187 protein-coding genes, 5 tRNA genes, 1 other RNA gene and 1 riboswitch are annotated in these 190,497 nt (G+C 40.9%); of the genes, 119 read left to right on the top strand and 74 right to left on the bottom strand.

All coding sequences use genetic code 11. The features are described from left to right. Window positions 1–170 precede the first annotated feature (170 nt). Window positions 171–803 (top strand): glutathione S-transferase N-terminal domain-containing protein, encoded by a 633-nt coding sequence (locus ABFY09_RS04600; RefSeq protein ID WP_347983122.1) that lies wholly within the window; start codon window positions 171–173, stop codon window positions 801–803. 81 nt (window positions 804–884) lie between these two features. Beyond that, on the top strand, window positions 885–1,262 hold the full coding sequence (locus tag ABFY09_RS04605; protein WP_347983123.1) for a ClpXP protease specificity-enhancing factor: 378 nt from the start codon (window positions 885–887) through the stop codon (window positions 1,260–1,262). Window positions 1,263–1,331: 69 nt separating this feature from the next. On the opposite strand, the gene ABFY09_RS04610 is transcribed toward ABFY09_RS04605, so the two are convergent. The 3 genes from ABFY09_RS04610 to ABFY09_RS04620 are packed head-to-tail and all read right to left on the bottom strand — an operon-like array spanning window position 1,332 to window position 4,042. Continuing rightward, entirely contained in the window at window positions 1,332–1,925 is a 594-nt protein-coding gene (locus ABFY09_RS04610) for an SIS domain-containing protein (protein WP_347983124.1), read from the bottom strand. Between the two features lie 4 nt (window positions 1,926–1,929). Next, window positions 1,930–2,313, bottom strand: coding sequence for a YraN family protein (locus ABFY09_RS04615; protein ID WP_347983125.1), 384 nt, complete (start codon window positions 2,311–2,313; stop codon window positions 1,930–1,932). Further along, window positions 2,264–4,042 carry a penicillin-binding protein activator gene (locus tag ABFY09_RS04620; RefSeq protein WP_347983126.1) on the bottom strand — a complete coding sequence of 593 codons (1,779 nt, stop codon included), beginning with the start codon at window positions 4,040–4,042 and terminating at the stop codon, window positions 2,264–2,266. Before ABFY09_RS04620 ends, ABFY09_RS04615 begins: the two co-directional genes overlap by 50 nt. A 91-nt stretch (window positions 4,043–4,133) precedes the next feature. Here ABFY09_RS04620 and rsmI point away from each other — a divergent pair, with 91 nt between their 5' ends. Beyond that, the gene (gene rsmI / locus ABFY09_RS04625; RefSeq protein ID WP_347983127.1) at window positions 4,134–5,012 is read left to right on the top strand and encodes a 16S rRNA (cytidine(1402)-2'-O)-methyltransferase; all 879 of its coding nucleotides are present in this window, start codon (window positions 4,134–4,136) and stop codon (window positions 5,010–5,012) included. A 59-nt stretch (window positions 5,013–5,071) separates the two neighbouring features. Here rsmI and ABFY09_RS04630 read toward each other — a convergent pair whose 3' ends face one another. Further along, complete coding sequence (locus ABFY09_RS04630) at window positions 5,072–6,910, bottom strand: tetratricopeptide repeat-containing diguanylate cyclase (RefSeq protein WP_347983128.1); 1,839 nt, start codon at window positions 6,908–6,910, stop codon at window positions 5,072–5,074. A 299-nt stretch (window positions 6,911–7,209) separates the two neighbouring features. Between ABFY09_RS04630 and ABFY09_RS04635 the strand changes: the two genes are divergently transcribed. Together ABFY09_RS04635 and ABFY09_RS04640 are read left to right on the top strand one after the other, a co-directional pair. Next, window positions 7,210–7,455, top strand: a complete 246-nt coding sequence (locus tag ABFY09_RS04635) for a DUF2164 domain-containing protein (protein ID WP_347983129.1) — start codon at window positions 7,210–7,212, stop codon at window positions 7,453–7,455. Then, a complete protein-coding gene (locus ABFY09_RS04640; RefSeq protein WP_347983130.1) occupies window positions 7,448–8,317 on the top strand; it encodes a lipase family protein in 870 nt (289 codons plus the stop codon). The genes ABFY09_RS04635 and ABFY09_RS04640 overlap by 8 nt, the downstream gene beginning before the upstream one ends. 66 nt (window positions 8,318–8,383) lie before the next feature. Here ABFY09_RS04640 and aroA read toward each other — a convergent pair whose 3' ends face one another. Further along, on the bottom strand, window positions 8,384–9,661 hold the full coding sequence (aroA, locus tag ABFY09_RS04645; protein WP_347983131.1) for a 3-phosphoshikimate 1-carboxyvinyltransferase: 1,278 nt from the start codon (window positions 9,659–9,661) through the stop codon (window positions 8,384–8,386). Window positions 9,662–9,832: 171 nt separating this feature from the next. On the opposite strand from aroA, the gene ABFY09_RS04650 reads away from it, so the two are divergent. Then, window positions 9,833–10,030: an HD domain-containing phosphohydrolase gene (locus ABFY09_RS04650; protein WP_347983132.1), complete on the top strand. Its 198-nt coding sequence runs from the start codon at window positions 9,833–9,835 to the stop codon at window positions 10,028–10,030. A 139-nt stretch (window positions 10,031–10,169) separates the two neighbouring features. Here ABFY09_RS04650 and ABFY09_RS04655 read toward each other — a convergent pair whose 3' ends face one another. Continuing rightward, window positions 10,170–10,682 carry a YchJ family metal-binding protein gene (locus ABFY09_RS04655; RefSeq protein WP_347983133.1) on the bottom strand — a complete coding sequence of 171 codons (513 nt, stop codon included), beginning with the start codon at window positions 10,680–10,682 and terminating at the stop codon, window positions 10,170–10,172. A 93-nt stretch (window positions 10,683–10,775) separates the two neighbouring features. On the opposite strand from ABFY09_RS04655, the gene sbcB reads away from it, so the two are divergent. The 8 genes from sbcB to ABFY09_RS04695 all read left to right on the top strand — a co-directional run bounded on the left by sbcB (window position 10,776) and on the right by ABFY09_RS04695 (window position 21,299). After that, window positions 10,776–12,230, top strand: coding sequence for an exodeoxyribonuclease I (sbcB, locus tag ABFY09_RS04660; RefSeq protein WP_347983134.1), 1,455 nt, complete (start codon window positions 10,776–10,778; stop codon window positions 12,228–12,230). 9 nt (window positions 12,231–12,239) lie between these two features. Continuing rightward, on the top strand, window positions 12,240–13,277 hold the full coding sequence (locus tag ABFY09_RS04665) for an AI-2E family transporter (RefSeq protein WP_347983135.1): 1,038 nt from the start codon (window positions 12,240–12,242) through the stop codon (window positions 13,275–13,277). Window positions 13,278–13,451: 174 nt separating this feature from the next. Further along, a complete protein-coding gene (locus ABFY09_RS04670; RefSeq protein ID WP_347983136.1) occupies window positions 13,452–15,287 on the top strand; it encodes a DEAD/DEAH box helicase in 1,836 nt (611 codons plus the stop codon). A gap of 153 nt (window positions 15,288–15,440) precedes the next feature. Next, on the top strand, window positions 15,441–16,478 hold the full coding sequence (pyrC, locus tag ABFY09_RS04675) for a dihydroorotase (protein ID WP_347983307.1): 1,038 nt from the start codon (window positions 15,441–15,443) through the stop codon (window positions 16,476–16,478). Window positions 16,479–16,746: 268 nt separating this feature from the next. Continuing rightward, the gene (locus tag ABFY09_RS04680; RefSeq protein WP_347983137.1) at window positions 16,747–17,478 is read left to right on the top strand and encodes a DUF599 family protein; all 732 of its coding nucleotides are present in this window, start codon (window positions 16,747–16,749) and stop codon (window positions 17,476–17,478) included. Then, on the top strand, window positions 17,468–18,169 hold the full coding sequence (locus tag ABFY09_RS04685) for a class I SAM-dependent methyltransferase (RefSeq protein WP_347983138.1): 702 nt from the start codon (window positions 17,468–17,470) through the stop codon (window positions 18,167–18,169). Before ABFY09_RS04680 ends, ABFY09_RS04685 begins: the two co-directional genes overlap by 11 nt. A 173-nt stretch (window positions 18,170–18,342) precedes the next feature. Next, window positions 18,343–20,271 (top strand): molecular chaperone HtpG, encoded by a 1,929-nt coding sequence (htpG, locus tag ABFY09_RS04690; protein WP_347983139.1) that lies wholly within the window; start codon window positions 18,343–18,345, stop codon window positions 20,269–20,271. Window positions 20,272–20,468: 197 nt separating this feature from the next. Beyond that, the gene (locus ABFY09_RS04695) at window positions 20,469–21,299 is read left to right on the top strand and encodes a DNA ligase (RefSeq protein WP_347983140.1); all 831 of its coding nucleotides are present in this window, start codon (window positions 20,469–20,471) and stop codon (window positions 21,297–21,299) included. Window positions 21,300–21,369: 70 nt separating this feature from the next. On the opposite strand, the gene ABFY09_RS04700 is transcribed toward ABFY09_RS04695, so the two are convergent. Beyond that, window positions 21,370–21,684, bottom strand: a complete 315-nt coding sequence (locus ABFY09_RS04700; protein WP_347983141.1) for a metalloregulator ArsR/SmtB family transcription factor — start codon at window positions 21,682–21,684, stop codon at window positions 21,370–21,372. 180 nt (window positions 21,685–21,864) lie between these two features. Continuing rightward, a complete protein-coding gene (xthA, locus tag ABFY09_RS04705; protein ID WP_347983142.1) occupies window positions 21,865–22,677 on the bottom strand; it encodes an exodeoxyribonuclease III in 813 nt (270 codons plus the stop codon). A 183-nt stretch (window positions 22,678–22,860) separates the two neighbouring features. On the opposite strand from xthA, the gene gorA reads away from it, so the two are divergent. Beyond that, window positions 22,861–24,237 carry a glutathione-disulfide reductase gene (gene gorA / locus ABFY09_RS04710; RefSeq protein WP_347983143.1) on the top strand — a complete coding sequence of 459 codons (1,377 nt, stop codon included), beginning with the start codon at window positions 22,861–22,863 and terminating at the stop codon, window positions 24,235–24,237. A 283-nt stretch (window positions 24,238–24,520) separates the two neighbouring features. On the opposite strand, the gene ABFY09_RS04715 is transcribed toward gorA, so the two are convergent. From ABFY09_RS04715 to nadC, 12 genes are all read right to left on the bottom strand, one after another. After that, window positions 24,521–25,183 (bottom strand): HAMP domain-containing sensor histidine kinase, encoded by a 663-nt coding sequence (locus tag ABFY09_RS04715; protein ID WP_347983144.1) that lies wholly within the window; start codon window positions 25,181–25,183, stop codon window positions 24,521–24,523. Continuing rightward, complete coding sequence (locus tag ABFY09_RS04720; protein WP_347983145.1) at window positions 25,183–26,397, bottom strand: response regulator; 1,215 nt, start codon at window positions 26,395–26,397, stop codon at window positions 25,183–25,185. Before ABFY09_RS04720 ends, ABFY09_RS04715 begins: the two co-directional genes overlap by 1 nt. A 26-nt stretch (window positions 26,398–26,423) precedes the next feature. Then, a complete protein-coding gene (gene yacG, locus ABFY09_RS04725; protein ID WP_347983146.1) occupies window positions 26,424–26,648 on the bottom strand; it encodes a DNA gyrase inhibitor YacG in 225 nt (74 codons plus the stop codon). Next, a complete protein-coding gene (coaE, locus tag ABFY09_RS04730) occupies window positions 26,642–27,253 on the bottom strand; it encodes a dephospho-CoA kinase (RefSeq protein ID WP_347983147.1) in 612 nt (203 codons plus the stop codon). The genes yacG and coaE overlap by 7 nt, the downstream gene beginning before the upstream one ends. A 3-nt stretch (window positions 27,254–27,256) precedes the next feature. Next, entirely contained in the window at window positions 27,257–28,039 is a 783-nt protein-coding gene (locus ABFY09_RS04735; protein ID WP_347983148.1) for an A24 family peptidase, read from the bottom strand. After that, entirely contained in the window at window positions 28,040–29,104 is a 1,065-nt protein-coding gene (locus ABFY09_RS04740; RefSeq protein ID WP_347983149.1) for a type II secretion system F family protein, read from the bottom strand. Beyond that, window positions 29,091–30,041, bottom strand: a complete 951-nt coding sequence (locus ABFY09_RS04745) for an ATPase, T2SS/T4P/T4SS family (RefSeq protein WP_347983150.1) — start codon at window positions 30,039–30,041, stop codon at window positions 29,091–29,093. The genes ABFY09_RS04740 and ABFY09_RS04745 overlap by 14 nt, the downstream gene beginning before the upstream one ends. Continuing rightward, a complete protein-coding gene (locus tag ABFY09_RS04750; protein ID WP_347983151.1) occupies window positions 30,038–30,493 on the bottom strand; it encodes a pilin in 456 nt (151 codons plus the stop codon). Before ABFY09_RS04750 ends, ABFY09_RS04745 begins: the two co-directional genes overlap by 4 nt. 61 nt (window positions 30,494–30,554) lie before the next feature. Next, window positions 30,555–30,926, bottom strand: a complete 372-nt coding sequence (locus ABFY09_RS04755; RefSeq protein WP_347983152.1) for a hypothetical protein — start codon at window positions 30,924–30,926, stop codon at window positions 30,555–30,557. Window positions 30,927–31,033: 107 nt separating this feature from the next. Then, window positions 31,034–33,133 (bottom strand): phosphate acetyltransferase, encoded by a 2,100-nt coding sequence (pta, locus tag ABFY09_RS04760; protein WP_347983153.1) that lies wholly within the window; start codon window positions 33,131–33,133, stop codon window positions 31,034–31,036. A 39-nt stretch (window positions 33,134–33,172) separates the two neighbouring features. Then, the gene (locus ABFY09_RS04765) at window positions 33,173–34,363 is read right to left on the bottom strand and encodes an acetate kinase (RefSeq protein ID WP_347983154.1); all 1,191 of its coding nucleotides are present in this window, start codon (window positions 34,361–34,363) and stop codon (window positions 33,173–33,175) included. Further along, window positions 34,360–35,214: a carboxylating nicotinate-nucleotide diphosphorylase gene (nadC, locus tag ABFY09_RS04770; RefSeq protein WP_347983155.1), complete on the bottom strand. Its 855-nt coding sequence runs from the start codon at window positions 35,212–35,214 to the stop codon at window positions 34,360–34,362. Before nadC ends, ABFY09_RS04765 begins: the two co-directional genes overlap by 4 nt. 871 nt (window positions 35,215–36,085) lie before the next feature. On the opposite strand from nadC, the gene aceE reads away from it, so the two are divergent. After that, complete coding sequence (aceE, locus tag ABFY09_RS04775) at window positions 36,086–38,752, top strand: pyruvate dehydrogenase (acetyl-transferring), homodimeric type (RefSeq protein WP_347983156.1); 2,667 nt, start codon at window positions 36,086–36,088, stop codon at window positions 38,750–38,752. A 91-nt stretch (window positions 38,753–38,843) separates the two neighbouring features. Continuing rightward, window positions 38,844–40,733, top strand: a complete 1,890-nt coding sequence (gene aceF, locus ABFY09_RS04780) for a dihydrolipoyllysine-residue acetyltransferase (protein WP_347983157.1) — start codon at window positions 38,844–38,846, stop codon at window positions 40,731–40,733. A 242-nt stretch (window positions 40,734–40,975) separates the two neighbouring features. Here aceF and csrA read toward each other — a convergent pair whose 3' ends face one another. Together csrA and ABFY09_RS04790 are read right to left on the bottom strand one after the other, a co-directional pair. Continuing rightward, window positions 40,976–41,167, bottom strand: a complete 192-nt coding sequence (gene csrA / locus ABFY09_RS04785) for a carbon storage regulator CsrA (RefSeq protein ID WP_347983158.1) — start codon at window positions 41,165–41,167, stop codon at window positions 40,976–40,978. A gap of 143 nt (window positions 41,168–41,310) precedes the next feature. Next, complete coding sequence (locus ABFY09_RS04790) at window positions 41,311–41,967, bottom strand: S24 family peptidase (RefSeq protein ID WP_347983159.1); 657 nt, start codon at window positions 41,965–41,967, stop codon at window positions 41,311–41,313. Between the two features lie 84 nt (window positions 41,968–42,051). Here ABFY09_RS04790 and ABFY09_RS04795 point away from each other — a divergent pair, with 84 nt between their 5' ends. Both ABFY09_RS04795 and ABFY09_RS04800 read left to right on the top strand, forming a co-directional pair. After that, window positions 42,052–42,249 carry a YdaS family helix-turn-helix protein gene (locus ABFY09_RS04795; protein WP_347983160.1) on the top strand — a complete coding sequence of 66 codons (198 nt, stop codon included), beginning with the start codon at window positions 42,052–42,054 and terminating at the stop codon, window positions 42,247–42,249. Window positions 42,250–42,420: 171 nt separating this feature from the next. Next, complete coding sequence (locus tag ABFY09_RS04800; RefSeq protein WP_347983161.1) at window positions 42,421–42,975, top strand: YaeQ family protein; 555 nt, start codon at window positions 42,421–42,423, stop codon at window positions 42,973–42,975. Window positions 42,976–43,010: 35 nt separating this feature from the next. On the opposite strand, the gene ABFY09_RS04805 is transcribed toward ABFY09_RS04800, so the two are convergent. Then, window positions 43,011–43,754: a dienelactone hydrolase family protein gene (locus ABFY09_RS04805; RefSeq protein ID WP_347983162.1), complete on the bottom strand. Its 744-nt coding sequence runs from the start codon at window positions 43,752–43,754 to the stop codon at window positions 43,011–43,013. 91 nt (window positions 43,755–43,845) lie between these two features. On the opposite strand from ABFY09_RS04805, the gene ABFY09_RS04810 reads away from it, so the two are divergent. The 10 genes from ABFY09_RS04810 to ABFY09_RS04855 all read left to right on the top strand — a co-directional run bounded on the left by ABFY09_RS04810 (window position 43,846) and on the right by ABFY09_RS04855 (window position 52,879). After that, complete coding sequence (locus ABFY09_RS04810) at window positions 43,846–44,964, top strand: DUF3524 domain-containing protein (RefSeq protein WP_347983163.1); 1,119 nt, start codon at window positions 43,846–43,848, stop codon at window positions 44,962–44,964. 58 nt (window positions 44,965–45,022) lie between these two features. After that, window positions 45,023–45,865 carry an alpha/beta hydrolase gene (locus ABFY09_RS04815; protein ID WP_347983164.1) on the top strand — a complete coding sequence of 281 codons (843 nt, stop codon included), beginning with the start codon at window positions 45,023–45,025 and terminating at the stop codon, window positions 45,863–45,865. 130 nt (window positions 45,866–45,995) lie between these two features. Then, window positions 45,996–46,103: riboswitch (TPP riboswitch) on the top strand. Window positions 46,104–46,169: 66 nt separating this feature from the next. Continuing rightward, complete coding sequence (gene thiD, locus ABFY09_RS04820; RefSeq protein WP_347983165.1) at window positions 46,170–47,012, top strand: bifunctional hydroxymethylpyrimidine kinase/phosphomethylpyrimidine kinase; 843 nt, start codon at window positions 46,170–46,172, stop codon at window positions 47,010–47,012. Window positions 47,013–47,044: 32 nt separating this feature from the next. Further along, a complete protein-coding gene (gene thiO, locus ABFY09_RS04825) occupies window positions 47,045–48,064 on the top strand; it encodes a glycine oxidase ThiO (protein ID WP_347983166.1) in 1,020 nt (339 codons plus the stop codon). Continuing rightward, window positions 48,061–48,261 carry a sulfur carrier protein ThiS gene (thiS, locus tag ABFY09_RS04830; RefSeq protein ID WP_347983167.1) on the top strand — a complete coding sequence of 67 codons (201 nt, stop codon included), beginning with the start codon at window positions 48,061–48,063 and terminating at the stop codon, window positions 48,259–48,261. The genes thiO and thiS overlap by 4 nt, the downstream gene beginning before the upstream one ends. A 2-nt stretch (window positions 48,262–48,263) precedes the next feature. Further along, on the top strand, window positions 48,264–49,037 hold the full coding sequence (locus tag ABFY09_RS04835; RefSeq protein ID WP_347983168.1) for a thiazole synthase: 774 nt from the start codon (window positions 48,264–48,266) through the stop codon (window positions 49,035–49,037). Window positions 49,038–49,041: 4 nt separating this feature from the next. Further along, entirely contained in the window at window positions 49,042–49,665 is a 624-nt protein-coding gene (locus ABFY09_RS04840; protein WP_347983169.1) for a thiamine phosphate synthase, read from the top strand. Next, the gene (locus tag ABFY09_RS04845; RefSeq protein WP_347983170.1) at window positions 49,662–50,621 is read left to right on the top strand and encodes a HesA/MoeB/ThiF family protein; all 960 of its coding nucleotides are present in this window, start codon (window positions 49,662–49,664) and stop codon (window positions 50,619–50,621) included. Before ABFY09_RS04840 ends, ABFY09_RS04845 begins: the two co-directional genes overlap by 4 nt. 67 nt (window positions 50,622–50,688) lie before the next feature. After that, complete coding sequence (gene tenA, locus ABFY09_RS04850) at window positions 50,689–51,447, top strand: thiaminase II (RefSeq protein ID WP_347983171.1); 759 nt, start codon at window positions 50,689–50,691, stop codon at window positions 51,445–51,447. Beyond that, on the top strand, window positions 51,440–52,879 hold the full coding sequence (locus tag ABFY09_RS04855) for a sodium:solute symporter (RefSeq protein WP_347983172.1): 1,440 nt from the start codon (window positions 51,440–51,442) through the stop codon (window positions 52,877–52,879). Before tenA ends, ABFY09_RS04855 begins: the two co-directional genes overlap by 8 nt. A gap of 244 nt (window positions 52,880–53,123) precedes the next feature. Here ABFY09_RS04855 and ABFY09_RS04860 read toward each other — a convergent pair whose 3' ends face one another. The 3 genes from ABFY09_RS04860 to ABFY09_RS04870 all read right to left on the bottom strand — a co-directional run bounded on the left by ABFY09_RS04860 (window position 53,124) and on the right by ABFY09_RS04870 (window position 56,761). Next, entirely contained in the window at window positions 53,124–53,759 is a 636-nt protein-coding gene (locus tag ABFY09_RS04860) for an ATP-binding cassette domain-containing protein (protein ID WP_347983173.1), read from the bottom strand. After that, complete coding sequence (locus ABFY09_RS04865) at window positions 53,747–55,480, bottom strand: ABC transporter permease (RefSeq protein WP_347983174.1); 1,734 nt, start codon at window positions 55,478–55,480, stop codon at window positions 53,747–53,749. The genes ABFY09_RS04860 and ABFY09_RS04865 overlap by 13 nt, the downstream gene beginning before the upstream one ends. A gap of 84 nt (window positions 55,481–55,564) precedes the next feature. After that, on the bottom strand, window positions 55,565–56,761 hold the full coding sequence (locus tag ABFY09_RS04870; RefSeq protein ID WP_347983175.1) for an ABC transporter substrate-binding protein: 1,197 nt from the start codon (window positions 56,759–56,761) through the stop codon (window positions 55,565–55,567). Window positions 56,762–56,932: 171 nt separating this feature from the next. Here ABFY09_RS04870 and ABFY09_RS04875 point away from each other — a divergent pair, with 171 nt between their 5' ends. The 9 genes from ABFY09_RS04875 (at window position 56,933) to ABFY09_RS04915 (ending at window position 67,444) form a co-directional block, all read left to right on the top strand. Then, a complete protein-coding gene (locus ABFY09_RS04875; protein WP_347983176.1) occupies window positions 56,933–58,075 on the top strand; it encodes a succinylglutamate desuccinylase/aspartoacylase family protein in 1,143 nt (380 codons plus the stop codon). 11 nt (window positions 58,076–58,086) lie between these two features. Further along, window positions 58,087–60,396 carry an ATP-dependent helicase gene (locus tag ABFY09_RS04880; RefSeq protein WP_347983177.1) on the top strand — a complete coding sequence of 770 codons (2,310 nt, stop codon included), beginning with the start codon at window positions 58,087–58,089 and terminating at the stop codon, window positions 60,394–60,396. A gap of 18 nt (window positions 60,397–60,414) precedes the next feature. Further along, window positions 60,415–61,377 carry a 2-oxoglutarate and iron-dependent oxygenase domain-containing protein gene (locus ABFY09_RS04885; RefSeq protein WP_347983178.1) on the top strand — a complete coding sequence of 321 codons (963 nt, stop codon included), beginning with the start codon at window positions 60,415–60,417 and terminating at the stop codon, window positions 61,375–61,377. 111 nt (window positions 61,378–61,488) lie between these two features. Continuing rightward, on the top strand, window positions 61,489–63,126 hold the full coding sequence (locus tag ABFY09_RS04890; protein ID WP_347983179.1) for a phosphotransferase: 1,638 nt from the start codon (window positions 61,489–61,491) through the stop codon (window positions 63,124–63,126). Continuing rightward, window positions 63,116–64,024 carry a GAK system ATP-grasp enzyme gene (locus tag ABFY09_RS04895; protein ID WP_347983180.1) on the top strand — a complete coding sequence of 303 codons (909 nt, stop codon included), beginning with the start codon at window positions 63,116–63,118 and terminating at the stop codon, window positions 64,022–64,024. Before ABFY09_RS04890 ends, ABFY09_RS04895 begins: the two co-directional genes overlap by 11 nt. Window positions 64,025–64,027: 3 nt before the next feature. After that, complete coding sequence (locus tag ABFY09_RS04900) at window positions 64,028–65,140, top strand: HprK-related kinase B (protein WP_347983181.1); 1,113 nt, start codon at window positions 64,028–64,030, stop codon at window positions 65,138–65,140. Continuing rightward, the gene (locus ABFY09_RS04905; protein ID WP_347983182.1) at window positions 65,137–65,820 is read left to right on the top strand and encodes a histidine phosphatase family protein; all 684 of its coding nucleotides are present in this window, start codon (window positions 65,137–65,139) and stop codon (window positions 65,818–65,820) included. Before ABFY09_RS04900 ends, ABFY09_RS04905 begins: the two co-directional genes overlap by 4 nt. Window positions 65,821–65,846: 26 nt before the next feature. Then, window positions 65,847–67,172 carry a metallophosphoesterase gene (locus tag ABFY09_RS04910; protein WP_347983183.1) on the top strand — a complete coding sequence of 442 codons (1,326 nt, stop codon included), beginning with the start codon at window positions 65,847–65,849 and terminating at the stop codon, window positions 67,170–67,172. A 5-nt stretch (window positions 67,173–67,177) separates the two neighbouring features. Further along, window positions 67,178–67,444, top strand: coding sequence for an amphi-Trp domain-containing protein (locus ABFY09_RS04915; protein WP_347983184.1), 267 nt, complete (start codon window positions 67,178–67,180; stop codon window positions 67,442–67,444). A gap of 40 nt (window positions 67,445–67,484) precedes the next feature. Here ABFY09_RS04915 and ABFY09_RS04920 read toward each other — a convergent pair whose 3' ends face one another. Beyond that, window positions 67,485–68,270: a class II glutamine amidotransferase gene (locus tag ABFY09_RS04920; protein WP_347983185.1), complete on the bottom strand. Its 786-nt coding sequence runs from the start codon at window positions 68,268–68,270 to the stop codon at window positions 67,485–67,487. Window positions 68,271–68,321: 51 nt separating this feature from the next. Beyond that, complete coding sequence (hisI, locus tag ABFY09_RS04925; RefSeq protein WP_347983186.1) at window positions 68,322–68,732, bottom strand: phosphoribosyl-AMP cyclohydrolase; 411 nt, start codon at window positions 68,730–68,732, stop codon at window positions 68,322–68,324. A 243-nt stretch (window positions 68,733–68,975) separates the two neighbouring features. Between hisI and ffs the strand changes: the two genes are divergently transcribed. Then, window positions 68,976–69,072: signal recognition particle sRNA small type (gene ffs, locus ABFY09_RS04930), an RNA gene on the top strand. A 154-nt stretch (window positions 69,073–69,226) separates the two neighbouring features. Here ffs and ABFY09_RS04935 read toward each other — a convergent pair. Continuing rightward, window positions 69,227–69,598, bottom strand: a complete 372-nt coding sequence (locus ABFY09_RS04935; protein WP_347983187.1) for a methionine-R-sulfoxide reductase — start codon at window positions 69,596–69,598, stop codon at window positions 69,227–69,229. A 58-nt stretch (window positions 69,599–69,656) separates the two neighbouring features. Then, a complete protein-coding gene (locus ABFY09_RS04940; protein WP_347983188.1) occupies window positions 69,657–70,058 on the bottom strand; it encodes a GFA family protein in 402 nt (133 codons plus the stop codon). 263 nt (window positions 70,059–70,321) lie between these two features. Here ABFY09_RS04940 and ABFY09_RS04945 point away from each other — a divergent pair, with 263 nt between their 5' ends. The 4 genes from ABFY09_RS04945 to ABFY09_RS04960 all read left to right on the top strand — a co-directional run bounded on the left by ABFY09_RS04945 (window position 70,322) and on the right by ABFY09_RS04960 (window position 75,632). Continuing rightward, window positions 70,322–70,573 carry a hypothetical protein gene (locus tag ABFY09_RS04945; RefSeq protein WP_347983189.1) on the top strand — a complete coding sequence of 84 codons (252 nt, stop codon included), beginning with the start codon at window positions 70,322–70,324 and terminating at the stop codon, window positions 70,571–70,573. 121 nt (window positions 70,574–70,694) lie between these two features. Then, window positions 70,695–75,170 (top strand): PAS domain S-box protein, encoded by a 4,476-nt coding sequence (locus tag ABFY09_RS04950; RefSeq protein ID WP_347983190.1) that lies wholly within the window; start codon window positions 70,695–70,697, stop codon window positions 75,168–75,170. Between the two features lie 27 nt (window positions 75,171–75,197). Then, window positions 75,198–75,332: a hypothetical protein gene (locus ABFY09_RS04955; RefSeq protein WP_347983191.1), complete on the top strand. Its 135-nt coding sequence runs from the start codon at window positions 75,198–75,200 to the stop codon at window positions 75,330–75,332. Continuing rightward, window positions 75,333–75,632: a hypothetical protein gene (locus ABFY09_RS04960; protein ID WP_347983192.1), complete on the top strand. Its 300-nt coding sequence runs from the start codon at window positions 75,333–75,335 to the stop codon at window positions 75,630–75,632. A gap of 350 nt (window positions 75,633–75,982) precedes the next feature. On the opposite strand, the gene leuA is transcribed toward ABFY09_RS04960, so the two are convergent. Then, window positions 75,983–77,632, bottom strand: a complete 1,650-nt coding sequence (leuA, locus tag ABFY09_RS04965; protein ID WP_347983193.1) for a 2-isopropylmalate synthase — start codon at window positions 77,630–77,632, stop codon at window positions 75,983–75,985. A 194-nt stretch (window positions 77,633–77,826) separates the two neighbouring features. Here leuA and ABFY09_RS04970 point away from each other — a divergent pair, with 194 nt between their 5' ends. Then, the gene (locus ABFY09_RS04970; RefSeq protein WP_347983194.1) at window positions 77,827–78,300 is read left to right on the top strand and encodes an Lrp/AsnC family transcriptional regulator; all 474 of its coding nucleotides are present in this window, start codon (window positions 77,827–77,829) and stop codon (window positions 78,298–78,300) included. 96 nt (window positions 78,301–78,396) lie between these two features. Continuing rightward, a complete protein-coding gene (gene ribA, locus ABFY09_RS04975) occupies window positions 78,397–79,005 on the top strand; it encodes a GTP cyclohydrolase II (protein WP_347983195.1) in 609 nt (202 codons plus the stop codon). 110 nt (window positions 79,006–79,115) lie between these two features. Here the strand turns inward: ribA and ABFY09_RS04980 are convergent, their stop codons facing one another. Further along, window positions 79,116–80,339 (bottom strand): DEAD/DEAH box helicase, encoded by a 1,224-nt coding sequence (locus tag ABFY09_RS04980; RefSeq protein ID WP_347983196.1) that lies wholly within the window; start codon window positions 80,337–80,339, stop codon window positions 79,116–79,118. A 254-nt stretch (window positions 80,340–80,593) separates the two neighbouring features. Between ABFY09_RS04980 and ABFY09_RS04985 the strand changes: the two genes are divergently transcribed. From ABFY09_RS04985 to ABFY09_RS04995, 3 genes are all read left to right on the top strand, one after another. Beyond that, window positions 80,594–81,439 (top strand): polysaccharide lyase family 7 protein, encoded by an 846-nt coding sequence (locus ABFY09_RS04985; protein WP_347983197.1) that lies wholly within the window; start codon window positions 80,594–80,596, stop codon window positions 81,437–81,439. A 345-nt stretch (window positions 81,440–81,784) separates the two neighbouring features. Then, complete coding sequence (locus tag ABFY09_RS04990) at window positions 81,785–82,345, top strand: DUF1415 domain-containing protein (protein ID WP_347983198.1); 561 nt, start codon at window positions 81,785–81,787, stop codon at window positions 82,343–82,345. Between the two features lie 79 nt (window positions 82,346–82,424). After that, the gene (locus ABFY09_RS04995; RefSeq protein WP_347983199.1) at window positions 82,425–83,258 is read left to right on the top strand and encodes a S1-like domain-containing RNA-binding protein; all 834 of its coding nucleotides are present in this window, start codon (window positions 82,425–82,427) and stop codon (window positions 83,256–83,258) included. 55 nt (window positions 83,259–83,313) lie between these two features. Here ABFY09_RS04995 and ABFY09_RS05000 read toward each other — a convergent pair whose 3' ends face one another. Beyond that, window positions 83,314–84,276: a 2-dehydropantoate 2-reductase gene (locus tag ABFY09_RS05000; RefSeq protein WP_347983200.1), complete on the bottom strand. Its 963-nt coding sequence runs from the start codon at window positions 84,274–84,276 to the stop codon at window positions 83,314–83,316. A gap of 84 nt (window positions 84,277–84,360) precedes the next feature. On the opposite strand from ABFY09_RS05000, the gene ABFY09_RS05005 reads away from it, so the two are divergent. Then, complete coding sequence (locus tag ABFY09_RS05005) at window positions 84,361–84,846, top strand: YajQ family cyclic di-GMP-binding protein (protein WP_347983201.1); 486 nt, start codon at window positions 84,361–84,363, stop codon at window positions 84,844–84,846. A gap of 61 nt (window positions 84,847–84,907) precedes the next feature. Here ABFY09_RS05005 and ABFY09_RS05010 read toward each other — a convergent pair whose 3' ends face one another. Next, on the bottom strand, window positions 84,908–85,228 hold the full coding sequence (locus tag ABFY09_RS05010) for an MGMT family protein (protein WP_347983202.1): 321 nt from the start codon (window positions 85,226–85,228) through the stop codon (window positions 84,908–84,910). Between the two features lie 60 nt (window positions 85,229–85,288). On the opposite strand from ABFY09_RS05010, the gene ABFY09_RS05015 reads away from it, so the two are divergent. The 14 genes from ABFY09_RS05015 to purF all read left to right on the top strand — a co-directional run bounded on the left by ABFY09_RS05015 (window position 85,289) and on the right by purF (window position 99,481). Next, complete coding sequence (locus ABFY09_RS05015; protein WP_347983203.1) at window positions 85,289–85,759, top strand: FxsA family protein; 471 nt, start codon at window positions 85,289–85,291, stop codon at window positions 85,757–85,759. A gap of 129 nt (window positions 85,760–85,888) precedes the next feature. Then, on the top strand, window positions 85,889–86,179 hold the full coding sequence (locus ABFY09_RS05020; RefSeq protein ID WP_317005984.1) for a co-chaperone GroES: 291 nt from the start codon (window positions 85,889–85,891) through the stop codon (window positions 86,177–86,179). A 60-nt stretch (window positions 86,180–86,239) separates the two neighbouring features. Beyond that, complete coding sequence (groL, locus tag ABFY09_RS05025) at window positions 86,240–87,886, top strand: chaperonin GroEL (protein WP_347983204.1); 1,647 nt, start codon at window positions 86,240–86,242, stop codon at window positions 87,884–87,886. Between the two features lie 169 nt (window positions 87,887–88,055). Further along, window positions 88,056–88,778 (top strand): EAL domain-containing protein, encoded by a 723-nt coding sequence (locus ABFY09_RS05030; protein ID WP_347983205.1) that lies wholly within the window; start codon window positions 88,056–88,058, stop codon window positions 88,776–88,778. Between the two features lie 148 nt (window positions 88,779–88,926). Next, window positions 88,927–91,131 carry a FimV/HubP family polar landmark protein gene (locus tag ABFY09_RS05035; protein ID WP_347983206.1) on the top strand — a complete coding sequence of 735 codons (2,205 nt, stop codon included), beginning with the start codon at window positions 88,927–88,929 and terminating at the stop codon, window positions 91,129–91,131. Further along, window positions 91,124–91,948, top strand: coding sequence for a tRNA pseudouridine(38-40) synthase TruA (truA, locus tag ABFY09_RS05040; RefSeq protein WP_347983207.1), 825 nt, complete (start codon window positions 91,124–91,126; stop codon window positions 91,946–91,948). The genes ABFY09_RS05035 and truA overlap by 8 nt, the downstream gene beginning before the upstream one ends. Further along, window positions 91,932–92,549 (top strand): phosphoribosylanthranilate isomerase, encoded by a 618-nt coding sequence (locus ABFY09_RS05045; protein ID WP_347983208.1) that lies wholly within the window; start codon window positions 91,932–91,934, stop codon window positions 92,547–92,549. The genes truA and ABFY09_RS05045 overlap by 17 nt, the downstream gene beginning before the upstream one ends. Continuing rightward, window positions 92,542–93,753 carry a tryptophan synthase subunit beta gene (trpB, locus tag ABFY09_RS05050; RefSeq protein WP_347983209.1) on the top strand — a complete coding sequence of 404 codons (1,212 nt, stop codon included), beginning with the start codon at window positions 92,542–92,544 and terminating at the stop codon, window positions 93,751–93,753. Before ABFY09_RS05045 ends, trpB begins: the two co-directional genes overlap by 8 nt. Then, on the top strand, window positions 93,750–94,556 hold the full coding sequence (trpA, locus tag ABFY09_RS05055; RefSeq protein ID WP_347983210.1) for a tryptophan synthase subunit alpha: 807 nt from the start codon (window positions 93,750–93,752) through the stop codon (window positions 94,554–94,556). Before trpB ends, trpA begins: the two co-directional genes overlap by 4 nt. Before the next feature lie 31 nt (window positions 94,557–94,587). After that, window positions 94,588–95,454 (top strand): acetyl-CoA carboxylase, carboxyltransferase subunit beta, encoded by an 867-nt coding sequence (gene accD / locus ABFY09_RS05060; RefSeq protein ID WP_347983211.1) that lies wholly within the window; start codon window positions 94,588–94,590, stop codon window positions 95,452–95,454. A 4-nt stretch (window positions 95,455–95,458) separates the two neighbouring features. Further along, complete coding sequence (folC, locus tag ABFY09_RS05065) at window positions 95,459–96,715, top strand: bifunctional tetrahydrofolate synthase/dihydrofolate synthase (protein ID WP_347983212.1); 1,257 nt, start codon at window positions 95,459–95,461, stop codon at window positions 96,713–96,715. 3 nt (window positions 96,716–96,718) lie between these two features. Continuing rightward, the gene (locus tag ABFY09_RS05070) at window positions 96,719–97,288 is read left to right on the top strand and encodes an SPOR domain-containing protein (protein WP_347983213.1); all 570 of its coding nucleotides are present in this window, start codon (window positions 96,719–96,721) and stop codon (window positions 97,286–97,288) included. 74 nt (window positions 97,289–97,362) lie between these two features. Then, window positions 97,363–97,896 carry a CvpA family protein gene (locus ABFY09_RS05075; protein ID WP_347983214.1) on the top strand — a complete coding sequence of 178 codons (534 nt, stop codon included), beginning with the start codon at window positions 97,363–97,365 and terminating at the stop codon, window positions 97,894–97,896. A 76-nt stretch (window positions 97,897–97,972) separates the two neighbouring features. Then, window positions 97,973–99,481, top strand: coding sequence for an amidophosphoribosyltransferase (gene purF, locus ABFY09_RS05080; RefSeq protein WP_347983215.1), 1,509 nt, complete (start codon window positions 97,973–97,975; stop codon window positions 99,479–99,481). A 70-nt stretch (window positions 99,482–99,551) separates the two neighbouring features. Here the strand turns inward: purF and ABFY09_RS05085 are convergent, their stop codons facing one another. Both ABFY09_RS05085 and ABFY09_RS05090 read right to left on the bottom strand, forming a co-directional pair. Further along, on the bottom strand, window positions 99,552–102,713 hold the full coding sequence (locus ABFY09_RS05085) for an efflux RND transporter permease subunit (protein ID WP_347983216.1): 3,162 nt from the start codon (window positions 102,711–102,713) through the stop codon (window positions 99,552–99,554). Window positions 102,714–102,725: 12 nt separating this feature from the next. Continuing rightward, the gene (locus ABFY09_RS05090) at window positions 102,726–103,820 is read right to left on the bottom strand and encodes an efflux RND transporter periplasmic adaptor subunit (RefSeq protein ID WP_347983217.1); all 1,095 of its coding nucleotides are present in this window, start codon (window positions 103,818–103,820) and stop codon (window positions 102,726–102,728) included. 250 nt (window positions 103,821–104,070) lie between these two features. Between ABFY09_RS05090 and ABFY09_RS05095 the strand changes: the two genes are divergently transcribed. From ABFY09_RS05095 to ABFY09_RS05105, 3 genes are all read left to right on the top strand, one after another. Next, entirely contained in the window at window positions 104,071–105,987 is a 1,917-nt protein-coding gene (locus tag ABFY09_RS05095; RefSeq protein WP_347983218.1) for an ATP-binding cassette domain-containing protein, read from the top strand. 184 nt (window positions 105,988–106,171) lie between these two features. Next, window positions 106,172–106,696 carry a redoxin domain-containing protein gene (locus tag ABFY09_RS05100; RefSeq protein WP_347983219.1) on the top strand — a complete coding sequence of 175 codons (525 nt, stop codon included), beginning with the start codon at window positions 106,172–106,174 and terminating at the stop codon, window positions 106,694–106,696. A 77-nt stretch (window positions 106,697–106,773) separates the two neighbouring features. Continuing rightward, entirely contained in the window at window positions 106,774–107,385 is a 612-nt protein-coding gene (locus ABFY09_RS05105; RefSeq protein WP_347983220.1) for a MarC family protein, read from the top strand. Here the strand turns inward: ABFY09_RS05105 and ABFY09_RS05110 are convergent. Further along, complete coding sequence (locus tag ABFY09_RS05110; protein WP_347983221.1) at window positions 107,382–107,894, bottom strand: hypothetical protein; 513 nt, start codon at window positions 107,892–107,894, stop codon at window positions 107,382–107,384. The two genes, ABFY09_RS05105 and ABFY09_RS05110, sit on opposite strands and share 4 nt — an antisense overlap. A gap of 37 nt (window positions 107,895–107,931) precedes the next feature. Between ABFY09_RS05110 and ABFY09_RS05115 the strand changes: the two genes are divergently transcribed. Beyond that, window positions 107,932–109,086: a M14-type cytosolic carboxypeptidase gene (locus ABFY09_RS05115; RefSeq protein WP_347983222.1), complete on the top strand. Its 1,155-nt coding sequence runs from the start codon at window positions 107,932–107,934 to the stop codon at window positions 109,084–109,086. Window positions 109,087–109,192: 106 nt separating this feature from the next. Then, the gene (gene yeiP / locus ABFY09_RS05120) at window positions 109,193–109,759 is read left to right on the top strand and encodes an elongation factor P-like protein YeiP (RefSeq protein WP_347983223.1); all 567 of its coding nucleotides are present in this window, start codon (window positions 109,193–109,195) and stop codon (window positions 109,757–109,759) included. Between the two features lie 95 nt (window positions 109,760–109,854). On the opposite strand, the gene ABFY09_RS05125 is transcribed toward yeiP, so the two are convergent. Continuing rightward, on the bottom strand, window positions 109,855–110,439 hold the full coding sequence (locus ABFY09_RS05125; protein ID WP_347983224.1) for a Fe-Mn family superoxide dismutase: 585 nt from the start codon (window positions 110,437–110,439) through the stop codon (window positions 109,855–109,857). Window positions 110,440–110,596: 157 nt separating this feature from the next. On the opposite strand from ABFY09_RS05125, the gene ABFY09_RS05130 reads away from it, so the two are divergent. The 3 genes from ABFY09_RS05130 (at window position 110,597) to cysN (ending at window position 114,319) form a co-directional block, all read left to right on the top strand. Further along, entirely contained in the window at window positions 110,597–111,538 is a 942-nt protein-coding gene (locus ABFY09_RS05130; protein WP_347983225.1) for a hypothetical protein, read from the top strand. 231 nt (window positions 111,539–111,769) lie between these two features. After that, window positions 111,770–112,675, top strand: coding sequence for a sulfate adenylyltransferase subunit CysD (cysD, locus tag ABFY09_RS05135; protein ID WP_347983226.1), 906 nt, complete (start codon window positions 111,770–111,772; stop codon window positions 112,673–112,675). Between the two features lie 30 nt (window positions 112,676–112,705). After that, a complete protein-coding gene (cysN, locus tag ABFY09_RS05140) occupies window positions 112,706–114,319 on the top strand; it encodes a sulfate adenylyltransferase subunit CysN (RefSeq protein WP_347983227.1) in 1,614 nt (537 codons plus the stop codon). A 49-nt stretch (window positions 114,320–114,368) separates the two neighbouring features. Here cysN and ABFY09_RS05145 read toward each other — a convergent pair whose 3' ends face one another. Both ABFY09_RS05145 and ABFY09_RS05150 read right to left on the bottom strand, forming a co-directional pair. Then, window positions 114,369–115,112, bottom strand: coding sequence for a siderophore-interacting protein (locus ABFY09_RS05145; protein WP_347983228.1), 744 nt, complete (start codon window positions 115,110–115,112; stop codon window positions 114,369–114,371). A 9-nt stretch (window positions 115,113–115,121) separates the two neighbouring features. Continuing rightward, on the bottom strand, window positions 115,122–115,679 hold the full coding sequence (locus tag ABFY09_RS05150) for a MarR family winged helix-turn-helix transcriptional regulator (protein ID WP_347983229.1): 558 nt from the start codon (window positions 115,677–115,679) through the stop codon (window positions 115,122–115,124). Window positions 115,680–115,725: 46 nt separating this feature from the next. On the opposite strand from ABFY09_RS05150, the gene ABFY09_RS05155 reads away from it, so the two are divergent. From ABFY09_RS05155 to nadA, 14 genes are all read left to right on the top strand, one after another. Further along, on the top strand, window positions 115,726–116,223 hold the full coding sequence (locus ABFY09_RS05155) for a hypothetical protein (protein WP_347983230.1): 498 nt from the start codon (window positions 115,726–115,728) through the stop codon (window positions 116,221–116,223). 196 nt (window positions 116,224–116,419) lie between these two features. Beyond that, window positions 116,420–118,189, top strand: a complete 1,770-nt coding sequence (aspS, locus tag ABFY09_RS05160; protein WP_347983231.1) for an aspartate--tRNA ligase — start codon at window positions 116,420–116,422, stop codon at window positions 118,187–118,189. Between the two features lie 161 nt (window positions 118,190–118,350). Next, window positions 118,351–118,908 carry a crossover junction endodeoxyribonuclease RuvC gene (gene ruvC, locus ABFY09_RS05165; protein ID WP_347983232.1) on the top strand — a complete coding sequence of 186 codons (558 nt, stop codon included), beginning with the start codon at window positions 118,351–118,353 and terminating at the stop codon, window positions 118,906–118,908. Next, window positions 118,905–119,507, top strand: coding sequence for a Holliday junction branch migration protein RuvA (gene ruvA, locus ABFY09_RS05170; protein WP_347983233.1), 603 nt, complete (start codon window positions 118,905–118,907; stop codon window positions 119,505–119,507). Before ruvC ends, ruvA begins: the two co-directional genes overlap by 4 nt. A 3-nt stretch (window positions 119,508–119,510) precedes the next feature. Continuing rightward, on the top strand, window positions 119,511–120,524 hold the full coding sequence (gene ruvB, locus ABFY09_RS05175) for a Holliday junction branch migration DNA helicase RuvB (protein ID WP_347983234.1): 1,014 nt from the start codon (window positions 119,511–119,513) through the stop codon (window positions 120,522–120,524). 9 nt (window positions 120,525–120,533) lie between these two features. Continuing rightward, complete coding sequence (gene tolQ / locus ABFY09_RS05180) at window positions 120,534–121,214, top strand: protein TolQ (protein WP_347983235.1); 681 nt, start codon at window positions 120,534–120,536, stop codon at window positions 121,212–121,214. Beyond that, entirely contained in the window at window positions 121,214–121,642 is a 429-nt protein-coding gene (gene tolR, locus ABFY09_RS05185; RefSeq protein WP_347983236.1) for a protein TolR, read from the top strand. Before tolQ ends, tolR begins: the two co-directional genes overlap by 1 nt. Further along, the gene (locus ABFY09_RS05190; RefSeq protein ID WP_347983237.1) at window positions 121,642–122,595 is read left to right on the top strand and encodes a cell envelope integrity protein TolA; all 954 of its coding nucleotides are present in this window, start codon (window positions 121,642–121,644) and stop codon (window positions 122,593–122,595) included. The genes tolR and ABFY09_RS05190 overlap by 1 nt, the downstream gene beginning before the upstream one ends. Then, window positions 122,596–123,894 carry a Tol-Pal system beta propeller repeat protein TolB gene (tolB, locus tag ABFY09_RS05195; protein WP_347983238.1) on the top strand — a complete coding sequence of 433 codons (1,299 nt, stop codon included), beginning with the start codon at window positions 122,596–122,598 and terminating at the stop codon, window positions 123,892–123,894. A 19-nt stretch (window positions 123,895–123,913) separates the two neighbouring features. Then, window positions 123,914–124,474: a peptidoglycan-associated lipoprotein Pal gene (gene pal / locus ABFY09_RS05200; protein ID WP_347983239.1), complete on the top strand. Its 561-nt coding sequence runs from the start codon at window positions 123,914–123,916 to the stop codon at window positions 124,472–124,474. Beyond that, on the top strand, window positions 124,471–125,265 hold the full coding sequence (gene ybgF, locus ABFY09_RS05205; RefSeq protein ID WP_347983240.1) for a tol-pal system protein YbgF: 795 nt from the start codon (window positions 124,471–124,473) through the stop codon (window positions 125,263–125,265). Before pal ends, ybgF begins: the two co-directional genes overlap by 4 nt. Before the next feature lie 41 nt (window positions 125,266–125,306). Further along, window positions 125,307–125,382, top strand: a tRNA-Lys gene (locus ABFY09_RS05210). A gap of 26 nt (window positions 125,383–125,408) precedes the next feature. Continuing rightward, window positions 125,409–125,484, top strand: a tRNA-Lys gene (locus tag ABFY09_RS05215). A 41-nt stretch (window positions 125,485–125,525) separates the two neighbouring features. Next, window positions 125,526–126,569, top strand: coding sequence for a quinolinate synthase NadA (nadA, locus tag ABFY09_RS05220; protein ID WP_347983241.1), 1,044 nt, complete (start codon window positions 125,526–125,528; stop codon window positions 126,567–126,569). Window positions 126,570–126,601: 32 nt separating this feature from the next. Here nadA and ABFY09_RS05225 read toward each other — a convergent pair whose 3' ends face one another. Then, window positions 126,602–128,128 (bottom strand): hypothetical protein, encoded by a 1,527-nt coding sequence (locus ABFY09_RS05225; RefSeq protein WP_347983242.1) that lies wholly within the window; start codon window positions 128,126–128,128, stop codon window positions 126,602–126,604. 113 nt (window positions 128,129–128,241) lie between these two features. Here ABFY09_RS05225 and ABFY09_RS05230 point away from each other — a divergent pair, with 113 nt between their 5' ends. Both ABFY09_RS05230 and ABFY09_RS05235 read left to right on the top strand, forming a co-directional pair. Then, window positions 128,242–128,808, top strand: a complete 567-nt coding sequence (locus tag ABFY09_RS05230) for a nitroreductase (protein WP_347983243.1) — start codon at window positions 128,242–128,244, stop codon at window positions 128,806–128,808. A gap of 87 nt (window positions 128,809–128,895) precedes the next feature. Next, window positions 128,896–128,983: transfer RNA gene (locus ABFY09_RS05235), tRNA-Ser, on the top strand. A 223-nt stretch (window positions 128,984–129,206) separates the two neighbouring features. On the opposite strand, the gene ABFY09_RS05240 is transcribed toward ABFY09_RS05235, so the two are convergent. From ABFY09_RS05240 to yciH, 3 genes are all read right to left on the bottom strand, one after another. After that, window positions 129,207–129,617, bottom strand: a complete 411-nt coding sequence (locus ABFY09_RS05240; RefSeq protein ID WP_347983244.1) for an acyl-CoA thioesterase — start codon at window positions 129,615–129,617, stop codon at window positions 129,207–129,209. A gap of 24 nt (window positions 129,618–129,641) precedes the next feature. Continuing rightward, a complete protein-coding gene (locus ABFY09_RS05245; protein ID WP_347983245.1) occupies window positions 129,642–130,652 on the bottom strand; it encodes a diguanylate cyclase in 1,011 nt (336 codons plus the stop codon). 132 nt (window positions 130,653–130,784) lie between these two features. Beyond that, window positions 130,785–131,129 (bottom strand): stress response translation initiation inhibitor YciH, encoded by a 345-nt coding sequence (gene yciH, locus ABFY09_RS05250; RefSeq protein ID WP_347983246.1) that lies wholly within the window; start codon window positions 131,127–131,129, stop codon window positions 130,785–130,787. A gap of 146 nt (window positions 131,130–131,275) precedes the next feature. On the opposite strand from yciH, the gene ABFY09_RS05255 reads away from it, so the two are divergent. Then, window positions 131,276–131,830 (top strand): GNAT family N-acetyltransferase, encoded by a 555-nt coding sequence (locus tag ABFY09_RS05255; protein WP_347983247.1) that lies wholly within the window; start codon window positions 131,276–131,278, stop codon window positions 131,828–131,830. Here the strand turns inward: ABFY09_RS05255 and ABFY09_RS05260 are convergent. From ABFY09_RS05260 to ABFY09_RS05270, 3 genes are read right to left on the bottom strand one after another with little or no spacing between them, the layout of a single operon-like run. Beyond that, window positions 131,796–132,527, bottom strand: coding sequence for a pseudouridine synthase (locus tag ABFY09_RS05260; protein WP_347983248.1), 732 nt, complete (start codon window positions 132,525–132,527; stop codon window positions 131,796–131,798). The two genes, ABFY09_RS05255 and ABFY09_RS05260, sit on opposite strands and share 35 nt — an antisense overlap. Before the next feature lie 8 nt (window positions 132,528–132,535). Beyond that, window positions 132,536–133,474 carry a D-2-hydroxyacid dehydrogenase gene (locus tag ABFY09_RS05265; RefSeq protein WP_347983249.1) on the bottom strand — a complete coding sequence of 313 codons (939 nt, stop codon included), beginning with the start codon at window positions 133,472–133,474 and terminating at the stop codon, window positions 132,536–132,538. Between the two features lie 3 nt (window positions 133,475–133,477). After that, a complete protein-coding gene (locus ABFY09_RS05270; RefSeq protein WP_347983250.1) occupies window positions 133,478–134,020 on the bottom strand; it encodes an arylesterase in 543 nt (180 codons plus the stop codon). 112 nt (window positions 134,021–134,132) lie between these two features. On the opposite strand from ABFY09_RS05270, the gene ABFY09_RS05275 reads away from it, so the two are divergent. From ABFY09_RS05275 to ABFY09_RS05285, 3 genes are read left to right on the top strand one after another with little or no spacing between them, the layout of a single operon-like run. After that, window positions 134,133–134,816: an ABC transporter ATP-binding protein gene (locus tag ABFY09_RS05275; RefSeq protein WP_347983251.1), complete on the top strand. Its 684-nt coding sequence runs from the start codon at window positions 134,133–134,135 to the stop codon at window positions 134,814–134,816. After that, window positions 134,813–137,272 (top strand): FtsX-like permease family protein, encoded by a 2,460-nt coding sequence (locus tag ABFY09_RS05280; RefSeq protein ID WP_347983252.1) that lies wholly within the window; start codon window positions 134,813–134,815, stop codon window positions 137,270–137,272. Before ABFY09_RS05275 ends, ABFY09_RS05280 begins: the two co-directional genes overlap by 4 nt. Before the next feature lie 33 nt (window positions 137,273–137,305). Next, window positions 137,306–139,651: a DNA polymerase II gene (locus ABFY09_RS05285; RefSeq protein WP_347983253.1), complete on the top strand. Its 2,346-nt coding sequence runs from the start codon at window positions 137,306–137,308 to the stop codon at window positions 139,649–139,651. A 27-nt stretch (window positions 139,652–139,678) separates the two neighbouring features. Here ABFY09_RS05285 and ABFY09_RS05290 read toward each other — a convergent pair whose 3' ends face one another. Beyond that, window positions 139,679–140,464: a TatD family hydrolase gene (locus ABFY09_RS05290; RefSeq protein ID WP_347983254.1), complete on the bottom strand. Its 786-nt coding sequence runs from the start codon at window positions 140,462–140,464 to the stop codon at window positions 139,679–139,681. Between the two features lie 260 nt (window positions 140,465–140,724). On the opposite strand from ABFY09_RS05290, the gene ABFY09_RS05295 reads away from it, so the two are divergent. The 6 genes from ABFY09_RS05295 (at window position 140,725) to ABFY09_RS05320 (ending at window position 145,269) form a co-directional block, all read left to right on the top strand. Then, on the top strand, window positions 140,725–141,660 hold the full coding sequence (locus tag ABFY09_RS05295; RefSeq protein ID WP_347983255.1) for a chemotaxis protein CheV: 936 nt from the start codon (window positions 140,725–140,727) through the stop codon (window positions 141,658–141,660). A gap of 90 nt (window positions 141,661–141,750) precedes the next feature. Beyond that, the gene (locus ABFY09_RS05300) at window positions 141,751–142,551 is read left to right on the top strand and encodes a sulfite exporter TauE/SafE family protein (RefSeq protein ID WP_347983256.1); all 801 of its coding nucleotides are present in this window, start codon (window positions 141,751–141,753) and stop codon (window positions 142,549–142,551) included. A 97-nt stretch (window positions 142,552–142,648) separates the two neighbouring features. Continuing rightward, a complete protein-coding gene (hemH, locus tag ABFY09_RS05305; RefSeq protein WP_347983257.1) occupies window positions 142,649–143,641 on the top strand; it encodes a ferrochelatase in 993 nt (330 codons plus the stop codon). Window position 143,642: 1 nt separating this feature from the next. Continuing rightward, the gene (locus tag ABFY09_RS05310; RefSeq protein ID WP_347983258.1) at window positions 143,643–144,359 is read left to right on the top strand and encodes an HAD family hydrolase; all 717 of its coding nucleotides are present in this window, start codon (window positions 143,643–143,645) and stop codon (window positions 144,357–144,359) included. A gap of 47 nt (window positions 144,360–144,406) precedes the next feature. Further along, window positions 144,407–144,751: a hypothetical protein gene (locus ABFY09_RS05315; protein WP_347983259.1), complete on the top strand. Its 345-nt coding sequence runs from the start codon at window positions 144,407–144,409 to the stop codon at window positions 144,749–144,751. Between the two features lie 5 nt (window positions 144,752–144,756). Then, entirely contained in the window at window positions 144,757–145,269 is a 513-nt protein-coding gene (locus ABFY09_RS05320) for a topoisomerase DNA-binding C4 zinc finger domain-containing protein (RefSeq protein WP_347983260.1), read from the top strand. 1 nt (window position 145,270) lies between these two features. Here ABFY09_RS05320 and ABFY09_RS05325 read toward each other — a convergent pair whose 3' ends face one another. Beyond that, window positions 145,271–146,164 carry a TIGR01777 family oxidoreductase gene (locus ABFY09_RS05325; protein ID WP_347983261.1) on the bottom strand — a complete coding sequence of 298 codons (894 nt, stop codon included), beginning with the start codon at window positions 146,162–146,164 and terminating at the stop codon, window positions 145,271–145,273. 179 nt (window positions 146,165–146,343) lie between these two features. Here ABFY09_RS05325 and ABFY09_RS05330 point away from each other — a divergent pair, with 179 nt between their 5' ends. From ABFY09_RS05330 to ABFY09_RS05360, 7 genes are read left to right on the top strand one after another with little or no spacing between them, the layout of a single operon-like run. Next, entirely contained in the window at window positions 146,344–146,751 is a 408-nt protein-coding gene (locus ABFY09_RS05330) for a CbiX/SirB N-terminal domain-containing protein (protein WP_347983262.1), read from the top strand. Window positions 146,752–146,789: 38 nt separating this feature from the next. Then, on the top strand, window positions 146,790–148,187 hold the full coding sequence (locus ABFY09_RS05335; protein WP_347983263.1) for a Wadjet anti-phage system protein JetA family protein: 1,398 nt from the start codon (window positions 146,790–146,792) through the stop codon (window positions 148,185–148,187). Next, window positions 148,180–148,824, top strand: a complete 645-nt coding sequence (locus ABFY09_RS05340; RefSeq protein WP_347983264.1) for a DUF4194 domain-containing protein — start codon at window positions 148,180–148,182, stop codon at window positions 148,822–148,824. Before ABFY09_RS05335 ends, ABFY09_RS05340 begins: the two co-directional genes overlap by 8 nt. A 9-nt stretch (window positions 148,825–148,833) precedes the next feature. Further along, the gene (locus ABFY09_RS05345; protein ID WP_347983265.1) at window positions 148,834–152,253 is read left to right on the top strand and encodes an SbcC/MukB-like Walker B domain-containing protein; all 3,420 of its coding nucleotides are present in this window, start codon (window positions 148,834–148,836) and stop codon (window positions 152,251–152,253) included. A 16-nt stretch (window positions 152,254–152,269) separates the two neighbouring features. Next, the gene (locus tag ABFY09_RS05350) at window positions 152,270–152,575 is read left to right on the top strand and encodes a BolA/IbaG family iron-sulfur metabolism protein (RefSeq protein WP_347983266.1); all 306 of its coding nucleotides are present in this window, start codon (window positions 152,270–152,272) and stop codon (window positions 152,573–152,575) included. A 21-nt stretch (window positions 152,576–152,596) separates the two neighbouring features. Beyond that, window positions 152,597–152,899 (top strand): STAS domain-containing protein, encoded by a 303-nt coding sequence (locus ABFY09_RS05355; protein WP_347983267.1) that lies wholly within the window; start codon window positions 152,597–152,599, stop codon window positions 152,897–152,899. Window positions 152,900–152,911: 12 nt separating this feature from the next. Further along, a complete protein-coding gene (locus ABFY09_RS05360; protein WP_347983268.1) occupies window positions 152,912–154,057 on the top strand; it encodes a SpoIIE family protein phosphatase in 1,146 nt (381 codons plus the stop codon). Between the two features lie 42 nt (window positions 154,058–154,099). On the opposite strand, the gene ABFY09_RS05365 is transcribed toward ABFY09_RS05360, so the two are convergent. Beyond that, on the bottom strand, window positions 154,100–154,741 hold the full coding sequence (locus ABFY09_RS05365) for a YecA family protein (protein ID WP_347983269.1): 642 nt from the start codon (window positions 154,739–154,741) through the stop codon (window positions 154,100–154,102). On the opposite strand from ABFY09_RS05365, the gene ABFY09_RS05370 reads away from it, so the two are divergent. The 4 genes from ABFY09_RS05370 (at window position 154,702) to ABFY09_RS05385 (ending at window position 158,633) form a co-directional block, all read left to right on the top strand. Continuing rightward, the gene (locus tag ABFY09_RS05370; RefSeq protein WP_347983270.1) at window positions 154,702–156,609 is read left to right on the top strand and encodes an ATP-dependent DNA helicase RecQ; all 1,908 of its coding nucleotides are present in this window, start codon (window positions 154,702–154,704) and stop codon (window positions 156,607–156,609) included. The two genes, ABFY09_RS05365 and ABFY09_RS05370, sit on opposite strands and share 40 nt — an antisense overlap. Further along, a complete protein-coding gene (locus ABFY09_RS05375; RefSeq protein WP_347983271.1) occupies window positions 156,593–157,105 on the top strand; it encodes a SprT family zinc-dependent metalloprotease in 513 nt (170 codons plus the stop codon). Before ABFY09_RS05370 ends, ABFY09_RS05375 begins: the two co-directional genes overlap by 17 nt. Before the next feature lie 111 nt (window positions 157,106–157,216). Next, window positions 157,217–158,056 (top strand): tRNA 2-thiocytidine(32) synthetase TtcA, encoded by an 840-nt coding sequence (gene ttcA, locus ABFY09_RS05380; protein WP_347983272.1) that lies wholly within the window; start codon window positions 157,217–157,219, stop codon window positions 158,054–158,056. 10 nt (window positions 158,057–158,066) lie between these two features. Then, the gene (locus ABFY09_RS05385) at window positions 158,067–158,633 is read left to right on the top strand and encodes a YfaZ family outer membrane protein (RefSeq protein ID WP_347983273.1); all 567 of its coding nucleotides are present in this window, start codon (window positions 158,067–158,069) and stop codon (window positions 158,631–158,633) included. A gap of 71 nt (window positions 158,634–158,704) precedes the next feature. Here the strand turns inward: ABFY09_RS05385 and ABFY09_RS05390 are convergent, their stop codons facing one another. Genes ABFY09_RS05390 through hemN form a run of 3 tightly spaced genes read right to left on the bottom strand, consistent with a single transcriptional unit; the run spans window position 158,705 to window position 161,422 of the window. After that, complete coding sequence (locus ABFY09_RS05390; protein ID WP_347983274.1) at window positions 158,705–159,247, bottom strand: adenine phosphoribosyltransferase; 543 nt, start codon at window positions 159,245–159,247, stop codon at window positions 158,705–158,707. 18 nt (window positions 159,248–159,265) lie between these two features. After that, window positions 159,266–160,030, bottom strand: coding sequence for a fumarate/nitrate reduction transcriptional regulator Fnr (gene fnr / locus ABFY09_RS05395; RefSeq protein WP_347983275.1), 765 nt, complete (start codon window positions 160,028–160,030; stop codon window positions 159,266–159,268). A 21-nt stretch (window positions 160,031–160,051) separates the two neighbouring features. Next, a complete protein-coding gene (gene hemN, locus ABFY09_RS05400) occupies window positions 160,052–161,422 on the bottom strand; it encodes an oxygen-independent coproporphyrinogen III oxidase (protein WP_347983276.1) in 1,371 nt (456 codons plus the stop codon). A gap of 174 nt (window positions 161,423–161,596) precedes the next feature. Between hemN and ABFY09_RS05405 the strand changes: the two genes are divergently transcribed. Both ABFY09_RS05405 and tusA read left to right on the top strand, forming a co-directional pair. After that, window positions 161,597–162,181 (top strand): alpha/beta family hydrolase, encoded by a 585-nt coding sequence (locus ABFY09_RS05405; RefSeq protein ID WP_347983277.1) that lies wholly within the window; start codon window positions 161,597–161,599, stop codon window positions 162,179–162,181. Between the two features lie 50 nt (window positions 162,182–162,231). Further along, complete coding sequence (gene tusA / locus ABFY09_RS05410) at window positions 162,232–162,465, top strand: sulfurtransferase TusA (protein ID WP_347983278.1); 234 nt, start codon at window positions 162,232–162,234, stop codon at window positions 162,463–162,465. Window positions 162,466–162,531: 66 nt separating this feature from the next. Here the strand turns inward: tusA and ABFY09_RS05415 are convergent, their stop codons facing one another. Both ABFY09_RS05415 and ABFY09_RS05420 read right to left on the bottom strand, forming a co-directional pair. After that, entirely contained in the window at window positions 162,532–163,125 is a 594-nt protein-coding gene (locus ABFY09_RS05415) for a CBS domain-containing protein (protein ID WP_347983279.1), read from the bottom strand. Between the two features lie 45 nt (window positions 163,126–163,170). After that, window positions 163,171–163,479, bottom strand: a complete 309-nt coding sequence (locus tag ABFY09_RS05420; RefSeq protein ID WP_347983280.1) for a hypothetical protein — start codon at window positions 163,477–163,479, stop codon at window positions 163,171–163,173. Window positions 163,480–163,711: 232 nt separating this feature from the next. On the opposite strand from ABFY09_RS05420, the gene adhP reads away from it, so the two are divergent. Continuing rightward, window positions 163,712–164,722 carry an alcohol dehydrogenase AdhP gene (gene adhP, locus ABFY09_RS05425; RefSeq protein ID WP_347983281.1) on the top strand — a complete coding sequence of 337 codons (1,011 nt, stop codon included), beginning with the start codon at window positions 163,712–163,714 and terminating at the stop codon, window positions 164,720–164,722. Between the two features lie 106 nt (window positions 164,723–164,828). On the opposite strand, the gene ABFY09_RS05430 is transcribed toward adhP, so the two are convergent. After that, entirely contained in the window at window positions 164,829–165,254 is a 426-nt protein-coding gene (locus ABFY09_RS05430) for a MaoC family dehydratase (RefSeq protein ID WP_347983282.1), read from the bottom strand. A gap of 67 nt (window positions 165,255–165,321) precedes the next feature. On the opposite strand from ABFY09_RS05430, the gene ABFY09_RS05435 reads away from it, so the two are divergent. From ABFY09_RS05435 to yjjG, 7 genes are all read left to right on the top strand, one after another. After that, window positions 165,322–165,966 (top strand): HAD-IIIA family hydrolase, encoded by a 645-nt coding sequence (locus ABFY09_RS05435; RefSeq protein ID WP_347983283.1) that lies wholly within the window; start codon window positions 165,322–165,324, stop codon window positions 165,964–165,966. 3 nt (window positions 165,967–165,969) lie between these two features. Continuing rightward, window positions 165,970–167,010: a signal peptide peptidase SppA gene (gene sppA / locus ABFY09_RS05440; RefSeq protein WP_347983284.1), complete on the top strand. Its 1,041-nt coding sequence runs from the start codon at window positions 165,970–165,972 to the stop codon at window positions 167,008–167,010. A 191-nt stretch (window positions 167,011–167,201) separates the two neighbouring features. Further along, entirely contained in the window at window positions 167,202–167,981 is a 780-nt protein-coding gene (locus ABFY09_RS05445) for a hypothetical protein (RefSeq protein WP_347983285.1), read from the top strand. Window positions 167,982–168,030: 49 nt separating this feature from the next. Next, window positions 168,031–168,945 (top strand): 50S ribosomal protein L3 N(5)-glutamine methyltransferase, encoded by a 915-nt coding sequence (gene prmB / locus ABFY09_RS05450; RefSeq protein WP_347983286.1) that lies wholly within the window; start codon window positions 168,031–168,033, stop codon window positions 168,943–168,945. Between the two features lie 3 nt (window positions 168,946–168,948). Beyond that, window positions 168,949–170,049: a chorismate synthase gene (gene aroC / locus ABFY09_RS05455; protein WP_347983287.1), complete on the top strand. Its 1,101-nt coding sequence runs from the start codon at window positions 168,949–168,951 to the stop codon at window positions 170,047–170,049. Window positions 170,050–170,133: 84 nt separating this feature from the next. Then, complete coding sequence (gene yjjX / locus ABFY09_RS05460) at window positions 170,134–170,685, top strand: inosine/xanthosine triphosphatase (protein WP_347983288.1); 552 nt, start codon at window positions 170,134–170,136, stop codon at window positions 170,683–170,685. Between the two features lie 31 nt (window positions 170,686–170,716). Further along, window positions 170,717–171,397, top strand: a complete 681-nt coding sequence (yjjG, locus tag ABFY09_RS05465; RefSeq protein WP_347983289.1) for a pyrimidine 5'-nucleotidase — start codon at window positions 170,717–170,719, stop codon at window positions 171,395–171,397. 125 nt (window positions 171,398–171,522) lie between these two features. Here the strand turns inward: yjjG and ABFY09_RS05470 are convergent, their stop codons facing one another. Continuing rightward, entirely contained in the window at window positions 171,523–172,050 is a 528-nt protein-coding gene (locus ABFY09_RS05470) for a hypothetical protein (protein WP_347983290.1), read from the bottom strand. Between the two features lie 291 nt (window positions 172,051–172,341). On the opposite strand from ABFY09_RS05470, the gene ABFY09_RS05475 reads away from it, so the two are divergent. Then, a complete protein-coding gene (locus ABFY09_RS05475) occupies window positions 172,342–172,734 on the top strand; it encodes a hypothetical protein (RefSeq protein WP_347983291.1) in 393 nt (130 codons plus the stop codon). A gap of 294 nt (window positions 172,735–173,028) precedes the next feature. Here ABFY09_RS05475 and satP read toward each other — a convergent pair whose 3' ends face one another. The 17 genes from satP to ABFY09_RS05560 all read right to left on the bottom strand — a co-directional run bounded on the left by satP (window position 173,029) and on the right by ABFY09_RS05560 (window position 190,478). Next, a complete protein-coding gene (gene satP / locus ABFY09_RS05480; protein WP_347983292.1) occupies window positions 173,029–173,592 on the bottom strand; it encodes an acetate uptake transporter in 564 nt (187 codons plus the stop codon). Window positions 173,593–173,792: 200 nt separating this feature from the next. Next, window positions 173,793–174,935: an MFS transporter gene (locus ABFY09_RS05485; RefSeq protein ID WP_347983293.1), complete on the bottom strand. Its 1,143-nt coding sequence runs from the start codon at window positions 174,933–174,935 to the stop codon at window positions 173,793–173,795. A gap of 198 nt (window positions 174,936–175,133) precedes the next feature. Then, window positions 175,134–176,423, bottom strand: a complete 1,290-nt coding sequence (locus tag ABFY09_RS05490; RefSeq protein ID WP_347983294.1) for an NAD(P)/FAD-dependent oxidoreductase — start codon at window positions 176,421–176,423, stop codon at window positions 175,134–175,136. A gap of 90 nt (window positions 176,424–176,513) precedes the next feature. After that, a complete protein-coding gene (locus ABFY09_RS05495) occupies window positions 176,514–176,963 on the bottom strand; it encodes a YaiI/YqxD family protein (RefSeq protein ID WP_347983295.1) in 450 nt (149 codons plus the stop codon). A 186-nt stretch (window positions 176,964–177,149) separates the two neighbouring features. Next, a complete protein-coding gene (locus tag ABFY09_RS05500; protein WP_347983296.1) occupies window positions 177,150–178,799 on the bottom strand; it encodes an electron transfer flavoprotein-ubiquinone oxidoreductase in 1,650 nt (549 codons plus the stop codon). A 49-nt stretch (window positions 178,800–178,848) separates the two neighbouring features. Further along, window positions 178,849–180,609: an acyl-CoA dehydrogenase gene (locus ABFY09_RS05505; protein ID WP_347983297.1), complete on the bottom strand. Its 1,761-nt coding sequence runs from the start codon at window positions 180,607–180,609 to the stop codon at window positions 178,849–178,851. 155 nt (window positions 180,610–180,764) lie between these two features. After that, window positions 180,765–181,832: an AraC family transcriptional regulator gene (locus ABFY09_RS05510; protein ID WP_347983298.1), complete on the bottom strand. Its 1,068-nt coding sequence runs from the start codon at window positions 181,830–181,832 to the stop codon at window positions 180,765–180,767. Between the two features lie 102 nt (window positions 181,833–181,934). Further along, window positions 181,935–182,300, bottom strand: coding sequence for a hypothetical protein (locus ABFY09_RS05515; RefSeq protein WP_347983299.1), 366 nt, complete (start codon window positions 182,298–182,300; stop codon window positions 181,935–181,937). Between the two features lie 61 nt (window positions 182,301–182,361). Beyond that, window positions 182,362–182,793 carry a hypothetical protein gene (locus ABFY09_RS05520; protein ID WP_347983300.1) on the bottom strand — a complete coding sequence of 144 codons (432 nt, stop codon included), beginning with the start codon at window positions 182,791–182,793 and terminating at the stop codon, window positions 182,362–182,364. 567 nt (window positions 182,794–183,360) lie between these two features. Beyond that, the gene (locus ABFY09_RS05525; protein ID WP_347983301.1) at window positions 183,361–185,799 is read right to left on the bottom strand and encodes an ATP-binding protein; all 2,439 of its coding nucleotides are present in this window, start codon (window positions 185,797–185,799) and stop codon (window positions 183,361–183,363) included. Between the two features lie 192 nt (window positions 185,800–185,991). Beyond that, window positions 185,992–186,798 (bottom strand): TatD family hydrolase, encoded by an 807-nt coding sequence (locus ABFY09_RS05530; protein WP_347983302.1) that lies wholly within the window; start codon window positions 186,796–186,798, stop codon window positions 185,992–185,994. A gap of 7 nt (window positions 186,799–186,805) precedes the next feature. Continuing rightward, window positions 186,806–187,744, bottom strand: coding sequence for a DNA polymerase III subunit delta' (gene holB, locus ABFY09_RS05535; RefSeq protein WP_347983303.1), 939 nt, complete (start codon window positions 187,742–187,744; stop codon window positions 186,806–186,808). After that, a complete protein-coding gene (gene tmk, locus ABFY09_RS05540; protein WP_347983304.1) occupies window positions 187,741–188,382 on the bottom strand; it encodes a dTMP kinase in 642 nt (213 codons plus the stop codon). Before tmk ends, holB begins: the two co-directional genes overlap by 4 nt. Before the next feature lie 11 nt (window positions 188,383–188,393). Further along, on the bottom strand, window positions 188,394–189,425 hold the full coding sequence (mltG, locus tag ABFY09_RS05545; RefSeq protein ID WP_347983305.1) for an endolytic transglycosylase MltG: 1,032 nt from the start codon (window positions 189,423–189,425) through the stop codon (window positions 188,394–188,396). Between the two features lie 13 nt (window positions 189,426–189,438). Further along, window positions 189,439–190,239, bottom strand: coding sequence for an aminodeoxychorismate lyase (gene pabC / locus ABFY09_RS05550; RefSeq protein ID WP_347983306.1), 801 nt, complete (start codon window positions 190,237–190,239; stop codon window positions 189,439–189,441). A gap of 70 nt (window positions 190,240–190,309) precedes the next feature. Continuing rightward, window positions 190,310–190,385, bottom strand: a tRNA-Glu gene (locus ABFY09_RS05555). An 18-nt stretch (window positions 190,386–190,403) separates the two neighbouring features. Beyond that, a tRNA-Gly gene (locus ABFY09_RS05560) sits at window positions 190,404–190,478 on the bottom strand. Window positions 190,479–190,497: the final 19 nt, after the last annotated feature.

Here is a 190,497-nt window from a genome sequence, read left to right on the forward strand (position 1 = left end):
TAGAATATCTCCCGTTAGAGTTCATGGTTCTCTAAGGGGATTTTGTTACTATTGCATTTTGCCATGAAAGATTTAATCACGTGATGAGATTCTGAAGTGTCGTTGTCTTGTCATATTATTGTTTGTCCTCTAATTAGAGGATGTGGAAGTTTTCAAAATAGGGGTTAGACATGGGTGTTATTGCAAAGCGCTCCTCAATGACGTTCTTTTCTGATGGAGAAGATCATTACAGCCATAGAGTTCGAATTGTATTGGCTGAAAAAGCTGTCACAGTGGACATCATAGATGTAGACCCGTTCAACAAGCCTGATGAATTAGCTGATGTTAATCCATACAATGAATTGCCTGCATTAGTTGATCGCGATCTGGTTCTTTATGAGCCGAACGTTATGATGGAATATTTGGATGAGCGTTTTCCTCATCCACCATTATTGCCTGTATATCCTGTTGCTCGTGCTGAAAGTCGTTTGTTTATGTACCGTATTCAGAGAGATTGGGCGAGACTAGCAGATCTAATTCTTTCTAGTAAAGACAAAGAAGTAGTTGCTCAGGCGCAAAAAGAGCTACGTGAAGGTCTCATCAGTGTTTCTCCTATTTTTGAAGAGAAGCCTTATTTTATGAGCGATGAGTTTACTATCGTTGATTGCTGTTTAGCGCCAGTATTATGGCGTTTGCCTGTGTTGGGTGTTGAAATCCCACAAGAGCAAGCAAAAGCTTTATATAAATATATGGATCTTGTCTTCTCTCGTGAGTCTTTCCAAGAAAGCCTTTCTGAAGCTGAGCAAGAAATGCGTCTAGACTAGTTTTAAACCGAATTGGTTTTTAAATAGTGATAAAAAAGGAGCTTATGCTCCTTTTTTTACAAATATTGAATCGGAGTGAATATGTTACCTAAACGATCTTATTTACTAAATGCTGCTTATGAGTGGGTGGCCGATAATAATATGACACCGTATCTTTTAGTAGATGCTGAGCAAGATGGGGTTGTTATTCCAACTGAATTCGTGAAAGACGGAAGAATTGTTCTAAATATCAGTATGTCTGCGGTGCGTCATTTAATTATGGATAAAGAGGCTGTATCTTTTGAAGCTCGCTTTAGTGGTAAGCCAATGCAAGTTTATGTACCCATTCGAGCTGCATTAGCAGTTTATTCAAAAGAGAATGGAGATGGTTTTGTCTTCCCTGATGAAGAGTTTTTAGATGATCCGACCCCAACACCTCCAGAGCCGAAAAAGGGCTTTCAATTAAAAGTTGTTAAATAAATTCTATAAAAAAGCCACTTCAAAAAGTGGCTTTTTTATTTCAAATAACAGCTAACGGGTTTAGCTATTTCATTCATCGTAACCGAATAGTTGGCGTTCAAGTAGGTCGACCAAGGTATGAATAACGGTTAACTGGCATTCATGCACCCTTGCTGTACCAAGTAGGTTTATTTTTATCTCTGTATCGTCTTGAGATGTAAGAGAGGAAACATTTTTAGCCTCAGGGCTCGTTAGAGCGACAATATTCATTTTTCGTTCATGGCCAGCTTGAATAGCTTGGATAATCGGAGATGTGTTTCCTCGATTGGCAATGACAAATAATATATCTCCCGGATTGCCAATAGCGGTAATCTGTTTGGAGAAAACGTCGTGATAGCTATCATTGTGTGTTACCGATAACAAGGCAGCGCCATCACCACTTAAATTGAAAGCCGGTAAACCGGGGCGCTCTCTGTCCATTCTATCAAGCAATAAAGTGCTGAAATATTGAGCTAAATGTGAACCGGTGCTGTTGCCGATACAAACAACTTTTCCGCCTGAGGCAATGCTAGCAAACATAACTTTTGCAGCGTGCTCAATGTAAGGAGGTAGGCTCTCCAGAGCTTGTTGTTGAGCCTCGAAGCTCTGGGCAAATTGAGTGTAAATTGCTTCTTGAAAATCCATATAATTAAAATACTGCTTTAAGCCAAGTTAAATGGGAGTTATCTATCTTTTCATCAAACAGTACCGCATCGAAGCGGATTGGATGATGGTGTTTGTTGTTCTTTTGAAGCCATAAGGAAGCGCTATTACGAACTTTTGCTAGTTTAGAGTTACTTAAGCTTTCTGCTGCACTGCCATGTGTTGAGTTGACTCTGAAGCGTACTTCAATAAAAACATAAGTATTGCTATCTAAAAAAATAAGGTCTATTTCCCCAATGCGGCAAAAGAAGTTCCGCTCTACAAAATGAAGTCCTTGAGAGCGTAAAAAAAACTCTGCTTCTTGCTCTGCTTTTTCGCCGTTATTCTTGGGTGGTTTTTTCCTGTTGAAAAAACTGCGCACTGTTCGCATATACCAAATTTCCTTTTCGGTAAGTCATTATTTCTGGGCGTTTATGGAAAATACCATCTTTGTCGATTGTTATGATGCCTGTGTTCGCAGCAATTTTTGTGCTAGGTAGTAACGTAAATAATTGGTACTTATTGGCTAGCAAGTAGGAGTCTGCTCCAAGTGCTTGTAAGCGACGTAGAATATTTGACTCTTGGCTTTGGAGTCCACTAAGGGTTCTGTTGTTTGACGTTAGCACTGGAAGCTCTGTAAATAAAATTCGTTCTATGTCATTTGGGTTGGTGGACTTTTCGGGAGCGCTATCGTTTAGTGTGCTGGTCGCTAGTATTGGGATTTCGTCCGCGAAGTAGAAATCCAGTAGAGGACGTATTTGTTTAGCGTCTGTCAATTTACCTGCATAATATACGTAATCAAGGTCTTCACGAGATCTCGCTATACTTTCGACTTGAATGCCAGACCATTGTTCGATCAGTCTTTTTCTAGCATAACTTTCACTCACAAGAAGCAATTTTTGTATGGCATCTTGTCTACCCTGTGAGGTGTTTGCGTAGGTTTGATTTGACGTGATGTTAACGTTCTCTTTTGTCGCTGCTTCTCGGAATTCATCACTTTGTTTTTGTGCCCAAGTATCTTGGGTGCTTAAAATCGCTGCATTCTGAGCACCTTCTTGTTTTGCAAAGGCAATAAGCTCATGTATCTCATCTTCTGGGTTTAATGAGAAGTGATATAGGTTTTTTGCATGTAAATTCAGATCAAGCTGGTTTAATGCGATCACTGGTGTGCTGAGTTCTAACCGACTAATTTGAGCCACATTATTTTTTTGTAAAGGTCCTATAATAATATCTGGGAGCTTTTCATTTGCTGCCGCTAAAGCATCTTTGATATTTTCATAATTATTCACATCAATAATAAATACTTGTGCTCTTGATTTCTTTTGGTTGTAGAAAGAGGAAAAGAAACCATCAAGTATCGCCTGTGATGCTCGTTCTAAGTTGCCACTCATTGGTAGCATAATGGCGATTTTTTTTGGAGCCATATCGCCTAAGGATGACATGATTTGAAAGTCTTTAGGAGGTAATATAGCAGCGGGATGATCTGGATTATCATTTTGCCATTGATTGAATGTGTTGAGTTGTTGATCAATGGATAGGGTTTGATCTCTTAATATTCCACTGATAGTGAGCCAGCCATGTAGTATTAGATCTTTTTCTTGATAAAGCTCATCTATTTCATTTTGCGTTAGGTTCTGAATTGCTAACCAGAGTTGTTCTTGATTTCTCTCGCCTTCATTTAAAGGTAAGTTGTAAGTCAACTCCATACGAGTTTTTACAACGGCTAACCAATCGCCAAAGTGCTCTAGAATGGTGGCTTTGCTTTCTTGCAATTTATTTTGATTATCAGGATGGCGTGCAGAAGAAAGTAACTCGGCTTCTTTCCAATAGTCAAAAGACTGTGTCATGTCATCTAGTTTTGCTGCGGCTAAGGCGGCTAAGAGATAGCCATCTAATTGAAGTGTAGAGTTTGTACCGAGGACGTTAAGTTCTAACCTATCAATAACTTGTTGGTAATCACCTTGATCATAAAGCTTCTGAGCTAAATTATAGCCTTCCAGGATCTCTTCTTTAACCGTAGAAGTAGAGAAAGGGTGGTAAATGCTTGGTGGTGTGCTTTCTTGTGAGCTGTTGCTCGTAGTGTTGCTTATGTTCTGAACCGTATTTTGAGGCTGTTCCACATTTAAACTCATGGAATTACAAGCACTCAGCAGAAAAGTGCAAAGAGTTAATGATATGATGCGGTAATTAAGTAGGCTCATAAGATTATAAATGGCAGATAGAAGAGGCAATATGGTACCACATAGTTCTGATGATGCGAGAGGGTCGCTGTACATAGTTGCGACGCCGATAGGCAATCTAGATGATTTTAGTAAAAGAGCAGAACAAACTTTACGGGAAGTTGATTATATTGCCGCAGAAGATACTCGACACAGTCGCCGATTGTTGAACCACTTTGGAATCGAAGCAAAGCTTTTTTCAATTCACGACCATAATGAAAAAGACAAAGCGGATTATGTTGCTAGTTTATTAGATGAAGGCAAAAGTGTGGCTTTGGTGTCTGATGCAGGCACTCCTCTGATTTCGGATCCTGGTTACCATGTGGTTCATGCATTGCGCTCACAAGGTCATAAGGTAGTTCCGATTCCTGGTGCTTGTGCATTGGTGACGGCTTTATGTGCTTCTGGTTTGCCGACAGATCAATTCTTTTTTGCAGGTTTTGTTCCTGCTAAGTCAAAAGCTCGTTGTGACTTATTTGAATCATGGAAACAGCAAGTTGGGACTGTGGTTTTTTATGAGTCGACTCATCGTATTTATGACTCTATTGCTGATGTACAAAAAGTTTATGGAGAAGACGCCCAATTAGTATTGGCTCGTGAAGTGACAAAAACATTCGAGACATTTTTATCGGGTACGGCTGAAGAAGTGTTGGCTATGTTTGATGCTGATGCAAATCAGTTGCGTGGTGAGTTTGTTGTTATGTTGAGCTTCACTCAAGAAGGTGGCAATGAAGCTGAACTGGAAGCAAAACGTATACTTTCAATTCTTCTAGAAGATTTACCTGTTAAACAGGCTGCAGCAATGGCAGCTAAATTGACAGGAGAAAAGAAAAATTACTTATATAAAATGGCGCTTGAAATGCAAGAGTAACGGATTTCTTGGCATGCTTCTCTAAGAGCTCAAATGAGTTTGTAGAGAGACGTGTCAATTTAGGCTTTTCTTGATTGCTTCATTTGGTACATGCGCTGATCGGCTAAAGAGATCCAATCAAAGTCTGTTTTGACTTCCTCTCGTGTCGCGATACCGTAGCTGGCGTCTGCTTCAGTAAAGCCATCTTTTTGTAATTGCAAGATGACGCAGTTTATACAATCTTCTATTTTTCTCACTGAAAAAGGTGCTTCTATCAGTATGGCAAACTCATCTCCCCCGATCCTAAATAGCTGAGCGCCTTCCGGCTCTAGGAAGCTAGAGACGTGAGTTGCATAGCTTTGAATCAACTGATCGCCTTTTTGGTGTCCATATAAATCGTTGTAGTATTTTAGCCTGTCAATATCTGTGACGATGAGTAGGTGAGAAGACGATGTGTTTAGGGCTTGTAGGAAAGCGTGACGATTGCCTAACCCAGTTAATTGATCATGCTTCGCCATATAGTGTAATTCATGACTTTTCTTTCGTAGTTGTATAAGCATGATTAAAATAACCGTCATAATCAAAACTAATATTGTCGCAGCCCACATCCAAACGCGGCTTTTGAATTGAGCGCGTTTACTGTTTGCTTCTGCGAGTGCTAACTTTGTTGAGGAAACAATCGTCTCTTGTTCTAGCTTGAGGTTTCTTTGTTGCTGCTCGAGGTTTGCAATAGCCTCTCTATCGATACGATCCCGCTCTTTCACATAGGCTGCATGAAACAACTTGTGATATTTCAGAGCGCTTGGGTATCTGTTTAGCTTTTCCAGTATCTCGACGTATTCTAAATAAACTTCTGGTGATGTGTCGTTAAGCTTGTTTGTTGCAGAGTAAATTGCTTCAGATAATAGCTTTTCCGCTTCTACCATATTACCAAAGTGGCTTTCTAGAAATCCAAGATGGCGTTTTGCTTCTTTCAGATAGCTCTTGTTGTTCACTTTTTGGGCGAGCGAATGGTTTTCTCTTGCCAGTGTTAAAGCCGCTTTGAACTCTTTTAAGTCTCTTAAAACCTCTGTATGTACAAGTGAAAAATACAAAAAATAGTCTTTTCTCGGGTCTACTGGATTTCTTAGGTATTGATGAATAATATCCAGGGCATCTTCCGGGCGTGTTTGTTGTCGAACTGCTGAGGCAAGGATGCCATATAGATAACTGATGGCGTCCACTCGACCTTTAGGGATAATGTTAAGAGCTTGTCTGGTGTATTGTTCAGCCTTTGTATAGTCTTTCGCGTTTAAAAAGGCTTCACCTAGAATGATGTTAATGGTGAAGATGGAGGGGTGATCTGGTTGTATATTCTTAAACCACTCTTCAGCTTGATAAAAATAGGGGAGAGCTTCAGCGACACGCTTTTGTTTTACTAAGAGTTGCCCGTAAATATGGTAAAGATTGGCTTGAGTGTTAAGGGCGTTTTTAGAAGAAGGTTCCCACACTTTAATCGACAGAAGTGACTTTTCAATCATGTTGCTTGCAGAAGAAAGCTGACTAAAAAACATTAGATCGTAGCTTATAATCATCATCCAACGATAGCGGACCGCAGCGTTTAAGCCATTGGCATCTTCGCTAGATAACCATTTAGCAAGATATATACTGGCGTCTTGCTCATTGGTTTCTCTTAAAAATACGCTGATTTCTGCACTGGATGATGTGTACTCTTCTTCTGATAGCTCGTTGGTTTTTAAAATGTATTGCGATAGAGATTTTTGAAGAGCAATTATGTCTTTGGAGTGTGATGCTGCCTGAATATCCTGAAAAAAAGCATCTGTATTTTTTGCATGTGCTGAAGGTGCTAGGAGCAAAGTTGCGAGTAAAAAAATACCAAAGATTGCTGAGACTTGTTTTATATTTATCGTAAATGGCATTTAGTCACCTGATAACTGCTTATATTTACTCTTGCTGTATAAAAAGGTTTTGCAGTCCAGAGTCTGAGTTTGCATATTTTTTACTTAGAGTCGAAATAATCCTATGTAAATTTCAATAGAAATACAATGTGGTGATGTCTCTTACTTAAAAGAATAAGGAATATCTGTATGCACTTATCTTATATAATAGTGCGCAGCGAGTTTTTGATGCTCTGTCTTTTACCATTGACGTATTTTAGCTGATTGCCATGATGCGAAAAAATGGCACAAAGTGAACTGTAAGTTGAGAAGGTAGAAAAATGTCTTTACTAAAATTTAACGATGATGAAAAACGCAAAATGGTAGAAAAACTTAAGGACTATTTAGATCAAGAGCTAGATACATCAATAGGCTCTTTTGAAGCTGAATTCTTTTTGGATTTTATTGCGAAAAATTTCGCAGTAACCTTTTACAACAAAGGGTTGGCAGATGCTCAAGACGCTATGATGGGGCGAATTGAAACCATTAATGATGCTATTTATGAATTGGAATTGTCAGATGCGTAAACACTTGCAGGTTATTGTGTTTTCGCTTTTGCTATCACCCTTTCAAGTGTTATTGGCTGAGCAAGACTTTTCTGAAATCTATCCTCAAGCCATGCTTTCTAATGATGCGTATTTGTCATTAGATGAATTGGAATTGGCGTTAAGTGAGCAAAATCAAGTTTTGCTCCATAAGGCGACCATTCAATCAAGCCAAGTGAATTATTTCATCAGCGAAGCCGCAGGAGTACAGAAGATTGGCGTTCGCGGAACGGCTAATTTAGAAAATGTAATGTTGGATTTATCTGTCTCTTTGCAAACAGATTCTTTGCTTAACATTAAGCTGCATCAAGGCTTTTCTGGTGGCGCAAAGGCGGTTTATGATGATATCAAACCTTATTTGTCCATAGATAAACCGATTCATCTAACTGGCCATAGTTTGGGGGGTGCGATCGCTGTTGTTTTAGGTATGTATCTAATTCAGGAGGGGTATCAAGTTGAACAGGTTATTACCTTTGGTCAACCAAAAGTGACCAATGTGACAGGCGCCGAACAATTTAAGACTTTGCCACTAATTCGAGTGGTCACGCCTCATGATATTGTCCCTTTGGTTCCACCATTGAGTCCTTTGCAAATTAAAGAATTGGATATTTATTGGCACATGGGTATCGAAGTGATTCTCATGGAGAATGGCGAATACGCTGAGACGAGCGGTATAAAAAGTGCAATGCGAGCAACAAAATTCACCTCATCTATTCCGAGTGAAAGGAACGTAGTTGCTCATAAAATGACAACCTACTTGATGCTAATTGATACCTTGAGAGAATCATCAGAAGAAGTGCCTTATAAAACAGAAATCAGTTTATTTGGCTTTTCATTAGACTAAAAAAAACAGGGCGTTACATCATAACGCCCTAAGTTTCTTGTTACCAAAAACAATTATTTTTAGAGACTAACTTGCTACTTTATTGAATAGCTCAAAATAGGTTGGGAAGGTTTTAGATGTACAACCTGGATCATTAATCGTAACGGGAGTATTTGAAAAAGCGACTAAAGAGAAACACATGGCGATACGATGATCGTTGTAGGTATCAATAGCCGCATGCTTGAGTTCTTTAATTGGCGTCACAGTAATGAAGTCTGCACCTTCAATTACCTCGGCTCCAAGTTTTTTCAACTCTGTTGCCATAGCGTATAAACGGTCGGTTTCTTTTACGCGCCAGTTGTAGATATTACGGATACTTGTTGTGCCCTCAGCAAATAAAGCGGTTGTAGCAATCGTCATTGCAGCATCTGGAATATGGTTCATGTCCAAATCCACACCTTTTAATTCGTTATGCTCTGCTTCTATCCAAGTGGGCCCATAAGTGATTTTAGCGCCCATTTTTGCTAATACATCTGCAAACTTCACGTCACCTTGTACACTGTCTGTTCCTACCCCATGAACTTTGATTTTTCCGCCAGCGATGGCTGCGGCAGCAAGAAAATAAGATGCGGAAGAGGCATCGCCTTCCACCATTATCTCACCGGGGCTTTGGTAGGTTTGTTGGCCTTTAACAATAAAGGATTGGTAGTTCAGGTTCTCAACTTCAACGCCAAACTGTTTCATGGCGTGTAATGTGATGTCTATGTAAGGCTTAGAGACTAATTCGCCATCGACCTTAATTGTCAAATCTTCTTTAGCTAATGGCGCACTCATGAGAATAGCGGTTAAGAATTGACTAGAGATATTACCTTTTATAGAAACTTCACCACCTGGTAAGCCATTTGCTTTAATGCGGAGTGGCGGGTAGTTAGTTTCTCCTTGGTATTCGATGTCGATACCTAGGTCTTTTAAGGCATCGACAAGATCGCCAATGGGTCTTTCATGCATTCTAGGTTCACCATGTAGTAAAAACTCCCCTTGGCCAAGGCATAATGCTGCAGTAAGAGGTCGCATGGCTGTTCCTGCATTGCCTAAAAATAGGTCGCCGAAGTCCGATTTTATTGGGCCGCCAAGTCCTTCCAAAATACAGGTGGTTCCTTGGTCTTGGAGCGTATATGCAACCCCCAATTTTTTGAGACTTTCTAGCATGTAACGAATGTCGTCACTGTCTAGAAGGTTGGTGATCTTGGTGGTTCCTTTCGCAAGTGTGGCTAAAAGCAGAATGCGATTAGAAAGGCTTTTAGAGCCAGGTATTTGGATTTCTCCATCGGCTTTAGAAAGAGGGCCGAGAGTGATTGAGTTCATAGTTTTTTTCCGTCACAGTATTTTATGTTTGTTGTTGAGGCGCTGCGTCAAGAGGCCAAAAGAATAGGTTATGTGTTGTTTAAAATATTCCGTAATAGTAGTAGGTGGACGCGTCACTCTGTGAAAGAGGTCAGTCTTGAATGGCAAACATTATACCTTTGATGGCGTAGTATGTCAGTTATCGATAGAGAGTTGCTTGATAAATGCTCATTTTTTGTATCTAACCTTCCGGTCTTTGTTGTGCTTGGTGTAATGTTGGATGGCTCTGGTTATCCGTCTGGACTTGTTGGCGATGAAATTCCATTGGCGGCTCGTATTGTTGCTATTGCAGATGGATTTGATGCCATTAACAATGGAACGATCTTATAAGCGGAGCTGGTCTATTGAAGAAGCGTTTTCGTACATTAAACAAGATACAAATAAACATTTCGATCTGCATCTCGTTGAATGTTTCTTATCCATATGAGGAAGAGTTACGTGATATTAAAGAAAAATGGAGTGTAGTAGCTTATTGATTTACTGCGCAGCACTTTTTGTATTTTTTCCCTGAGCCACATAAACATGGATCATTGCGGCCAATGTTCATTTCGGCTGAATTGACAAGAGGTGTATTTTTTTGAACCTCATGCTCACCAGCAATGTAAAACCACTGACCTTTTACCTTCTCAAATATCGAGCGTTCGCTCAGGCGGCCAATGTGTTTACCTTCTTTAAAGTGCGCTGAAAAAGCAACAATGCCTGTTTTGTCTTTTTCTAGGCCGTCTTCCGTACTATTAATTTCCAGTTTAACCCATTGTGTGTGGTCATTGCTGCCTTCAATGTCGGCAACTGTTTGATCTGGTGCTTCTTTAAGTTTTTGCGTTACCGCAATGTATTCGAAATTGCGAATGGCGAAAGCAGTATAACGAGAACGCATAAGTGTTTCTGCTGTTGGCGCAGTGCCTGGATTATTGTGGTACATACCACAACACATTTCATAAGGCCTGCTTGTACCACACGGACAATTTACCGGGATTGGCATAGATAAACTCCTCTCATCGCCAAATACGCTTTAACAAATAAACTTTAAGGTGCGTATAATACCTTTTTATTTAATGGCTAACAGGAATTATTTGTGACCTCATCGGGCCCTACTTCATTTTTTTGGTTTGATTTTGAAACAACCGGAACGGACCCTGCGAAAGATCGGCCAATGCAATTTGCAGGGATTCGAACAGATCTTGATTTTAACCCCATCGGCGAGCCTATTATGTTTTACTGCCGATTGGCGGAGGATATTCTTCCTCAGCCAGAAGCCTGCTTGTTAACTGGGATTAGCCCGCAAGACGCGAACCGAGAAGGTTTGTGTGAAGCTGAGTTTATGCAGGCAGTAGAGGCTGAATTGTCCTTGCCTGGCACTTGCGCACTTGGCTACAACACAATTCGTTTTGATGATGAAGTGGTTCGTTACGGTTTTTATCGTAACTTTATTGACCCTTATGCAAGAGAGTGGCAAAACAACTGCTCCCGCTGGGATGTGATTGATTTGGTTCGTATGACCTATGCAATACGTCCAGAAGGAATTGTTTGGCCGAAAGATGACAGTGGTCAGGTTTCTATGAAGCTTGAAGCTCTGACAAAGGCGAACGATATTGCCCATGAGCAAGCCCATGATGCGCTTTCTGATGTTTATGGCACGATTGAAATAGCTAAGTTAATTCGAGAAAAACACCCTAAATTATTCAATTATTATCTCAAAATGCGGCAAAAGCATGAATTGCAACAGTTTATTGATGTTGCGCGTTTAAAGCCTTTTCTTCATATCTCTGGCATGTTCGGACAAATGAAGCATTATTCTGCTTTTGTTGTGCCTATCGCCCCCCATCCTACGAACAAAAACGGTGTGATTGTTTATGATTTGATGGCCGACACTCAACCTTTAATTGATTTGAATGTGGATGAAATTCGTCATCGAGTGTTTACCCGACAAGAAGAGTTGGGTGATCTCGAACGATTGCCATTGAAAGTGATTCATTACAATCGTTCACCTGCGGTTGCTCCGGCAACTTTTCTTAAAGACGAAGCGGTAGTGAAACGTCTTGGGTTAGATGGCGATGTGTGTCGTCATAATCTTGCCATGATTAAAGGACACACTGAGCTTGCAGCCAAATTGAGCTCTGTATTCATACAAGAAGAACGCCCGATCTTAAAAGACCCTGATTTAATGTTGTATTCGGGGGGGTTCTTTTCTCGTGAGGATAAAGCCCGTATGGAGACGATTCGTTCAACCCCTCCACACGCTTTATCAGAATTGGCTATGTCGTTTGAGGATCGTCGTTTGCCGGAAATGTTGGTGCGCTATATTGGGCGTAATTACCCTGAACAGCTCAGCGAGCAGCAAAGATTGGAATGGGAAGAGTATCGACAAATTCGTCTACTTGAAAAAGACGGTGGCGGCTCTATTACAATGGATCAGTATTTCGATCGACTTAATCATATTGCTCAAACACCCGATTTGTCGGCAATGAAGCAAATCATGCTGCAAGATTTGGCAGATTACGCTCAGAGTATTTACCCAATCGCTTTGTAAGGAATTGGTATGAACGAACAACATAATAAAGGGCTTTATTGGCTGGTTGGCTTAGCTGCCTTTGTTATCATTATCGCAGCATTAAAAGAAGCTTCTCAAATAGTTGTCCCTTTTATGTTGTCTGTTTTTATTGCGATTATTTGCGCACCTGCTATATCTAGCTTACGCCGCAGGAATGTCCCAACTTGGCTTTCTATTCTGCTGGTTGTGATGCTCATATTGTTTGGCATTAGTTCTGTTGCTGTTTTGGTTGGGGCGTCTTTGGATAATTTCTCCAACCAGCTTCCTAATTACAAAACGCGTTTCGCGGAAGAAATGTCTAACTTGATTCAAGTGGTTAATGGTTTCGGGCTGCAGGTTTCCTATGACCAAGTAAAAGGTTATGTTGACCCTTCCTCTTTAATGCAGATGGTTGCAAATGCGTTAAGAGGGTTGGGTGGCGTGCTAACCAACCTTGTGTTGGTGGTGATGATCGTGATTTTTATTTTATTTGAAGCGGTTGAATTACCTAAAAAGCTTTCATTAGCTTTTAACGATAATCCTAAGTCGATGGACAATTTAGAGTCCTTTGTCAAATCAGTGAATCGTTACCTGGTTATTAAAACTTTGCTCAGTATCCTAACTGGCGTGCTGATTACCTTTTGTATGTGGGTTTTAGGTGTGGATTTCCCGATATTGTGGGGCGTATGTGCTTTCCTTTTAAACTTTGTTCCTAATATTGGTTCTATTATTGCGGCAGTACCAGCCATTTTATTGGCTTTTGTTCAACTGGGTAGCTTATCTGCTGGGTTGGTTGCTGGTGCATTTGTGTTGGTTAATTTGATTGTCGGTAATGTAATAGAGCCACGTTATATGGGGCGAGGGTTAGGTTTATCTACTTTAGTGGTTTTTCTTTCTTTATTGCTTTGGGGATGGGTGTTCGGCCCTGTTGGTATGCTGCTTTCAATTCCATTGACCATCATTATGAAACTGGCATTTGAAGCCAATCCAAAAATGCATTGGTTAGCTGTATTGCTTGATTCTAAAGTCGAGGATGAGAAAAGTTAGTTGGCAGGTTTATGTTGTCAATGAGTCTATCTTATTTCTAATACTTCCTAGCTTATTTCAGTTTTATTGTATATACTTCGCAATCGGTTTTCCTCCGAGAATTTCTAGAGAATTTTATTAAGGCATGTAAATGATTACAGGCCTTATCCTCACCAAAAAAAGGTACTAATTTACATGTCTGATGCTGATACTCAGCCTACATTTGATTCGTTGGGTTTAATCGCCCCTGTTCTTAAAGCGGTTGCTGACTTAGGTTACGAGCAACCATCTGCTATCCAAGCGCAAAGTATTCCATATCTATTAGAAGGTCGAGACCTTTTGGGGCAAGCGCAGACGGGTACTGGTAAGACAGCAGCGTTCGCGCTACCGCTGTTGTCTCGCATTGATGTTACAGATAAAACGACCCAATTACTTGTCTTGGCTCCAACCCGTGAACTTGCTATTCAGGTTTCTGAAGCATTTCAAAGTTACGCACGTAATCTTCCAGATTTTCATGTTTTGCCTATTTACGGCGGCATGTCTTACGACACTCAGCTTCGCCAACTAAGACGTGGTGTGCAAGTTGTTGTTGGTACACCTGGTCGTGTTATGGATCACATTCGTCGTAAAACATTGAAGCTAGAAGGCCTTAAAGCTCTAGTTCTTGATGAAGCTGACGAAATGTTACGCATGGGCTTTATCGATGATGTTGAGTGGGTTCTTGAACAAACTCCGCCAACTCGTCAGATCGCTTTGTTCTCTGCAACAATGCCTTCAGTGATTCGTCAGGTGGCTAACCGTCATTTGAATAATCCAAAAGAAGTTAAGATTGTTACTAAAACATCGACGGCAACCACAATCACTCAAAAATACTGGCCTGTAAGTGGTTTGCATAAGTTAGATGCTTTGACTCGTATTCTTGAGATGAACGAACACGATGGCATGATCATCTTTGTTCGTACGAAAGCAGCAACAGTTGAATTAGCTGAGAAGCTAACGGCTCGTGGTCACGCTTGTGAAGCGTTAAATGGTGATATCAGCCAGAATTTACGTGAGCGTACAGTTGAACGTATCAAGAAAGGTCAAATCGACATTCTTGTTGCGACTGACGTTGTGGCGCGTGGTTTGGATGTAGAGCGTGTTAGCCACGTTGTAAACTACGATATTCCATACGATACAGAATCTTATGTTCACCGTATTGGTCGTACTGGTCGTGCGGGTCGTTCTGGTACTGCAATTTTGTTCGTTGCGCATCGTGAACGTCGTATGTTGCAAGCTATTGAGCGTGCGACACGTCAGCCAATCGAAAGTATGACGTTGCCTACGGCTTCTGATATTAATGCACAGCGTGTTGGTCGTTTCAAGCAACGTATTACCGATGCGATGGACAATGAAAACCTTGATTTCTTCCTTGAGCTTGTTCAAAGTTACCAGAAAGAAAATGAAGTAGATCCATTGAAAATGGCCGCTGCTTTGGCTCATATGGCACAAGGTAAAACGCCATTGTTGCTATCTGAAATGGAAGTTCGCCAAGAGCGTAGAGAGCGTCGTGATGATCGTGAGAACTCTCGTGGCGATCGTGCACCTCGTGAACGTAAAGTTCGCCCGGTAACGGCGGAAGCTATGCCGTTAAAAGACGATCCAAATACGTCAATGACGCGTTACGTTGTTCAAGTCGGCTATAATGCAGGTGTTAAGCCTGGTAACATTGTTGGTGCGATTGCAAATGAAGCGGAAATTGAAAGCCGTTACATTGGTCACATTGAAATCTACGAAGACTTCGCAACGGTAGATTTACCTACAAACTTGGATTCAGGCGTGTTAGGTAAGTTAAGCAAAACTCGTATTTGCGGTCAGCGTACTGATATTGCTAAGTTGGAAAATGCAGATGAGCTGAACAAGCGTGCAGCATCACCATCTCGCAAACGTCCTTCTGGTGATCGTCGTCCTGGCGGCCGTTCTGGTGGTGGCCGTGGTCGTGACAATAACCGCGGTGATCGTCGTCCAAGAGCACCACGCAAAGACAGTTAATTCATTACGTTAATGCTTGATAGTCAGAAAAACCGAATCTTTTGAAGGTTCGGTTTTTTTATGTCTAAAGAGTAGGGTATTTGGCGCTGCTACTTCTAAGTAGATTCTGGTAATATGCTCTTGCTTTTCCCTTCCCAACCAAAAAGGCCAATGATGAACGAAATTACTATAATCAAGCCAGACGATTGGCATTTACATTTTCGTGATCAGGACATGTTACGTGAGACTGTTCCTGCAACTGCTCGTTGTTTTGAACGTGCAGTGGTGATGCCAAACCTGGTCCCACCTGTGACGACTGCAGACCTTGCATTGAGTTATAAAGAGCGCATCTTGGCAGCTTGCCCTGAAGGCAGCTCATTTACTCCAATCATGACAATTTACCTTACAGATAAAACCAGCGTTCAAGACATCAAAGACGCGAAAAAAGCTGGCGTGTTGGCTGCAAAAATGTATCCAGCTGGAGCAACTACTAATTCAGATTCAGGTGTGAACTCACTTGAATCACTTTACCCAGTATTTGAGGCTTTGGCCGACAACGATATGTTGTTGTTGATTCATGGTGAAGTGACGCAAAAGCATATTGATATTTTTGATCGTGAGAAAGAATTCATTGATCAACACATGGTCAAAATCGTCGAGCGTGTACCAAATTTAAGAGTTGTCTTTGAGCACATTACAACAAAAGACGCTGCAGAATTTGTGATGTCTGTACGAGAAGGTGTTGCGGCAACTATTACGCCACAGCATTTGTTGTTAAATCGTAATGACATGTTGGATGGTGGAATGCGTCCGCATAACTATTGTTTGCCTGTGTTGAAGCGCAGTACTCACCAAGAAGCATTACGCGCTGCGGTGAAATCAGGCTCGCCTAAGTTCTTTCTTGGTACGGATTCAGCACCTCATACGAAAGGTCGTAAAGAGTCAGACTGTGGTTGTGCTGGTTGTTATAGTGCTTGGTCTGCATTAGAGCTGTACACACAAGTGTTTGATGAGCTCGATGCGTTAGACAAGCTTGAAGGTTTTGCTAGTCTTCATGGTGCAGATTTCTATAGCTTGCCCCGTAATTCAGAAACGGTAACTTTAGTGCGTGAGTCTTGGGAGGTGCCAACCAGTATTACTTTGCCAAATGGTGAGCCGATTGTACCATTTTTTGCGGGTAAAACTGTTGCTTGGAAATTGAAAGGCGAATAACAAGCAACAATCGTTAAAAGTAAACTGAGTGTAATGAAAAACGCTCAATAAAAACTGAACCGAACTCATGAGCTGATTCAATGAGTGGTTCAGTTTTTTTTATGGAAAATAAAAGGTAAATAGGTTTATTTGTCATACATTTTGCGGTGTTTTTATTAGCATTAAATCTCTAATATTATACTGTTTTTATAATGTTAATCAGGGACATATAAAGCAAAAAATGCTCTAATGAGACTTTGAAAATCCCCACCTGAAACGGAGTTAATTGATGGAAAATCATTCAGTTTCTTTATTGCTCAACACCTTGGACCTTGTCACGCTTTTTTTCTTTTTTGCTTGCTGGTGGGGGTATGCTTTATTTGCTCAATATAATTCAAAACGACGTGCCTGTTTGGTAAGTGTGTTGCATCAATTTAGGCTTGCATGGATGTCTCGTTTATTAAGACGAGATAACCGAATTGCAGACGCATCGGTTATGGCAAATTTAGAGCGCAGCAGCTTATTCTTTGCTTCCAGTAGCTTGTTGATTATTGCTGGTCTGTTTACCGCGTTTAATTATTCTGAAAAAGCTTTAGGTATTCTTTCTGATTTTTATTTGCTGGCGCCAATGAGTCAGCAGGAATGGGAATTGAAAATCATCATTTTGGTGGTGATTTTTGCTTATGCTTTCTTTACTTTTACTTGGTCTGTTCGACAGTATAATTTCTGCTCTGTATTGGTGGGAAGTGCGCCTTTAGCAACGGAGAGGGGAATCGAAGAAAGCGAGCGAGAGCTTTATGCGAATCATATGGCACAGATTTGTAGTCTGGCGGCCACTCAATTTAACTATGGATTAAGAGCTTATTATTTTGCAATGGCGTTTTGTGGTTGGTTCCTTAGTCCGTATTTTTGCATGGCCGCGAGCTTGATGGTTGTGGCTGTTCTCTATCGTCGAGAGTTTCGTTCTAAAACTTTTAAAACATTAAGTCGTGGACTGGTTATAAAATCCCATGCTTCCTAATTTTCCAAAGCCTGTTTCTGAAGATAATAAGCCGGTTAATCGTACGGTTAAAGTGGACGATAATTTATATCAATATTTGATTGATGTTTCTGTTCGAGAGTCGGAAATATTGACTGCGTTAAGACGAGAAACCGCTCAATACCATATGGCGAGAATGCAACTTTCTCCTGAAGTCGGGCAATTTCTTGCTTTGTTGGTTAAGTTACAAGCGCCAAAGAAAATCTTAGAAGTGGGGGTGTTTACAGGGTACAGCACCTTATCGATGGCGATGGCCATGCCGGAAGAGGCTTGTTTAATCGCGATTGAAAAGAAACAAATGTGGTTGGATATTGCTACGAACTATTTAGAGCAAGCGGGCGTTAGAGATAGAGTGATGACGTATTGTGAAAAAGCCTTGCCGGTGATGGAAGCTTTTCTTGATGCTCAGGCTGAGACTTTTGATTTTGTGTTTATTGATGCGGACAAGCAAAATTTAGTGGCTTATTACCATTTGAGTAAAAAGTTGGTTCGAGCTGGTGGATGCATTGTAATAGATAACACTCTTTGGTGGGGTAATGTGGCTGATGAGTCTTTTACCGATAAAGATACTTGTATCGTGCGCGAGCTAAATCAAACCATTCATCAAGACAATGGCGTGGAATTATCTCTCTTGCCAATAGGCGATGGCCTAACTATCGTTCGAAAAAAATAGTTACATTTCTGCATTTTTCTCATTATCCATAAATTTATTGTGACTTTTTCCTTTTTTTGATTCATCAGCCTCTTGAAATTGCTTCAAGAGGCTTTATTTATGGAGCACAAGTGAAAAGAAATACACCTTTGGACTTGGTTCAGAGGTTCATTCAAATAGGAGCAAGCTATAATATGGCAACTGATACTCAAAAAGAAACGTTAGGATTCCAAACGGAAGTAAAGCAACTACTTCATTTGATGATCCATTCTTTGTACTCAAACAAAGAAATCTTTCTAAGAGAGCTTATCTCTAACGCGTCTGACGCAGTAGACAAGCTACGCTTTGAGTCTGTCGCTAACGCAGACCTTCTCGCTGAAGACCCTAACTTACGTGTTCGTATTGAATTTGATAAAGACGCTGGCACTGTCATCATTGATGATAATGGTGTGGGTATGTCCCGTGAAGAAGCCATTACTAACTTAGGTACGATTGCTAAATCTGGTACTTCTTCTTTCCTAGAGCAGTTAAGTGGCGATCAGAAAAAAGACAGCCAGTTGATTGGTCAATTTGGTGTTGGTTTTTACTCTGCATTTATTGTTGCGGATAAAGTAACGGTTGAAACTCGTCGTGCAGGCGCAGTAGAAAGCGAAGCGGTTCGCTGGGGATCTGACGGTTCTGGTGAATTCACTATTGAGAACATCGACAAAGCCACTCGCGGTACTCGCATTACACTGTATTTGAAGTCTGATGAGAAAGATTTTGCGGATAACTTCCGTTTACGTTCTTTGGTGACTAAATATTCAGATCACATTTCTATTCCAGTTGAAATGGAAAAAACTGTTTACCCAGAAATGGATGAAGAGGGTAATCCTAAGCCAGTAGATGAAACCAAAGCACCTGAATTTGAAGCAGTGAACTCTGCGAAAGCTCTCTGGACTCGTCCTCGTAATGAAGTGACAGATGAAGAATACCAAGAGTTTTACAAGCATATTTCTCATGATTACCAAGAGCCTATGAAATGGTCCCACAACAAGGTAGAAGGTAAATTAGAATACAGCAGCCTACTTTATATCCCATCGAAAGCACCTTACGATCTTTGGAATCGTGATATGCAGCGTGGACTGAAATTGTACGTTCAGCGTGTATTCATTATGGACGAAGCGGAAGCTTTTCTTCCTCCTTACATGCGATTTGTAAAAGGTGTTGTGGATTCTAACGATTTGTCTTTGAACGTGTCTCGCGAAATTTTGCAGAACGACAATGCGGTAGATTCTATGCGCTCTGCATTGACTAAGCGTGTATTAGATATGCTAAGCAAAATGGCGAAAAACGAGCCAGAAGACTATCAGAAATTCTGGAACGAGTTTGGTAATGTCATCAAGGAAGGTCCTGCTGATGACATGGGCAACAAAGATAAAATTGCGGCTCTATTACGTTTCAGTACAACAGAGACTGATTCGCCTGAGCAAACGGTTTCTTTGGCTCAATACATTGAACGTATGAGCGAAGGTCAAGACAAAATCTATTACATCTATGCGGAAAGCCATAATACGGCGAAAAATAGCCCGCATTTAGAAATTCTTCGTAAGAAAGGCTATGAAGTCCTGCTGTTAAGCGATCGCATTGATGAATGGATGATGTCGTCTCTTCAAGAGTTTGAAGGTAAGTCTTTCCAAGACGTAACCAAAGGCAAACTTGATTTAACAGACCAAGAAAACGAAGAAGAGAAGAAAGAAAAAGAAGAGAAAGCAGAGCAAATTAAACCATTGCTTGACCGAATGAAAGCTGTACTAGAAGAGAAAGTAGCTGGAGTAAACTCAACGGCCCGCTTAACGAATTCTCCTGCATGTTTAGTCGTTGGTGAGCATGACATGGGTTTACAAATGCGTCGCTTACTTGAACAAGCTGGCCAGCAGCTTCCTGATTCTAAACCAACATTAGAAGTGAATCCTGATCACCCGATTGTTGCTAAGATGAATGAAGAGTCTGATGAAGATCGTTTTGCAGACATGGCTTGGTTGTTGTTTGAACAAGCCACTTTGTCGGAAGGTGGTCAATTAGAAGATCCTGCAACTTTTGTTAGCCGTATGAATAAGCTAATTGTTCAGTTGAGCAAATAAGCGAAGAGAAAGTAAGCTTTCTTTATGATCATGGCCTGTATTTGGAAGCAAATACAGGCCTTTTTTATTTTTAGAAGTTGGAAGGTTTGCTTCCTAAAATAAAATCGTTTAGCGTAAAGATTCGTTCGGTCAGTCAGTGTTACGGACAATACTAAGACTGGATGAAATTTTAAACTCAGATATCAAAGGACTGAATCATGAAGCTTAAAAACTGCTTACTACTTTTTCTCTGTTACTTCCCTTTCTTTTTGTTTGCAAAACCCGATGCGCAGCTGGCAAGTGTTTATTCTGAAAGCACGGATGTTAGACAATATTTAGTCAGTGAGAAATACGACGGCGTTCGTGCTATTTGGACTGGAACGACTCTAGTTTCTCGTCAAGGAAATATCATTCATGCGCCAAATTGGTTTATCGAAAAGTTGCCGAACGTGTGGCTGGATGGTGAGCTTTGGTCTAAACGAAAAGACTTTCAATTTATTATATCTACGGTAAGTAAAAATACTCCAATTGATAGTGAGTGGCAGAAAATCCGTTATATGGTGTTTGATGCACCAGATGAAGAAAAAGTCATGACGTTCGAAGCGCGCTATCAGCGTTATACACAGATAGTTAACAGTCTAGATTTGCCTCATGTGATTCCTGTTAAGCAAATTTTAGTATCAAGTAATCAGGCACTTCAGCAACTTTTAGAGGATTATGTAAAGGAGGGTGCGGAAGGGCTAATCTTACATCGTAAGCTTGCGCGCTTTGAAAGTGGACGTACCGATAGTTTGTTGAAGTTAAAGCCATACATGGACGCGGAAGCGAAAGTGATTGAGATCTTAAATGGTTCAGGGAAGTACGATGGTATGATGGGTTCTATTTTAGTAGAAATGCCGTCAGGTATACGGTTTAAAATCGGTAGTGGCTTTTCCGATGAAGAAAGACGTTCACCACCTAAAATAGGTGATTACATAACCTATAAATATCATGGTTTTACGGATCGAGGAGTGCCGAGATTTGCAAGTTACTTAAGACCTCGAAACTAAGGCTATTAGTGGCTTTTAGCCTTGGTTAGTGTGAGTTTTTATATCGCTTTGATTGGAAAGTTGTTGAGATTTATAGCGACGGGCAGAACAATCCATGTAATGTTTGAATTAACGTCTTAGCTCTCTCATCACCTAAGCTATAGAAAATAGTTTGTGACTCTCGTCTGGTGTTAACCAAGCCGTCTTTTCTCAGCACTGCAAGGTGTTGAGAAAGAGCGGATTGGCTTAAAGGTAGCTTTTCATTTAATGCTGTTACAGACAATTCTTTATCTAATAAATAGCACAAAATTATAAGACGATTTTCATTGCTCAAGGCTTTTAAGAAGCCAGCGGCTTTTGATGATTGTGTTAGCATCTCTTCCATTGAGAGTGTTGTGTTTAACATAATTCTGCTCACTTTAATTTTCGCTGCTTTATATTGGGCTTTAAGCTATAAACAAACCATCCACATTGTCTGTGGATAAATCTGGGGGTAGTCACGGTTAATAGTTGTTCTCATCAAGTAAGGCGTACATTACGTATATTTGTTTGTTTTTTGATCAGCTGTAGCTTTTCAAAACTCGACTTAATTTAAGTCAAAAGTTGTCCAAATTGGTGCATGATCTGAAGGCTTTTCTAAGCCTCTTAAATCATAATCAACGTCTGCATCTTGTAGATTAGGTGTTAAGCCATTTGAAGACATAATAACATCGATTCTTAATCCTCGCTTTGGCGTATCGTCAAAGCCTTTAGAACGATAATCAAACCAGCTAAAGCGATCGTTTTTCTCTGGATTTAGCGTGCGGTAAGTGTCAGTTAGCCCCCAATTTACAAGTGTTGTAAACCATTCTCTCTCTTCTGGTAAGAAACTGCATTTCCCTGTTTTTAACCAGCGTTTTGCGTTTGGCTCACCAATACCGATATCTAAATCTGTCGGAGAAATATTGATGTCTCCCATGACAATGATTTTTTCATCGGGTGAATGAGAGGCTAGGTACTCCATTAAATCCGCATAAAATTTTCGCTTTGCTGGGAATTTTGTTTCGTGATCGCGACTTTCACCTTGTGGGAAATAACCATTCAGAACTTTTACCGGCCCTTTAGGTGTATCAAAGGTGGCAATAATCATACGGCGTTGTGCATCTTCTTCATCACCAGGAAAACCATACTCGACTTTAGTCGCTTCTTGTTTACTGAAAATGGCGACGCCGTAATGGGACTTTTGACCGTAATAATAAGCGTGATAACCAACGGATTCAGGGATTTCATGGGGAAAGGCATCGTCGTGTACTTTAATTTCTTGTAGGCCAATGACATCAGGCGAGTGTTTTTCTACTAATGCTTCTATTTGATGTGGTCGAGCACGTAAACCATTAATATTAAAAGAGACGAACTTCATGAGAATCATTCCGTGTTGAATTTCCTTAATCATACCTAGATGTTACAAACTCATAAAGCGATTAACTCGTTAGAATTAGTTGGTTTTTTTGATCATGCTAATAAAGTCATTGTTTTTAACATTTTCAAAAACCCCTGTTACACTCAGGGGATAATTTTAATAAGCAAACATTGGAGAGCTTAAATGGCTTATCAGTACGATTTATTTGTTATTGGTGCAGGTTCGGGTGGCGTACGTGCCAGCCGTGTTGCTGCGTCAAAAGGTTATAAAGTAGCGGTTGCCGAGGGCAGCGCTTTGGGCGGAACCTGTGTGAATATTGGTTGTGTGCCAAAAAAATTGTTTGTTTATGCTTCTGAATACGGTCATGGTTTTGGCGAAGCAGCGGGTTTTGGTTGGTCAAACGAAGGTAAAAAATTTGATTGGTCTGTATTAAGAGACAATAAAACGAAAGAAATCGAACGTTTGAACGGCATTTACGGCAGCATGCTTGGTAACGCTGGAGTAGAAGTGATTTCTGGCTACGCAAGTTTTGTTGATGACCATACTGTTGTTGTCGGTGGTAAAGCCTACACGGCGGAACGTATTTTGATTGCTGTGGGAGCAAAGCCTTTCATTCCAGAGTTTCCAGGCAGTGATTTGGTTGTTAGCTCGAACGAGATGTTCTATCTGGAATCTTTACCGGGTAAAGCCTTGGTTGTTGGTGGTGGTTACATTGCTGTTGAGTTTGCGGGTATTTTGAATGGTTTAGGAGTGGATACTTCTTTAGCGTATCGTGGCGATCAATTATTACGCGGTTTTGATGAAGATGTCCGTACTTTTGCTAGTGAAGAATACGCGAAGTCAGGTATTGATGTTCGATTAAATACAGACGTTGAGCGTATTGAATTATTGGATGCTGATGATCCAAATAGTGGACGTCTGGTTCATTTTAAAGATGGAAGCTCTGAAAGCTTTGGTTTGGTTTTATATGCAACAGGTCGTGTGCCAAACGTTGCTTCATTAGATCTAGAAAAAGCGGGTGTTGAGTTTGGTAAAAACGGCGCGGTTAAAATAAATAATAACTTTCAGACAACAGCGAAGAATGTCTTCGCATTGGGGGACGTGACAGACAAGATCCAATTAACTCCTGTTGCGATCAAAGAGGCCATGGCTTTGATTGATTATTGGTTTAATGGAAAAGAAGTCGATTTTGACTACGACAACATTCCAACAGCGGTATTTAGTCAACCAGCGATTGGCACAGTAGGTTTATCTGAGCAAGAAGCGGAAGCCCGCGGCATCGACTTCCGTGTGTACCAAACAGACTTCCGTGCTATGAAGCATACCTTGAGTGGCGCAACAACACGCTCCTTGATGAAGTTATTGGTCAACAATGCTGACGATCAAGTGATCGGTGCTCACATGGTAGGCGACTACTCTGGCGAGATCATTCAAGGTTTGGGTATTGCCATTAAAGCGGGTGCGACAAAAGCGGACTTCGACGCCACTGTTGGTGTTCACCCAACGAGTGCGGAGGAGTTTGTGACTTTTTCAGCCAATGCTTTGAAAGAACGCAAATAAAATCAGCTTTATTATTGAGTTTTGAAGGGCGCTGAAAAGCGCCTTTTTTATAGGTGATTTGTACAGATTATAGTGTGATATGACGAGATTGCTTTTGCTGAGACTCATCAGTGTAACCAAGGTTTTTCTGGTTGAGTAGAGACTGGTGATTATACGCAAGCGATTTTCTACAAGTTAGAGCTGAATCAGTAATCTAACGAAAGTATTTTCGTCACATAAGAAAGCTCAAATTGGTCTGGGCTTTTTTACAAGGGTAAAATTATGAGAGTTATTCGCCTCTCGGTTATGTTAACTGTGGTAAATATACTTTTAAGCTGGCTCCACCTAAAATAGAGGCGTCTTTTTTGATGAACCCCGATGTGTGGTTGACTGTATGAGCGGTTGCAGAAAGTTCTGCAAAATACAGTCCTAATCCTGTATTCGCTTCATGAAAAACATCACCTTGTTCTTGATGTGCCTGAAAGCCTTTACCATCATCCTCTATAGCAATAACAAGAAAGCCGTCTTCTTTTTTAGCTGTGATACTAATTTCTGATTTAGCAAAACGCAATGCGTTATAAACCGCGGTGCTCACCACAGCAGTCATTAATCGCTCATCAAATACGCCCGTGAGGCTTGGGTCGCAGATGTAATCTAGCTCTAGATTTTTTGCTATTGCGGAAGGTTGAAGAGCAAATACTTGATCGTCTAAGAATTCATCCATTAAAAAAGTGTCTATATGTAGATCGTATCCATTTGACACTAAGCGATACAGGTATAAATACTCGACCCATTCATCATTGAGTTTTTTTAAAGACTCTTCAATTTGAACGATTTTGGTTTTGTTTGAACCTTGAAAGTCTGAAGTTTCTTTCAAAGTTTGCAGTTGATAAAGTAAAGTGCCTACTTGGTTTTTGCTCTCGTGTATTGCGCTCGCTAAGATTGTGCTGATATCCATTTTTTTCATTATTCACTTCCAAACACTTCTAAATATAAGACGATTTGTTGTTCTGTTGGCTTGATGGCAGCGCCAGACTTTACTTCATTGAGCCAAGTTTCATATATGTCTTTTGCGGATTGAGTGTCTTTTTCTGCTAAGAAAACATCTATTTCATAACCATATGCCTTGGCTTTAACAGCTGGGTCATCAGAGAAAGATTCTTGTATCTTTTTAAGAGTGCTATTGAAAGTATCTCTTTGGCGTGGAAGTAATGGACCTTCATCTGAAAGTCGAGCAAGAGATTCCAAGTGATTGAGGTAAACTTCTGCAGTGTTGTAACAGGAGTGCTTTGCTAAGAAAACTGCTCTTCTATAAGACATTTCAGCAGTTAAATAGTCTTTTACTAGTAAACTGATACGGCCAAGTTCCATTTGACGTAGCAGGCTTTTCGGTGATTTGCCTATAGCGTCAATAAGTGTTTCTTGGGCTTCTGTTGATTTGCCTTGGGCAATTTGGATTTTGGCGAGCCAATCATAAGCGCTAACAAAAAAGCGGTTATCTAGCATTAGCTGACGAAAATTTTGTTCAGCTTTGTCAAAGTCACCTCTTAGGAAATTCGTTTTGGCTTTGCCAAATAGAGCCCAAGGCATTTTTCTGTCTTTGATGGTGTTTCTAAACAAAATGAGTGCTTTGTCATAGTCTTTTAATTCTAAAAGGCAGTCACCAATGATTCTTTCGCATTTCCCCGTTAAGGCTGGGTATTTTTCCATGGCGGCAGTAGCTGCAGCAATGGCGTCTTCATAATTTTCCGCATCGAGAGCGATATTTACATCGAGCATACGTTCTTTTGTTTGCAGTAATTTTGCTAAACGACGCTGTAGAATGGCTTGTGAAAAAGGCTTTGTTATATAGCCGTCGGGCTGGAATTCGATAGCGCCCATGACCATTTCAATGGACGTTTCAGCTGTTACCATTAAGAAAGTAGCTGTGTTTGGAATTAATTTAGAATGTCTCACTTCTTCAAGTAATTGCTGACCGTCTTTACCATTGCCTAGATTGTAGTCGGACAATATTAAGTCAAAGGATTTGCTTCTGAGTAATTCAATGGCTGTCTCTGCTTTCATGGCAATATCAATAGAGCTGAAGCCAAAGTCGGTTAGCATTTTGCGCTGCATTATGCGGGCTTCTGCCATATCTTCTATAAGGAGTGCTTTTTTATTGGAAAAATCTTGTACAGCCATAAAGGATTACATTCCGTGTTTAGCAATTATAAAAAGGACTTATTTGGGTCAATAATTAAGTCTTCAGAAAAAATCTCATCTTCTTCCGATGTTTGTTGAGGAATAGCGTAAGACTCACTTGCCCATTCACCTAGGTCGATTAATTTGCATCTTGCACTGCAAAAAGGTCTATCTTTGTTTTCAGTTGTCCATGGGCTTTTCTTTTGGCATGTTGGGCAACTGACTAAAGTTGCAGAATTATTGTTTAGCATGGTAATGACTCTAGAATTTTGTGGTGCAATATTAAAACTTTAGCATTCATATCCGAAATGCTACCAGAGTTTTCTAAAATTAGATCCGCTCTTTTTATTCTTTCTGCATTACTTAACTGTGTGGCCATAATTTTTTCGGCGTTGTCCCTGTTTACATTATCCCTGCTCATAACTCTCTGGATTTGTATATCGGCAGGAATGTCAATTGCTATAACAAATTCACATAAGCTATTTTGCTTTGTTTCAAATAGAAGAGGGTGAACGAGCAGTCCGTACGGAGAGGAAATTTTTTTTAACTGAATTTGTATCTCGCTACGAATGGCAGGGTGAGTAAGGGTTTCTAACCAAGTTTTTTCTTGTGGCTGATTGAAGATGATGTCACGTAAAGCGCGGCGGTTTAGAGACTTGTCTTCCAGCAAAATATCATCACCATAGCGTTGGTGAATCCTATTAAGGCAGTGGGTATTTGGTTCAACAATCAGTCTAGCAACATCATCGGCATCAACACTTTGAATTCCAAGTTGATTGAAATGTTTGGTGATCGTGCTTTTGCCAGATCCAATGCCACCAGCAAGACCAATGATAGGAGATGAAATGCTCGTCATAGGTTATAAATAAAATACCAGTATCGCGGAAAAAATTAAAAATGGCCCAAATGGTACAGAGTCTGAGCCTTTTTTATTTAAGATCACATTGTATAGGATTCCGCTTAAACTTGCACAAAGTAACATAGGGGCAAGCTCGAATATTCCTAGCCAGGCTCCGATCGCTGCAATCAATTTGACATCACCCAACCCTATACCATCTGTTCCACGTACTGCTTTATATCCCCAATGCAGAGTGTAGATAGAGCCATAGCCTATAAGCAGTGCTAATACGCTACTTTCTAATGTTTGACTGATCAGGTTGATAGATAGAGCGCAGGCTAAGATGACAACACAGCACTCATCTGGAATCAGTTTATGTTCTGCATCAATGACAGCAAGCGTAATGAATGAGCTGAGTAATAATGCATGCAAAATTAATAGTTTTGTATCAGGATGAATCCATAGGAGAGGTAAGCAACAAATAAGGTGTAGCGCTTCTATTACCGGATAGCGATAAGAGATGCTCTGCATGCAATAGCGGCATCGGCGCTTGAGAAGGAAGTAGCTTAATAGTGGAATGAGGTCGAACCATGCAAGAGTGTGTTTGCAGCCTGGACATTGGGAGCGTTTTGTAGCATCTGTAAGGAATACGTTTTGAAAAGGAATGGATAAAGTCTGATGGGCTTCTTGTTGCCAGCTTAGAAACGCTTTCTCAGGCCAACGAACACTGAAAACCGCTGAAAAGCTTCCAAGGCTTAAGAAAAATAAGCTATATAAGACATATTCTAGAAATGATGCAAGCATTTATGGTATCTCCAACAAAGGGGCATACAAAGCAACAAGGGCAGAAGCGACAAATCCTCCTGCAACAAAAAGGCAAAGTGCAGGGATGATTTTTTCCAGTAGAGAAACGCTTTTCTGCCAATGTTTTTCATGGGCAGCTGAAGCTAGGGTCAAGGCTCTTTCTATGTCGCCATCTTGTTCTGCTGAGTGAAGTGCTATCGCAGATTCTTTTGGAAACCAGTGTGCCGGGAAACTATTTGTATAGTTTTGGCCTAAACGCAGCTTGTAGAAGACCACTAATATTTCCACTCTTATTGGCTCGTATTTGAAATACTCCGGCATGCTTTTTAAAGCATCTTGTAATGAAACCCCTGTTTTTCTTGTGGTGCTTAATAGGGAGAAAAGTTTGGTGAGCCTGAAATCTCCGCTGAATCTTTCTAACCAATAGACGGCATTGCCTTTGTACAAACTTTGAATGATGAGTAGCTGAAAACCGCTGCAAAATACGTAGAGCATGAGGTCTGAGGTCAGTGTGAACATTTGCTCTGTCGGGCTTCTGGTTTGTAAGGCACGGTTGATCATTAAAATAATAAGTGCGACTTGAATGATGCTAAAAGGGTAGGCGATCGATTTGAGCAACCTTTGTGACCAGCTGAGTAAGGTTTTCAATTGAAGAATAGAAACGGCTAAGCTCTCTTCACAATCCTCACGTGTTCCCTGAGAATTAATGAGCTGACAATATGGTGCTGCTGCAGGAAGAGTTAGTTTGCTAAGGGTTTCATTGAATAAAGCTCCTTTTGATAGTTCGTTATATAATGCTTTGCTAATGTTGGCTATTTTTGCGTGAGTCGATGATTGTGTGAGGTGTGAAATGGCTTGGTTAAGCTGTAAGCCTGAATGTAGCGCACTTTGTATTTCCTCATAAAAGATAAGTAGGCTTTTATAATCTAGCTTTTTGGGCTTCCATTCTTTGATTGATGTATGCCACTTTCTGTTCTTTATCTGCGAAAAAGTAAGCTCGTTTTCAGACGGGCTGTAGAGATATTCTTCATTGTTATGCTGATCTTTGAGGCTATACCAAGGCATTATTCACCTCATTATCTTGATGAGAGAAGGCTTGCCAGAGTGCTTGAGATTCGATCAGACTTTTGTAATCCAGTGGTAGGTTTTGTTTCCATAGAGGCTGCAAGCCATTGAAAATCGGTTTCTGGAACTCTGATTTGTAATGCATCGATTGATGAATAATCAATTTCAATGAACTGGCTAAAGAGAAGAAATCCACCTTCCAGCCATGGCATCTGTGTATGGCGTCTAATGCTGAGTTTGTATGAAGTGTTGCTAAAACAAGGTGCCCAGTGAGTGCGGCGTTCACGGCTAAATTGGCGGTTACCGCGTCACGGACTTCGCCCACCATAATGACGTCAGGATCTTGCCTTAAAAACGACTTTAATAATGCTGCAGAATTTAAGCCTATTGCTTGATTTGGTTCACATTGGAATAACCCAGAAATCTCGTATTCGACCGGGTCTTCAATGGTAAAAATGGTGCGCTTTCCATTATTAAGCTGCTCTAAACAAGAGTATAGAGTGGTGCTTTTGCCGGCTCCTGTTGCGCCACATACAAGAATAAGACCGCTAGGGTATTGAAGTGTAGAGTTCAATGTTTGAAGTAGGGCGGTTTGAATGCCAATCTCATTTAGTGTTAGTTGGTTTTTCTCAGGTAGTAAACGCATGGCGATCTTTTCGCCTTTGACGGTCGCTATGATACTGACTCGAATAAAAGTGCTGCGATTCCTTTCTTCGAAAAGAAATTGTCCTTCTTGGGTTCTTCTAGTTTCAGATAAATCTAAATTTGCGCGTATTTTTATGCGGTTGATTAGGCTGCTGTTTGGCAGAAGCTCGGCGACTTTATTTAATTGACCATAACAGCGCTGGTGGATTTGTATGCCAGAGTTAGTGTGCTCAATGTGTATGTCTGTGGCTTTTTCGTTGACTGAATTTGAGATGATTTCTTCTAGTGTCATTCTTCTTCTCCCGCAGACGTACTTACACACTGGTTCGGTAGAATGTTGTTATCTAAGTCAGAGGAGCAGCTCCAGTTTCTATTGCTATCACGGGAGTAGGTAAGAAATTCGCCTTCAGCAATGGCGGTGCTGGTATTGAATGTTAATTTGATGTCGCCTGTGTCATTACTTTGATTTTCCACAATGATGGATTTAACAATAGAGTTTTCGGATAAGGTGCTTTTTATTAAATCGAATTCGCTATTGGTAGGAAAATCCCCGTTTAAGAGAATGAACTCTTCTACAAGAGATTGGTGTTGGGTGGCGAGGTTCTGAGCCTCTATGAGTTTAGCTTTGGCAATTTGGCGTGTAAATGTGGGAGCGGATAAACTAGCTAGAATGGAGATAATGGCAATAACTACCATAAGTTCTAAGAGGGTAAAACCACGTAAATAGGGACGAGAGATCTGCATTCTTCACTCCTTGAAGATTCATTAATGGCATCCTGCCAATTCGTTTGTGTTTTATTGCGGGTTAAACAGTTTGATCGAGAGAGCCTCCTGTTAGCTTGGCTTCATTATCAATCTTATTAGATTGGTTGTGAGTAGAGAAAGTTGTGTAGATTAGCTCATTCTGATCGAACTCTTCTTCCAATTCTTCAATCAATTGTTTGGGTACCTTACTTTCGATTTCATCAAGCTTCTTTCTATTATCCTGGGACAGTGCTTGACCTTCCTCGGATATGGTGACGATGAGATCGCTAGAAGCTTTTGCATTTCGCGCATTTAGAGCGGCTATGTTGGTGTCTTCATCTGAGCGCAAGTCAAACGTCGTGTAACCTGGCGTAGTTGTACTGGTTAATGTGTGACTTGAAACCGCGATGGAATGTGGAAGACTTCCAGACATAATAATCACCAACTTAGATAAGCTATGTAATAAATACTAATTGGCATTCGATGATATGTCCAATACAGGTAAAGAAATTTGCCTGTATTGGACATTGGTTCAGGCACCTATAGGTGTTGAGTCTGTCCAGCTTGAATAGCCGTAATCGCGATTGTATAGACGATATCATCGACTAAAGCGCCACGGGATAAGTCATTTACCGGTTTGCGAATGCCTTGCAACATCGGGCCAATACTAACAACATCAGCGCTTCGCTGTACTGCTTTGTATGTTGTGTTACCAGTATTCAAATCAGGGAAGATGAAAACAGTGGCTTTACCAGCAACTTTACTGTCAGGTGCTTTTTGTTTTGCGACTTTCTCCATGATGGCGGCATCATACTGTAATGGACCGTCAATGAGTAAGTCAGGACGAAGATTTTGCGCAATGGCTGTTGCTTCACGCACTTTATCAACATCGTTACCTGTTCCTGAGCCGCCTGTGCTGTAACTGATCATGGCCACTTTTGGTGCAATGCCAAAAGCAGCAGCAGAGTCGGCACTTTGAATAGCGATTTCAGCTAATTGTTCAGCTGTTGGATCTGGATTGATTGCACAATCACCGTAAACCAATACTTGATCAGGTAGGCACATAAAGAAAACAGAAGAAACCAAACTTGAATCAGGTGACGTTTTGATGAACTGTAGTGCAGGGCGAATGGTGTTTGCCGTTGTGTGAACGGCGCCTGATACTAAGCCATCAACATCACCGACTTGCAGCATCATTGTGCCAAGAACCACATTGTCTTCAAGTTGTTCACGCGCAACAATGTCTGTTAATCCCTTGTTCTTTCTAAGCTCTACCATTGGGGCGACATAACGCTCACGAATGCTATTTGGATCCAGAATTTCAACGCCATGATTCAGTTCTATGCCGTTGTTTTGTGCAATACGTAGAATCTCTGTTTCATTACCTAATAAAGTACAGCGAGCTATGCCTCGCTCAGAACAAATGGAAGCGGCTTGAATGGTTCTAATCTCTTCGCCTTCAGGTAAGATAATGCGTTTATTAAGTGAGCGAGCTAACTCTATTAAGCGATACCGAAATGCTGGAGGAGAGAGTTTTCTTTCCTCTTGATTCATCGCAAATGAGTTGATCCAATCATGATCAATACAGCGAGCAATGTGTTCTTTAACCATGAGGACGCGTTCCTTATCGTCCAAAGGAATTTCTTGGTTGAAAGACTGCATATTAATAACCGTTTCCCAACTGTTTGAATCAACAGATAAAATCGGTAAGCCTTTTGCCATCGCTTTGCCACACAGTGACATTAACTCTTCGCTTGGTTGGTAGCTTCCAGTTAAAACTAATGCAGCAATCTTGATGTCGTTCAAAGCAGCAATAGCTGTTGCCATGATAACGTCTGTTCGGTCACCAGGCGTAAAGACTAATACGCCAGGAGACAATGCTTCTAGCATGTTTTCAACGCCACGGGCACACAATGTATATGACTGTACGCGGCGGGTCTCAATATCCCCAGCATTGATTATGCGAGCGTTTAGGAAATCCGCGACATCTTTAACCCTTGGATAGGTTAATTCTTCAGTGGCTGGTATTTGGCCTAATAGACTGAAATTACGCTTAAAAATACCCCGTTGTGCGAAAAGGTCACCGTATGATTTTACACCGAGTGAACCTGGAGGTGTTTTATTTAAAATACAACCAATAACGTCTGCAGCTTTAATGCCACCATAGGAACCTGCTGCGATTTCAACGTGGTGCTCTAATTCGTTTGCTCGCATATTGTTTGGTGCCGTGACCATCACAAGCCCTGCATCAAGTGTTCTAGCGATGGCTTTGTTTAGTCGGGTTGCATAAGGGTGCCCTGATATTTGCGCTAAACCCTCAACAATAACGGTAGAATCTTCTTCAACGCTGGCTTGGAATCGGCCAACAATTTCTTCCATGAGTTCGTCGATATTATCGTTATAGAGATATCGCTCTGCTTCATGTAAAGAGATAGGTTCTGCTGGCGTTAGTGTTGAGCCTTGAGCAACCATAGCTGTTGATTTATCTGGGCCTTCATCACCTGGTTGAGGCTGGGCAATTGGCTTGAAAAAACTAGCTTTTAAACCTTGCTGTTCTAGTGCACGAACCAATCCAACTGAGACAGAGGTTAAACCAACTCCTGGTCCAGTAGGAACCGTCATAAGTACATTAATTGACATATTTAATCCTAATAAATCCGTTATGTTTAAATGTCGTTACTAAGCTTGAATTAAGTTGATGGTATCGAGCGCAATCATTAACTCTTCATTAGTAGGAATAATCCAAACGTTTGTATCGTTGTGCTTAGCCGTAATGTTAGATGATTCACCGCGAGGCGCTTCTGTATTAAGTGTCGAGTCTATATTGATATTAAGCGCTTTTAGGTGCTGGCAAATAACTTGGCGTAAGTAGCTTGAGTTTTCGCCAATGCCCCCCGTAAAGACTAGGTGATCAATACTGTCTAATGTTGTCGCGACACTAGCAAGGTGTTTTGCTGCCCGTGCAGCGAACATATTTAAAGCAAGTAAGGCTTTCTCGTCACCTTTTCTCATAGCTTCTTCTAATGTTCGACAATCGTTGGATAGCTCAGAAATACCCAATAATCCACTTTCTTTATTGAGAATATCTAAGGCTTCTTGAGCGCTGATATTTTCAGCTTGTCGAATTAAAGAGATTAAGCCAGGGTCTAAGCTGCCAGAGCGAGTGCCCATCATTAGGCCTTCCAAAGGTGTAATCCCCATACTTGTGTCGGATGACTTTCCTTTGTTAATGGCGCACACGCTAGCGCCATTGCCTAAGTGAGCAACTAATACGCCTTGCTCATCACTACCAGGAACTATTGTGGCTAATTGCTGGCTAATATAGCGATAACTTGTACCGTGGAATCCATATTTTCTAAAGTGATGTTCACGATACAGTTGCATAGGGATAGGGTAGAGGTACTGTTCTGGGTCTAGGGTTTGATGGAATGCTGTGTCAAAAATTGCAGTTTGAGGAATGCCTGGAAAAAGCTCAAAGGCAACTTCTATACCTTTTAAATGCGCAGGGTTATGCAATGGAGCAAATTTGGCGCATTTTTCTATGCCATCAATAACATTTTTGTCGATTAAAACTGACTGACTAAAAGTTTCTCCGCCATGGACCACGCGATGCCCAATACCAACTAAAGATGATTCAATTTCAGTGTGAGATTTCAGCCACTCTTTAATTTGTGAAACGGCATTTTTGTGGCTGCCGTCAGCTAATGAAATTTCACTCTTTTGCCCTTTATATTTAAAAGTAATACTACTTCCTGCCGAACCTAATCGATCTGCAATTCCTTCTACAATAGTAGTTTGGCCTGCATTTGCTAAGATGGCAAATTTTAATGAAGAACTTCCACAATTGATTACTAAAATACTATCTTTCATAATTTTTCCTGAGATACTCGCAAAGACAGGTCAATTGCCTGAACGTGCTTGGTTAAGGCGCCAATAGAAACAAAGTCGACACCTGTTTCCGCTACTTTTAAGAGATGCTCTTTTGTCATGTTGCCCGATGCTTCAAATTTAACCTGGCCTTTGAATTTTTGGACTGCGGTTGCCATATCATCATAAGAGAAGTTATCGAGCATAATGATGTTTGCGCCTGCTTTTACTGCTAGGGCGACTTCGTCTAAATTTTCAGTTTCAACTTCTATAATTTTTCCAGGAGCAATATTCTGCGCCATAGATACGGCGTTTGTGATGGAGCCAGCAGCCATAATATGGTTTTCTTTAATAAGAAAAGCGTCGTATAAACCAAAGCGATGGTTTTTTCCCCCGCCGATAGTGACTGCATATTTTTGAGCCTGTCTCATGCCTGGCATGGTTTTTCGAGTGTCTAGAATAGTGAGGTTAGAGTTGGAAACTATTTGGTTGTATTGATGAGTGACTGTCGCAGTGTAAGAAAGTGTTTGCAGAAAATTTAATGCAACTCTTTCGCCTGTGAGTATAGTTCGTGCATGACCTTTTAATGTTAAAAATGGACGGTTTACCTCAATAAGGTCTCCATCTTTATTGTGCCAATCTAAAGATACATTGCCTGTTAGTTGAGAAAACACTTCATTAACCCATGCTTGGCCGCACAAAATGGCTTCTTCGCGAGTAATAATCGTCGCTGTGATTTCTTCATTATCAGGAATTAGCTGGGCGGTAATGTCACCGGAACCTATATCTTCTTCTAATGCAAAAGCAACTTGCGACCGAATATGCTCGAATAGAGGAGCGTTCAAAAGAGTCATGTATTATCCTAAAATGACCAGATCTTAAAGTTGTTATTGTAGCTTGATATGTACAATACGTCAGTGGTGTTTTTTCTATATTTATTGATTTATATACACTTTACGCCATTGTTTATGGCTTTTTTAATCGGATGTTCGATCATCTGACTGACAGATATCGATCTTTCTTGTGATGTCATCGAGTCATATAAATCTAATGTATTATTATACAGAAGCTCGGTTATTCACAATACTTATTGGGTTGATTTTTTTTGTGAATGTTAGTGTCTGCACTCTAATCGAGCTGTTGTGCCGTAGATACCTTGTCAGGTTTTAAGCTGTTTCCGGTCAAAAAAGAAGGCGGAAAAATACTCACTCACCCTTATTCTTAGCTCAGATGGCTAGGCGATTTGTTGATTAGGTGTTAACCTTACGTCCAAATTGGAAGAGCCGTAAATGAAAAAAAGCTCTTAGAAATATAAGAGTATTCAATTTTTGCGGAAGTGGAGAAGGCTAAAGCGCCTTTTTACTTAATCTTTTTTTTAGTTAAAAGTTTTGAATTTTTATGTACTTATAGACACTCTATTTGTGTATAAAAACTTAATCTTAGGCTTGATGAACCAAGCCTAAATAGGAAGCGATCCTACTAGTAAAACTAGTGGTCGATGCAATGGGAAGAATATAAAAATAATAAAAATTACCGTTGGAACAGATAAAACGACACTTTAAATTATAAGTGAAATAGTGTGTCGCTTTATCTTATGTCGGCTGGAGTGCATATAACTTTAGATGCATTTCAATGGGTTCGTTTAAGTAGCCTCCAAGATATTAAATACAAATAATGTTCTTGGTTGGTTAAGTATCTGTTCTAATGGCGGGAGTTATTAATACGATGACTGAGCAGCATATTCTCGAAGACATCGATCCAATTGAAACTAAAGAATGGGTTGATGCGCTTGAGTCTGTCCTTCGTGAAGAAGGTCCTGAACGCGCGCAATATATTTTAAACCGTTTGACTAGTGGAGCTTCACAAGCTGGCACGTCAATACCATCGACAATCACGACACCTTATTGCAATACAATTACTCCTCAAAATGAGAAGAAATTACCTGGTGATGTAGCAATGGAACGGAAAATTCGTTCTATTATTCGCTGGAATGCTTTAGCAATGGTAATGAAGGCAAATCGTGCTGATTCTACATTAGGTGGCCATATCACGAGTTTCTCGTCTGCGGCTACTCTTTATGATGTTGGTTTCAATCATTTTTTCCGTGGTAATGACGGAAAACAAGAAGCTGACATGGTATTTTTCCAAGGTCATATTTCTCCAGGTATCTATGCGCGCTCATATATAGAAGGTCGTTTGACTGATGAGCAAATGGATAACTTCCGTCGAGAAGTAGATGGTAAAGGTCTATCTTCTTATCCGCATCCATGGTTAATGCCTGATTACTGGCAGTTCCCAACCGTTTCTATGGGCCTAGGTCCATTGCAGGCAATTTACCAAGCACACGTTATGAGATATCAACATAACCGTAGCTTAATTGATCAAGGCGACCGTAAAGTATGGGCGTTCTTAGGTGATGGTGAGTGTGATGAGCCGGAATCTTTAGGTGCTATTGCTCTTGCTGGTCGCGAGAAGTTGGACAACTTGATTTTCGTTATCAACTGTAATTTACAGCGTCTTGATGGCCCTGTACGTGGTAACTCGAAGATTGTACAAGAGTTGGAAGGCGTTTTCCGCGGAGCTGGCTGGAACGTTGTGAAGTGTCTATGGGGCCGTCATTGGGATCCATTATTCGAAAAAGACACGAAAGGTCTGCTTGTTAAACGTATGAATGAGGTTTGCGATGGTGAACTTCAGAACTACAAAGCAAACGGCGGCGCTTATACTCGTGAACACTTCTTTGGTAAGTACCCAGAATTGCTAGAGATGGTTAAAGACATGACTGATGAAGAGATCATGAACTTGAACCGTGGTGGACATGATCCTCATAAAGTATATGCAGCATACGCTGAAGCGACATCTCATACAGGTCAACCTACTGTTATCTTGGCTCAAACAGTCAAAGGTTACGGTATGTTTAAAGCGGCTGAAGCACAAAATACTGCCCACCAAACGAAAAAATTGGATGAAGAGTCATTGGCTCAATTCCGTGATAAGTTTGGTATTCCTATTAGTGATGAAGAGCTGAAAGATCTGCCTTATTACAAGCCAGCTGAAGACAGCCCTGAGATGCAATACCTGCGCTCACGTCGTAAAGAGCTAAGTGGTGATTTCCCAACTCGCCGTCGTGATTGTGAGGCGCTTGAAGTACCTTCTTTAGAAGCCTTTAAAGCACAAATTGCAGGCACGAAAGGCCGTGAGATTTCTACGACTATGGCATTTGTGCGTGCACTGAATGTTATGGTTAAAGATAAGAAAATTGGTGAGCGCGTCGTACCAATTCTTGCCGATGAAGCTCGTACTTTCGGTATGGAAGGTATGTTCCGTCAGCTAGGTATTTATAGCTGTGAAGGGCAACGTTACACGCCGCACGATCATACTCAGGTTATGTTCTACAAAGAGTCTCAAGATGGTCAGATTCTGCAAGAAGGTATCAATGAAGCAGGTGCGTTCTCTTCATGGTTGGCACTAGCAACTTCTTACAGCAACAGCAATCTTCCTATGATTCCTGTTTACATCTACTACTCTATGTTTGGTTTCCAACGTATTGGTGACTTAGCATGGGCAGCAGGTGACTCTCAAGCTCGTGGTTTCTTGATCGGTGCGACAGCAGGTCGTACAACTCTGAACGGCGAAGGTCTACAGCATGAAGATGGTCATTCACACATCCTTGCTGGTACGATTCCAAATTGTATTTCTTATGATCCAACATATTCATATGAAGTTGCAGTCATCGTACAAGACGGCTTACGTCGTATGTACCAAGATAAAGAAAGTGTTTTCTATTACTTAACAGTAATGAATGAAAACTATACGCATGAAGATATGCCTGAAGGTGTTGAAGATGGCATTCTTAAAGGTATGTACAAGCTTAAGTCTCATGAGAAGAAAACAAACAAGAAACAAGTTCAATTGCTTGGTTCTGGTGTTATCTTGCGTGAAGTAGAAGCGGCTGCAGAGATTCTGTACAAAGATTATGGCGTAAACTCAGATATCTGGAGTGTTACTTCTTTCAATGAATTGCGTCGTGAAGGTCTTGATGCAAGTCGTTGGAATATGTTGCATCCAGAAGATCAGCCTCGTCAGTCGTATGTTGAATCTTGTCTTGAAGGCAAAGGTCCAGTTATTGCGTCTACTGACCATGTTAAGCTTTTTGCAGATCAGATTCGTCCTTTCGTTAAAGGTACATATAACGTACTAGGTACAGACGGTTTTGGTCGAAGCGATACTCGTGCTCAACTACGTCACTTCTTTGAGGTGAATCGTTACTGGGTTGTTGTGTCTGCTTTAAGTGCATTGGTACAAGACGGTGTAGTTGATGCATCTGTAGTTAGCGAAGCTATCGCTAAGTTTGGTTTGGATCCAAATAAACCAAACCCTGTAACTTGCTAATTACCTAAACAAGCTAGGCATCTGGCCTGAGATTATCTTAGGTCAGATAAGTTTTTAAGTTTGATGCGTCTATACGACAAAGGAGATTTCTGTGAGTACTGAAATCATTAAAGTGCCGGATATTGGCGGTGCGACTGATGTCGAAGTTATCGAAATCAGTGTGAATGTTGGCGACATGGTTGACGCTGACCAATCTATTATTGTTTTAGAAACTGATAAAGCATCTATGGATGTTCCATCTCCTCTAGCCGGAAAAGTGGTTAGTCTTTCGATTAAAGAAGGCGACAAGCTTTCTGAAGGTGATGACATTCTTGTTCTTGAAATTGAAGGTGCTGGATCTCAACCTGAAGCGAAAGCTGACGTAGCGCCTGCTGCACCAGCCGCGGCGGCAAGTGCTCCAGTTTCTAGTGAGCAGCAAGTGAATGTGCCAGATATTGGCGGTTCAACAGATGTTGAAGTTATTGAAGTTTGTGTTGCTGAAGGCGATGTTATTGAAGAGGGTGACTCTTTAATCGTCTTAGAAACAGATAAAGCATCAATGGAAATTCCTGCTCCTGCTTCAGGCAAAGTGGGCACGATTCAAATTAAAGTTGGTGATACTGTTTCTGAAGGCTCAGCTGTCTTAGTGATGATAACGGAATCTTCTGGTGATGTGACACCGGCCGTACAAGCTCCTGCTGCCGAAGCATCTGCACCAGTATCTGGTGGCGTTGAAGCGGTTAATGTGCCTGATATCGGTGGCGCTGAAGGCGTTGACGTTATTGAGGTAGCGGTTGCTGTTGGCGATACCGTTTCAGAAGGCGATTCTATTATCGTTCTTGAAACAGACAAAGCGTCTATGGAAATTCCAGCACCTAAATCAGGTGTTGTTAAATCTCTTTCTATTAAAGAAGGTGATACGGTTTCTGAAGGTGATTTGATTCTTGAGCTTGAAGTGGAGGGCGGTGTATCTGCTCCAGCAGAAGCACCTAAAGCATCTGCTCCAGCAGCGGCACCAAGTGCACCTGTTGCATCAGCTCCAGTTAAAGCGGCCGCACCAGTAGATCAATCTGCTGTGTTGTCTTCACCTTCTAAAAAGGTTCATGCTGGTCCTGCTGTACGTATGTTGGCACGTGAATTAGGTGTTGATCTTTCATTGGTTCGTCCTACTGGACCTCGTGGTCGTATTCTTAAAGAAGACTTGCACGCGTACGTGAAAGCAGCTGTTAAGAAAGCGGAATCTGCTCCAGCTGGTGGTGTTGGTGCTGGATTACCAACGGTTCCAGATCAAGATTTCAGCAAATTTGGTGACATCGAAGTTGTTAAAATGAGTAAGATTCAGCGTTTAACTGCTGAAAACATGGTACGTAATGCACTTGTAGTACCTTCTGTTACTCAGTTTGATAAAGCTGATATTTCTGATCTTGAAAGCTTCCGTAAAGGCTTGAAAGGCGAAATGGAAAAACAAAGTGTGAAATTAACGCCACTTCCATTCCTAATCAAAGCTGTTGCTCAAGCAATGGTTGCGAATCCAAGCTTCAATGTTTCATTGATGGCTGATGGTGAAAGCTATGTGCAGAAGAAATACGTTCACATTGGTATTGCAGTAGATTCTCCTGCAGGCCTTGTTGTTCCAGTATTGCGTGATGCAGATAAGAAGTCTGTTATTCAAATTGCTAAAGAAGCTGGTGAGCTGATCAAGAAAGCACTTGATAAGCAACTTAAACCAGCGGATATGCAAGGTGGTTGTTTTACAATCTCTAGCCTTGGTGCAATCGGTGGTACAGGCTTTACGCCAATCGTTAATTGTCCTGAAGTTGGGATTCTAGGTGTTTCCAAAGCGGATATTGAACCGCGTTGGAATGGCAAAGAATTTGAACCTCGTACAATGTTGCCTCTATGCCTATCTTATGATCATAGAGCAGTGAACGGTGGTGATGCTGGTCGCTTCATGACTTATTTGAATTCATTGTTGAGTGATGTTCGTCGCCTAACACTGTAATTTCAATGTGTTTTAAAAAGCCGCTCCATATGAGCGGCTTTTTTATTGGCTATTGAAAGTAAGCAATTTTACAATCTATCACTGTGGCCTCCCTTGTCTTTAAAGCCAAACAGGAAGACTCTTTTAAATCTGGGTAAATGTCAGGAAGAGGGGAGTTGTAGAACGTGCGGTGCGCGCTTTATTGAGTAGTTAATAGAAAGGCCTGTTGTTTGGCCTCACTATTAATTGGTGACTTAAATGGTTTATTTAGTTGAAGACGATTCCGCTGCTGCATCTTCTTTAATGCGAAGGTAAATTTCTTCACGGTGAACAGCGACACTTTTTGGCGCCCTAATACCTATACGAACCTGATTGCCCTTAACGTCTAGTACTGTAATTTCCGTATCGTCTCCAATATTAATGCTTTCCCCTGTTCTTCGGGTGATGACTAACATAATTCCTATCCTTTGGTTGTTATCGTGTCTAAAAAATACAATTTTAGCTGTATTTTTGTCAACCGAGTTTAATGTATAAGGTCTATTTTGATGCAGTAATATTGCAGCTTAAATAAGCTGAGTAAATAAAACTTTCTAAGCTTTTACACTTTGAAAAGAGCTCGAGCTTCTTTAACAACACCTATAACTTGAATGTCTCTTGTTGCCTCTATCGCATGATAAAGTGGATTTAATGGTTTTAAATACACTCTATCTGCATCTAATGCGAATTTCTTGAAGGTTATCTCATTACTCTGTAGCATTTTCGCGATAATTAAATCACCGTTTTGAGGTGTAAGACTCGGTTCAACAAAAATGAAATAGCCTTCTGGAACACTGAGCCCAGAAGGTGAGGTCATGTGATCACCTACGACTTTTAACCAAAAAGATTTATCGGATTCACTATATTCTGTGTACATCCATTTTGTTTGTTCAGTATCAACATTGAATGTAAGCCAATTCGCAGCTTGACCATGTGTAATGACTGGTCGAGCTTGAATTCGGTTTGCTTGAAGAGGTTTTACTTTCTCGCTCTTGTATTGGGGAATTGACTCTTTGAGTTCAGTATATTCGCCAGACTCCAGCCATTCGACATCACATTCTAATGCTTTTGAAAGAGCGACAATTTTACGAGGATTTTGAGTCTTGCCATCTTCAATCTTTTGAAGAGATTGTTGGCTAATGCCGACAAGGTTTGCTAACTGTGCTTGAGTTAGTCCAAGTTCGATTCTTTTTTCTTTAACGCGATTAGCAATAGTCATTTAATGATAATTACAACTTTTCCTGTATTTGACAAACAATAAAAACTGTCATCAAATACAGTAAAAGTTGTTAGGAGGGGCTGTATGACAGCTATTGCGAAAGCAATTGAAATTATTGGTAGTCAAACGGCACTTGCAAAAATGCTAGGTGTAAAACAAGCGCATGTATGGAATTGGTTACATATACACAAACGTGCGCCAGCTAAGTATATAAGGCGCATATCGCTTGCTACAAAAGGGAAAGTGACAGAAATTGAGTTATTACAAGATCACGAGGTGTAATTATTCAGCTTAACTTATTTTTGATTTAGCTCTACCCCTATCAAATAATTTTCTAGGAATACTTAAAAACAATCTCCATATAAAGCACCTTAAAAAGGTGTTTTGTTGTACAATCCGTCGCGAATTTTATTGTCCTTTTCTTAAATATTATAAGTGTAGTAAGTGACCCCTATGGCGACGAAAGCAACTGTCTATAAAGCATCCGTACAAGTTTCTGATATGGATCGACATCATTATCAAGGATATGACCTGACTCTGGCATTACATCCGTCAGAAACAGAAGAACGTATGATGGTGCGTTTAGCCGCATTTGCTTTACTAGCCGATGAAAAAGAAGGGGATGAGCAACTGAGTTTTACCAAAGGCATTAGCACAGAGGATGAACCAGATTTATGGCAAAAGAACTTCTCTGATGAAGTATTGTTGTGGGTAGAGCTTGGTCAACCAGATGAAAAGCGCCTAAGAAAGGCCTGTGGTCGTGGTCAGCAGGTTGTAGTCGTGAATTACAATGATAAGTCCGATATTTGGTGGGATCAAAATAAAGGCAAAACCAGCCGTTTTAATAATCTACGTATTTTGCAATTCCCTGAGTCTCAAGTGATTGAGCTTTCTAAATTGTGTGCTCGTTCTATGCAGCTCAATGTGACGGTTCAAGACAGTGAAATGTGGATTTCTAGTGAGTTAGGCGAATGTCGGATAACGCCAATTTGGAGAGGAGAGCAGTAAGCTTCCTCTCGCCCAATTGAATCGACAAAAGAGTTTTATGCTCTGTGTAGATTTTTTTGAAATAAAGCAACGGCTTTTGAATAACACTCAAGAGCCAATGCTGGATCGTAACGATCACCTTCATCACGCATAAACGCATGTTGTCCGTTAAACTCATGCCAGCTAAACAAACGTTCCGTACTCAAAAGCTGCTGATAAATCTTTTGTCGACCTTCTGTGGGTACATGAGGGTCTTGTTTCCCCCACACCATGACTAACTCTCCTTGAATCTCATTTGTACGAGTGAAGGAGTCGTTTCCTTCCTGACAAGGAATGGTATTCGAATGAATGTCTGTCGCATACAAACAGAAAGCGGCTTGAATACGAGGGTTTAACGCAGCACGATAAGCCAAGTGCCCACCCAAACACACGCCCATAGAACTAAACTGTCCTGTACAGTAGTCGGCTTTTTCAAAATGCTCGATCATAGCAACAGTATCGCTATCATGAGATTCCAAAGGTTTGGTAAATTTGTCATTGTTGCCTTTGTCTTTACCTTCATCATCGTACGCCAGCACAGTGCCAATGGGGTTTAGTTCATGGAAGACTTCAGGAACAATCACCACAAAACCATGGCCAGCCATCATCATGGCAGAACGAGCAATAGGTGCGGTTTGTTGGAAAATTTCAGAGTAAAAGAAGACACATGGAAAGCGGCCTTCGACTTGCGGACGATAAACCGTGCAACGCATTGTGCCTGTTGGCGTGTTAATATCTTCGTCGTGGTGTTGAATGATCATGGAATTCCTTAAAGAGAAGGTTATTTTTTATCATAATATTCGACCCTTCAAGTTGTGACAAATATTGAATTAAAAAGAAGAGATCCGCAGTATGCGCATTTTATTGCTCAGTGCCTATGAAGCCAGCAGTCATAAAGCTTGGGCTAACACTTTAATGTCTGGCTTAGGTCAGCATGATTGGGACTATTTAGCCTTGCCAGCGCGGCACTTTGCTTGGCGCATACGAGGCAATGCGATGAGCTTTGCCTTTGACTCCAGCTTTAAAGAAACTTTAGAAAAACCATTCGATCTGGTGATCGCTACGTCCATGACAGATTGTGCCGGACTGAAAGCCTTTTGCCCTGATTTACAAAACATTCCTTGGTTGCTGTATTTCCACGAAAACCAGTTTTCTTACCCTAAAAATAGCCAGCAGCAAGGCATTATTGAAATGCAAATGGTGACTTTATACAGTGCATTATCGGCTGATTTGTGTGTATTCAACAGCCAATTTAACCGCCGTTCTTTTTTCCAAGGGGCGCGAGCTTTATTGAAAAAACTTCCTGATTACGTGTCACCAGATTGGTTAGATAAGACAGAAGAGGCATCTGAGGTGTTAGCGGTTCCACTGTCGAATGATATTTTAAAAATGGGCAATAAATGTATTGAAAGTGATGGAAACCATGAAGGAAAACTGAAACTGGTTTGGTCTGCTCGCTGGGAATATGACAAAGGGCCGGAGCGTTTATTAGCCATTTTAGAAGAAATGGAAGCACGTCAGATAGAGTATGATATTGCAATTCTAGGTGAACAATTCCGCTCGATTCCGAAAGAATTTGAACAGATCAAACAGCGTTTCTCTCATCGAATAAGTCAATTCGGTTTTGCTGAATCAAGACAAGATTACCTAGATATTCTAGCGTCTTCCGACATGGTGTTGTCTACCGCATTACATGAATTTCAAGGCTTGTCTGTGTTGGAAGCCGTTGCTTTAGGTTGCATTCCTGTTTTGCCAAATAGGCAGGTCTATCCAGAGCTGTTCGGTGATGCTTTTCTTTATGAAAGTCACTTAGATAATGTGGATGAAGAAGCGCGATCTGTTGTTGATTTGATAGAAAAACATCAGAAAATGACGCCATCATGCGTCGATGTGAGTTCTTTTCAAGAGCAATCGTTACTTGAAAAATACAATGATTTTTTGGGCGAATTAACAAAAAGTACTATCGGCTGAACTTTTGCCCATAAGCTTAATCGAACACCTTTGAAATCGTTTAATTAAAGGAACTCTTATGGCGTTTTTATTCGGTGGCACACGTCAATATGAAATAAAAAAGAATAAGACCATTTTGGCGCGTATCAATCATGATAAAAGTCTGATTACTCACCATCATATTCCATGTGCGGAGCACACTCTCCATTACGTTTCTTCGCCTAATATCAATACTCAAACCCAAGCCAAAAGCACCGTAGTGTTTGTACATGGCACCCCAGGGAGTTGGGCCAGTTTTTCTCGTTATTTTGAAAATAATAACATTACAAACGATTTTTCCATTCATGCCATTGATCGACCGGGCTGGGGCGAATCTGGTTACGATAAAAACCAATTTCCTTATTCCTTGAGTGAGCAGTCACGGCTGATCGGGCCAATGTTAGAAGCCATCTGGAAATCCAATAACCAACACAAAGTGCTTTTGGTTGGACACTCCTTAGGTGGTTCATTAGTGCCAAAATTAGCGGTGGATTATCCTCAATATGTTAAAGGTGTGATTGTGTTAGCAGGGGACTTAGATCCTGAATTATCGGAAGCCCGTTGGTTTAATAAAGCGATGACTTGGCTACCTGAATTTTGTTTTCCGAAAAGCTGGGTCGATTCTAATAAAGAAGTGTTAGCGATTCAGCCAAGCCTTGCCGATTTACAAGTCGAATTCTCAGCACTTTCCATGCCTATTTCTGTTCTACAAGGAAGTCATGATGGTTTAGTGAGACCAGAAAATGCCGCTAAAGCATCGGCGATATTCTCGTCGGCCGAAGTGGAGGTCATTATGTTGGATGGCGCCAGCCATATCATCAATTTAACCCATGTTTCTGAGGTGAAAGACGCCATAACAAATATGTTTAAAAAGTGTTGCTGATAAGTGTTTAAATCATTGTTTTTAAAAAGAAAAATCTAATCGAAAAAGTGATTTTTCTTCTTGTTAAGCTTTTTCGCTAATTTTCAAAGACGGCTTGTAAAGTCAATTTAAGTCTTTTATGCTGTTTGCAAATTGTCCGTCGGGGTGCCTCGTTTTAGTAGGCTGAGAGATGAAATTTCATTAACCCGGTGAACCTGATCCGATTAGTATCGGCGTAGGGAACGGATGCGATGTTATGCAGTCTTCTTATGCATTTTTTCGTGCACTCATTTCCTATGTCGCCTGATAAAACTGGGTGATATACATGTCTCGTCTTTTAGACAAAACCGCGTTAAAAACAACACCAATTGCGTTAACCATTGCTGGCTCTGATAGTTGTGGTGGTGCTGGAATCCAAGCGGATTTAAAAGCTTTTTCAGCCAATGGCGCATATGGCGCAAGCGTTATCACCGCGGTCACAGCGCAAAACACGCAAGCGGTCACCGCCGTTCATCCTATTCCCATTGATGTTGTTACCGCTCAAATTATCGCTGTGCTTGATGATCTAAATGTTCAGTCCATCAAAATCGGTATGTTGTTCTCCAGTGATTTGGTTATTGCAGTGGTGAACGCCTTACGAAATTTCAATGGCTTGGTGGTGTTAGATCCTGTGATGATTGCCAAATCTGGCGATGCACTTTTGCAGGAAGAAGCCGTTCATGCACTGAAATCCGAACTGATTCCACGAGTGGATTTACTCACGCCAAATTACCCAGAAGCCAAAGTCTTATTAGGTTTATCTCCTCAAAGCTCCTTCGATGACAGCCAACTCAGTTCCCTCGCTTTTGACTTACTCAAACTTGGTGCAAAGCATGTTTTGTTGAAAGGCGGGCACGGTGAAAGTGACATCTGTCGTGATGTGTTGGTGGGAGAAAATCTAGAACCAATTACACTTCATGCCCCACGAATCAAAACTCAAAATACCCACGGAACAGGCTGTACTTATTCTTCCAGCATTGCGGCTTGGCTAGCCAAAGGTGCAACGATGACTGAAGCGGTTAAGCAATCTCACACTTACCTGCATCGGGCGATTGAATGCGCAGACCAATTACACATTGGGGCTGGTCATGGGCCAGTGCATCACTTTCATCGTCTGTGGGAAAAATAATATGTGGGAGCAGAAAGCCAGTGGGAGAAAAAATGAGCGCATTTAAGGATCAAATTATTGTGCTGGGAGCCGGTGTAGCTGGCCTTTGTGTGGCGACGGAATTGGTTGAGCGAGGCATCATGCCAACGGTCATTGATCGTCAATCCGACCCCGGCCCAGAGTCTTGCTCTTGGTGGGCCGGTGGCATGCTCGCGCCATATTGTGAAGTGGAAAGTGCTGAAGAAGCCGTGCTGCGTTATGGCAAAAAAGCAGCGACTTGGTGGCAGAAACATACAGGGATTGTAGAGCATAAAGGTTCTTTGGTATTGGCCTCACCAAGAGATCAAGCTGACTTACAGCGTTTTGCAAATCGAACTCAAGCTTACGATGTCTTGGATGCTGACAAGATAGCAGAATTGGAGCCAGATTTAGCCGGACGATTTTCTCGTGCTTTGTATTATGGTGAAGAAGCGCATTTATCTCCCCGAGATGCGTTACGAGCACTGAAAAGTAAATTGATACAACAAGGCGTTGAATTCATTTACCAAAATGCGGAGCCAGAAGTTTTGGCCAAAGACGGTTTGGTGATTGATTGCCGTGGTATTAAAGCCAAAGCTGAGCTAGATGGATTGCGTGGCGTTAAGGGAGAAATGCTAGTTTTACGTTGCCCAGAAGTCCAGCTTTCAAGGCCTGTGCGCTTACTACATCCTCGTATTCCTTTGTACATAGTTCCCCGTGGTGATGGCGTTTACATGTTGGGTGCCACCATGGTGGAAAGCAGTGCCAAACAACATGCTTCTGTCCGTTCTGTCATGGAATTATTAAATGCCGCTTATGCATTAAATCCTGCATTTGGAGAGGCAGAGATTCTGGAGATAGGCGTCGATAGCCGACCAGCATTCTTGGACAACCTTCCTCGTATACATCATCAAGGGCAAATCATTCGTGCCAATGGTTTGTATCGCCATGGCTTCTTACTCGCGCCAACACTGGCAAAAATGGTGGCGGATTATCTAGATCAAGGTATTGAGTCTGAATGGCTTGATACGCACAGAAAGGATTTTTATATATGAAAAAAATACAAGTGAATAGCGTAGATACAACTTGCCAAGCGGATAGCTTGTTGGATCTGTTGATTGAGCTTGGGTATGCCGATGATGTGGTTGCGACCGCTGTAAATGGTGATTTCGTTGCCCAAGGCAATCGAGTCAACACGCACATAAAAGAAGGCGACCGCATTGAAGTGCTGGCACCTATGCAAGGAGGTTGATCATGAGAGATTTTTACGGCGTGCAATTAGAAACGCCTTTCATGCTGGGAACCGCACAATATCCTTCGCCAGCGATTTTAGCCAAAGCCTTTACGCACAGCAAAGCCAGCGTAGCAACGGTTTCATTACGCCGTGAAGCCAGTAGTGACAAAGCAGGGCAAGATTTTTGGCGTTTGATTCAAGACTTGAATGTGCATGTTTTACCAAATACAGCAGGTTGCCATACAGTGAAAGAAGCCGTAACTACCGCCCATATGGCGAGGGAAGTCTTTGGAACACCTTGGATCAAGCTAGAAGTGATTGGTGAAGAAGACACCTTGCAGCCAGACGTATTTGGCTTGGTAGAAGCCGCCAAGATCCTCACCGAAGAAGGCTTTCAAGTCTTCCCTTACACCACAGAAGATTTGGTGGTAGCGGATAAATTGGTCAACGCCGGTTGTCGCGTATTAATGCCGTGGGGCGCACCGATTGGCTCTGGCATGGGATTAAACAACGTGTTTGGTTTGCGTGCGCTACGGGCGCATTTTCCAGAGATTCCATTAGTTGTAGACGCAGGCTTAGGTTTACCCAGCCAAGCTGCACAAGCCATGGAGCTTGGGATGGATGCGATTTTATTGAATACGGCCGTTTCCAAAGCGGGTGATCCAGCCATGATGGCAGACGCCTTTGCCAGTGCTATTCGCGCAGGGCAGTTGGCGGCAAAAGCAGACCCTATGGTGCCACGTGATATGGCATCACCTTCTACGCCTGTTTTAGGCAAAGCCTTTTTGGATTGATGTGATGAGACAACTAAGCCGTTTTTACCCAATTTTTGACAGCAGTGAATGGATTGAGCGTTTGGTGCCTCTTGGCATCAAGCTGGTTCAACTACGTATGAAAGATTGCACAGAAGCCCATTTACGCGAAGAAATTCAAAAAGCCAAAGCCGTTTGTGATCAACATGGCTGCGCTCTTGTGATTAACGATTATTGGCAACTGGCCATTGAATTGGGTTGTGAATGGATTCACCTTGGCCAAGAAGATTTGGATACGGCTGACATAGAGGAAATCAAACAAGCAGGACTGAAAATCGGCATCAGCACCCATGACGAAGCAGAGCTAGCAAGAGCGTGCCAATTGTCGCCAGACTACATTGCCCTTGGGCCTGTGTATCCGACCATTTTGAAAAAGATGAAATGGCACCAGCAAGGTCTTGAAAGAGTGACCGAATGGAAAGAGAAACTGGATCGAATACCGCTGGTGGCGATTGGCGGAATGTCTGTCGAACGAGCTAAGGGCGCATTTGACGCGGGTGCAGACATTGTTGCCGCCGTGACGGACATTACTTTGCATGCTGATCCAGAAGCGCGAATCAAAGCGTGGCTACAGGTGAGTGCCGATGAATCGGACGAGGTGAGTGCATGAGTCGTTATAAACGCCAAACATGTTTGCCAGAAGTTGGCGAAACAGGTCAGCAAGCTCTTGCTTCTGCGCGAGTTCTTGTTGTTGGTGCGGGTGGCTTAGGTTGTGCTGTGCTGCCTTATCTTGTTGGGGCTGGTGTTGGCGAGATTACCTTGGTCGATGGGGACGTGGTGTCTCTGTCAAACTTGCATCGGCAAATATTGTATCGAGAAGCGGACGTTGATTTATCAAAAGTTGAATGCGCCAAACGTCACCTTAATGGACTCAATAATGACTGTGTGATTACCACTCACTTTACCGCCTTAACACCCAGCAATGTAGCGACTTTGTGCGATGGCATGGATATGGTCTTAGATTGTGCTGATAACTTTGCAGTGAGTTATACCTTGTCGGATCACTGTCATCTTCATCACGTGAAATTAGTGTCTGCTTCCGCCTTGGGGTTTGAAGGCTATGTGGGAGGATTTTGTGGCGGTAAACCCTCGTTAAGAGCGGTATTTCCAGAGCTGCCACAGCGAGCAAAAAACTGTTCATCGGCTGGCGTTATGGGGCCAGTGGTTGGTGTTTTGGGGTCGTTACAAGCTCAGTTCGCTCTGAATGTTTTATTAGATGTTGAACCTTCTCCTCTTGGGCAACTCGTTTCTATGGATTTACGCCATTCTCGTCAAAGCCATTTTCGTTTTGATGATGCCCCAGAGCCACCGCCTGAGCATTATTTAGGCTTCATCAGCAAAGAACACATTACAGATCAAGATTGGGTGGTGGATTTTCGCTCGACCTCTTTAGATGAATTTGAGCAGCAGCAATTTCAACTTCAACCTCAATCTCAATCAAGCACGACACAGCGCGCTGTGCTGGTCTGCCGAACAGGGCTGACTGCATGGCGTGCGGCACGAAAATTACAAACTTATTGGCAAGGCGAAATAAGGCTGATTGCACTGGGTGACGACCCTCTGTAATGACTGTTTAGCCGCTCAATAAAACTCCCTTAACTCTTTATTAAACAAAATAAAGCGATCATAGATTATGACGAATAAAATACCAAATTACGGAAAGACATTTGCTCTTATGCGAGACGGTTGCACGCCAGAATGGCGTGACTACATTGACCACAATTTTGTAAAAGGCTTGGCGGATGGCTCTTTGCCACAAGCGTCTTTTTTACATTATATGGCTCAAGATTATGTTTACCTCGTGCATTACGCCCGCGCTTGGGCTTTGGGCGTGGTGAAAGCGGAATCGCCAGAAGAAATGAAACTGTGCGCTGCCACAGTGGATTCATTAATCAACCATGAATTCTCCTTACACATTCAAACTTGTGCCGCTCAAGGCATTAGTGAAGAAGCGTTGTTTAACGCGAAAGAAGAATTAGAAACCATTGCTTATACACGTTATGTATTGGATTCCGGTTTACAAGGGGACTTTTTAGATTTGATCTTAGCCCTTGCGCCTTGTGCGTTTGGTTATGGGGAAATTGGCCTGCGTTTAAAAGAAAGTGTTTACGAAGGCCACCCTTATGAAAAATGGATCAATACCTACTGCGGTGACGCCTTTCAAGAAGTGTGCGTTGAAGTAGGGCGATTAGTCGACTTGGCGATCAGCACACGCATTGGTGACAACCCAACACAAAGCCCTCGCTGGGCGAAAATGCAAGCGCGTTTTACCAAAGCCGTAGAGCTTGAAGCCGAGTTCTGGGAAATGGGTTTTAGAGCCGGAAACAAAGGAGAAGGGTACAAAGTAGAAGGAAGTAAAGAAGAAGGTAAAAAAGGAGAGAAACATGCTTGATTCACAAGCGGCCGTTCTTTGGCTTGTATTATTTGCCGTAATTTTTGCTGTGGCAGGATTACTATTTGCACGCCGTCACCAAGAAGGCTTGGAAGATTTTATAGTGGCGCGTAACAGCCAAACCAGCCAAGCCACTGTGCTGACATTGTTGGCAACCACTATGGGAACTTGGGTATTGTTTGGCCCAGCCGAATCCGCTACTTGGGGTGGTATTGGCGCGATCTTAGGCTATGCCTTAGGTGTGTTAGTGCCCAGTTTCTTAATGATTCCGCTAGGCACAAGAATTCGCCAATTGATGCCAACAGGCCATACGTTAACAGAATTTGTTTACGCTCGTTATGGCCGCAGTGTTTATGTTGTTGTGCTCTTTATCATGTTGTTTTACCTGTTCATTAGTCTGACGGCGGGTCTTACCGGTATTGCCCAAATGGTTGCCTTGTTAGCGCCAGTCCCGCTTTGGGTGACGGCCAGCATCGTGATGTTATCTACTTTGCTTTATACCTTGTATGGTGGCTTAAAAGTAACGATTTTTACTGATCGTATTCAAATGCTTGTTATCTTGCCTTTTATCTTATTGATTCTGTTTTTAGGCTGGCAAGCAACGGGTGGTATTGCGCCTGTCATTTCTGGATTACAGGAAAAAGCGCCGCATTTATTAAACCCATTTGACAGTACAGGTATGGAAACAGGAGTAACTTTCTTCTTGGCGGTGTGTCTGACGGGGCTATTTTATCAAGGCACATGGCAACGCATCTTTGCCGCTAGAGACAATAAAGTGATTCGTAATGGCTTTATTTATAGCGGACTAATCAGCTTTCCCATCATCTTGGCACTGGGGGTATTTGGTTTGGCGTTTGTTGGCTTGTCTGTTTCCGGAACAGGTTCTACTGCCTTGTTTAGCGTGATGTTAGGCAGTGCGCCTTATTGGTTGCTCGTTGGAATGATCTTCTTTGGTCTGGCGTTAATCATGAGCAGTGCGGATTCGACGATCAGTGGATTCCACAGTATGTTCATTGTGGATTTAAATCGTCTCTTTTCTGGTCTTAAAGGAGATAAATTGGCCGTGGTATCCCGCTGGTTGATTGTCGCAATTTCGATTCTAGCCTTAATCGTCGCATCCAAAGGCTTCAGTATTTTGTACCTTTTCTTACTGGCGGATTTACTCTGCTGTGCCGCGGCGTTCCCTGTGTTTTTTGGATTCTACAATGCTCGTTACCAAAGCTACCATGCGTTACTGAGCTTAATCAGTGGCTTAGTAGCTGGCTTTATTTACTTCCCATTACCAGGTGAGCCGATTGCCTTCTTGTATGAGTCTTTCCTATTGGCAACACTGGTGCCAGTTGGTGTCTCATTGGTGTTGATGCTATTGCCAAGCAAAAAAGCATTCGATTTCTCATTGGTCACTAAAAAAATCAAACAGCTAAGTAACTAACCTGTGTTACCTGCTTTTTAAGTGTTTGTAAAAAGCACATTGGCTCTAGGGCTGATGTGTTTTTTCGTGTTCCCACACTCCAGCGTGGGAACACGAAAGGCCTTTGACTGTATTTATCCATTGTACTGTGCAGGCATTTGGAAATGACATTCCTTCTCGAAACTTCCTTTATCAAAAAGTCGCCCACCTCAGCGGAATGTTATATTTCAAAGCTCTCAAATGGTAGCAGAAGGCGAGAAGGCGATTACTCCGCGGCTTCTATTTCCAAACATTTCCCTTCCATGGCTTTGGCGTCTTCTGCGTCATGAGTAACGAGTAGTGCTGGAATATTGGCGTGTCTTATCTCGGCGAGTACGAATGTTCTTACATCGCGTCTTAGTGCTGGATCAAGTTTACTGAAAGGCTCGTCTAATAATAAAAAGTCTGGTTTTGCCAATAAGGTTCGCAATAAGGCAACACGAGCTTGTTGTCCGCCAGAGAGTTGCTTGGGTAATGAATGGGCTTTGTCCGGCATGTTCAGCTTTTCCAATGCTTGGTAGGCTAAATCCTGTCGCTCTTGTTTTTTGATTTCTGGAGGAATAGCAAACAGTAAGTTTTCCAAAATACTCATGTGAGGGAAAAGCAGTGGCATTTGCTGCAATAGTCCGACTTTACGAGATTGAATGCTTTGGTTGTGCAAGGTGTTATTGTCCAAAAGCACGTTACCGGTAGCGGTTAATGTTGGTGAAAGCGTGCCACTTAAATAATGTAATAAGCTGGATTTACCAATACCACTTGGGCCCATTAGGGAGAGTACTTGGCCTTTTTCAATAGTGAAGCTCAAGTCTTTGATGAGTACTTTGTTTTTTGTGGATAGAGTAAAAGCGTTTACGCTGAGCATTTTTTATCCTTACTAAAAAAGCATTTTATGGTGAGTCGCCATTTTGTCCATCGAGAAGGAATTACTTGCGCAAACCAAAATACGATAACAGGGAATAAAGCTTGCAGTAGTGCCATGCTGCCCACTTTTTTTCGATCACCAGAGGCCGCAAGCGCGACAGCTTCTGTGGTTAACGTGCTGTGTCGCCCCTCGCCAGCAATCAGAGTTGGTAAGTATTGAGCGATGCTGACAGAAAATCCCATAGCAAAAGCGGTGAACAAAGCGGGCTTTAGCATCGCAAGTTTAATGGTTACATAATGTCGCCATGGGTAATAATTAAGACGATTTGCCTGCTGTAAATATTGCTCATTGTAGGCTAAATAAGGCCCTTTTAATGTGAGATAGACATAAGGTAAAACATACATAAGGTGCAAGGCGATGATGGCGCATAAGCTGCCGTTGAGATCGAGATAAATCAATAACACATGAAGACCAAATAAAAAGCCTATTTGGGGCAATAATATAGGCACATAAATCAGCCAATCGAAGGCGTGGTGTTCAGAAGGTGTTGCGGATTTTGCGCAACTTAAGCGTTTAATTTCCAGCATGATAAGGCTAAATACACCGGCAATTAGTGTGGCGATAACAGCAATGATGAGCGTATTACTGGCTAGTTCGAGTAAAAGCGGTGTGGCGCGCTCAATGTTATTCCATGTCCATGTTGATGGTAGGGCATCAGGAAAACGCCAACGTTTGGCGACAGACCATAATGGCAAAAGAAGTAAGGCCGCAAAGGCGCTTAGTAAAGTGATTAAGCCAAGTACCACGCCACTGCCAAGTAAATTATCTGAGAAGCCGCAGCGTCTTCCATTACTGCGTTCATAACGAGTGAGATGGCTGAGTAATTTATGCATGATCTCCCAGCCAGCCAAGGTAAATACAATCACCAACATAAGAAAAACGGCGCCAGCGCTGCCCATCAGACGCATGGATAAATCAGGGTCATTAAACCAACGGTACAGTGTAATGGCTAAAGTGGAAGGTGTGTTAGGCCCAATCACGAGAGCCAAGTCAACCACTGTTAAACTAAAGGCAATGACAATAAAAATAGGTAGACGAATAATAGGATAGAGCTGAGGTATGAGTACTTTGCGCCATAATGTTAATCGGCCATAACCTAAGGCTTGGCAGGCTTGTATTGTTTCTCTGGCTTGAATGCTTTTCATTGCTGCCATCATGACAAACAACAAATAGGGCATTTCCTTGATGACAAGGGCAAAAATAAGAGATAAAGAATAAGGATCTTGAACAGTGATCCAGTTTGGTGGTCTTTCAAACCCTGTTAGCCAAGGGCTAAATAAACGTATTAGCCAACCTGAGGGGCTGAGAAGAAATAACAAGCCAATGGCGATGGCGGCATGAGGGATGGCTAAGATAGGAGATAAGAAGGCTTCGATTTTTTTGAAGAAAGGGCGTTGGTACCCCCAAGCTAATAATGATAAAGCCAACCAAAGTGATAATAGTGGGCCACCGATTCCAGATATTAAGGTAAGTTTTAAGCTGGCATAAAATTCACCTTGAGCAAGCATGTTTCGCCATGGATCAAGAGAAAAAGTGTATTCGCCTAATGGTGGGAAAAACTGAAAAGCGGGTAGTAAGGTGCCAATCAGTCCCATGAAAATAGGTAAGACCAGAAATAAGGCAATAAAAACAGTAATCCATTTTGTGTGTTTGAGTGGCATTTTTGATCTTAATATTCTGCGTTTAATACGAAATTTATTGTTTAAAGTAGAGTGGCTTAGAGCATCACTCTACTTTATGAGTGACTACTGAGCGTAGCGTTTACGCCATTCTTTTTCGAGCGCTTCAACCCAGCTACTATGAGGCTCTGGGAGTGTGTCGCCAAGTTCTTCAATACTTAATGTGGCGATGCCGCGAGGTAAATTATCAAACTTTTTTTGATCTTCTGCGGACAGTTTTTTGTAAGACAATACGCTTAGATCCCCCCAAACGGTTGGTGTTTGCTTATAAATTTGTGCTTCAGGAGATAATAAGAAGTTAGCGACAATCTGGGCACCTGCTTTTACACCACTGTTATAGGGAATTGCCAAAAAGTGAGTATTGCCGATTGTACCATTTTCAAATACATAGGTGCGTACAGTGTCTGGTAAATTACCTTGGTCTATTTGTACGGATGCACCAGAAACATCAAAATTGATAGCGATGTCAATTTCTTGGTCATCTAAGAGACGCATCATTCCTTCCGCGCTGGATGGGAAGTTCTGACCTTTACGCCAAGCAACTTGATGAAGCTCATCAAGGTAGGCCCATAAAGGCGCTGTAATCGCGTCAAAATCGACGGTATCAACCGGTTTAGAAAGTTCTTGTTTATGGACGCTGGTTTCGTATAGGGCTTGTTTTAGAAAGGTTACCCCTAAATATTGAGGCGGTTCTGGATAGGTAATACGGCCAGGGTTTTCTTTGGCGTATTTTAAAAGTTGTTGCATGGATTTTGGCGGGTTATTCAGTGTTGCTGTGTCGTATAAAAATACGATCTGCGCCATTCCCCAAGGAGATTCCATGCCATCTACTTGCGTACCAAAATCTTGCGTTAAGCTTTGACGAGCATTTTCATCTACAAATTGTGAATAGTTAGGTAATTCTTGGCTAAAAGGGCCGAACAGCAAGTCGTTGTCTTTCATTGCTCGGAAGTTTTCGCCATTGATCCAAATTAGATCGACAGAACCTTTGTTGTGTTTGTTTGCGGCTTTTTCGGCTAAAACTCGGCTTACTGCATCGGATGTATCGGTGAGTTTTACGTGTTTTAAAGTTACTTTATACTCGTCTTTGATGCGTTTAGCCGCCCACTGAATATAAGCATTAATATTATCCGCTCCGCCCCATGCATTGAAATACACTGTTTGCCCTTTGGCTTCATCAAGTGTGTCTTGCCAAGCGGCATTGGCAAAGAAACTGGATACAGTGAAAATGGCAGACAAGGCCAACATTAATGTTCTTTTCATTATTTTTCCTTAGGTATTTGCTTTTACTATAGGACATTAGACGGGAAGATGGTTCCAGTTCTTACAGTATTTTGATGATTTTTAATAAGTTTTTTATTCATATGTGTTTTTAGCGTAGTATATTGCAAGCTCAAAATAAGGTGAGTTGGTCTTAATTGTTTTCGGAGTGTTATGTCTTTTCAAATATATTCCCACGTCTTACCTAGCGCAACACCAGGCACTCAAAGAACCTTAAAAGCTCATCATTTTGGTGAAGCGGGTACTCGCCCTAAAGTCTATTTTCAAGCAGGTCTTCATGCTGACGAATGGCCTGGTTTTTTAGTTTTAAATCGATTGATCAAAATGCTGAAAAAAGCGGATGAAGCTGGTTTGATTAAAGGCGAAGTCATCATTGTTCCTGTGGCGAACCCAATAGGATTAGCTCAGAATTTTCATGGATATATTCCAGGGCGTTTTGCTTTTTCCGATGGTGGTGGGAATTTTAACCGAAATTGGCCACAGTTAGGCAGTAAAGTTGAAAAGCGTGTTAAGGGGGAAATCAAAGGTGATACGTTAGAAAATGTGTCATTGGTACGCTGTGCAATTCATCAAGAGCTTGCTTTGTTACCTGAAAATACTGAGCTTCAGGGTATGAAGAAAACCTTGTTAGCTTTATCGATGGATTCTGATGAAATCATCGATTTACACTGTTCTGGTGAAGCCTCTATGCATGCCTATGTGGCACAAGAATTTGAAGATTACTTTAAACCCTTGTTGGCGTTATTAGATGCCAAAGTCGGTCTATCTGAGCTAAATACAGGCGCTTCTTCATTTGACGAAACAAACGTCAGTGTTTGGCGTGAATTGAAAGCCCATTATGCACATCTAATACCTTGGGGGAGCCGCTCACTGACATTAGAATTGCGCGGTGAAAATGATATATCTAATGAGTTTGCTCACCAAGATGCATCTGCTTTGTTTGATTATCTAGTTTTGCGTGGCGTTATTGATGGTGAAGAGCCTGAAATTGATGATAGCCAAGTGGAATATTACCCTCTTGACGCGATGGATTTGGTAAAAGCTCCTTGTGCGGGAATTGTTTGCTATCACAAATCTATTGGTGATGAAGTGGAAGAAGGTGAGGTGATTGGTGAGGTAGTGAATTTAATGGATGACGATATTGAGTCATCCAGTTACCCTTTGGTTTCCAGAACGAATGGTGTTTTTTTCGCGAGAGTACAGCGTCGTTTGGTCGTTTGTGGCGAGTCTATTGCGAAAATTGCAGGTAGAGAGCATCTTGCTTTTCGTGAAATTGGTCACTTATTTGAAGATTAGGCTCCATTATTTTGACTCAAGAACAGGATAAATCTGAGCTACAAGCTTCGTTGACCGATGAGCAGCTACGCGTTGTAAAGCATGACTTAATGACCCCATCAAAAGTGATTGCTGTTGCTGGTGCGGGGAAAACAACCACTTTAATTTCACGGATAGAGTACCTTTTAGCACAAGGTGTTGACCCCTCTCATATTGGCGTTTTTATGTTCAATAAAAGCGCCCAAGAAGAGTTCTCTGAGCGTCTAGGTAAGCATTTGATGAATTCTGGGTATTTGCGCTCGCCGAGTGTAATGACGTTTCATTCGTTTGGTATGAAGCTTTGCCGCCGCCTAGAGCAACAAGGTTGGTTAGCCTCAGCCAAATTACTTACGGACGATTTTAGTCTAGTAAAAATGCTACGTGAGGCATTACAGCGACTTATTCGAAAAGGCGAAAAAATTGCCATTCAAGATGAGAAAGACTGGCTAGAAGATGTACTGCTTTTTATTGATCAAGTGAAAGCTTCAGATAAAGCATCAAAGGAAGTTTTTGATGCTTTAGGTTGGTCGAAAGAGCGCCAGTTTTTTCCTGCTTTATATGATGAATTAGAAGCACTTCGAAAACGCAATAATATACGTTTTTTTGCGGATTTATTAAGCGACCCTTATGACTTATTAAATAGGATTGATGATTCTCAAAGAGTGCAAATTCGAGGTTTAGTGCCTGAATTTCGTTATTTATTGATCGATGAATTTCAGGACATTAACCCTTGCCAATATGAGCTACTTAAGACGCTTTACCCAAAGCCGTGCCAATGGATGATTGTGGGTGATGTGCAACAATGTATTTATGAATGGCGTGGCGCCAGTCCTGAGATTATGGCAACTCAATTTGATGCTGATTTTGAAGCAGTTGAACACTATCCTCTGAGCACCAGCTTTCGCTTTGGGCATACTGTTGGCCTAATGGCATCGAGCGTGATTAGTGAGAATGACTCTGAGGCGATGGTAATTGGTGCCGGCGCTTTAACACGAGTGTCATTTGCTCGTGCGCCTAAAATAGGCAAGGCATTGCTTGGTGAGTTAAAAGCTTGGTTGGAAGAAGGAAAAAGCCTCCATGACTCCGCTGTTTTGGTGCGTTTATACAGCGATATGGTGCCGATTCAATTGGCATTGATGCACAAAGGCGTTCCATATCAACTGCATGGCGACTCTCCTTTATTGGAAAACCGCCAGATTCGCATGTTAATGGCCTATCTTGCTGTGATGGCTGGCGGATTAGAAAGCCCAAGTGCCTTTTTTCATGCCGACGATATTGAATATTTGCTCACGGTGCCTAGTTTAGGAGGTTCTGTAGCACAGCGAAAAGTACTTATTCAGCAAGCCAAACAATCTCCGCATTTGCTGCCTCAAATTATTGAGAGTTTAGGGGATTCAAACGATGGCTGGCGAGCGAAGAAACTTTATGAGCGAGCGGATTGGTTACGCAGTTTAGCGATTTATCGATCGGACCCCGCTCAAGGTTTGGCGCATACATTAGAAAAGCTCGGTATTTATCGATACTTCGAAAGCACGAGTAATAAAGATATCCAGACACAAGAGAAAATCGCCACCTGTGATGCGTTTATGGCTTATGTTCGAGGCGTTGGCGGAGACGCGGAAAGTATTTTGTCTCAATTGTCTCAGCTTAATGAACGTCAAGTAGACGTGAGTCATGGTATCCATTTGATGACGATTCATAAATCCAAAGGTTTGGAATTTGACCAAGTGCTTTTATCAGGGTTAAGGGAAGGGCGTTTTCCTTATTATGATGAGGATTTAAGCAGTATTGATAAGCAGGCAGCTCAGGCCATGGCGTCAGAGCGTAGATTATTCTATGTGGCCATTACTCGTGCGCGCCAAAAGTTGGTCTTATTGGAAACTCCAACGAAAGACGAAGCTACAATTTTGCAGCGAGGAGACATTCCAAGAGCTGATTTAAAAAACTTGTCTTTATCGCGTTTTGTATTTGAATCTCAGCCTTATGTTGTTCAATTGATTGATAAAAATTGGCATAATGGTTGCAATAATGCTGAGCCGATTGATACTTTGAAAGGAAGTGTTTTTCAGCATTATTTAAGTAAGGTTTTATCATCACCCAAACTAGCGTTTCGCTCTCGTGTAGAAGAAGAGAGCCTTTTAAAATCAGGAGACAAGGTGCGTCATGATCAATACGGTCAAGGCGTTGTTGTAAGGCAGGAGCAAGATGGTAAGCAAATGATTTGTGTGGATTTCGGTGAACAAGGATTAAAACGTTTTAATCCGAAGTACACGACCTTGATAAAGATATCTTCACGAACCTGATTTTAAAAGGAGAACACTGTGTCTATTCCATTGATAGATTTAGAAAAACTAACTCATGAAACGCTCTCTATTCGCCAGAAAGAAATTCAGCTTTTAGACAAAGCTTGTCGAGAAATTGGCTTTTTTTACCTTGTTAATACCAGTATTCCAAGCAGTTTAATGAAAGCTTTGATGCGTGAAGCGAAGCGTTTCTTTGCTTTGCCTCAAACTGAAAAAGAAGCCATCGACATTGCGAAAAGCAAAAATCACCGAGGTTATGGCAAGATTGGTGAAGAACAGCTTGATGAAAATGGTCATGCAGACTGGAAAGAAACCTTTGATATGGCGCTGGAGTTTTCAGAAGACCATCCTTTGGCTGCGAAATACCCAAGTATGTATGGACCAAACCAAAATCCTCGCGACCCTAGAACAGTAGAAGTTTTACAGGATTATTATGTAGAAGCTTTTGGTGTCGCGCATGATGTGCTAACAGCCATGGCGCAAGCTTTGTCCCTTGAAGATAATTTCTTCACCAAGGGGTTTACGGATCATGTGACCGTGTTGCGAATGATCCATTATCCACCACGTCCTCAAAATGACCATGATAATGGAGCGGGAGCGCATACGGACTATGGTTGTGTCACCTTATTGCTACAAGACGACATTGGTGGCTTACAGGTGAAAAATCGACAAGGTGAATGGGTGGATGCGACACCGATTGAAAATGCTATTGTAGTGAATATTGGTGATTTAATGCAGCATTGGACGAATGATGAATACGTTTCAACCGCGCACCGGGTTCGTGCGTCTGCCGAAAATGTGCACCGTTACTCTTTCCCTTTCTTTGTTGAGCCAAACTACGAAACCGAAGTGGCTTGCGTACCAACCTGTGCAACAAAGACCAATCCAGCCAAGTATGAGCCAATATTAAGTGGAGATTGGATTAAAGCACGTTTGGATGCAACGTATTCTTATCGAGATAAAGAGTCGAATCAGGCGTAATTATTTCAATAGCTTAGCCGTTCTGTGTTCATGAAAATGTCATAGAACGGTAACTTTCAAGATGACGGAAAAATGCTAAAGTAAGTACATAGTCTTACGGTAAATAATTTTATGTCATCACATCCCTTGGCTATCCAAGAGAATCTTTACTTTCTAGTTAATGAAGTAGAAAAACACTATCATTTGACTGACCTCTTTTTCAAAACGGCTTCGTTAAATATTCTGCCTCGTATTCAAGCGCGCCGTGGTTATGTGCAAACCTTACGAGAAAAGATTGAGATCGAATGTGCTAATAGCACCAAACACCGTAAATCTGGTACAGCTTATGTGGTTCGTATTGAAGCAATTCGATCATTAGCGGATGCGTTAGATAATATCTCCCATTGCTATTTTGATTGTGTGCATGAAGGCACTTTAGATCAGTCTTATGAGCATCCTGGTGCTTCCTTGTGTCGTAAATTGATTCGTCGAGTTGATCGCTCATTGAACCTTGTTAAGTTAGGTTTGGGAGAATCTCAGCGTCGAACAGGTATTAAGTTAGGTCGTCGTACGCAAGGAATGCTTGCTTTGTACGATGACATTCAGTCGCTGACGTTAGATTCCAAAGAAACACTGAAAGACTCCGAATTACAGTCCTCCATTTTGGTGAATTACGCTTTAAAGTGTGCCATTAAGCAGCTTGCCATTGTCGGCGAATCTTTGATTAAAGCGGATTTAGGTCAAGTGGTAAGCTTGCAGAATTATGATCACTTACGAGACACCGCATCTTCTTTAAATTACAGCTTGAATGATTTGAAAGTGAAGCGCCTTGCTTTAACTCGTTCAGGCAGCGCTATCGCCGCAATATCTCATAAAAATGAAGCAGGTAAAGGCATTCTTGCGGTTTACAAAGAGGGCGATCACGATAAGTTAGCGGAAGAAGTAGAAGGCGTGAAAACATGGCGTGAGGTTGATCCTGATATCGTGCCAGATGTATTGGCACATTCAACTAAAAATGGTCAGTCATCTGCGCTTCTGATAGAGCATTTAGCAGGAAAAACCTTTGAGAAGCTTTTCTTAAATGAAGAAAAGGACACACTTGATGTCGCTTTGTCTTCTCTTTTCAAAACGCTAAATCGTTCTTGGAAGTCAACGATGACAGCAGAACATTGTGACGCGAAATTTATGCGACAATTAGATAAACGCATCGCTGATAGCATGGCTGTTCATCCAGATTTTTTCACACCCGAACATCGCATTTGTGGTTATGTTTCGCCGAGTTTTAAAAAACTGATTCGTGTTGTCGAAGAAAAAGAGCCGAGATGGCGTGCACCTTTTTCAGTTTTGATTCATGGCGACTTCAATTTAGATAACATCATTTATGATGAAATTGAGCGACGTATCTATTTTATCGACCTTCATCGCGCTTCCTATTTTGATTATGTCCAAGACATATCAGTTCTGATGGTGTCGATTTATCGCTTGCAAGTATTAAGTGGATCGACTCGAGAACTGATGATGCAAAGCGCTATTCAAATCTATCAATTTGGTCGACGCTTTGCCAAAAGACAAGGCGACGAAACATTTGAGTTGCGTCTGGCGGCTGGTTTGGCTCGTTCATTTGCGACTTCCACGCGCTTCATATTCGATAAAAAACTAGCATCGCGTATGCATTTACGTGCTCGTTATTTACTAGAACATTTGGCTGATTTGCCTGCAGAAAAAGAACTTAATTTCAAACTTCCATTTAAGGAATTGTATGCTGAATAAATCTGAACAGCGATTGAAAATCGGAGTGATAGGTGTTCCCGGTAAATGGTCTACGGAAGTGTTGGCTGATCGTTTAGAAGCCAAAACGGGGTTCCGTGCTGTTATGGATATGAGCGATTTTGAGCTGCACCTAGACACGAATAAAGTGTATTGCAACGGTTTGGATCTGACGGAATTAGACGGTCTGATTGTGAAAAAAATCAGTCAGGTTTATGCGCCAAGTACAGAAGATAGAATTCATATGCTGTCCCATTTGGAATCTCTTGAGGTACCTGTTTTCAGTCCAACAGCAAGCATGGGGAAACTTATTAACCGCTTGAGTGGTACTTTGGCGTTACAGCAGGGAAATATCCCAATGCCAAAAACGCGTGTCACAGAATCGGTTGATTTGGCATTTGATGTTGTGCGCGAGTTTGGTTCGGCTATTTTGAAGCCGCTTTATTCAACCAAAGCACGTGGCATGGTGTTTTTACGCGAAGAAGACAGCGACGAATCGGCTCGTGCTCAGTTGGAAGAGTACAAAGAAACTCAGTCGCTTTTTTATATCCAGCAAGCGTTGAATTTAAATGGTCGTGATTTGGGTATGGTTTTCATTGGTGGTGAGTATTTTTGTACTTATGCTCGAGTTGCCAATTCTGACGCGTGGAACACAACGATTCACAGTGGTGGTCGTTACGAACTGTTTGAAGCAGACGGTGACTTAATTGAGCTTGGGCGACGTGCGCAGGCGTGTTTCGATATGAGCTTCACAACAGTTGATATTGCGTTAACAGACCAAGGTCCTGTGGTATTTGAAGTATCGGCGTTCGGTGGTTTTAAAGGTGCATTAGATGGTTGTAACCTCGATGCTGCAGAAGCTTATGCCAATTACGTGTTAAGAACCATTGAAGGAAAGTAACGGATGATGAATGAACCATTGAATGAGAAGCTGTTGAATACACTCATGGCTCAATGTGAAAACCAAGCTAAGTTATTTTTTGGTACTTTAACTGTACGGGTTCATACCAATAATCCGTATATTTTGGATGAGTTGAAAGCCTATTATAAAAGCTACACACAGCCTTCAACGGGTGAATATAGTGTTGATGTTTATGCCGTTGAGCATGAAGAGATTGCTCAATCAGCTCCTTGGATTGATGTGCCAAGAGAAACGGGTAAACAAGGTAAGAAAGAAGGCTACTTAGACGTTTTTTCTGACGAAGGCGTATTTAACGGTCGTTGGATCAAGAAATTCAAAACTGGTATGACTCTATTGCAAAGAGTTGAAAAGCCTATAGCTGTTGGTCCATGTTCAGCGAATATGGCGCAAATTATTAACTTTATTAATAACCAATTTATCAATCTTCACCTTCGCGAAGGCAGCTTGTTAGGGCATGCGTCAGGTTTTTCTGTGAACGGTGACGTGACGGCAATTGCGGCGGGTTCTGGTGGCGGTAAATCTACTTTAATGCTGCGTTGTCTAGAAGACAATACACGCCAGTTTGTCACCAATGATCGTATTCTAATACGTAATATTGAGGGTTCTGTTGAAGCCGTTGGTGTTGCTAAGTTACCTAGAGTTAATCCTGGTACTTTATTGCATTCGCATCAAAATCGGTTGCGTCATATTTTAGCCGAAGATCGCCAGCAACAATTGCTTGAAATGTTGCCATCTGATTTGTGGATATTGGAAGAAAAATACGATGTGCAAATTGAAGATGAATATGGTCCAGACAGGGTGGCTTTGTCAGGTAGGTTAGCGAACTTAATCATGCTCGATTGGTCTTTCTCTTCAAGTGATGAAACACGCTTAGAGCTAGTTGATCTTACTCTGGAACCAGGAGTGATTGAAGGCTTGCGCAAACGTCCTGGCCCTTTCTACCAAGACAATTCAGGCTTGTTTGTTGACTTACATGCTTGTGAGACCTTAGAAACTTATTGTGCAGCATTAAATGGCGTGCGTGTGTTCCGTCTTGTTGGCGGCATCGATTTTGATAAAGCCTATGAATTGATTGAAAATCTGGATGCACTATGAGCGCTAAGTTTGCCTTAATTCGTCATGGTGCTTATGAGCAGTTGAGCCAAGTGCCAAGTGCGTTACAGCCTTTCCCTTTAACAGAGGAGGGGGCGGAAGAAGTGCGACGTCAGGCCAGGTTATTTGCTGAATGGTTAAAGGGAACGGGACATATGGTTGAGCCTTTAGTGGCGTCTTCTACCTTGTTGCGAGCTTTTCAAACAGCAGAAATCTATATCGATGAATTAAAAGATTTTTTTACAAATCCGCCAAGCATCCAAAGTACATTTAATTTGTGCGAACGAAGTGTGGGAGCTGTCGCTAACCTGACAATTGAAGAAATCGAACGAGTGTTGGCACTTGACCCTAGATTTGATGTTCCGCCTAAAGATTGGAAATCAGACAGCTATTATTGTTTGCCTTTTGATGGCGCGGAATCTTTAAATCAAGCGGGTGAAAGAGTGGCTAAGCAGGTCACTGCTTGGCAGGAGAAAGCAGGAGAAAGCATTAAGTTATTTATTGGGCATGGAGCAGCATTTCGTCATGCAGCTTGCCATCTTAATGCGATTCAATTTAATGATATTAAGAAACTTAGCATGTTTTACGGGCATCCAGTGGTTTTGGAGTTCGTCGAGGATCAAGCATTGCGTCAGATCTTTGGGGATTGGAAGCAGCGCCAGATTCAAGATGTGCCAGATTAATAGCGCCATAATGGGAGGCTTTTATAATGCAAACGCAATTACCTAAAATTTCCGCTCGGAAAGAGCATGCTGAGATTATTTCAAGATTGCCTACTGAGTGGTCTGCTTGGCCGCAAGATAACACTTCATACAATGCGACAGCGAGACTCTCAACAGAAGCGCCTAAGAAGTTTAATAAACGCAAGTTAAAATGGCCAAATCGACCCGTTGTCTTTATTTCAGATCCTCATGCTGATGCAAACGCGTTTGAAGCATCGTTAATTTCCGCCGGTGTTGTCATTCAAAAAAAGCCCGGCTTACAGCACTTAAAATTGACCAAAGAAGGTCGTCGTGCAGAAATCATTATTGGTGGCGACTGTTTAGATAAAGGGCCAAGTAATCTTTCTTTGTTACGGAGCATCAAACATTTATATGAGCTGAATGCTCGTGTGACTCTGTTGGCAGGAAACCACGATTTACGTTTGCTTATGGGATTGTTGGCCTTAAAGCGAAAAAAGCAAAACATAGGTAATCAGCACTTTTTTGTCCGTATGGGGAAAAAAGTAGTCCCGCTTTTTAAAGAAATTTTTGATCAATACTTAGACGGTACTAAATGGGACAAAAAAATTCCTGATGAAGACACTTGTCGCAAAGCGCTGTTTCCTGATGAAAAATGGTTTAAAGAATTTCCTTATCATGCTGCAGGTATTTTGACGGCAGAAGGTATTGAGCGTGAAGTGCATAAAATGCATTCAAAAACCAAAAGTTTTGAAAAGCACTGTGAAGCCGCAGGTTTAACTCTACGTCATGTGTATGCGGCCTCCTTACAGTGTGAGAAGTTGTTTTTACATAAAAAAGGCGAGTTTCATTGGTTTTTCAAAAAAATGAAACTGGTTGAGCGACGCGGATCATTTTTGTTCCTACATGCTGGATTGGATGATGCGATGGGAGAGTTGTTATTGAAAAACGGAATTTCATACGCAAACAAAGCGTTTCACCGTAATTTGAAGCACATGGATTTGTTCGGCTTTTATTACAGCTCCATCGCCAATACCTTTAGAACCAAATACCGTGATGCCGATTTGCCTTTGACTGAAAGGGGGGTGAACGCGGTTCACAAATCAGGCATTCATTTTGTTGTTCAAGGTCATGTTAACCGCCAACACGGCCAGCGAATTACCGTTAAAAAAGGATTAATTCATATTGAAGCTGATATTACATTGGATGAGCATTCTAGGCAGCAAGAAGGGCTAGACGGTTTTGGTATTGGTGCAACGTTAATTAGCAAGAAGCAAGGTGTGATTGGTCTGAGTTGCGATTATCCAACTGCTAAAATTATGCGCCCTGACGAACTTAAAAAAATATATGAGTAACTGAGATGAAATCGAAAACCGAATTTAAACATGAGGCCTTATTAGATCCATCGGACATTCAGGATTTACTCAAAGCAATCTCAAAAGGGTTAGGGAAGGGGAAGCTGGAGTTTTCGGATGACAAGGGAACTTTATCTTTAGGGCCTCAAGGTCTTTTGTACGTAAAAGTGACCGCGTCAGATGAAGACGACCGTCAACAATTTGATATTAAAGTTCGCTGGGAAAAGACACCAAAAACGCTCAGTAAAAAGCCTCCAAAAATAGAGAGCTAATATCGATCATTCTTTCCTACGAGCAAAAAAAAATGGCGGTTTAGACCGCCATTTTTAATAGAGCTGGAAGAGGGGTGATTTGGTAGTCCCTGTTCTTTATTTTTGCCATGCAAGATTCTGGAACCAGTTCCCAGCCATTACCTGAAAACTCAAGAGGCTCCGAGGCGACTACTATGTGATCGTCAAACCTTTTGCAATAAAGGCTAGGGCATTGCTCATCACTAGAAAAACGAACGGCAATCATGTCTGTGCCATCAGATAGAACGGAAGTGAATCGAAACGCTTCTTTGATGTTTTTACTCTTCATGATGTCGAGAATTTGTGCCAGTGTGTCTGTAATCGCTTGCTCTGGATTGGTTTCCAAACCGTTCGCAATCATAAGTAGAAATATCACTTCTGAATCGGTCGCACCACGTCGCTCGTTATATAAATATTCTGGAATTAAGCGATCTAGTTGCCATCGCAACGATTCATATTCACCAATTTGGCCATTGTGCATAAACAACCAATTTTTATAGCTAAATGGATGACAATTTGAACGGTTAGTTGCAGTGCCTGTTGAGGCGCGAACATGGGCAAAGAATAATCCACTGCGGATATGTTTTGCTAAACTTTTTAAATTGCAGTCACTCCAGGCAGGCAGTATTTCGTGATACAAGCCAGGTTCTTCTCTTTCATCGTACCAACCTAATCCAAAACCATCGGCGTTCACTGTGACTTCAGATTTCTTTGCACTGAGGCTTTGATGCACTAGGGAGTGCTCTTGTTCAAAAAGTAGTGACTCAAGGTAAACACTGTCACCTTGATAGGCCATCCAACGGCACATGCCTTTTCTCCTTGTGTCTTATTAGGAAGACGAATATTTAAAATTTGTTAATTAAGCAGACAGAGGCTCTGTCGCAATGACAACGCTACCCTCTTTCACTTGAAAGAAGAAGCAATTACGTCGGTTGGTGTGGCAAGCAGGCCCTTTTTGGTCAACTTTTAACAGTATGCAATCCCCATCACAATCAAATGACATAGAGACTAAAGATTGTCTGTGCCCCGAGCTTTCCCCTTTACGCCAGTAGGTTTGACGAGAGCGCGACCAGTAACATACTTGTTTCGTTTCCAACGTCTCGCGAATTGATTTCTCGTTCATATAAGCAAGCATTAAAACTTCACCAGTATCATGTTGCTGCGCTATGGCTGCAATGAGCCCTGAATCATCTGTCTTTAGATTGGCTAGAATGGTTTCTAAAGGTAGTTTTTCGCCTTTAGGGAGATTTTCGTATTCTTTTAAACTCATTGGGTTGCCTTATTCTCAGGAATAATGTCTATGTGATTAATGGCGAGTATCTTACCGTAAGCCCACTTAAAATGTTATGTACTAACATTGAAAATATATAAGCTAATTATTGAATAGAGAGTTCGCTGATAAAGATTAGGGTGTTTTTTAAGTATTTGAAAAATAGAGGCAAGTTGGTTGATTTTACGAAAAGGCTGCGTATAATTGCGCCCCAAGGTCAACAGGCCTCCTTTATGGTGTCTCTGCTGGTCCCCTCGCAACAATAAGCCGTGAATTTGGTCAGGTCCGGAAGGAAGCAGCCACAGCGGTGATCTTGTGTGCCGAGGTGTGGCTGGTGGAGATGCCACCTTAATTTCCTCTCAAGTTGTATTTCTCTCTACTAACTCAATAAGTAAGATTATTGTCGTATTTGATGTCTTTATGAATATTCTAGCTTAGCTATACAGAATTAGCGCATTCGGCTTTTGAATACGCTTATAAATATAGTAACAATTTTAAGTTTCGTTACTTATAAATTTCATTGAAATAGAGTTTACACAATGACGAATATTGTTGGCAGTCAGCCTTTCGCCTTCAAAAACATGCCCTAGGTGACCTTCGCAGTTTGCACAAACAATTTCTGTACGTCGACCGTCTGCATCTGGAATGCGTTTGATAGCTCCTTCTATCTCATCATCAAAGCTTGGCCAGCCACAATGCGATATGAACTTGTGTTCAGAAGTATAGAGCGGCGCATCACATTGACGACAAAGGTATAAACCCTTTGCCATTGTGTCTGTGTATTCCCCTGTAAACGGTCGCTCAGTGCCTTTATTGAGGATAACACTGGCCTCGGTAGGGGTTAATTTGTTGTATGGGTTGCTCATGTGAATCTATCTCTCATTCCATCATTAGAAAGTATTTAATAGCGTTTTGATTTTAATGCTAGCTAGTGGGGAATTCTTTGTGTTGTGGGGTGTCGTCACAAATGTTGTGCCATTCTGCTTTTGAGTCAACAAAAATGTGAAAAGAAGGTGTTTTATCTATTTTGGTATCAAGTGTGCCAATTCTTAAGCGAAGAATGTCTGGCATGCTTGGTCGACGACTGTATAAAGGCGAAGCGCAGCGCTGACAGAATGCACGGAAAACACCTGGTGTGGATTCATATTCGCTTACTAACTCTTGTCCTTTAAGTAGGCTAAATGCATTTTTTGGAATGCCTGCATTTACTGCGAAAGCGGCACCATTAGCCTTACGGCAATTCTGACAATGGCATTGCATGATATCACCTAGTTCGCTTTTAATTTTGTATCGAATACCACCACATAAACAGCTACCCGTTAACATAATTTATTCCTCTTTCTGATTATTCTTATGAACCTTCAATTTATCTATAAAAGACATAATATTCAAAATGTATCAGAGATATGTGCAATAAAGGTGAAGCTTGTTTCTTTTGCTATTTTTATAGAGCCGCTTTCTACTGCAAGAAGAAACTATGGCTGCCATAAAAAGCACTATAAAAGAGCGCTCTAGGTTTATCTTTATCTTAGCCTATGGTCTAATTTTTCGAGTACATTTTTATTAAAACTTTTATCTAGGTATATCTTATGCGTTTTAAATTTTCCTTTTCTTTTATTCTTCTTCCAAGCCTTGCTGTTTTGATGTCTTCAAATGCTCTAGCGATTGAGGATATCTGTACTCCAGAATTGAATTCTTATCTGGAGAAGGCCGAAAAAATAGTTGATACCAAATACATAAGCTCTAGTAAGAAAGAAATTGCTCAACAGGTCATCGATAAAGTGAAAGCAAGCCGTAATGAAACGAATGATTGTATTTTGGTGGATAAATTACTTCCGTAAAAAATTGTGCCTTAAGGCGAAAAAGTTCTGACTTCTGTTATGTTTTATAGAAAACGAGGCTTGCTTTAAAAGGAGGGGCTATCGCGTATTGCCTATTAACTAATAATAAAAGGATGAGCAAATGGAAGGTTTAGTTGCTTCTTTAGAAGTTGCAAGGTCTCTTTTAGGGGGGACCTGTGTGGGAGTCGTTTCTAATTCTGAGTCTGTTGCTTTTTCTGGTGGCATTCATGACATTTCATCTGATGAGTTAATAGGTATTTTCAAGGCCCTGTATGCCTTGCCTGCCATTCGTTGTTTGAAGGCTGAAGATCCTGCTCTGAAAGCAATTTACCCCTTAGAAGGGAAGGCTATATCTTGCTGTGTTATAGAGCCTTTAGCAGATGTTGATGCAAGCGTCATTGTGTTGAACGATCGTTCGTGTTCACTCGATCCAGAGGACTTTGATAAACATCTTGCTTCTCTGACTAGTATTATTGCTTCATTGCTTTCTTCCAAAATGGACTCTTCAGACCAGCAGTCAGACCCTGATCAAGTGAGCCATACAGACCTTCCTAGGTTGAATAATAAAATTCCGACTTACATCGCATTAGTAGATCAAGAGCTACACTATGACTTTATTAACGATGCTTATGCTCAAAAACTCTCCCTTCCCTCAAAAGATGCTGTTGGCACTCATGTCAAAGACATGATGCCTGAAGAAATTTGCAGCGCTACAGAAGATAATGTAAGGAAAGCATTATCCGGTGTTCCTGTTAAATTTGAATACGCCTTAAAGCAAGGTGATGATAGTGAGTTGAGGTTTATCAATGCCTCGTACGTTCCAAGGGTTAATGATGGAGAAGTAATGGGCTTGTATTTATGCATGCAGGATATTACTTCTCAAAAGCGAACCTTGAATACGTTAAAAAGGCTTCATGAAGTAACGGCCAATTTTGAGTTGTCGCATGATGAAAAGCTTCAAAGTATTCTACAAGTGGGTGTTGAGCAATTTTCTTTACCCATAGGTTTAATTAGCCGTATCGAAGGCGATAATTATTATGTTGAATACAGTCAAACCCCAGGTGGTGAGGTCTTACCTGGAACAAAGTTTGATTTGAATGGAACATATTGTATTCATACACTTAAGAGCGATGCTCCTACCTCGTATTTTCATACAGCCATAAGCGATATCAAAGAACATCCTTGCTATAAGAGCTTTGGATTAGAAGCTTATATAGGTGTTGTTGTATATGTGGCAGGAAAGCGCTGGGGAACGCTGAACTTTTCAAGCCCTAAGCCTAAATCACAACCTTTTGGTGATGATGACTATGAAGTAATGAAATTACTAGCACAGTGGGTTGGCAATGAGATTACTCGATATCAGGATGAACTGAATCTGAGCGTTGTGACACAACGGCAACGACTGATCCTAGAGGCAGTACATGAAGGTATTTTGGGGGTTGATATAAGTGGCAAGATTACATTTGCTAATTCGGCTGCTTGCCATATCTTAGGTTACTCTGTGAAAGAGTTAATTTCGCATGATGTGATTGAGTTGCTTTCTCATGGTGACAAAAATGGGCTGCCATTTTCTTTAGGCGAGAATCCAATACAGAATAGCTTACTGAATGGTAAAAGTTGTTCGGCCAGAGGCGAATATTTTAATAAGAAAGGCGGTTCGATTTTCGTATGTGAATACAGTTGTGTTGTCATGCGTTCTGAGTTTGGAGAAGTGGAAGGTGTCGTTATCTCTTTCCAAGATAAAACTGAGCAAATTCAAAAAGAAAAAGAGCTCGTAGAACAAAAGTCTTTGTTCGAGTCCCTATTTGTCCATGCTCCCGAAGCGATCATATTGGTTGGTAACGATCGTAAAATTAAAATGATCAACCCTGCTTTTTCTGAGTTGTTTGGTTATCAGGAAGACGATGTTATTGGTAAGAGTACGCAAATGCTCTATGCGGAAGAAAATGACTTTGTTGAAAAGGGAGTGGCTTATAATCAAATATCTCAGGATGTCTTTAACCGCTACAGAGTGAGTTACAAAAATAGTGAAGGTAATGTTTTTCATTCTGAAACTATTGGCAGCATGATTAATAACTCTGATGGGAGCTTTGGTGGTTACATTGGCCATGTAAGAGACGTTAGTGAGCGATTAGAAGTTGAGCAAAAAATGATAGACACTCATTTGCGTTTATCAATTGCGACGGATACAGCAGGCATTGGTGTATGGGAAGTGGATTTGAAAAATAATACTCTTCACTGGGATGATTGGATGTATCGTCTGTATGGCTTCAATAAAGAAGAGCGAAAGCCGCCTTATCAAGTTTGGACAGAGTGTGTTTACCCTGAAGATAGAGAACGTTTAAAAAGCGCGTTTGTGAATTTGGGGGAAGATGGTGGATATTTCATCAATAACGACAATGCGCTAGACCAATCAGATCACTTGGATACGGACTTCAAAATCATTCGTCAAGATGGCCAGCTACGCTATTTAAAATCGAATGCAACCATTATCTATGATAAAGCTGGAAGGCCTTCCCACATTGTTGGCGTTAACATGGATATTACCTCTCGAAAAGAAACCGAAGTCGTATTACGTGAAGCCAGTGATCGAGCCATTTCAGCAAGTAAAGCTAAGAGCGACTTCCTTGCCACGATGAGCCATGAAATCCGAACGCCTCTCAATGGGGTGTTGGGTATGGCGGAATTATTAGCAGATACTTCCTTAAACTCTGAGCAAAGACAAAACCTTGCAGTATTAAGAGACTCTGGAGAAAGTCTTTTAGAGCTAATTAATGGCATATTGGACTTCTCGAAAATAGAAGCAGGGCATCTTTCAATTGAAAGAGAGGATTTCAATTTAGAGAAAGTTGTTTACGATGTCGCACGCCTCTTAATGCTAAAAGCAGAAGAGAAAGACATAGATTTGCTCATCGAGTTTGATAATAGTTGTCCGCGTTTCGTTGTAGGTGATGCATTCCGGATTAAACAAGTTCTCATTAACTTAGTAAGTAATGCTATTAAGTTTACTCATACTGGCCATGTTTTAGTGTCTATCAAAGGGAGTATGGATTCCCAAGGTATTGCGACAATTAGTATGAGTGTGATTGATACTGGTGTGGGCATTGCTACAGAAATTCAGCCTCATTTATTTAATGCCTTTGTACAGGCTGACAGTTCCACAACACGTAAATTTGGTGGGACAGGGTTGGGGTTAGCGATTACAAAGCAACTGGCAGGATTAATGGGAGGGAATATTTCTTTATCTAGTGAAGAGGGCGTTGGTTCTACTTTCACTGTAACGTTATCTTTACCAGAGAGTCATGCTATTTCTAATATTGAAAAAATGGATGATGAGGTGCTGCTGGTCGCGAAAAAAACCTTGGTGATAGATGATAATGAAACTAATTTAACTATACTGAAGAACCAGCTTAAAGCTTGCGACATTCATGCTGACCTAGAAGTAGATCCGTTATATGGTCTCACTAGGATAGAGCAAGCAATTAAAATAGGCGTGCCGTATCAGATTATTGTTCTAGATTATATGATGCCTGAACTAGACGGTTTAATGCTTTCTAAACTTATTCGAAACATCAGTGTATCTAATTACAAGCCGACTATTTTAATGACCTCATCCGCTGATTCCTTGTCTCAAGATGCTTTGTCGGCTGCTGGAGTGAATGTTTGTATTCCAAAACCGATGAGTGGATCCGTTCTTAAACAAGGGCTGATTCAAGCTGTATCAGAAAATTTTCTCGGTCATCAGATTGCTTATGATAATTGGAATGAGGCGGAAACTGATGGTGAAGCACACAAGAGTAGAAAAAACACGAAGCAAGGCTTGATACTGGTTGTTGAAGACATGAAGGCTAACATGGCGGTAGCCTGTGGTATTTTGAGAAAGATGGGCTTTGATATCATTGACGCTGAAAATGGTGCCATTGGTGTCACTATGTGGAAACAACATCAGCCAGATTTGATTCTTATGGATTTGCACATGCCTGTTATGGATGGGTTGGCTGCGATGCGTAGCATTAGGCAAGCAGAAAAAAATAGCCAGAAGGTAAGAGTTCCTATTCTTGCATTGACTGCAGATGTTCAGCAAGAGGCGCTATCAGAAGTTTTTCGGGCTGGTGGCGATGGTTTGGTGCCAAAACCATTCAAACAAAAGGAATTTATTGAAATGTTGAACAAATGGCTGCCAGATAGTGAGCGAGGGTTAAATAATCTAGAGGATGAAAATGCTCCTGCAGAAAGTTCTGCTTTTGAGTCCATATCAGATGTTCTTATTGATAAGACAGTACTGAATAATTTAAAACAATTGCTGGGTAATGATTTTACTTTATCAATAGATGCTTTTTTGGGAGACGCAGAGCCAATTATGGTGTCTCTAAACGACATGTTGATTATGGATTGCGAGAATGTGGCTCAAGTGGCTCATAGTCTTAAGTCGATTAGTCAAAACGTAGGTGCTATTTCATTGTCTATGATGGCTGCTCAGCTTGAGCAAGAAACTCGTAATGGCGATGTACCTGATTTTGTACTTAAAATACAGGAGTTAATCGCTATGTATCAACAGGTAAAAAATGAGCTTCAGGGCATGATGGCGAGTTTATGAAGTATTGATGATACAAACACGGATTGTTTGCTTTTAAAATTATATTTGGGTGAATTGGGCTGTCAGATTGTAGAAGTTCAGAATGGGAAAGAAGTAATTGAACAATACATGCGTTACTCTCATGATCTTGACTTGATGTTGGTCGATGTGCCAATTCCCTAAATGAATGGTTTCGAGACAGTAAAAGCGATTCGAGAAATTCAAGAGAAAGAAAAGCAAAAAGAGTGGTTTCCCATCATATTCCTGAGTGCGAGCGCCAATGACTACGACGTAGAGCAAGGGATTCGGGTTGGTGGTGACTATCTTATAAAGTCGATTAATCAGAAAATCCTAGTGGCTAAAATGTTGGCGATGAAGCGGATTTCAGATATGAGACGTCGTTTAGTAGATAAATTCAAAGCAATCAATGATATCTATGGGTATGCTGCCGGAGGTGAAGTTTTAGCCGAGGTGGTTGATTGAATCAAGAAAAACCTAAGAGATGTGGGGTTAGCAGGCTGTTTAGGTAAGAGAGAATTTGGTGTTATTTTTTCTAATATTAGTAAAGATGAGGCTTCTGGTATTTTTGAACGTTGTCGTCATTTAGTTGAAAAAAGCCAGTTTTACATGAAGAAACAGACTCCCCAGACTTTACGATCTTTGAAGAGTACTATTTTACAGATACTGAAGTTTTAAAATATGCTGATACGGCTTTATTAGGAGACAAAGAATAAAGTGCTTGAATATCAATGAAAGTATTATGCACTTTACAGCGTATAAAAAAAGCCGAAACATGATACTTCGGCTTTTTTGTTTATTGAGGAAAGTAGAGGTTAAGCCACTTTTTGGTTTACTGTTGCTAACAAAGCTTGAATAGAGGCGGATACGATATCGTTATCTATTGCTACGCCATTGAAGCGATCACCATTGATGTTTGCTTGAACATAGGCGATAGCTTGTGAATCACTGCCCACTGTCAATGCATGCTCTTGATATTGGATAATATCAATCCGCATGTCAAAGTGTTTACCCAATGCCTCACTGAAAGCAGACAAAGCACCGTTGCCGTCACCTGAAATGCTAACGTTACCGTTATTACTGATAAGTTGAGCGTTTACTATATCAACATCGTCTTTGGTTAAGTCATATTTACCTAATTTAAATGGTGTTTCACCAGTAATGAAGCTTGTTTCGAACAGTTTCTTCATTGATTCAGCATCAACAACACCGCCATCTTCTTCAGCAAACCTTTGTACTAATGGGCTAAATTCAACTTGTAACCAACGAGGTAAAGCTAGGCCATATTCTTGCTCAAGAGTATAAGCAACACCGCCTTTTCCGGATTGACTGTTTACACGGATAACTTCTTGATAACTACGGCCAACATCACGAGGGTCGATTGGCAAGTAAGCCACATCCCAAGGTTTGTCGTCTGTTTGGTTTGCCAAACATTTTTTAATGGCGTCCTGGTGAGAGCCAGAGAAAGCAGTGAAAACCAATTCACCTGCGTATGGATGACGAGGGTGAACTTGTAGTAAGGTGCAGCTTTGAACAACACTGATTATACGGTCCATATCACCCAATGCTAATTTAGGGTCAATGCCTTGGCTGTACATATTCATAGCCATGGTCACAACATCCATATTGCCTGTGCGTTCCCCATTGCCAAGCAATGTACCTTCAATACGATCAGCACCAGCCATCAAACCAAGCTCTGCTGCTGCTACACCACAACCTCGATCGTTGTGTGTGTGCAAACTGATAATCATGCTGTCACGCTGTTTTACGTTGCGGCAGAAGTATTCAATTTGGTCAGCAAAGCGATTTGGTGTTGCGACTTCAACGGTTGCAGGCAAATTGATAATGATCTTTTTTTCTGGCGTTGGTTGCCAAACATTGGTAACAGCGTCAACGACTTCAATGGCATAATCTGTCTCAGTGCCTGTAAAACTCTCAGGCGAGTATTGGAAAACCCACTCTGTTTCAGGGTGTTTTGCAGCATGATCTTTCACGCATTGAGCGCCTTTTGCCGCAATGTCTTTGATGCCGTTTTTATCTAGGCGGAAAACTTGCTCACGCTGTGTTTTAGATGTTGAATTATAAACATGCACTATGGCTTTTTTCGCGCCTTTCAACGACTCATAAGTGCGTTCGATCAACTCTGGGCGAGCTTGAGTCAATACTTGAATGTAAACGTCGTCAGGTACTTGATCTTCTTCAATCAACCAGCGTACAAAGTCAAAATCCAATTGAGAGGCAGCAGGGAATCCGACTTCAATTTCTTTAAAACCAACATCGACAAGTAGGGCGAAAAATTGTTTCTTTTGTTCTACCGTCATTGGCTCTACTAATGCCTGATTACCATCACGTAGATCTACACTAGACCAAATCGGAGCGGCTGTGATTTCTTGGTCTGGCCAAGTGCGATTTTTAATATCGACTGATTTAAATGGCGTGTATTTAGTATGATCAAAAGATGTCATGACCTTTCCCTTATTCATTGGTAGAGCGGATAAGCTCAATTTTTTAATGTAAATGCACTTGGTTAAGTGCTTTCTTATGTCTCTATCATAACGAATTTTGTTTAGTAAAAGATTGCGTTTTTTATGAATAAATCAATATTTATGGCATTATATTGCGTGTAATCTGATTATTTTGGTTGTTAAGGTTTGTTTATATGAGTTTTGATAAAATTGATTTGAATATATTGCAAGAATTACAGCAAGATTCTAGCTTGACGAATCAGGAATTGGCAGATCGCGTAGGGCTTTCCGCCTCTCCTTGTTTGCGAAGAGTGAAGGCATTAGAGGAAAGTGGAGTAATTGACCGAAAAGTAACCATTTTAAAACGCTCTAGCTTGGGATTAAAGCTGACTGCTTTTCTTCAGATTAGTATGGATAGGCATACGCCTGATCGATTTAGTGTTTTTGAAGAAGAAGTGAATGATTTCCCTGAAGTTCGAAACTGTAACTTGGTGACGGGGCAGAATTGTGACTATTTATTGGAGGTTGTGGTGGAGGATATGGAAACTTACCATGATTTTTTATTAGGGAAACTAACACGAATCCCTGGTGTTACTGGTGTTCAGTCTAGTTTTCTGTTGCGCAGCGTAAAAGAAAGTACGGCTTTACCACTAAAGCATTTATTGTGAATTAAATGTTATACTATAACTGACTATTGAATTATGAATTTATGACCTAATAAATGGACGACCAATTGAAGAAAAGCCCCTATAAAGAGAAGCAGTATGAGTGATTTAACAATTAAGCGTCGGGTAGTGATTCCTGTGAGGGCGGGAGACGTGATGGCCGAATTTATTTCCTTTGATGGAGATGATTCTGGCAAAGAACATATAGGGATTTACTTTAAAGGTGGAGAGCCTAAAGCAGAAGATTATATTCCATTGGTACGATTGCATTCTGAATGTTTGACTGGCGATATTTTTGGTTCAGGTCGTTGTGACTGTGGTGAGCAGTTAGATGAGGCGATTGATCGCATGAATGAGGAAAGTGGCTATATTCTGTATTTGCGTCAAGAAGGCCGAGGAATTGGTTTGTACGCCAAGCTGGAAGCATATGCTCTGCAAGATCAAGGTTATGACACTTATCAAGCGAATGAAATGTTGCACTTACCTGATGATGGTCGCGATTTTGGTATTGCTGCCAAGATGCTTGAAGCGTTGGGGGTTTCTAAAGTTAGGTTATTAACTAATAATCCAGATAAAGCTCAACAGCTGACGGATAATGGTATTGACGTCGCTGAACTCGTACCCACGAAAGTGCATGTCAACCAACATAATCGTCAGTATTTAGAGACAAAAGCTAAACGTAAACTACATACTTTGAAATTTGATTAAAGCACTGAAGTTTAGTGTTTTTTGAGCAATAAAAAAGGCAATCATAAGGTTGCCTTTTTTATTGGTTTTTACGTTACCAATTTTGAACCATTCACTGAATGACCAAAAAATTACTTGGCGCTTTTCTTGGCTGACTTAACCTGCGCTTTTTTCTTTTTGCCTTTCTTCGCGCTAGGTGAGCGTGTTTTGGTTTTAGGTTCAAGACCTTCAATACGTCCAAACTTTATATTGGCTTGCATGAATCGCTGAATCTTTTCAATCATTGGAAGATCGTTAATATCAATTAAAGATATGCAGTCGCCAGGTGCGCCTTCACGAGATGCCCGGCCAGCGCGGTGAATGTAAGAGTCTGCTTTACGAGGTAGGCGCAAGTTAATCACGGTGTTGATTTCAGGCAAATCGATACCACGAGAGGCGACATCGGTAGCGACTAACACTTGTAATCGCCCGCGCTTCATTTGTTTCATGTGCTCACTGCGATCACCTTGTTTCATCTCGCCATGCAATCCATCACACATTAAGTTCATATTACGAACACGCTGTACCCACACATCCACGTGCTCACGATTGGAAACAAACAATACGGCTTGTTGTACACGTTCTTGTGTTAATAGGTGCTTTAGTACGGCTTCTTTATGTTCTTCGTTGTCTACACGATAAGCGATTTGGCGTATTTGGCTTGGGACAGTGCGAGAAGATTCACCGAGGCGAATTTGCTGTGTGTCACTGTTTAGCAAAGTACTGGCAAAACGCCCCATTTTTTCGCCTTCCAATGTGGCGGAAAACATGAGTGTTTGGTGCTCTTGTGGTAGCTCTTTTGCTAAGTGATTAATTGCATTAACAAAACCCATGTCTAGCATGCGATCTGCTTCGTCGATGACAAAGTAAGATACGTCACTTAAATCAAGCCACTGCTTTTCGTCTAGTTCTACTAATCTTCCTGGTGTTGCAACCAAGATGTCACATGGTTCACTAAGTTGCTGTTGCTGCATACCATAAGGCGTACCGCCAATAATAAGTTGTGAAGCTATACGTGTGTGTTGTGTTAGTTGCTCAACCACATTTAAAATTTGGCGAGCTAATTCACGGCTAGGCGCGAGAATAAGTACCTTTGGTGCAGTTGTGGATTGTTCATCGCGGTCAAGAATATGTTGGACTGCAGGTGCGCAGAAAGCGATGGTTTTTCCTGTTCCTGTTGGTGCCGTTGCAAGAAGGTCTGAACCATCAAGTGCAATTGGGATAGCTTGTTCTTGGATTTCTGTTGCTTCTTCAAAGCCTAAGTCGCTAATGGCTTGTTCTATGGTGAAATCCAGATCTAATTCAGCAAATGACATGTAAGTTCTCTGTAGCAGGATAAATAAAATGACTTGGTTTGTATGTCATTTCAAAAGGCTTATATTAAGTAGCTGTGAATGATACCTTGTTTTCTTTGCTTGCGAAATTGAAAGCCCATTAGAATCCATAAATCTTCATTAAGATGCAAAAGCGACATAAAATTTTTCAATTGCTTCTAGTTGTCAGTTAAATTTATTTGTATGATAAATAACTAGGCATAAGAAATTAATAAAAATAAATAGGGGATTACTCAATGAATCTTGATTTAATCAAAATGAATAGCATTGCTACTGCTATCTTAGTTAGTGGTTCCGTGTTCGCTGTAGATCGTGTTGCACCTGTTGAGTACAGCCAATATCAGCCAATTCTAGCGGAATCAAAACTGCAAGTATCCGATCCAAATGGTAAATCCGGTAATAAGAGTGAAGTAGCAACAGACAGTGATTTTACTGGTGTTGTTAATGAGCACTTTTATGTGGATAAAGCGATCGAGTCTCTTGTTTTTAATATGACAGGTTATAAAAACCGCAGCGAAGTTCGCATTCTTGATAACTTCGACACGTCTTTACCGAACACTTTCTATCATCTTACTGCTGACTTGATGCCAATCAATCCTCGCGAGTCTGTAAAAAATAGTGAATCTAAAAATGATGCTATGACATTCTTGCAAGTTCATAATAGTGGTAATGGTGAAAGCACCCGCGGTACGAGTGGTGAAGGTTATATCCCTCATCCACTAATGCGTGTTGTTTATGAAGCTGAGCGTAGTGGTAAAAAAGATCATTATTGGGCAATCATCAAAAATAATGCTGTTAACTGTGGCTCTAAGAGTGGTAACAAAGGAACGACTGAATGTAAGAATGCTTACATCAAATTGGATTTGGGGCCGGTTGATCCTAAAGCGCCAACGCATTTTGATATCGTAGTTGGTAATTCTAAAATGCTTATAAATGTGAATGGTGAAACAAAAGTTGATCATGACATTAGCTACTGGAAGCATTTGCACAGCTACTTCAAAGCAGGTGTGTATAACCAATTCAAAAACGGTACTAGTGAAGTTCACTTCAAGTCTCTTGAGTACAAAATCGAGAACAAATAGTTAGTGTTTTAAGCTTAAGGAAGGTGCGAATAAGTCTTCTGAAAGACCCGAAGGGCGTGGGCTAAACGCTTTTTATTCTTTGTTAAGCTTCTTGCCAATATGTTCATATTGGACTGCGAAGCTTGCCTCGAATAATAAAGGTTTTTCCATACGCTGAAGCCAGTGGACTTGTTCGTACCTTCCTTAAGTAATGGCTACTTTCATGTTGCATGAAAGTAGCCATTTTCTTTTGTAGCCTTTTTGATCTTCTTTTCTTTATTTGCTCATGCTTTCAGGTGTTGATGTTAGACCCTCTCTAAGCTTTGCTCTAAAATACCTTGAAATAATTTAATAAGAAGATGCGCTATGTTGCTATCAGATGAGTTAGTCATTGCTCAAACCACGAGTTGGGTTAAAGATTTTATTGTGGCGTTGAATGTTTGCCCATTTGCCAAGCGCGAAGTAGAAAAGGAAAGGGTTCGTTTTATTGTACTTCGCTCTAAAAAAGTGGAAGTGGCTTTAGAGGAGTTAATGGCAGAAGTTCAATGGCTGGATGAGCATCCTGAAACGGAAACTACCTTATTGATTTTTCCTACTTTATTTAAAGGGTTTCATCGCTACTTGGATTTTGTCGAGACAGCGGAAGATTTGATGTTTGATCAAGGTTGTGAAGGTGTTTATCAGCTTGCTACTTTTCACCCTGATTATTGTTTTTCTGGTGCTGAGCCAGACGATGTATCGAATTATACAAATCGCTCGCCTTATCCTATGCTACATCTATTAAGAGAAAATAGCTTAGATAAAGCGATTGAGTTTTATGGTGATACCTCTGAAATCCCAAATCAAAATATTGATAAAATGGAATCCCTTGGCAAAGCTAAACTAGATGACATGTTTGCGAATTGTATGAAAGCGAATGATGACTGATTTTAGAATCTAAAAGCGTTCCTGTTGCGCTTACTTGTGAAGTGCGTATAGTGCGAAAAAAATATTTGCCGGAGAAATTATGGCCACACAAATTGGGCGCTTAAATACATTAAGAGTTATTAAAGAGAAAGATTTCGGTGTTTATTTGGATGCAGAAGAGTTGGGTGAAATTCTATTGCCAAAACGCTATGTTCCTAAAGACCTTATGGTAGACCAAGAAATTGAAGTGTTTGTTTACCTAGATTCAGATGACAAGCTTATTACAACAACCGATTTTCCTAAGGCGCAGGTTGGTGAGTTTGCAGCGTTGACAGCTATTGCCGTGAATCAAGTTGGCGCATTTTTCGATTGGGGTTTACCTAAAGATTTGCTTGTGCCTTTTAGTCAGCAAAAAAATCGAGTAGAAGAGGGCGAAACGCATTTGCTTTTTATCTATTTGGATAATATTACCAACCGAATTGTTGCAACGACAAAGGTCGATGCACTACTAAATAGAGAAGAAGCGCCTTATCGTGTAGGCGATAAAGTGTCTATTGTGATTGGTGATAAAACCAATATCGGTTTCAAGTGTGTGATCGATAATCGATTCTGGGGTGTTCTGTTTTTTGAGGATGCTTTTAGACAGTTGCGAAAAGGTGAGAAAACCACTGGCTTTATTAAGCAAATGCGCGAAGATGGCAAGATAGATTTGAGTCTTCAGGAAGTAGGCTATAAAAAAGTTCGAAACATTCTTGATGATGTTCTGGATTATCTTGATGCGCAGGGTGGGGAATCACCTTTAACAGATAAAGCTTCACCAGAAGCCATTTATGCCGTATTTAAAGTCAGTAAAGCAACATACAAAAAAGCTTTGGGTGCACTTTATAAAGATAAGAAAATTTTGTTAACAAAAGAAAAAGTAACTAAACTCTAATTTAGCCAATTTTTTGGTTCTATTGAAGATACTTTTGTTTGTTAGTGAGAGGCTACTAAGTAAGACTTAGTAGCTTTTTTTTGCTTTCTTCGCGCAGTTCTGGGAAGGCAATACCGTTGTAGAGTAGCTTTTGGATGGGGAGCTCAATGGGGCTGTTTTTGATTAAAAAACCAGAAATAAATTCATTTTCCGTCGGGCGATTCTGCCTTATATCTTCATACATTGAAGAGCGGTTGAGTCGAGTTAGTTGGGCGATGGTATTGACTCGACTCTTTAGGTTATCAGAAGTTAAGTGTTGACTTTGTTCTACATAATCAAATTTGGAGTGAGAGAAAACACCAGCCAGTTCGTCAGTTATTGCTTCAAGCAAAGGCTTATATTCTTCGTTTAAAATGTCGCCGTTATGCATTGAAAAGAGTGCAGTCATAGGGTTGATGGTGGCATTGACTGCGAGTTTTTCGATAATTTTTTGGTGTATGTTAGCGACAGTCAAATGACTCAAAGGGAATATGCGCGCAGGGGATGTAGGTGTCCATTGGCCAAAGTAAGTGTCTCCAAGACCAGTGTGTTTTACGTGATTGGAATCTAGCTTTAAAACGCCTTCACTTGTTACGCCGGCCCATAAAGTTTGATTGTCCGATAAAGTGTTTTGTAGTTCGTCTTGAGCGCCTATGCCGTTACATAGGCAGGCAATGTCGGCGTCTTCTGATACTTTTGATGCGATTTGTAAGAAAGCATTTTTTAAATCGAAGGACTTAGTGCACAGCATGACTTTGTTGTAGTTTTCGATGTTGTCTTGTTCTAAAAGTTTTTGGGCGGTAAAGCTTTTGATCTTATGCTCGGACCTAATGTTTTTATTTTGCTCCGTGGTATCCGATATGGAATCTAATGTGATTTTTTTTCCTGGGTTTTCTGAACGGTATACGAGGTGTACTTTGTGACCGAGTACTTGTAGCTTACAGGCCCAGAAAAGGCCTATAGCACCGGCACCTACGATAAGCCAAGGTGTATTCTTCATAATAGGTTCCATTAGGTATTTTGTTTCAATCCCTGCTATTATCGCTCCAAAAATACATGATTGGAAATGCAAAGGAGTAAAAAAATGCCATCATTTGATGTCGTCTCTGAGCTAGATTGGCACGAAGTCACCAATGCGGTTGATCAAGCCAATAGAGAAATTACAACACGTTATGATTTCAAAGGTGTTAAGGCAAGTTACGAAGTTAAAGACAAATCAAGTGTCGTAATGGAAGCAGAGGCTGAGCCTCAACTTCGTCAAATGTCTGACATTTTAAATCAAAAGCTGGTTAAGCGTGGTATAGATTTAAAAAGCTTAGAAAAAGAAGCCATAGAAAAAGGCAACATGAGTGCCTCTCAAGCAGTAAGAATGAAAGAGGGTCTTGAGACAGATGAAGCCAAAAAAATCGTCAAAATGATCAAAGAGAGCAAAATTAAAGTCCAGGCTCAAATTCAAGGCGATCAACTTCGTGTGACCGGAAAAAAACGTGATGACTTGCAACAAGTTATGGCGTTGCTGCGTGGCGCAGATCTTGCTCAGCCAGTACAATTTACCAACTTTAGAGATTAATTTCTAAGTTCTTATTACGAAAGGAGAGCTGTGGCTGGCTCTCCTTTTATCATTTTTCCTTTTATTTGCAGTTGGTCAATTCATTGATCATTAGTTTGTTTCCAACTATTACCCAACCTTCGTCTTCAAGCTTTGTGCGCTGCCTCAAGTGAGCGTCAGTGTTCTCTGCAAAGCTAATTTTCCCTTGAGAATTAACTACTCGAAACCAAGGTAGCTTAGTGTCCTTGGGTAAAAGTTTCATTAATCTGCCAACTTGTCTTGCATAGCCAGGAAAACCTGCTTGTTTAGCAAGTTCACCGTAGCTGATGTATTCTCCTGAGGGGATTTCACTCAAAATAAGCAGTACTTGAGATTTAAAATGCTCCATTGCTTGATTAGTCACTAGTTTGCCCATAGATAGAAGTTGATTGTTGGATTTAAGCATAAAACAAAGAAGGTTTTCATGAGATTTGCTTTATTAATATTTATTTTGGTTCCCATCGTCGAAATGACTGTCTTAATTCAAGTTGGTAGTGAAATAGGTGCGTTGGCAACAATTGGTTTGGTGTTTCTTACCGCTATTTTGGGTGTGACTCTGATCCGTAAGCAGGGTTTAGAAACCTCTTTAAAAGCTCAAGAGAAAATGCGCCGTGGTGAATTGCCCGCATCAGAAGTCGCAGAAGGCCTAATGCTTATTTTTGCCGGTTTGTGTTTATTAATTCCTGGTTTTGTTACTGATGCAATGGGGGCTGTGTTACTGGTGCCGCCATTGAGAAAACTGTTTGCTGCTGGACTTATTGTAAAGTTCATTAGTTCCATGATGGCGAAAAGTACTCAATGGCGAGGTGGTCAGGCTTATTCATCCGAAGAAAATGGCGAAATCATTGAGGGTGAATATGTGAATGAGGAAAATGATTTAATAGATAAAAAATAATTTTAATTTAGAGGGTTGAATTCTAAATTACTAACCGTATATAAAAGCTCGATAGAGATTCTTGCTTGTAAGCGAGATAAGTCCTGCCAGGGGATTCCTGGTATTGTTTTAAATTGGAGAAAATGATTGATGAATATTCGTCCTTTGCACGATCGTGTCGTTGTTCGCCGTAAAGAAGAAGAGACAACAACCGCATCTGGTATCGTTCTACCTGGATCTGCAACAGAAAAACCTACGCAAGGCGAGGTTTTGGCTGTAGGCACTGGTCGTATTCAATCCAACGGTGATGTAAGAGCGCTTGCTGTTAACGTTGGTGACACTGTGTTGTTTGGTCAATACTCTGGTCAAACAGTGAAGATCAATGGTGAAGAACTACTTATTATGAAAGAAGAAGAAATCTACGGCATTGTTGAAGCCTAGTTTCTCTTTGTAGTTTATATTCGATTTGTAACATTTAAAACAGTTTAAAGGTATTACAGAATGTCAGCTAAAGAAGTTAAATTCGGAGACAGCGCTCGTCAACAAATGTTGAAAGGTGTAAACGTTCTTGCAGACGCCGTTAAGGTGACTCTTGGGCCTAAAGGTCGTAATGTTGTTATTGAAAAGTCTTTTGGCTCACCGCTTGTGACAAAAGACGGCGTAACCGTAGCGAAAGAAATCGAACTAGAAAATAAGTTCGAAAACATGGGTGCTCAAATGGTTAAAGAAGTTGCATCACAAGCAAATGATGTGGCAGGTGATGGTACAACAACAGCGACTGTTTTGGCTCAAGCGCTAGTAACGGAAGGTCTTAAGTCTGTTGCTGCAGGCCGTAACCCAATGGATCTTAAACGTGGTATCGACAAGGCGGCTGAAGCGGTTGTAAAGGAAATTGCCACATTGTCTACACCTTGTGCAGATACAAAAGCAGTTGAGCAAGTTGGTACTATTTCAGCTAACTCTGATGCATCTGTTGGTAAGATCATTGCAGAGGCAATGGAACGCGTTGGTAAAGAAGGTGTTATTACTGTTGAAGAAGGTTCTGGCTTCGATGACGAACTTGCAGTGGTTGAAGGTATGCAGTTTGATCGCGGCTACCTATCTCCTTACTTCATCAACAACCAAGAAACTATGAGTGCGGAATTAGAAAATCCATTCATCCTTTTGGTTGATAAGAAAATCTCTAACATCCGTGATCTGCTACCAGTATTGGAAGGTGTTGCAAAGGCATCTCGCCCATTGCTGATCATCGCTGAAGATGTTGAAGGTGAAGCATTGGCGACCTTGGTTGTTAACAGTATGCGCGGGATTGTTAAAGTTGCAGCGGCTAAAGCGCCTGGCTTTGGTGATCGTCGTAAAGCAATGTTAGAAGATATTGCAATTCTAACAGGTGCAACGGTTGTTTCTGAAGAAGTGGGTATGACGCTTGAAGGTACTACTCTTGAGCAACTGGGTACGGCTAAGCGTGTTACTTTGACAAAAGAAAGTACAACGATTGTTGATGGTGCTGGTGTTGAGTCAAGCATCAAAGGTCGTGTTGAGCAAATTCGTGCAGAAATTGCGAACTCTTCTTCTGAATACGATAAAGAAAAACTTCAAGAGCGCGTAGCTAAGTTAGCCGGTGGAGTTGCAGTTATCAAGATTGGTGCGGCAACTGAAGTAGCAATGAAAGAGAAAAAAGCTCGTGTAGACGACGCTCTTCATGCTACTCGTGCAGCGGTTGAAGAAGGTGTTGTTGCTGGTGGTGGTGTTGCACTTGTTCGCGCTTTGACAAAAGTTATCGACCTGCAAGGTGATAACGAAGATCAAAATGTTGGTATTGCTCTTGCTCTACGTGCGATGGAAGCGCCAATGCGTCAAATCGTAACTAATGCAGGTGATGAAGCCTCTGTTATTGTCGATAAGGTTAAGCAGGGCGAAGGTAACTATGGTTACAACGCTGCGACTGGCGAATATGGCGATATGTTGGAAATGGGTATTCTAGATCCAGCAAAAGTTACACGTTCTGCGCTTCAAGCGGCGGCTTCTGTTGCAGGTCTAATGATCACAACTGAAGCAATGATTGCTGAACTGCCGAAAGAAGAAGCTGCTAGCATGCCTGATATGGGCGGCATGGGCGGCATGGGTGGCATGGGCGGGATGATGTGATCCCTCTTTAACCCAGAACTACTTAAGAAAGCCTCGCGTAAGCGGGGCTTTTTTTGTTTTGCTTTATTTTCATTAACTGCATGAAATAAAAGAAAATTATAGTTATTTGGGTGTGTTTTTTGTAATCTATAGGCTTTAATGAGATCCATTCTTCTTTAGGTGTTTTTTGATGGGGCGCGTGTCGCAAGAGATTTTATTGGAACTGCTAGAGGCTAGACGCTTTGGTGTCGAGTATCAGCCTATTGTTGAGCTAAAAACAGGCGATATTTTTGCTTATGAGGCTTTGTCACGATTTAAAGACTCTAATGGAGAGTTTATTCGTCCTGATTATGTGTATGCTTCTTTGCATGATAGCCCGTTATCTTTGTTTCAAGTTGAGCTTGCTCAGAAAAAAATCCAATTTGATTATTTATCAAGGCAGCAGAAAATTTTTGTTAATCTTGATCAGGATGCATTTTATGCTTCAGGTCAAAAAGAAGAAGATAATCCTTTTATTAAATTGATCGAGCAGACAGGCCGAGAGAGGGTTGTGGTTGAACTTATTGAAAACTCAGAGATGAGTGACGCTATTATGAGTTTATCTATGATTGAGGTATTCGATAAGTTACAGATAAAAACTGCGTTAGATGATTTGTGTAATCCTAAGTCAATGTTGTCTGTTTCTGTGTTGCAATTAGTGGAATGGATTAAGTTGGATCGGTATGTTTTGAAAAAGCGTGCAGATGTTAATTTCATGGTGTTTGTTTCTAAGATAATAGATTTCGCTCATGTGACTGGGAAAAAGGTGGTCTTAGAAGGAATAGAGAGTGAGGAAGATGTGTTTTTTGCTCGGTCTATAGGTGCAGATTTTGTTCAGGGCTTTTATTATCGTGATCGTTTTTTGAATTATTAATGGGCTTCCTAACCATTAAAAATGATTTTTTAGTGATTCACCTTACTATAGTGCAAACCATTGATTCTAAAGCTATTGATAAATGCTTACCTGTGTAAGATACTTGTTAATATATTCGCGTCCATATTTTGTAAATAAAGGGAAGATTATGCTCAGAAAAACCCTCATTAGTATTGCTGTTTCAGGAGCTTTGTATGTTTCTAACAGTTACGCATTGGAGTTGGGTGAGTTAACCTCTCAATCAAATTTGGATGAACCTTATCGTGGTCGAATTGAACTTTCTGATGTCGGCGCTTTAACAAGTGAAGATATTCTGATTCGTTTAGGTAGTGAGAGTGAATTCCGTCAAGCAGGGTTTGCTCCGACAAGAGTGCTATCTCAATTGAGTTTTGAAGTGGCTCGTGAAAATGGAGAGTTAGTCGTTGAGGTTTCTTCGGAAACACCATTGGATGCAGATGAGCTGCACTTTATTTTGGCTGCACGTTGGCCAAGTGGGCAAGTCGTTAGAGAGTACCAAACACCACTCAATCAGTCTGCTCTAGTTGAAAAATCACAAGAAGAAGTGATTCAGGTGGCACCAGTTTCTGGCTCAAGTGTTACAGAAAAAGCTCCTGTAACAGGGTCTGTTTTCCGAGATGCTATAGTTGAAGCAGAGAAGTTATCTCCAGCAAGACAATTAGACGTTGTAAAAGGAAACACACTTTGGTCTATTGCTGACCAAAACCGTCCTACCAATCAATTAACCATCTATCAAACAATGATGGCGATTCAAGCCCTCAATAAAGATGCGTTTTATTCAGAAAATATTAACCTTTTAAAAGAAGGCGCTATTTTAAGGCTTCCAACACAGGATCAAATAGCGCTCTTTAATAAAACCATTTCACAAGAAGAATTTCAGCGTCAACATGATGCTTGGATGGCTTTGAAATCCTCTAATGGTGTTGGTGGTGTTGAGCAGGCTCAACTTAATACGCAAGCGAATGCAAAAGATGCAGCGACAACAGCGGAAGTATCCGAAGATAAACTGACCTTATCTTCAGGGCAAAGTTTGTTGTCGGAAACCACTGCGAGTTCCAATACTGGTGAAGCTAATAATGCCACAATCAATTCATTGCAAACTGAGCTTTCAGCTTCTCAAGAATTATTAGATAAAGAGCAACGAGAGAAAGGTGAGCTTTCTAGTCAGTTAGGCGAATTAAATGAACAACTAGCAACCTTGGAGCGGTTGATTACTCTAAAAGATAAACAGCTAGCTGATTTACAGCAACAATTCGCTAGTGCTCAACAGGCGTTACAAGAGCAGAAAAATACGGTTGATCAATTATTAGAAGCAGACCAAATACGCCGTGAAAAAGAGCAAGCGGAGGCTGATTCTTTAGTTAATAGAATATTCGGCAACCCTATCATTGTGTCAATTGGCGCTGTAGTTTTGTTGCTCTTTGGATTTTTAATCGGCTTGATCATGCGTCGCTCAGGTAAAGTGGTAGGTGAGTCTACTGCTACACAAAAAGATGAGTTTGATCTTTCTGCTGCGGCTGCTTCCGCAGCTGTAGCTGCACCAGTGATCTCAGATCAAGTTGTTGACACAGCAGATTCAGAAGAGGACGTGGAAGAGGAAGACCCATTCGCTTTTGATTTTGATGTGGCTGATGAAGAAGATGATATCGACCACTTTGATTCTTTTGATGAAGGTTTTTCTTCTACAGATGAATCTGAGCTAGTTGATAATGAAGATACAGATTTCTCAGAAGACCCAGAGACTGAATTAGAAAGTGCTACAGAGGAAGAAGAAACAGATGAAGATGTGTTTGCCGCTTTTGAGCAGACTGATGACTTACCTGAACCATCGATAGACCTTAATGAAGAAAATGATTTAGAAGAGTTTGCTGCTGATATTCCTACTATGGAGCTTGAAGATGTTGATGCTTTAACAGATTCTGATGATATAAATAGTGAAGAAGAGTCTTTTGTTTCTAATTTGTTGGATGATTCCGAGCAAGAAGATGTTGATGAGTCTGCAATTTTTAGTGGTATGTCTAATGACTCTTTAGCTAATTCTATTGAGGAGACTCTCGCTGAAAATCAATCAGCTGATGATGAAGCTGAAATGCCTGCCTTTGGTGAAGCTGAAGCGGCGGAAGATAAAGAAGTCAGTGATGATGAAGAGGAATTTGACTTCTTTGATGCCAGTGGTGATGAAGTGGCAACTAAATTGGATTTAGCTCGAGCTTATATGGATATGGGAGATGAAGAGGGCGCGCGCGTCATCTTAGAAGATGTTGTCGAATCTGGTAATGAAAAACAAATTGCTGAAGCACAAAATATGATGGAGCGAATGTTCCCAAGTGACTAAAAAAGTTGTACTCGTTGTTGAATATAATGGCTCGTCCTACAAGGGCTGGCAGGCGCAAAAATTTGGTGTTCCAAGTGTTCAAGAAAATTTAGAAAAAGCATTGGCGGTTATCACAAATCATCCAGTCAAAGTGATTTGTGCTGGCCGTACTGATTCTGGTGTTCATGCAAGTGCTCAAGTGGTTCATTTTGAAACAGATGTAGAGCGAAGTGAGCGAGCATGGACGTTAGGGGTTAATACTTACCTTCCATCCGATATTTCCATAGTTGCTGCTCGTAATGTCTCAGATGATTTTCATGCTCGCTTTAGTGCTGTGAGCAGGCGTTATCGATATGTTATTTATTCCTCAGATCTTCGTCCTGCGATTCTTGCAAAAGGAGTGACTTGGACTTATAAAAAGCTTGATGCCGATGCGATGAAAGAAGCGGCTAAAGTGTTTTTGGGGACTCATGATTTCACCTCTTTTCGTGCTGTAGGATGTCAGGCTAATACGCCAATTAGAACGGTATTAAACTTTAATGTTCAGAAATTAGGACAGTACATTGTTTTAGATGTTCGAGCTAATGCCTTCTTGCATCATATGATTAGAAATTTTGCTGGTGTGCTCATGACGATTGGTGCAGGAGAGAAGCCTGTATCTTGGGCGAAAGACGTTTTAGAAGCAAAGGATCGATGTCAAGGAGGGATTACTGCACCACCAGATGGGCTTTATTTTGTTGATGCACAATACCCAGAATCCTTTAATGTGCCGACAGCCCCTCTAGGGCCTCATTTTTTGCCTTACATAGAAGAGCCATCTTATGACTTGCCGCGTTAAAATTTGTGGTATTACAAATATAGAGGATGCGCTAATGGCGTGTCGACATGGTGCTGACGCCTTGGGCTTTGTGTTTTATGAAAAGAGCCCTAGATATGTTACCCCTGATGTGGCGAACGCCATAGTTTCACAGTTACCTCCCTTTGTTACTCCTGTTGCATTATTTGTTGATGCAGATGTCTCCATTATTGATTCTGTTGTAGGTAAAAACTCTCGTTGGGTTATTCAGTTTCATGGCTTCGAAAATGAGGTAGAATGCGCTTCGTATAATCGCCCTTACATGAAAGCTTTGCGAGTAAAGGAAGGTGATGACATTGCCGCGTTGGTTGATCAGTATTCAACGGCAACGGCTATATTGTTGGATGCCTATAAGCCAGGCGTTCCAGGTGGTACGGGGGAGCAGTTTGATTGGACTTTAATTCCAGAAGAGTTGTCGAAGCCAATAGTCTTAGCTGGCGGTTTAACTCCGGAAAATGTTGCCGAAGCGGTGGAACGGGTTTCACCTTACGCTGTTGATGTAAGTGGTGGTGTAGAGTTATCTAAAGGCATCAAAAGCGAAAGCAAGGTTCAAAAATTTATTAGTGGAGCAAAATGTGGATAACAAAGATATTAATCTAGATTTACCCGATTCTCATGGTCGCTTTGGTGCGTATGGTGGGGTATTTGTATCCGAAACCCTTATGTCTGCATTGGATGATCTTGCGAAAATGTATGATCGTTTATCTAAAGACGCTGAGTTTCAAGCAGCGTTTGATTATGATTTAGCACACTATGTAGGCCGTCCATCACCACTGTATTTTGCGGAACGTCTGACAGAAAAAGCAGGCGGAGCAAAAATTTATCTAAAACGTGAGGATTTAAATCACACAGGCGCTCATAAAATAAACAACACAATTGGTCAGGCGTTATTGGCCAAGCATATGGGTAAGCCAAATATTATTGCCGAAACTGGCGCTGGTCAGCATGGTGTTGCATCTGCAACTGTTGCTGCACGTTTAGGTTTAAAGTGTAAGGTTTTCATGGGTGCTGAAGACGTCCGCCGACAATCTTTAAATGTTTATCGAATGAAATTACTTGGCGCGGAAGTAGTGTCTGTTGAGTCGGGTACAAAAACACTCAAAGATGCATTAAATGAAGCTATGCGTTATTGGGTAGGCAATGTAGATGACACTTTCTATATCATCGGCACTGCGGCAGGTCCTCATCCTTATCCTAAATTAGTTAGAGATTTTCAGGCTGTTATTGGGCGCGAGATAAAAGCTCAGTGTATGGCCCATGAAGGTCGATTGCCTGATGCTGTTGTGGCTTGCGTCGGCGGTGGCTCAAATGCAATTGGTATGTTTCATCCTTTTATCGAAGATGAAAATGTGGTGATGTACGGTGTTGAAGCCGGTGGTGATGGCATTGAAACTGGCCGACATGCTGCGCCTTTAAGTGCAGGGCGTCCAGGTGTATTGCATGGTAACCGAACTTATGTGATGGCAGACGATGATGGTCAAATCATAGGAACGCACTCTATTTCTGCTGGCTTGGATTACCCGGGTGTTGGTCCTGAGCATGCTTGGTTGAAAGATATCGGTCGTGCAAATTATGTGGCGATCAATGACGATGAGGCAATGGAGGGCTTCCGCGATTTAACTCGTTTAGAAGGAATTATGCCGGCCTTGGAATCAAGTCATGCAGTTGCTTACGGTATGAAATTGGCTGCGACGATGGAAAAAGATCAAATTGTTGTGATTAACCTTTCTGGTCGTGGTGATAAGGATATTCTTACTGTTGCAGAATTAGATGGGATAGAAGTATGAGCCGCATAAAACAATGTTTTGAAAATTTAAAGAAGTCTGGTAAAAAAGCGCTGATTCCGTATATTACCGCAGGAGATCCAGCACCGGGTTATACTGTTTCAATGATGCATTCTTTAGTGGCATCCGGTGCTGACGTGATTGAAATCGGAATGCCGTTTTCAGATCCAATGGCAGATGGTCCAGTTATCCAATTGGCGTGTGAACGTAGCTTAGCTGCTGGCACAAGTGTTAAGAAAGTTTTACAGGTCATTGCGGAATTTCGTGAGACAGATAAAGACACGCCAATTGTATTGATGGGTTATTTGAATCCAATAGAGTTTTTTGGATATCAAGCATTTGCCGATGCAGCAAATAAAGCTGGTGTTGATGGCATTTTATTAGTTGATCTGACTCCAGAAGAGGCGACAGATGTAGTAGAATGCTTCCAGCAGAATGAAATTGATCTGATTTATTTGTTATCACCTACAACGACACCTGAGCGCGCTAAGAAAATTTGTGATCTGGCGTCAGGTTATGTGTATTACGTTTCTGTTAAAGGTGTAACGGGTTCCGCCGAATTAGATGTCGATAGTGTCAAAGATCATGTTGATTCATTGCGCGCCGTAACTGATTTGCCGATTGGTGTTGGTTTCGGAATTCGAGATGCTAAAACAGCTGCTGCGGTTAGTAAGTGTGCTGATGGCGTTATTGTTGGTAGTGTTTTAGTAAATGCTATTGCGGAAAATAAAGACAGAGAAAAAGAATACATAGCTGACGCTTTAGGTGCTATTTTGACACCAATGCGTATTGAAATGGACGCTTAAGCGGCAGCAAACAAGTAATGTGGAGAAAAAAATGAGTAGTTGGCTAGATAAGTTTGTACCTTCCATTGTGCGCAGTGAATCGAAACGCGGCACATCAGGTTCTGTTCCTGAAGGTTTATGGAAGAAATGCCCAAAATGCGAAAACGTATTGTACCGCCCAGAATTAGAGAAGAATTTGGATGTTTGTCCTAAGTGTGAGCATCACCTTCGTGTTAGTGCTCGACGTCGTCTAGATATCTTCTTGGATAAAGAAGGCCGCTATGAAATCGCAGCGGATCTTGAGCCTGAAGATAAATTGAAGTTTAAAGATTCAAAACGTTATAAAGACCGTCTTGTTGATGCTCAAAAGAAAACAGGCGAAAAAGACGCATTGATCGCTATGCAGGGTGCACTAAATGGTATGCCTGTTGTTGCTGTTGCTTTTGAATTTAATTTCTTAGGCGGCTCTATGGGGGCGATTGTTGGCGAACGTTTCATTCAAGCTGTGAATGTTTGTTTAGAAAAACGAATCCCTCTAATTTGCTTCTCTGCAAGTGGTGGTGCTCGTATGCAAGAGGCATTGATTTCTTTGATGCAAATGGCGAAAACCAGTGCCGGTTTAGAACGCATGAAGCAAGAAGGTATTCCTTATATCTCTGTTATGACAGATCCAGTATTTGGTGGTGTGTCCGCTTCTTTGGCTATGTTGGGTGATTTGAATGTGGCTGAGCCAAATGCTTTGATTGGCTTCGCTGGCCCTCGTGTTATCGAACAAACAGTTCGTGAAAAACTACCAGAAGGTTTTCAGCGTAGTGAGTTCTTATTAGATAAGGGCGCATTGGATATGATCATTAAACGTTCAGAAATGCGTGATCGTTTACATAACATCCTATCGATATTGACGAACAAGGTTGCTTAATTAAATGACTCAAAGGTCATTATCAAGCTGGCTTTCATATATTGAAAGTCAGCACCCCTCTGAAATAGAGTTAGGTCTGGATAGAGGGAATGAGGTTTTATCTCGTCTAAACCTTTCTCGTCCAAAGTGCAAAGTTATTACTGTAGCTGGCACCAATGGCAAAGGCTCAACTTGTGCCATGTTAACTCAGTACTTTTGTTCCCAAAAATATTCTGTCGGTACCTATACCTCTCCTCATTTTATAGCCTTTAATGAACGAATTGCTTTAAACAATTCACCTTGTGAAGACGATCTGATATGTCAGGCATTTGAAGTGATCGAAGCAGCAAGAGGAGACATTCCTTTAACTTACTTTGAATTTAGTACTCTAGCCGCTTTATGGGTGTTCGATCAGTCTGAATTAGATTACTGGGTGCTAGAAGTAGGATTAGGTGGAAGATTGGATTCCGTCAATATGATAGACACAGATGTGGCTGTTATTACGTCTATTTCTTTGGACCATACGGATTGGTTGGGGAGTGACCTTGATGTTATTGCTCATGAAAAAGCAGGCATCGCTAGAAAAGACAAGTTATTGATTAGTGGTGTAGTAATTCCGCCAAAATCCATTGCGAAAACCGCTTTACAAGTAGGTGCTGATTTACGACAAAAAGGTCAGGACTTTCACTTCCTAGCCAGCGAATCAAGCTGGTCATGGAGTGGCTCTGGTTTGCAATATACAGATTTACCTATTCCTTCGCTTCCTTTACAAAATGCCGCTACCGTTGTTGCTATATTAGTCTTTATGGGAATGGAACCTTCCCCAGACGATCTTATTGCGCTTTTTACAACAGTACAGCTGACAGGGCGCTTTCAAAAAGTAGCAAGTTCTCCAGATGTCTTTATTGATGTTGCTCATAATCCGGAAGCCGCCATTGAGCTTGCTCAGAGAATAAAACAATTTCCTAAGCCTCCGATTGCTGTTTGTGGCATGCTAAAAGATAAAGATATCTCAAGTGTCATAAAGCATTTATCAAGTAGCTTTTCGAGTTGGTTTTGTTGTGATTTAGAAGGTCCAAGAGGGTCTAAAGGTAAGGAGCTTGCTGATCAAGTAATTATTAGCGACTCTAATCTTGAGTTTCATGTTAAAGCTTCCCCTTCGGTTGCTGAGGCGTTTGATTCAGCCATTGCTAAAGCAAAATTAGAAGAACGTTCCGTCGTTGTATTTGGCTCCTTTATAACCGTCTCAGATTATTTGGCTATTGGCCAATCAAAAGAGTGATTTATGATTGATAGAACCATAACCTACAGACTTATTGGCGCCAGTATTATGGTGCTTTCAGCTGCGATTATTTTGCCTCTGATTTTAGATGGAGAGCGTCCACCTGAGTTAGATGTTCAGGTTCAAGTAAGTGAGCCGCCAGAGCTTCCTACGTTAAAAATTGCCCCTGTTCAACCTGTAGATACCTTACCGATTGAATCATCCGAAGATCAGAAAGAGCCTCAAGAAATTAGCCTTATTCCTGTTCCGAAAGCAGCGCAAGATGTGGATGAACCAATAAAACAAGCTGCGCCTAAAACTTCAAAAAAGGTTGTTGTAGAAAAGCCAGCACCTAAAGTGGTCGCGGATCGTTGGGTTGTGCAGATTGCTAGTTTTAAGAGCAAAGATAACGCGACTCGTTTGGTTGAAAAGCTCAAGCTGGCAAATTATGACGCTTACAGCACAACGACAAATAATTTGTATAAGGTGTTTGTCGGACCAGAGTTTAAAAGAGAGACATCAGAAAAGATTAGAAACGAGATCAAAAGCAAATTCAGCTTGTCTGGTATCGTCGTAAAATTCTCTACGAATTAAACAAGCTTTTAGTTTTCAGTATTTGGAATATATTGCTGTTCTGTTAAACTCCGCAGCGATTTTTAGAGGTATTCATGGAACAAGTAAACTCGATGTCGACATTGGATTGGCTAATCGTTGCAGTGGTGGTTCTTTCTACTTTACTTAGCTTAAAAAGAGGGTTTGTGAAGGAGGTTTTATCTCTTCTGACTTGGGTTGTTGCCTTTGTGGTGGCAATCAAATTCTCTGATCAAATGCAGGCTTTACTGGTTGATCAAGTGCAAGATGACCGCATTCGTTATATCGTTTCGTTTGTTTCTTTGTTTATTGCTTCATTGATTTCTGGTGTATTAGTAAGCTTTTTACTCAGTTCGCTGATACAAGTGACCGGCTTGTCTAGTACAGACAGGGTTTTGGGCATGCTATTTGGTTTTGCTCGAGGGAGCTTAATTGTTGTTGCTTTTGTGTCTTTGCTCAGTTTGAGTCCAGCGATAGAACAAGCAGAATTTTGGAAATCGTCGCAGTTGATTCCTCAATTGGGACAGTTGAATGAATGGACACGTGAAATGTTAGGCAAGAGCTCGGATTTTATGGATTCGACTCTCATGGACCGTGTTCTTGGTAGTTAGTTGCTTTAGTAGCAATAAAATAAGTTAAGATTTCTTACGGTGTTTGCCGTAATTCCCCAACACGAGGATCTATAACATGTGTGGTATCGTTGGTGTCGTTGGCACGTCCATAGTTAACCAGTCAATTTTTGATGCGTTAACGCTTCTTCAGCATCGTGGGCAAGATGCTGCGGGCATGGTAACCAGTCACAATGGACGTTTATTTTTACGTAAAGATAATGGTCCTGTGAGTGAAGTATTCCGTACTCGCCATATGAAAAAATTGCTAGGTAATATCGGCATAGGACATGTTCGCTATCCGACTGCAGGAACATCCAGTTCAGCAGAAGCACAACCTTTCTACGTTAACTCTCCTTACGGAATTTCTCTTGCGCATAACGGCAACTTAACAAACACAGCAAAATTAAAGCGTGAAGTATTTGAATCTGACTTACGTCACATTAATACCACGTCTGATTCCGAAGTGTTGGTGAACGTTTTAGCCCATGAACTTCATGAAGAAGGCAAATTAGTTCCTAATCCAGAAGATATCTTTAATGCTTTAGAACGTGTTTATAAGCGTATTGAAGGTGGTTATGCGGTAGTTGCCTTGATCACAGGCTACGGCATTTTAGCTTTCCGTGACCCTGATGGCATTCGTCCGTTGATTTATGGTTCTAGACAAACTGATACAGGCATTGAGTACATGGTGGCATCTGAAAGTGTTGCTCTTGATGCTGCTGGTTTCAAAATTGAGCGTGATGTCTTACCTGGTGAAGCGATTTTCTTTGACGTGAACCATAAAGTTCATGTTCGTCAGTGCACACCGAAGAAGCCTGCGCGTCCTTGTTTGTTTGAATATGTTTATTTTGCTCGTCCTGATACCGTAATTGATTCAATTTCAGTTTACAAAGCGCGTATTAACATGGGTGATCGTCTAGCTGCGAAAATTCAACGTGAGTGGGTTAATAATGATATTGATGTGGTTATTCCTATTCCCGATACGAGCCGAACCGCTGCTCTGCAAATTGCGCAAGCGCTAAACATACCTTTCCGTGAAGGATTAGTTAAAAACCGTTACATCGGTCGTACCTTTATCATGCCTGGTCAGGCAGTTCGTAAAAAATCGGTACGTCAGAAATTAAACCCAGTGCCATTTGAGTTTAAAGACAAGACTGTTCTATTGGTTGATGACTCCATCGTTCGCGGTACAACTAGTAAAGAAATTATTGAAATGGCTCGTGAAGCCGGTGCTAAGAAAGTTTACATTGCTTCGGCTGCTCCTGAAGTCCGTTACCCAAATGTTTACGGTATTGATATGCCTGCAGCACAGGAGTTAATTGCTCACAATCGTGATGTGGATCAGATTTGTGAATTAATTGGCGCAGATAAGTTAATTTTCCAAGACTTACCTGATTTGATTGATGCATGTATTGATGAAAAACACTCTGATGTTCGTGAGTTTGATACTTCTGTATTCGATGCGACTTATATTACGGGCAATATAGACAGTGATTATTTGGCAGGTCTTGAAGGTGTGCGTAATGACTCCAATAAGTCTGCGATAGAAGACGTGCAAGCAAGTGATATGATGCATCCTATGTAACCTCTTTCTTGTTTAACACCTAAACAAAGCCAAGCATAACGCTTGGCTTTGTTGTTTCTAGGTAAGGGATTTATTCTACTGAGTTAATAAGTGAGACGTTTGAGGTAGTTTCTTGTTGAAGAGCCTCAAGCTGTTTTCTTTCTTTTCTACGATAACCAAGTACTAACAGACAAGGCGTTAAGATCAACGTAAGTGGTGTGGCAAACGTTAATCCGCCAGCAATAGCAGTAGAAAGTTGTGTCCACCATTGAGCAGAAGGAGCACCAACACTTAATGACTGATGTGTTAAGTCTATGTTTAACTGAAACACCATTGGGATTAGTCCAAGCACGGTTGTGATCGTAGTTAACATAACGGGGCGCAAACGTTGAACTCCCGTACGAATGGCTGCTTCACGCACCATCATCCCTTGCTTACGTAAACCGTTAAAGGTATCAATCAGGACAATGTTATTGTTGACTACAATACCGGCTAAGGCGATGACTCCAACACCACTCATAACAACACCAAAAGGCTGACCTTTAAGCATGAGCCCGATGAAGACGCCCATGGTTGAAAAGACAACCGCACTCAATATCAACAAGCATTGGAAGAAGTTGTTAAATTGGGTGACAAGAATGATCGCCATAATGAAGAAAGCAACACCAAAAGCTTTCAATAAAAAGACCATCGATTTTTGCTGCTCTTCGGTATTACCCCGGAATTCATAACTGACCGTTTTGTCGATATTGGCGTTATCCAATTCAATTTTAATGGCTTTAATGACTTCATCAACGACTAAACCGTCTTTTACGTCAGCATCAATTTGAACGGCTTTTTTACCGTCTGTGCGATTTATTACACCTTGTTTTGGTGCAGCATAACGAGTGATAAAATTGCTCGCAGGAATGCTTCCTTGATTGGTTGGTATTTGTAACTGATCAAGTTGATCCAAGCTACGTTGATTGACTGGATAGCGCAAAACAATGTCTACTTTGTCATCTGCGCCTTCTGGTAAAAAGTCGCTTAATGTAATGCCTGTGGTGACCAGTTTAATAACATTGCCAAGGCTATTAACATCAACACCATAGCGACTTGCTTCAGCTCGATTAATATCTATACGCCATTCAATCCCATTTAAAGATCTATCGTCATTGACCGTGACGATTTCTTCTCTTTCAAACAACTTTTTACTGATCTCGTCAGCTGCTAGATAGAGTGCTTCCGAGAAATTAGAAGTAAGCTGTAATTGAATATCCGCACCGGATTGAGGTCCGCCTTGTTCTTTTTCTGCGCTCACTTCAATTCCAGGAATTTGCTTCGTCCTTTCGCGGATGCGATCCAAGATGATGCTCGCTGGCTCACGCTGGTACCAATCAACAAATTCCAAACTGATTGAGCCTATACTATCGGGCGATGCGTTATTTCCGGGTGTTGCGTAGGAAGTCGTCACAATGCTTTTTAGTTCAGGAGTACCTATAAGTTGTAGTTCAACCTGTTTGACTAAATCGTCTTTTTCATCAAGAGATAGATCGCCACGGGCCCGTATCTCCAAGTTGGCGGATTCAGGTTCTATGTTAGGGAAGAATTCAACCCCTTTACCAAACTTCCCATAAATCATGAGCACACTAATAAGGAGGGTAATGGTGAACATTAATACCCAAATTGGTCGCTCGACTAAACGGGTTAGCATTCTTCCATAAAAACCAGTAGCGCCTGTCAGTTCGGTTAAGTCACCGCTTTCAGTAATGCGTATAGCCTGTAACGTTTTTTCACTGTAAGCACCTTTCTTACCAATCATTGAGCCAATGGTAGGAAGTACTATCAGCGCCATTACCAACGAGGAGGCCAGTGTTGCGATAATGGTAATTGGCATGAATTTCATGAACTCGCCAACGATATCAGGCCAAAAAAGCAAAGGCATAAAAACAGCAAGCGTGGTTGCTGTTGAAGCCGTAATTGGCCAAGCCATACGCTTTGCAGCTTCACTGTACGCTTGTCGTTTCGATGCGCCTTCGGCTAACTTTCGATCTGCATATTCAGTGACTACAATGGCACCATCAACCAACATGCCGACACTGAGTATTAAGGCAAACAAGACAACCATATTGATGGTGTAGCCTTGTAAATCTAATAGCAAAATACCAGATAGAAAAGCACCAGGAATCGCCAAACCGACTAGTAAAGCACTTCGAATACCGAGGGCCCAGACAATCACAATCATAACTAAAAGAGTGGCTGCTAAGACGTTATTGAAAAGATCGTTTAAAGAGGTTTCTATGTCGGTCGATTTATCCCCAGTTAAATTGTATTCAAGGTTTTCTGGCCATTGCTTACTCTCAGACGCGATAACCTCTTTTACAGCCTCAATGGTTTCAATAATGTTTTCGCCAACGCGTTTCGATACCGCTAAGCTGATACTGCGTTTACCTTCAACGCGAGCATAGCTGCTTGGATCTTCAAAGGTCAGTGCCCCCGTTGCAATATCACCTAATAGAACAACTTGATCGCCTTCTGCTTTAATCGGTAAATTGAGAATGTCTTCTTTAGTTTTAAGTAGGCCTGGAACTTTTAGAGAAAAGCGGCCCGCGCCCGTATCAAGATTACCCGCAGCGACAAGTCGGTTATTGCCTGAGACAAAATTGGCGACATCTGTGAGAGATAAATTATAGGATTCAAGCTGTTCTGGGCGAATAATGATTTGTGCTTGTTGATCACGGTCACCACTAATAGTCGCTTCCAAAATGCCATCAACCGCTTCGATAGCGTCTTGAAGGTTCTTCGCTGTGCGGCTTAATGTCGCAAAATCCACATTACCCGATAGGTTGACGCGCAATACGGGAAACGTAGATAAATTGATTTCTGTGACGGTGGGTTCGTCTGCATCATCAGGTAATTCACTTTTCGCTCGGTCGACCTTGTCTTTCGCATCAATAATAGCTTGATCTATGTCTACGCCAGACTCAAATTCCAAAATAATAGAGGCATGCCCTTCAGAGGCGGTCGATTTTAATTCCTTTAAACCCTCGAGTCCTTTCAGCTCTTTTTCCAAAGGATGGACTAATAGGCTGTCCGCGTCTTCTGGAGAGATGCCTTCTAAGGAGACAGAAACATAGGCAAGAGGAATGGTAATGTCTGGGTCATTTTCTTTGGCTATTTCGATGTAAGATACTACGCCCATAACAAGAATTAGGACAAAGAACATCATTACGGTTCTGGAGCGAGCTAAAGCCGCCTCAATCAAAGTTTGCATGGCTGAGCTTCCTTAGTCTTTGTAATGTGCGTCAATTTCATCACCAGCAGACACAAATCCTTGTCCAACAGTAATAATATTCACATTATCAGGTAGGCCGCTGACCCATACTTGGTCTCGTTCAGACTTCACAATAGTCACTGGAGAAATCACCACTCGATTGTTAATGTCGATGGTTTTGATTGCCGTTTTTCCAGTATTGTCCAATGTGAGTAATGCAGGTGAAAATGCATGTGCCTTTTGTTCGTCTATGGTGAAGTCAACCGCTGCGGTTAATCCAGCCGGAATAATATTATCTGGATTATCTACTTGTATTTCGACCGTAATGGTTCGGCTTGCTGCGTTGGCGGTTGTATTTATATAAGAAACAAACCCTTCGGCTTCGTAGCCTGATTCAAGTCGAATTTCTCCAGGTGTGCCGAGTTTGATTTGCTGAATCTTATTCTGCGGAATGTTCACACTCACCTTAATGGGATTCAAAGAGACTAATGTGCCGATGGTATCACCAGCAGCAATGACTTGGCCTTCTTGAACATCTAATGTGTTTAAAATGCCGGAGAAGGGCGCAGTAAGAATGGCATTCTCTAAATCGACCAATAATCGGCGCTCTGCTGACTTTGCGCTGGCTAATTCGGTTTCTGCTTGAGCTAAACTCACCTTAGAAGAGTAATTGTTGGCTGCTAACTGCTTAACTCCCTCTAGCTCTAATATCCTTTGTTTGACGAGCAGCTTAGCTTGGTCGATTTCGGCTTTTAGTGTTCGAGTATCAATTTCTAAAAGAGGTGTTCCTTTTTTCACAAAGGAACCTTTTTCGATTGGTAAATTGGTGATTCTACCCGGATAGGTATTAATCAAAGATAAGGTTTCATCCGCTTCTGTTGTGCCACTAAGCGGCAAATGCATTTCAATGGTACCAGCCGTCAATGTTTTTGCTTGAACGGAATAAATAAGTTTGGACTCTACCGTTAGGCTGGAAGTCGTATTGTTTTTTTGGCTTGATTCGGAGGGGCTAACCGTAACGCCATTTCCACCAATAAGCATCCAACCTACTGCGATAGCGGTTAAAACAACAGCAGTGATGGGTCCTACTTTATTTTTGAGCTCCATTTAAGGCTCCATAAATGAAAATTTATTATGAATTGTTTTCTTAGATAATGGCTAATGATGTACTTTTCTTCAAGAATTGTCAGGATTATATCTAGGTTATTATCTGAGTTAATGACGCTGCTTGCTAAATGTTTATTTTATTGTCTTTAGGTTAATTATTTTTAGAGGCTTAGCTATGGGTATGTACTGATTCTTTTGTTAGAAGAGTGATACTATATCGCCACAAAATTTTTACATTATATGGATAGATATGAGTCTATTGTCGTTAGAACAGATCAGCGTTGCTTTTGGGCATAATCCGCTGTTGTCAAAAATCAGTTTTTCAGCGGAAGCTGGAGAGCGTGTTGCTATTATCGGTCGTAATGGTGCTGGTAAATCCACCTTTTTAAAAATTGTGTCTGGAGAGCAAATTCCAGACGAAGGTGTGGTTCGAATTGAAGGTGGCATGAAGGTCGCTCAGTTGCCCCAAGAATTGCCCGAAGCGAATGAAAAAACCGTTCGTGAAGTGGTTAGTGAAGGTGCAGGTCAAGCTCACGAACTAATGGCTCGTTATTTCAAGCTTTTAGAAGATATAGAAAATGACCACTCAGATGAGTTAGGTGAAATCCAAACTGAACTGGATAAAGTTCAAGGTTGGGATTTAGAGCAAAGAGTGAATCACATGATTCAACGATTGGCTTTACCGGCTGATAAATTGATGTCGGAATTATCCGGCGGTTGGCGTCGTCGTGTTATTTTGGCGCAAGCATTGATTTCGAATCCAGATGTTTTGCTACTTGACGAGCCAACAAACCATTTGGATGTGCCAACGATTGAGTGGATGGAGCAACAGCTTCAGCAATTCCGCGGTTTGATTCTTTTTATTACCCATGACCGTCGCTTCCTCGAAAAATTAGCAAACCGTATTGTCGAATTAGACCGTGGTAATCTACTTTCTTTTAGCGGCAGCATTCATGAGTTTCTTGTCTTTAAAGAAAAGCTACTGGAAGAAGAAGAGCGCGCAAATGCTTTATTTGATAAGCGTCTTGCAGAAGAAGAAGTATGGATTCGTCAAGGTATTAAAGCGCGACGTACCCGTAACGAAGGTCGAGTGCGAGCTTTAAAAGCGTTACGTGAAGAAAGGTCACAAAGAATCAATCGTCAAGGCAATGCAAAAATGGCAATTGAGACAAAAGAAAAGTCCGGTAAATTGGTGGCAGAGTTTACGCAAGTTAGTCATTCCTTTGAGGATAAAGTTATTTTGCGTCCAATGGACTTTATGGTGAACCGTGGTGACCGTATTGGACTGATCGGTCCAAATGGTTGCGGTAAAAGTACCTTCCTAAAAATCTTATTAGGTAGCCTTCAGCCAACGACAGGGGAAGTGCGTCAAGGAACGAAATTAAACGTCGCTTACTTTGACCAATTACGTGAGCAGCTAGACCCTGAGCAAACGGTTGCTGAAAACGTAGGTGAAGGCAAAGATGTTATTGAAATTAACGGTCAGAACAAACATGTTATTGGTTATCTTGGTGATTTCTTATTCCCACCTGAGCGTGCTCGTACGCCAATTAAAGCCCTTTCGGGTGGTGAGCGTAACCGTGTTTTATTAGCAAAGCTTTTTACTAAACCAGCGAACTTATTAGTAATGGATGAGCCAACCAACGACTTAGATGTGGAAACATTGGAGTTATTGGAAGAACTGTTAATGAACTATGACGGCACCTTGTTGTTAGTAAGTCACGACCGTTCTTTCCTTGATAACGTTGTTACCAGTGTCATTGCCTTTGAGGGGGATGGTCATGTGAAAGAATATGTTGGTGGTTATCAAGACTGGATTCGCCAAGGCGGTAAATTCCCAACGGAATCAACATCGCAAACAGATGAGCCGAAAAGCAAAGCTAAAGTGGCTGAAAAAAAAGAACCTGTTGTTGAAGCAAAAGCTGCCACTAAACCAAAGGCGAAGCTCAGCTACAAAATGCAGCGTGAATTTGACTTGATGCCGGAAACCATTGCCAAGCTAGAAGCTGAAATTGCCTCATTAAATGAGATCACAAGCTTGACTGACTTTTACTCTGGAGACAAAGAAAAAGTTCAGAATACCTTGGCTGAAATGGCTAACAAAGAGCAGGAGCTTGAATCCACAATGGAGCGTTGGCTTGAACTTGAAGAAATGCAAAACGGCTAAACGTCAAAGCAGCAATGTTTAGATATTGATAAAGAACAACAAGGAAGTCGTTCTTTAAATCTCACAATGATTAGTTTTTGAGTAAGCAAGCAAAGAATGAACAAGCCCATTGTCTAGGTTGTTTTCTGCAGTAAATTTGCAAGGCTGTACATGTCGATAAATTATTATAAAAAAGGTATGCCTCATGAGTGTTTCAAAAGTGAATGCTGGCATTACTTTTCCTTCTTTTTCTGCATTGTCTGTAGACAATGGGAAGATGGTTGAAATTGGAAACGCATCTGGAAAATGGCAATTAGTTATTGTTTATCGTGGTAGGCATTGTGGTTGCTGTAAAAAATACCTAAACACTTTAGAGAAAATGCAAACAGCTTGGCATGACGCCGGTTTTAGTATTATGACAGTGTCGGCGGATTCCCGTGAGAAAGCGCAAGCGGATATTACTGAGTTTAGTTGGACCTTTCCTGTCGCTTGTGAACTGTCTGAATATGAAATGCGTAAATTAGGCTTGTATATTAGTGAGCCTCTAAGCCCAAATGAGGCCGATGGTTTATTTGCAGAACCTGCGGTATTTTGTTTGCGCCCAGACGGGACAGTTCAAATTGTGGCTATTTCTAATGGACCATCAGCTCGTCCTGATCTTGGGGAGCTACTGGATGGCATGACATTTACCATCAATAAAGAGCGTCCACCAAGAGGCACTGTGGTATAAAAGCAATCTGATTAGAGCAGGCTTTTGTTTGTCTGCTCTAACTGTTTTATTTTAAATAGGTTTAACTGGCTATACTAATGACGAACGAGTTTTCAATCCTTTCTGCAACCCTCTTATTTCTTTTTGTAATTGATCCATTTGGAAATATCCCGATTCTACTGTCTGTTATGAAAGGGGTTGCACAGAAGCGGCAATTTCAAATTGTTATACGTGACGGTTTGATTGGCCTTTTAATCTTGGTGGCTTTCTTATTTTTTGGTGCTGAGTTTTTGAAGGTCTTGCACCTTGAAACAGAGTCTATTTCTATTGCTGGTGGCGTGGTCTTATTTGTTATCGCGTTGAAAATGATTTTTCCTTCAGCTTTAAACCAAGAGAAGATCAATGTTGTAGAGCCATTCATAGTACCTATTTCTATTCCTATGTTAGCTGGGCCGTCAACGCTAGCTATGCTATTGGTTATGGTGAAAAGCTTCCCTGAAGAACGGAGTTCATTGCTGATTTCTGTTTTGGCTGCGTGGGGGATTTCTGTTGTGATTCTAGCCATGGCACCTTTACTGAATCGCTTGCTAAAGGAAAAAGGCTTGGCTGCACTGGAAAGGTTAATGGGAATGTTATTGTTGATGATGTCTGTACAGATGCTAGTGAACGGTGTGCGCAGTTTAATTACACACACCGTTGCCGCACTTTAATCGATTGACGGAATGTCGTTTTGGTCGATGAGTCCATACTCCACGGCAATTTGCAATAACTGGATGACCAGCTCATCAGGTGGTAGTAAGTGCAGTGGTGTTGTCTGGCCTTGCTCTAAAAAGGCATCGTTTAGGTTGACGTCACGCTCTTCAAACCAAGAATGAATGCTTTGAACTTCAAAGCTCGGCTCTAAACCTTTTGTGTCGTAAGTGGCTTCGATAAGGTGGTTCAGCTCTTCAGGCTCTAGGCCATAAACAACATCTGTATCAAATTCATTAACCCACTCAGCTAAGATATCGCTGGCTTCAAAGCCAAATTCATGGAGTTGTTGTTCGTCCAAATCATGGGCGTTAGCTTCAATAGTGTGGTTTTCTAACCATTCGTCATCTGGAATAACGAGCACTTCTTTAACCTGAGCGCCATGAGTAGACCAAGTAAAAAGTAATGGGAAAGCGGGCTCGTCGGAAGAGTTGGCGACAGCCGTCATGAATATAGGTAAACTTGCCATAATTTAGAACCAATGTTTGATTGTTAAGGAAGAATAAATGACCAGCCGAATCAAGATCAGTAGTGCGTTTGATGGCGGTAACATCTCCGTTATAAATGCGTCGGAGCCGGACAATATTAGAGTAAAGATCCCTAATGATACAAACTCTAAATTCCTCCAATGGTTTTATTTTCGTTTACAAGGCGGAATGGGCGAACAATGCGTGATCCATTTCGAAAATGCCAGCGATGCCGCTTACCCTGATGGCTGGGTAAACTATGAAGCGGTTGCTTCTTATGACCGCGAATACTGGTTTCGTGTTCCGACAGAATATGTTGATGGGAAATTGGTGATTTCTCACCAACCTGAGCAAGATAGCGTTTATTATGCTTACTTTGCGCCTTACAGCTACGAGCGCCACTTAGACATGATTTCTTGGGCGGCAAGCCATGAAGATTGTATTACCGATCATTTAGGTGAAACAGCTGAAGGACGAGATATTACTTTGCTGGAAGTCAGTAAAACTCAAGGCTTAGCCAAAAATATTTGGATTATTGCTCGTCAGCATCCAGGTGAAACCATGGCGGAATGGTTTATCGAGGGCTTGTTAGAGCGTTTATTTGATGAATCTCACCCAATTGCGCGTTCTTTGCTAAAACAATGCCGTTTTTATGTTGTGCCAAATATGAACCCAGATGGTGCGGTATTAGGTAACTTGCGAGTGAATTCGAAGGGTGTAAATTTGAATCGCGAGTGGAAAAGTCCAACACCAGAGTTTAGTCCTGAAGTATTGGCTGTTCAGAAGAAAATGGCTGAAACAGGCGTAGACATGTTTTTAGACATCCATGGTGATGAAGCTTTACCAGTAAACTTTGTAGATGGTTGCCAAGGCGTTCCATCTTTTGATGATCGAATGGCGGCAATGGAAAGTTTGTTTAAAGACGCCTTTGTTGCTGTAAGCCCAGATTTTCAAACAGAAATTGGTTATACGCCAGATCAATTTGGTGAGGCTAATCTTACTGTCGCAACGAAATGGGTCGGTGAAACTTATAATTGCCTGTCTTTTACTTTGGAAATGCCGTTTAAAGACAACCGGAACCTACCAGACGAAATAGTCGGCTGGTCACCAGAACGAGCTAAAATTCTAGGAGCGGATGTTCTTTATCCTATTCATCAGGTGATCAACAGTGCTCACATGAAAGCAGATGATTAATGCTGCTAAAAAAGCACAAATAGCATTAAAGTCCTTCGGGGCGTTAATAGGTGAGTGAAGACTCATTTTTACATTTTATAAAACGTTATTTTTAGGATGAGAGAAGATGCCTAAGGCGAGTGAAATTAAAAGAAATATGGCAATTGACTACGATGGGAAAACATACATTGTAAGAGCTATTGAGCGCTCAGTTCCACAAGGTCGTGCAGGTGGAAGTCTTTACCGCATGCGTATGTATGATGTGGTATCAGGTCGAAAGTTGGATGAAACATTTAAAGATTCAGACATGATCAATCTTGCTGATCTTATCCGTAGACCTGTGATGTATTCTTATTCTGATGGTGATGAGTATGTCTTCATGGACAATGAAGATTACACGCCTTATAACTTGAACACAGCTTCGATTGAAGAGGAGATATTGTTCTTCAATGAAAGTACTGCGGGAATTCAAGTCGTCTTGGTAAACGATGCGCCTGTGGCAATTGAATTGCCTACTAACGTTGAGTTAGAAGTGGTTGAAACAGATCCGTCTATCAAAGGTGCTTCTGCAACCTCTCGTACTAAACCAGCGAAACTGTCTACAGGTGCAATCGTTCAGGTACCGGAGCATATTTCTACTGGTGATCTAATTAAGGTCAATGTTGAAGAGCGCAAATTTACTGGCCGTGCTTAAGCGCTTGGCTTTTAAATTTGAATAAAAAACGCGGCTTTAAAAGCCGCGTTTTTTTGACTGGTCTTATGAACGTTTTAATAAACGTTTGAAAGGCCTTAAGCTGCGAAGTTTGCTGCCGCAAATTCCCAGTTAGCTAGTGCCCAGAAACCTTTAAGGTAATCAGGACGTACATTGCGGTAATCAATGTAGTAAGCGTGTTCCCATAGATCAACGGTTAGGATTGCAGTTTGGTCGCTTGTTAGCGGTGTTGCTGCATTGCTAGTGTTGATGATATCTAGAGAGCCATCAGCATTCTTAACCAACCAAGTCCAGCTAGCTCCAAAGTTGTTTACAGCTTTGTCATTGAACGCTTCCTGGAACTTAGCGAAAGAACCCCATTTAGCGTTAATAGCATCTGCAAGAGCGCCAGTTGGTTCTCCGCCGCCGTTAGGGCTTAAGCTGTTCCAGAAAAAAGTGTGGTTCCAGATTTGTGCTGCGTTATTGAAAACAGGACCAATAGGAGCAGATGTAATAATCTCTTCAAGTGATTTGTTTTCGTATTCAGAACCAGGAACTAAGCCGTTCAATTTCACAACATAAGTGTTGTGATGCTTACCGTGATGGTATTCAAGAGTTTCCACAGACATGTGAGGCTCAAGAGCATCTTTAGCATAAGGAAGGGCTGGTAATTCAAAAGACATTTCAATTCTCCTTGCTTTATATTAACGAAAAATGCTTGTTATCAAGCAGTTAATGGTGCTTATATAGTAGCACTGAACAAGTTAAGATAATATTCTTTAGAATTGTTCTCGGGCGATTTCCCATAATTTTTGTTAATAACGACTATATAAGATTTCCATGCGAAGAGATGATGATGTTGAGATCCCAAGCCTGACTCTGGATCAAGATGAAGTCAGCGAAAGAAGACCGAATATGGCGACGCCTAAGGCTCGGTCTATTCCTACCCAAGTGCAACCAAAGCACGCGCCTAATGTTGTGCATAAAAAGGCAAATTTACTAGGCGTTTATTCGTTGATTGTGGTTGTTTTATTAGCCGTCGCAGGTGGTGGTTTTTGGCTGTGGCAACAAAATATGCAATTGCGACATGAGGTTTATGGTGCCAAGACGGAAATACAGAATCTTGACCACCAATTGCTTGCAGCGGATGTTTCGGCTAATAAACAAGGTCAGACATTAGAAGAAACCCTAAAAGAGCATGATAGCGAAATTCGTAAGTTGTGGGCTGTCGCTTATGATAGAAATCGTACGGCGATTGCCAACAATAATAAAGCGATAGAAGTACTGGAAAAACAAGTTGCCTCATTGAAGGAAACTTTATCTGTTCAGTCTAAACGTATTGCTATTCAGTCAGATACTTTTAATGACATTGAAGCGGGTTACAACAAACTTGTGCCTAATGTGGCTTCGTTAGACAGTGCAGTGAAAAATGTAACGGCGCTGCAAGAGCAGCAAAGCACAAGCTTGAATGAAGTGGGTAGCAAAATAATTGCACAAGAAGAGCAGGTTGAGGCTTTAGATAGCTCTGTGGTTAGCCAAACAGCTGTGCTAAGCAAAATTCAGCAGGAGTTAGTTGTCCTTCAAAGTGAAGTAGCCGCATTTGATGATAAAACAGCGAATATAAGCGATGCAGACTTGGTAACAGTTAAGCAAACTTTAGCGAGCCATCAGGATGCGATTGACTCTAGTGATGCATTTAGAACGCAGGTAAACAGTGAAATTATTCGACTGCGTAAGCAAATTAATCAACTTATGCTTGAGCAGCAATTGAATGCTGAATGAGTGAGAGTCATCTAAATGAAAGTCTAAAGGCCGATTATTCGGCCTTTTTTGTGTCTGAAATAAGAAGTGCTGTCTCAAATTACTGGCTTTAACCATGGCTTTTATTCTGACGGTTGGTTAATCATTTTTTAATATACATATTCAACTAAAGTCTAAATATGAGTCTTTTTATAACTTAAAGGCATGTTATAGTTTACAGATACACAATCCTTACAACAGAGATGAGGAATTATGACTGAGGAAAGGTTAACTCACTTAAAGCAACTGGAAGCGGAAAGTATTCATATTATTCGTGAAGTAGCTGCAGAATTTGATAATCCAGTAATGCTTTATTCTATTGGTAAAGATTCAGCGGTAATGCTGCACCTTGCTATGAAAGCATTTTATCCAGGCAAACCACCGTTTCCTTTAATGCATGTTGATACAGGCTGGAAGTTTAAAGAAATGATTAAGTTTCGTGATGAATTGGTCGCGAAGCTTGGATTAGAGCTTATTGTTCACCAGAATCAAGAAGGTATCGCGCAAGGCATTGGGCCTTTCACACACGGCAGCTCTAAGCATACCGATGTGATGAAAACCCAAGGCTTAAAGCAAGCCCTAGATAAATACGGTTTTGATGCTGCATTTGGTGGCGCTCGTCGTGATGAAGAAAAATCTCGTGCGAAAGAGCGCGTTTATTCTTTTCGTGATAAGCAGCATCGTTGGGACCCTAAAAACCAACGTCCAGAGTTGTGGAATATTTACAACGGTAAAGTAAATAAAGGCGAAAGCATCCGTGTTTTTCCATTGTCTAACTGGACGGAGTTGGATATTTGGCAATACATTTATTTAGAGAGCATTCCAATTGTGCCTCTTTACTTCTCTGCTGAACGTCCTGTTGTTGAACGTGATGGCACTCTTATCATGGTTGATGACGAGCGTATGCCACTCAATGGTGAAACACCTGAAATGAAGTCTGTGCGTTTCCGTACACTTGGCTGTTACCCATTAACTGGAGCGGTTGAATCAGAAGCAGCAACTTTGCCTGAGATTATTCAGGAAATGCTACTGACAACAAGTTCAGAACGCCAAGGGCGCATGATTGACCATGATTCTTCCGGTTCAATGGAAGAGAAGAAGAAACAGGGCTACTTCTAAGTCTGAAGTAAAGTAAGTTTGGAGTGAAAAATGTCTCACCAGTCAGAATTGATTAGCCAAGACATACTTGGCTATTTGAAACAACATGAAGAAAAAGATCTACTGCGCCTTCTTACTTGTGGCAACGTAGATGATGGTAAAAGTACGTTAATTGGTCGCTTGCTGCATGACTCTAAATTGATTTATGAAGATCATTTGGATGCCGTTAAACGCGATAGCAAAAAGTCAGGAACCCAAGGTGAAGAAGTCGATTTAGCCTTGTTGGTTGATGGTCTTCAAGCTGAGCGTGAGCAGGGCATCACGATCGATGTGGCTTATCGTTATTTCTCTACAGAAAAACGTAAATTCATCATTGCCGATACACCTGGGCACGAGCAATACACTCGCAACATGGCAACCGGTGCGTCGACTTGTGACCTAGCTATTATCTTGATTGATGCTCGTTACGGTGTACAAACACAGACGCGTCGTCACTCTTATATTGCAGCGTTACTTGGCATTAAGCATGTGGTTGTTGCTGTCAATAAAATGGACTTAGAAGATTACTCAGAAGAGAAGTTTAACGAGATCCAAAAAGACTACCTTGAGTTCGTTGGTCAATTAGGTGATCGTAAACCTGAAGATATTCAGTTTGTGCCTATGTCTGCTTTATTAGGCGATAACGTTGTTAATGTTTCTGAAAATATGCCTTGGTACAAAGGTCAGCCGTTAATGGCATTGTTAGAGACAGTGCAAATTAATCGAGATGTTAAGAAGGATGCATTTAGGTTGCCTGTGCAATATGTGAATCGTCCTAATCTAGACTTCCGTGGTTTCTCTGGAACTATTGCGGCTGGAGCGGTAAGGCCTGGTGATGAGATTGTTGCCTTGCCATCTGGTAAAAAATCTAAAGTAGCGGAAATCGTTACGTACGACGGTAACTTGGTTTCTGCAAAAGCAGGTCAAGCGGTGACGATTACATTGGAAGATGAAATCGACATCAGTCGTGGTGATATGTTGTCTCACCCAAATCAAGAACCGTTGATTGCGTCAACATTACGAGCTTCTGTCGTGTGGATGGCAGATCAAGCCTTGGTTCTTGGCAAGCTTTATGACTTTAAACTAGGCACGCAAACCGTTCCTGGTAAAGTACATCACTTTAACCACCGAGTAGATGTGAATACGTTAGAGAAAAGTGACATTGATTCGCTTGAGCTTAACGGTATTGGCGATTGTGTGATTCAATTTGATGCGCCTGTTGCGTTTGACGAATACCAAAACAGTCGTTTGACGGGTGCGTTGGTTATTATCGATCGTCTGACTAACGTCACCGTTGGTGCTGGCATGGTAGAAGAAGCGATTGCTGATCTAGATAGTGATACACAGGTGAGCGCAGAAGATCGAGCGGCTCGTTTAGGCCAAAAACCAGCCATTATCGCCTTGTCTTCGGAAGTGTTGGCTCAAGCGGATAAGTTAGAACGACAATTGCTACGCCAAGGAGTTGTAGCACTAGTGAAAGCGGATGCTAGCAAAGAACAAGCTGATTTATTACGCCAAACAGGTGTGGTTATTTTAGTTTCAAGCAATGCTCTTGCTGACTCTAGTGTGACAGAAACATCATTAAATGATGTGGTTGAGCGTATTGTTGAAAGCGTTCGATTGTAAATAACATATTGAGTTTTCAAAAAAAGCCCGCGATTTGCGGGCTTTTTTATTAGATCTCATTGAGCTCAGCGTCTTTGCTTTTTTCTACTTTATGTTGGTCTTCATTAATACCTTGTTTCCAGTAGCTCGAAATGTACATTTGTTGTCGGTCAAGATGCTTTTCTTGTTTGAAAAAACGACGTAGATTTTTCATGCTGCTGAATTCACATGCTGCCCAGATCCCTACACTCCCTTCCAGCCAATCAAGTCGTTTGATTTGATTTAGTAGTGCGTCAGGCTTTTCACCTGGAGAATCGTTTTCTAGCCAGAATATTTCGATGCCTTTTGGATGGTTGAGTGGCTGTTTATCTTTTTCGTTAATGATTTCAATAACGGCGTAACCTATTGCGCTGTCAGGAAGTTGCTCAAGATTAACACTGAGGGCAGGTAAGCCTGTCATGTCGCTGGCTAATAAATACCAATCGCTAGGCATATGAATCATTCTTTTTGAGCCTGGCCCACCAATTAGTATGCTATCACCAACTTTTGAGTTTTGCGCCCAAGAAGAAGCTGGGCCACTGTCTTCGTGCAAAACAAAATCTACGTCAATTTCAGTAGGGCGTTGATGGCGTATGGTATAGGTTCTCATGAGAGGTTTTTCTTCACCATTGGGAAAAATCAATTTCACATAGCCGCTTTCTTGATCTTCAGGAATGGTTGAAATTTCATCTCCGCCTAGTGTGACTCGTAGCATGTGAGGTGAAATTTGTCGTTTTTTGATGATGATTAATTTTCTGGGTTGTGGTCTGCTCATGACAGCTCCTTAATATAGATTATGGCTCGATAGGTTTCGGGTCATAATTTCTGCAATATGAATAAAGTCTTTGATTTCTTGTTCTGTTAACTCATTTGTCATTTTCTCAGTTGTTTTCTGGTTTAACTGGATTAGATCGCGAATCAATATTGCCCCGTTTTCTGTTAATTCTAATAGTTGACTGCGATGATTGTCTGGGTGGCGATGTTTTGTGATATAGCCTTCTCGTTCTAAATCTTTTAAAGATCGTGCGACTTGAGATTTATCGAGTGATAAAGTTCTTGTGATACTGCTTGCTGTACAATGCTCTGTGTTATTTATGAATTTTAAAAGGCGTATATGGCTAATGGGGATTGAGATTCCAGAATTTAAAATCAAGTTTTTAGTTTTTATTTTGTATTCATGAATTAGGTGGTGGAGAATTTCACTGATATTTTCTTTCATTTGAATCTCCTTCAAATGGGAATGGTTATCAATATAGGTTTTTGAGTTGATAAAGTCAACTGTGACGCAGGGTAATGTGTTGGCTTTCTTAGTTTTGTCATTTTTCCATTGTGTACCTTCCATTTTATTAACTTCTCTCTAAAATGCGCGCTGGATGCAGGAAATTTCTATGAATAAAAAAGCAGTTTTAGCCATTATTGAAGAAGCCTTGAAAGATCGTTTTGAAACAGCAAAAAATGCTGTGCTACAAGCGCACCAGGCGGCAACAAGCGAAGAAAGTGTGGCAGAGAATAAATACGATACTTTTGGGTTGGAGGCTTCTTATTTAGCCCATGGTCAATCTCAGCGAGTATTGGATTGTGAAAGAGAATGGTTGGCATTTATTAAGGTTTTTTCTGCCTCTCAAAATGATGTAAACGACCTTCAAAAGGTTGCTCTGTGGAGTTTAGTTGAGGTGGTTTCAGTAGAAGGAGTAATAGACTCTAAGTGGTTTTTAATTTCTTCTTTTGCGGGTGGATTGAATGTTGTTCTAGACGAATTTTCTGTTTATTTAGTCACGCCTTCTAGTCCAGTAGGAAATGCACTTATGGGCAAAGAGTTAGAGGGTGAAATTGCATTGCTCCAACATGGTCAAGAGTGCCTTTATGAAATCGCATCCATTCTATAAAAATTCAAAGTAAGTTATGTCATTACAAGACAAATTTAGATGAACCTCTAGAGAGTCTGACTTGGTTCGCATATAATGCTTTGCCTTAAAATATTTTACTCTGCTGTGAGCGATAGAAAAAATCGCAATATCATCAGAAAATACCTTTAAAGAATACACCATTCTCATATCGAGACAGTAATAGGAAAAAGAAATTATGCGCAGCCATTATTGCGGCGAGTTAAATGCTTCTAATATTTCACAAGAAATCACCCTATGTGGTTGGGTACATCGTCGTCGTGATCACGGCGGTGTTATTTTCCTAGACGTTCGTGACCGTGAAGGAATCACTCAAGTCGTCTTTGATCCAGATCGCGCAGACAGCTTTGCTATTGCAGATAGCGTTCGTAATGAATTTGTTGTTCAGTTAAAGGGTTTGGTTCGTGCTCGCCCTGAAGGGACGGTTAATCCAAATATGAACACGGGTGAAATCGAAGTGTTAGGAACAGAGCTAGAAATTCTTAATGCGACGCAAACACCACCATTTCAATTAGATGATCATCAGAACGTTGGTGAAGATGTTCGTTTGAAAAACCGCTTTATCGATCTTCGTCGCCCTGAAGTTCAGGCTAAAATGCGTTTCCGCTCTAAAGTGACATCTGTATTGCGTCGTTACTTAGATGACAATGGTTTCTTAGATATTGAAACACCGATTTTAACTCGTGCGACACCTGAAGGTGCGCGTGACTATTTAGTTCCAAGCCGTACGCAGCAAGGTAGCTTTTTCGCACTTCCTCAGTCTCCACAGTTATTTAAGCAGTTGTTGATGGTGTCTGGTTTTGATCGTTACTACCAAATCGCAAAATGTTTCCGTGACGAAGATTTACGTGCCGATCGTCAACCAGAATTCACTCAGGTTGATATTGAAACTTCTTTCATGTCTGAAGAGCAGATCATGGGCATGACAGAAGAAATGATTACCGGTTTGTTCAAAGAGCTATTGAATGTAGATCTAGGGTCTTTCCCTCGTATGCCTTATTCAGAAGCAATGGAAACATACGGTAGTGATAAACCAGATCTCCGTATTCCGTTAACAATCGTAACGGTTTCTGATTTGATGGCCGACGTAGATTTCAAAGTCTTCTCTGGCCCGGCGACTGATCCAAAAGGTCGTGTTGCTGCACTTAAAGTGCCTGGTGGTAATGCTCTTACACGTAAACAAATTGATGACTACACTAAGTTTGTTAGCATTTATGGTGCGAAAGGCTTGGCTTACATCAAGGTAAACGATAAGTCTAATCTTGAAGAGGGTTTGCAATCTCCGATCGTTAAGTTCTTGCCAGTTGAAGTGCGTGAAGCACTTCTAACTCGCCTTGATGCTCAAGACGGCGATTTGATTTTCTTTGGTGCAGATTCTGAAAAAGTTGTGAATGAAGCGCTTGGTGCGTTGCGTTGCAAGTTGGGTGAAGATATGGATCTTTACACTTGCGAGTGGGCACCTCTTTGGGTTGTTGACTTCCCAATGTTTGAAGAAACAAGTGATGGCGGCATTACAGCAATTCACCACCCATTTACAGCGCCTTCTTGCTCTCCAGAAGAGTTGAAAACAAATCCATTGACTGCTTTGTCTCAAGCGTACGACATGGTTCTTAATGGCACTGAACTTGGTGGTGGTTCTATCCGTATTCACCAATCAGATATGCAAGAGTCTGTTTTCGAATTGCTAAATATTTCTAAAGAAGAGCAAGAAGAGAAATTTGGCTTCTTGTTGGATGCGCTTAAGTTTGGTGCGCCACCGCATGGCGGCTTAGCGTTCGGTCTTGATCGTCTGGTTATGTTGATGACTGGTTCACAATCTATTCGTGATGTAATCGCTTTCCCTAAAACGCAAAGTGCGACTTGCTTGTTAACTCAAGCGCCAGGTGAAGTTAGTGAGAAACAGCTAAAAGAATTGAGTATTCGAGTAAGAAAACCCGTTATAGAATAGACTTTTTTCTCCTTTAAGCTGATTAAAAACAGTCAGTTATGTTAAAGGATTGCAAAAAAGTCGTAAAAGGCCGCTTATTAGCGGCCTTTTTTTTATTTATAGATTGCATACTAACGAAAGGGCTGTTGAAATATACAGTAACAAAGAGAATAGAGAAAAACATGAGCGTCATTAGAATATTAGCGATTGACCCAGGTTCTCGAATTACTGGTTTTGGCATCCTTGATGTTGTTAATGGAAAAACAGTTTATGTGAACAGTGGTTGTATTCGTCTCCCTGATGAAGCTTTATCGGTTAGGCTTAAACATATTTTTAATAATGTTTCTGCCTTATTGGATGAATACAAACCGAATGAATTTGCGATTGAAGAAGTGTTTTTAGCAAAGAACGCAAACTCAGCATTAAAGCTTGGTCAAGCTAGAGGCGCTGCAATTGTTGCTGCTTCTATTCGAGAATTAGATGTGCATGAATATGCAGCTCGACGAGTGAAACAGTCTGTCGTTGGTAATGGTAACGCTAATAAGGAGCAGGTTCAGTTGATGGTTCAAATGTTATTACAATTATCATCAAAGCCCCAAGCGGATGCCGCCGACGCTTTGGCCATTGCATTATGTCATGCAAATACTCGAACTTCTGGTGGTCTAGAATATGGTGTTGGTAAGCGAGCAGGGCGCACCTCTAAGCGCTGGACAGAACAAGATGTAAGGAAAGCTCTGTGATAGGAAGAATTGTTGGAACTTTGGTGGAAAAAACACCACCAGAGTTATTGGTTGATGTGAGTGGCGTTGGGTATGAAATTAGCGCCTCTATGACAACGATTTATGACCTTCCCCAATTGGGTGATCAAGTAACCTTGTTTACACACTTTTTGGTAAAAGAAGACTCTCAAACTCTTTATGGGTTTATAGATAAAAGTGAGAGAGCTTTATTTAGAGTGCTTATTAAAGTTAATGGTATTGGCCCTAAAATGGCGCTTGCGATCTTATCTAGTATGTCGTCTGAAGAGTTGGTTGCCAATGTTCAAGATTCAGATGTGACCGCTTTGACTAAGATTCCTGGCGTTGGTAAGAAAACGGCAGAGCGTTTGATTATTGAACTTCGAGATAAACTCGGCCAAGCAGCTAAAAACGATTTGTTTTCTGCACCAACTGTTTTGCGTCAAGTGCAAGCCGACCCTCGACAAGAGGCAGAAGCTGCGCTTATTTCTCTTGGTTACAAACCTCAAGAAGCGGCTAAAGCCATTGCGAGTATTCCAATGGATTCTGCTAGCAGTGAAGAGGTAATTAAGGCCGCATTGCAAGGGATGTTAAGGAAATAAAATATGATTGAACAAGATCGTATCATCTCAGCAGAGCTAAAAGGGAATGACAAACAGATAGATCGTGCTATTCGGCCTCAGGCTTTATCTGAATATATTGGTCAGCCAGTTGTTCGAGAGCAAATGGAAATTTTTATCCAAGCGGCTAGGCAAAGGAGCGAACCTCTCGACCACACATTAATTTTTGGGCCTCCAGGATTGGGTAAGACGACATTAGCCAATATTATCGGTAATGAAATGGGAGCTGAAGTTAAAACGACATCGGGTCCAGTTTTAGAAAGAGCGGGAGACTTGGCTGCGCTTCTAACCAATTTGAACGAAGGTGATATTTTATTTATTGATGAAATTCACCGGTTGAGCCCTGCAATAGAAGAAGTTTTGTACCCAGCAATGGAAGATTATCAGCTGGATATTATGATAGGTGAAGGGCCTGCTGCGAGATCAATAAAAATTGAACTCCCGCCTTTTACACTGGTCGGAGCTACAACACGAGCTGGGTTACTTACATCTCCTTTGCGAGATCGGTTTGGGATTGTGCAGCGACTTGAGTTTTATGATGTTGAATCATTGACTACTATTGTGACTCGATCTGCAGGTAAAATGGGAGTGGCACTCGACGACTCTGGCAGCTTTGAAGTGGCAAGACGCTCTCGAGGAACACCGCGAATAGCCAATAGACTTTTACGTCGTGTGCGTGATGTTGCTCAAGTGGGTGGTGAAACACTAGTTGGACAAAAAGTTGCTCAAAGAGCGCTAGATATGTTAAGTGTAGATAACCAAGGATTTGATCATCTAGACCGACGTATGTTGTTGACTATGATAGAAAAGTTTGACGGCAGACCGGTTGGTTTGGATAGTGTATCTGCCGCTTTAGGTGAGGACAAAGATACAATTGAAGACGTCATTGAGCCGTTTTTGATTCAGCAAGGGTTCATTATTAGAACGCCAAGAGGGCGTCAAGTTACAAAACGTGCATACGAACATTTTAATTACCAGTTACCTTCGGACTTTAAATAGAGGTTAATAATGTCAATTTGGGGACTTATCGCCAGTGCCAGTATCGTAGTTCAACTTGTTATGTTGATTTTATTATCGGCTTCAATTTTTTCATGGGTTGTAATATTTCAGCGGGTTCGTGTTCTTAAAAATGCCAAAAAAGTGCGTGGTGAATTTGAAGATCAATTTTGGTCGGGCATTGACCTTAGTCAACTTTACAGAAAGCTGACGCAGGACGGCAGAAAAGTTGAAGGTATTGAGACTATTTTCACATCAGGTATCAAAGAATTTACTAGATTAAGACAGAACCAAAACGTTGACCCAGATGCGGTTATGGAGGGTATTCAGCGTGTTATGCGAGTGGCTTTATACAAGGAAGAAGAGAAGCTTGACCAGCACCTTCCATTTTTAGCGACTGTTGGCTCTACAAGTCCATATGTTGGCTTGTTTGGTACCGTTTGGGGGATTATGCACTCTTTTATTGGCTTGGCTGAAGTTCAGCAAGCGACATTGGCCACTGTGGCTCCTGGTATTGCTGAGGCCCTCATTGCAACAGCAATTGGTCTGGCGGCCGCAATTCCTGCTGTGATTGCATATAACCGTTTTTCTGCAACGTCAGAGTCTTTGGCGTCTAACTATGAAAACTTTGCTGATGAATTTACAAGTATATTGCACCGTAAAGTACACGTTAGAGAGGGAGGGGCTGTATAGTGGCTCGCTCTAGAAGAAGAAATAAAAGAAAGCCTATGGCTGAAATTAATGTCGTACCTTATATTGATGTTATGTTGGTATTATTGGTTATCTTTATGATTACTGCACCAATGTTGACTCAGGGTGTCGATGTTGAATTACCAAATGCAAATGCGGCGCCTATACAAGATGCAGAAAGTGATGTCATGATTGCTTCTGTGGATTCAAAGGGGCTGTTTTACCTAGATGTTGGAGGCCAGCAAGAGTCAATCGGTTTGGAGCTTTTGCAAGATAGAGTACGAAAGGTATTGTCACAAAACCCAACGATGTCTGTGTTAGTTCGAGGTGATAAGAATGTGCCGTATGGTGATGTTGTTGGGTTAATGGTCGCTTTGCAGGCGGCGGGTGCACCAAATGTTGGTTTGGTCACTGAGCCGGATGCAAGATAATGAAATGGCTAAAAGATGATGGCTACGGGCTTCCGATATTATTAGCTGTTAGCTTGCATACGATTATTTTAGTGGCAGGTGTGGTTGTTGTTGATTTTAGCGATGATGAGAAGCAACAGCCTAAACGTCCTGTTATAGTGAATGCAACAGTAATTGATATTTCAGATACGATTATTGGCAAACGTGAAGCAGAAGAAAGAGCAGCTAAGCAGCAAGCTGCAAATGCCGCTGCTAAAAGAAAACAAAAAGCAGAACAGAAGCGTAAAAAAGAAGCTAAACAGAAAGCTTTGGAAGCCAGAGAGAAACAGTTGGCTCAAGCTAAGCGAGTTAAAGAACGTGAAGCTGAAGCAATAAAAGAAAAAGAAAGACAACAGGCTGCTGAGCGGAAACGCCTCGAACAGGAAAGCGAGAAAAAGCGTCTAGCACAAGAAAAAGAGCTAGAAAAACAGCGTTTAGATAAACAAGCAGAAGAAAAAAGAAAGCGCAAAGAGCAAGAGCTTATACGTCAAGCTGAAGCTGAAAGATTGGCGGAAGAAGAACGAAAAAGACAAGCGGAGTCTGCTAGGTTAGCAGAAGAGAAAAAACAAGCGGAAGAGGCGGCAGCACAAACCGCTGCGGCAGAGAAAGAACGATTACGTGCAGCAGAAGAAGCACAAATGGTTCAGTCTATTAGTAGCTTGATTAATAGCCGAATTACATCTGTTTGGAATCGTCCACCGAATGCTAGAAATGGGATGAAAACCCAGCTAAGAATATACTTTTTACCTAATGGTGAAGTAAGAGACACGCAAGTAACAAAAAGCAGCGGTGATGCTCTATTTGATCAAAGAGCTGTTGATGCTGTATATAAAGTTGGACGTATAGAGGAGTTAGCTGATGTTGATTCTTATACATTTGAACGGAATTTTCGCCAAATAGACTTAATTTTTAACCCGCAAGATTTGAGAAATTAAATGATGTTGAAAAAATGGTTAAGCGTTTTATTTACTTGCTTATTTTTTATAAATACCGCTAAAGCACAACTTGTTATTGAAATCACCAGTGGAGCAGATCAATTATTGCCTATTGCTGTTGTACCTTTTGGTTATGAAGGTGTTAACGCATTACCAGAAGATATAGCCCAGATTGTTGATGCGGATTTGACTCGAAGCGGCTTATTTCAGACTGTTCCAAGGTCGAGTATGCTGGGTATGCCTTCAAAAGAAGCTGATGTATATTATAGGGATTGGCGTCTTTTAAAAAGTGATTACGTTGTGATTGGCTCGATTCAAAGATTGACAAATGGTCTGTACCGTATCGGTTTTGAATTGTTAAATGTATTGAGTCAAAAGCCTGTTCAAAAACATGCCTCAATTGATGTTAGTGAAAAGAATTTTCGTGATGCAGCTCATTATATTAGCGATAAAATATATGAGTTATTAACTGGGACAAAAGGAGCTTTTAGTACCCGAGTTTTATATGTTACAGCAGAAGGTAATAAAAGTTCTCCTTTATTTAAGTTACAAGTTGCTGATGCTGATGGACACCGGCCTCAAGTGGTTGTAGAGTCAAAAGAGCCAATTTTATCGCCATCATGGAGTAGTGATGGAAAGAATATTGCTTATGTAATGTTTAGAAACAGACGCCCACATATATTTATTCAGGAGCTGGCAACGGGCAAGCGTCAGCAAATCGCACGATTCAGAGGGTTGAATGGTGCGCCAGCTTGGTCACCAGATGGTAAGAAATTAGCTTTAGTATTATCTAAAGATAACAACCCTGAAATTTATACTTTAGACATCGCTACCCAGAAGCTACAGAGAATGACAAACCATTACTCTATTGATACAGAGCCAAGCTGGGAGCCCGATGGTAAAGGAATAGTATTCACATCTGATCGAGGTGGTAATCCGCAAATTTATCGATTAGATGTAAATAGTAAGCGTGTAGAGAGGGTCACTTTTGAAGGTGATCTAAATACCAGAGCAAGTATGACGCCAGATGGAAGATATCTTGTGACGGTTCAGAAGAATGGAGGTAATTATCATATTGCGCTACAAGATATGAAAACAGGCCGAGTTCAAATTCTCACAGAGACTTACTTAGACGAATCACCAAGTATTGCGCCAAACGGTAGCATGGTGATGTATGCCACAACCTATCAAGGAAAGGGTATCTTAGCTGTAGTATCCGTTGATGGGCTGGTTAAATATAGGTTACCATCAGCTGAAGGTGATGTGCGTGAACCATCTTGGTCTCCGTATTTCAAATAAAGACATTGAGGAGTTAATAATGAGCGTAAACAAATTAGGTAAATTTGCTGTTATCGGTTTATCTGCAGCTTGGATTGCAGGCTGTAGTACGACAGCAACAGAGACAGATTCATCAACTGTTACTGAAGGTGCAGCAGAACTATCTGAAGGCGATGCAAATGCTGATCAAGCATTTGGTGCTGGTGCAGATGGCGCTCTAACAAGTGTTATTGTTGAAGATGATGTGACTGCTATGGACTCTTTAGCTGGAGTAGAAACAGTATTTTATTTTGATTTCGATAAATCTATTGTACGCCCAGAATCTCGCGAAGCTTTGGCTAAACACGCTGAATTCCTAGTTGCTAACCCTGACGCACGTATCGTGTTAGAAGGTCATGCTGATGAGCGTGGTACTCGTGAATACAACATGGCTCTTGGTGAGCGTCGTGCGAAAGCAATCAGCCGTTATTTGACTATTCAAGGCGTTGCTGCATCTCAAATCGAAACTGTAAGTTTTGGTGAAGAAGTGTCTGTAGCATTTGGTCACGAAGACAACGCTTGGCAGTTAAACCGTCGAGTTGAAGTACGTTACGAAAAATGATCTTTAGAAAAGTAAAGATTCGTTCTGTTGCAATGGTGCTGTGTTTTACAGCGCCATTTGCAATGGCCGAAACTCAACAAGCAAGAACTGCATTGTCTCCCTCTGCTGCCGCTGAGTTGCTTTTCCAATTGGAAACATTGCAACAGGAAGTACAAAGTTTACGAGGACAGCTAGAAGAGCAAGGGCACGAATTAAAGCTAATCAAAGAAAGTCAGCGAGACCGTTATATCGATCTTGATAAGCGCTTATCTCTACTTATGACATCTTCTCTTAATAAACAGGTTACATCTGCTGCCTCTAGCTCGCCAGTTGAGCAAACGGCGCCAGCTCCTGTAGTGACTCCTGTTAAACAAGAGCGACCCACTGTTAGTGCGCCAATATCACCACTAGCACCTGTTGCTTTACAATCGCCAACAGAACAAGCTAAACAAGCATACAATGAAGCTTATAATTTTATTCGTGAGCGTAAGTTTGGTGAATCTGAAACAGCATTCGCTCAGTTTGTACAAGATTATCCAAATAACACATTAACCGGTAATGGTTATTATTGGTTGGGTGAAGTGAAGTTAGTGCAAGGGAAGTCAATTGAAGCAATCAACGCTTTTTCAACTGTAATTCAAAAATTTCCGGGCCACAGTAAAGAGCCAGATTCTTTGTATAAGCTTGGAACAGTTAATGACCAACTTGGAGACTCAGCAAAGGCCAAGTCTTATTTACAAGATGCCATCAGCCGTTTTCCTGAAAGTAAAGCTGCTAAGTTAGCGTCAGGTTACTTAAGTAAAATTAAATAGCTTGCAATCCTCAACGGGCTCTGTAATATACGCAACCCGTTGGGTCGTTAGCTCAGTTGGTAGAGCAGTTGACTTTTAATCAATTGGTCACTGGTTCGAATCCAGTACGACCCACCAACGTTTAATTCATTTTTGTGATTTTTGGGTCGTTAGCTCAGTTGGTAGAGCAGTTGACTTTTAATCAATTGGTCACTGGTTCGAATCCAGTACGACCCACCAAAAACACTCATTCCACTCCCAGTTTCTTAAGGGGTAATGATATGTCTGATCTTCTTAATAAAGCTGCCTTGCGAGAAACTGTTCAAAAGCATTTGTTTTCTGCTGAAAAGAACTTGCAGAAAGAGTCTTTAGATAGCGAACAAATTCGTAATGAGATCAAGCTTTTACTTAAGCAAAAAAATGCTGCTTTAGTCGCTCATTATTACACAGAGGATGCGATTCAAGAGTTAGCAGAAGAAACGGGCGGTATTATTGCAGATTCTTTAGAGATGGCTCGCTTTGGCGCTAATCATGAGGCGCAAACATTGGTTGTAGCAGGCGTTAAATTCATGGGAGAAACGGCCAAAATTTTAAGTCCTGAAAAAACTATTTTAATGCCTACATTAGAAGCAACTTGCTCTTTAGATATTGGCTGCCCAATTGATGAGTTTTCTACTTTTTGTGATCAGCACCCAGACAGAAAAGTTATTGTTTACGCCAACACTTCAGCTGCAGTTAAGGCTCGTGCTGATTGGGTTGTCACTTCAAGTATTGCGCTTGATGTTGTTAATCATCTAGTTGAACAGGGCGAAAAGATTGTTTGGGCACCTGATCAGCATTTGGGTGGGTACATTCAACGCGAAACAGGTGCAGATATGATTCTTTGGGATGGTGCTTGCATCGTTCATGAAGAGTTTAAAGCTAAAGGTATTCTAGACTTAAAAGCCATTTATCCAGATGCCGCTGTGCTTGTTCATCCGGAGTCGCCAGAATCTGTTGTGGAGGTGGCAGACGTAGTAGGTTCTACTTCGCAACTGCTGAATGCATCTAAAAAAATGATAAACAGTACCTTTATCGTTGCAACAGATAGGGGGATTTTCTACAAAATGAAGCAAGCGTCTCCGGATAAGCGATTCGTTGAAGCTCCAACAGCAGGCTCAGGGGCAAGTTGTAGAAGTTGTGCTCATTGCCCTTGGATGGCCCTTAATAGCTTGGAAATGCTGAGGGATTCGCTTAAAAACAATTTAGGTGAAATTCACGTACCAGAAGAAACAAGAGTGAAAGCTCTTATTCCATTACAGCGGATGTTGGACTTTAACGCCTAAGTCAATCTTGTTCATTATCAAAGTAGGGGCTCTCAATTAAGAGTCCCTAGATATTTCATTTCTAAGTCTGCAAACGCCAATTGTAAGCGATCACATTCTAAGCTCTTCTTATTATATTCTACGCGTAACCCTTGAAGATCCTTACTTGATTTTGAGTTCAGTAACTGATTCTTCAGGCTGGTTGTTTGTTCTACTAGAGTTCTATTTTTTTCTCGTTGCTCTAGAAGCTCTATGTGTTCTTGCGGCGTTTCTCCGTTGCTTGTTTTAGCGAGAGCGTTCACTTTTTCTTTTAATTGGTTATTTTCTTCTTCAGCAGTTTCTAGTTCTTGAGCCAATAAAGTAACGCAGGTCTCAGACTCTTGTAGAAGTCGCTCTAGCATGTTTGTGTCTTTATCTTGTTCAATTAGGTTCTCACTTGAGTTGCTTTCTAGAGCGATATTTAAGTCATCACGTAGAGAGTCTAATGTCTCCTTCCGACTGGCATGAAGGTTTTGAAGGTTTCCAATCGCTGTTTCGTTACTGCGTGATAGCATTTTTTCTAGCTCGGCAAGTTTTTCATCCTTAGCATTGAGATCTTGTCTTAGAGAGGCAATTGATAAGTTTGATGTCTCCATCTCCGCTTCTAGTTGGAGGATGATTGTTTGTGACTCTTCCGCTAATCTTTCCATTTTTGCTATAGCAACTTTTTGAGACTCAATACTATCACCAGAGCCTTGGTTCTTTCTCGCTTGATCAATTTTAATTTTTAGCTGCTCAATCACCATTTTCTGGCGATTAGATAGACTGTTAAGGGAGGATATTTGTTTAAAAGTCGCGCTTTTTGTATGCGCTTTTTGATTTTGTGTTTCATGTAGGTGAGCCTGAATCTCAGGGAAATCATCTGCATGTAACTTTTGAGTGGCTTCTAGGGCTTTTATTTTTCTCTGTAATTCATCAATTTCCATTTGCAGTCTTTGTTGCTCAGTAACCTTAATGCCCATTTGCTTAATACGCTTATTGGCCCGATCAATGTTGTTGCGTAAATCTTCGTTAAGCAGCATTTGGTTTTTTGATAAAGACTCTTTTGTGATAAGTAGCTCGGAAGATTGAAAGAACTCATCTTCCATGTCCTTTAAGTTTTGTTTTAATTCCTCTGGATCTGCTGTCTGCAATTTAGCGGTGGATATAGCGTAAAGTAAGTTAGCTAGGAAGCGGTTTAGAATTGGCTTAGGCTGTTCACTGGCTTGGTTTAAGACAATAGCGCGTTCAGCTCTTAAAATGGTTCCCCATAACTTTAAAGTATTTGTTTCATGTTGATTTTCTTGCTTTGGGTTGAGCATGGCCGAAGCATGGCTTATTTGTTGATCAAGAAAGAGTGCTAAGCGCTTAAAAGCTTTGGTGTTGTCTGGTAAATTTACAGAATCTGTATTGTTGCTCTCATTCTCTTTGGGGGGGGCAGACTCTTGCTCCTGCTTGTGAATATTTTTGTTTAAACGGTGAGAAAGCCATAAAAATGTTAGATTAGCCAACATAAGAAAAGTCGTGAGTTCCAGTAATGTCCAGACTAGCCACTTTGGCATAATTCCTCCTAGCCCCAAGAAAAAATGGGCATGATATCCATTATTGTTTAGGCACAATAAAGCAGTATACTTGCTTTATGCAATCCTACTATATTAACGGAATTCAATGTCTTATGAGTAAAGAATTTATAACGTTCATGCGTAATCGTGTATCCCTGCCGATACTAAACACGCCTGCTCCAACACAAAATGAATGGGAATCTATTCTTGATGCAGCAAGTCGTGCAGCAGACCACGGCAACTTAAAGCCATGGCGCTTCCGTATTTATGAAGATGAAGGGAGGGCAAAGCTAGGTCAAATATACTGGCATCATGCTTTATCGGAAGTTGTCTCGATGCCTGAAAGTAAAGAAGAGGCTTTTATCAAAAAAGCCTTTCGAGCACCTGCTGTTTTACTAGTTTACGCTCACATACAAGAGCATCCGAAAGTTCCTGAAGTTGAACAGATCATGGCATCGTCTGCGGCAGCTCAACAAGTGCTACTTGGATTAAGTGCGCTTGGTTACGGTGGGATGTGGCGTAGTGGACCTGCTTGTTTTACAGAAAAGACAAAAGAGCTTCTTGGATTAGAGAAAAATGACCAAATCATTGGTTTGATTTATGCTGGCACACCAGAGAAAGTTGTGCCTAGCGTAACGGATACTAGGTTAAGTGAGCGTCTAGAATGGGTAAGAGATTAATTCTTAAGGTTTATTTTTCAAAACAAGTTGCAATCTAAAGTATTGGTCTCTAAAATACGCGCACAAATTACGCAGAGCGTAAATTTTGGTGAGCTGTCCGAGTGGCCGAAGGAGCACGCCTGGAAAGCGTGTATGTCGAAAGGCATCAAGAGTTCGAATCTCTTGCTCACCGCCATTATTTATTAAAGATTAAGATGTTAGAGTTAAGGCTTGATCTTGTACTGAAAAAAGTACATCAGTAGAAGTCGAATAGATTTACGTCTATTCGGCTTTTTTATTGCTCTCATTCAATGCTTTACTTATGTATATTTAAGACGAAAGGTAGGTGTATATTTAAGACGAAAGGTAGGGCATGGTGGTGCTTTCATTTTTAAAATCTATCTTTCGATAGTACAGATTTAATTGCTCAGCAACGCGTCGGCTTGCTCAAACACAACTGGTCGGCCTTCTTTAGTGGTGGATGTTACTGTCATTTTGGCTTGCAGCATAAGTTGGTCGTCTTTTGCTCTATAAACGCTTTGATTAAAAGTCAGTTTTAGTTTTGAGATTCTTTCAGCGCTAGTTGCAATGTAAAACTCATCATTGCTTTGCAATGAGCGCTTGTAGTCGAGTTCGGCTTTGATTAGGACGAGGTGTATACCTTGCCTGGTGATTTCGGCGAAGTCTAGCCCTTTGGTTTTGATAAATTGATGACGGGCGTGCTCTAAATAATTTTGGTAGACCGCGTTATTTACTATGCCTTGAATATCACATTCGTAGTCGCGCACTTGAAATAAAGTACGGTGTGTTTGGCTTGAGGGTTTTGGCATATTGTTACCTTAAAACAAAAGTCTTTATTCGTGATGCGTAACGCAGTTTTTGCCGGACCGTTTGGCAAAAACTAAGTAATGCTGAGCTTTCTCAATGAGGTCGTGAGGGCTTTCATTTCCAAATAGAGTTCCTAAACCAATAGATACTGTAACTTGACGTAAAGGTACCTTTGATTGTTTGTAACGTATCTTCTGTATGGAAACTTGGTGGCGTATATGCTCAGCTAATTCTGCAGCTTCACTTAGCTCAGTCTCACTGAGTAGCATTGCATATTGTCCACCTTGAAAGCGTGCAAGGAAACCACCTTCTGGTAATAAACTTCGTAAGAGCTTTGCTATATAGCGAATGAGAGAGGTACCGGCTTTTTTAGTGTATTCCTGATTAATGCTTCCAAGATCATCTATATCAATCATCAATAGAGTTAAATCATCTTCGGCATAAGGCACTAACGAGAAGAGTGTGCGCTCAAAACCTTTTTCATTAGCCAATAAGGTCATAGGGTCTAGTTCAGTGCTTTGTTTTGCATCTGCTAGTTCTGCTCTCAACGTTGCTAGCTCTTCTTGAGTAGATACCAATGAGTCATTAAAGTGCTCAACAACTTGATTCATTTTGAACGTATTTAATTCGAGCAATGAAGCGATACGTTCAATTTGATTGGTATCTTTGGTATTTTTTAAGGCCTTCTTTCCCTGGCTAAGTGTTTTAGAAAACAGTGTTAATTCTTCAGCGACTTGACCGGATTCAGATTCTAGGCTATCGGTGAGTTGTTTTAACACAGGGCCTTGGCGATGGGCATGCTGAAATTCTTCAGACAATAAAAACTCGCTAAATAGCTCCTGAGAAACAAATGCAGGTAAGCTACCGAATCGACGCAAAGCGGTATCAACAACTTTGTTTAATTCAGGTGTTCTGTTAGAAGCATACTCATACCAAATCCCATAATTATAGGGTGTTGGTGGAATATCTAATTTCTCCATTAAAGGAATGGCTGACCGCATTAAATGATCTGCTTGTTGCTTATTATGCTGGAACATTCGCGCCTCTGCTGTAACTTTGTTTTTTATTAAAGGAGATTAGTTCCATCATAGTTAATAACGCTTGATTTGTCTGTATCACTTTAGTTTTCTTTACTATAGATGCCATGGTTTTTGTGATGAAAAACAACATTAGCCGCCATTGAATTTGCTTGAATAGCCTTCTTTTTCAAGCATGTCTTTAATTTGTTGGCGTTGATCGCCTTGTATTTCGATTTGACCGCCTTTAACCGCACCACCAGTGCCGCATTGGGTTTTCAATTTTTTGCCCAATTTTTTAAGCTCATCTTGTGTAATAGGTAGACCTTTAATGATGGTAACACCTTTGCCTTTTCTGCCTTTTGTTTCTAGAGATATGAGCACTTTGCCATCACCAACAATTTGTACATTTTTACATTGGCAGTCTTCTACTGAATGTTCGCAATCTGGGCATAAGCGCCCTTGATCCGTTGAGTAGACTAAATTTCGCTTCTTCATGAGTAATACCTTATAACACTTTATTATCTTATAGATTTTACCATTTAGGAGAAGGGGATTCAGTTTAAAAAGCGCAATCTTCTGTATTTATTACATATCTGCACTAAGCTAGAAGGTAATCCTTTATGTGGGGCGTGTGTTTCGAGATGAAAAGATCATTGATTATCCGGCAAGCAACAGAAGCTGACCTTAATAGTATTCTTCTTTTCGAATTTCGAAATAGAAGATGGTTTTCTCAGTTTTTGCCAAAACACGTTCTACGCAAGCAAACAGAGAGCTATTTCAAATATTTACTCAATGGGAGATGTAAAAATCTGCAGTATCTGGTGGTTTTGCCCAGCGGAGAATTAATTGGTCGTTTCAGTGGTCAAGTGTTGGATGCAAAGCAGCGGACGATGGAGGTGTCTTATCGCATTGCTAGTGAATTTACTAACCGAGGAATTGCCAGATTTGTATTGAAGCGCTTGTTAATGTTATGGGCCAGCTATGGTATTACAGAAGTATATGCACAGGTGGCGGATCATAATAATGCGTCAATGAAAGTGCTAATGTCTTGTGGCTTTTATGTCAGTGAACGACAAGAAAACAGCATTAACTTTGATCCTGACATACACGATAGCTTGGTTTTTAAATGGGCAGCATCAGAAGAGGTTACCGCTCTGATGCCTATAGTGGAACTTCATGAGGTACTAGCAAATTAAGCATATCGATTATTTGATTACTTAAGGGGGCACTTAGCGTGAGTTTTTGCTCTGTCACAGGGTGAGTAAACTCGAGATGTGAGGCATGAAGCATTAATCTAAAGAGTTCCGGCCATTCGGCTTTAAGAGCTTTATTAATGTGTCGACAACCGTAACAGGAATCGCCAACTAGTGGATTCAACAAGTGTTTAAAATGTCTTCTTATCTGGTGCTTTCGTCCTTGCTTTGGCCTCACTTCCAACCAGCTTAAACGCATGCTTTGATATCGACTAACTGGAATCGGGACTTGATAACGTGTTAAACAGACAAATTTCGTCTCAGCCTCTTTTTCTGTTCCTTCGATTTTAAATCGAGAACGACCTTTTTGCTCATTTAGCTTGGCCAAAGGATAGTCTATGGTGCCTGCAGGGCCACAAAAACCACGAACCAAACAATGATATGTTTTGCTGGTTTGAGATTCTGAAAATTGCGCCGATAGATTTCTTGCCATTTCAGGGCTAAATGCCATGACCAAAACGCCAGATGTCCCTCTGTCTAATCGATGAACAGGGAACACCCATTTCCCCGTTTGATCTCTTAATCTTTGAACGACGGCGTCTTCTTCCTCTTTGGCTAAATGGGTCCGATGAACCAATAAGCCAGCCGGTTTGTTGACGGCAACCAGATAATCGTCCTGATATAAAATCTCTAATGTCATTTTGAGTTTTACTTATTTGCTTCGACAAAAGTCGCAATTTTTTGGGCAGCAATACGAACCAAGGTTTCCATGGCTTCATGGCTCGCCCATGCAATGTGAGGCGTCAGTAGAAAATTGGGATACTCAGCTAATTGATGTAGCGGATGCTCTAATGGCATCGGCTCTTGTGTAGCAACATCAAAAGCGGCGCCAGAAATCGCTTGCTGTTTGAATGCGTTAAGCAATGCGTGCTCATCAACGATTCCACCACGACTGATATTAAGCAGCAGGGCACTTGGCTTCATTAAAGCGAATTCAGTATCACTGATTAAGTTTTTAGTTTCTTCGGTTAATGGACAGTTTATGCTGATAACATCGGCTACTTTTAAAGCGCTTTCAAACCCAGTGTAACCGGTCCGAATCTCTTTCACTCCTTTACGCTCTGCAAAGGTAACCTTCATGCCAAACGCTTTTGCTATATCACCGACTCTTTTTCCTAAAGAACCGCCACCAATAATAACCATATTGGTATCGTGTAGATCTTTTATTGGGTAATCCAGAAAACAAAAGTGTTCAGAGGTTGACCACTTGCCAGCTTTCACATCTTGGATATAAGAAACAAGGTTCCTTCTTAATGCGAGGAGCATTGAAAATGTATGTTCAGGAACACTATTTACTGAGTAGCCTTCAACATTTTGTATAGCAATACCTTTCTCTTGGCAGGCGTTTGAGTCTACATTGTTAATGCCTGTTGCCATAACTTGAACTAACTTCAAGTTAGAGGTTGTTTGGATCGCGCCTGCGTTCAATACAATTTTGTTGGTTAAGACAATATCGGCGTCTTGGATGCGCTCTGCTACTTGTTCAGGTTGTGTGTTTTGGTATTCAACCACTTCGCTAATTTGTGTTGGTAGTTCAATACTAATGGTGTCTGGGAATGAACCTCTGTCTAAAAAAACGGCTTTCATAATTTATTCCTTATTTTTGTCTAAAAGTGTTTCTAAGTGAGGAAATATGTTCTTCAGTACGATAGGTTGCCCTTTGGAATTTGGGTGAATTCCATCGTTTTGCATCAGTTCTTTATTCAACGCAACATCTTGAAGCATAAAGGGTAAATAAGCTAGATTGTATTTTTCTGCGATGTCTTTGTATAAATTAAAAAACATCTCTGTATAACGCTTTCCGTAATTCTGAGGAATCTGATTACCAATGAGTAAAACACTAGAATTCACTTGATGAGCTTGCTCAATCATGGTTTCAAGATTGATTGTGGTCTGATTTAGAGGGTAACCTCGTAATGCATCATTAGCACCCAACTCAAGAATGACCCATGTTGGATTGTGGCTTTCTAATAAAGCAGGAAAACGAGAAAGGCCACCTTGAGTGGTTTCTCCGCTAACACTGGCGTTTACAACCTTTATTTCAGGGTTTGATTGAGAAAGTTGTTTTGTTAGTAAACTAACCCAACCATCTTGTTGTCGTAGGTTATAGGCTGCACTAAGACTATCGCCCATAACCAATAATGTAGACGCCGAAGCAAATGAGCTAATGAAGAGAAATGTTATTGTACAGAATAGTACGAAGTGTCTTTTTATAAACATATTAAACCTTATAGAGTGAAACAGCATGGCAAAGAGTACCGCGATTAAAGTTACTAATCTAACGCATACAGTAACTTCGAATACAGGGAATTTAACCATATTGAAAGGAATAAATATGGAAATTATGGAAGGTCAATCTGTGGCAATCGTAGGTTCTTCCGGTTCAGGTAAATCAACATTATTAGGATTACTGGCAGGTTTGGATGTTAATACATCAGGAGACATCACTCTTTACGATCAACCTTTCTCTGACCAAAGCGAGGAAAAACGAGCATTAATACGCGGGCAGTATGTTGGCTTTGTATTTCAATCATTCCACCTTTTGCCTAGTTTGCAGGCAATAGAAAACGTCATGTTGCCAGCAGAATTGAAAGGTGACAAAGACGCTCGCAAGAAAGCAGAAGCCTTGCTAGATAAAGTAGGCTTGTCTCACCGATTAACTCATTATCCAAATCAATTGTCTGGTGGTGAGCAACAGCGTGTTGCCATTGCAAGAGCCTTTGCTTCCCAACCTAAAATCCTGTTCGCGGATGAGCCAACAGGGAACCTTGATGAAGAAAATGGCAATCTGATTATTGAGCTATTGTTTGATTTAAACAAATCACAAGGAACCACTCTGGTGATGGTAACTCACGATAATGAGCTTGCGAAAATGTGCGACCGTCAATTGGTCATGTCTGCGGGTCTGCTTACGGAAAAAACGCTATGAGTTTTACGTTTCGTTTGATGTTAAGAGACATCCGAAGTGGGGATTTAATCACGCTTCTCATGGCGCTTATTATTTCAGTGAGCACAGTCACTTCGATTGGACTCTTCATTGACCGTCTGCAACTTTCTTTTGAGCAAGAGTCGGCAAACCTTTTGGCGGCCGATCGTTTAATCCGATCAGATGAGCTTATTTTAGATGAGTGGAAACATGAAGCTCAGAGCTTATCGTTAGAGCAAGCTGAGCGAACTTCTTTTACTACCATGATGTTCGCTAAAGACTCCCTCCAATTATCTCAACTTAGTGCGGTAAGTGATAATTATCCGCTACGAGGCGCTTATCTTATTGATGACACTTTGTTCGGTACAGGGAAAAGTACAGCAGATTCTCCGAAACAAGGCGAAGTTTGGGTGTCATCCAGACTTGCTAGTTTACTGAATATCAGCATTGGTGATGAAGTGGAAGTTGGCGAAGCTTCATTAATTGTTTCCAATTATCTCGTAAGAGATCCAGGTTCAAGTACATCTGCTTTCGCTATTTCACCGCGTGCGGTGATGAATATACAAGACCTGGCTGCTACCAATGTCATTATCCCTGGAAGTCGTGTTCGTTACTCTTTATTGCTAGCTGGTGACAGAGAAGCTTTATCAGAATATGAAGAATGGGTGAAACCTCAACTTGAAGACGGACAGCGTTGGCAAACTCCTGCTCAGCGTGGCGAGCGTATTGGTGACACTATTGGGCGTGCAGAATCTTTCTTGTTACTTGCCGGTACGTTAGCCGTTGTTATGTCGGGGGTTGCCATGGCGCTTGCTTCTGCTCGTTTTGTTAAGCGTCACCTAATGCAAGTCGCGATCTTAAAAACGCTTGGCGCCACGCCGAAATTATTAACGCGAATATTTGCTCAGCAGTTATGTGCCTTGTTGGTTGTTGGGGCGCTTATTGGTCTTGGTATTGGTTGGGGAATACAGGAGGTTATCGTTTCCCTGTTGTCTAGCTTGGTTTCAACCAGTTTACCTGCGCCTTCTGTCGATCGTTTGTGGTTAGGTGCCGCAACTGGTTTTATTTCCATGTTGGTATTTTGTTTGCCACTTATGATGAGGTTGATAAAAATCTCGCCATTATCCGTGTTGCAACCCAATGGCAAAATTGAACAAAACACCTTGTTTGTTTATGTCATTGGTTTTATTGGTATGTATGGTTTGATGTGCCTTTACACTAATGGCATTGTGCTGCCAAGTATCATGACGGTAGTGATTGCTGGTATCAGTTTGTTAGTTGCTGGAATTGGTTGGTTGGCTTTCAGGCTAGGACGCTCGCTTACTTCTGGTGCAACCAGTGGCTGGCAAATTGGCTTGGCTTCTTTGTATCGCCGCTTAGTCCCCAACTTGTTTCAGCTTCTGGTTTTCACTCTAATTATCATGCTGACGCTGATCTTGATCGGAATTAAATCAAGCTTGATTGCCGATTGGCAGCAACAGTTACCAGAAGACGCTCCGAATCATTATTTGTTTAATGTTCAAGCCAACCAAATCGAGCAAATCAATAATGAGACAACTCAGCTTAATGTTGATAAATCTGACTGGTATCCTATGGTTCGTGGCCGCGTTACTGCGGTTAATGAAGACTTGGTTCAAGATCTTTATCCAGAAGCTCGAGGTGAGCCTGAATTGTTTGAACGCGAGTTGAATCTCACTTGGTCTGATACGCTTGGCCAAGGGAATGAATTGGTGGCTGGTGATTTCAATGCAGAAGGCTTGTCTGTTGAACAGGAAGTGGCTAAAGAAGCGAACCTTTCCCTTGGTGATGAATTAACCATCAACATTGGTGGCAATGTTGTTACCTTGCCCATTACGTCTGTTCGCACGGTTGACTGGGGTTCTATGCAGCCTAACTTCTATCTCATTCTGCCGAAAAGTGTTTTAGAGGATTATCCTGCGAACTTCGTGAGTAGTTTGTTTATTAGTGATGAATCCGCTCAACCTTTCTATCGTGCGATGTCGCAATTCCCAACTGTGTCTATTTTGAATGTAGGTGATATCTTGAAGCAGATACAAACTATCATCGGACAGCTATCTCAAGCGATCCAATTGGTTTTGCTTTGTATTCTAAGTGCTGGTGCTTTGGTACTGCTTGCCAGTGTGCGATCAACATTGGAAGAACGGTTGGAAGAAGGTGCATTACTCCGAGTGTTAGGTGCAAAAAGTTCATTGGTAAGACAAGCCTTGTTTGTTGAGTTTGGTGCACTTGGCTTCTTCTCAGGAGTGATAGCCGCCATTGGTGCTGAAGCTTGCCTATATGGATTGCAGGTGTTTGTATTTAATACCGCTCCAAGTTTTCATTTGTCTTTATGGCTATTTGGCCCATTAATCGGTGTTGGGGTGATTTCAACCATTGGTATATTTGCCAGTAGGACTGTGTTAAAAGTGCCGCCCATGCTTTTATTGCGTGGGTTATAATTAGGTACTTTTTCATTAATCTGGGTTGTTTGAATGTTTGTAGAAAAGCATGGCTATATCGTCAGCCGCCATACTCGCGAAGTAGGCGGCCAGATAGAAATGAGCCTTTTTATTAAAACATCGGAAGGAACTGTTAAGGTTCTACCGGACAAGCAACAAAGTGTCTTTTTCACTGATGCACCACTTGATATCCTTCCTAACGAACTAGCTGGGGTCCAATGTACTGAATCCCAGTTTCGATCTTTTGATAACGTTCCTGTTAGTATCATTCAGAGCCACAGTCTGACCATCCACCAGCAAATGGTGAACTTAGTAAAGCGCAACGGTTTTTCCGTTTTTGAAGAAGACATTAAAGCCCATAATCGCTATTTAATGGAACGCAATATCCGAGGCTCTGTTCGGTTCATTGGTGTTCCCGATACGGCTAATCAAGTCTATCGCCAAGCAAAAATTATTGCGGGTGAGTGGCGTCCAGATTGGCAGGTTTGGTCCTTGGATATCGAAACCTCTGTTTCCACGAATACCTTATTATCCATTGGTATTACCGCAAAAGACCAACGCATCGCCTTCGTTGTCACAAAGAGTCCTGTTGATAGCGAGTTGGTTCATGCTTTTTCCGATGAGAAAAGTTTGCTATTGGCCTTTATGCGATATGTGAGAACCCATTCTCCCGATATTTTTATTGGTTGGAATTTAATTGGCTTTGATTTGCAATTTATTGATCAACGTTGTCAGATATTAGGGATTCGACCAGCATTTGGAGTAAATGGTGAAAGCTGGAATATTCGATCGTCTGATAATCAGGGGCGATATTTCATCAGTATTCCGGGGCGAGTGGCGTTAGACGGCATCACTTTGTTAAAAGTGGGCGGCTATCATTTTGAATCATACAGTCTAAATAATGTCAGCAAAGAAATTTTAGACGATGGTAAGCTATTGCACGGCGGTGACCGTTGGCAGGAAATAGAGCGCCTACACAAAGAAGATTTGAACGCTTTTATTGCCTATAACTTGCAAGATTGTGATTTAGTTTTAAGAATCTTTGAAAAACTTAAATTAATCGAGCTACAGCAAACTCGTGTTGACCTAACGGGGATTCCTTTAGAGCAACCGGGGGGCTCGGTTGCTTCGTTTGAGAATCTTTATTTACCACGTTTACATAAAGCCGGCTTTGTCGCTCCAGCTTGGCGTAATGAAGACTTTGTACCCAGCCCTGGTGGCTTTGTGATGTCATCCATTCCAGGGCTTTATAAGAATGTCTTGGTGTTTGATTTTAAAAGTCTGTATCCGAGCATTATTCGCACCTTTCATATTGATCCATTAGCGCGAGTCTCCGCTCAACACGAAGGAAACAAAGGGTCAAACGTAATTAACAACCGATTTGTCCCCGGCTTTTTGGGTGCGGGCTTTGATAAAGAAAAAGCTATTCTGCCAGACCTTATCTCTGAGCTTGCTCAAGCAAGAGAAGAAGCCAAAAGAACTCACAATGATATTTTAAGTTATGCCATTAAAATCATAATGAACTCTTTTTACGGCGTTTTAGGCTCCAATGTTTGCCGTTTTTACCATGCTGAGTTAGCCAGCTCTATTACCATGCGCGGCCATGAGTTGTTAGCAAGAACTAAAGCTTGGATTGAAGAGCGTGGTGCTAAAGTGATTTATGGCGATACAGATTCTTTATTTGTTACGTTGAATGATGCGCAGATTGACCCGCAGTTATTTGGAGAGCAGCTTTGTGCAGACATGAACTCATGCTTACGGCAATGGTGTCGTGACTATGCTCAGTTAAACTCTTACTTAGAACTCGAATTTGAACAGGTTTATGACCGCTTCTTTATGCCAACGATTCGTGGCCAAGAAGAGGGTAGTAAAAAACGCTATGCGGGTCGTTCTAAAGGGAAATTGGTCTTTAAAGGATTGGAAGCCGCCAGAAGTGACTGGACGCCATTGGCAAGACAGTTTCAACGAACCTTGTTTGAAAAAATCTTTAACGATGAAAATCCCATTTCATATATCCAAGACACGATTGAAAAGTTAAGGGCAGGGTATTACGACGAGCTTTTGGTGTACAGCAAGCAGTTAAGCCGACCTTTGTCTTCTTATGCAAAGAACAAACCGCCTCACGTTAGAGCTGCTGCGATTATTGACCAGAAGCGGGCGGAGCTTGGACAACCGCTCGAATATGATAAAGGGCGGAAGAGAGTCTACTATGTGTACCAGATAACGGGCGTAATTCCTTATGAAACCACAGATGATTTAGTGAATTTAGATTATGAACATTACATAGAGAAGCAAATTGAGCCGATTGCTGATAGCATTCTGCCTTTCTTCCTTACTAATATGGAAAGCATTCTTTCTCAGCAAATCTCACTTTTGTAACTTTTGTTGTTAGCAGCTACAAAACAATCATCTGCTCTTAAGCTCAATACCAAAGAAAGTCTCGGTATTTTTATTCGTATTTAAAATTAGCTCTTCTAATGTGATACCTTTTAAGCGAGCAACTTCCATGGCGACCCAAGGCAAGTATTTTGGATGATTTTTCTTAGGTCTTGGTCGAATATTCCTAGGTAGTAAATAAGGTGCGTCGGTTTCGATTAGTAATTTATCTAACGGAATATGTGGCACTGAGGCTTGCAAGTCCGCGCCTCGTCGCTCGTCGCATACCCAACCAGTAACGCCGATATAAAGTCCTAAATCTAGATAATTATTAAGTTCTTCTTGGTTGCCTGTAAAGCAATGGATTATCGACTTCTTCGCCAATTCTGGATGTCGCCTCAGTTGTTCAAGCATTTCTATATGGGCGTCTCTTTCGTGTAAATAAAGCGGTAAGTTATGTTCGAGTGCCAATTCGATTTGCTCGCCAAAAGCATAAAACTGTTCATCTGGCGTAGAGTAGTTGCGGTTAAAATCGAGTCCTGTTTCTCCGATGGCGATAGGCTTTGCTGTTTGGATAAGCTCGGAAAAATCCGCTTTACTGTTTTTGCTCCAGGCTTTTGCTTGATGAGGATGGCAACCAAGAGTATTCCAAATCTCAGTGTGTTCTTTTCCTAAATTTTGCACTAACTTACTTTCTTCTAAATCTGACGCAATACAAATCATGCCGTTTACGCCGACTTCCCGCATTTCAGTTAAGGTTTGCTCTATATTGTCCAGAAGAAAGCTATGGTTAATGTTTACGCCTATATCAATCATAAATTGCTCATATTGTTGAGTTGTGCTTTTAAAGATGTAAATGTAAGTCAGTGTTAAGAAATAGAGCAAAATAGACTCGTATTTCTCGTAGATTGAGGTGATAAAAAATAAATAAATGTTAAGCTTTAAGTGTTTAAATTATTTAGTAAACCGCTAAACAGCTGTATAGAAGCAAAAAAAATACTGTAACTCATAGCTGAATGCAATATCATAGTTATAATGGATCGAAGCATCATTTAGAAAAACGTTTGGAGTAATATATGGCAAGCATGTTAGAAGCTGTAGACCAAAGAACCAAGTTGGTAGGCGAAAACCGATTGGAGCTACTTATGTTCTGCCTCGGTGGAATGCAAATGTTTGCAATTAACGTGTTTAAGGTTCAAGAAGTAGTACAGCTTCCGAAACTCAATCTCATGCCTCATAGACACCCTTCAGTCGCTGGTGTTACTCACTTCAGAGGTAGAACCATTCCTGTTATTGATTTATCCGAATCTATTGGTATGAAGCCGATTGACCGTACTAAACCATCGAATTTGATTGTCACAGAGTATAACAATACTATTCAAGGTTTTATGGTGGGTGATGTTGATCGTATTATTAATATGAACTGGAATGAAATCTTACCACCACCAGATGGAGCGGGGCGTCAGCATTATTTGACAGCTATTACTCGAGTTAATGAACGTATTGTTGAGATCATTGATGTTGAGAAAGTATTAGCTGAAATATCACCTTATGATACGTCTATCAGTGCCAACGTGATTGATAAAGACTTATTATCACTTGCGAAAGGCTTAGAGGTTCTGATTATTGATGACTCTTCTGTTGCACGTGCTCAGTGTAAATCTACATTAGACTATTTAGGCATTGAAGTACATGAAGCAACTAATGGTAAGCAAGGGTTAGAGAAGCTGAAGAAGTGGGCTGATGGTAATGAAGTTGTCCCTGAAAAGCTTCTAATGGTCATCACCGATGCGGAAATGCCTGAAATGGATGGTTATCGTCTGACAAGAGAGGTGCGTGAAGACCCTCGTTTAAAAGACCTTCATATTGTTCTTCATACTTCTTTGAGTGGTAGTTTTAATAAGGCAATGGTTCAGAAGGTCGGTTGCGATGATTTCTTATCTAAGTTTCAACCAGATAAGTTAGCTTCTTTGATCCAAGAAAGGATTCGTAGCGTTGTATACCGCGATTAGTGTCTTTCTTTGATTTATTTGAAGAGCAGACTTAGGTCTGCTTTTTTATTTAAATTGTTTGGAATGTGTGTAAGCTGAGTTTGCTGTTTTATGATGCTAGAGTGGTGTTTGTTATTGGTTCTAATTGGCTCTGGAGCGGGTGCTGTTAGTAGCCTTATTCGATGTGCTCCTGCTCTTATTGCTTTGCCCTCTTTTTATTTTTTTCTCCCTTTATTTGATGTTTCCTTTGCTGAGGTGATGTTGCCAGTGATCGCCACTTGCCTTGTTGCCTTTATTCCGGCTCATTTACATGCTTGGATTCGATCCATGCAAAAAGGGCTGGTGGATTTTCAGCACATGATTAACTATGCACCTGGTTTCGCTATGGGCGGTATAATTGGGGCTCAGCTATTATCTCTGATCAACTTTGCGACCTTTAATATATTTTTTCTCCTAATTGCTATTATCGCAATCTTACTTATGATCTTCACTTTACGGTCGCCTCAAATTGCACCTCGAAAAACCAATAGAGTCGCTTATATTCCCGTTGGTTTAGGTCTTGGTGTGGTTTCACTACTTGCTGGAAACTGTGGGCGAGTGATGGGGCAGCTTCTTCATGTCAATAGCAATAACCCTGAAAAGAACGCTGATGGCACTATTCTAGGCTTTGCGATTTTTACTTCTATTGCTGCTATGGTTGGCTTCATTTATCCAGCCCAGCCTTTTGATCAATTTGGTTTGTCTGGGTTTGTAGGGGCGATTCATTTGCCCTCATTAGCTGTGTTGGCAATTAACTATTGGTTTTTTTACTGGCTCTGTTACAAACGAGAAAATAACTTAGACAGAGTGATCTTATACATCAGCGCAATCGTATTCCTTGTGTGTTCATTGGTTCGAATGTGGGTGAGTTGAGTATTAAGTTTTTTTCAATATTACCTCTGTTTTTATAGTTTATAATGGCAAATATAATGCTGTTGCTGAATCGAAATAATTGAGTGAAAGGTATGACATGAGCAAAACGAGTAACTATGGCGTACTGATGATTAATTTAGGGACGCCAGATGCACCAACAACGCCAGAAGTGCGCCGTTTCTTAAAGGAATTTTTATCTGACCCACGAGTGGTTGATTTAAACCCTTTACTCTGGAAACCAATCTTAAACCTAATTATTCTGACTTTGCGCCCGCCTAAGGTGGCTAAGATTTATCAACAGGTTTGGATGGAAGAAGGTTCACCATTGCTGGTGCTGAGTGATCGCTTAAAAGAAAACCTCAAAACAGCTTTGTTGCAAAAATTAGGGCAATCAGTTCCTGTTGAGCTGGCAATGACTTACGGTAATCCGAGCGTGGATAGCGCAGCTCAAAAATTAAGAGAGCAAGGCGTAGAAAATATTTTAGTCTTGCCGATGTATCCTCAGTTCTCTGCTACGACAACGGCAGCGGCTTACGATCGATTAATGTCTTCTTTAAAGCATTGCCCGCATTGGCCATCGTTTCAGCTACTTCATGATTATGCAGATCACCCTTTATACATTGAGGCTTTGGTGAAGTCAGTTAAGGCTCAATGGAGCAAACAAGGCGAGCGTCGCCACTTGGTATTTTCTTATCACGGTATTCCAAAGCGTTATGTAACAAATGGCGACCCTTATGCTCGCCGCTGTGAAATAACAAGTAAGCTGGTAGCGGAGCATTTAGGGCTTGAAGACAGTGAATGGACTCATGTTTATCAATCTCGATTTGGTCGTGAAGAGTGGTTGAAGCCTTATGCAGATGTAACTTTAACGGCTTTGCCATCGATGGGAACCAAGCGAATCAATGTTATCAGTCCTGCTTTTTCAATTGATTGTATTGAAACCTTAGAAGAAGTCTCCCTAGAATTAGGCGAAATCTTCGAAACTAATGGTGGTCAGGCTTTTGACTATATTCCTGCTTTGAATGAGTCTCCAGATCAAGTCGCTTTATACATGGACTTAATTGAAAAAAACACACAACAATGGACATGAAATGACTGTAATAAATAGCAATATAAACACCATTGCTTTTGATGCCGATGATACACTTTGGCGCAATGAAGAAATCTTTATCCATGCTCAGGATGAGTTTATTAAGCTGCTTTTGCCTTATCATGAAGAAAGCTACATTCGCTCTCATTTGGCAGAAATACAAGTTACTAACTTAGAAAACTTTGGTTATGGCGTGAAAGGCTTTACCCTTTCTATGATTGAAACCGCGATTGAATTGACCGAAGGCCGAGTGTCTGGCAGGGAGATTCATGAAATCATACAACTAGCTAAATGTATGTTGGCATCGCCTGTTGAGCTGCTACCGAACATCGAAACAGTGCTACAAGAGCTGAAAAAGAAGTTTAAGTTACTTGTGATCACCAAAGGAGACCTCCTTGATCAAGAAAGTAAACTAGCCCGATCAGGAATCGCAGAGTATTTCGATATCATCGAAGTAGTAAGTGAAAAAACGGAAGGTGCGTACCGTCAGATATTAGAGCGACATGAAATCTCGACTGAGCAATTCTTGATGGTAGGAAATTCATTGAAGTCAGATATTTTACCTATTCTGGATTTAGGCGCTCAAGCTGTTCATATTCCTTATCACAGCACTTGGGAACATGAGCAAGTTACGGAAGATACTCTGTCAAATTATCCACAGTTACAAAGCTTAAAGGGTGTAAATGAGCTTTCTGATTGGTTAAGGTCATTAAAGTAGTCGCTGCAAAACAAAAATGAGCAGCTTTTTAAAAAGTGAAGGTTATTATGAAAACAATCAAAATTATCTGTATTTCTCTTGTTTTTCTTTCGTCTTTTGCCCATGCGGAAGAAACAATGTGGGAAAAAATGAAAAGCGGTGCTTCAAGCTTATGGGAAAAGACAAAGAGCACTTCTTCTGACGTTGCGGAAGATGTTTCCGATAAAGCCTCTGAATTAAGTGACGAAATACCAGACAAAACAAAAGAAGCTGGTAAAAGCGCACTGGATGCCATGAAAGAAATTGGAACCGCTGCAGCAGAGAGTGCACGTAACGGTGCCGCTAAAATTAAAGAAATGGTGGACGAAAACTGTGAAGAAGATAATGCCCTTTGCTTTAAGGACAAAGAGTAATATCTGTGCGGAATGATGATGAGAAACAATCATCTAAAGTCACAAACTGGGAACAAGAATTTCTAGAGCAAAGTGACGCACATATCAAAGCAGCTAAAGTTCGTTATCGATGCCCTAAATGTGAAAGTTTGTTGGTGTTGAAACAAGGTAGCAAAGGGGAGTTTTGGGGGTGTGATTCTTATCCAATTTGTGATTACACCGCCAATAACGAAGATGGAAAGCCAGTTAGGGCAAAACGTTATTTGTGTCCATCGTGTCATTCTCCGTTACGAAGAAAAACCTTTAAAGATAATGTTTTCTGGGGATGTTCAAACTACCCAGATTGCAAAGTGACGGTCGAAGACGATAAAGGCGTACCATCTAGCACTAAAAAGTATCCTTGCAGAGCCTGTGGTCATTATCTCATTAGGAAAAAAAGTAAAAACGGTTACTTTTGGGGCTGCATCCAATATCCAAAATGTACCAACACTTTAAATGACGACAAAGGCTTACCCGTTCTCCGTAAGAAGTCCTTATAAGTTATGGGCTAGCCTGATATTTTTTCTCAATGTCTTTTAATGCTTCGCCTAAGAGGCTGAACTCAAATTTAAAGCCTTTCTGCTCTAATCTATAAGGTGTAACTTTCGCTCCCTCTGTTAATAAACTCGCCATTTCACCCAAGAGTAAAGTCATTAGCCATTTTGGTGTAGGTATAAAAGCTGGGCGTTTAAGAGACTGCCCATAATTTAAAGCAAAGGATTTTTGGTCAATGAATTGCGGTGCAACAAGATTATAAACACCGTTATAGCTAGGATCCGTCATTGCTTCCACGATGGCTTTTAGAACATCGTCAATGTGAACCCAAGACAACCATTGTTTGCCTCCTGAGATTGGTCCACCTAAACCAAGTTTGAAGGGAAGGCGCATTTTATCCAATGCGCCTCCGAGCCCAAGAACCACGCCTAAGCGAAAGATTACAACACGGGTTATATCGCTTGAAAATTGCAAAGCAGCATCTTCCCATGCCTTGCATAAATCATGAGTAAAGCTTGGCACTGGTGCTGTATTTTCGTTTAAAACACCGTTTCTTGTTGTGCCATAGAAGCCAATGGCAGACATAGAAATGACACGCTTTGGCGGGTATTTAAGTTGCTTGCGTATATTTTCTGTCAAATCGACTCGGCTTGAATGCAGAATTTTCTTACGCTTTTTAGTCCAAGGTTTAGAGGCAATATTTTCTCCAGCAAGATTGATGAAAACATCAAATTCAATGTCTATCGTATTCAATGTATCAATAGTAACTTGCTCAATATCTGCGTCGATATCCGATTTTTTCTTTCTAACTAATGCGTAAATCTTATGATTATTTTCTAGTAATTGCTGACGCAAAACATGTCCGATAAAACCCGTTGATCCAGATAATAGAATTACCATTGTGTCCACTCTCCATTGATGGCTTTTCTAAATTTATACGCTTAAAAAAGGAAATAAGATCAATGCTTTCTCGATTTTTCTAGCTGAACTCGAATATTGGCTATTTTTTGTCAAAATCATCCAAGAGATTTGCAGGTTTTTTTATCTGCACCTTCTTTTTCTGCAATAGGATGGCTAAAATGAATTGTCAAAAAACTTTAGGTATCAGAATGCTACGCAAAGAATACGATCACATCATACTTCTTGCACATGGAAGTCCTGACCCTCTTTGGAAAGAACCGTTTGAATCATTATATTTACAAATCAGCCAAATGTATGGTGCAGATAATTCCAGCTTAGCTTATATGGAACTGACGATTCCGACATTGGAAGATGCTGTTGCAGCGTTAAGCAGTAATGTGAAACAAGTAGCGGTATTGCCACTTTTTTTGGCCGTTGGTCGTCACCTAAGAAAAGACGTTCCTTCTCAAATTGAAGCTTTGCAGCGCAGTGATTTAGAGATCAAACTGCTTCCTCCTATTGGCGAAGATACCTTGGTGCAAAGCGCTATTCAAACGGCCATTGCTCAGCATTTAGGTAAGGCTTAGTATGTTGATACTTTTAATTGATTCATGGAGTCGAATTAATGTTATTTAAACATCTTCCTGATGAGATTTTTCAGGCATTAAGTGGCTCAAATAGGGCGTTAATTGAAGCGGTTTTAACCGATCTTGCTGAAATTTTCTATGATCATGCAGAAGACCCAATTAAAGATAAATCAACTATCATCGAATCAATTGAAGATACATTACACAAAGTAGATACCTTCTCATGGCACGATGAACAAAAAGAGTCTTTTGATTCCCCAAAAACCATCCACGATTATGCATTAAGAATTTATCACAGGTTGGTAAATACTGGTTGGTTGGTTGAAGAGCAAGAGCTCTATCGTGTCAGTGTCTTAATGACGCCTCAAATTTCAATGCTATTGCGTTCTTTGGTTGAAATCAGCCGTCATGGTAAGCGCAATTACGGTGCTACGGTTTTAAGTATTTTGAGTAACTTAGAGTCCGTTACCAAATACCCTAAAGAGCGTGGTGTGACTTTACGTCAATCGGCTGAAGCGTCTCGTGATTTCTCTGCACACCTTAACCAAATATTATTGGGTATCAGAAGTCTTCAGAAAGAGCTTTTTGCAAGCCGCGACCCTAAAACCATTGTCGCTGGTTTCTTTGATTTATTTGTTGAAGGCATTTTAATCGCCGACTACAAAACCATTAAGACGAGTAACAACCCATTTCGCTTCCGTCGCCAGATTCTAGAATTGACTCAGGACTTTTTATCGAACCCTGAAACGATGGATCAGGTTGCGCAATGTTATGCCGATCAGCAATTAATCAGCATGGCAGAAGCAGAAGTCATGGTTGAAAAAGATTGCCGAGATATTATTCAAACATTCACGAATATCGAGCAACGCTTAGAGAGAATTGACGAATATCGTTATCGCTTAGAAAAGCGGGCGGCAGACACCGCACGTTATATGGACAGTTCTCGACCTGGTATGGCGAACAAAATTTCTGGCATCATTTCAGACGTTGCTAAGTTCGAGAAATTGCCAGTTTTGAAAACCGTAATAGGCGCTCGTTTTGTTGGAATGGCTTCGGCCGCACAACCGACAAAACGCCGAGAGCCGCCACCGCCACGAGTGATGACGCCAGCTGAAGTGTCGGCTGATGCGATCAAAATACGAGATCAGCAGCGGCGCTTTCATGAGGCGCGTCAAGTTACAGTGCCTAAGATGCAGACTTACTTAGAAAAGCAAATGGCTACAGTCGATACTAAACATATTCTTGAGTTTACGATCGACTCCGTTGAAGATTTTGTTTGTTTTGATCATTTGCGTTACATAGGGTCTCTCGGTGTGAGTGCAAAGAAACTAGAAGACTTATTTGAAATACACTTCACCAACGAGTATTTGGATGTACATGAATTCGTTGAATGTCGCGAATTTAAAGTGGTACGTAGGAGTAAAGCGAATGCTTAAAGAATTAAAAAAGGTTGTTGAAGAGTCAGGGAAAGACGCCCAAGAGTTTCAGCAAACAGCGAATTTTGTTTTAGCGAACCAATTTGCGAGTGCCTATAAGCATGGACAGCGAAAACATTATTTATTGCTAGAAGCGTATCAAGAGTATTTTGATCGCTTATTTGATGCCTTAGGTATGAAGCTTTATATCAATGAAAACGAGCGTTTGGCTGGTGTATTGCCAATTCAGCGAGAGGCCTTTGTTCGATTGAAAACCGAAGAAACGCTGTTTTTACTAGTACTTCGTCAAATATACGAAGAGAAGGTTGAAAACTTCGAAGTCGATAATGGCTTTGTCGCAACCAATACTCATACGATTCTAGATCGCTTTGTCCAGTTAGTTAAACGTGAAATCCCAAGTGAAACTCGCTTTAAAGAAATATTAGCTTTATTTAGTCGTCATGGTGTTTTAATCCGTGGCAAAACCTATGAAGACGACAGTAAAAATCAGATGATTAATATCACGCCTGTTGTGCGATTGATCGTGACAGAAGCGTATTTGAGACAGTTAGAATCATTTAACGGTGCGGATCCAGATGAAGATGATATCGACTCGGATTCTGATTTTGAAACAACACAAGATACAAACCAAGAATAGGGCCTAAATATGAAAAAGCTAAATCGAATCGTATTAGTGAATTGGTACCTGCTTGGTGCAGAAGAAATCGAGATTCGCGGCAATACCGCTATTATTGGACCGACAGGTTCAGGTAAGTCTTCTTTGCTTGATGCTATTCAAACTGTTTTAACTGGCGCAAGTAAACGCCATTTAAACTATAACGCCAGTGCCAATGATGGCAAGGCAAGTGGTCGAAGTATTCGCTCTTATATTTTGGGTATGATCGACTCAGGCCAAGCTAATGCAAAGGTATTCGGTACACAACCAAGACAAGATGCGACTTGTTATCTTGCTCTTGTTTTCGAAGACAGTATCACAGGAAAAGAATCCAGTGTTGGTTTGACATTAAGTGCTTCTCTTGCTTCACCAGAAGAAGACATACTAGGGCGTTTTGTATTGCCAAATTACGGCGCAAGAAAAACCGATTTCATTGATGTAGTGGAAGGAAAAAGTTACAAAGCGAAGCCTTGGGTTGAAGTGCGTGAATCGATTAAAAAGATTTGCCTGGATCCGTACATTAAATCAGGCAGTGCATCGGCAACTCAATACATTAATCGCTACCTTGAAGAGTTAAGCCCTAGTTCAGAGCAACCGATTACGCTTGACTCCTTTTTAAAGAATTTCAAAAACGCATTGAAATTTGTTCCTATTGCCTCACCAACACGCTTTGTGCAGGATTTTGTTTTAGCTGAAGCGCCTCTTCAAGTTGGTGCCTACCAAAAATCGTTGAACGAATATCGTGAATTAGAAGCCAAAACCTTGGAAGTTTCTAAGCGTATTGATGATTTAAAATTAATTCAGCAAGATTGCGATAAGAAACACCAACAAGAACAAAGTGCGATCAATTACCAATGGATTGCAACCGAAGCACGTTTTGATGAGCTTGGCAGTAAACAAGACGAAATCCAAGATCAGTATGAGTTACAAAAAGAACGTGAAGATGAGATTGAAGAAGAGTTAACCACCCATGCGAGTCTATTAAAACAGCTGCAAAGTCAGTTACTTCGTTTTGAGCAACAATATGAACACTCTGATGTTGGTTTGAAGCTGCAGCAACTGGAGCAAAATAAAAAATTGCTTGTTTTGCAGGGCCAGCAAGATCAGAAAGCCGTTTTGCAAGCCCGTCAATTGACCTTGTTATTATCTTCGTTTACTGAGTTCAAAGATGTCTTGTCGAAAGAGGCAGTTGCTCTTATAGACGAATTTTCTTCATTTGAGGAGCTGATTTCAGAGAATGGAAAAATAGAAGGTAACTTAAAACCTCTCACACAAAAGTTAAGCTCTCTGAATGCCATTTTGGATAAAGAAAAGTCTCTTGTGTTTGGGCAAAGGTCTGAGCTAAACCGCACGATTTTGAACTTGAAAGATGAGTGCAAACAATTAGAGTCGGACGTTTCTTCTCTAAAAGGTGGCGTTAGTCCACTTTCTCAAAATACAAAACGCCTTATTGCCTTGCTAAAAGATGCCAATATTACGGCAACGCCTTTAAGCCATTTAGCAGAAGTTACAGACAGAAAGTGGCAAGATGCGATCGAAGGGTATTTGGGCGCTCAGCGAGAAGCATTGATTGTGGAGCCTGAAGACGCAGAAGAATCTATTCGTATCTTCCGCGCTCACCGTCGCCAATTAATGGGGTGTCGTGTTGTTGATACAACGCAAACCCGTTTGTGGTTAAATCGAGGCGATAGAAATTCAACATTACGCTTTATACGCTGTAATAATGATCATGCTCAGGCTTATTTAAATCGTCGATTAGGTGGTATTAAGCCGGTTGATACTGAACGTGAATTGTTAAGAGAAGACAGTGCCATGACAGCCGATGGCATGCTGAAGTTGGCGGGCACTATTTCTACCATACGTTCTGTTCCTCATATGATGGTCGGCATAAACACCGAAGGTATGCGTGACTCTCGTGAAAAACAACTTGCCACATTAAGCTCAGAACTAATGAGCTTCTTGAAAGCAGACCAGCGACTTGAGCAAGCGGATTCCTTACTTGGTCGCGTTATAGCGAATAATCAGTTTGATGTGGAAAGCTTGGGAAATGCGGGACATAGCATTACTCGAATGAACCAAGAACTAGAGGCCATTGAAGCGGAAATTGAACAGCTTCAAAAGCATGATGATACTGATCTTCAGGAGCGTATTGATGAGCTTAAAGAGCGTATCGCCGTCATCGAGTTAGAGCAGAAAAAATTGGACCGAGAACGTCAACAAATTTCTGAACAGTTTGGTGCGTTAAACTCTCAGAAGAGCCAATTGAGCTCTGCACTGTCAGCGCTAGATGAAGAGCGTAATCGCTTGACCTCCCATCCTAATTACGATGCTGAATTTGCAAGTGAGCGCTATTCACTACTAGAAAGTAGTATGGTAAGTGGCGCGGCTATTTATAAAGAAGCGATTAGCCGAGCCGAAAAAGCCAATGAGAAAGCTCGTAGCTTTGATCAAAAAGTTCGAAAAGAAGTGGCTGACCATTATGCGAAATATCATCAGGCGAATCTTGATAATGACACTCAGCTTGACTATTTAGAGTCTAAGTTTGAAGAGTTTGAGCATTATGTTTCTTATCAAATAGATGTTCTTAGTGAAACCGAATTAGCCAAATACGCTAAACGTGCAGAATTGGCTCGTCGAGAAGCAGAAGAAACCTTCCGTTCTGATTATGTGTCCAAATTGAAAGACTCTTTGGATCAAGTGGCACACATTATACGTGAGCTAAATGGCAGCCTTAAACGCCGTCCGTTTAACCATGAAGTTTATCAGTTCCGCTATTACCCAAATGGTGATATGAAAGACATTCTTGATCTTGTTGAGCGCTTCAGCACACAAGATCAAGCGAATGTTGGGGGATTATTTGATCCTAAAATGAGTGATGATCCTGAGCATGCTCGTGCGATATCAGCAATTCAAGAGCTGATTTCAGATGAAGAGAAGCAACAGGACTTAGCTGATTACCGTAAGTTCTATAACTTTGAAGTCGATATATTAGACTTGGAAGGCAACAAGAAGACTACTTTGAGCCAGCGTATTCAGACAGGTTCTGGTGGTGAGCACCAAATTCCATTCTATTTGGCGATTGCTGCTGCTTTGTCTACGACTTATCGATTGCATGAAACAATAGAAGGTGAAATCGTCGGTGGCTTTTCTTTGGCTATGTTTGATGAAGCTTTCAACAAAATTGATATGGTTAAAACATCCACTTGTATGGGCTTTATGAAAGATATTGGTTTGCAGGTGATTGCCGCAGCTCCAGATGATAAACGAGCTGTAATGGCTGCTAATATGGATACAATTATCAGTGTATGGCGAGAAGGCGGTGCAGTTTCTATTGATGTTGCTTACCCTAAAGAAAAAGGACAGATTCTCTTAAACGGTCAATCTGATGATACCTTGCTAACCAGCGTGTAATAGAGAATTAGATAGCATGACAATAGAGTCACAAATAGCCCAATCCATTACAGACAGCTTAGATGTTTACCATATAACTCTCGAAAATGAGAGTTATATGCATAATGTACCAGAAGGGAGCGAATCACATTTTAAGCTTGTTTTAGTAAGTAATGCATTTGAAGGGAAACGATTGGTTCAGCGTCACCAACTTATTTATGCTACCTTGCAAGCTGAGATGACAAAAATACATGCGCTTGCAATGCACCTTTATACAGTAAGTGAATGGGAGGAGCGCCAATCTAGCGCTCCAATGTCTCCAAAATGCCACGGAGGGGAATAGGGCGAATGGCCCTAGTATTTTATGAGTATTTCAGTTCAGACAAATGATTCTGTAGAAACGGTGACGATTACTATAGTCGGTAGTTTCGATTTCTCTTTATTTAACGAGTTTAGAGATGCTTACTCGAATTTAGGTAAAGTCTATAAAGGTTACATTGTTGACATGAGCATGGTCGAATATTTGGACAGTGCTGCATTAGGTATGTTGCTAAGCATGCGAAATTCGATTGATGCCGAAAGCAGCATCGAGTTGAAAGGAGCGAATGATTTTATCAAGAATATTTTAATGATTTCGCGCTTTGATAAGCGCTTCGATATTCATTAAGGGCTAAGCAAGATGAAATTATTATGCGTAGACAGTGAACCCGTTTATCGTGAAATTGTTTCTTTATGTGCTGAAAAGTTAGACATTCAAGTGAAGTCAGTTGCTACTTATGAAGAAGCAATTGACGCCTTTTCAACATACGTTCCAGATATAATCACTCTTGATATTATCTTAAAAGGTGGGAGTGGCTTTGATTTAATTCAGCAGTTAAAGAAAATGGCAGGAAGCCGCTTTATTCCTGTTATTGTCCTCGCTTCTCATACCTCTGATATTATGATGGAGAAGTGTTTTCAGGTTGGTGCTGATGATTTCCTTTCTAAGCCTTTTAATGAAGTTTTATTCAATATTCGCTTTAAAACTCATATACGTCATGTCGAGTTGATGAAGGAAATGTACCACAAAAACAGAACGCTTACTTACTTCCAAAAAGTTATTGAACGTGAACATGAAATGGCTCATCAAGTTTTGAACCATATTCAAATGAGAAGTGAGAAGAACTCAGAGCATCTCGCTATTACTCGTTTATCCGCGGCCATTTTTAATGGTGATTTGGCCTTAGTTAAGACTCGCTCTGATGATACTCGATTAGTTTTTGTCGGCGATTTTACAGGCCATGGTTTGCCTGCTTCCATTGGTGCGTTACCTGTCATGCAAGCTTTTTTTGACGCAGTCGAAAACCTCACAAGCATTGGCGAGTTGGGGTTACGTATTAATCAAATACTTTTAGGCATTCTTCCCGACTATATGTTTTGTGCGGGATACCTGATGCTAATTTCTCCTGATGGCGAGATTCAATATTGGGGTGGTGGAATGCCTAATGCGCTTATAAGGCGGGTAACAGGTGAAATACAGCCATTGACCTCTATTCATATGCCGTTAGGCGTGTTGTCTTCTTCTGAATTTGAATCCATTTTACAAAACGAGAAACTTGGTCAAGGTGACACTCTCGTTATCTTGTCTGATGGCGTTTTAGAGCTAAAAAATCATCAAAACCTGATGTTAGGAGAAGAAGAAGTGAATAAGCTCATCATAGAGTCTTATGGTGAAGAAGGCTTAGTTGAAGCACAAAAGAAAGTTGAAAAGAGGCTAGTTGATCATTTAGGTGAATCTGAGCAATTCGACGATATTACTTTGGTGTCGCTAAGAAGGGCCCGCTAAATAAGAAAATATTATTCAGTGGGCTAAACCTCGCTATTCTTATTACTTTTTATTGTTGTGCTTTTTGCCCTTATTACTTTTTGGCTTCGGTGACGCTTTTGGAAATGGGCGTTTTTCCGGCTCTGTTCGAAGCACTAAAAATAAGTCTGTTACTACCTCCGGAATTTGTGCGATGCATGATTTTGTGAGTTTTTCACTGGCTCGTATTTGGGAAACTTCTTCATCATCAAACAGATCGGACGCTACCATTACGGGTAATAATAATTCTGCGACAACTTCCTCTTTTTCTGACTCAAACCAATGTGATTCGGTCATAAATACGCCTTCCATGAATCCAGAGGCCCATTCTTGTAGTTCGCTTAATTCGTCTAGTGTTGTTCCCATTTCAAGTTCGCATGGAACTAAAAAGCCATCTTCTGACTCAAGCTCTTTCTGAATATCTAAATACAAGCGGGATAAATATTGAGTAATTTTTTTCTCTTCTTTTTCATTCTGGAACTTAGGCGTGTCTTCAAATACAACTGGAAGCCATGTGCCTTCAGTAAGATTAGCAGGACAAATAGCCAAAGCGGTTAAAAAGCCATGCGCCATAACAAAGTTTTGACATTCCTCATGAACTTGATCCGATTCCAAAAAGTTTTCTAATGTTTCTAATTCAAGATCATCAAGAGGTTGGTGTGCCATGTAATTCATTCCTAATACAGATTAAGTATCTGATTTTAGCGAAAAGAAGCAGAAAAATCGATGCAGAAAACTCAGAGTTAAGAGATAATTCGATAATGAACTTGAAGATGCAAACCCTTTCTCGCTTAGGCTATAACGAATTCCGACCATTACAGGAGCAGGCGATTGATGCCTTGTGCTCAGGGCAAGACGTATTGCTTGCAGCGCCTACTGGCGGTGGTAAATCCTTGGTTTATCAAGCAGTAGGACTAATGCGAAAAGGAGTAGCAGTTATTATAAGCCCCTTGTTGTCACTTATGTCACAACAAGTTGAAGAGCTGAACAAAAAAGGGATTCAAGCCAGATTTTTAAATTCAACCTTAAATCCGGGCGAACAAGACGATTTAATTTGGGCTCTACGCCACAATCACATTGATTTATTGTACTTGTCGCCAGAAAAACTCGTCCAGCCATCTGTGATAGGCTTTCTACACAGCTTTGATATTTCTTTATTTGCAATTGATGAAGCCCATTGTATTTCTCAGTGGGGGGGCTCTTTTAGACCCGAATACAGTCAACTTGGTCAGCTAAAGGCGGATTTTTCTGATGTTCCTTTAATTGCCTTAACAGGAACTGTAGATAATAAAACTATTGGGAGTATTCAAGAGTCATTACAGCTTAATGATTGTTTAGTTTTAAAAAATAGTTTTGACCGCTCTAATATACACCTCCATATTGCTCAGAAAAGAAAGGCTAAGCAGCAAATTCTTTATTTTCTTCATCATGAAGTGCCGGGGGAAACCGGTATTATTTACTGTCGTTCCAGAAAGAAAACAGAAGAGCTTTCAGGATGGTTAAATCATCTAGGTTTTTATAGTTTAAGTTATCATGCTGCAATGACAGAGGAGTCTAAAGAAAGGAGTCATCAAACCTTCGCCACGCGGCAAGGTACTATCATGGTGGCGACGACAGCATATGGTATGGGAATCGACATTTCTCATATTCGTTTTGTCATTCATTTAGATTTACCTAACAGTCCAGAGGCTTATTTTCAGGAGGTCGGCCGTGCCGGGCGTGATGGTAAATCTGCAAAAGCACTACTTCTCTATGGTTTGCAAGATATGTTACAGGCTCAACAGCTAATATCGCAGCAAGAGTATGTGTCTGAAAATGAAAGGCAAAGCTTGGCGGCTTTATTTCAGCTTTTAGAAGCCAGAGGCTGTAGAAGGCAAAATATTTTGTCGCATTTTAATGAAGACTCTGATGCCTGCAGTTATTGTGATCGATGCCTTTCATCTAAGTCAGAACAAAACATGACAATTGCCAGCCAAAAAATATTGTCATTGATTTACCACACCAAAGGCCTGCAAAGTTTTTCTGTTTTAATTGGTATTTTGTTAGGTAAAAGAAATAAATCTACAGACGCTATAAATGCTAAATCATTAAGCGTTTTCGGAAAGGGTAAAGAGCTTACAGAAGCCCAATGGAAATCTGTCATTCGCCATTTGATTGCATATGAATTCATATCATTAGGACAGTCTCAAGTGTTTACTGTACATATTAATGAAAAAGCACGTGATATTTTGAAAGGTAACACCCAAATAATTCTACCTAGTGAACATTATTATCCGACTTTAAGTGAAGCGGAGTTAGGTGCAGATCATATACGTTGGCATAAAGTACTTGCTTGGAAACAAGACCAAGATGTGTTCGATTTGAGTGAATCTCAGCTCAGACTCATCTGTGCACATAAGCCAAAGACAGTAGCATCTTTGAGTCGTTTAACTGGACTTTCTAAAGAGCAAGTGTCGAATTTCGCAGCTTCCCTTATTGATATAATTCATCAAGAGGAGACTGAAAAGATAATGCCTTATGTCCTTAAATTCTGAAAGCCTTATTGCATTGAATGCCGTTATTGAAGAAATGAATCGCTGCTTTGATAAAGCGGATCATTTTTTTAATCATCATTTCAAACGCTCTATCTGTAACTTTAAGCAAAGGGGGAGAGCAGCAGGTACGGCACACCTCCAAAAAAACGAAATGCGTTTTAATTATTTCATGTATTCCCAAAGCCCTACTGAGTTTCTAGACACAGTAGTCCCTCATGAAGTGGCCCACATTATCGTGTTTCAAATATATGGGAGCACGGTCAGACCTCATGGTAAAGAGTGGCAAGCTGTTATGTTAAAAGTATTTGGTGTTCAGCCAAGCCGGACACACACTTTTGACGTTCCTACGCCTAAGGTCAGTTACGAATACATATGTAAATGCAGTAAACATCAATTCACACAGCATCGACATAATCGAGCCCAAAAAGGCACAGAATATATCTGCAAAACCTGTAAATCCAGATTAGAGTTTAAAAGTCCATCTGTTCAATGCTAGGTTTACCTTAGGAAGTAGGAATCTTCATGGAGATTTTCTTATGTCTTTCATTTTTAATGCGAAAAAACTATTGTTATAGTAGAATCATGGCGTTTTATTTGCAGCGTATATATGATGGATTTATCGACTAAACCTAAAGAAAAGCTCGAGCTTAACAAGCTCCAAAAACGCCTTCGCAGGCTGACAGGTCAAGCTATTGCTGATTTCAATATGATTGAGGATGGCGATAAAGTTATGGTGTGTTTGTCTGGCGGTAAAGACTCTTATACTATGCTTGAGATTCTTCGAAATCTACAAGCTAGTGCGCCGATCAACTTTAGCATTGTTGTGGTAAATCTAGATCAAAAGCAACCTGGATTTCCAGAGCATATACTACCTGCTTATCTAGAAGAGGTTGGTGTAGATTTTCATATTCTAGAACGAGATACTTACAGTATTGTTAAGGAGATTGTCCCTGAAGGTAAGACAACATGCGGTTTATGCTCTCGTTTAAGACGAGGGTCATTGTATGGTTTTGCTGAAGAAATTGGCGCAACCAAAATTGCACTTGGTCACCACAGAGACGACATTCTTGAAACTTTATTCTTAAACATGTTTTTTGGGGGCAAGCTAAAATCTATGCCGCCAAAGCTACTCAGTGATGATGGAAAACATGTTGTTATAAGACCGCTTGCTTATTGCAAAGAAAAGGATATTGAAGCCTTTTCAATTATGAAAGAATACCCAATTATCCCGTGTAACCTTTGTGGTTCTCAGGAAAACTTACAACGACAAGTTGTGAAAGACATGCTTCAACAATGGGAAAGAGAATACCCAGGCAGAACAGATTCAATGTTCACTGCCATGCAGAATGTTGTGCCATCACACATGGCAGACACTGAATTATTTGACTTTAAAGGTTTGAAAAAAGCTGAAGACGCTATGAACCGCTTAAACATTATTTCTCTATAGGATGATAGAAATGAATTTTACATATAAAACTCTATTATTGACGGTCGGCCTTTTAGGTGGTTCATTTGTTCATGCTTCAACGGCTGGTGTGAGCTTGACTAATGAAACCATTAAAGGTGATGTTAATTTAGATATGGGGCCTTTTGGTGTTAATGCTGGCGTTACCAATGACACAGAAACAAATAGTTCTTCAGCTCATGTAGGCCTAACTGTTCAAGACTCGGGAGGTAATGGCCCTTTAGAAACAGGCTTAGGTATCAGGCTTAATGTAATAGATGCCGATCTTAATGATGATGACAATGAGTTCTCTGTAGCTCTTAGCTTAGGAGGATGGTACAGATATACTTTGCAGCAAGCCAATAGATTGAGTATTTATGGATCTTTATATTACGCGCCAGAAGTCTTGTCTTTTTCCAATTTAAACCATACTTATACATATGATTTTCGACTTGAGTATTTAACAATGCGTAACGCTCGTGCTTATATTAGCTATGCAAACACCGTTATTATTTATGATGATGAAAGCCGTAAAGAAATTAATAAAGGCTTTTCGGTTGGTGCTACAGTCGACTTTTAAGTCAAGCAAGTTTCTAGACAATAAAAAAGGTGGCCATAGCCACCTTTTTTATTGGAGATTAAACGCTTATCTCAATCACCATCGTACGCACAAAGACTAAAAACAGGTACGTCACTTTCACGTAACTTTTCACTACCACCTAAATCGGGTAAATCGATAATTGCAGCAACCTCTTTGATTGTTGCACCTTGTCCAGTTAGTAATTTAATAGCTGCAAACAAAGTGCCGCCAGTTGCAATTAAATCATCAAACAAAAGTACATTATTACCTGCTTTTACCGCTCCTTCTTGTATTTCAAGCTCAGCTTCTCCGTATTCCAAAGCGTAAGCTTGAGAAACAGTCTTACCTGGAAGTTTTCCTTTCTTGCGAATAAGGATAAGAGGCTTTTGCAACTCATAAGCCAATACTGCAGCAATTAAAAAACCACGAGCATCAATACAAGCAATATGAGAAATATCAGAAGACATATAGCGGTGAACGTAAGCATCAACGACCATCCTCATTCCTTTAGGGTCACTAAAGATAGGAGTAATATCACGGAAGCTGATGCCTTCTTTTGGCCAGTCTTCTACTGTTTGGATTAGTGATTTAACATAAAAATCATCGTAGAGCATATGCAGTAACGCCTTAATTTATCGAATGTTGGCGATTTTACCACAATCACTCGCAATCCCAACGAGTTTTTGCATTTCAGGGAAATTGACTATCTCAATTTCTTTACCATCAACATGGATTAACTCATTTTTTTGAAAACGCGTGATCACTCGACTCACAGTTTCAACTGCTAAGCCTAGGTAGTTTCCTATCTCTCCACGAGACATAGAAAGTCGAAACGCACTGGCAGAGTAGCCACGCTTTTTAAACCTATTGGACAGATTTAATAAGAAAGATGCGACTTTTTCATCCGCATTTTTCTTGCCTAGCAAGACCATCATTTGTTGATCATCCGATATTTTTCGACTCATTACCTTAAACAACTGGTGCCTCAAAGAAGGAATCTGAGTAGATAGCTCTTCTAAATGAGTAAAAGGGATCTCACAAACCGTTGTAGTCTCAAGTGCCTTGGCAGAAACTGGGTAGGTATCTGAATCCACACCACTTAAGCCAACCAATTCACTAGGGCAATAAAAACCTGTAATCTGCTCTTCACCAACGGACGTTATGTTAAACGTTTTTAGTGTGCCTGAGCGTACAGCATAAACAGAATCAAATTTTTCACCTTGGCGAAATAAAAAGTCACCTTTTTTAAGTGGCTTTTTACGTTCAATAATTTGATCTAGTTTATTGATGTCCTCATCAGCTAGAGCGATCGGAAGGCAAAGTGCACTTAAGCTACAATTCTGACATTGAGACGTAAGTGTACTGTTAAACCGTGTCTGTGCGTGTGTTGCTGACATGTGAATCTCCCTGACCTGATGTTATATAACTTTTGAGTATTTTATATTGTTGTTTAGGTACTTATCGAAAATCATACAAATACAGCGAATAAGTAATCTACCACGTTCTGTCACTCGGATAATGGTCTGCATTCCATTATCCTGCATTTCAATCATACCGTCTTCAATCATTGAGGTAAGATTATCTACCTCTTTTGAGAAATATTCAAAAAATCTAATATTATTTTTTTGCTCAATTATCGTAGTATTTAACTCAAATTGAGAAATAAGGGTCATAATAACCTGATGCCGAATACGGTCATCAGAATTACTGATATAGCCTCGACTAATAGCCAATTGGCCTTTTTCAATACTGCTTCGATATAGGTTTAAATCAGTATGGTTTTGAATGTACACACCACTCAGGTCGCTGATAGCAGAAACACCAAATGCCACTAAATCAGTTCCGGCATGAGTTGTATAGCCTTGGAAATTTCTCTGCAATAAGCCCTGTTTCTGTGCTTTTGCAAGGTTGTCATCAGGCTTTGCAAAGTGATCCATTCCTATGTACACGTAACCCGAATCTATAAGGTATTCAATGCTCATTCTCAGTAATTGCACTTTGATACTTGGAATAGGAAGGCTTTCTTCCGATATTCGTTTTTGCGATCTAAACCTTTCAGGTAGATGGGCATAATTAAACAGAGAAATGCGATCGGGCGATAATGCAATAACCTTATCTAGAGTGTCCCTGAAGCCCTCAATGGATTGATAGGGAAGACCGTAAATCAAATCGAAGTTTATAGATTTTATATTTATTGCGCGGGCGTCTTCGACCAGCTGAGAAACGGTTTCAAGAGATTGAACTCGATGGATCGCCTCTTGTACTTTTCTGTCAAAGTCTTGAACGCCAATGCTAATTCGATTTATGCCCATGTCAGTTAGCAATTTTAACTTAGAGGAGGTTATTTCTCTCGGGTCAATTTCGATGCTGTAATCTTGTGAGCCATCATTCACTAGATTGAAATACTGGTTTATTGTTTTGAATAAATCTCTAATTAGCTCCTCTGTTAAAAAAGTAGGTGTACCTCCTCCAAAGTGCAGTTGGGTGACTTTTTTAGAATGGTCGAGCATAAGGCTGCGAAGCCTCATTTCCTCACCAAGAAACTCGACATACTCTGCGCCTTTTTCATACTGTTTCGTCACAATTTTATTGCATGCGCAGTAATAACAAAGGTGTGCGCAAAATGGTATGTGAAAATAAAGGCTCAACGCTTTATCTGAAGGCATCATCATCTTGTCTATTAAAGCAATCTTACTGATGCCTGAATCGAACTGAGGCGCCGTTGGGTAGGATGTGTACCTAGGTCCTGATAAATCGTATTTATTAATAAGAGAAGAATCCCAAATCATGCTGTATTCCTATTAAAATTTCTAATAGCAGTTTACTCCTATGGTCTGGGGCTTTTTCTGACACAGGTCAAGATATGACATCTCTGTAAAAATTAAATCATTCCCTAAATAAGATTGGATAAGCTCTCAAGCGCTCTTATAATCACGATAACTTAATTTTTAGTTCATAGATTCATGAAAAATATACCTTTATATCTCGCACACGGTGCCGGTGCAGGGCACAGCAATACCTTCTTAAATGATCTCGGTAACGCGATTTCAGCTAAAATGTATCAGCCCATTATTCCAATCACTTTTTCTTATATGCAAGAAGTGGAAAGCACGGGAAAGAGAAGACCGCCACCGCCTTTTAAGCGTCTTGTCCTAGAGTTTTTCGACTATATAAAAAATGAGGTTGCTTGTGTTGTTGCTGGGAAATCAATGGGAGGCCGTGTTGCTGCACAGTTGTCGAACGAGCCTATGGTAAAAGCGATTGTTTGTTTTGGTTTTCCTTTTTACCCTGCCGGTAAGCCTGAAAAACACAGGCTTTCTTTTCTTGAGAATATGGAAGTTCCTTGCTTGATTGTCCAAGGAACACGAGATCAACTTGGCTCTTATGATTGGGTTAAGCAGCAATCATTGCCTGAAAATGTCAGCATTGTTTGGGTTAAAGGTGCTGACCATGATTTTAAAGTGTTAAAGAAATACAATAAGACAACCACTGAAACCATTTCGAATATTGCTGAGATTACACAGACTTGGCTTCGCGATATTCTGTAAGCCGTTTTACATTTAACATGTTTGAATAAAAGCGATAAAAGAGGATTGTTATGGAACACCAAGCAGTATTTGATGCAACAGGCTTACTTTGCCCAGAGCCAGTAATGATGTTGCACGTAGAAATGCGAAAAATAGGTGCGAAAGATGTACTTAAAGTAATTGCTACTGATCCATCTACATCGCGCGATATCCCAAAATTTTGCCAGTTTCTAGGTCATGCATTGATCAATCAGGAGCAAGAAGGCGATACGTATTTTTACTGGATTGAAAAGAAACAGAACTAAAATAAAAAATGCCTTCATATTTATATACGAAGGCATTCAGAAAGGCTTAAAAGCCAAATTTAAATCTTAAGCAACTTTAAGTCTTTTTGCTTGAAAATTTTGACCTAGAATAGCATTGTGGTATGTGTGTTTGAAGCTCGAAAGAGAGACATCGACGTCTAGTCTCAACTGGCGCACAATGTCATTAGATGAAATCAAACCACGAATTGTCTTTGTATTTTCATCAATAACCAATAAATGCTGAAGAGGGTTTTCTCTTTGACTGTATAAAAGAGACTCTATGTCTGAGTTTTTTAGAGATGTGTGAGACAATGCGAGTAAATCTTCTTTTGGTCTCATTAAGTCCGCAACCATAAGTTCAGATCGTTGATAGCCTTCAGCAACCATTTTAATAAGAGCGTCTTCAGACAAGTCTTCTAGACTAATAATACCGACAAAGTGGTTGTCTTCATCAACAACGATTTTCATACGGACGTGTTCTTTCTTCATCAATTTAACCAGCACGTCAGCGCGGGTGTTCGCCTCAATCACCCTTGGGCCGGCTTTATCAAAATCCGTGAATACAGATAGAGCGGATGAGTAGATAGTAATATTCTCGATAACTGCAGGCCAAGTAAGATCGTTAACGCTTTTTGTAGAAACATAAGTAAGTGTTTTCATAGTAAAACCCCATTAAAAAATAAATAAATGCGAAATATGGGTGAGTTATATCAATGAAAACGGAGGGGCCCTTGGGCTAATATCAGTATTAACGTTTTCTTTATTAGGGAAGCAATAGTATGAGGAGAGTGTATTAGGAAATTCAGAAGAGCGTTTTCTAATACTAAAAGATGAAGCAATAAAATTGTTATCAGAGCTTAACTCTTGATCTGGAGCAATGACTTCATTAAAACGCTGCTCTACACTAGGTTCTAACCATTGCAATTGATTTACTTCATGAGCATTTACGCGCTGAGATATCGTCAATAAAGACGATAAAATCACGGCAATGATCATAAGTAATTGAATTTTCATAGGAGCAGCCGAGCCTTTTGGTAAAGCATTCATTTCTTTCTATTCAATAAATATATGCCCACTGTTTTATAAATCCTAGCTTTTTTTAATAAATGAGCTTTCTTTCCATGATCTCGCGTTTTATTAATAAATAAGGTCAACTTGTAAGAAACTTGATCTAGGTCGTCTTTATTTTTAGTAACTCAGTTAAGCTGATGGAGTAGAAAGTCACTCATTCGTTTAGGAGGGTATTATGAAAGCTGCTGTTGCGAACACATTTGGTTCTATCCTTAAAATTGAAGATATTGCAAAACCTAAGATAGAACCATATCAAATACTCGTTAAAATCCATGCTTGTGGTGTTTGCCATACGGACTTACATGCTTGCCATGGTGACTGGCCTGTCAAACCGACATTGCCATTAGTTCCAGGTCATGAAGGTGTTGGTGAGGTAATTGAAGTCGGCGACGCCGTTACTCATATAAAAAATGGCGATCGTGTCGGTATTCCTTGGCTCTACAGTGCTTGTGGTCATTGTGAATATTGTTTAAGCGGTAGAGAAAGTTTATGCCTTTCACAAGAAAATGCAGGCTATTCTGTAAATGGTGGTTATGCTGAATATTGTGCTGCCCATGCGGATTACGTTGTAAAAGTGCCTGAAAGTTTGAGCTATGTAGACGCTGCACCATTATTCTGCGCGGGTGTTACCACTTATAAAGCACTTAAAGTCTCTGAGGCTAAGCCTGGTAATTGGGTTGCGGTCTTTGGTATTGGTGGTTTAGGTCATTTGGCTGTCCAGTATGCTATCGCTATGGGATTCCGAGTTGTAGCGGTGGATACAAGCAATGCGAAACGTGAGTTGGCGATGTCACTGGGTGCTGAGCATTATTTGGATTTTAAAACCGATGATATTGTTAATGATATTCTTTCAAAAACAGGTGGCGTTCATGCCAGCGTGTGTACAGCTGTTAGTAAAGTTGGCTTTAGACAAAGTTATGATGTCGTTCGACGTGGTGGTAAATGTGTTCTGGTCGGTTTGCCTCCAGAAGATATGCCGCTACCAATTTTCAATACAGTTCTAAATGGCGTCAGTGTTGTTGGTTCTATAGTCGGCACTCGAAAGGACTTAGAAGAATGTTTGGAATTTGCTGCACGCGGAAAAGTAAAGGCCATCATAGAAGAGAAAAAGCTCGAAGATATTAATGAAATTTTTGCAGATATGGAGAAAGGTGAAATCACAGGCCGTATTGTCGTTTCTATATAAGCGAGTTTTTGGCATAGCTTAGATATAATGTCTGTAAATAAAAAAGAGCGAAGCTGATAAAGCTATCGCTCTTTTTTTATAGTCTTTATCAGCTCAACTTAAAAAATTATGCTGTTTCAGCTGGAAGCATGATCGTTGCTTCGCCTGTGACAACCACTTTACCTTCGCATTCGCAAACTGTTTTAAGGGTAGCGCGGCGTCGACGCTCATTGATGTCTGTTACCGTAACAGTAGTGACAACTTCTTGACCGACAAAAACAGGTGAGCGAAATTTCAGTGTTTGCTCAAGATAAATGCAGCCTGGCCCAGGTAGTTTTGTGCCAATAGCTGCAGAAATAAAACCGGCTGTTAACATACCGTGAGCAATGGGCTGCCCAAATGATGTTGTTGCTGCATACTCAGCATCTAAGTGAACAGGGTTAGTGTCGCCCGTTACGTCCGCAAAAGCTTGCACATCTGCCTGAGTGACGATTTTGCGATACTCAACATTTTGGTCAATGGAAAGTTGTTCTAATGTGTATCCAGAAGTCATTACCTATCCTTATATTGCAATTTAACGCTATGGTACACTTTCGCCACATTATTCTTAAGAGGTATCTATGGTTAAGTTGGTGATTTTTGATTGGGACGGTACCTTATATGATTCTATCGACACAATTTGCCAGAGTATGCTGCATGCAGCGCAATTGGCTGGCGCACCAGATCGCAATAAAGAAGACGTTAAAAACATCATAGGTTTATCACTTGATAAAGCGGTTCAGGTTATTTGGCCTGAATTACCCATTGTTGAGCGCAATGTAATTATCGAGCATTACAAGCAAACTTATGTGGCAAAAGATCAAACTCCGCCGAATGCGTATGAAGGTGTTATTGATACCTTGAACAAACTGAAAAACGCTAATATTAAGTTGGCTGTTGCGACGGGGAAAAGTCGTCGAGGCCTAGAGAGAGTAATGGGACTCACAGAAACAAAGGGGTATTTCATCGCTACTCGCTGCGCAGATGAAACGCAATCAAAGCCTCATCCTCTAATGCTGGAAGAACTGTTAGCAGAGCTTAAGTTAACGCCAGATCAGGCTGTTATGGTGGGAGATACAGAATACGACTTGAATATGGCAGCAAATGCTGGAATGAAAAGCGTAGGAGTCACTTATGGTGCTCATAAAACAGCTCGTTTGCAAGCTTGTCAGCCTCATGCGTTAATCGGCAATTTTGATGAATTATTAGATATTTTAGGATTATAGAAAATGGCTTGGATGGAAGACGAAGACCAAAAAAAATCTCAAGAGCAAGGTATAGAAAGCATCTTAAAAAAAGAAGGTGGAAAGCCTAAAGAAACAGTAGGGGGTACTGAAAACCAGACCGATCCTAATAAAGAAATTTGGTCTCTACTTGAAAAAACCTTAAGCGAAAACATTGTTGAAAAGCGTAGAGCTAGGCGTTGGAAGATATTCTTTCGATTATTCGCTTTGGCTATTATTGTCACAGTGATATCTACTTGGATTATGCGGTCTAACATGCCGGAAGTTGGATTTGAAGAGGATGTCGTTGCTGTTATTCCAATGCGCGGCGTGATCGGAGTGGGTTCAGATATAGAGTCGAATGAATTTGTTGGTTTGATAGACCGTGCATATCGTAATCCGCAATTAACAGCTGTGGTTATTGAGATGAACAGCCCAGGTGGTAGTCCTGTACATTCCGGCATTATTTATGATGCCATTCAAGAGAAAAAGGAAAACTATCCGGACACTCCTATCATTGTCGTTGTTGAAGATATGGCCGCGTCAGGAGGTTATTACATCGCGGCGGCCGCCACTGAAATCTATGCAAATAAAGCCAGCCTTGTTGGTTCTATTGGGGTGATTTCTTCTGGTTTTGATGTGAGCGGTTTGCTTGAAAAAATAGGTGTTGAACGTCGTACTTTTACCGCAGGTAGAAACAAAGCTTTCCTTGACCCTTTTGCACCAATGACAAAAGAAGCAAAAGATAAATGGCAAGTTGTATTAGATGAAACTCATCAACAATTTATTGATGCCGTTAAAGAGGGTCGTGGTGATCGATTAACCATTACAGACGATGTGTTTAGTGGAATGGTATTTACCGGACAGCAAGCGGTCAAAATTGGCCTTATTGATGGGCTAGCAAGCGTGCAACATTTATTGAAGCATCGCTTCCCAAATGCCAGACCTGTTGTGTATGCGCCTAAGCAAGAACCATGGAAAGAGCTTGCGAAAGAATTGGGTGTTGAAATAGCAACCAAAATAATCAATACAAGCAACATTCAGTAAATTCTGACTGTAAATAAAAAGGCTCCTTCGGGAGCTTTTTTATTGCCTGTTACTAACCACTGCATATTACCAAGCTTGTCAGTTTAATCAGCCAGTAAAGAAGAAAAGCGAGGAGGTGGTAAGTTTTAATTTTTGAATATATTTGATAATATTTTTATCTTATTTATTTTTTATTGTATTTAGGTAGCTCTATGGCTCGAAAAGCGAACATTTTGAATGAGGAAATCCACCAAGCATGTTGGGAGCTTCTTGAAAAAAACAGTTTCCCCAATATTCCAAGGGTCGCAGACTTCTTCTTAACCAAAGATGGTCGGCGTTGCTCCAATACAACTCTCATGAAGGCTATTGCAGAATGGGAAGACATGTACAAAGAGCAGCAAGAACATGAACTTAAAGATTTAGATGAAGTGCTACTACCAGCCTTTAAAAGTTTCTCAAGAAATGTAACCAAGAGCTTCGGACTGCTTCTCGATGAAAAAGTCGCAGATCTTGAAAAACATCAAACACAAAAACAAAACGCCACAGAAGGTGGTTATTTATCGTTATCTAGCGCCTTGGTTGAGCTTCAGCAAGCGTATGAAGAAATTGAAGAGCAGCACGCTAGTGCAGAACGAAAAAACCTTGAACTTGAACAGCAAGCTTTATTACTCGAACAAAGAAACCAAACTCTATTGGCTCAAAATCAAGTATTAACAAAGCAGCTTGAACAAGAAAGAGAGGGGAGCATTGAGCTCCGTCTTAACTTATCACAGAGAGAAGTGGACCTGGCCAAACTTGACAATAAACTAACCCAAACACGGGAAGAAAAACGGCAAGCATCCAATGAGATCACTCGTTTAAAAGAACAATCAAACAAGCAGAATGAGCGCAATTGGGCGAAAATTACGGACACATTAAAAAGCTTATCCTCGTCTGTTCAGGTTCTTCAAAGCCAAGCAGAGGAACACAAAGATAGAGGCAAAGAGAAATAGCCGCTATAATGCGCCCTTTATATTTAGCCCATTCTTATTAAGAGAGAACATGCGCAAAAATCAATCCGCTATTCGTGATTTATCAACGATTAAAGATTTTATTCGTTGGACATTTAGTCGTTTTCAAAACGCCGACTTATTTTACGGACATGGCACAGACAACGCTTGGGATGAAGCCGTTCAACTCGTCATGGGTACGCTGAAACTGCCTCTAGACTTCGATCGAGATATGCTAGATTGTGCTCTTACTATTGATGAAAAAAAACGCATCTTAAAATGCGTACATACTCGCATCACCAAGCGAGAGCCATTACCTTATTTATTAGGTGAAGCTTGGTTTATGGGGTTGCCATTTAAAGTAACCAAAGACACGTTAATCCCTCGCTCTCCGATTATGGCGCTATTAGAAAGTGAGTTTTCTCCATGGCTTAAAAATTATCCATTAGATATTCTAGATATGTGTACAGGCTCCGGCTGCTTAGGAATTACTGCAGCATTAACTTTTGACGATGCACAAGTCGATATTACAGACATCAGTGAGCAAGCTCTTGTTGTCGCCAATGAAAATATTGTACGTCATCAGGTTGAAGACAGAGTAAACGCGATTCACTCTGATATGTTTACAAGCTTGCTAGGTAAACGATACGACCTCATTATTTGCAATCCTCCTTATGTTGATGCCAATGACTTTGCCTGTACGCCAAAAGAATTTCATAATGAGCCAGAATTGGCGTTAACATCTGGACACGATGGGCTGGATTTTACACATGATTTTTTAGCTCAAGTGGCGAATTATCTGCAAGATGACGGTATATTAGTCTACGAAGTTGGAAACACTGAAGTAGCGTTACAAGAAGCCTATCCAGATACACCGTTTATGTGGGTAGAATTAGAGCAGGGTGGAAATGGCGTTTTCATTCTAACAAAAGAAGAATTAAGCAAACTATTACAAGAGCAAAAATAACTTATGTCAGGCAATACATTCGGAACTCTTTTTAAAGTTACTACCTTTGGTGAAAGTCACGGTCTTGCATTAGGAGCCATTATTGATGGTTGTCCTCCTGGCATTGAAATTTCAGAAGCCGATCTACAAAAAGACTTGGACCTTCGTAAACCGGGTACATCTAAACACACCACGCAACGCCGTGAGCCTGATGAAGTTAAAATTCTTTCTGGTGTTTTTGAAGGTAAAACAACAGGTACACCAATTGGTCTGTTAATTGAAAACACAGATCAGCGTTCAAAAGATTATGGCAATATTGCTGAAACCTTCCGTCCAGCGCACGCCGATTACACTTACGATCAAAAGTACGGTTTCCGTGATTACCGTGGTGGCGGTCGTTCATCAGCAAGAGAAACCGCAATGCGGGTAGCTGCTGGCGCCATTGCTAAGAAGTATTTAAAGCAACAATTTGGTATTGAAATACAAGGTTTTTTGTCTCAGCTTGGACCAATTAAATTGGAAGTCAAAGACCTCAGCCAAGTTTATAACAATAGTTTTTTCAGCCCAGACCCAGATGCAATACCTGCTTTAGAAGAATACATGACAAACCTACGTCGCCAGCAAGACTCCGTTGGTGCAAAAATCACCGTCATAGCTAAAAACATTATGCCAGGGCTGGGTGAGCCGGTTTTTAATCGTTTAGATGCGGATATTGCGAAAGCAATGATGAGTATCAACGCAGTAAAAGGCGTTGAAATTGGCGACGGTTTTGATGTTATAGAACAGAAAGGCAGCGAACATCGTGATGAAATGACACCGGAAGGCTTTTTAAGTAATCATGCAGGTGGCATTTTGGGGGGTATTTCATCAGGCCAAGATATCATTGTAAACATGGCTCTCAAGCCGACCTCAAGCATTACAATCCCTGGTAAAAGTATCAACCGTAATGGTGAACAAATTGAAGTGATAACAAAAGGTCGTCATGATCCTTGTGTTGGTATTCGTGCAACACCTATTGCTGAAGCGATGTTAGCCATTACCTTGATTGATCATTTAATGAGACACAGAGCGCAAAACGCAGATGTCACTTGCTCAACGCCTATAATTAAAGGGCAAATTGATTAAAATTCGATACTTGAAAAAAAAGCCGCATTTGTTTTTAATGCGGCTTTTTTATTCACTATATAAACCGTTTGTTGAAGGCTTATTATGATCACGGACACCACCCATATTATTGTTGGCTCACAAAATCCAGTGAAAATAAACGCGGCCAAACAGGCGTTCAATACTGTTTTTAAGGACTCAATCATTGAATGTGTCGGTCAAGCAGCGCCATCAGGAGTACGAGAACAACCTTTAACGGAAGCTGAAACAAGATTAGGTGCGCAGAACCGCGCATTATATTGTCATAGCAATCATACTTCAGAATTTAATAATGCTTTCTTCGTAGCAATGGAAGGCGGTGTAGATAAATTCGAGGAGGGCGCAGCAACCTTCGCTTATGTGGCTATTGTAGATTCAAAAGGTAAACTTTTTACTGGTCGTTCAGCCAACCTTCCTCTTCCGAATAATATTTATCAACGTCTGCTAAAGGGAGAAGAGCTAGGTCCTATCATGGATGAGCTATTCCATACCTCAAATATTCGGCAGAAATCTGGCGCTATTGGATTGCTTACAAATAATGCCGCAACAAGAGAAAGTATTTACACTCAAGCTCTTATTCTGGCTTTAGCACCGATTTTACATCCAACACACTTTTAACTTATTCAACACATGATAAAGAGATGATCATATGACATATCAATGGGTTCTATTTGACGCTGACGAGACGTTATTTCACTTTGATAATTTCTCCGGTCTACAAGCCATGTTTTTGAAATACGACATCACATTCACACAAGCCGATTTCGAAAGTTACCAAAGCATAAATAAGCCATTATGGGTAAAATATCAAAACCAAGAAATAACAGCAGACGAACTTCAAACGCAACGCTTTGAAAGCTGGAGTCAAAAACTTGGCATTAATGCCAATACACTGAACAATGAATTCTTAGATTCCATGGCTGAGATATGTCAGCCGTTAACAGGCGCATTGGAGCTTGTTCAATATCTAGACAGCCAGAATATTAAAATGGGAATCATCACCAATGGTTTTGCGAAACTGCAACACATACGTTTAGAGCGAACGAATTTTAAACCGTATTTTTCATTGTTGATTGTTTCTGAATTAGTGGGTGTTGCCAAACCTCATAAAGATATTTTCCAATACACTCATGAACAAATGGGATCGCCAGAAAAATCACATGTACTAATGGTTGGCGACACCTTAGAGTCGGACATTCTAGGCGGCAATGATTTTGGCTTTGATACTTGCTGGTTGAATGCGCATAACAAAAAACACGATGAAACAATCCAACCAAATCTAGAAGTAAGCTCTCTAAGTGATTTGTTGACGCATTTTAAAAACCTATGAACAGTTGAGAAAGCCTAGGTGGGCTAGAGATGAATATATTGTCTTGATATTTCCGATAAATGTTATTATCGGAAATAGTGAGTAGTTGTATATTACGTTGTCTGATTACGTGCTTATCTCATGTATCACCTTGTTAGACCATGTTTTAAAAAAGAAATAGACGCAGGCATTTCCTCTAAAAAGTCTGCTGAATCGCACCATGGATAAGATTGCTTATTTAACCAAGAAAAGATTTCTGAACTTTCGTTTTCATCAAGCGCAATCATTTTCTCAATTGTTATGGTTAGTTGACTTACTAACTCATTATTAAAAGTCCATTTGTAGTCACCATAACCAACTCGAATGTTTTCCTTTTCACTGTCTCTCATGACTACGACCCACTTACATAAAGTCTGCTGATCGTTAGATACTACGGAGTCGGTTATACAAAATGTATAAATATCTTCATATGTTCGGTTAAAGTTCCTGACTAAAACATTTGTAATAGAATCTAAGCCAACTGTCTCAGAAGGAAATGCTATTTCATCAGTTTTAACTTCCATAGTTAAGCTTGCCAAATCTTCAAAGACACTCCCCATTAAATACGGCTTATTATTATCTTTCGAGCGGATGTATAAATTAATAGCATCTTTATGTTTTTTTGATAAATTCATATTTTAGTCTCCATTTTTCATAATAATTGAATAAATAATGATCAGGGTTGAATCCTATTTTCTCATAATTACAACGCCATTATTCATGGATAATTCTTTAATTTTACTCTGAGCCAAATTATTTCTAATGCCTGCCCTATTAAATAACTAAATATCTACTTCATGACCTCTACCTTTTGAATCAAAGCACTATTTTGGACGATTTTTTTGCTTTAATTCAAAGTAATATACGAGGTTCGTGAAATTAAAGCCTTATCAGCTTCATAAAAAGTCTACAAAAAACAACCTGTAATGTATTATTTTGTAGACCAATTCATAAGATTATATGAAATACTTGAGCAGACACAAAAAGGAAGCGTAAACATCACAGCATGGTTGGAATGGTTTCTTATCACGCTAAACGAAACCTTTAATGACGTGATAAGAGAAATAGATCAGACCATTTTTAAATCAAACTACTGGCAAAAAATCGACCAAACAAAGCTAACATCGGAGCAAGTAAAAGTCTTGAATCGTATGCTTGATGGGGACTTTGAACAGGGTATTAACACGACTCAATACCATAAGGTTGCCAAAGTCAGTAAGCCGACAGCAACGCGCCACTTGGCGACTTTAGTTGAGCAAGGCTGCTTAGTCAGATCTGAATCAGGTGGACGTAGTACGCGGTATTTGCTCGTTCAGTAAAATTTTCATCACTTTGTACGCTGACATTACCATTGGCCACCAAGCGACAGCCCTCCGCGGTTTGTGTCACAGAATCTGAGCTTTTGGCTTTGACTTTAAAGGTGCCTGTCCTGTGAAATACAAGTAAGTAATCGCCACCATTACAATAAGCATCATCAAAAATATTGAGGCCGGACTTCGAAAGCCAAGTCAAACACTATTACAGGTAGGTTATTTCTAAAAATATTTGAATAAAGCCCGCGTAAGCAGGCTTTTTAAGAGAAGAGTTTTCAAAAAAACAATTACCTGATTAAATTACTTCAGTTCACCTATAGGTAATACTGTACGGCCATATTGTTCATTAAGCACTTCCGCCATCGCCAAATAGATAGCCGATGCACCGCATATGATTCCTTCCCAACCCGCAAGGTGGCCGATCCATTCTATGCCGGTGAAATCATGTATTGCTAACAACGCAAAAAGCACGACTAAACTTCCAAAAATAAACTGTAAAGCTCGGTTTATCTTTAATGTTGCAGCAAACATAAACGCCGTAAATACTCCCCACAGAAGTAAAAAACACCCCATAAAACCAGCAGGTGTGGGATCTGCCCAACCTAGTTTAGGTAATACCCAGATAGCGACTAATGTTAACCAAAAGAATCCATAAGAAATAAACGCCGTTGTACCAAATGTGTTCCCTTTACGGAATTCAAATAAACCAGCGATTATTTGAGCAATGCCACCATAAAAAATACCCATCGCCATAATCATCGCACTTAATGGGAAGAAACCCGCATTATGAATATTGAGAAGTAACGTTGTCATGCCAAACCCCATTAATCCTAATGGCCCAGGGTTTGCGTAATGATTTGCCATACTATTTTTTTCCTAAACAATAAAAATGAGCAGGCATTTTATCAGAAATAAAAGAAAGCTGATCAACATCATGTCATGAAAAATATTGTTTGAATAATTGTAATAATTGGGATCAGAGTTGGATTAAATCGAACTTTCTATGTACTTAAAATACCATTATTTCCGTTTAAACTGTAGCAGGTTCACTTTGACCCCAATTATTATTTTTCACTATTAAAGAAAACCATCAGTAAAGCGAAAAAGGATAACAAAGCAGCGAACATTGGCAGCCATTCATAGCCAAAACCAATACTAATGACTAAGCCACCTACCGCAGCGCCAACAGCATTACCTAAGTTAAATGCACCTATATTAATAGATGACGCTAGTCCAGGTGCCTTTTCTGCGATCTTCATTACTTGCATTTGTAATGGCGGCCCACTTCCAAAAATTACCGTACCCCATAGTAAAGTGGTAATCCCTGCTCCGATTACCGACGTAGCCGAAAAACGGAACATCAGCAGTACAAGGATTTGTAAGCCAAGAAAAACCAATAAAGCCATATTTGGGGATTTATCTGTGATTTTACCGCTTATGTAATTACCTAGTGTGAACCCGATCCCTGTCAACATTAACATTGAGGCAACGGCATTATCTGAAGCCTGAGCCAAAGTCTGCATAATTGGTGTGATATAGGTATATAGAGTGAACATTGAGCTTGCACACATTACTGTTGTCGCAAATGCTCTTAATGCAGCCGGTTGCATAATGGCATTTAACTCACTTCTCACATCCACTTTTTCTGCTGGAGGCATGGTTGGCAAACTGCGGCTAATACCAAGTATCGCAACTAAACCTAAAACCGCTGTGATAGCAAAAGCTACACGCCAATCAAATGTTTGACCTAACCATGTGGTAATAGGAACACCCACAATATTGGCAATGGTTAATCCCAAAAAGATAGATGCAACTGCAGAACCTTTCTTGTGATACGGTGCTAAATTCATCGCAACAACCGCACCAATGCCGAAAAAAGCACCATGAGCAAGACTGGTAATGACTCTTGAGAATAATAGCGTTTCATAGTTGATCGCTAAAGCAGACAAAACATTACCTAATACGAAAACAGACATAAGCGCTAGCAATGCCGTTTTGTGGCTGTATCTGCTTAAAAATAAAGTCACTAAAGGTGCACCAAACATGACTCCAATTGCGTAAGCACTGATTAATAAACCCGCGGTTGGAATCGACGCGCCAACACCATCAGCAATAACAGGAAGTAAGCCCATTGGCATAAACTCGGTTGTGCCGATACCAAAAGTACCAAGGGCAATGGCAAATACTCCCCACTGATAAGCAAGCATAACTACTCCGATATAATAAAAAAGGAAAGACCATTTTGTATTGAGGTTAAAGTCGAGTAAGCATAAGTAAACTTCGACCTAATTTTGATGACGGTATTTTACAGCAGTTGAGAATGAATTACTTCTAAAAGGCCACTAAAGCAGATGGAAACGAGAAAGCCAAGATAGAAATCTTGGCTTTTAATGAGGTAGCAAAAATTAATGCAATTTCAATTTCGGCTTAACGACTTTCCCTATCTTCTGTGCCGCCATAATGACTGTCGCTTTAAACCAACCATGAATAGCGATGAGGTGAAGCCGATACAGGGATACATAAACAAAACGAGCAATGCGCCCTTCAATAAACATTGACCCCCCTGCTAGATTGCCCATTAAATTCCCTACTGTGCTGTAACGACTTAAATTTACCAAAGAGCCATAATCTTTATAGGTATAGTCCTTTAATGGTTCACCTAAAAATGAAGCTTTAATATTACCAAATACAATTGATGCCATTTGGTGTGCAGATTGTGCTCGTGGAGGTACAAAAGAGCCATCTGCTTGCTGACAAGAGCAACAATCACCTATCACATAGACATTATCAAATGTCGTCGTTTGCAAGGTGTTCCTTACTGTAATTTGATTCGTTCTTGTTGTTTCAACGCCTTTTATTTTGGCAACAAAATCTGGTGCTTTTACACCTGCGGCCCAAATAGTTAAATTCGCTTCGATTGTTGTATCTTCTGCCGTATAAAAACCACCATCAAAGGCTTCGACAACTCTGGTTTCTTCACTAACATTAACGCCTAAGCGTGTGAGTTCTTGCTTAGCCAAAGATGCAATATGTGCTGGTAGTGCAGGCAAAATTCTTGACCCTGCTTCAATAAGTTGAACTTCTATACGCTTCCCAGACATTTCAGGCATACCATAAGCTTTTAACATATCAGCAACATGGAATAATTCAGCAGAAAGCTCAACACCGGTGGCACCACCACCAACAATTGCTAGTTTCAGCTTGCCTTCCACACCTTCTTGATGAATGCGTAAAAATTGATTTAGAAGTGCTTGTTGAAAACGCTCTGCTTGTCGGTGTGAATCTAAAAAATAACAGTGTTCAGCGACACCTTTGGTACCAAAATCATTGCTAACACTACCGACAGCCATTACCAATGTGTCATAAGGTAATGTACGCTCGGGCAAAACTTCATGCCCTTTTTCATCATCTAGAGAAGCTAACGTTAAAGTTTGTGATTCAGGATCCACATCAATCAGTGTACCTAATTGGAATTGATAGTGGTGTTTAGCTGCATGCGCACGATAATTCAAACCATCGTTATTAATATCCAGCGATCCAGTCGCCACTTCATGTAATAATGGTTTCCATATATGAGTATGACTACGATCAATCAAAATCACTTCAGCTTGCTTCTTTTTACCAAACGTATTACCTAACTTGGTTACTAATTCCAAGCCGCCTGCACCGCCGCCTACTACTACGATTTTTTTCATATGAACTCACCTAATAAACGTTGAATAATCTGGAAAATATTCATAAAACACTTTCCAGATAGATCGACGTAAAAAACGGAAAACCAAAACTTACTTGATTCTTTGTGCTAATAGTTTATCTAATGTATTCGCAAATGCCATTCGATCCTGCTGACTGAAAGATGAAGGCCCACCCATTTGCACACCTGACGAACGCATCTGCTCCATAAAATCTCGCATTCCAAGACGCTGCTTAATATTTTCTTTGGTATAAAGCTCTCCACGGGGGTTAATAGCTAAAGCGCCCTTTTCAATGACATCGGAGGCCAAAGGAATATCAGCAGTGACTACCAAATCAGTAGAATTAATATTATCGACAATATAGTCGTCTGCCACATCAAACCCTGAACTTACAACTCTACGTTCAATCCATTTAGAAGGCGGGATGGAAATCGCTTGGTTAGCAACAAGAATACATTGAATTTGCGTACGTTCGGCTGCGCGAAAAAGAATGGTTTTTATCACATTAGGACAGGCGTCAGCATCAACCCATAGGCGCATAGTGTTCCCCTTTTTGGTAGGGCATCATTATTAATCAGGCTAATTTTGAAATCCAGTGATGAATGTGAACAAAGAGGTCACATGCACGTGACCTCTTTGCTTTAGATGCTATTTTTAATCATTCCTATCTATCTTTAGCTTCTGGAAGGAATCGCTAAAATACAAGAGTAAACGCATTAAGTTATATTACATATTTGGATAGTTTGGCCCGCCAGAACCCTCCGGTGTTACCCAAGTAATATTTTGCGCGGGGTCTTTTATGTCGCAGGTTTTACAGTGAATACAATTCTGAGAATTTATCTGGAAAATTGATCCACCTTCGGACCGAACAACCTCATAAACTCCTGCTGGGCAATATCGTTGAGCGGGCTCATTAAATTTCACCAAGTTACTTTGAATCGGAATGTTTGCATCCTTCAATTGTAAATGACAAGGCTGATCTTCTTCATGGTTTGTATTGGATAAAAACACAGAAGATAATTTATCAAAGCTTAACAAACCATCTGGCTTTTTATACTCTGGCGCCTTATGTGTTTCAGCCGACTCCATACAAGCATAATCAGGTTTCATATCATTAAAGGTAAATGGTAAGTGACCAGAGAAAAGGTTTTGATCTAGCCAGTTATAGGCTCCTCCCCAGAATGTCCCAAATTTATGCATCACAGGGACAAAGTTGCGAGCTTGCTCTAGCTCTTCACCTAACCAAGAATTGCGTAAAACTTCATCGAAATGAGCTAATTCTGCTGGTGGCGTTTTTATCTGCAGCGCATCAAAAACGGTTTCTGCTGCCAGCATGCCACTTTTCATTGCCGTGTGCGTTCCTTTGATTTTCGCAGGATTTAACGTCCCTGCATCACACCCAATAATTAAACCGCCAGGGAAGCTCATTTTAGGTAAAGACGACCAACCACCTTTGGCAATAGCTCGAGCGCCATAAGATACACGTTTCGCGCCCTTTAAGTGCTGAGAAATGAGGGGATGGTGCTTATAACGTTGAAACTCGTCATATGGGCTAAGGTGTGGGTTCTTGTAATTCAAATCAACAATTAAACCGACAACCACTTGATTATTTTCTAAATGGTATAAAAAACCACCACCGCCGGCTTCTTTGTCCAATGGCCAACCAGCCGTATGAATTACAGTGCCTGGTTTGCTTTCAGACTCAGGCACGTCCCAAAGCTCTTTGATTCCAAGCCCATAATGCTGTGGTGCTTTATTCTTATCCAATTCAAAGCGAGCAATCAGCTCTTTACCAAGATGACCTCGGCAGCCTTCTGAAAAAATGGTGTATTTTGCTTTCAAAAGCATTCCCGGCATGAAACCGTCTTTTTGCGAACCCTCTTCTGTAAGTCCCATATCACCAGTAATGACCCCTTCAACATTGCCTTCTTCATCATAAGCGAGGTGCGCCGCAGAAAAACCGGGGAAGACTTCAACGCCTAATTCTTCAGCCTGTTCAGCTAGCCAACGGGAAAGGTTTCCAAGACTAATTATGTAATTCCCATCGTTTTGTAACGTTTTCGGAATCATCCAATTGTTTAACTGTTTAGAGCCAGACTCTGAGTTTAACCAATACAATTCATCAAGATTAACCGCTGTATGCAAAGGCGCTCCCATTGCTTCCCAATCAGGGAACAACTCAGCAAGGGCTTTTTTATCAACTACAGCACCAGATAGAATGTGAGCACCAATCTCTGAACCTTTCTCAACAAGACAAACACTAATTTCTTTCTCTTCGGCTTTTGCTCTTTGCATAATTCGGCAAGCAGTCGACAACCCTGCTGGGCCACCACCAACGATCACAACATCAAATTCCATCACTTCTCTGTCTGTCATACTGCCTCCTAAAAAACGGCATTATTATTTTTATAATGTATTGTGCTATTTATCTGTTAAAACTGTTTTCATCTAAGTTGTCTATAGATGACTGACCGCGCTCAATGGAGTCAAAATGCACACCAGTTCTAGGTAAAATATGATCACAGTAGAATGAAACAGAATGCTCCCAAGACTTTTTCTGAGTGCCATCTAATTGGCTTTCTTCTTGTTTGCTAAGCTCTACAGCACGTAGTTGCAACCAAGCACCGATTAAATACCCCATTAACATCATGTAAGAGTAAGCCAAGCCAGTACCTAACACTGGATTCTTCTTCATAGAGGATAAGCAATATTCGGTGGCACGCTTTGCTTGACGCAATGCCGCTTTAACTTTATCTGCATGAACACTGGTTGACTCTTTTAATTCTGTCTCTATTTCGTCAAGCAAAGAGGCCATGGCCTTACCTTTATCTGAATGCAGCTTTCTACTTATCAGGTCGATCGCCTGTATACCGTTGGTTCCTTCATAAATAGGCAGAATTCGCGCATCACGGGCATGCTGTGCAACACCTGTTTCTTCAATAAACCCCATACCACCATGAACTTGAATAGCTAATGAGGTTACTTCTTGAGCTTGCTCAGTGAGCCAACCTTTTACGATAGGAGTATACAGAGCGGTTCTTTCAATAGAGTTTTGCTTCTGCTCACCTGTCGCAAAATGAGATAAATCGTTTTCGACTGCAGCGACATAAGTTAATGAACGCATCGCATCAATTTGTGACTTCATTGTCATTAACATACGAAGAACATCTGGATGCTCAATAATCGCTGCTTTTCCTGATTTATCTGCTTTCATGCCTTGTTTACGCTCTTTCGCATAAGACAATGCTTGCTGATAAGCGCGCTCTGCAATCGCCAAGCCTTGTAAACCCACCCCTTGGCGCGCATTGTTCATCATGGTAAACATGGCTTTAATTCCTTCGTTCTCTTGACCAACAAGGTAACCAACAGCACCCTCTTTTTCACCAAAGCTCATAACGCAAGTTGGTGAGGCATGAATCCCCATTTTATGCTCAACGGAAACCACTTGAACATCATTTCGTTGAGCGAGTTCATTGTTATTGTCTAAGATAAATTTAGGGACAATAAAAAGAGAAATGCCTTTTACACCTGCAGGTGCATTAGGTAATCTTGCCAAAACCAAATGAATGATATTGTCACTCATTTGATGGTCACCCCAAGTGATGAATATCTTTTGTCCTTTTATACGATACACATCACCATCCTGAGTCGCTTTACTCGCAATTGCTGCCAAATCTGAACCAGCAGCAGGTTCTGTAAGGTTCATGGTTCCAGCCCACTCACCTGCTAACATTTTAGGTAAGTATTGATTTTTTAATTCATCGTTAGCATGAAGGCTGATTGCTTCAATTGCCCCCAAGCTCAATAAAGGGCAAAGCGAGAAAGCAAGGTTAGCCGCTTGAACGCCTTCATTAACCGCTGTAGCAATACAAGAAGGGAGACCTTGCCCGCCGTATTGAGGATCACCAGAAAGACTAATCCAACCACCTTCTGAATAGGCTTTAAAGGCTTCTTTAAAACCTTTAGCCTCGTAGACTTCTCCTGATTCAACTCGTGAACCTTCTTGGTCTCCACTACGATTAATAGGCGCAATTACCTGTTCAGCAAGTTTCCCTGCTTCACCAAGGATGGCTTCCAAAAGATCTGAATCAATTGCGTCTTCTAAATAAGGAGAGAGTCGCTGAATGTTAGCCACTGAAGACAAGCTAAATAAAATGTCATTTGTAGGGTATAGGTATTCGCTCATTTTTTATTCTCCGGTTAATTATCCGAGCGGATGTATACCTATAGAATGAAAAAATAAAATGTATCTCTCAATAACAATTCAGGCCTATATTTCTGACAAAAACATTCAAGGCCAGATTGTTGGAGATAAAATGTGAGGGGATTAACACTTCAAAGCTATGACTGCTTTATGGATTTGCCAAATTTTAAATACTCTTCGCTTTTACGGTATTCACCTGGCGTCATCCCCGTCCACTTCTTAAAAGAACGGAAAAATGCACTTGGCTCATCAAAACCCATTAAGGCAGCAATATCATTAATACTGAGTCTAGGTGCGTTCATATAAGTAATCGCAGCCTCTTTACGGCACTCGTCTTTGATATGTTGATAAGATGTATCTTCATCATTCAAACGCCGACGTAAGGTTGATACGCTCATATTCAGAGCACTGGCAACTTCATCAGCGCTTGGCATTTCTCTTGAGAAGTCTTTCCCTAACATGGCCATTACTTGTGATTTAAGACTGTTGTCATTTTCAACCATGACCATCAATTGATAAGGGGCTGTTTTTAAAAAGCCTCTTAGACTGTCTTCTGTTTGCACAATGGGCATATCCAGATAGCTAGCAGGAAAAACCAACGCGTTCGCATGTTGGTTAAACTTCACTTCTGACTGAAATAAGGTTTTGTAGTATTCCACATCATCTGGTCTTTCACTAGTGAAGTAGGCTGCCTTCAGACTTAATCTACGCCCAATAAGCCAACAGATAAAATGATGCCACATCGAAAGCGTGGTTCGAATTTGTTCTTTTGATTCTGCAGTAACTAAAGAGTTTACGTCTCCCACTGATGCATCAATCGGAGCAAACGTCACCAGAGCAAATCGTCCTTTTTTAATCAATACTGGCTTAACGGTTGGACCCCGGCAGATTTCATAAAAGTCACTGCAACGATATAAAGCATGAGAAAGGCTCTTAGCGTGAATAATGCAAAGGCACATCATTCTAAATGTCCCATTCGGTACTTTGCCACCACTTAGCATACCAAAGGACTCATCTTGCATTAGCCACATGATTTTTTGGTAAAGCATGCCATATCGATAAGCTGAGAATGAATCGTTTTGCTCTATTTCATCTTGTGTTATTTCCAGACTATCAAGTACAGCTTGGCGATCTAAGCCTTGATCTTCAACAGCCTTAAGCAGATAACGAACACTCGACATAGGAACAGATGCTTTCACAGTCATTACCTTATATAACGTAATCGATTAATCTTGAATAATAGGTACTTTTTTAACATAAAAAAAGGCCACATATATATGCAGCCTTTTCGATAATTTATTATTTACTTAGATTTCTTCACTGAAAGCAGATAGTAATTCATTAACAGACAACTCTTCAGTATCAGGGTTGATGCCGTTTGACTGTTTGATTGCTTCAGCTTCTTTCTTTGCCTTCTCTTCTTTTTCATCCACTGGTTTCACAAAAACAAATCGACGTGGGCGAGCTGCTGGAGCCGCTTCTTCTTTTGCAGGAAGCAAGCCTAGTCTTTCAAGCTTTTTATGAGCTTGTTCTTTACGTTCTTTCGCTTTTTTGGTTGCGAAACGACGAGTGGCAGAAGCTTTTCGAGCTTTATTCTGCTCCTTCATCATTTCTTTTGAACCAGTTTTACCAAGTTTTCCGCGCATACTGCGCGATTTTTTAGCACGAGCCATATTATCCTCTCTTTATCGCGCGCATTGTAACAGCGAATTCAAGCTAGGTCATCTAACGGTGTTAGCAATCTTCTTTAAACGCTCGATGGCCAATGTTTCTTTGTTCGCCAATTTTTCCAAATAGCTTTCTTACTTCCGCGGAATCATTAGAAGCCAAAGCCACTTCCAAGTTATTAAATACTTCAATCGTGTCATCTAACACTTTTTTGTACTCAGCCGTTTTTTCTTCAAGCTCAGCGCCTTCAAGGTGGTCACTGCTAAATTGATGTGGAATCACATCATGAGACTTTTCAAGGTATCCAACAATGTGATCGATTCTACCTACCGCTTCATCATTGTTCCCTGCTTTCACATCTGAAGACAAGAGTTTTAATTCATCTTTAATACCAATCATATAGCCATGCAAATCTGTATGACCACATACGCCATGAGCAAAAACACTTGATGGTAATGCCAGAGACAGGGTCATTGCGGCAAAGAAAGCTTTATTCATAGAACGCTCCATATAAAAAATACAAATAAGATGGCTTATTTATCTGGAAAATTATTACCTAAAGTAGCACGATATAGAAAATATACACTTTATACTGGCATTATTAGTTACTTTCCAGCATGACGCTTTTTATGACACCATCAAGATTATTGTGTTTCATGTACCCTTCGACTTTCTTAAGATAAAATAATTCAATGGCTGATCACAGGAGTTTAGTATTTTAAGTTCTAAATGTATTTTAATTTTCGTAACATGCCTAGGATTTGCTAACTTCGCATTCGCAGAATGCGCTGACTTTGATGCAAAACAGGCGTCCGATAAAAGCGCTCAAAGCTACGTAGGTGGCAAGACGTTTCGAAGTGCATTGATACTAAAAAAACATTTGCCAAGCAAACGCAAGGAAGTGGCGAGCTATGTATACGTGAAATCAAGTGATTTGTATTACACGGTCTACTCTTTAGTTAACTCAGACTGCGAAGCTCAAGTAATCAAAAGAACCAATGGCAAACATTGATAAATGCCACAGGTTCTCTGATGGGGTTGCATTAACGAATGAAGACGTAACGCTTATTTCTTAGTTTGTTTCGACTTTGCCTCTGCTTCAGAATCATCTTCTTCAGACTCTTCCTCTTCTTCACCTAAATTGGCAATTTCCTCTAAACGCTCAATCACTTTTGCAGACAAGCTTCCTTCTGGGTATTCTCCCTCATCATTGGCCACTCCTGGTTCAATACCAGTCAATAAATGCAATGCTTCATCCGCTGTTGAAATCGCATAAACATGAAACTGCCCCGCTTTGACCGCGTCGATGATTTCATCGTTTAGCATTAAATTATTAGCATTTGATTTAGGAATAATAACACCCTGATTTCCAGTTAGTCCTCGTGCATTACACACATTAAAGAAACCTTCTATTTTTTCGTTCACACCACCAATCGCTTGGACTTCACCGTATTGGTTTAATGAACCAGTGATAGCAAGATCTTGGCGTAATGGAACTTGTATCAAAGCGGAAAGCAAGCAGCAAAGTTCCGCAGTAGATGCACTATCGCCATCAACATAACCATAACTTTGTTCCATCGCGATGGAAGCTGAGATGTCTAAAGGAAAACGCTGAGCGTATTTATTCCCCAAATAACCGGACAAGATCAAAACACCTTTAGAGTGAATGTTTTGCCCTAGATTCGATTCTCGTTCGATATCTATGATGCCTTTGCCACCAGGGTAAACCGTTGTTGAAATACGAGCAGGCGCACCAAAACTGCTGTCACCGATTTGCATTACGGTTAAACCATTAATTTTGCCTACGGCATAACCATCGCTTTCTAATAGAACGGTTCCTTCAATGATCTCTTCGATGATTTTCTCGCTGACTCGACCAGTGCGATGCTTCTTGGCTTTCAAAGCACGGTTAATATGCGTCGAGGTGATTTCAGTATCCTTGGCCATTTGACGAACAAAATCCGCTTCGCCTAGTAACTCAAATACATCTCCAATCTTTGCTGCCATTTCTCGTTGGTGCTCGGCTAGACGGCTACTGTATTCAATCAACGCGGCAACACCGTCCCGAGAGACATTGGCATACTCTTCTTTATCAACACGGTCTTTCATCAAGCGAGCAAAAGATAATTCAGATTCTTTAGAGCGCTTTAGCGTGTCGTCAAAATCCACTAGAACACGAAACATCTCTTGAAAGTCTGGATCTGCATCCTGTAGCAAATAATAAATATCACGCGCACCAATCAAGACAACTTTCACCTGTAGAGGCAAGTCTTGTGGTGACAATGTCATGGTATTCATTAAGCCCATGTCAGCGTATGGGTGCTCAATTTTTAATGTCTTACTCTTGAGTGCACGTTTAAGTGCTTCCCATAGATAGTGATCTGTTAGAAGCTTCTCTGCATCCAAAATCAAATAACCGCCATTGGCTGCATGCAGACTTCCAGATCGAATCAAGCGATAGCTGGTAATCAGCATACCTTGGTCACTGCTGTGCTCTACTTGACCAAAGAGGTTTCGATAAGTTGGGTGAGGTTCATAAATAACTGGCTGTCCGCCGTCCGTCTCGTGACGCATGGCGATATTCGGTAAATATAAATCTTCATAAAACTGACGGCGACCAATTTCATCACGATTTTCCGAAGCTTTATCATCAGCCATCTGATCAATGATCGTTTTGTCTAAATCTGCTCTAAGTTCTGTAAGATAAGCGGTGGTTTCTGCATCGTCTTTGTACTTTTCAAATAAAGCAGAGGTTAACGGATCCAATGCTTCTTTGACCGTGTCTAAATTAAGCTGACGAATTTGCTCATAAGTCGCACGTTTCCACTGTGGTAGACCTAATAGTTCTTCGTTAAGCAAGCCTTCAAGAGTTGAAACACCTTCTTGAAAGGCATCTCGCTCTTCATCTGTTAAAGCCGCAAATTCATTCTCTTCCAGTGCTTTGCCATCTTTCATTGGCGCAAAGCTAACAGAGGAAGCATCACGGAACATTGCCACACCAATTTTCCCTGATATTCTTTCAACCTTGTTGATAGCCGCTTCGTATTGGTCGTTGAATGCTCTATCAATTACACTTTTTTGTTGCTGATACGAAGCGTTTTCAAAAGCGGCTGGAAAAGTCGCCATTAGGCCATCAATTAAGGTGCGAATTTCTTGTTCAAAAACACTGGCAAGGCCCGGTGCAAACTCAATGGCTTTAGGGCGATGGCTTTCTGTAAAATTATTAACGTAAGCCCATTCATTGGGTGCTGGGCGACGCTTTGCTTCACTTTTCAAATAATTGAGTACATAAGAAGAGCGACCGGTTCCTGAGTCACCCATAGCAAAAATGTTATAACCAGGGCGCTGCATCGCCACTCCAAACTGTATTGCTTCTACAGCGCGTTCTTGGCCTAAAATACCGCTTAGCGGTTCAATGTCGTTTAAGGTTTTAAAAGGCAAATGGTCATTCGGAACTTTGGCAGAAAGAGCTTGGTATGGAAGAGAGGTAACCATGTTTGACATCAATAAGTTTCCTTTTATTTTAGACAAGCCATAGACAATACAAAGCGGCCTGCGAAAGGAGAGGTTTCTCCCTTCAATATTATTTAATAAATACAATATGTTGAGACTAACACTCCTATCGCATTTCGCCTATGCTGGAAATGCGATTCCTCAAACATTATTGATTAGGCTATTTAATAGAGTTCCTACCGATTATGCCTGAATTTTCAATTGATTCTCTGGTAGCGCTCTTTTGAAAACCCGCTGGAAGTTCTCTGCTGTCACTTCCAATAAAGCCTCATAACGGATTCCTTTTAAATCCGCGACGTATTGCGCCACTTCTGAAACGTACTTAGGTTCGTTTTTCTTACCACGATAAGGCACTGGAGCCAGATAAGGTGAATCGGTTTCAACGATAAGTGATTCTAATGGGAGCTTTCTGACTGTTTCTTTTAGGTCTTCTGCGGTTTTAAAGGTCACTATGCCAGAGATAGAAATAAGGTAATTTTCATCTAACGCTGCTTTGGCCATATCATAATCTTCAGTGAAACAATGTAGCACCCCAGCAGTTTTACGATTGCCATATTGCTTAATTAAATCCAATGTATCCTGTTTCGCGTTGCGCGTATGGACAATTACAGGAAGATCTAATTCTCCTGCCAACTTCAAATGATGCATGAAGCTGACTTTTTGAGCATCATGAGCCTCTTCAGACGTTTCATAGAAGTAATCAAGACCTGTTTCTCCAATAGCAATCACCTTGCTGTCTTGAGCGTATTTTCTTAGAACCGAGTCGTTAGTAATCAAACCTTCTGTTTGTAAAGGATGCACACCACAACTTGCATAAACCCCATCGCGCTTTGTGAAGCTAAGGATAGTATCCATTTTTTCTAAATCGACAGAAATACTTAATAATTGTCTAACGCCTTTCTCGTAAGCAGCATCAATCGCGGCATTAAGGTCGTTGTTATAAGGTGTCAAATCAAGCATATCAAGATGACAGTGAGTGTCGATTAGCATAGTTGTTCTACCATTGATTTAATTCGTGTGTAAGTTGCATTATGGGGTTCAAATTTGTTTTTTGAAGGTCTGACTTCAACTTTTGCAATGCTTGATAGCGCCTCATTAGACCTTGAATTCCAAGTCTCGCTATCAGTATCGAATAAATTGGAGATAGAGATTCGTCAAGTTTCATTCCTGTCGAATGGCAAATACATTGGTGCACAATTGCCGACAAGCCATTGCAATAGTCTTCAAAATTTTTACTGTCTAGCCCCTTTAGGACATCATTAATTGAAGTGGTGTTTTCAAACATGTTTTGCAGTTGTTCAAGCAAGTTACTATAAAGTTTTACTTTTCCTTGCTGTTGAATAGTCAAAAGCCTGTAGGGTTGTGTTGTCAGCCAGAATAATTTGCTAGCCTCTTCACCATCTGCTTGAGACATGAGCCACTGTTTCACCTCTGTCAAACTAGGTGTTGGCACATTAACCAATAAACATCGGCTTCTAATAGTCGGTAAAAGGCTCGTAGAGTGAGAGCTAGTCAAAATAAAGTAAGTACCGGCAGAAGGCTCTTCCAATGCTTTTAATACCGCATTCGCCGCGTTGATATTCATGGCTTGAGCATGAGTAATCAATATAACTTTGCTCTTTCCAATCTGAGGTTTTTGGCTGATTTGAGTGACCAATTGACGAACTTGATCCACTTTGATGATGCCAGCTTCACCGTCCAATATACGAAAGTCAGGGTGTGTATCCGCCGCCATCAATTGACAAGAGTGACAATAACCACAAGCATTACCTTGGTCACTTTCACACATTAAATCTTTTACAATCTCTTGCGCGAGTTGCTCTTGCCCTACACCATCAGCACCCGTAACCAATAAAGCATGTGACAGAGTCTTGGACTTTTTAAGCACTTGCACTTGTTGTAAGCAAGGCTTTAACCAATGTGGTAAGTCTGTCATTTATTTCCACCTGACCACATTGTTTGCAATGCAACTAATTGGGTTTCAATTTGCGCCTGTACCGCTTCTAAAGGAAGGCTTGCATCAATAATTTTGACTCGCTCTGGCTCAATTTTCGCACGTTCTAAAAAACCATCACGAACTTTTTGGTGAAAATCCGCAGACTCTTTGTCTAAGCGGTCCTGATGCTTACGTTGCTGAACACGCTCTTGCCCCTGCTCCACAGAAATATCCAGCAACAATGTAGCATCAGGCTTATTCTCTCCAACCACCCATTCAGATAATTGGTCCAGTACGCTTGTATCACCGCCACGAGCTTTACCTTGATATACATAGCTAGAATCTAAAAAACGATCACTGATGACCCAAATACCCCTATCTAAAGCTGGGCAAATCTTTTCTGCCAAATGCTGGGCTCTTGCAGCAAAAACCAATAAAAGTTCAGTCATGTCATCCACGCTTTCCTCTCGTGGACTTAAGATAAGCTGACGAATATCTTCTGCTAAAGGCGTACCACCAGGTTCACGAGTCATTAAATAGGGAATGTCTTGCACTTCAAGCCATTCTTTAATGTATTGGATAGCCGTCGTTTTACCGCTACCTTCCCCACCTTCTAATGAAATAAATTTGCCTCTCATTTGTAACACCTCTATTTCACTGCTTTTGGAGTAGAACGATAGTCTTCACGACGTTTAAACTGATATTTTCTAACGGCACGATTATGCTCTTGAAGCGTATTAGAGAAGGCATGTGTGCCGTCTCCTTTAGCAACAAAGTATAAGGCTTTGGTAGCTTCGGGGTTTAAGGCTGCTGCAATGGCTTCACGACCCACATTGGCAATCGGCGTTGGCGGTAAACCATAAACACGATATGTATTATAAGGCGATGAATCTTGTAAGCCTTTGCGTGTTAAATTGCCCGAAAAAGCATCCCCCAAGCCATAAATTACCGTTGGATCTGTTTGTAAGCGCATGCCCTTTTCCAAGCGACTGATGAATACTTGAGCGATCAAACTGCGCTCTTCAGGCACACCTGTTTCTTTTTCAATGATTGAAGCCATAATCAAAGCCTCATAAGCATTTTTATAAGGTAAATTTTCTGCTTTTTGCTCCCATAACTCATCGAGTGTTGAACGCAACAAAGCATGAGAATGTTTCAATATACTGACATCCGTATCACCTTTATGATAGCGGTAAGTATTGGCAAAGAACTGCCCTTCTGGATGAGGTACGTTTAAACCGACTTTTTCTGCAATCTCTTCATGTGATAAACCAAGCAACGTCATTTTAATATTGCCTTTGGCTTCCATGGCGCCAAGAAATTCTTGAGTATTTTTGCCTTCTAAAAGCGTGATCGAATAGAAAATAGACTTACCAGAATCAAACAAAGCCATAACATCAAGCAAGTTCATTTCAGGCGCAATAGCATATTGCCCAACCTTTGGAGTCCATTCAGGATGCAATTTAGAGACGATACGAGTTAAAAAAGGATACTCAATCAACTCGCTAGCATTCAATTTATAGCCTAATTGATAGAAAGTATCCCCCGCTTTTACTTCAAACGATTTTATGGATGTTTCACCAATAGGAGTGGTTACAGAGGAATAAAAAAAGCCCGCCGCGACAGCAGCGAAAGTGATGAAAAGAAAGACAACACGATAAAACCATTTAATGAACTTCATGCCCATCCTTAGCTTACATTAAAGCTTGTAATTTTCGGGTATCTATTCCAATTGGAAAAGATTTTCCCGCGATATGAGTGACCGGCATAATACCCATTAAACTGTTGGTGATGAACACTTCGTCGGCGTTTAGTAAATCAGAAAGTGGAAATTGACCAATTTGAATTAGATATTGTTCTTGGTTTTCAATGAGGTATTTTCGAAAAGTACCTTGAACACCTGATGTTGAAAGCGATGGAGTGTACAGAACACCCTGTTTTAGCCAGAATACATTACTCTGAATACATTCAACGACTTCATCGTTATTGTTTAGCATGATGGCTTCAAAATCACTTTTCATTAAAAGCTGTTTTGCCAGGACATTTTCTAAACGGTTCAAATGCTTAATTCCAGCTAAAAAACGATTTTCACTGACAGGAACAGGTGAAACAGACAAGCTAACGCCTTTTTGCCGCTGGATTTTATAGTCTGGCGCTGGAAGGATACCGATAATGACACTATGAAGACAATTCTCAGGAGGTAAATAACCTCTTCCCCCTTCACCTCGCGTCACCATAATTTTGACAACGGAGTCACTTTTAATCAAAGGCAGGATATTAGAGTACAAGAAAGTGCAGAGATTTTGTTTTTGATTTTCCGAGAAAGGCATTCCAAGCTTTGTTAAACCACGATAAAGGCGAGATAGGTGATCGTCTATATGCAATAAAGATCTTGATGTTGCGGAGATAGTTTCAAAAACACCGTCTCCATAAGCTAAACCACGATCAGCAACCGAAAGTGAGGTATCAGACTTGTAATTGACAAACCAAATCATGGCTAAAAACTCAAAAAAACAGGTTAACTATGATAGCGTAAAAAAAGACATGCTTGAAACAAAAAGAAGATGGCGTCCCATAGGGGGTTCGAACCCCTGTTACCGCCGTGAAAGGGCGGTGTCCTAGACCTCTAGACGAATGGGACGTATTTAAAATACGGAAATGGAGCGGGAAACGAGGCTCGAACTCGCGACCCCAACCTTGGCAAGGTTGTGCTCTACCACTGAGCTATTCCCGCATATCATGTTGCCCTACTC

The organism is Marinomonas sp. 5E14-1 (genome assembly GCF_039939215.1).
Lineage (GTDB): Bacteria > Pseudomonadota > Gammaproteobacteria > Pseudomonadales > Marinomonadaceae > Marinomonas.

What these genes read in the sequence shown, in the direction of transcription:
- pabC (WP_347983306.1), bottom strand. Translation starts at nt 190,239, where the DNA reads ATGATTTGGTTTGTCAATTACAAGTCTGATACCTCACTTTCGGTTGCT.
- ruvB (WP_347983234.1), top strand. Translation starts at nt 119,511, where the DNA reads ATGATTGAACAAGATCGTATCATCTCAGCAGAGCTAAAAGGGAATGAC.
- ABFY09_RS04855 (WP_347983172.1), top strand. Translation starts at nt 51,440, where the DNA reads ATGCTTGATTCACAAGCGGCCGTTCTTTGGCTTGTATTATTTGCCGTA.
- ABFY09_RS05155 (WP_347983230.1), top strand. Translation starts at nt 115,726, where the DNA reads ATGAATAAAAAAGCAGTTTTAGCCATTATTGAAGAAGCCTTGAAAGAT.
- tenA (WP_347983171.1), top strand. Translation starts at nt 50,689, where the DNA reads ATGACGAATAAAATACCAAATTACGGAAAGACATTTGCTCTTATGCGA.
- ABFY09_RS05095 (WP_347983218.1), top strand. Translation starts at nt 104,071, where the DNA reads ATGAGTCTATTGTCGTTAGAACAGATCAGCGTTGCTTTTGGGCATAAT.
- ABFY09_RS04840 (WP_347983169.1), top strand. Translation starts at nt 49,042, where the DNA reads ATGAGACAACTAAGCCGTTTTTACCCAATTTTTGACAGCAGTGAATGG.
- ABFY09_RS05510 (WP_347983298.1), bottom strand. Translation starts at nt 181,832, where the DNA reads ATGACTGTGAAAGCATCTGTTCCTATGTCGAGTGTTCGTTATCTGCTT.
- ABFY09_RS05245 (WP_347983245.1), bottom strand. Translation starts at nt 130,652, where the DNA reads ATGTTCCAGCATAATAAGCAACAAGCAGATCATTTAATGCGGTCAGCC.
- ABFY09_RS04635 (WP_347983129.1), top strand. Translation starts at nt 7,210, where the DNA reads ATGTCTTTACTAAAATTTAACGATGATGAAAAACGCAAAATGGTAGAA.
- aroC (WP_347983287.1), top strand. Translation starts at nt 168,949, where the DNA reads ATGTCAGGCAATACATTCGGAACTCTTTTTAAAGTTACTACCTTTGGT.
- ABFY09_RS04980 (WP_347983196.1), bottom strand. Translation starts at nt 80,339, where the DNA reads ATGTCATTTGCTGAATTAGATCTGGATTTCACCATAGAACAAGCCATT.
- ABFY09_RS04810 (WP_347983163.1), top strand. Translation starts at nt 43,846, where the DNA reads ATGCGCATTTTATTGCTCAGTGCCTATGAAGCCAGCAGTCATAAAGCT.
- ABFY09_RS04905 (WP_347983182.1), top strand. Translation starts at nt 65,137, where the DNA reads ATGAGCGCTAAGTTTGCCTTAATTCGTCATGGTGCTTATGAGCAGTTG.
- ABFY09_RS04680 (WP_347983137.1), top strand. Translation starts at nt 16,747, where the DNA reads ATGGAAAATCATTCAGTTTCTTTATTGCTCAACACCTTGGACCTTGTC.
- adhP (WP_347983281.1), top strand. Translation starts at nt 163,712, where the DNA reads ATGAAAGCTGCTGTTGCGAACACATTTGGTTCTATCCTTAAAATTGAA.
- ABFY09_RS05265 (WP_347983249.1), bottom strand. Translation starts at nt 133,474, where the DNA reads ATGAAAGCCGTTTTTTTAGACAGAGGTTCATTCCCAGACACCATTAGT.
- ABFY09_RS05085 (WP_347983216.1), bottom strand. Translation starts at nt 102,713, where the DNA reads ATGCAAACTTTGATTGAGGCGGCTTTAGCTCGCTCCAGAACCGTAATG.
- ABFY09_RS05330 (WP_347983262.1), top strand. Translation starts at nt 146,344, where the DNA reads ATGAATTGTCAAAAAACTTTAGGTATCAGAATGCTACGCAAAGAATAC.
- ABFY09_RS05255 (WP_347983247.1), top strand. Translation starts at nt 131,276, where the DNA reads ATGAAAAGATCATTGATTATCCGGCAAGCAACAGAAGCTGACCTTAAT.
- ABFY09_RS05005 (WP_347983201.1), top strand. Translation starts at nt 84,361, where the DNA reads ATGCCATCATTTGATGTCGTCTCTGAGCTAGATTGGCACGAAGTCACC.
- purF (WP_347983215.1), top strand. Translation starts at nt 97,973, where the DNA reads ATGTGTGGTATCGTTGGTGTCGTTGGCACGTCCATAGTTAACCAGTCA.
- aroA (WP_347983131.1), bottom strand. Translation starts at nt 9,661, where the DNA reads ATGAACTCAATCACTCTCGGCCCTCTTTCTAAAGCCGATGGAGAAATC.
- ABFY09_RS05340 (WP_347983264.1), top strand. Translation starts at nt 148,180, where the DNA reads ATGCTTAAAGAATTAAAAAAGGTTGTTGAAGAGTCAGGGAAAGACGCC.
- nadA (WP_347983241.1), top strand. Translation starts at nt 125,526, where the DNA reads ATGTCTGATCTTCTTAATAAAGCTGCCTTGCGAGAAACTGTTCAAAAG.
- ABFY09_RS05485 (WP_347983293.1), bottom strand. Translation starts at nt 174,935, where the DNA reads ATGCTTGCTTATCAGTGGGGAGTATTTGCCATTGCCCTTGGTACTTTT.
- ABFY09_RS04750 (WP_347983151.1), bottom strand. Translation starts at nt 30,493, where the DNA reads ATGCAGATCTCTCGTCCCTATTTACGTGGTTTTACCCTCTTAGAACTT.
- ABFY09_RS04655 (WP_347983133.1), bottom strand. Translation starts at nt 10,682, where the DNA reads ATGCCAATCCCGGTAAATTGTCCGTGTGGTACAAGCAGGCCTTATGAA.
- yjjG (WP_347983289.1), top strand. Translation starts at nt 170,717, where the DNA reads ATGACATATCAATGGGTTCTATTTGACGCTGACGAGACGTTATTTCAC.
- ABFY09_RS04605 (WP_347983123.1), top strand. Translation starts at nt 885, where the DNA reads ATGTTACCTAAACGATCTTATTTACTAAATGCTGCTTATGAGTGGGTG.
- ABFY09_RS05530 (WP_347983302.1), bottom strand. Translation starts at nt 186,798, where the DNA reads ATGCTAATCGACACTCACTGTCATCTTGATATGCTTGATTTGACACCT.
- ABFY09_RS05295 (WP_347983255.1), top strand. Translation starts at nt 140,725, where the DNA reads ATGGCAAGCATGTTAGAAGCTGTAGACCAAAGAACCAAGTTGGTAGGC.
- ABFY09_RS04835 (WP_347983168.1), top strand. Translation starts at nt 48,264, where the DNA reads ATGAGAGATTTTTACGGCGTGCAATTAGAAACGCCTTTCATGCTGGGA.
- ABFY09_RS04800 (WP_347983161.1), top strand. Translation starts at nt 42,421, where the DNA reads ATGGCGACGAAAGCAACTGTCTATAAAGCATCCGTACAAGTTTCTGAT.
- ABFY09_RS04915 (WP_347983184.1), top strand. Translation starts at nt 67,178, where the DNA reads ATGAAATCGAAAACCGAATTTAAACATGAGGCCTTATTAGATCCATCG.
- yciH (WP_347983246.1), bottom strand. Translation starts at nt 131,129, where the DNA reads ATGAAGAAGCGAAATTTAGTCTACTCAACGGATCAAGGGCGCTTATGC.
- tolQ (WP_347983235.1), top strand. Translation starts at nt 120,534, where the DNA reads ATGTCAATTTGGGGACTTATCGCCAGTGCCAGTATCGTAGTTCAACTT.
- ABFY09_RS04990 (WP_347983198.1), top strand. Translation starts at nt 81,785, where the DNA reads ATGTTGCTATCAGATGAGTTAGTCATTGCTCAAACCACGAGTTGGGTT.
- yacG (WP_347983146.1), bottom strand. Translation starts at nt 26,648, where the DNA reads ATGCTAAACAATAATTCTGCAACTTTAGTCAGTTGCCCAACATGCCAA.
- ABFY09_RS05270 (WP_347983250.1), bottom strand. Translation starts at nt 134,020, where the DNA reads ATGGGCGATAGTCTTAGTGCAGCCTATAACCTACGACAACAAGATGGT.
- ABFY09_RS05390 (WP_347983274.1), bottom strand. Translation starts at nt 159,247, where the DNA reads ATGCTCTACGATGATTTTTATGTTAAATCACTAATCCAAACAGTAGAA.
- ABFY09_RS05230 (WP_347983243.1), top strand. Translation starts at nt 128,242, where the DNA reads ATGAGTAAAGAATTTATAACGTTCATGCGTAATCGTGTATCCCTGCCG.
- satP (WP_347983292.1), bottom strand. Translation starts at nt 173,592, where the DNA reads ATGGCAAATCATTACGCAAACCCTGGGCCATTAGGATTAATGGGGTTT.
- folC (WP_347983212.1), top strand. Translation starts at nt 95,459, where the DNA reads ATGACTCAAAGGTCATTATCAAGCTGGCTTTCATATATTGAAAGTCAG.
- ABFY09_RS05000 (WP_347983200.1), bottom strand. Translation starts at nt 84,276, where the DNA reads ATGAAGAATACACCTTGGCTTATCGTAGGTGCCGGTGCTATAGGCCTT.
- ABFY09_RS05045 (WP_347983208.1), top strand. Translation starts at nt 91,932, where the DNA reads ATGACTTGCCGCGTTAAAATTTGTGGTATTACAAATATAGAGGATGCG.
- nadC (WP_347983155.1), bottom strand. Translation starts at nt 35,214, where the DNA reads ATGACTCTTTTGAACGCTCCTCTATTCGAGCATATTCGGTCGCAAGTT.
- thiO (WP_347983166.1), top strand. Translation starts at nt 47,045, where the DNA reads ATGAGCGCATTTAAGGATCAAATTATTGTGCTGGGAGCCGGTGTAGCT.
- ABFY09_RS04960 (WP_347983192.1), top strand. Translation starts at nt 75,333, where the DNA reads ATGAATGGTTTCGAGACAGTAAAAGCGATTCGAGAAATTCAAGAGAAA.
- groL (WP_347983204.1), top strand. Translation starts at nt 86,240, where the DNA reads ATGTCAGCTAAAGAAGTTAAATTCGGAGACAGCGCTCGTCAACAAATG.
- yeiP (WP_347983223.1), top strand. Translation starts at nt 109,193, where the DNA reads ATGCCTAAGGCGAGTGAAATTAAAAGAAATATGGCAATTGACTACGAT.
- tolB (WP_347983238.1), top strand. Translation starts at nt 122,596, where the DNA reads ATGATGTTGAAAAAATGGTTAAGCGTTTTATTTACTTGCTTATTTTTT.
- ABFY09_RS05240 (WP_347983244.1), bottom strand. Translation starts at nt 129,617, where the DNA reads ATGCCAAAACCCTCAAGCCAAACACACCGTACTTTATTTCAAGTGCGC.
- ABFY09_RS05105 (WP_347983220.1), top strand. Translation starts at nt 106,774, where the DNA reads ATGACGAACGAGTTTTCAATCCTTTCTGCAACCCTCTTATTTCTTTTT.
- ABFY09_RS04600 (WP_347983122.1), top strand. Translation starts at nt 171, where the DNA reads ATGGGTGTTATTGCAAAGCGCTCCTCAATGACGTTCTTTTCTGATGGA.
- ABFY09_RS05420 (WP_347983280.1), bottom strand. Translation starts at nt 163,479, where the DNA reads ATGAAAATTCAATTACTTATGATCATTGCCGTGATTTTATCGTCTTTA.
- ABFY09_RS04795 (WP_347983160.1), top strand. Translation starts at nt 42,052, where the DNA reads ATGACAGCTATTGCGAAAGCAATTGAAATTATTGGTAGTCAAACGGCA.
- ABFY09_RS05490 (WP_347983294.1), bottom strand. Translation starts at nt 176,423, where the DNA reads ATGAAAAAAATCGTAGTAGTAGGCGGCGGTGCAGGCGGCTTGGAATTA.
- ABFY09_RS05070 (WP_347983213.1), top strand. Translation starts at nt 96,719, where the DNA reads ATGATTGATAGAACCATAACCTACAGACTTATTGGCGCCAGTATTATG.
- ABFY09_RS05520 (WP_347983300.1), bottom strand. Translation starts at nt 182,793, where the DNA reads ATGAATAAAGCTTTCTTTGCCGCAATGACCCTGTCTCTGGCATTACCA.
- trpA (WP_347983210.1), top strand. Translation starts at nt 93,750, where the DNA reads ATGAGCCGCATAAAACAATGTTTTGAAAATTTAAAGAAGTCTGGTAAA.
- thiD (WP_347983165.1), top strand. Translation starts at nt 46,170, where the DNA reads ATGTCTCGTCTTTTAGACAAAACCGCGTTAAAAACAACACCAATTGCG.
- ribA (WP_347983195.1), top strand. Translation starts at nt 78,397, where the DNA reads ATGAGTGATTTAACAATTAAGCGTCGGGTAGTGATTCCTGTGAGGGCG.
- xthA (WP_347983142.1), bottom strand. Translation starts at nt 22,677, where the DNA reads ATGAAGTTCGTCTCTTTTAATATTAATGGTTTACGTGCTCGACCACAT.
- ABFY09_RS05030 (WP_347983205.1), top strand. Translation starts at nt 88,056, where the DNA reads ATGGGGCGCGTGTCGCAAGAGATTTTATTGGAACTGCTAGAGGCTAGA.
- ABFY09_RS05290 (WP_347983254.1), bottom strand. Translation starts at nt 140,464, where the DNA reads ATGATTGATATAGGCGTAAACATTAACCATAGCTTTCTTCTGGACAAT.
- ABFY09_RS04755 (WP_347983152.1), bottom strand. Translation starts at nt 30,926, where the DNA reads ATGTCTGGAAGTCTTCCACATTCCATCGCGGTTTCAAGTCACACATTA.
- hemH (WP_347983257.1), top strand. Translation starts at nt 142,649, where the DNA reads ATGAGCAAAACGAGTAACTATGGCGTACTGATGATTAATTTAGGGACG.
- ABFY09_RS05445 (WP_347983285.1), top strand. Translation starts at nt 167,202, where the DNA reads ATGGCTCGAAAAGCGAACATTTTGAATGAGGAAATCCACCAAGCATGT.
- rsmI (WP_347983127.1), top strand. Translation starts at nt 4,134, where the DNA reads ATGGCAGATAGAAGAGGCAATATGGTACCACATAGTTCTGATGATGCG.
- ABFY09_RS04870 (WP_347983175.1), bottom strand. Translation starts at nt 56,761, where the DNA reads ATGAAAAGAACATTAATGTTGGCCTTGTCTGCCATTTTCACTGTATCC.
- ABFY09_RS05355 (WP_347983267.1), top strand. Translation starts at nt 152,597, where the DNA reads ATGAGTATTTCAGTTCAGACAAATGATTCTGTAGAAACGGTGACGATT.
- ABFY09_RS05090 (WP_347983217.1), bottom strand. Translation starts at nt 103,820, where the DNA reads ATGGAGCTCAAAAATAAAGTAGGACCCATCACTGCTGTTGTTTTAACC.
- ABFY09_RS04865 (WP_347983174.1), bottom strand. Translation starts at nt 55,480, where the DNA reads ATGCCACTCAAACACACAAAATGGATTACTGTTTTTATTGCCTTATTT.
- ABFY09_RS05525 (WP_347983301.1), bottom strand. Translation starts at nt 185,799, where the DNA reads ATGTCAAACATGGTTACCTCTCTTCCATACCAAGCTCTTTCTGCCAAA.
- ABFY09_RS04910 (WP_347983183.1), top strand. Translation starts at nt 65,847, where the DNA reads ATGCAAACGCAATTACCTAAAATTTCCGCTCGGAAAGAGCATGCTGAG.
- ABFY09_RS04935 (WP_347983187.1), bottom strand. Translation starts at nt 69,598, where the DNA reads ATGAGCAACCCATACAACAAATTAACCCCTACCGAGGCCAGTGTTATC.
- accD (WP_347983211.1), top strand. Translation starts at nt 94,588, where the DNA reads ATGAGTAGTTGGCTAGATAAGTTTGTACCTTCCATTGTGCGCAGTGAA.
- ABFY09_RS05405 (WP_347983277.1), top strand. Translation starts at nt 161,597, where the DNA reads ATGAAAAATATACCTTTATATCTCGCACACGGTGCCGGTGCAGGGCAC.
- ABFY09_RS05280 (WP_347983252.1), top strand. Translation starts at nt 134,813, where the DNA reads ATGAGTTTTACGTTTCGTTTGATGTTAAGAGACATCCGAAGTGGGGAT.
- ABFY09_RS04715 (WP_347983144.1), bottom strand. Translation starts at nt 25,183, where the DNA reads ATGAAAAAAATGGATATCAGCACAATCTTAGCGAGCGCAATACACGAG.
- tmk (WP_347983304.1), bottom strand. Translation starts at nt 188,382, where the DNA reads ATGAGAGGCAAATTTATTTCATTAGAAGGTGGGGAAGGTAGCGGTAAA.
- holB (WP_347983303.1), bottom strand. Translation starts at nt 187,744, where the DNA reads ATGACAGACTTACCACATTGGTTAAAGCCTTGCTTACAACAAGTGCAA.
- ABFY09_RS05130 (WP_347983225.1), top strand. Translation starts at nt 110,597, where the DNA reads ATGCGAAGAGATGATGATGTTGAGATCCCAAGCCTGACTCTGGATCAA.
- ABFY09_RS05035 (WP_347983206.1), top strand. Translation starts at nt 88,927, where the DNA reads ATGCTCAGAAAAACCCTCATTAGTATTGCTGTTTCAGGAGCTTTGTAT.
- pta (WP_347983153.1), bottom strand. Translation starts at nt 33,133, where the DNA reads ATGTCAATTAATGTACTTATGACGGTTCCTACTGGACCAGGAGTTGGT.
- ABFY09_RS04720 (WP_347983145.1), bottom strand. Translation starts at nt 26,397, where the DNA reads ATGGCTGTACAAGATTTTTCCAATAAAAAAGCACTCCTTATAGAAGAT.
- ABFY09_RS05500 (WP_347983296.1), bottom strand. Translation starts at nt 178,799, where the DNA reads ATGACAGACAGAGAAGTGATGGAATTTGATGTTGTGATCGTTGGTGGT.
- ABFY09_RS04950 (WP_347983190.1), top strand. Translation starts at nt 70,695, where the DNA reads ATGGAAGGTTTAGTTGCTTCTTTAGAAGTTGCAAGGTCTCTTTTAGGG.
- gorA (WP_347983143.1), top strand. Translation starts at nt 22,861, where the DNA reads ATGGCTTATCAGTACGATTTATTTGTTATTGGTGCAGGTTCGGGTGGC.
- hisI (WP_347983186.1), bottom strand. Translation starts at nt 68,732, where the DNA reads ATGAGTTTAAAAGAATACGAAAATCTCCCTAAAGGCGAAAAACTACCT.
- ABFY09_RS05370 (WP_347983270.1), top strand. Translation starts at nt 154,702, where the DNA reads ATGTTTCTAATTCAAGATCATCAAGAGGTTGGTGTGCCATGTAATTCA.
- ABFY09_RS04845 (WP_347983170.1), top strand. Translation starts at nt 49,662, where the DNA reads ATGAGTCGTTATAAACGCCAAACATGTTTGCCAGAAGTTGGCGAAACA.
- ABFY09_RS04610 (WP_347983124.1), bottom strand. Translation starts at nt 1,925, where the DNA reads ATGGATTTTCAAGAAGCAATTTACACTCAATTTGCCCAGAGCTTCGAG.
- ABFY09_RS05310 (WP_347983258.1), top strand. Translation starts at nt 143,643, where the DNA reads ATGACTGTAATAAATAGCAATATAAACACCATTGCTTTTGATGCCGAT.
- ABFY09_RS05385 (WP_347983273.1), top strand. Translation starts at nt 158,067, where the DNA reads ATGAATTTTACATATAAAACTCTATTATTGACGGTCGGCCTTTTAGGT.
- fnr (WP_347983275.1), bottom strand. Translation starts at nt 160,030, where the DNA reads ATGTCAGCAACACACGCACAGACACGGTTTAACAGTACACTTACGTCT.
- prmB (WP_347983286.1), top strand. Translation starts at nt 168,031, where the DNA reads ATGCGCAAAAATCAATCCGCTATTCGTGATTTATCAACGATTAAAGAT.
- ABFY09_RS05020 (WP_317005984.1), top strand. Translation starts at nt 85,889, where the DNA reads ATGAATATTCGTCCTTTGCACGATCGTGTCGTTGTTCGCCGTAAAGAA.
- ABFY09_RS04695 (WP_347983140.1), top strand. Translation starts at nt 20,469, where the DNA reads ATGAAGCTTAAAAACTGCTTACTACTTTTTCTCTGTTACTTCCCTTTC.
- ABFY09_RS05260 (WP_347983248.1), bottom strand. Translation starts at nt 132,527, where the DNA reads ATGACATTAGAGATTTTATATCAGGACGATTATCTGGTTGCCGTCAAC.
- cysD (WP_347983226.1), top strand. Translation starts at nt 111,770, where the DNA reads ATGACTGAGGAAAGGTTAACTCACTTAAAGCAACTGGAAGCGGAAAGT.
- ABFY09_RS05300 (WP_347983256.1), top strand. Translation starts at nt 141,751, where the DNA reads ATGATGCTAGAGTGGTGTTTGTTATTGGTTCTAATTGGCTCTGGAGCG.
- ABFY09_RS04670 (WP_347983136.1), top strand. Translation starts at nt 13,452, where the DNA reads ATGTCTGATGCTGATACTCAGCCTACATTTGATTCGTTGGGTTTAATC.
- ABFY09_RS04790 (WP_347983159.1), bottom strand. Translation starts at nt 41,967, where the DNA reads ATGACTATTGCTAATCGCGTTAAAGAAAAAAGAATCGAACTTGGACTA.
- ABFY09_RS04890 (WP_347983179.1), top strand. Translation starts at nt 61,489, where the DNA reads ATGTCATCACATCCCTTGGCTATCCAAGAGAATCTTTACTTTCTAGTT.
- ABFY09_RS05350 (WP_347983266.1), top strand. Translation starts at nt 152,270, where the DNA reads ATGACAATAGAGTCACAAATAGCCCAATCCATTACAGACAGCTTAGAT.
- ABFY09_RS05285 (WP_347983253.1), top strand. Translation starts at nt 137,306, where the DNA reads ATGTTTGTAGAAAAGCATGGCTATATCGTCAGCCGCCATACTCGCGAA.
- ABFY09_RS05430 (WP_347983282.1), bottom strand. Translation starts at nt 165,254, where the DNA reads ATGACTTCTGGATACACATTAGAACAACTTTCCATTGACCAAAATGTT.
- ABFY09_RS04945 (WP_347983189.1), top strand. Translation starts at nt 70,322, where the DNA reads ATGCGTTTTAAATTTTCCTTTTCTTTTATTCTTCTTCCAAGCCTTGCT.
- ttcA (WP_347983272.1), top strand. Translation starts at nt 157,217, where the DNA reads ATGATGGATTTATCGACTAAACCTAAAGAAAAGCTCGAGCTTAACAAG.
- ABFY09_RS05125 (WP_347983224.1), bottom strand. Translation starts at nt 110,439, where the DNA reads ATGTCTTTTGAATTACCAGCCCTTCCTTATGCTAAAGATGCTCTTGAG.
- ABFY09_RS04995 (WP_347983199.1), top strand. Translation starts at nt 82,425, where the DNA reads ATGGCCACACAAATTGGGCGCTTAAATACATTAAGAGTTATTAAAGAG.
- ABFY09_RS05110 (WP_347983221.1), bottom strand. Translation starts at nt 107,894, where the DNA reads ATGGCAAGTTTACCTATATTCATGACGGCTGTCGCCAACTCTTCCGAC.
- ABFY09_RS05470 (WP_347983290.1), bottom strand. Translation starts at nt 172,050, where the DNA reads ATGAATTTATCAAAAAAACATAAAGATGCTATTAATTTATACATCCGC.
- ABFY09_RS05115 (WP_347983222.1), top strand. Translation starts at nt 107,932, where the DNA reads ATGACCAGCCGAATCAAGATCAGTAGTGCGTTTGATGGCGGTAACATC.
- ABFY09_RS04860 (WP_347983173.1), bottom strand. Translation starts at nt 53,759, where the DNA reads ATGCTCAGCGTAAACGCTTTTACTCTATCCACAAAAAACAAAGTACTC.
- ABFY09_RS05275 (WP_347983251.1), top strand. Translation starts at nt 134,133, where the DNA reads ATGGCAAAGAGTACCGCGATTAAAGTTACTAATCTAACGCATACAGTA.
- ABFY09_RS04665 (WP_347983135.1), top strand. Translation starts at nt 12,240, where the DNA reads ATGAACGAACAACATAATAAAGGGCTTTATTGGCTGGTTGGCTTAGCT.
- ABFY09_RS04805 (WP_347983162.1), bottom strand. Translation starts at nt 43,754, where the DNA reads ATGATCATTCAACACCACGACGAAGATATTAACACGCCAACAGGCACA.
- leuA (WP_347983193.1), bottom strand. Translation starts at nt 77,632, where the DNA reads ATGACATCTTTTGATCATACTAAATACACGCCATTTAAATCAGTCGAT.
- cysN (WP_347983227.1), top strand. Translation starts at nt 112,706, where the DNA reads ATGTCTCACCAGTCAGAATTGATTAGCCAAGACATACTTGGCTATTTG.
- ABFY09_RS04920 (WP_347983185.1), bottom strand. Translation starts at nt 68,270, where the DNA reads ATGTGCCGTTGGATGGCCTATCAAGGTGACAGTGTTTACCTTGAGTCA.
- ABFY09_RS04900 (WP_347983181.1), top strand. Translation starts at nt 64,028, where the DNA reads ATGATGAATGAACCATTGAATGAGAAGCTGTTGAATACACTCATGGCT.
- ABFY09_RS05495 (WP_347983295.1), bottom strand. Translation starts at nt 176,963, where the DNA reads ATGCGCCTATGGGTTGATGCTGACGCCTGTCCTAATGTGATAAAAACC.
- ABFY09_RS04685 (WP_347983138.1), top strand. Translation starts at nt 17,468, where the DNA reads ATGCTTCCTAATTTTCCAAAGCCTGTTTCTGAAGATAATAAGCCGGTT.
- ABFY09_RS04895 (WP_347983180.1), top strand. Translation starts at nt 63,116, where the DNA reads ATGCTGAATAAATCTGAACAGCGATTGAAAATCGGAGTGATAGGTGTT.
- ruvC (WP_347983232.1), top strand. Translation starts at nt 118,351, where the DNA reads ATGAGCGTCATTAGAATATTAGCGATTGACCCAGGTTCTCGAATTACT.
- pyrC (WP_347983307.1), top strand. Translation starts at nt 15,441, where the DNA reads ATGAACGAAATTACTATAATCAAGCCAGACGATTGGCATTTACATTTT.
- yjjX (WP_347983288.1), top strand. Translation starts at nt 170,134, where the DNA reads ATGATCACGGACACCACCCATATTATTGTTGGCTCACAAAATCCAGTG.
- csrA (WP_347983158.1), bottom strand. Translation starts at nt 41,167, where the DNA reads ATGTTAGTCATCACCCGAAGAACAGGGGAAAGCATTAATATTGGAGAC.
- ABFY09_RS05360 (WP_347983268.1), top strand. Translation starts at nt 152,912, where the DNA reads ATGAAATTATTATGCGTAGACAGTGAACCCGTTTATCGTGAAATTGTT.
- pal (WP_347983239.1), top strand. Translation starts at nt 123,914, where the DNA reads ATGAGCGTAAACAAATTAGGTAAATTTGCTGTTATCGGTTTATCTGCA.
- ABFY09_RS05375 (WP_347983271.1), top strand. Translation starts at nt 156,593, where the DNA reads ATGTCCTTAAATTCTGAAAGCCTTATTGCATTGAATGCCGTTATTGAA.
- ABFY09_RS04875 (WP_347983176.1), top strand. Translation starts at nt 56,933, where the DNA reads ATGTCTTTTCAAATATATTCCCACGTCTTACCTAGCGCAACACCAGGC.
- ABFY09_RS04640 (WP_347983130.1), top strand. Translation starts at nt 7,448, where the DNA reads ATGCGTAAACACTTGCAGGTTATTGTGTTTTCGCTTTTGCTATCACCC.
- ABFY09_RS05335 (WP_347983263.1), top strand. Translation starts at nt 146,790, where the DNA reads ATGTTATTTAAACATCTTCCTGATGAGATTTTTCAGGCATTAAGTGGC.
- ABFY09_RS05075 (WP_347983214.1), top strand. Translation starts at nt 97,363, where the DNA reads ATGGAACAAGTAAACTCGATGTCGACATTGGATTGGCTAATCGTTGCA.
- ABFY09_RS05015 (WP_347983203.1), top strand. Translation starts at nt 85,289, where the DNA reads ATGAGATTTGCTTTATTAATATTTATTTTGGTTCCCATCGTCGAAATG.
- sppA (WP_347983284.1), top strand. Translation starts at nt 165,970, where the DNA reads ATGGCTTGGATGGAAGACGAAGACCAAAAAAAATCTCAAGAGCAAGGT.
- ABFY09_RS04700 (WP_347983141.1), bottom strand. Translation starts at nt 21,684, where the DNA reads ATGTTAAACACAACACTCTCAATGGAAGAGATGCTAACACAATCATCA.
- thiS (WP_347983167.1), top strand. Translation starts at nt 48,061, where the DNA reads ATGAAAAAAATACAAGTGAATAGCGTAGATACAACTTGCCAAGCGGAT.
- ABFY09_RS05365 (WP_347983269.1), bottom strand. Translation starts at nt 154,741, where the DNA reads ATGGCACACCAACCTCTTGATGATCTTGAATTAGAAACATTAGAAAAC.
- aspS (WP_347983231.1), top strand. Translation starts at nt 116,420, where the DNA reads ATGCGCAGCCATTATTGCGGCGAGTTAAATGCTTCTAATATTTCACAA.
- ABFY09_RS05505 (WP_347983297.1), bottom strand. Translation starts at nt 180,609, where the DNA reads ATGAGCGAATACCTATACCCTACAAATGACATTTTATTTAGCTTGTCT.
- htpG (WP_347983139.1), top strand. Translation starts at nt 18,343, where the DNA reads ATGGCAACTGATACTCAAAAAGAAACGTTAGGATTCCAAACGGAAGTA.
- tusA (WP_347983278.1), top strand. Translation starts at nt 162,232, where the DNA reads ATGGAACACCAAGCAGTATTTGATGCAACAGGCTTACTTTGCCCAGAG.
- ABFY09_RS04815 (WP_347983164.1), top strand. Translation starts at nt 45,023, where the DNA reads ATGGCGTTTTTATTCGGTGGCACACGTCAATATGAAATAAAAAAGAAT.
- mltG (WP_347983305.1), bottom strand. Translation starts at nt 189,425, where the DNA reads ATGAAGTTCATTAAATGGTTTTATCGTGTTGTCTTTCTTTTCATCACT.
- ABFY09_RS04765 (WP_347983154.1), bottom strand. Translation starts at nt 34,363, where the DNA reads ATGAAAGATAGTATTTTAGTAATCAATTGTGGAAGTTCTTCATTAAAA.
- ABFY09_RS04745 (WP_347983150.1), bottom strand. Translation starts at nt 30,041, where the DNA reads ATGACACTAGAAGAAATCATCTCAAATTCAGTCAACGAAAAAGCCACA.
- ABFY09_RS04650 (WP_347983132.1), top strand. Translation starts at nt 9,833, where the DNA reads ATGTCAGTTATCGATAGAGAGTTGCTTGATAAATGCTCATTTTTTGTA.
- ABFY09_RS05150 (WP_347983229.1), bottom strand. Translation starts at nt 115,679, where the DNA reads ATGGAAGGTACACAATGGAAAAATGACAAAACTAAGAAAGCCAACACA.
- ABFY09_RS05415 (WP_347983279.1), bottom strand. Translation starts at nt 163,125, where the DNA reads ATGAAAACACTTACTTATGTTTCTACAAAAAGCGTTAACGATCTTACT.
- ABFY09_RS04940 (WP_347983188.1), bottom strand. Translation starts at nt 70,058, where the DNA reads ATGTTAACGGGTAGCTGTTTATGTGGTGGTATTCGATACAAAATTAAA.
- ybgF (WP_347983240.1), top strand. Translation starts at nt 124,471, where the DNA reads ATGATCTTTAGAAAAGTAAAGATTCGTTCTGTTGCAATGGTGCTGTGT.
- ABFY09_RS05100 (WP_347983219.1), top strand. Translation starts at nt 106,172, where the DNA reads ATGAGTGTTTCAAAAGTGAATGCTGGCATTACTTTTCCTTCTTTTTCT.
- ABFY09_RS04970 (WP_347983194.1), top strand. Translation starts at nt 77,827, where the DNA reads ATGAGTTTTGATAAAATTGATTTGAATATATTGCAAGAATTACAGCAA.
- ABFY09_RS05345 (WP_347983265.1), top strand. Translation starts at nt 148,834, where the DNA reads ATGAAAAAGCTAAATCGAATCGTATTAGTGAATTGGTACCTGCTTGGT.
- ABFY09_RS05190 (WP_347983237.1), top strand. Translation starts at nt 121,642, where the DNA reads ATGAAATGGCTAAAAGATGATGGCTACGGGCTTCCGATATTATTAGCT.
- ABFY09_RS05315 (WP_347983259.1), top strand. Translation starts at nt 144,407, where the DNA reads ATGAAAACAATCAAAATTATCTGTATTTCTCTTGTTTTTCTTTCGTCT.
- hemN (WP_347983276.1), bottom strand. Translation starts at nt 161,422, where the DNA reads ATGATTTGGGATTCTTCTCTTATTAATAAATACGATTTATCAGGACCT.
- ABFY09_RS05325 (WP_347983261.1), bottom strand. Translation starts at nt 146,164, where the DNA reads ATGGTAATTCTATTATCTGGATCAACGGGTTTTATCGGACATGTTTTG.
- ABFY09_RS04985 (WP_347983197.1), top strand. Translation starts at nt 80,594, where the DNA reads ATGAATCTTGATTTAATCAAAATGAATAGCATTGCTACTGCTATCTTA.
- ABFY09_RS04740 (WP_347983149.1), bottom strand. Translation starts at nt 29,104, where the DNA reads ATGCCTTGGTATAGCCTCAAAGATCAGCATAACAATGAAGAATATCTC.
- ABFY09_RS05145 (WP_347983228.1), bottom strand. Translation starts at nt 115,112, where the DNA reads ATGAGCAGACCACAACCCAGAAAATTAATCATCATCAAAAAACGACAA.
- aceE (WP_347983156.1), top strand. Translation starts at nt 36,086, where the DNA reads ATGACTGAGCAGCATATTCTCGAAGACATCGATCCAATTGAAACTAAA.
- ABFY09_RS05515 (WP_347983299.1), bottom strand. Translation starts at nt 182,300, where the DNA reads ATGGCTCGTGCTAAAAAATCGCGCAGTATGCGCGGAAAACTTGGTAAA.
- ABFY09_RS05435 (WP_347983283.1), top strand. Translation starts at nt 165,322, where the DNA reads ATGGTTAAGTTGGTGATTTTTGATTGGGACGGTACCTTATATGATTCT.
- ABFY09_RS04615 (WP_347983125.1), bottom strand. Translation starts at nt 2,313, where the DNA reads ATGCGAACAGTGCGCAGTTTTTTCAACAGGAAAAAACCACCCAAGAAT.
- coaE (WP_347983147.1), bottom strand. Translation starts at nt 27,253, where the DNA reads ATGACGAGCATTTCATCTCCTATCATTGGTCTTGCTGGTGGCATTGGA.
- ABFY09_RS04735 (WP_347983148.1), bottom strand. Translation starts at nt 28,039, where the DNA reads ATGCTTGCATCATTTCTAGAATATGTCTTATATAGCTTATTTTTCTTA.
- ABFY09_RS05225 (WP_347983242.1), bottom strand. Translation starts at nt 128,128, where the DNA reads ATGCCAAAGTGGCTAGTCTGGACATTACTGGAACTCACGACTTTTCTT.
- ABFY09_RS05475 (WP_347983291.1), top strand. Translation starts at nt 172,342, where the DNA reads ATGTATTATTTTGTAGACCAATTCATAAGATTATATGAAATACTTGAG.
- ABFY09_RS04630 (WP_347983128.1), bottom strand. Translation starts at nt 6,910, where the DNA reads ATGCCATTTACGATAAATATAAAACAAGTCTCAGCAATCTTTGGTATT.